Origin of the sequence: Solidesulfovibrio magneticus RS-1, from assembly GCF_000010665.1 — a bacterium.
Taxonomy (GTDB): domain Bacteria; phylum Desulfobacterota; class Desulfovibrionia; order Desulfovibrionales; family Desulfovibrionaceae; genus Solidesulfovibrio; species Solidesulfovibrio magneticus.
This window is the reverse complement of the sequence record NC_012796.1, coordinates 913,273-1,143,958: the sequence shown is the minus strand read 5'-3', so window position 1 is coordinate 1,143,958 and position 230,686 is coordinate 913,273. Positions and strand designations below refer to the sequence as shown.

Annotated in this window: 173 protein-coding genes, 1 tRNA gene and 2 pseudogenes (1 of these 176 cut by a window edge); 120 read left to right on the top strand and 56 right to left on the bottom strand. The window is 54.9% G+C overall.

The window, feature by feature from the left end; translation table 11 throughout:
- Positions 1-554 precede the first annotated feature (554 nt).
- Positions 555-851 (top strand): annotated as a pseudogene (locus DMR_RS25265) (flagellin); the annotation flags it as partial.
- A 32-nt stretch (positions 852-883) separates the two neighbouring features.
- On the opposite strand, the gene DMR_RS23090 reads toward DMR_RS25265, so the two are convergent.
- On the bottom strand, positions 884-1,114 hold the full coding sequence (locus tag DMR_RS23090; RefSeq protein WP_148208358.1) for a YcgL domain-containing protein: 231 nt from the start codon (positions 1,112-1,114) through the stop codon (positions 884-886).
- 367 nt (positions 1,115-1,481) lie between these two features.
- Between DMR_RS23090 and DMR_RS24275 the strand changes: the two genes are divergently transcribed.
- The 3 genes from DMR_RS24275 (at position 1,482) to DMR_RS04680 (ending at position 3,811) form a co-directional block, all read left to right on the top strand.
- On the top strand, positions 1,482-2,684 hold the full coding sequence (locus tag DMR_RS24275; protein ID WP_012750587.1) for a hypothetical protein: 1,203 nt from the start codon (positions 1,482-1,484) through the stop codon (positions 2,682-2,684).
- Between the two features lie 413 nt (positions 2,685-3,097).
- Positions 3,098-3,253 carry a hypothetical protein gene (locus tag DMR_RS24880; protein ID WP_012750585.1) on the top strand — a complete coding sequence of 52 codons (156 nt, stop codon included), beginning with the start codon at positions 3,098-3,100 and terminating at the stop codon, positions 3,251-3,253.
- A gap of 168 nt (positions 3,254-3,421) precedes the next feature.
- Positions 3,422-3,811 carry a DUF6573 family protein gene (locus DMR_RS04680; RefSeq protein WP_012750584.1) on the top strand — a complete coding sequence of 130 codons (390 nt, stop codon included), beginning with the start codon at positions 3,422-3,424 and terminating at the stop codon, positions 3,809-3,811.
- Positions 3,812-5,071: 1,260 nt separating this feature from the next.
- Here DMR_RS04680 and DMR_RS04675 read toward each other — a convergent pair.
- Positions 5,072-7,105, bottom strand: coding sequence for an AAA family ATPase (locus DMR_RS04675; protein WP_012750582.1), 2,034 nt, complete (start codon positions 7,103-7,105; stop codon positions 5,072-5,074).
- A 178-nt stretch (positions 7,106-7,283) separates the two neighbouring features.
- Between DMR_RS04675 and DMR_RS04670 the strand changes: the two genes are divergently transcribed.
- The 8 genes from DMR_RS04670 to DMR_RS04640 all read left to right on the top strand — a co-directional run bounded on the left by DMR_RS04670 (position 7,284) and on the right by DMR_RS04640 (position 16,821).
- Positions 7,284-8,234, top strand: a complete 951-nt coding sequence (locus tag DMR_RS04670; protein ID WP_012750581.1) for a hypothetical protein — start codon at positions 7,284-7,286, stop codon at positions 8,232-8,234.
- A 150-nt stretch (positions 8,235-8,384) separates the two neighbouring features.
- On the top strand, positions 8,385-9,488 hold the full coding sequence (locus DMR_RS04665) for a hypothetical protein (RefSeq protein WP_012750580.1): 1,104 nt from the start codon (positions 8,385-8,387) through the stop codon (positions 9,486-9,488).
- 58 nt (positions 9,489-9,546) lie between these two features.
- A complete protein-coding gene (locus DMR_RS04660) occupies positions 9,547-10,452 on the top strand; it encodes a hypothetical protein (protein WP_012750579.1) in 906 nt (301 codons plus the stop codon).
- Between the two features lie 5 nt (positions 10,453-10,457).
- Complete coding sequence (locus DMR_RS24270) at positions 10,458-10,769, top strand: hypothetical protein (protein WP_012750578.1); 312 nt, start codon at positions 10,458-10,460, stop codon at positions 10,767-10,769.
- Between the two features lie 1,501 nt (positions 10,770-12,270).
- Entirely contained in the window at positions 12,271-12,633 is a 363-nt protein-coding gene (locus DMR_RS04655; protein ID WP_043600084.1) for a hypothetical protein, read from the top strand.
- Positions 12,634-12,964: 331 nt separating this feature from the next.
- Positions 12,965-13,522, top strand: coding sequence for a tyrosine-type recombinase/integrase (locus DMR_RS04650; RefSeq protein ID WP_012750573.1), 558 nt, complete (start codon positions 12,965-12,967; stop codon positions 13,520-13,522).
- A gap of 130 nt (positions 13,523-13,652) precedes the next feature.
- A complete protein-coding gene (locus DMR_RS04645) occupies positions 13,653-14,777 on the top strand; it encodes a tyrosine-type recombinase/integrase (protein ID WP_012750572.1) in 1,125 nt (374 codons plus the stop codon).
- Positions 14,778-15,669: 892 nt separating this feature from the next.
- On the top strand, positions 15,670-16,821 hold the full coding sequence (locus DMR_RS04640) for a PAS domain-containing sensor histidine kinase (RefSeq protein ID WP_232502877.1): 1,152 nt from the start codon (positions 15,670-15,672) through the stop codon (positions 16,819-16,821).
- A gap of 137 nt (positions 16,822-16,958) precedes the next feature.
- On the opposite strand, the gene DMR_RS23075 is transcribed toward DMR_RS04640, so the two are convergent.
- Together DMR_RS23075 and DMR_RS23070 are read right to left on the bottom strand one after the other, a co-directional pair.
- Positions 16,959-17,348: a response regulator gene (locus tag DMR_RS23075; protein ID WP_012750569.1), complete on the bottom strand. Its 390-nt coding sequence runs from the start codon at positions 17,346-17,348 to the stop codon at positions 16,959-16,961.
- Positions 17,349-17,443: 95 nt separating this feature from the next.
- Positions 17,444-17,635, bottom strand: coding sequence for a hypothetical protein (locus DMR_RS23070; protein ID WP_012750568.1), 192 nt, complete (start codon positions 17,633-17,635; stop codon positions 17,444-17,446).
- Positions 17,636-18,072: 437 nt separating this feature from the next.
- On the opposite strand from DMR_RS23070, the gene DMR_RS23065 reads away from it, so the two are divergent.
- From DMR_RS23065 to DMR_RS23045, 7 genes are all read left to right on the top strand, one after another.
- Positions 18,073-20,337, top strand: coding sequence for an ATP-binding protein (locus tag DMR_RS23065; protein WP_012750566.1), 2,265 nt, complete (start codon positions 18,073-18,075; stop codon positions 20,335-20,337).
- A 1,211-nt stretch (positions 20,338-21,548) separates the two neighbouring features.
- Positions 21,549-24,017 carry a methyl-accepting chemotaxis protein gene (locus DMR_RS22750; RefSeq protein WP_012750565.1) on the top strand — a complete coding sequence of 823 codons (2,469 nt, stop codon included), beginning with the start codon at positions 21,549-21,551 and terminating at the stop codon, positions 24,015-24,017.
- Entirely contained in the window at positions 24,017-24,487 is a 471-nt protein-coding gene (locus DMR_RS04630) for a chemotaxis protein CheW (RefSeq protein ID WP_012750564.1), read from the top strand. Before DMR_RS22750 ends, DMR_RS04630 begins: the two co-directional genes overlap by 1 nt.
- Positions 24,488-25,299: 812 nt before the next feature.
- On the top strand, positions 25,300-25,809 hold the full coding sequence (locus DMR_RS23060) for a chemotaxis protein CheW (protein WP_012750562.1): 510 nt from the start codon (positions 25,300-25,302) through the stop codon (positions 25,807-25,809).
- Positions 25,810-25,876: 67 nt separating this feature from the next.
- Positions 25,877-27,886 (top strand): methyl-accepting chemotaxis protein, encoded by a 2,010-nt coding sequence (locus tag DMR_RS04625; RefSeq protein ID WP_012750561.1) that lies wholly within the window; start codon positions 25,877-25,879, stop codon positions 27,884-27,886.
- Between the two features lie 424 nt (positions 27,887-28,310).
- Entirely contained in the window at positions 28,311-29,261 is a 951-nt protein-coding gene (locus DMR_RS23050; RefSeq protein WP_012750559.1) for a chemotaxis protein, read from the top strand.
- 64 nt (positions 29,262-29,325) lie between these two features.
- Positions 29,326-31,617 (top strand): ATP-binding protein, encoded by a 2,292-nt coding sequence (locus DMR_RS23045; RefSeq protein WP_158304241.1) that lies wholly within the window; start codon positions 29,326-29,328, stop codon positions 31,615-31,617.
- 87 nt (positions 31,618-31,704) lie between these two features.
- Here DMR_RS23045 and DMR_RS04615 read toward each other — a convergent pair whose 3' ends face one another.
- Complete coding sequence (locus tag DMR_RS04615) at positions 31,705-32,025, bottom strand: hypothetical protein (protein WP_012750557.1); 321 nt, start codon at positions 32,023-32,025, stop codon at positions 31,705-31,707.
- Between the two features lie 685 nt (positions 32,026-32,710).
- Here DMR_RS04615 and DMR_RS23040 point away from each other — a divergent pair.
- Positions 32,711-32,938 (top strand): hypothetical protein, encoded by a 228-nt coding sequence (locus tag DMR_RS23040; protein ID WP_012750555.1) that lies wholly within the window; start codon positions 32,711-32,713, stop codon positions 32,936-32,938.
- Positions 32,925-33,320, top strand: coding sequence for a DUF6573 family protein (locus DMR_RS04610; protein ID WP_012750554.1), 396 nt, complete (start codon positions 32,925-32,927; stop codon positions 33,318-33,320). Before DMR_RS23040 ends, DMR_RS04610 begins: the two co-directional genes overlap by 14 nt.
- A gap of 574 nt (positions 33,321-33,894) precedes the next feature.
- On the opposite strand, the gene DMR_RS23035 is transcribed toward DMR_RS04610, so the two are convergent.
- Positions 33,895-35,709, bottom strand: a complete 1,815-nt coding sequence (locus DMR_RS23035; protein WP_012750552.1) for a sigma-54-dependent transcriptional regulator — start codon at positions 35,707-35,709, stop codon at positions 33,895-33,897.
- A 402-nt stretch (positions 35,710-36,111) separates the two neighbouring features.
- Between DMR_RS23035 and DMR_RS04605 the strand changes: the two genes are divergently transcribed.
- On the top strand, positions 36,112-37,212 hold the full coding sequence (locus tag DMR_RS04605; RefSeq protein WP_012750551.1) for a hypothetical protein: 1,101 nt from the start codon (positions 36,112-36,114) through the stop codon (positions 37,210-37,212).
- A 61-nt stretch (positions 37,213-37,273) separates the two neighbouring features.
- Positions 37,274-38,182 (top strand): hypothetical protein, encoded by a 909-nt coding sequence (locus DMR_RS04600; RefSeq protein ID WP_012750550.1) that lies wholly within the window; start codon positions 37,274-37,276, stop codon positions 38,180-38,182.
- A 1,266-nt stretch (positions 38,183-39,448) separates the two neighbouring features.
- Here DMR_RS04600 and DMR_RS23025 read toward each other — a convergent pair.
- Positions 39,449-41,491 (bottom strand): AAA family ATPase, encoded by a 2,043-nt coding sequence (locus DMR_RS23025; protein ID WP_012750547.1) that lies wholly within the window; start codon positions 41,489-41,491, stop codon positions 39,449-39,451.
- A gap of 1,295 nt (positions 41,492-42,786) precedes the next feature.
- Between DMR_RS23025 and DMR_RS04590 the strand changes: the two genes are divergently transcribed.
- The 7 genes from DMR_RS04590 (at position 42,787) to DMR_RS23005 (ending at position 50,418) form a co-directional block, all read left to right on the top strand.
- The gene (locus DMR_RS04590) at positions 42,787-43,167 is read left to right on the top strand and encodes a hypothetical protein (RefSeq protein ID WP_012750544.1); all 381 of its coding nucleotides are present in this window, start codon (positions 42,787-42,789) and stop codon (positions 43,165-43,167) included.
- A gap of 389 nt (positions 43,168-43,556) precedes the next feature.
- Positions 43,557-44,114, top strand: coding sequence for a tyrosine-type recombinase/integrase (locus DMR_RS04585; RefSeq protein ID WP_012750543.1), 558 nt, complete (start codon positions 43,557-43,559; stop codon positions 44,112-44,114).
- Positions 44,115-44,219: 105 nt separating this feature from the next.
- On the top strand, positions 44,220-45,368 hold the full coding sequence (locus DMR_RS04580; protein WP_012750542.1) for a tyrosine-type recombinase/integrase: 1,149 nt from the start codon (positions 44,220-44,222) through the stop codon (positions 45,366-45,368).
- Positions 45,369-45,446: 78 nt separating this feature from the next.
- Complete coding sequence (locus DMR_RS04575) at positions 45,447-45,920, top strand: hypothetical protein (RefSeq protein WP_012750541.1); 474 nt, start codon at positions 45,447-45,449, stop codon at positions 45,918-45,920.
- A 95-nt stretch (positions 45,921-46,015) separates the two neighbouring features.
- The gene (locus DMR_RS23015; RefSeq protein WP_012750540.1) at positions 46,016-46,291 is read left to right on the top strand and encodes a hypothetical protein; all 276 of its coding nucleotides are present in this window, start codon (positions 46,016-46,018) and stop codon (positions 46,289-46,291) included.
- A gap of 584 nt (positions 46,292-46,875) precedes the next feature.
- A complete protein-coding gene (locus DMR_RS23010; protein ID WP_012750538.1) occupies positions 46,876-48,033 on the top strand; it encodes a PAS domain-containing sensor histidine kinase in 1,158 nt (385 codons plus the stop codon).
- 531 nt (positions 48,034-48,564) lie between these two features.
- Positions 48,565-50,418 (top strand): diguanylate cyclase, encoded by a 1,854-nt coding sequence (locus DMR_RS23005; RefSeq protein ID WP_148208357.1) that lies wholly within the window; start codon positions 48,565-48,567, stop codon positions 50,416-50,418.
- A gap of 636 nt (positions 50,419-51,054) precedes the next feature.
- On the opposite strand, the gene DMR_RS22995 is transcribed toward DMR_RS23005, so the two are convergent.
- Together DMR_RS22995 and DMR_RS22990 are read right to left on the bottom strand one after the other, a co-directional pair.
- Positions 51,055-51,444, bottom strand: coding sequence for a response regulator (locus DMR_RS22995; protein ID WP_012750533.1), 390 nt, complete (start codon positions 51,442-51,444; stop codon positions 51,055-51,057).
- Between the two features lie 95 nt (positions 51,445-51,539).
- Positions 51,540-51,731, bottom strand: a complete 192-nt coding sequence (locus tag DMR_RS22990; RefSeq protein WP_012750532.1) for a hypothetical protein — start codon at positions 51,729-51,731, stop codon at positions 51,540-51,542.
- A 575-nt stretch (positions 51,732-52,306) separates the two neighbouring features.
- On the opposite strand from DMR_RS22990, the gene DMR_RS24265 reads away from it, so the two are divergent.
- Both DMR_RS24265 and DMR_RS22985 read left to right on the top strand, forming a co-directional pair.
- Positions 52,307-52,531 (top strand): hypothetical protein, encoded by a 225-nt coding sequence (locus DMR_RS24265; protein WP_148208356.1) that lies wholly within the window; start codon positions 52,307-52,309, stop codon positions 52,529-52,531.
- A gap of 169 nt (positions 52,532-52,700) precedes the next feature.
- Positions 52,701-55,169 carry a methyl-accepting chemotaxis protein gene (locus DMR_RS22985; protein WP_012750529.1) on the top strand — a complete coding sequence of 823 codons (2,469 nt, stop codon included), beginning with the start codon at positions 52,701-52,703 and terminating at the stop codon, positions 55,167-55,169.
- Positions 55,170-56,127: 958 nt separating this feature from the next.
- Here the strand turns inward: DMR_RS22985 and DMR_RS22975 are convergent.
- The 5 genes from DMR_RS22975 to DMR_RS22960 all read right to left on the bottom strand — a co-directional run bounded on the left by DMR_RS22975 (position 56,128) and on the right by DMR_RS22960 (position 65,807).
- Positions 56,128-57,885, bottom strand: a complete 1,758-nt coding sequence (locus DMR_RS22975) for a sensor histidine kinase (RefSeq protein ID WP_012750526.1) — start codon at positions 57,883-57,885, stop codon at positions 56,128-56,130.
- 696 nt (positions 57,886-58,581) lie between these two features.
- A complete protein-coding gene (locus tag DMR_RS22970) occupies positions 58,582-59,652 on the bottom strand; it encodes a GGDEF domain-containing protein (RefSeq protein WP_012750524.1) in 1,071 nt (356 codons plus the stop codon).
- Positions 59,653-60,210: 558 nt separating this feature from the next.
- Entirely contained in the window at positions 60,211-60,627 is a 417-nt protein-coding gene (locus tag DMR_RS04555; protein WP_012750521.1) for a response regulator, read from the bottom strand.
- Between the two features lie 976 nt (positions 60,628-61,603).
- On the bottom strand, positions 61,604-62,023 hold the full coding sequence (locus tag DMR_RS22965) for a response regulator (RefSeq protein ID WP_012750518.1): 420 nt from the start codon (positions 62,021-62,023) through the stop codon (positions 61,604-61,606).
- A gap of 37 nt (positions 62,024-62,060) precedes the next feature.
- Complete coding sequence (locus DMR_RS22960) at positions 62,061-65,807, bottom strand: response regulator (protein WP_012750517.1); 3,747 nt, start codon at positions 65,805-65,807, stop codon at positions 62,061-62,063.
- A 1,325-nt stretch (positions 65,808-67,132) separates the two neighbouring features.
- Here DMR_RS22960 and DMR_RS04545 point away from each other — a divergent pair.
- Complete coding sequence (locus DMR_RS04545) at positions 67,133-67,525, top strand: DUF6573 family protein (RefSeq protein ID WP_012750514.1); 393 nt, start codon at positions 67,133-67,135, stop codon at positions 67,523-67,525.
- A 577-nt stretch (positions 67,526-68,102) separates the two neighbouring features.
- Here DMR_RS04545 and DMR_RS22950 read toward each other — a convergent pair.
- Positions 68,103-69,917 (bottom strand): sigma-54-dependent transcriptional regulator, encoded by a 1,815-nt coding sequence (locus tag DMR_RS22950; RefSeq protein ID WP_012750512.1) that lies wholly within the window; start codon positions 69,915-69,917, stop codon positions 68,103-68,105.
- 403 nt (positions 69,918-70,320) lie between these two features.
- Between DMR_RS22950 and DMR_RS04540 the strand changes: the two genes are divergently transcribed.
- Together DMR_RS04540 and DMR_RS04535 are read left to right on the top strand one after the other, a co-directional pair.
- Complete coding sequence (locus DMR_RS04540; RefSeq protein ID WP_012750510.1) at positions 70,321-71,421, top strand: hypothetical protein; 1,101 nt, start codon at positions 70,321-70,323, stop codon at positions 71,419-71,421.
- A 61-nt stretch (positions 71,422-71,482) separates the two neighbouring features.
- The gene (locus DMR_RS04535) at positions 71,483-72,391 is read left to right on the top strand and encodes a hypothetical protein (protein ID WP_012750509.1); all 909 of its coding nucleotides are present in this window, start codon (positions 71,483-71,485) and stop codon (positions 72,389-72,391) included.
- 1,271 nt (positions 72,392-73,662) lie between these two features.
- Here the strand turns inward: DMR_RS04535 and DMR_RS22940 are convergent.
- A complete protein-coding gene (locus DMR_RS22940) occupies positions 73,663-75,660 on the bottom strand; it encodes an AAA family ATPase (RefSeq protein ID WP_012750507.1) in 1,998 nt (665 codons plus the stop codon).
- A 1,269-nt stretch (positions 75,661-76,929) separates the two neighbouring features.
- On the opposite strand from DMR_RS22940, the gene DMR_RS04530 reads away from it, so the two are divergent.
- The 8 genes from DMR_RS04530 (at position 76,930) to DMR_RS04505 (ending at position 87,236) form a co-directional block, all read left to right on the top strand.
- A complete protein-coding gene (locus DMR_RS04530) occupies positions 76,930-77,310 on the top strand; it encodes a hypothetical protein (protein ID WP_012750504.1) in 381 nt (126 codons plus the stop codon).
- Between the two features lie 370 nt (positions 77,311-77,680).
- Complete coding sequence (locus DMR_RS04525; protein ID WP_012750502.1) at positions 77,681-78,238, top strand: tyrosine-type recombinase/integrase; 558 nt, start codon at positions 77,681-77,683, stop codon at positions 78,236-78,238.
- Between the two features lie 104 nt (positions 78,239-78,342).
- Entirely contained in the window at positions 78,343-79,491 is a 1,149-nt protein-coding gene (locus DMR_RS04520; RefSeq protein ID WP_043600075.1) for a tyrosine-type recombinase/integrase, read from the top strand.
- Positions 79,492-79,569: 78 nt separating this feature from the next.
- Positions 79,570-80,037 (top strand): hypothetical protein, encoded by a 468-nt coding sequence (locus DMR_RS04515; RefSeq protein WP_012750500.1) that lies wholly within the window; start codon positions 79,570-79,572, stop codon positions 80,035-80,037.
- Between the two features lie 103 nt (positions 80,038-80,140).
- Positions 80,141-80,416 (top strand): hypothetical protein, encoded by a 276-nt coding sequence (locus tag DMR_RS22930; RefSeq protein WP_012750499.1) that lies wholly within the window; start codon positions 80,141-80,143, stop codon positions 80,414-80,416.
- Positions 80,417-80,855: 439 nt separating this feature from the next.
- Positions 80,856-82,745: a diguanylate cyclase gene (locus DMR_RS22925; RefSeq protein WP_012750498.1), complete on the top strand. Its 1,890-nt coding sequence runs from the start codon at positions 80,856-80,858 to the stop codon at positions 82,743-82,745.
- Positions 82,746-84,297: 1,552 nt separating this feature from the next.
- On the top strand, positions 84,298-86,766 hold the full coding sequence (locus tag DMR_RS22745) for a methyl-accepting chemotaxis protein (protein WP_012750494.1): 2,469 nt from the start codon (positions 84,298-84,300) through the stop codon (positions 86,764-86,766).
- Complete coding sequence (locus DMR_RS04505) at positions 86,766-87,236, top strand: chemotaxis protein CheW (protein WP_012750493.1); 471 nt, start codon at positions 86,766-86,768, stop codon at positions 87,234-87,236. Before DMR_RS22745 ends, DMR_RS04505 begins: the two co-directional genes overlap by 1 nt.
- 64 nt (positions 87,237-87,300) lie before the next feature.
- On the opposite strand, the pseudogene DMR_RS25255 reads toward DMR_RS04505, so the two are convergent.
- Positions 87,301-87,515, bottom strand: a pseudogene (locus tag DMR_RS25255) (ArsR family transcriptional regulator); the annotation flags it as partial.
- A 222-nt stretch (positions 87,516-87,737) separates the two neighbouring features.
- Between DMR_RS25255 and kdpF the strand changes: the two are divergent.
- From kdpF to tnpC (DMR_RS04455), 11 genes are all read left to right on the top strand, one after another.
- Complete coding sequence (gene kdpF / locus DMR_RS25735; RefSeq protein WP_070098047.1) at positions 87,738-87,821, top strand: K(+)-transporting ATPase subunit F; 84 nt, start codon at positions 87,738-87,740, stop codon at positions 87,819-87,821.
- Positions 87,818-89,566: a potassium-transporting ATPase subunit KdpA gene (kdpA, locus tag DMR_RS04500; protein ID WP_012750490.1), complete on the top strand. Its 1,749-nt coding sequence runs from the start codon at positions 87,818-87,820 to the stop codon at positions 89,564-89,566. Before kdpF ends, kdpA begins: the two co-directional genes overlap by 4 nt.
- 10 nt (positions 89,567-89,576) lie before the next feature.
- Entirely contained in the window at positions 89,577-91,646 is a 2,070-nt protein-coding gene (gene kdpB / locus DMR_RS04495; protein ID WP_012750489.1) for a potassium-transporting ATPase subunit KdpB, read from the top strand.
- An 11-nt stretch (positions 91,647-91,657) separates the two neighbouring features.
- Positions 91,658-92,245, top strand: coding sequence for a potassium-transporting ATPase subunit KdpC (kdpC, locus tag DMR_RS04490; protein ID WP_012750488.1), 588 nt, complete (start codon positions 91,658-91,660; stop codon positions 92,243-92,245).
- A 10-nt stretch (positions 92,246-92,255) separates the two neighbouring features.
- Positions 92,256-94,925, top strand: a complete 2,670-nt coding sequence (locus DMR_RS04485) for a sensor histidine kinase (RefSeq protein ID WP_012750487.1) — start codon at positions 92,256-92,258, stop codon at positions 94,923-94,925.
- A complete protein-coding gene (locus DMR_RS04480; RefSeq protein WP_012750486.1) occupies positions 94,912-95,607 on the top strand; it encodes a response regulator in 696 nt (231 codons plus the stop codon). The genes DMR_RS04485 and DMR_RS04480 overlap by 14 nt, the downstream gene beginning before the upstream one ends.
- 826 nt (positions 95,608-96,433) lie before the next feature.
- Positions 96,434-96,730 carry a glutaredoxin family protein gene (locus DMR_RS04475; protein WP_012750484.1) on the top strand — a complete coding sequence of 99 codons (297 nt, stop codon included), beginning with the start codon at positions 96,434-96,436 and terminating at the stop codon, positions 96,728-96,730.
- Between the two features lie 295 nt (positions 96,731-97,025).
- Entirely contained in the window at positions 97,026-103,103 is a 6,078-nt protein-coding gene (locus DMR_RS22275; protein WP_012750483.1) for a PAS domain S-box protein, read from the top strand.
- Between the two features lie 118 nt (positions 103,104-103,221).
- Positions 103,222-103,572 (top strand): IS66 family insertion sequence element accessory protein TnpA, encoded by a 351-nt coding sequence (tnpA, locus tag DMR_RS25730; protein ID WP_012750476.1) that lies wholly within the window; start codon positions 103,222-103,224, stop codon positions 103,570-103,572.
- Positions 103,569-103,922, top strand: coding sequence for an IS66 family insertion sequence element accessory protein TnpB (tnpB, locus tag DMR_RS04460; RefSeq protein ID WP_012750477.1), 354 nt, complete (start codon positions 103,569-103,571; stop codon positions 103,920-103,922). Before tnpA (DMR_RS25730) ends, tnpB (DMR_RS04460) begins: the two co-directional genes overlap by 4 nt.
- Positions 103,923-104,028: 106 nt before the next feature.
- A complete protein-coding gene (tnpC, locus tag DMR_RS04455; RefSeq protein WP_232502917.1) occupies positions 104,029-105,543 on the top strand; it encodes an IS66 family transposase in 1,515 nt (504 codons plus the stop codon).
- Between the two features lie 387 nt (positions 105,544-105,930).
- Here the strand turns inward: tnpC (DMR_RS04455) and DMR_RS04450 are convergent, their stop codons facing one another.
- Genes DMR_RS04450 through DMR_RS22910 form a run of 3 tightly spaced genes read right to left on the bottom strand, consistent with a single transcriptional unit; the run spans position 105,931 to position 108,236 of the window.
- Positions 105,931-106,479 carry a hypothetical protein gene (locus DMR_RS04450; RefSeq protein ID WP_012750482.1) on the bottom strand — a complete coding sequence of 183 codons (549 nt, stop codon included), beginning with the start codon at positions 106,477-106,479 and terminating at the stop codon, positions 105,931-105,933.
- A 24-nt stretch (positions 106,480-106,503) separates the two neighbouring features.
- Entirely contained in the window at positions 106,504-107,502 is a 999-nt protein-coding gene (locus DMR_RS04445) for a biopolymer transporter Tol (protein WP_232502875.1), read from the bottom strand.
- Entirely contained in the window at positions 107,436-108,236 is an 801-nt protein-coding gene (locus DMR_RS22910) for a PAN domain-containing protein (RefSeq protein ID WP_081429569.1), read from the bottom strand. The genes DMR_RS04445 and DMR_RS22910 overlap by 67 nt, the downstream gene beginning before the upstream one ends.
- Positions 108,237-108,693: 457 nt before the next feature.
- Between DMR_RS22910 and DMR_RS04440 the strand changes: the two genes are divergently transcribed.
- A complete protein-coding gene (locus DMR_RS04440; RefSeq protein ID WP_012750480.1) occupies positions 108,694-109,311 on the top strand; it encodes a hypothetical protein in 618 nt (205 codons plus the stop codon).
- Between the two features lie 79 nt (positions 109,312-109,390).
- Positions 109,391-110,356, top strand: a complete 966-nt coding sequence (locus DMR_RS04435; protein WP_232502874.1) for an SH3 domain-containing protein — start codon at positions 109,391-109,393, stop codon at positions 110,354-110,356.
- 565 nt (positions 110,357-110,921) lie between these two features.
- On the opposite strand, the gene tnpC (DMR_RS04430) is transcribed toward DMR_RS04435, so the two are convergent.
- The 3 genes from tnpC (DMR_RS04430) to tnpA (DMR_RS25725) form a co-directional block, all read right to left on the bottom strand.
- The gene (tnpC, locus tag DMR_RS04430) at positions 110,922-112,436 is read right to left on the bottom strand and encodes an IS66 family transposase (protein WP_232502917.1); all 1,515 of its coding nucleotides are present in this window, start codon (positions 112,434-112,436) and stop codon (positions 110,922-110,924) included.
- A 106-nt stretch (positions 112,437-112,542) separates the two neighbouring features.
- Positions 112,543-112,893: an IS66 family insertion sequence element accessory protein TnpB gene (tnpB, locus tag DMR_RS04425; protein ID WP_268741126.1), complete on the bottom strand. Its 351-nt coding sequence runs from the start codon at positions 112,891-112,893 to the stop codon at positions 112,543-112,545.
- Entirely contained in the window at positions 112,893-113,243 is a 351-nt protein-coding gene (gene tnpA / locus DMR_RS25725) for an IS66 family insertion sequence element accessory protein TnpA (RefSeq protein WP_012750476.1), read from the bottom strand. The genes tnpB (DMR_RS04425) and tnpA (DMR_RS25725) overlap by 1 nt, the downstream gene beginning before the upstream one ends.
- A 450-nt stretch (positions 113,244-113,693) precedes the next feature.
- On the opposite strand from tnpA (DMR_RS25725), the gene DMR_RS24250 reads away from it, so the two are divergent.
- The 10 genes from DMR_RS24250 to DMR_RS04375 all read left to right on the top strand — a co-directional run bounded on the left by DMR_RS24250 (position 113,694) and on the right by DMR_RS04375 (position 123,400).
- Positions 113,694-113,930 (top strand): hypothetical protein, encoded by a 237-nt coding sequence (locus DMR_RS24250; RefSeq protein WP_148208355.1) that lies wholly within the window; start codon positions 113,694-113,696, stop codon positions 113,928-113,930.
- Between the two features lie 165 nt (positions 113,931-114,095).
- Positions 114,096-114,755 (top strand): CBS domain-containing protein, encoded by a 660-nt coding sequence (locus tag DMR_RS04415; protein ID WP_012750475.1) that lies wholly within the window; start codon positions 114,096-114,098, stop codon positions 114,753-114,755.
- The gene (locus tag DMR_RS04410; protein ID WP_012750474.1) at positions 114,755-115,537 is read left to right on the top strand and encodes an ABC transporter ATP-binding protein; all 783 of its coding nucleotides are present in this window, start codon (positions 114,755-114,757) and stop codon (positions 115,535-115,537) included. The genes DMR_RS04415 and DMR_RS04410 overlap by 1 nt, the downstream gene beginning before the upstream one ends.
- A gap of 37 nt (positions 115,538-115,574) precedes the next feature.
- On the top strand, positions 115,575-117,476 hold the full coding sequence (locus tag DMR_RS04405) for an AMP-binding protein (protein WP_043600070.1): 1,902 nt from the start codon (positions 115,575-115,577) through the stop codon (positions 117,474-117,476).
- A 99-nt stretch (positions 117,477-117,575) separates the two neighbouring features.
- The gene (locus DMR_RS04400) at positions 117,576-118,463 is read left to right on the top strand and encodes a branched-chain amino acid ABC transporter permease (protein ID WP_012750472.1); all 888 of its coding nucleotides are present in this window, start codon (positions 117,576-117,578) and stop codon (positions 118,461-118,463) included.
- Positions 118,464-118,466: 3 nt separating this feature from the next.
- Complete coding sequence (locus DMR_RS04395) at positions 118,467-119,513, top strand: branched-chain amino acid ABC transporter permease (RefSeq protein WP_012750471.1); 1,047 nt, start codon at positions 118,467-118,469, stop codon at positions 119,511-119,513.
- A gap of 105 nt (positions 119,514-119,618) precedes the next feature.
- The gene (locus DMR_RS04390) at positions 119,619-120,788 is read left to right on the top strand and encodes an ABC transporter substrate-binding protein (RefSeq protein ID WP_012750470.1); all 1,170 of its coding nucleotides are present in this window, start codon (positions 119,619-119,621) and stop codon (positions 120,786-120,788) included.
- On the top strand, positions 120,773-121,591 hold the full coding sequence (locus DMR_RS04385; RefSeq protein ID WP_012750469.1) for an ABC transporter ATP-binding protein: 819 nt from the start codon (positions 120,773-120,775) through the stop codon (positions 121,589-121,591). The genes DMR_RS04390 and DMR_RS04385 overlap by 16 nt, the downstream gene beginning before the upstream one ends.
- A gap of 181 nt (positions 121,592-121,772) precedes the next feature.
- The gene (locus DMR_RS04380; RefSeq protein WP_012750468.1) at positions 121,773-123,041 is read left to right on the top strand and encodes a phenylacetate--CoA ligase family protein; all 1,269 of its coding nucleotides are present in this window, start codon (positions 121,773-121,775) and stop codon (positions 123,039-123,041) included.
- Between the two features lie 137 nt (positions 123,042-123,178).
- On the top strand, positions 123,179-123,400 hold the full coding sequence (locus tag DMR_RS04375; RefSeq protein WP_012750467.1) for an alkylphosphonate utilization protein: 222 nt from the start codon (positions 123,179-123,181) through the stop codon (positions 123,398-123,400).
- A gap of 553 nt (positions 123,401-123,953) precedes the next feature.
- On the opposite strand, the gene DMR_RS04370 is transcribed toward DMR_RS04375, so the two are convergent.
- Positions 123,954-124,577 carry a CoA transferase gene (locus DMR_RS04370; RefSeq protein WP_012750466.1) on the bottom strand — a complete coding sequence of 208 codons (624 nt, stop codon included), beginning with the start codon at positions 124,575-124,577 and terminating at the stop codon, positions 123,954-123,956.
- A 122-nt stretch (positions 124,578-124,699) separates the two neighbouring features.
- On the opposite strand from DMR_RS04370, the gene DMR_RS04365 reads away from it, so the two are divergent.
- From DMR_RS04365 to DMR_RS04335, 8 genes are all read left to right on the top strand, one after another.
- Positions 124,700-125,770, top strand: coding sequence for a GNAT family N-acetyltransferase (locus DMR_RS04365; protein WP_043600066.1), 1,071 nt, complete (start codon positions 124,700-124,702; stop codon positions 125,768-125,770).
- Positions 125,771-125,948: 178 nt separating this feature from the next.
- Complete coding sequence (locus DMR_RS04360; RefSeq protein WP_012750464.1) at positions 125,949-126,587, top strand: class I SAM-dependent methyltransferase; 639 nt, start codon at positions 125,949-125,951, stop codon at positions 126,585-126,587.
- Between the two features lie 120 nt (positions 126,588-126,707).
- Entirely contained in the window at positions 126,708-126,956 is a 249-nt protein-coding gene (locus DMR_RS25665) for a hypothetical protein (RefSeq protein ID WP_043600063.1), read from the top strand.
- Positions 126,957-127,401: 445 nt separating this feature from the next.
- Positions 127,402-127,857 carry a hypothetical protein gene (locus DMR_RS24240; protein ID WP_148208353.1) on the top strand — a complete coding sequence of 152 codons (456 nt, stop codon included), beginning with the start codon at positions 127,402-127,404 and terminating at the stop codon, positions 127,855-127,857.
- Positions 127,858-128,364: 507 nt separating this feature from the next.
- Positions 128,365-128,661, top strand: a complete 297-nt coding sequence (locus DMR_RS04350; RefSeq protein ID WP_012750463.1) for a glutaredoxin family protein — start codon at positions 128,365-128,367, stop codon at positions 128,659-128,661.
- Positions 128,662-129,096: 435 nt separating this feature from the next.
- Positions 129,097-132,027: a PAS domain S-box protein gene (locus DMR_RS22270; RefSeq protein WP_158304239.1), complete on the top strand. Its 2,931-nt coding sequence runs from the start codon at positions 129,097-129,099 to the stop codon at positions 132,025-132,027.
- Positions 132,024-132,404 (top strand): response regulator, encoded by a 381-nt coding sequence (locus DMR_RS04340; protein ID WP_012750461.1) that lies wholly within the window; start codon positions 132,024-132,026, stop codon positions 132,402-132,404. The genes DMR_RS22270 and DMR_RS04340 overlap by 4 nt, the downstream gene beginning before the upstream one ends.
- Complete coding sequence (locus DMR_RS04335; protein WP_232502873.1) at positions 132,379-133,551, top strand: HD domain-containing phosphohydrolase; 1,173 nt, start codon at positions 132,379-132,381, stop codon at positions 133,549-133,551. Before DMR_RS04340 ends, DMR_RS04335 begins: the two co-directional genes overlap by 26 nt.
- A 244-nt stretch (positions 133,552-133,795) precedes the next feature.
- On the opposite strand, the gene DMR_RS24235 is transcribed toward DMR_RS04335, so the two are convergent.
- Positions 133,796-134,899, bottom strand: coding sequence for a hypothetical protein (locus DMR_RS24235; RefSeq protein WP_012750459.1), 1,104 nt, complete (start codon positions 134,897-134,899; stop codon positions 133,796-133,798).
- Between the two features lie 611 nt (positions 134,900-135,510).
- Positions 135,511-135,900, bottom strand: a complete 390-nt coding sequence (locus tag DMR_RS04330; protein ID WP_012750457.1) for a hypothetical protein — start codon at positions 135,898-135,900, stop codon at positions 135,511-135,513.
- A 392-nt stretch (positions 135,901-136,292) separates the two neighbouring features.
- On the opposite strand from DMR_RS04330, the gene DMR_RS04325 reads away from it, so the two are divergent.
- The 9 genes from DMR_RS04325 (at position 136,293) to DMR_RS04285 (ending at position 147,065) form a co-directional block, all read left to right on the top strand.
- Entirely contained in the window at positions 136,293-136,670 is a 378-nt protein-coding gene (locus DMR_RS04325; RefSeq protein WP_012750456.1) for a DUF6573 family protein, read from the top strand.
- 234 nt (positions 136,671-136,904) lie between these two features.
- Entirely contained in the window at positions 136,905-138,674 is a 1,770-nt protein-coding gene (locus DMR_RS04320) for a hypothetical protein (protein ID WP_043600061.1), read from the top strand.
- A gap of 571 nt (positions 138,675-139,245) precedes the next feature.
- Positions 139,246-139,680 carry a hypothetical protein gene (locus DMR_RS04315; protein ID WP_012750454.1) on the top strand — a complete coding sequence of 145 codons (435 nt, stop codon included), beginning with the start codon at positions 139,246-139,248 and terminating at the stop codon, positions 139,678-139,680.
- Between the two features lie 757 nt (positions 139,681-140,437).
- Positions 140,438-142,075: a hypothetical protein gene (locus tag DMR_RS04310; protein WP_012750453.1), complete on the top strand. Its 1,638-nt coding sequence runs from the start codon at positions 140,438-140,440 to the stop codon at positions 142,073-142,075.
- 1,776 nt (positions 142,076-143,851) lie between these two features.
- Positions 143,852-144,229 carry a hypothetical protein gene (locus DMR_RS04305; RefSeq protein WP_012750449.1) on the top strand — a complete coding sequence of 126 codons (378 nt, stop codon included), beginning with the start codon at positions 143,852-143,854 and terminating at the stop codon, positions 144,227-144,229.
- Positions 144,230-144,503: 274 nt separating this feature from the next.
- Entirely contained in the window at positions 144,504-145,061 is a 558-nt protein-coding gene (locus DMR_RS04300; protein ID WP_012750448.1) for a tyrosine-type recombinase/integrase, read from the top strand.
- 243 nt (positions 145,062-145,304) lie between these two features.
- A complete protein-coding gene (locus DMR_RS04295) occupies positions 145,305-145,532 on the top strand; it encodes a helix-turn-helix transcriptional regulator (RefSeq protein WP_012750447.1) in 228 nt (75 codons plus the stop codon).
- Entirely contained in the window at positions 145,533-146,621 is a 1,089-nt protein-coding gene (locus DMR_RS04290; RefSeq protein ID WP_012750446.1) for a tyrosine-type recombinase/integrase, read from the top strand.
- A gap of 93 nt (positions 146,622-146,714) precedes the next feature.
- A complete protein-coding gene (locus tag DMR_RS04285; RefSeq protein ID WP_012750445.1) occupies positions 146,715-147,065 on the top strand; it encodes a hypothetical protein in 351 nt (116 codons plus the stop codon).
- A gap of 90 nt (positions 147,066-147,155) precedes the next feature.
- Here DMR_RS04285 and DMR_RS04280 read toward each other — a convergent pair whose 3' ends face one another.
- The gene (locus DMR_RS04280) at positions 147,156-147,617 is read right to left on the bottom strand and encodes an SRPBCC family protein (protein ID WP_012750444.1); all 462 of its coding nucleotides are present in this window, start codon (positions 147,615-147,617) and stop codon (positions 147,156-147,158) included.
- A gap of 213 nt (positions 147,618-147,830) precedes the next feature.
- Here DMR_RS04280 and DMR_RS22265 point away from each other — a divergent pair, with 213 nt between their 5' ends.
- Positions 147,831-151,628 carry a PAS domain S-box protein gene (locus tag DMR_RS22265; RefSeq protein WP_012750443.1) on the top strand — a complete coding sequence of 1,266 codons (3,798 nt, stop codon included), beginning with the start codon at positions 147,831-147,833 and terminating at the stop codon, positions 151,626-151,628.
- Positions 151,629-151,681: 53 nt separating this feature from the next.
- Positions 151,682-151,894, top strand: a complete 213-nt coding sequence (locus DMR_RS04270) for a hypothetical protein (RefSeq protein ID WP_043600060.1) — start codon at positions 151,682-151,684, stop codon at positions 151,892-151,894.
- Between the two features lie 34 nt (positions 151,895-151,928).
- Here the strand turns inward: DMR_RS04270 and DMR_RS04265 are convergent, their stop codons facing one another.
- Complete coding sequence (locus DMR_RS04265) at positions 151,929-152,768, bottom strand: CoA transferase (protein WP_012750442.1); 840 nt, start codon at positions 152,766-152,768, stop codon at positions 151,929-151,931.
- 122 nt (positions 152,769-152,890) lie between these two features.
- Here DMR_RS04265 and DMR_RS04260 point away from each other — a divergent pair, with 122 nt between their 5' ends.
- The gene (locus tag DMR_RS04260; RefSeq protein WP_043600058.1) at positions 152,891-153,961 is read left to right on the top strand and encodes a GNAT family N-acetyltransferase; all 1,071 of its coding nucleotides are present in this window, start codon (positions 152,891-152,893) and stop codon (positions 153,959-153,961) included.
- Positions 153,962-154,077: 116 nt separating this feature from the next.
- Here DMR_RS04260 and DMR_RS04255 read toward each other — a convergent pair whose 3' ends face one another.
- Together DMR_RS04255 and DMR_RS04250 are read right to left on the bottom strand one after the other, a co-directional pair.
- Positions 154,078-155,883, bottom strand: coding sequence for a methyl-accepting chemotaxis protein (locus tag DMR_RS04255; RefSeq protein ID WP_012750440.1), 1,806 nt, complete (start codon positions 155,881-155,883; stop codon positions 154,078-154,080).
- A 777-nt stretch (positions 155,884-156,660) separates the two neighbouring features.
- Positions 156,661-156,737, bottom strand: a tRNA-Pro gene (locus DMR_RS04250).
- Between the two features lie 141 nt (positions 156,738-156,878).
- On the opposite strand from DMR_RS04250, the gene DMR_RS04245 reads away from it, so the two are divergent.
- Positions 156,879-158,411, top strand: a complete 1,533-nt coding sequence (locus DMR_RS04245; RefSeq protein WP_012750439.1) for an SDR family oxidoreductase — start codon at positions 156,879-156,881, stop codon at positions 158,409-158,411.
- The gene (locus DMR_RS04240) at positions 158,408-158,893 is read left to right on the top strand and encodes a GNAT family N-acetyltransferase (RefSeq protein ID WP_012750438.1); all 486 of its coding nucleotides are present in this window, start codon (positions 158,408-158,410) and stop codon (positions 158,891-158,893) included. Before DMR_RS04245 ends, DMR_RS04240 begins: the two co-directional genes overlap by 4 nt.
- A gap of 95 nt (positions 158,894-158,988) precedes the next feature.
- Here DMR_RS04240 and DMR_RS04235 read toward each other — a convergent pair whose 3' ends face one another.
- Positions 158,989-160,083, bottom strand: coding sequence for a radical SAM protein (locus tag DMR_RS04235; protein ID WP_012750437.1), 1,095 nt, complete (start codon positions 160,081-160,083; stop codon positions 158,989-158,991).
- Positions 160,084-160,172: 89 nt separating this feature from the next.
- On the opposite strand from DMR_RS04235, the gene DMR_RS04230 reads away from it, so the two are divergent.
- The 7 genes from DMR_RS04230 to DMR_RS04200 all read left to right on the top strand — a co-directional run bounded on the left by DMR_RS04230 (position 160,173) and on the right by DMR_RS04200 (position 166,280).
- Positions 160,173-160,727 carry a hypothetical protein gene (locus DMR_RS04230; RefSeq protein WP_012750436.1) on the top strand — a complete coding sequence of 185 codons (555 nt, stop codon included), beginning with the start codon at positions 160,173-160,175 and terminating at the stop codon, positions 160,725-160,727.
- A gap of 133 nt (positions 160,728-160,860) precedes the next feature.
- Positions 160,861-161,061, top strand: a complete 201-nt coding sequence (locus tag DMR_RS04225) for a hypothetical protein (RefSeq protein ID WP_043601483.1) — start codon at positions 160,861-160,863, stop codon at positions 161,059-161,061.
- Between the two features lie 63 nt (positions 161,062-161,124).
- Entirely contained in the window at positions 161,125-161,979 is an 855-nt protein-coding gene (locus DMR_RS04220) for a prolipoprotein diacylglyceryl transferase (RefSeq protein ID WP_012750435.1), read from the top strand.
- A 61-nt stretch (positions 161,980-162,040) separates the two neighbouring features.
- The gene (locus DMR_RS04215; RefSeq protein ID WP_012750434.1) at positions 162,041-163,027 is read left to right on the top strand and encodes an ABC transporter substrate-binding protein; all 987 of its coding nucleotides are present in this window, start codon (positions 162,041-162,043) and stop codon (positions 163,025-163,027) included.
- Positions 163,011-164,960 (top strand): SpoIIE family protein phosphatase, encoded by a 1,950-nt coding sequence (locus tag DMR_RS04210; RefSeq protein ID WP_012750433.1) that lies wholly within the window; start codon positions 163,011-163,013, stop codon positions 164,958-164,960. The genes DMR_RS04215 and DMR_RS04210 overlap by 17 nt, the downstream gene beginning before the upstream one ends.
- 120 nt (positions 164,961-165,080) lie before the next feature.
- A complete protein-coding gene (locus tag DMR_RS04205) occupies positions 165,081-165,479 on the top strand; it encodes a MucR family transcriptional regulator (RefSeq protein ID WP_012750432.1) in 399 nt (132 codons plus the stop codon).
- Between the two features lie 135 nt (positions 165,480-165,614).
- On the top strand, positions 165,615-166,280 hold the full coding sequence (locus DMR_RS04200; protein ID WP_012750431.1) for a hypothetical protein: 666 nt from the start codon (positions 165,615-165,617) through the stop codon (positions 166,278-166,280).
- Positions 166,281-166,838: 558 nt separating this feature from the next.
- Here the strand turns inward: DMR_RS04200 and DMR_RS04195 are convergent.
- From DMR_RS04195 to DMR_RS04180, 4 genes are all read right to left on the bottom strand, one after another.
- Positions 166,839-167,849: an inorganic phosphate transporter gene (locus tag DMR_RS04195; RefSeq protein ID WP_012750430.1), complete on the bottom strand. Its 1,011-nt coding sequence runs from the start codon at positions 167,847-167,849 to the stop codon at positions 166,839-166,841.
- The gene (locus DMR_RS04190) at positions 167,842-168,477 is read right to left on the bottom strand and encodes a DUF47 domain-containing protein (RefSeq protein ID WP_012750429.1); all 636 of its coding nucleotides are present in this window, start codon (positions 168,475-168,477) and stop codon (positions 167,842-167,844) included. Before DMR_RS04190 ends, DMR_RS04195 begins: the two co-directional genes overlap by 8 nt.
- Before the next feature lie 71 nt (positions 168,478-168,548).
- Complete coding sequence (locus tag DMR_RS04185; protein WP_012750428.1) at positions 168,549-170,216, bottom strand: histidine kinase dimerization/phospho-acceptor domain-containing protein; 1,668 nt, start codon at positions 170,214-170,216, stop codon at positions 168,549-168,551.
- 241 nt (positions 170,217-170,457) lie between these two features.
- Positions 170,458-172,356 (bottom strand): esterase/lipase family protein, encoded by a 1,899-nt coding sequence (locus tag DMR_RS04180; RefSeq protein ID WP_052278946.1) that lies wholly within the window; start codon positions 172,354-172,356, stop codon positions 170,458-170,460.
- A 251-nt stretch (positions 172,357-172,607) separates the two neighbouring features.
- Between DMR_RS04180 and DMR_RS04175 the strand changes: the two genes are divergently transcribed.
- From DMR_RS04175 to DMR_RS04155, 5 genes are read left to right on the top strand one after another with little or no spacing between them, the layout of a single operon-like run.
- Positions 172,608-173,027, top strand: coding sequence for a hypothetical protein (locus tag DMR_RS04175; RefSeq protein ID WP_012750426.1), 420 nt, complete (start codon positions 172,608-172,610; stop codon positions 173,025-173,027).
- 57 nt (positions 173,028-173,084) lie between these two features.
- Positions 173,085-174,626: a methyl-accepting chemotaxis protein gene (locus DMR_RS04170; RefSeq protein ID WP_043600054.1), complete on the top strand. Its 1,542-nt coding sequence runs from the start codon at positions 173,085-173,087 to the stop codon at positions 174,624-174,626.
- 44 nt (positions 174,627-174,670) lie between these two features.
- Positions 174,671-174,865, top strand: a complete 195-nt coding sequence (locus DMR_RS04165; protein WP_012750424.1) for a hypothetical protein — start codon at positions 174,671-174,673, stop codon at positions 174,863-174,865.
- Positions 174,866-174,916: 51 nt separating this feature from the next.
- A complete protein-coding gene (locus tag DMR_RS04160) occupies positions 174,917-175,528 on the top strand; it encodes a hypothetical protein (protein WP_012750423.1) in 612 nt (203 codons plus the stop codon).
- Positions 175,529-175,571: 43 nt separating this feature from the next.
- The gene (locus DMR_RS04155; RefSeq protein ID WP_043600053.1) at positions 175,572-175,985 is read left to right on the top strand and encodes a bacteriohemerythrin; all 414 of its coding nucleotides are present in this window, start codon (positions 175,572-175,574) and stop codon (positions 175,983-175,985) included.
- 135 nt (positions 175,986-176,120) lie between these two features.
- Here DMR_RS04155 and DMR_RS04150 read toward each other — a convergent pair whose 3' ends face one another.
- From DMR_RS04150 to DMR_RS04130, 5 genes are all read right to left on the bottom strand, one after another.
- Positions 176,121-176,495: a hypothetical protein gene (locus tag DMR_RS04150; protein ID WP_012750421.1), complete on the bottom strand. Its 375-nt coding sequence runs from the start codon at positions 176,493-176,495 to the stop codon at positions 176,121-176,123.
- Positions 176,496-176,678: 183 nt separating this feature from the next.
- Positions 176,679-177,800: an alginate O-acetyltransferase AlgX-related protein gene (locus DMR_RS04145; RefSeq protein WP_012750420.1), complete on the bottom strand. Its 1,122-nt coding sequence runs from the start codon at positions 177,798-177,800 to the stop codon at positions 176,679-176,681.
- Positions 177,801-177,802: 2 nt separating this feature from the next.
- Positions 177,803-179,155: an MBOAT family O-acyltransferase gene (locus tag DMR_RS04140; protein ID WP_012750419.1), complete on the bottom strand. Its 1,353-nt coding sequence runs from the start codon at positions 179,153-179,155 to the stop codon at positions 177,803-177,805.
- Positions 179,156-179,347: 192 nt separating this feature from the next.
- Positions 179,348-180,481, bottom strand: coding sequence for a YibE/F family protein (locus DMR_RS04135; RefSeq protein ID WP_043600050.1), 1,134 nt, complete (start codon positions 180,479-180,481; stop codon positions 179,348-179,350).
- A gap of 329 nt (positions 180,482-180,810) precedes the next feature.
- Entirely contained in the window at positions 180,811-182,373 is a 1,563-nt protein-coding gene (locus tag DMR_RS04130; RefSeq protein WP_012750417.1) for an alkaline phosphatase, read from the bottom strand.
- Between the two features lie 176 nt (positions 182,374-182,549).
- On the opposite strand from DMR_RS04130, the gene DMR_RS25560 reads away from it, so the two are divergent.
- The 5 genes from DMR_RS25560 to rbr all read left to right on the top strand — a co-directional run bounded on the left by DMR_RS25560 (position 182,550) and on the right by rbr (position 188,983).
- Positions 182,550-185,603: a glycosyltransferase family 39 protein gene (locus tag DMR_RS25560; RefSeq protein WP_148208351.1), complete on the top strand. Its 3,054-nt coding sequence runs from the start codon at positions 182,550-182,552 to the stop codon at positions 185,601-185,603.
- Positions 185,604-185,671: 68 nt separating this feature from the next.
- On the top strand, positions 185,672-186,838 hold the full coding sequence (locus tag DMR_RS04120; protein WP_012750415.1) for a trans-sulfuration enzyme family protein: 1,167 nt from the start codon (positions 185,672-185,674) through the stop codon (positions 186,836-186,838).
- Between the two features lie 114 nt (positions 186,839-186,952).
- Positions 186,953-187,540, top strand: coding sequence for a peroxiredoxin family protein (locus DMR_RS04115; RefSeq protein ID WP_012750414.1), 588 nt, complete (start codon positions 186,953-186,955; stop codon positions 187,538-187,540).
- Between the two features lie 87 nt (positions 187,541-187,627).
- Entirely contained in the window at positions 187,628-188,233 is a 606-nt protein-coding gene (locus tag DMR_RS04110) for a redoxin domain-containing protein (RefSeq protein WP_012750413.1), read from the top strand.
- 174 nt (positions 188,234-188,407) lie between these two features.
- Positions 188,408-188,983, top strand: coding sequence for a rubrerythrin (gene rbr, locus DMR_RS04105; protein ID WP_012750412.1), 576 nt, complete (start codon positions 188,408-188,410; stop codon positions 188,981-188,983).
- A 468-nt stretch (positions 188,984-189,451) separates the two neighbouring features.
- On the opposite strand, the gene DMR_RS04100 is transcribed toward rbr, so the two are convergent.
- The 9 genes from DMR_RS04100 to DMR_RS04060 form a co-directional block, all read right to left on the bottom strand.
- Positions 189,452-190,597, bottom strand: coding sequence for a polysaccharide deacetylase family protein (locus DMR_RS04100; protein WP_012750411.1), 1,146 nt, complete (start codon positions 190,595-190,597; stop codon positions 189,452-189,454).
- 17 nt (positions 190,598-190,614) lie between these two features.
- Complete coding sequence (locus DMR_RS04095; RefSeq protein WP_012750410.1) at positions 190,615-191,703, bottom strand: glycosyhydrolase; 1,089 nt, start codon at positions 191,701-191,703, stop codon at positions 190,615-190,617.
- Entirely contained in the window at positions 191,703-196,562 is a 4,860-nt protein-coding gene (locus DMR_RS25555) for a tetratricopeptide repeat protein (RefSeq protein ID WP_012750409.1), read from the bottom strand. Before DMR_RS25555 ends, DMR_RS04095 begins: the two co-directional genes overlap by 1 nt.
- A gap of 4 nt (positions 196,563-196,566) precedes the next feature.
- Positions 196,567-198,546: a hypothetical protein gene (locus DMR_RS04085; RefSeq protein ID WP_012750408.1), complete on the bottom strand. Its 1,980-nt coding sequence runs from the start codon at positions 198,544-198,546 to the stop codon at positions 196,567-196,569.
- A 45-nt stretch (positions 198,547-198,591) separates the two neighbouring features.
- Positions 198,592-200,262, bottom strand: coding sequence for a glycosyltransferase (locus tag DMR_RS04080; RefSeq protein WP_043600048.1), 1,671 nt, complete (start codon positions 200,260-200,262; stop codon positions 198,592-198,594).
- 408 nt (positions 200,263-200,670) lie between these two features.
- Complete coding sequence (locus DMR_RS04075) at positions 200,671-202,836, bottom strand: hypothetical protein (RefSeq protein ID WP_232502872.1); 2,166 nt, start codon at positions 202,834-202,836, stop codon at positions 200,671-200,673.
- Positions 202,837-203,400: 564 nt separating this feature from the next.
- Positions 203,401-204,648: a uracil-xanthine permease family protein gene (locus tag DMR_RS04070; RefSeq protein WP_043600046.1), complete on the bottom strand. Its 1,248-nt coding sequence runs from the start codon at positions 204,646-204,648 to the stop codon at positions 203,401-203,403.
- A gap of 44 nt (positions 204,649-204,692) precedes the next feature.
- A complete protein-coding gene (upp, locus tag DMR_RS04065; protein ID WP_012750404.1) occupies positions 204,693-205,319 on the bottom strand; it encodes a uracil phosphoribosyltransferase in 627 nt (208 codons plus the stop codon).
- Positions 205,320-205,518: 199 nt separating this feature from the next.
- Positions 205,519-207,789 carry a methyl-accepting chemotaxis protein gene (locus DMR_RS04060; RefSeq protein ID WP_012750403.1) on the bottom strand — a complete coding sequence of 757 codons (2,271 nt, stop codon included), beginning with the start codon at positions 207,787-207,789 and terminating at the stop codon, positions 205,519-205,521.
- 341 nt (positions 207,790-208,130) lie between these two features.
- Between DMR_RS04060 and DMR_RS04055 the strand changes: the two genes are divergently transcribed.
- The 3 genes from DMR_RS04055 (at position 208,131) to DMR_RS04045 (ending at position 211,038) form a co-directional block, all read left to right on the top strand.
- On the top strand, positions 208,131-209,351 hold the full coding sequence (locus DMR_RS04055; RefSeq protein ID WP_012750402.1) for a binary toxin-like calcium binding domain-containing protein: 1,221 nt from the start codon (positions 208,131-208,133) through the stop codon (positions 209,349-209,351).
- 250 nt (positions 209,352-209,601) lie between these two features.
- Positions 209,602-210,393, top strand: a complete 792-nt coding sequence (locus tag DMR_RS04050; RefSeq protein ID WP_012750401.1) for a methyltransferase domain-containing protein — start codon at positions 209,602-209,604, stop codon at positions 210,391-210,393.
- Positions 210,394-210,807: 414 nt separating this feature from the next.
- Positions 210,808-211,038 carry a hypothetical protein gene (locus DMR_RS04045; protein ID WP_012750400.1) on the top strand — a complete coding sequence of 77 codons (231 nt, stop codon included), beginning with the start codon at positions 210,808-210,810 and terminating at the stop codon, positions 211,036-211,038.
- 181 nt (positions 211,039-211,219) lie between these two features.
- On the opposite strand, the gene DMR_RS04040 is transcribed toward DMR_RS04045, so the two are convergent.
- Complete coding sequence (locus DMR_RS04040; protein ID WP_012750399.1) at positions 211,220-212,509, bottom strand: Nramp family divalent metal transporter; 1,290 nt, start codon at positions 212,507-212,509, stop codon at positions 211,220-211,222.
- 99 nt (positions 212,510-212,608) lie between these two features.
- Here DMR_RS04040 and DMR_RS04035 point away from each other — a divergent pair, with 99 nt between their 5' ends.
- The 5 genes from DMR_RS04035 (at position 212,609) to DMR_RS04015 (ending at position 217,875) form a co-directional block, all read left to right on the top strand.
- Positions 212,609-213,079, top strand: coding sequence for a MarR family winged helix-turn-helix transcriptional regulator (locus DMR_RS04035; protein ID WP_012750398.1), 471 nt, complete (start codon positions 212,609-212,611; stop codon positions 213,077-213,079).
- Complete coding sequence (locus DMR_RS04030; RefSeq protein ID WP_012750397.1) at positions 213,076-214,290, top strand: HlyD family secretion protein; 1,215 nt, start codon at positions 213,076-213,078, stop codon at positions 214,288-214,290. The genes DMR_RS04035 and DMR_RS04030 overlap by 4 nt, the downstream gene beginning before the upstream one ends.
- A gap of 4 nt (positions 214,291-214,294) precedes the next feature.
- Positions 214,295-215,851, top strand: coding sequence for a DHA2 family efflux MFS transporter permease subunit (locus DMR_RS04025; protein ID WP_012750396.1), 1,557 nt, complete (start codon positions 214,295-214,297; stop codon positions 215,849-215,851).
- Between the two features lie 196 nt (positions 215,852-216,047).
- Positions 216,048-216,377: a hypothetical protein gene (locus DMR_RS04020; RefSeq protein WP_012750395.1), complete on the top strand. Its 330-nt coding sequence runs from the start codon at positions 216,048-216,050 to the stop codon at positions 216,375-216,377.
- A gap of 298 nt (positions 216,378-216,675) precedes the next feature.
- Entirely contained in the window at positions 216,676-217,875 is a 1,200-nt protein-coding gene (locus tag DMR_RS04015; protein WP_043600044.1) for an iron-containing alcohol dehydrogenase, read from the top strand.
- Positions 217,876-218,049: 174 nt separating this feature from the next.
- On the opposite strand, the gene DMR_RS04010 is transcribed toward DMR_RS04015, so the two are convergent.
- Complete coding sequence (locus DMR_RS04010) at positions 218,050-219,102, bottom strand: GGDEF domain-containing protein (RefSeq protein WP_043600043.1); 1,053 nt, start codon at positions 219,100-219,102, stop codon at positions 218,050-218,052.
- 161 nt (positions 219,103-219,263) lie between these two features.
- Here DMR_RS04010 and DMR_RS04005 point away from each other — a divergent pair, with 161 nt between their 5' ends.
- From DMR_RS04005 to DMR_RS03995, 3 genes are all read left to right on the top strand, one after another.
- The gene (locus DMR_RS04005; protein ID WP_012750392.1) at positions 219,264-219,605 is read left to right on the top strand and encodes an STAS domain-containing protein; all 342 of its coding nucleotides are present in this window, start codon (positions 219,264-219,266) and stop codon (positions 219,603-219,605) included.
- A 92-nt stretch (positions 219,606-219,697) separates the two neighbouring features.
- On the top strand, positions 219,698-220,363 hold the full coding sequence (locus tag DMR_RS04000; RefSeq protein WP_012750391.1) for a hypothetical protein: 666 nt from the start codon (positions 219,698-219,700) through the stop codon (positions 220,361-220,363).
- A gap of 31 nt (positions 220,364-220,394) precedes the next feature.
- On the top strand, positions 220,395-221,564 hold the full coding sequence (locus DMR_RS03995; protein WP_012750390.1) for a GNAT family N-acetyltransferase: 1,170 nt from the start codon (positions 220,395-220,397) through the stop codon (positions 221,562-221,564).
- A gap of 87 nt (positions 221,565-221,651) precedes the next feature.
- On the opposite strand, the gene DMR_RS03990 is transcribed toward DMR_RS03995, so the two are convergent.
- A complete protein-coding gene (locus tag DMR_RS03990; protein WP_006920574.1) occupies positions 221,652-222,158 on the bottom strand; it encodes a 4Fe-4S dicluster domain-containing protein in 507 nt (168 codons plus the stop codon).
- Positions 222,155-222,754 (bottom strand): 4Fe-4S binding protein, encoded by a 600-nt coding sequence (locus tag DMR_RS03985; protein WP_012750389.1) that lies wholly within the window; start codon positions 222,752-222,754, stop codon positions 222,155-222,157. The genes DMR_RS03990 and DMR_RS03985 overlap by 4 nt, the downstream gene beginning before the upstream one ends.
- A 262-nt stretch (positions 222,755-223,016) precedes the next feature.
- Here DMR_RS03985 and DMR_RS03980 point away from each other — a divergent pair, with 262 nt between their 5' ends.
- The 4 genes from DMR_RS03980 (at position 223,017) to DMR_RS03965 (ending at position 228,630) form a co-directional block, all read left to right on the top strand.
- Complete coding sequence (locus tag DMR_RS03980; protein ID WP_043600041.1) at positions 223,017-225,104, top strand: molybdopterin-containing oxidoreductase family protein; 2,088 nt, start codon at positions 223,017-223,019, stop codon at positions 225,102-225,104.
- Between the two features lie 293 nt (positions 225,105-225,397).
- A complete protein-coding gene (locus DMR_RS03975) occupies positions 225,398-225,862 on the top strand; it encodes a MarR family winged helix-turn-helix transcriptional regulator (protein ID WP_043600040.1) in 465 nt (154 codons plus the stop codon).
- A gap of 49 nt (positions 225,863-225,911) precedes the next feature.
- The gene (locus DMR_RS03970; protein WP_012750386.1) at positions 225,912-227,555 is read left to right on the top strand and encodes an FmdE family protein; all 1,644 of its coding nucleotides are present in this window, start codon (positions 225,912-225,914) and stop codon (positions 227,553-227,555) included.
- Between the two features lie 142 nt (positions 227,556-227,697).
- Positions 227,698-228,630: a lytic transglycosylase domain-containing protein gene (locus DMR_RS03965; RefSeq protein ID WP_198408672.1), complete on the top strand. Its 933-nt coding sequence runs from the start codon at positions 227,698-227,700 to the stop codon at positions 228,628-228,630.
- Here the strand turns inward: DMR_RS03965 and DMR_RS03960 are convergent.
- The 3 genes from DMR_RS03960 to DMR_RS03950 form a co-directional block, all read right to left on the bottom strand.
- Positions 228,572-229,036 carry a hypothetical protein gene (locus tag DMR_RS03960; RefSeq protein ID WP_012750384.1) on the bottom strand — a complete coding sequence of 155 codons (465 nt, stop codon included), beginning with the start codon at positions 229,034-229,036 and terminating at the stop codon, positions 228,572-228,574. The genes DMR_RS03965 and DMR_RS03960 overlap by 59 nt on opposite strands.
- Positions 229,037-229,308: 272 nt before the next feature.
- Complete coding sequence (locus tag DMR_RS03955) at positions 229,309-230,424, bottom strand: HlyD family secretion protein (RefSeq protein ID WP_012750383.1); 1,116 nt, start codon at positions 230,422-230,424, stop codon at positions 229,309-229,311.
- A gap of 2 nt (positions 230,425-230,426) precedes the next feature.
- On the bottom strand, positions 230,427-230,686 hold the final stretch of the coding sequence (locus tag DMR_RS03950; protein ID WP_012750382.1) for an ABC transporter ATP-binding protein. The gene runs 442 nt beyond the window's last position; only the last 260 of its 702 coding nucleotides appear in the window; its start codon lies off the right edge, out of view; the stop codon is at positions 230,427-230,429.

The following is a 230,686-nucleotide window of genomic DNA, read 5'->3' as shown; positions in this document are numbered from 1 at the left end:
ACGAAAGTGGCACATCGTGGAAGCCAATATCACAACAAGGATTTGGAAACGGAACAAGTGCTTTACAGTTCACAAACTTAGACGGAGAACTATACGGGGGCGCTTCTTCAAACGATGGTGCTGTTATTTATAAATACACTGAAGGAGGAAACTGGGAGCAGATTAATTCAAATGGGTTTGGAGACGGCGTAACTGGAGCCTCAAGAATAGTTAACTTTCAGAATGAATTATATGTTGGCACAGGCGGCCTGTCACCTGGAGACATCGGTGGGGTTTATAAATATACAGGGAACAAGCAGTGGGAAAAAATAAACGACAACGGCATCGGGAATACAAACAATAGGTCAATAACGTTATATTCTGCAGGAAAAAACTTATATGCCACGTCGTATAACCCAACCGACGGAGTTGAAGTTTTCAACTATTTAGAGGCCGAAGACAACAAACTGACCGTACAATTCGGGACACAGAATAGAAAAGATATCGATAGTTACGACATCCCTGCTACAAACTCAACAATCAACACTAATGGACTCAACATACAAGACTTGAACATTAGAACACAAAATGGAGCTCAATACTCATTAGAAAGAATAGACAACGCCATCGTCAAAAAAGACAAAATCAGAGCAAATCTTGGCGCAACCCAAAATCGCCTTGAAAACACGGTTTCAAATATCCAGATTCAGGCTGAAAATCTTCAAGCAGCTGAATCACAAATTTCTGACACCGATGTCGCTGAAGAAATGACCAATTTTGTCAAAGAACAAATACTTTCACAAGCTGCCGTTGCCATGCTCTCACAAGCTAATTCATTGCCCAAAATGGCGTTGCAGCTTATCGAGGGCTAATAAAATAATTTTTTGCATCAAAACAAAGACTTCTATTCAAGCTTAACTACACAATAGCCCTTGACAGCAACAAGGCTTTCAATTTCTTTATAACGAGAAACAATAATTTCTGTTTCTTTTTCTTTGGGAAATGAATCCCTCAAAAACTTGACTTTCCCCATTTCTTCTAAGATGCCTTCTGGAACACACGAAAAATCGTTTTTATTTCGTGTAAAAAGATACATCTTGAGATTTAGCTTGCTTTGATGAATTGCGAACGGCATGATCCCTCTATCTTCTGTAAACATCGATACAAGTTTAAATTCTCTTATTATCTCCGAACGACCCCGTCTTCTTACCCACAGACACTAATCATACAATATTTCAAACAGTTAGCCATCGACTCTTCGCCTTTTACCCCACTACGCCCCAGCCCCAGGCATTCCCTGACGGTCTCCCCGCAAACACGACCTGAACTATGGCAGGAGACTGCCATCTGACGCAGCCTTTTTCAAGCCCCTGTAAAGAAAAAACAATTTTATTGAAACCCAACAAGAAATGTGAAATAATTCTCTGGAAATACTTGGCCCAATCATAGCCAATGCCAAGGGACTACAATACCATATTTATTCAAGAAGAAGGTCATATTCCATGCCAGAAAAAACCTACACTATCACAACGAACTGGAAGAAACTTAAAAACTACAACAAAGATGGCGCAGACAGACTAATTACTCGGATTTCTAAATTTGACAAACAAATTTATTCAAAATTCCTCAACAAAGAGCACAGCGTTATATTCAAAGGCCCAGATCAGGAACAAGCATTAAAAATAAAAAAGTTACTAACAGACATTGGGATATATGCCGTTGTTGACGAGAAGTCTAACTCACCCCAAAAAACAGAGAAAGCCTCACCCTCCAAAGTTAAGGACAAAAGAAATCTCACCATCGGCATAGTCAAAAACAAAATAGTCCACTACACCAGGATGCTCTTAATATTTCCAGTACTATTAATATCAAAACTTACTAAAAAAGAAATTCCAACAAAAAATGCCTTTATAATATTAGCAATAACGGCCTTTTTGGGGACTTATAATTTCATATTCGACATATTAATGAGCCCATTTTACAATTTATCATATAGCTACTGCACGGAGTCATTTGTTTCTATTGAAACAATTTTTATTATCGCATCTATTGCTAAAAATATAACATCTATAAGTGTAGCATCATTGACAGGCATCAGCGATTTTATCAGCAGAATATCTGGATTTCTTGAGAACAGCTTAATAGCACTTACAGCTCAAACCGTTCTTTTAAAGATAGTCCAGCAGGGATTCCTTTTAAAATCAAGCCTCACCCTAGGATTTGGTCTCGGAACATTTGAAGCATCTAGAAAGTTTGGTGAAAAAATTGTATTGTTTTCGATTTTTATTTACATTGCTCTTCCATTTTTTGTTGCCACAGAAACATACATTTTCAACAAAGTTACTACACAACAAATTGAAAACATTAACGCAGAATATATCAAAAACGGCAAGGCGGTAGGTTTGTCAAAAAAAGCTATCGTAGGGGTCGCCAGTTATATATCTAGCAAAGTTGCTGAATTCACCTCAGGAAAACCTGACGAGCAAACAAATGAGAACGTGAAATCTTTAAAATCTTTCTTCATGACCATACTAAACAGCTTGATGTTTGTATTAGTGTCAACGATTGTTCTCAGCATTTCAGGCCCATATGTCATATACCAGCTATTTAAAATAATATTCACAACAGCGATAGACAGAAATGTCCACATCTCTCTATTCAGCGAAGATAGAGGTCATTATTCTATGCAAACTACAAAAAAATAAAACATCAAAAAAAATTTGATTAATAACATTTGCAAACCAAAATGGTTGCCAAACTTACATATAAAATCAAATTAACTCATAGCTGGCTATACATTATCTTGCTGAACAAATAGTCCCAGCACCCCTTGGGGGAATTTGGGGTTGGACTCCCTCCCCGGACACCTCCGGGATCGCGCCCAGGCCCCCTTCCTGGGGTTTTTCCCATGGCCTCCCCCCTTTGTCTCCCCAAGGGCCAGAAACCCAGGAAATCCCAGCTTCGGCCCAATGTCCGTTTCCAGTGGCCGCCGTCCTAACCACTCCACCGCCCCCGTGACCTGGCCCCCACACCGAGGATACTCTCAGCTTAAGCCCCTGTCCCATTGGACAGTGAGCTTCTCTTGTTGTTTCCGACTTTAACTTCGGAGGTAAATCAGATGGTTGAGAATCCTTTTGGTCCCGTCGACATTCCTGGCGCACCTGACCTTGGTCCTGATCCTGAACGCCAAGAGATGTACGATTCATTCGAGCGCATGTCTACTGCCGACCAAGAACAGTTCGTTCAGGAGATGAACGACGCATCAGACGAATAGACTTCATAACACTTCGCAGGGTGTTAGCAATAGCATCCTGCGAAGTATCTCCGTCTAAACATTCCTTCTTGAGCAATCACTTCATGCGGTGAATTTCACTTCGAAACATGCAAGAGTTTTCAGTTTAAACTCAATACTCGTCAACTACACAAGAACAGGAGTAAGAAAATGATTGTCGATGATGAATGGAATCTTGTGTACAGTTACACCAGGGCACAGGCCCTCGCTGACGGGGTGTTGGTCGATGTCACCGACGCCGCCAGGGCCGTCGGGTTTAAGGTCCATACCGCAGTCACTGCGACACTGTACCACGGGTACGTCGAACCACCAGAGGGAATCGCCGGGGAGGGACAATCCACAGCTGGCCGCCTCCACGATTTGCTTTTCCTGGTGCTCTGCTCTGCCAAAAAGAGCTCTCCTGGTGCGGATCGAGCGACAGTCCGGGTCGCATTCCTCATGAAACCAGGGCGGACGGTGACGGTGAATGTCATCGCGCATATCGGTCCCGGTGATCATGGTGAGCCAGTTTTGACTTTAATGCTCCCTGAGGACGATTAACGCCTAAACACCAAAAGCCTCTGTAAGTGTATAGCAGGGACTACCACTTTTAACCGTTTAAACATCTTGTTTTTTCTAGCATGATATTTTTTCACTAAGGATGGCAACAAATACGAAATCTCCCTATACACGATTAAAGTAACAAAAAACAGAAACCCCAAACAACACCCAAAAATCATTGATCGAATTTCCATAAACTTCTACCTGTAGTTTTAATAATTTTTTGTTCAAAATTAGGTAAATTTGAAACTTATTTTCCATATCTTAGCGACAGCACGCAGCAATTCTATACGAAATCCAGATGAAATAGCTGCGATGCATTTTGAATAAAAGTGGTAAATTCTCCAAAATATCAAGCCAAAAAAACCCAGCAAGTGGGAAATCAAAAAGTCTCAGGCCGCGATTCTGAGCACACCACCTAAAAAACACGGGGCAAAGTGGGAATCCAGAGATTCACTCTCCTGACGGACAAGAGAAAGTGAACAATGGCAGAATCCTGCCCTCCACCACCCATCATTTCTGATAAATTGATGAAAAAGACAACATTGCCTGCGAAGCAATCATTGATGTAAAAAAAGGAGACAAGACGACAAGTAATTCATAATCAATTTTGAATAATGAAAACTAAAGCTTAGTCCCAGCGAAAATGTCCAGATGACACCCAAACAATTCTCACTGACCGACAGAAGCCAAAAATGATCACCATTAAATTTAGAATTTTTAAAATTTATGATTTGAAAAGAGCAAAGACCATCTAGACGCAGATCAATTGACACAAAGGCTAGAAACTAAATATAATCTTACAATAACTTATTATATTTGAAAAATATACCAATTGACGGTGCATCAGAAGTGAACAGATTAAGCAACAGGACAGATTTTTTCACCTTTCAACAAACAACTGCCGTTCAAGAGCGTATTAGAATAATATGTCAATTAAATAATTTTATTTGATCTTTTTGGATACTTTTAACTCTCGACTGCTCCTGAAGATTTCCTTCGTCAGCAACATCTCGACATCACTTGTGATATGTTAGGGGGGGGTGGGAAACCACCCCCCTTTTATATATAGGCGATTTTGTCTTTGTTTTTCAAATAATTTCAACTAGTTACCACAGACAACCCTATTTTGTCTTTGACGTTAAAAATTTGCAATATATCATTGAAATTATTAAAAATTTTAAGACAAAATATTTTTTGTCGACAAATGTTTTGCTGTCTCCCACCCAATTTTGGCGATGGAAGTATTCTCAATGAACCTCAAAATGTGTAGGCCTTACTTCTGGAGCTAGGTACAGGGGTTTCCTTGATGGCTCCTTCTTTCACTGCTTTGTCAATGTAATTTGCAGCAGATCCATGCGCTATAGGTTTACCATGATTCATATTTGCAGAAACTGCCAATATTTCTTTTTTCAACTCTTCCTTAGAATTTGCTATCCCACCAAGGTTTTGAAGAGCAGTCACGACATACTGGACTTCATCTGCTACTTTTTTACTTCCTACTGCTCTAAATCGAAGGTTTACAAGTTCCAACGTCAACTTGTCTTGAATCGTAAAGTTTCGAGCCTTGTTGTGCTGGAGTGAATATTGCTTGTCTTTCTTCTGGAAGCTCAGTTCCCACGTATTTGGTGACCAGTCACCTATTGCACTGGCTCCGCGTCCACCTCCTGCACCGCTATCAGTGGAAAACTTTCCATGATGATGAATCAAAAGAGGCGTAACACCGATCTCTTCAGTAAGAAGCGACACTTTGTCTAGAAGCCTCCGCATCTGATCGTTTGAATTTTCATCTTCACTATGGAAGCTTATCAAGGGATCAATCACCAAAATATCTATCTTGTTGGAGTCAACAGAGTCTTTGATGGCATCCTGAAAATGATGGTCTTTTATGTCGCCACTTGTCCGAACATCATTGTTGACACCCAAGAAAAACATTCTGTTTTGAAGAAAAGCATCAGGAAATTGGTACGCGTTCCTAACAAAGTCAATCCTTTTCTTCATTCCAATCAAAGAGTTTTCTGACTGGACAAAGAGAACTCTATGCTCTCCTTGGTTCACTTTAAATACATTCAAGAATCCAGCAGGCGGGGGCAAGATAAGGTCCATTGCAATTTGCAAGGTGAGGATCGACTTGCCTGCACCACCGTGTCCGGTGATCAATAATGGCTCACCTTTTGGCCAAAAATTTTCAATAAGAAACTCGAAATTTACGTTGGATTTGACCACATCAAACGCATTGAAAGTCTTATACTGACGCTTTGGAGCCGAAGGTTTCGATGGAGGTTTAGAAGCACTAGACAATAGTGTTGGATCATAATTCGTTGCAATATGTTCTTTTGCCTTCGTTATTTCTCGATCAAACCATGCCGCATCATTCTCCCTGGACTTTTCCCCAATGGGATAGGTGGCATAGATATGCCTGATCGTGCCTTCGGGTAAACTTGAGCTCAGAAGTGTTACCAGCACCGCCATGGAGGCTTCCGAGCGCTGCCCTTTGGGAATCGGGGTGACGATCTGCATCTTGATGTTTTCGGGAACCTGGAGACCAGCGATAAAGTTGTCAAAAATGGGGGCCGTCGGTGTGGTCTGCGGGGTAGTTGTCGTCGGTACCGGCGCGGCCTGAGGAGTATTCGGCGTCATGAATTGGTCCTGGGTGTGATCGTGTGCGTCAGAAGTGGAAACAGGGGCCAGTGGCTTTATCGTCCTATACAGGGAATAGTTCCGAAGCCAGTCCGGTGCCGGAGCCAGGTTTTCTGGACTTTCAACGATGATGTAAGGTTTCCTTGTCTCGGGATGGAGCGATCCAGGACAAAGGACTTCGCCGCCGACGCCACGAATATCGAAGACGTCTTTGACGGACCTGTTTGGGTAGCGCTGACCATCATTCGGGTACTGGAAATAAAAGTGGTACCGTTCACCAATGCCGCCAGTCTTCACCGTCAACGTGGCGGGAAGCTCCTCTCCGACATTGGCCGCCAACCATTCCCGGAACTTCCCCATGTCATCGACATCGAGGACTAGAACACCGCTGGCGGGACCGCAGGCGACACCAGCACGCTCAGGAGAGAAATCGTCACGGCTAAACTGGCGCTTCTGTACGCACCACTTCGTCCAGTTGGCCTCAGTTGGACGCTTAAACTCACTGGAGGACTGCCCAGGAGCAGGGAACCCACCGACCAGGGGAATCAACGAGAAGGAGTCGGACAAAAACTCGAAGATTTTCAGCCGATCCTCGGAATCGAGCTGCTCCGCTGTCTGGATTAAACGGAAGATTTCATCTGGGCTATAGGGCATCAACGTACTCCCAAAAACCAACGTTCCCCCGAGGCAGTCTCAAAAAAATTGCCAACTGCGTACAGTGGTCATCCCGAAAATGCCTGTTCGTGTCTGGCAAATCAAGAAAAACCCTTAGCTTTCTGGAAGATCGTATCAGCGTATTGGCAACGCCAGTCCCTCTTGCTACGATCATCCCATGAAAACCAAACTGTCCAAGATAATTGTGGATGACATTGATCGCCTAAAACGCGTGGCTTTCTGGTATTGGGAGTACATGCGGAGAAATCCGCTATATCGTAGATACTGCGCCGTCATCGAACGCTACAACGACTATTTCAAATCGCTTGGTGTTTTTGACTACATGGAAAGCCGTGAATACCTTGAAGAGATGACGAGCCATGCTTCAGGGCACAACGACTATCATGACCTTGCGCATAGTCCATTTAGAATCAGACTAGATAATGAATTTGGAAAAGAAGCAGGGATGAAATATTTTAAATATGGTTTCCTGAGTTATGGTTACGAAAAAAACTTCGGAAGAATTTACAAGCACTATTCATCTGGACTTGATACCAATGAAGCTTTAGAAAAAATAATTTCCGGGGAGGATGTCAACTTTTCTGTCAAAGGCCATTCAGACATATCCGCCCTGGTCAAACTTAATGGAAGCTGGATGATCTCTATTGATGAAATGACCCCAAAAAACTACCTGTATAATTTGGAAAAGTCTAATAGCATCACCATCGACCCAAAAGCGATTCTTGGCAATCCAACAAAAGTAGGTCTGGAAGTCCACGCATTGAATATGATCAATAAAGCGGTTGAAAGCCTGTTCAGCAAACAGCATATTGACGAAGAAACGCTCCAATCTGTGTACAAGCTAAGCTTGTCGGGGAAACACATCAATAGTTCCGATACGATGCGACTCGCCATGCTCTGGCTCTGGGACAAGGCCCATGATCAGGACGGGGGGAAGTCCGCGTCCTTTGAAACCGTCTATCAGCTGCTGAAGGATAAAATAAATGCTTCCGGCATGTTGGATGGAGCATGGGAACAAATCTTCACCCGCCGAAAGCGAATCGCAGGGTACTATGAGGTGACGGATTTTTGCATCCAAAACCACACCATAACGCCCTTAAATAAATAGATTTTTAAACGTCTTCCTCCTTTTGCCAAATTCTTTTTCTAAAAGTTGGCGGGCTTGGCAACCCCGTTTTTTGAGAGAGCTCCTCTCGTTGGTCCCGGGGAAAGTAAGACACACTCCCCAAAACACTTGGACCGTGAAAAGGAGTTTCTCATGGCTACTTTCAAAAATTTTAATTTGGTCAATGATTCCGATTCAATGAACAGCGTCGGCGCTACCGGTGGCACTGGTGCCCCGGGCGGCATTCCCAGCACGGACCCTCTCTCGCCGCCTCTTCCCCCTGCAACGACTGCCGGTTACATCGGCGAGGACGACGATCCGATGCGCCATATGTTGATGCACTTCCAAGGTTCCACTGGGGCCATGGGCGGTACGCCTGCGCCGGATATCCAGATCAAGGACGGTAAGTCCATTACCCAGGAGAAGCTGGCTCGCGTTGTGGAGAACACGAATGCTCAGATTGCAAAGCTCAACAGGAAAGAAACCCTGCAGCAGTTGAGGTCGCAGCATCTGGCTGCTGACGGTGTTTTCAGTGCGGCGCGTGCGAAAATGATCAATATTGCTTACATGATCGGCTGCCTCCTCGATCACTACAAGAAGCTGGTGAAGGAGGATGGAGAAAACTGGGCGGAAGCCATTAGGCAAGATTTGCCCGATATGTCCCGGCGTACAATTGATAAGTACTTGAACATCGCCAACACGCCCGGCATCTTGAAGCATGCGTATCTCGGCATCGACGCGGCTGAACAGATCATCCAGATTATCTCTCCGATCAAGCATCTCCTCTCCAAGACAGACCCTATTGGCGAATTGTTCGAGCGCAATGGCGTAGCGCTCAACTACGACGAGATTGATAAGGGGACGCTGAAGGATGTGGTGAAGGGCGTCATCTGGCGGGAAAAGCTCTTGAAAAAGGATATCGAAGTCGACGTTCGCGTCACGACCGACTTCAGCAAGATCGCTGGTGCTGTGACTCCTGTCGATATCGCTGTCATGGTCGACCGTAAGGAGCATGGTGATTCGCCCGAAAACTACATGAAAGAGGTAATCGCCAACAACGGAGTTCGCTCTAGCGAGACTAGCGAGGAGCAATCTCCAAACAAGCCTATCAAGTACATCAACGCCGAAACGGTAAAGCTCAAGAGCTCCATTGACCGTCTGTTGGAAGGGAATTCTGATCTGAAGAAGCTCGACAAGACGCACCTGGAAGCCTTGCGCGCCGCCGTAGATATGTTGCTGGACCGTTTTTCTAAGTAAACATTCGCGACCAAGGGCACTCCTCATAACATGTGGGGAGTGCCCCAAGGAGATAATTATGCGTATTTATCAATCATCCATGACGATTCGACACCTGCGGGAATTTGCCAAGCGCCATCCCAACCTGATGCCGAATATCTTGTTGTCCTATGCCTTGCTGGCCAACGACCTGCCTCACTTTTTGCACAGGGATCGTTCCCTGTATCGGAGCATTATTCTGGATAGCGGTGTTTTCAGCTTGCAAAAGCCTGGAGCTAGGCAGACGCCCGAGGAGTTGTATCCGAAGTTTAAAACCTTTGCCCAGTACAACCCCGGGGCTTGGGATTTGATCTTCAACTTCGACCTGCATTTTGGCCTGGATTCCTACTACAAGAATCTGGAGTACCAGATCGACCTGGAACAGGCAGGTATCCCCGTTGTCCCCGTCATTCACAACATCTACAACGATGACGCCGACAAGATCATCGCTCGCGGGCTCCCGGTGCATAAAACGGTCGCTATCGGCCAGTGCGCAGGACGGACGACGCTCAAGAATGTGAAGCCCGTTGTCATGAAGCTCCACAATGCCGGAGCCAGGATTCATTTCTTCGGCAGCAGTGAGTACCGGCTCATGGCCAAGCTCCCGATCTGGTCCTGCGACTCCAGTTCCTGGGCCAAGTACCCGAGCCTTGGAGTTGTGCTTTACTGGAACCCTAAGCGGAGCGGTTTCGACAAGACTGACAAGATTTACTTTCCGAAGCATCAAGAAGGTACGCCGCCGAGGGGAACCATCTACTACCGTGACTACGACTACCTTCATGATTTCGAGGACTACCTGGAAGTGTACCATGGGATGATTATCACCGATCTCATGGGAGAGGAAGACGACTTGTTCCGTGGAGTTGTCAACATGCTCTATTACTACATGCTTGAAGAAATTATCACCCAGCAGCAGCGTGCGTTGGGGTTTGACTTGCCTGAATAGGCCTGATGGCAGGAAGCTGCCATTGGAGGGGTGGGCGTTTCGCGCGTCCACCCTTTTTTATTTGTTTAGGTCCTGTTCTCTATAACAAGCTGGATCGGTGGATTTCATCGAAAGTCGCTATGTTTTGGGGTGCGCGATGGCAGGAAGCTGCCATTTTGAAAATCGTGTTGTTTTTAAAATTCGAACCATTGGAGCATAACCAACGCTATCCATCGAAAATCAAATTATACTTTATAACTACTGAGTTTGCGGTAAACACCTTGGGGGATGCTTCTATTGCTTCCCCCTTTTCTTTTATCGGCCAGAATGATGCTTAAAAAAGCCCCTCCACCGGAGGGGCATACTTCATGGACCCCATGAAGGCGACAGATTGGTATTCATGACCACCGCTCCGTCATGACAAAATTATCAAAATGCAGTGCTGCACTCTATCCCATGTTATATCTGTAAAGTTTTGTTCTGACCTGCCGAACCAAACGAAAACATACTTGTTTAGCTAAAAGATCAAGAAAATATAGATCATACCAAGCAACAATGATCTTCGTTGCACTCCACTCCATCTCCAGATTAATCAGCAACGAATCGAGTGTTCGTCTAATGGAAAATAGCAAGAATTTTAGCTGTTGCTATCCTTATATCTTGATAGATATTAAAAATTATACACTTTGTATCTACAAGGTATGTATTGATTACAATCTTTCGATCAGAAAAATTAAATTTGGTCATGGGAGCCGTGAAGTATCGGCGTCCAGGAAGTCAGGTCTAAATGTCCTGGCTACCAAAAAGTCAAAAAACGAAGAGTCTCATGAAAAAGAAGATGATCACTTCCTTTTGAATCAAAATCCATGAGATGAACCAGTTGCTATTGAGCAATCAAGGCAAATGAGTGGTTGAGACGATTCAGTAGCCCGAAATCCTTAGGGATGAAGCAGTGGTGGCCAATGTGTAGGATGAGAACCATGGCCGTTCGAAATCTAATGAATAATTCATTTTAGCACATTGAGGCGATTATGCTCGGGATGTTGAAAAGACGGACACCGATTTGACCACGGGAAGCCCATAAGTACATAAAAGACAAGGAATCTTTGTACCAATGGGTGGCTGCGGTTCGTAAGGAACCATGAGATGATGCAGTAAAAAATTGAAAAATTCGTTCAGAAAGATAGTATAAAGTCAAGACATATCGTAAGATTCAACAAAAAGTGTAAAATTTTACAATTACCATATAAAAAAAACAATTTGCCTAGCGCTGCATCATCTCATCTAGCTGTATTCGGGAAAACCGAACGTACAGAAAGAACAAGAAGCTTGAATTAGCGATAATTCTTTCGATCTTGGGGCTGATTCTGGGTGTCAATGAGAAGTTGATGCCTGGGGTCGGCCGAAAATGCTAGCGAAGCTTGTCCTTTAACGAGGATAAGCTTCTTTTTGTTCAATTATCTTGGGATTGCGGAATATCGAACGGCGCGGTGTCGTTTGCTTGTTTACCTACCGTTGTCCTCCACTTTTCTGGACACCCTCAAAAAAGCCCCCCTCCAAATTGCCCCGTCCTGGGGTTTTCGGGGCTGCACCCATGTTCAGGTTCACGTCGACCCCAAAAACGCCAGGATTCGCGTCCTACGGCCAATCCACGTTTCCGACATGATCAAAACCAACATTTATGAATTAAAATACACGGTAAATCGCTTATTTGGTGTGTTTTATGAGAGCTTTTGAGTAAACAAGAAATTTTTCTGTTAATTTACTTTGTTTCCTTATTGTCGTTTCAAGAGCAACCGACAGATATTTACTTATACAAAACCAACAAGGAGATTTGTTATGTCGAAGAAGGAAGATCAACCTGCCAAGGGAATGAAGCTTGAGTCGAAATACAATCCAACGTTGCTTCGAGAGTGCATCAAGAACAATAACTCTGCCAGCGAAATCATGGAAAAGCTTGGGATTACCCACAAGCAAACGCTAAAGCAGTACGTCTTAAAGTTGATGAGCGATGATCGCCACTTTTACGAAGTCAAGGGGATGTACGTTAAAAGCTCTACCAGACCCAAGGTTAACAAGAACAACGAAATCAAACTCTATCTTAAAAACCTTGGACTCGAAGAACTTCAACTGGTTGAAGGTGACGAGTTCACGGTGATGGTGGAGAACGGTTCTATCGTTCTGACCAAGATCGAGCATTGACGCCTTGTTGGATAGTGCCATGCAAGCAATTGCGTGGCATTATTCTTTGTTTCATCTTTTGTGCGAATGTTGATGGCGACTTTCAGGAGTCAATCATTCAGCTCGGCCTTGACGCTCCTTAAGCAATTTTGAGCAAGAAAATACAGATATACTATCATAAGCCAATGTACGATTTGTCGTAGAAACGTACATTGGGGGCGAAGCCCAAGGAAAGTCTTTGGATTTCAAGAGGATCGCGCCAGCTAACCTGGCCCCTCCTGCCCTCCCCCTGTTTTGAATGTACGTCTACCCCTCATTAAAAACCAAAATCGAACTTTGGAGGAAGTTACCTATGAAAGTCGACCCCATCATCGATTTGAAGAATATTAAGAGCATCAAGAAGCTTTTAACCGACAACCACCGGGATCGACTCCTATTCATCATGGGAATCAATTCTGGACTTCGAGTGCAAGACATCCTTGCGTTGAAGATCGGAGATGTCAAAATCTGCAAGATTGGCGATAGAATCGCCGTCAAGGAGAAGAAGACAGGCAAGGACAACGTGTTCATTATGAATAAGGAAATCCTGACTGCTCTCCAAGAGCATTTGCGAACAATCGATCTGAAAGATGATCATTTCCTGTTTAAAAGCAGGAAAGGGAGGAACTACCCAATAACTACCTATGCCGTCACGCAGATGGTGCAACGATGGGCAGACGAGATTAACCTCGTCGGCAATTTCGGAGCCCATTCACTACGAAAGACTTGGTGCTACCACCAACGAAAAACTTTCGGTGTAAGCTGGGAAGTTTTGGCAAAACGTTTAAATCATAGCAGCCCTTCGATAACAAGAAGATATCTTGGGGTGCAAGAGGAGGAAGTCGAAGAGATATTGCTTAATACCATTTAGCTTTCTTCAAAAGGGGTGCTTTGCCCCTTTTGCTTCTATCGATTTCGTTTACAGCTTCCATGAGATGATCAACTTCGTTGTTTGTCATATCTAACCTTTTGCCTAACTTAATAACTTAAAGAGTCTTTGTATGGGAATTTATCAACGCGACGAGCGGTGGATGGTTTATTGGAATCATAACGGCAAGCGTCACGACAAGTCGTTCGGCAGGGGAGATCTCGCTCAAGCCAAAGCCCAGTACTTTGACCGGGCCGTCCAGGAGGCTCTGGCGAAAGGACTTCCCGTCCCTGATCCTCAGTCGGTGACCGCCGCTGTCCAGGTGGCGCAAACAGGGAGCACAACGGATACCCCAACGAGCCAGGTCTTGGGCCAGCAACCCTCTGGGATGCTCCTCTCTGACCTTGGGTCGAAGTATCTGGCGCATATGCAGGCATCAGGCCGGACGGAGAAGCACATTCGAAACATCGAGCACTTGGTTAACCACGTATTCATTCCGGTACTTGGCGACAAACCCGTGAACGACCTGACTTATCAGGACGACATGGTGCCATTCATCATTCACTTCCAGGGTGTCAGCAGCCGAACAGGCAAAGTCCGTTCCCAGTATACCGTAAATAAGTACTGTGATTACTTGAGTTTCATCTTCAACTTCGGAATCGACAATGGCTTCACCAGTGTCAATCCTCTGAAGATTTGGAAGAAACCCAAGGTCCAGCCCTGGGACATGAAGCTCACCCTGGACGACGCCAAGAAGATTATGGCGAATGCGGAACCTCATCTCAAGTGGGCGATGGAAGTCTGCTTCAACCTGGGCACCCGCCCCGGCGAGTCAGAACTTCTGTCACTTCGTTGGGAAGATGTGGATTTCAAAGCCGGCACCGTGCGTATCTATGCCAGCAAAACCAAGACGTACCGGACAGTTCCGATTAACCCGGAATTTCTGAAGCGTTTGGAGAAGGAGCAGGCAGAGTCCCAAACTGGCTATGTGATTGAGTACATGGGGCGAAAGCTGACGACGATTCGGAAAGCTTTCAAGAACGCATGCAAGCGAGCCGGGATCAATTACCCTACCCGGATGTACGATCTTCGGCACTTGTTTGCGACGACGTTACTCCGCAAAGGTGCGGACTTGGCGGCCGTTTCAAAGATGATGGGACATTCCACTGTAAAGATGACGGCGGACACCTATTATCACTACATGGAGGGCGAGAAAGAAAGAGCCGTTCGACTCTTGCCTGAGTTGTTGACAGCGTAATCGGGGCTAGGATACCTTGACAGAGGTATCCTAGCCTCAATTAACTCAAAAAAACTCTTTCAGAAGGAGGCGAGTAGAATTCTTACCTAACTCGCCTCCCTCTTTTCAGTTGTCAAAGATCGTTTCTATATGTCCATAAATTTCATTTTTTTGAATAGCTCGTCCTTAACAGTAACATTACTGTTTCCAGGACGAGAGTGCAACGACCTGCAAAGAGGATATCAAATCGGTTTCGGGAGTGAAAGGAGGAACTTGGGCCGGTCAAACTCAATGCAGGAGCCTGCAAAATTGAGAAATCACCGAAAAGTCTAGAAATTCGGCACTTGAAAAACACTGGCCACTATGGATCGGATCACCTGCAGAAACCAAAAACACTGAAAATCAAAGCAAAAACGTAGCAATATTATCTTTGAAAGTGAAATCTTGCTGGTGGATGGCAGACTCCTGCCATTTTCAGTAGGGTGAGGTGCTCAAATACGCGGCGAACCGCGTTTTTGGAACTAAGGGGAAGCATGTGTTGTCGAAAAACTGGGATTAGATACCCTTGTAAAGAAAGATTTATTTGAGAAAAATCTCGTGTAAGCCCCGGACATGCACGCCTCCAGAAGGTGGACTGCCCTGCTCCGGTGATTCCCCTTTTGTTAACGGCGTGGTATCTTGGGCCAGGATCAGTCCCGGGTTGTCCCAGCGCTGCTCAGCTGGACTTGGAACAGGTCAGAGATTACTCCATCGGTCGCGGCTTGGGAAGTTTACTTGGTGTTACCTTAAACTGAAAAACGAAATTCAATGCGTTTTTGATCAGCTAGCGAACTAGTTTTTTTACAAAAGCATGCAAAACACAGCATGTTGAGGTCTGTATTTTTTTGAACAAAATATCCCCAAGGATATGAACATGGAAAGCAACCCATTACACACCAAATGCGCCCCCCCAGAACGACTGAGCATCCATGAGGTCCAAGAAGAAAGAGAAAAGCTTTCTGGGCACATCTGCTCTAGCTACTTTGACTTCTTTCCTCTTCCTTTAATTGTTTTAAACAGTCACCGACAGATCGTTTTTAGCAACAAAGCTTTTTTAGACATCCTCGGCATCGCTGATCTAGGAAGTTTTCTAGGGCTGCGTCCCGGTGAAGCTATGGGGTGCACTTACGCACATATTGAAGAAGCAGGTTGTGGTACTTCTACATTTTGCAGAGAATGTGGCGCACTCAAAGCAGTCCTAGAAAGCATGATAAACAATTCAAAAACTCAACACGACTGCCAACTACTCATCAAACATGACGATGAAAGCTCGGCGAAAGACCTTCGGATATTTGTCTCACCATGGGACGTTGAAGATGGAAAATACTACGTTGTCACAATCGTAGACATAGAAGACGAAAAACGTAGAAAAATACTAGAACGAATCTTTTTTCACGACATTCTTAATGCTGCCGGAGGAGCAAAAGCCCTGCTCGACACTTTGTTTGACGAAGTTCCAGAAGAAAGCAAAGAGTTAATGAGCCTTGTCCAAGCGTCACTGTTTGGCCTAGTAGAAGAAATCAAAAAACAAAAACAACTACTTGCGCTTGAGAACAAAGAATATAAGCTTTCCATGCTCACTTTACAAGGCATCGAGCTAATCAACCTTGTAGCAAACGAGTACCGCACCCACCCCAAGGCTTATGGGAAGAAAATAGTTGTTTCCCCCAACAGCGTCAACGTCCAGGTCTTATCAGACTACACTTTACTCATGCGCGTTATCATAAACATGGTCATCAATGCATTAGAAGCTACGCCTGAAAATGGTAGTATCACAATAGGACTAGACGATAACGGTGATTTTGCAAAATTTTGGGTAGCTAGTAGAAAAGTCATACCCGACCATGTCAAAGTCCAGATTTTCAAAAGATCCTTTTCAACAAAAGGAGTAGACCGTGGACTTGGCACCTACTCCATAAAACTACTCACAGAAAACTATCTTGGTGGAAAAGTAGGCTTTACTTCAGAGGAACCTGACGGAACCGTGTTCTGGGTGAACATACCGAAATGCAACCAAGGTAAATAGTTCATTCCAATCGGCAACCCCAAAAACGAAAGGAATTTCGTTTTTGACTAACTGGAAAGGGGATAGTCCAAGAAACTCCTGAAAATGGAGAAAGGGATAATTCGGCTTATAGTGGCCCTCATTACCCGGCACTCCCCTTAGCGAATTACAATCATTTCATGCAAATTATTCAGAAGATCAATACGCCGAATAGGCTTAGCAAGAAACCTCGAACTAGACAGTTTACGTATTTTGTCTACATACTGACACCGATCATGTGCGGTCAAAAAGATCACAGGCGTTTCACCACTACCCCGTTGAGATTCAATAGCCCTCATTTTTTCAACAACTTCAAACCCATTCATTCCCGGCATTTCAACATCCATCAAGATACAATCGTAAAGATCAATCTCAAAAAACTTTAACGCGCCAATCCCATTTGAAGCGCAAGTAATAGAATAAAGATGATCTTCAAGATACAACTCAACGAGCAGGCGGTTCGATTCAGAATCATCAACGAGCAAAATCTTATGAAAACAATCTCCCATACCAAGGATCTCCAAGACCATTCTAACCTTTGTAATAATAAACAAAACCAGCCAAACTTGTAAAGCATGAAGCCAAAACCGACAGAAAGCTTGGACTATTCAATGAAAATATCCACAAAATCCAGCAAAACCAAAAAAGCAGCTGCATCGGACTGTGCATCTATCAATCTTGCATTGAGATCAAAAGCTAGCGAATAGTTTCCGCGATTTAATATTGCATCAAAAGTATCAGAGACTAGCTTTTCGTATGTTATGCCCACTTTGGCATACACCAATGGCTTTTCCATTGGACTTTCTTACCACAAAGATTCAATATGAGGCTACTATTTTCTGGAAAATGTGCAAGCAATTAGTGTGAGTTGGCAGGACTCTGCCATCCCGCACCATAGACAACGATAAAAAATGCAGGAACCTGCGCTTTGAACCGCCCTACCCGGTGGTTCACCATTTTTTAACGGCGTGGTAAGCTGTACCAGGATTCGGTCCCAGCGGCGTCGGTGCTGGTGTCCAAATGGGGCAGCTGGACCTGGACTGGGTCAGAGAGTATCCCATCGATCGCAGCTTGGGAAGTTTACTTGGTGTTGCAGTTGATTTTAAAGGAAAAAAACACAATATCCAAGCTTCATCGATAATCTTACGACAAGATATCGACTTAACTTTTAGCGAACCTACAAAAACCAATACATAGCTCACCACGCAACGAACAAATAAACAGAGACCTCCAATGCGAAAAATCAAAAATCGAGTAATCGTCTTAATGCTAGCATCTCTAGTCCCCATACTAGTTATTTTAACATTGTTGAATTATAAAGTAAGATCTCAAAACTATACCATTGCCGAAAAGAACATATCTCACGCTATACACGAAATAAAATTTTTTCAACTTAGTCTTACAACAAAAACCAGAGAAATATTATCACTACTTTCACAAGAAGACGAAGTACAACAAATTGACACCGCATCAATGTCCAAATTGTTTTCAAGCATCTTACTAAGCAATGGCGAAATTTATAGCAATCTGTTTTTTTGCGATTTAAATGGAAATGTCATTGCGTCTGGAAAGCAAATGCATGACGCAACAAATTCTAGTACCAGGAAATACTTTACAGATGCAATTAAAACAGGCAAATTTTCGACTGGTGAATATATAGTAGGCAGGATTACAAACAACCCAGTATTCCATTTTTCCTACCCTGTTAAAAACCATTCAAACAAAACTCTCGGAGTGCTCGTAATTTCCATAAATCTAAACAAACTAGACGCAATATTTTCGAAAACTTATCTACCAGAAGGTTCTTTCATAAGAATATTTGACCACAACGGCATAAGTTTACTCAGACTTCCGCCAGATCCGAAACATTATCAAACAGGCTCAAAGCTTCGAGAAGATTTTTGGAAAAAAATCTCAAGTTCAGATTCAGAAAACAGTTTCATTGACCTTGGATCAGATAACATTGAAAAATTCTACAGCTTCATAAACATAACAACAAATGAATCCAACACCCCATTCATGTACTTCCTGTTTGGCATACCGACTTCTTCAATTTATACAGAAGCTAATAAATATTTACATCTAAGCCTTGCCATTACCATCGCTGCGACATTACTAACTGTATTAATCTTCAGACACTACTCACAAAAGACGATAACAAGGCGCATTGAAATCCTACACGACTTAACACAAAACCCCGCGATCGCTAATATAAATTACACGGGAGACATATACCAAGATGAATTAACTCAGCTAATGCTTTCTTTCCACGATATGATCAAGAGGATATCTAAATCATCTTCACAGTTAATAAAAGCGAAAGAAGATGCAGAAGCAGCCAACCTAGCTAAATCTAGATTTCTCGCGACCATGAGCCATGAGATTAGAACTCCATTCAATGGAATAATGAGCATGCTTCAACTATGCGAAGGCACTAATCTCACAACTGAACAAAAATTATACACTTCCTTAGCTCTTGAATCTACGAGAAAATTGCTCGCCCTAGTAAATGAGATCTTAGACTTGGCAAGACTGGAACAAGGAAAAGAAATATCTTGTGTCACGGAATTTTCTCTAGCCTGTATGCTTGCCGACATGGAAATTCTCTTTAAATCTATTTTAAAAGATAAAAAAATAAAATATGAATCACATATCGTTAACGATCTACCTCTTTTGATTGGCGACGAACTAAAAGTACGTCAAATACTTTTTAATTTGATAGGAAACGCCTTAAAAGCGACATCTGATGGCTCTGTTGTGGTTTCAGCCTCACCAATTCAAATATGTCAAGAATTTAGAAAAATCACCATAATGTTCACCATAACTGACACTGGTCTTGGCATCCCACAAGAGCAAATCAAACGACTTTTTAAGCCGTTTACACAGATTAAAGGGACTTATACGCAAAGCAAATCTGGAACTGGACTCGGACTGTCCATTGTCACAAGACTTGTCAAAACAATGGAAGGAACATTATGTATTTCAAGCGAAGAAAACGCAGGAACAACCGTCGATCTAACGCTGCCATTTTATTACTCAGAGCAGCGCGACACTCTACTCCCTCAAAAAAACGAACTAATTGATCTACAAACTTTTAAACCGACAGACTCAATCAAAATACTTTTAGCAGAAGACGAAAGAGTTAATCAAATAGCACTGCAACATTTAGCAAAAAAAATTGGGTTATTCATAGATGTTGCAAACAATGGGATAGCTGCTCTAGAATTACTTTCACAGAATAACTACGACTTGGTTCTCATGGACATACAGATGCCTGAACTAGATGGCATACAAACTACTCAAAGAATCAGAGCAAGCAAAACTACTTATGCAAACATCCCTATCATCGCCTTAACAGCGTACGCCATGCCAGGAGACAAAGAAATGTTCATCGAATCGGGAATGAATGACTACTTATCAAAACCAATTGAGTTCAACAACCTCATACAAATACTTCAAAAATACGGGCGCTACCATGCCGAACCACAAAACGTTTAAAAAGTTATTACGATATTAATCGTAACGTTGTTTTTACTGACAGAAATCTGCGCATCAGCCTGTTAGTCCCCAGAAAAAAGCAGGAACCTGCGTATTTGAACGTAGCCGCATCAGTTCTGCTGCTTCGTCATTGAGTTGGACAGGTGCAGAGAGTATCCCATCGGCCTCTGCTTGGGAAGTTTACTTGGCGTTGCCGTTGATGTTCAAAAAGTTCATAAATTACTGCTGATTAAGCATCGGATTGTTGGCGCAAAATCACCGTGGGACTGATGTCCCAGAATTCCAGTTTACTGGACTTTTTGGAAATGATTGATTTGCCGGTTTTCAGCGCGGACAATGGAAGAACTCTGCGAATCATCCCGCTGAACTACCCCAAAAACGAAAGAAATTTCGTATTTGACCAACTGGATATGGGCTAGCCAAGGAGAAATGGGACGGATCAGGAGAATCGGCGGGATTTGAAACCGAGTTGGCAGCCGCGCCACAGTCCGACCACAGCTGCGCCAACGAGATCGAAAACAGACCTATAAAAAACAAAAAATCCCGTTGGCAACTCGCCAACGAGATCACTTTTTGAAAGGGGCTTCTTTAAAGATTTTAAGGGCTTAAGTCACGCTTGTGGTGTGTCAAGCAAGTGCTCTCCCCCTGAGCTACGCTCCTAGATTCAAATCAGGGAAGGGTTTATCTACTCAGAACTCTTCCCCAAGTCAACCCCGAATTTTCCGTTTCCCGGATTTTTTCGGGGACCAACCCGTTGGCGCTTGTTGGCACCGTGTTGGCGAGGTGGGTAAGTACGGTTTCTGGACGGGGAGGTCAAGGGGAAATTATCGTGGGGATGACGGAAAAACATACAGCCCGAAGAAATAAATAATTCTCAATTATTTCAATGTGTTACGTAAGAATGTCAGCATGCCACCCTCATGCAGGAAACTGCACTCGTGCCCCCCCCCCACCTCATTTCGGGAAAAGTTTAAATCAGACCAAACAAGATAATGAGCTTATCCAAACAGTTGGCGATAAAATTTTCCACCTGAGACTATGAGGATAGCCGTTACTTCTGGGAATTTAAACGCCACCTCACTTCCAGGCAAGTATTATATTTTTTCTGAAAGTCGTGACAATCCGATAGAACTGTATAATAGGATAGCCATGGAAGTTGACTCAACAAAGAACCTCATGAAATCCACCACTACTACGACAGGAGAGCAGATATGCGCTTCAGTGACTTGAAAATCAAAACGAAAATCATGACTGGGGCGCTAGCGCTTGTACTCATAACCGTCATATTCGGCGGCTTAGCCTATACATATATCGGCAAAGTATCCTCTGCCCTTATAGGTATAACCGACCGTGACGCTAAAGCGGTAGAATACGCTACCGGTGTCGAGCGCATGGCCCTCAATACTATCATGGAGGAAAAAAATTATCTTATCAGTCAATCGGATGAAGCACATCTACGGGCCGAACAAAACGTCAAAGAGCTTAATTCATTTCTCGACAAAGTGGATGAAATTGCACGTGCAAACAACATCGACACCCTCTTAGAAAAGTCCAAGATTGCTCGGTCTGAAACAGCAAAATACGCTGAAAAATATAGAGAAGGAGTAAAATCGATTAAAGAAAATCGTGATGCAGTAAAAGAAATGGTTCGCACCGGCAATATCGTCGGAGATGCAGCCGCTAAATTTTTGTCGATGCAGGTATCAGCTTATACCAAGGCTCAAAAAGATGGTGCAGATCCAGCTACTCTTGACAAATACGTACAGCGCTACATAATCACCACAAACATATACGAGCTTGCTCTCAAAATCATGCGCGCCGAAAAAGAGGAAGTGAACTATAAAGACAGAAAATCTTACGCATCGATGCAAAAGATGCTCCCGGAGTTAATGGAGCTCTACAACAAACTGGAAAAGATAACCACCGACCCCAGCGAGACACAACTCATCAAAGATGCCAGAACAGCTACGCTTATTTATGAAAAGGCAGCAGCTTCATGGATAAAAAACGACGACAACTTAAATTTGATTTTACAATCGATGTCAACTATGGGGTTGAATGTTATCAAACAGGCACAAGCAGCAGAAGAAGCCGGCTACAAAAAGCTTGAAGATGCGAAAAAAGCAGCTCAAGCTACAAGCGCGGAAGCTGACACAATAATCATTTCAACAATAGCGACCGCAATAGTTCTTGGGCTAGCTATCGCATTTTGGTTAGCGTCAATAATTAGCAGACCAATAATTAAGGGAGTCACGTTTGCCAAGGCTGTCGCAGAAGGTGATTTCAACCAAACTCTTGATATTAATCAAAAAGATGAAATCGGCGTTTTAGCTGATGCGCTGAGAACCATGGTCAAAGAGCTGAAAAATAAAATCGAGTACGCTGATGGCGTCATAAATGGCATAACCGTTCCGTGTGTGATTGGTGACTCATCTGGCAACATCCTACTCGCCAACCAACCTGTCATAGATTTCTTTGAAAAGGATGGCTCCCCAATAGATTTTGTCGGAACCAGCATGGGCTTCTTTGCCTACAATGACAAAAACAAAAAAACCATTACCCAACAAGCCCTAGAAGAAAAGCGCATTATCAAGATGGATCGCGTCGAAATGAAGACAACGACTGGCAAAGAAAAAATTGTCAACGTTGATGCTTCTCCTATTTACGACTACAACCATAATGTTGTAGCCGGGATAACATTATTTAACGACGTAACAGAAGTCGTACTTCAGCAGAAATTAGCAGAAAGAGCAAAAGCTGAAGGCATGCTTCAAGCAGCACAACAACTTGAAAGTGTTGTAGAAATCGTTACTTCCGCGTCTGAACAATTATCTGCTCAGATTGAACAATCAAGCAGAGGTTCAGAAGAACAAGCGCGCAGCATCTCAGAAACCGCGACAGCGATGGAAGAAATGAACGCAACAGTGCTTGAAGTAGCTAAGAACGCATCAAATGCGGCCTCAACCGCTGATCAGGCAAAAGCCAAAGCGGAAGAAGGAGCACGAGCGGTAAGTCAAGTAGTTAAGGGCATTGGGCAAGTCCAAAACCAATCCCAAGAAATGAAAATTGACATGGACAATCTGGGCAAGCAAGCTGAGGGAATCGGACAGATTCTTAATGTCATATCGGACATAGCTGACCAAACTAACCTTTTGGCTCTTAATGCAGCTATTGAAGCGGCCCGGGCTGGTGACGCCGGACGGGGATTCGCAGTTGTCGCTGACGAGGTCAGGAAACTGGCGGAAAAAACCATGACCGCAACCAAGGAAGTCGGGAGCGCAATCCGCGGCATCCAGGATGGCACTAAGAAGAACATTGAAAACGTGGAGCGCACCGGGAAAAACATCGAAGAGGTCACAAGTCTTGCGACAAACTCCGGTGACGCCTTACGACAAATTGTCACTTTGGCTGAAAAAACTACAGATCAAGTCCGTTCAATTGCTACAGCTTCTGAACAGCAATCGGCTACGAGCGAAGAAATCAATCGTAGCATTGAATCTGTGAATCGAATTTCATCCGAAACAGCTGATGGCATGAGACAATCTGCGCAGGCAGTAACCGAGTTAGCTGACCAAGCTCAAGTCCTTAAGCGACTCATTGACGAGATGAAATCTGACGGCGGATCATCATCCACCGCCCTCCCCTCTGGAAAAAAAATCCTTGCTCTCGGGAGAGGTTAATGAGCGAACCAATTATGACCAACCAGGAGAATGAACTTCTCCAGCTTGTGACCTTCGGCATTGGCGAAGAAGAGTTCGGGATTGACATCCTGAAAGTTCAAGAAATTATCCGTATCATGGACATTACTAAAGTTCCAAATGCTCCTCCTTACGTCGAAGGTGTTATCAACCTACGAGGGAAGGTGATACCTGTCATTGATCTCCGAGGTCGATTTGGTCTAGATTATCGTGTCCATGATAGCCAGACCCGTATCATAGTGGTAGATCTTCATGCTATGACAACTGGCTTCGTAGTTGATGAAGTGTCTGAAGTACTTCGCATTCAATCAAACACAGTTGAACCGCCACCACCAGTCGTTTCTGGAATCGAATCGGAGTACATCAAGGGTGTAGGGAAACTTGACAACCGCCTGCTGATCCTTCTCGATCTTGACAAGTTAGTTCCGCTTGAAGAGTTTACGCGCCATTAGCTCCCGATTTTAACGTCAATGAAGCCCACGCAATCCGACTAAAAAAGGAGAACGTGGGCTCTTGCTTTGCCTAAAACTTACCTATCCCATCTGAATACATGTGCAACAACTTTGAACGGAGTAAGTTCTGAGAAATAGGCATTTACTTGGGCTGACAAATCGCAGGATCCTGCCATTGGACACAAATAATTTTGTTCCAAAATGTCATCCAGCCAGCCATCTGCTGAAAATTAAAAGTTCCAGTAAACTGACCTTTTTAACTCACTGTATTTTAACAGCTTTAATCAAAGAAAACAGCTCAAGCCCTTTGGAAGCTTTTTGGGAATGGTTTTTTTCCGGACACCCCTCCCCCGCTCTTTGTCTATGGGCCCTTCCTAGGGTTTTTCCTATCGTCCCCCTGGTTGGGATACCGCCGGAACAAAATCCCAGGAAATCGCGTCCTACACCCAACGTCCGTTTTCCATTTGGCTCTGTCCAGTCCAAAAAAATATTCAATTTGACATAAGTCAAAAAAGACATGTCCTCAATGCAGGATGCTGCATTTTGCCGCAATTTTGAAAATTAGCACCTTGGGCTCGTATGCGCAACGCCTTTTACTAAAACATTTATCTAGAAAAAGTTTTGCAACAGGGGTAAAAAGGAGATAGACTTCAAACTCCTAACAGTGTGTACCAATGGAATACAAGAGCAAATATGCAATTGTCGCTAATCCGAACATATTTGTTCACTCACAGCAACAACGCCAGGCTACTTCATCAAAACAATAGCAAAAGCACTCACCTGGAGTTCGGAAAACTGATGGGGAGGCGTCGATGAAAGAACCAACAGATAGTTGCGATGATCAGTACTTAACTTTTACACTTGAAAAAGGGCTATACGCCCTAAGTATCAATCATGTAAGAGAAGTTCTTGAGTATGTGACCATTACTAGAATGCCGAGAACGCCGGACTATATCTGTGGCGTGATCAATTTAAGAGGTCACGCAGTCCCAGTAGTCGACCTCAAAGTAAAGTTCGGCCTTGGACAAACTGAAAAAACCATCAATACGTGCATCATAATTACCGAAGTAAATTTTGAAGGTGACCAAACTGTGTTTGGAATTCTTTCTGATTCTGTCCGAGAAGTCTACGAAATGGATGAAGGACAAATCGAACCCCCGCCCAACATGGGTACTGCCATTCGAAAAGATTTTATAATTGGGATGGGTCGATCAGATGATGTATTCATCATAATTTTAGACATCAATAAAGTTTTCAACTCACAAGAGTTAGCTAGCGTTCTTGATGCTATTGAGGACAAACAGGGAGCCATAGCTCTTTAATCTTTCTTTCCAAATGGGTTGTCGCAACTTCATTTTGAACTGACTCAATACTAATCAGGAGGATAAGATGCGAAATCTTAAACTTGGAATAAAGATAGGCATTGGTTTTGGCATTCTCATTTTAATCGCATGCGCCCTTGGCGGGATGGCCATATTTAACATGACCACAGTCGAGCACAATGCAAAAAAATTATCAGACGAGTATGTCCCCGAAGTAGCTATTGCGAACAATATAGAACGCTCTTCATTTTTGACGATGTATGCATGGCGAGGCTACAGTCTATCTGAAGAAATAGCATACCTCGACGAGGGGAAAAAAGAACTTTTTCAAGTTCAGAAATTCTTATCGGAAGCAAAAAACCACGCTGATAAATACCAAAACTTGGTAAAACTGAGAGAAAACGTGGCATTGGCTCAAAGCAAAGTTAATGAGTATTCGAAACTTGCCGATCAAACCGTTGCCCAAATTCTAGCTTTAGATAAAGATAGAAAAATTCTCGACACTTCTGCAACTGCTTATATTAAAAATGCTAACGAATTTTTGAAAAACCAAGAGGATGCACTAGCTAAAGACATTGCTAGTGGAGTTTCGCAAGATAAACTGAAAGAAAGGTCGAGCAAGATTTCGCTGATCAATGACGTAATTGACATTGGGAACGACACTCGAATTTCCGTTTGGAAAGCTCAAGCACTCAGAGAACCTAAAGTACTTGAGGCAGCAATGAGCAACTTTCCAAAAATTGAAGATTTTTTATCAAAAATCAAAACTATCACTTTTGTTGAAAACAACCTTAGACAATTAGCAGCTATCTCTGAATCTGCGCAAGCTTATAAATCTGCGATGACAGATCTCTTGGCCAACTGGAATGAATTGCAAAAAATCAACGTCAAGAGAACAGAAATTGGCCAAGCAGTTTTAAGCGCAGCCGCCCAGACCTCCCTTGCAGGTATGGATCAAACCAGTGAAATTTCGAAAGAAGCAGTTACCAGTCTTGGAACTGCCTCTACTACCATGGTTGTAGGACTTTCCATCGCCCTTCTCCTTGGAATTATCGTTTCAGTCGTTTTAACAAAAGCAATTACAGGGCCAGTTCAAAAAGGTGTTCAGTTTGCCGAAGCGATGTCGAACGGAGATTTCACCAAAACTCTTGAAATAGATCAAAAAGACGAAATCGGTATATTGGCAGCTTCACTGAACACTATGGTTGTAAAATTGCGTGAGGTTGTGGCTGAAATTCAATCTGCTTCAGAGAATGTTGCTTCTGGTTCAGAAGAATTATCTGCTTCAGCTCAAAGCATGTCTCAAGGTGCAACAGAACAAGCGGCCAGCGTTGAAGAGATTTCTTCATCCATGGAGCAAATGTCCTCAAACATAAAACAAAATGCTGAGAATGCCCAGCAAACCCAGTCTATTGCAGTCAAAGCCGCACAAGACGCTCAAGAAGGTGGAAAAGCTGTCATTTCAGCTGTGACCGCCATGAAAAATATCGCTGAAAAAATTTCGATCATTGAAGAAATTGCACGACAGACCAACCTGTTAGCACTAAACGCCGCTATCGAAGCGGCTAGAGCAGGTGAACACGGTAAAGGATTCGCAGTTGTCGCCGCAGAAGTCAGGAAACTGGCCGAGCGTAGTGGGAGTGCAGCATCCGAAATTTCTGACCTTTCGACCTCGAGTGTCCGAATTGCTGAGCAAGCTGGAGAAATGTTAACTAAGATGGTCCCAGACATCCAGAGGACAGCAGAACTTGTCCAGGAAATTGCTGCGTCGAGCATAGAGCAAAATTCCGGTGCAGACCAAATAAACAAAGCCATCACTCAACTTGATCAGGTTGTCCAACAGAACGCCTCCGCTTCCGAGGAAATGGCTTCGACGTCCGAAGAACTTTCAAGTCAAGCTGAACAACTGCAGAGCACCATTGAATTCTTCCAAGTTGGCACCACAGGCAACAGAAGGCGTTCAATACCCAAAGCTTTACCTACTGGTCGTCAACGGGTCGTTCACTCTACCAGAAAACAAACATCTACCGCAAAAATTGATCTGGATATGGAAGATTCCGACTTCGAAAAATTCTAACGAGTTACGCAAGGAGGTGGGGCCTCACTCCACCTCCTTGCAACGAGCACACAGATGAATCTTTGCCAAGCCATAGATACGAATAAACAACTTTCTGAAATTATTCAAATGGTTGGGAATAAACTTTTGGGAGACGTCAAAGACAGGACCCAGATAAACAAAAGTTTCTTGGCCATATACTTTATCAACTTAATCGTCCTTGAAGACAAAAGATTTCTTGAGGCATACAATACTATAGGCAAAGAAAACATACTAATCTCATTGTACCATTCAGAAATTTTGCTCGAAGAAATTGCGCAGAATTTTCTGGAAAATGATCTCTGTCAAATTGTACGTCTTCTTTCACACTTTTTAATAAACTTGGCAACTAATACACTGAACTCAAAGACAACACCTTCATAGTATACGCTAAAAGAGGAAACCCATGTCACAAGAAATTCTTCTCGAAACTGGAACTAACGAGTTCGAAATTTTAGAGTTTTTTATTACATCACAAACAACCGAGAACTCACCAAGTGGAATGAACTCGTTCGGAATCAATGTTGCCAAAGTAGTTGAAGTGATTGAAAATCCAGGGCTTGAAATAACTTACGACAATGTCAATCCTTGTTTCATGGGAGTCATCTCATTACGTGGGTCAATTTTGCCTATTCTAGATCTTTCAAAATGGCTTAAAATACCCCGAAAAAAGTCTAAAAATGAAATAATAATCGTCACGGAATTCAGCAAACAAACAGCCGGCTTCTTAGTTTCTGGAGTGGTTGAAATTCATCGACTTGACTGGACTCAAGTCGAATCTCCTGACAAACTTGTCTCATCTAGCAAAGAAAACTGCGTAGTTGGCATAGTCCAAATCGAAGACAAAATTATTCAATTACTTGATTTAGAATATATGATTTCTGACCTAACAGGAGTCCAGATAGAAGCGAAAAGTAACTCCTTTGTTTCTGACGATACATACCGAGCCTTAATAGCTGACGATTCGAAACTCATACGCGAAATGCTGAGGAATTCTTTGGAAGAAGCAAATTTCGAAGTACGTGAGTTTACCAATGGCTTAGACTGTTGGAATTATTTAAACCAGCAGATATCCGAAACTTCAGATAGCTTACAACCCACACCTGAACTTGCCGATATTATCATCACAGACATTGAAATGCCACAGATGGATGGCTTTACATTGACAAAGAAAATCAAACAGCATGACCGCTTAAAGAAACTGCCTGTACTGCTTTACTCATCAATCATCACTGAAGAACTATATCACAAAGGGTTATCTGTCGGCGCAGACGAACAAATGTCAAAACCCGATCTACACAAAATACCTCTAACAGCTCACTTACTTATAAAAAAATACGCAAACAAAATAATTTAGTATCGTTGAGTAGTCAGCAACGTTTATTTTGTATCACATTCTAATTTCTATGATTAGGTCCCTCATGACAAAACTATCTCAAGAGAAAAAACTATACGCTTCTTTTCTTGTTACTGCAACTGCTTGGCTAATGCTTATGTTTTGGTTGTACTCATCAGACAAAGCAAATGCCATTGACTCCATTCATTCCCAAGCGTTAGTCGAAGCAGAAATAGCTTACAATAAAGACATTACTTACAGAAGATGGGCAGCCCAAATGGGCGGCGTGTATGCAGAAATCTCACAAAATCTTCAGCCCAATCCTTATTTGGATGTTCCGGACAGAGACGTGACTACAAATTCTGGAAAAAAACTAACATTAATAAACCCTGCATTTATGACAAGAATGGTTCATGACGTCATGGACCTTGAGTTCGGTTTAAAAGGGCATATAACAAGCTTAACACCAATTCGACCTGAAAACTCGCCATCACCATGGGAAACTGAAGCATTAAAAAGATTTCGAGAAGGCGTCAAAGAATATTATGAATTCGCCCAAGAAGATGGCAAACCAATTTTGCGCTATATGCGCCCAATGACAACTGAAAAAGCATGTTTAAAATGCCATGCAAAACAAGGATATAAAGTCGGAGACATCCGCGGTGGAATTAGCGTCACAGTCCCCATGGACAAATACGACATATCCCTCGCCAAGCTTATTACATCAGCCTTCTATCAATACCTCACAATTGGTAGTCTAGGGTTTCTGTTTATAATTGCTACATTTTTCTTTTTATTTAGGAATGAAAAGATTAGGGACAAAACTAATAAAATCTTATTGAAGTCAGAAGCAACCAGCCGTGAAAATGAAGCAAGGTTTAGATCTCTTTACGAGAGTTCTCCTCTAGGGACGCTATTGCTCGACAAAAATGGAACGGCGACCGATTGCAATCTCGCGTTTTCAAAGATTTTTGACTCTCCTAGGGAAACTTATCGCGGCATCAATCTATACGAAGCAGTTAAAGACAAGTTGTTTTTAGATGCTGTGGAAGAATTGATAAATACAGGCGAAACACACGCTGAAGGTTCTTATGAATCTTTTTTTTCTCATAAAAACATTTTCATACGCGTTCACGGAGTTAAAGCTCACGACAACTTATTCATGGTAATCGTTGAAGACATAACTGCCGAAAAGATATCAGAGCTTGAACTTATTGCCGCAAAAGAACAAGCTCTCGCAGCTTCTAAATCAAAAAGTGAATTTTTAGCTAATATGAGTCACGAGATAAGAACTCCATTAAATGGGATCATGGGAATGCTCCAGTTGCTCGAATCCACAGACACTGACAGCGAACAAACCGAATATATCGACATCGCGTTAAATTCAGGAAGAAACTTAACTAGTTTAATTACTGATATTTTGGACTTGTCACGCATCGAACAAGGCTATGTAGCCTTAGAGAATCATGGGTTCAACCTCAATCACCTTGTTGAAGACGTTATCAATACTTTCATTACAGAACTAACTTCAAAAAATCTAGAAATCAAAACTTCTATCGACAAGTCAATTCCCGATTTGGTTTATGGCGACTCTGGCCGGCTAAGACAAATTATTTTCAATATATTTGGTAATTCGGTCAAATTCACATCTCGGGGCTGCATAAGTCTAACGATCACCTCGCTCATAAATAACAATATTATTAATATTTTCATTGAAATTTCAGACACTGGCATAGGAATACCAGAAGACAAGTTAGACGAAATTTTTGTCCCTTTCACACAGGTCGATGGATCTTTGACGCGTAAATACGGAGGAGTTGGACTAGGACTTTCAATTGTGAAAAAGCTACTCCTGATTATGGGGGGAAGCATCACTATCGACAATAATGATGATGGTGGCATTACAACTTGCATCGCAATTCCTTTTAAGACAACTGAACCTCCGATTTTAGAGGAAAAAGATTACACTTACAACATCAATCACGAAAATGTTTCAAATTTGAAAATACTTATTGCAGAGGATGACAAAGTCAACCAATTGGCCATATCTAGTTTTGTCAAAAGAATCGGCCACACTGCATTATGTGCGAATGACGGAATAGAAACGTTAAAGCTATTACAATCCGAAGAATTCGATTTAATCCTTATGGACATCCAGATGCCAAATTTAGATGGAGTAGAAACGACCATAGCGATAAGAAATTCCAACGAAAAATTTTCGAAAATACCTATTATAGCCTTAACCGCTCATGCTATGGCTGGAGACCGAGAAAAATTCTTGGCTCACGGCATGAATGGCTACTTATCAAAACCAATTATAATCGAAGACTTAAAGAACACCATCGACAAAATATTCAGTCACGACACAGGGGTTTAACCTTTACAAACCGTACAAGTAATCAAAGCCCACGCAATCCACCTAAACTGGAGAACGTGGGCTTTCAATCTTTTCTACCGAAACAAGCTACTTCTGCTCCAGCACAATCTTCCCTTCTTCCAAGCTTGAGACTTTAAATTCGTCACCCAGGGTGAAACCATAGTTTGACAGAAGAGTCGGGGACAGACGCAGTCCGTTTTTCGAGAACTTGGCATTTCCAGAAACCGCCCGAGTTTCCATACCTTCAATCTTATAAAACTTTTCATCCATCTGCATCAACTTCAGGAGATGGTTTTTCAAAGTCACCTTATCAATCCCGAAAGCGTCCATGATTTGCTGGGCGGTCTTCCCTTCGGTAATCATGGTGCGAAGTTTCATCGCGTCAAATTTTGATTCTTTTCCAGCCATGGGTAGTACTCCTTAAAAAGTGGTTAATTTGATTTCCAAAAAGTAGCTTAAAACGTTAAGATGTCAATACAGCCAGCGATTAACGGCAAAAGGCTGCTTCACTGGTAAATTGTCAAATTCTGGCCCGGTCAAAAACGACGGATATTTCGTATTTTAAAAAGCTTAGCTATTACGGGGCGTTAATACCACGGTTCAGCGTACCCAACGCTCCAGGACCAGGAACAGAACAGACTAGTTTTAGTGCCCTTGGTCGTTAGCAGGGTCGGAAAATGGCAGAATTATGCCATCGGAAACTATCGTTTTGGGTTCATAATGGCATTCAGCCCTAAATAGCCGAACTTTCGACCTATCTACTGAAAATCAAAAGTTCCAGTAAACTGGACTTTTCAAAAGTCGTCGGTGTCACAGATTTCTTCGTAGCAAATAGCTGAAGCCCCAACATTAGGGAAATCTGGGCTTGGCCTTTTCCCACGGACACCCCTCCCCAACCCTCTCTACGGGCCTTTCCTGGGGTTTTTCCAGTCATCCCCTTGGTTGGGCTTCCCCCGGGCCAAAAACCCAGGAAATCCCCGTATACACCCAATGTCCGATTTCCATAGGGCTCTGTCCAGCTAAACTTCCCAGACTCCCGTGACCGCCCCACTGGTCCAGGGTATCCTTCTGCTTAAAAAGCAAAGGAGGCCATATGGACCAAAAAGATCATGCTCTTCTTCAAACAAAGGACGAAATATTCAATGCGTTTCGTCCGATTGAACAGCTTTTCAAAATAATGGACACGAGTTCAGTCGAGATATACGGGCAACTAACGCGCTCATATGCCGATGTTGGAATTACACTGTGTCAAAACTTCCGTCAACATCTCGATGCTATTTTAACTGCCGAATCTGGAGGCAATCAAAATGACCACCGATAAAGCTTTTGGGAACCTCATCTTCAGCTACACCAGGGCACAGGCCATTGCTGACGGAGTTCTGATCGACATCACTGACGAGGCCAAAGCTCACGGGTTCAAAGTCCACACCGTCGTCACCGACAACCTTTATCACCGGTATGTCGAAGTTCCTGACGGATTGGACATGAGTTTCGGTCAGTCCATTGCTGGCCGGCTCCATGATCTGCTGACCCTAGCTATGTTCGCCGCCCGAGCCAGCAAAGGGACAGATCGGGTTTACTTCAAAGTGGATTTCCTGATGGAGCCAGGACGATCTGAAACCGTCCAAGTTATCGCCCATATTGGCCCCGGTGACGATGGTGCCATTCCAGTCCTGACGATCATGCTGCCCGAGGATGACTGAGCGAAGTTATTAAACTCACCATTTCGTCTTATCGAAGACACCACGCTGGGAAAGTTCTCGCTCTTTGTATTGGTCAAAACTGAAGAATCCAGGAACGGAGCGTTTCTTATGCTCTTTCTTCTTGCCAAGAGATAGCCCAAGCAAGACGATTATGCCCATGACTAGGGCTGATCTTATGATCCATTCCATGGTGTAGATTTACCAGAACGGGGCATTACCGGCTACGGGAAAAATATCTATTAAAAATCGGCAATTTATAGAACATTATTCGATTTAAACCGCACGAATTTCATACGATTTCTCGATGAAATAGCTGCGTGTCGTTTCGAACCAAAGTGGTGAAAGATCGATACGGAAGAGCTAGAAATTGCCAGCTGGTGGGAAACCAAAAAGTCTCAGCCCGCGTTATAGAGCACTGCATGGTCAAAACAGGGGAAAAAGTGGGAAATCGCTGAATCCAGCTTAAATGTGACCCTGGAAATTCACAGGATCCTACGAGTTGAAACAACAATCTTGGAATTTAGCAGTTAAGAAAAAGTGTTCTTTAGCTCTATATTTTTATCATTTCATCCCATTAGCCATCTTCCTTCATTTGATTTGGCAACAGTCCATACTTCCTTAGCTGATTGCGACATGTCGAGTTGTTAAGACCTGCATGCTTACAAACCTGAACAACTTTTGAGTATTTAGAACGTAAATATTTATAATAAGAAACCAACAATTCTTCCTCAGTAACTTTATATAAAATTGACTCACACTCATTTAAGCTTTGGGCCACAGAATTTATTTCTACCTCACCAGAACAAATGTCATTATTTATAAGCACAGATTTAACATACTCACCCCAGTCCACTTCAACGCGATACTCTTTATCAAAAACCAACTTTTTGCCAAAGGCGTATTCAAGCGACTCTGAAATCAAGCCTGCTTTTTCGAATGCTACCATTATAGAATTTCGAACTTTGCCGAAAGGACTTCGCCCAGCCAGATGAACATCAGCCTTATCAAAAACATTCGAAGAAGACATACTATTTTTTAAAAAAATATCACAGATACACAAAAAACATACGCCGATATTTTCAATTCTACTATCCCTAGAAACAAGATAAGTATTTTTTAAATCGCCTACACGCTGCGTACAATTCTCACGATCAATTTTTGTTTTCAAATAAAAGCTAGATTCGCTGTTCATGGTGTTTTGCATTTGCTGTATAGTAACCAACAAAGCACCAGTGCCGCGAGAACTTTCAGATGGTTTGCAAAAGTCTGCGAAAACCTTTTCGTCAGCCAGCGAGGGGAAAAAATCAAAGAAACTGTTTTGTTTTGTATAAAATATATCGCAACACTTTTCCTTTTTATTATTTCCACCCTCTGCACTTGTCGAATTGTCACAAATATAGTAATGCTGATCGCTTAATTGTACATAAAGTTTCTTAATCTCTTCAAACTCATCTGCGGAAGCAAAGGAGTACGGAATTTGCAACCCATAGCTTGACACTATTGAATTGAATGACTTGATATTGAAATTAGCAGCTAACAAGTCACTACAAAAGCGACTAAGATACATTTCAGCCAAAGAGGTTTGCCTTGTGTCCACGGGAAAGACCAAGGGCATAGATTTATTTTCAACATCAGTATCCGATGTGAGCTGTGATTCACGTATCAAATCTTCGGACATTATTATCGATACAACTCTTTCGAGCTCACGAATATTCCCGGGCCAATTATGTGCCAACAAACTCAAAGCGTGCTGAGGCGTCAATCTATTGAATATTTGTGGATACTTGAGGGCAATATAGTAGAGAACATCAAGCCTACGCTCATACAGTGCCGGAATAAACACCGGGAAAAATCTATACCAAAAGTCAGGTCTGAACTTATCTTGACTCTGGTTCGTAGTACCTATAATAAATACATTTGAACGTCGTATTTCGTTAGAGCCAACTCGCCTAAATTCGCCTTCTTCGATAAAAATAAGGATCTTTGCCTGTACAACTTCTGGAAGCTCGCCAATTTCATCTAGAACCAACAACCCACCATTTGCCTCTTCAACTATTCCTATCTTCTTCCCAGTTGCACTGGTAAAAGCACCTTTTTCATGTCCGAATATCTCTGAGTCGGCTAATTCTTTTGTAAATGAAGCACAATTTATTCTCAAGAAGGGTTTTGCTTGTTTTTGTAGCTGAGAAGAGGAACTTGAATCAGCACCTTCAAAAATCTGCCGAGCACAGTCGATAAAGAGTCCTTTACCAACACCAGAATCACCAATTATCATCAGTGGTTTATTGTGAATCGCTGACTTTCCAGACAAATATTCTTTCACCATTGATAAATAACGGAGAAAAACCTGAGTCATTCCGGGAAGAACTAACCACTCACGCTCAACCATAATTACTCCACATACCCAACTGGAGAAAAATCTTTTTTTAAGGCCGACAGACTAGGCCAGCATACCATAAATCCTTTCAGTTTGGCAAAAAAATTCTGCCTCAGGGATTCGATGCCGCCCACCCGCCGCGCCAAGAAGCCTCTCTCACCTACGAATTTAGCGTTTACTCGAGACCAATAAAACCGTCAAATACGACTGGCTTCCGTTTAATAAGACGGGAAAAGTCAACGCTTCGAAAACCAACAAAACAATATTTGTGTTATTTCATGCCGTTAGCTGACACCATCTTCTGGCACGCTCCTTGATACTATAAGAAGCAGAACGGCGCGGCGAACAACTTCACCGGGAAGTAGTTTCAAAGCGACACCATCTCCCTTAACTGGGAATATCAAGGAGTAAGACATGTCAGCTGATAATGATCAAAAATCAAAGTTGGCTGCCGGTGCAACCGGCGGGATCGGTAGCATCGGGAAAACGGGCGGCCCTGGCCTTCCTGGCCTTCCCATCACTACCACAGAAGACGCCACGATCAACCCCCCGCATCTAGACGAAAACGACGAAACAATGCGCCACTTGGTGATGCACTTCCAAGGGGCCACCGGGGCCATGGGTGGTAAGCCTGAACAGGATGTTCATATTGAAGCAGGAAAACCTATTCCAGTTGAGACGTTACAGCGGGTAACGAGCACCATGACTGGTCAAATAGAAAAACTCAACAAAGAGCAAACACTTCTGCAGTTGAAAGAACAGAACATGGCTGCGGAAGGTGTATTTGGCTCAGCTCGTGCTAAGATGGTAAACATCGGGTACGTTATTGGATGCCTTCTCGTACACCTCAAAAAACTTGTGATGGCCGAAGGAAACGAGAACTGGGGCGACTACATTTCTCGTGAATTTCCTGAAATGTCACGGCGCACGCGAGAGAAGTGCATGAATCTCGCAAACACCTCTGGCATTCTGAAGCATGCCGACATTGGTGTTGACGCTGCGGAACTGGTCATCCAGGCGATCAAACCGATCAAGCATATGTTGTCCAAGGAAGATCCCATCGGCGATCTGTTTGCGCGCAGTGGCATAACAATCAACTATGCACAGATCGAAAAGGGCCACTTGACGCCCATGATCAAGGGGGTCATCACGCGCCAAAAGCTCTTACAAAAAGATCTCGACGTTGATGTCCGCGTATCTACAGACTTTAATAAGGTTGCGGGCTCAGTAACTGCCGTTGATATCGCTGTCATGCTTGATCGTAAGGAACATGGCCTTTCTCCCCAGGGATATATGGAGGAGGTCATTGCCAACAACGGGACGCGTCCTAACGATGCCAGTGACACGAACTCCCCCCAAAAGCCTATCAAGTATATTAACGCAGAAACGGTGAAGCTGAAGAGCTTCATTGATCATCTGTTGGAAGATCAAGCTGACTTGAAAAAGCTTGACCTGACCCATCTGGAAGCCTTGAGCACCGCTGTTAATAACCTGATTGCACGTTGCACTGCCTAACTACCTTTAACAATGGGCATTCCTTCAATCAACATGGGGGAGTGCCCATTGGAGAAATATTATGCGCATTTACCAATCTTCCATGACGATTCGACATCTGCGGGAATTTGCCAAGCGCTATCCCAACCTGATGCCGAATATCTTGTTGTCTTATGCCTTGCTGGCCAATGATCTGCCTCACTTTATGGGCAAGAACCGCTCCTTATTTCAGAGCCTGATCCTGGATAGCGGTGTTTTCAGCTTGCAAAAGCCTGGAGCTAGGCAGACGCCCGAGGAGTTGTATCCGAAGTTTAAAACCTTTGCCCAGTACAACCCCGGGGCTTGGGATTTGATCTTCAACTTCGACCTGCATTTTGGCCTGGATTCCTACTACAAGAATTTGGAGTACCAGATTGACCTGGAACAAGCAGGTACCCCCGTTGTCCCCGTCATTCACAACATCTACAACGATGACGCCGACAAGATCATCGCTCGCGGGCTCCCGGTGCATAAAACGGTCGCTATCGGCCAGTGCGCAGGACGGACGACGCTCAAGAACGTGAAGCCCGTTGTCATGAAGCTGCACAATGCCGGAGCCAGGATTCATTTCTTCGGCAGCAGTGAATACCGGCTCATGGCCAAACTTCCCATCTGGTCTTGTGATTCGAGTTCTTGGGCGAAGTACCCGAGCATTGGGGTGCTGCTGTTTTGGAATCCAAAAAATGATATGCGTTTCGACAAAACGGACAAGATTCACTTCCCGAAGTATCAGGACGCCAAAACACCGACAGGATGCATCTACTACCGTGATTACGATTACCTCAAGGATTTCGAGGAATACCTTGGATCGAACCTGAACTTCACCTTGGCAGACATGATGGGTGAAGAAGCGGACTTGAACCGCGCAGTGGCGAACATGTTATATTACTGCCAGCTTGAGAAAAAGATCGAAGAGCAACAACGTTTGCTCGGATTTGTTCTGCCAGAGTGAGCGTAACGGCAGTATCCCTCCATCCCAGGAGGGTAAAAGGGTGGGCGTTTCTAACGTCCGCCCTTTTGTTATAATAACTAGGATATTCAGCAAGATATTGCAACTTTTGGTGCTAATCCAGCAAATCTGCCATTTTCATTGGTCTCGAATGGCAGGATTATGCCATTTGCGGTGTCCAAATTGACGCCCTAGACAATTTTCACATTTATTTTTAGTGATATCATATTGATACAACGTTTTTACCATCTCCTGCCAGTTTTGAAGAAGAGGTCAAAAAAGAGATCAGAGAGAACCGTCTTCAGGTTCGGCAGCCAGCAACAATTAGATCGAGAAAATGCCTCAGGATAACGGAGCGATTTAAGCAGGTAGTCACGGGTGTCCCTCTTTCTACCCCTTGGCATTGTCAGTAACGGCCAGGACCCTTGTATCTGCGTCCGTTTCAAAGCCAACCAGTGGCATTCCGTCAGCACCACCTGGATCAGTAGCTCCCATACTTGCGCTAGCCCAGGATCGCCCACGAGTCAGCGCCCATCCACTCGGCCACCCTGCGCCATCAGCTGAGGTTGAGAAAAAGAGATTAAAAAGAAGAAGCCGGGATACCCCTCATCCCTCGTATTTAAAATCAAAAACAGTGTGCAAATAATATCTATAACACTTCCATCAGCAGAAAAAGCTCAATGAAACACAGTCTTCAGCATCAGCAAATACATCGGTTACAGATTTTGTAACCAAGAAGGGATTCAAGCGGGTTGGAAGCCAACTAAAAATACTCATTTGCATGCTATATGGATTCGATATAGGATTAGCAAAGAGCTCTAGCTGAGCAAGTCGGTTCTTAATTAGAAGCAGTCAAAAGAAAAGCTTTAACAAAAACTCTTGCCAATTTCTTTGGACTTTGCAAATTCCTTGTCTTCGAAACAATTCTTTGAAAAACTTGAGAAAAGTAGCAATTTTTGTTTCATAAGTTGCTAAATGTCTCTTTTGTTCCTTTAGCTGGAAAAGCTTCTGCTTCTGCAACACTGCTAAACTATTGTGAGACAGGAGGGGGTGCGTAAGCAACCCCCCTCTAATATATATACCCTTTTTGACTTTGATTTCTAAAAGATTTTAACGGGTTACAGCAGACAAACGCATTTTGACTTTGACTGCCCCAAAACAGCTTTAACCCCACAAAATCTTTAGATTTTCAGCAGACAATTTTGATTTTGACGTCAATTGACTGCTTGCCTACCCCCAAGTTTTTGACTGGAAAATCAATCTACTTCGTCAAAATGTGTAGGTCTTAGAGCCTGATGGACCAGTAACTTCTTTGATGACACCTTCTTTAACGGCGCGTTTGATGTCATTTCCAGCAGTGCCTTCAGAAGGAATGTCATTTGGCTTCTTTTTCTTATATATTTCAATGACAGCATCCTTCAATTGCTTCTGGGTTGAAGCTGTGCCACCAAGAGTCTGCAACGCGTCGACAACGATTGCCATCTTCCCATCCATTCTCGCAGTTTTTCCAACAGCAGGAGATGACGCAATTGGATAAAACCTCAGATCCTTCATTTGCAACATCATCTTTGAGTTTGATTCGTAGCTCCTCGCCTTTTTTTGTGTAAAAAGATAATGTGCTACATGTTTAAGATTGCCGTCCTTATCTTTTCTTTCTTCAACAAATTCCAATTCCCAGGTATTCGCAGACCAATCACCGATGGCGCTAGCACCGCGACCACCACCAACTCCTTTTTCCGCACGAAACTTCCCATGGTGATGGATCATCAGAGGTGTAACCTTGAGTTTGTCACAAAATTCAAAAAAACTATCTAAGAAACGTCGCATCGCGTCGTTCGAATTCTCATCTTGATCATGAAAACTTATTAGCGGATCAAGAATCAAAATGTCAAAACCAGTTTCTCCATAAATTCGTTCAATTGGATACTTAAGCTTAGCATCGTTAATATCTCCAGAGGACCGAACGTCCCCTTTCTTTCCAAAGAAAAGGAGTTTATCCCTGACAATATCTGATGGGATGGAATGACTCTTAGCAATAATTTCCATTCGCCGTTTCAGTCCAACTAGTGAATTCTCCGACTGAACAAACAGCACCCTATGATCACTGGACATAACTTGAAATCTATCAAGAAACCCTTTCTGCGGGGGAAAGACAAGGTCCATGGCAATTTGCAAAGTCATCACTGACTTCCCCGACCCACCAGGACCAGTGATCAATAATGGCTCATTCTTTGGCCAAAAGTTATCAATGATAAATTCAAAATTTTGAGGAGAGCTCAAAACATCCAGGCCAGTCATGAAACCATATTCTGAATCAGAAGAAGAGCCATTCGCTCCAGATTGAAAACCAAGTTGCATATGAACCCCTATTGGATTCTGAGCTATAGTTTTCTTAGCTGCTTCAATTTCCCGTTCAAACCAGTCAGGTTTTTCCCTGGACTTTTCTCCGATAGGATAGCTTTGATAAATAAGACGGATAGTCTTTTCATCAACGTTGGTATTTAGCAACCCCAAAAGAACGGACCAGGATGGCTCCGACCTTTGTCCTTGAGGAAATCTTGTGAGGATTTTCTGTTTCGTATCATCTGATAGATTCAAATTAGACAAAAAAGTATCTACGGGAGCAATCTCTAAAATATGCTTTTTGCTTGTACTTTCGGGAGGATTTTGTTCGTAGTGATTTTTCTTGCCGCCATGGGACTTTTTACTCATTTCCAATAGCCACATCGGCGCTGGAGCTATCGAAACATTTTCAACGACAACATAAGGTTTTCGCGTCTCTGGATGCAAAGAACCCGGGCAAAGGACTTGTCCGCCAATACCTCGTATATCGAAGGTCCCTTTTACTGAACGGCAAAAGTACTGCTCATCTCCTAATGGATACTGGAAATATAAATGAAATCGTTCACCGTGACCGCCAGTTTTCACCTTCAATGTCACGGGCAGCGGTTCATCTGGATGATTCTCTTGTATCCATGCTTCAAATAGATGGTGATTATCGACATCCAGAACCAGGACACCGCTGGCTGGCCCACAGGCGATCCCGGCTCGGTCAGTGCTGAAATTCGCTTGGTCAAAGGGACGCTTCTCTCGGCACCACCGCTGCCACCCATTCTCAACCGGGCCCTTGTACTTCTTGGCTGCCTTCGTGAGACCATATGCTTTGATCTCGGCCGGGGTTGGAAATCCATCGCGTAGGGGTATAAGGGATAGCGTTTGGGCCAGAAATTCAAAAATCGTGAGCCGCCCACCAGCGTCAAGCTGATCGGCCCGCTGGATCAGTAGGTAAATCTCATCACAGGAGTAGTTCATAACGATTCCAGGGCATTTTTAGCACAGCGCTTGCCAGCCCTCAACTACTCTCAGGACGACTGTCATCACCAGGGACATCCTCTACCCTGTTCCAGCAAGTTGTATTGATTAAACTCCTAGAGATATTAATACCTGGCAAATAAGCTATAGAGACAAAACTTTGCAATTTACATAACGCTATGGGCGCTTTGTAGATTTTAAATCCTATCCTAGCACGTTTAGCTAGGAGCTAGTCATACTTGAATGACAGCAAGTCAAAAAAAATTAAATATTACTTGGATTAAACTAATTGATCGCTTCTCCTCGAATCAATTCACCAAGGATGACCAACCTGTTTAATGAAGTAATTCAGACAGGGGAGAGGTTGAGACGGAAGCTAGCCCGTATGCACAAAATGCAGAAGTCACGGTGGCCTATGTATCGAACGAAGTTCATGGCAAACTGAAGTTCGTTAGTCTTAAAAGATTATTTCGGAATCATGGTAAATCAAGTTAACCATGCTTTTGATACTTAGATGCGGTTAGACACGGGATGGATTCAAAAGGATTAAAATTGACCAAAGGAAGCCCTTCTGGGAAGATTCCATGGAGATGGAAGCTAATTCCCCCAAGGGCGACTGAAGTTTGTAAGAAACTATCGATTGGTATTCGATGCTGAAAATTTGAAATGTCTTTAACAAAAACAACAAAAACCATTGCTTTGGGTATTAACTCGAAGCCCCTGTTTCGTTGTAGCACAGGTTCGTCGAAAGCTACTTAAAAATATTAGACATTTACTAGACATCGAATACCAATTGACGTAGCTGTATGCGGGAAAACCGCTTGTACGGTTGCAACAGAGTGCTAGGACTGGTGACGGTTCCTTTCGACTCTTAGAGCCATGTGTCCATCTGAATAAATTCGGATGGATCGTGACTCTGTAAACTGCAAAGTAAGTTCTTTATAAAGGCTTTCATTCGTGAAGGCCTTTTTCTTTTTTCTAACAGAAAAATTTACGCATCTCCTGGACCACCCGGCGTCAATTCACATCGCTTGGGTAGAGAAAATTGCCCTGGCCCCGGGAACACCCCCCCGTAAAATCCCTTCTCCTGGGTTTTTCGGGCCTGTCCTATAGTTGATCTTGCCCAGACAGCAAAAACCCCAGGAACAGCCTCCTAGGGCCAAATTACGATTTTCACCTCAGAAACACGAAAAATCTGATGCATTTTGACCCAAGAAATGCGCATTTTACCGCGTTTTTCAGCAATTCATAGAGATATACCAAGGAAAGTAACATTTCTATGCAAAGGAGGCGTTATGGGAGCGAAGAATGGCACCACTACGGAAATCCAAGAAAAGGCGTCGAAGAAGAAAACCGAATCGAAGTACGATCCGAAGACTCTTCGCGTACTTATCAAAGAAGGTCTGGATGCTGCTACGATAATGGAGCGGATGCAGATAAAGCACCGCCAAACGCTTAAACAGTACATCTTGAAGCTCATCAGTACCGACAGGGTACTGTATGAGGTCAAGGGACTTTATCTCAAGGACTCGAAGAGACCGAAGGTAAACCAATTCGGTTTCCTGAAGGTCAATCTGAAAGCCCACGATCTCGGTGATCTTGAAGTCAACGAAGGCGACGAGTTCACAATCGAAGTCATCGATGGAAAGATCATCTTGACCAAGATTCTCCCATAACCTCCAACTGAAATGTCATGCAGATTCGTCTGTGTGGCATTTCTTATTTTTAACTTGGATAAGATTTTCATACTTCTTTTAGATTTCAGATACTTCGACTTTATCTTCCGAGTTACACCCAAAATTTGTCAGATCGTCAACGCACGATCCTTCGCTTTGAATTTGCGATTATTGCCACAAAACTACAGATATAAGTATTCAAAATTGAAACCTACTGCACATCGTCGAAGAACGGTTTTACCTATTAACGTACATTCGACCTAGAAAGTTGAAGATTCCAAAGAATCACAAGGCGTTAACGGCAAGCCCCAGGGCCAAGCCCTTGGACCAGCAGTTTTCAATATTCGTTTCTGGTCTTCCCAAAAGCAAAAACCAGATTGGAGGAATTTATGAAGGTCGAACCCATAACTAATGCGAAGGACATCAAGAGCATTAAGAAGCTCTTGGCAGATCAACCACGCAACAGATTACTCTTCATTCTCGGCATCAACACTGGTCTTCGAGTTCAAGATATATTGGGCTTGAAGGTTGGTGACATAAAACATGCTAAGATAGGCGACCGGGTAGTTTTGCGTGAAAAGAAGACGCAAAAAGAAAACGTTTTCATGGTCAACAAGGACATTAAGGATGCTCTTGACGACTACTTGAAGACAATTGATGCAAAGGATGACCATTTCCTGTTTAAGAGCCGGAAAGGGAGTAACTACGCAATTACGACATACGCTGTGACAATGTACGTGCAGCAATGGTGCGATGCAATCCACCTTCCTGGCAACTATGGGGCGCACACGTTAAGAAAAACTTGGTGCTATCACCAGCGGAAAACCTACGGCACTTCATGGGAGGTCATAGCAAAAAGACTAAACCACAGCAGCCCGAGTATCACAAGAAGATATATCGGAGTGAAGGAGGAAGAAGTTGAAGAAGTTTTGATGAAATCCATCTAAACTCTTACCAAGGGGAGTAAAATCCCCTTTATTTGTCGAGCGCCTTAATTCCCCCTCGGTCCATAATTTAAATTGTTACTTCAACCTAGAACAGAAGAGGTTTTTATGGGCGTCTATCAACGAGATAGCCGGTGGATGGTCTATTGGCATTCCAACGGCAAAAGACATGATAAATCTTTTGGTCGTGGTGAACTTGGTCAAGCAAAAGCTGAAAAGTTTGATCACGCTGTTCGTGACGCACTCGACCAGGGGTTACCGGTTCCTGATCCCGAAAAGGTGACGGCATCGGTCCTGGTACCAGTGCCGGCGGCCGTACAAGTGGAGAACCCAGCTACCGCTCCGATCCAGGACTTTAACCAGGTCACTGGTCGAGTTCCTGGCGGGATGGTCCTGTCTGAGCTTGGATCGAAGTATCTGGCCCATATGAAGGCATCAGGCCGGACAGAGAAGCACATCCGGAACATCGAGCACTTGGTCAACCACGTGTTCATCCCGGTACTCGGCGACAAGCCCGTGGATTCCCTGTCCTACCAAGAGAATATGATCCCGTTCATCCTGCACTTTCAAGGAGTCAGCAGCAGAACGGGAAAGGTCCGGTCCCAGTACACGGTGAATAAGTACTGTGATTACTTGAGTTTCATCTTCAACTTCGGGATAGACAACGGGTTTACCTCCGTTAATCCCTTGAAGATTTGGAAGAAACCCAAGGTCCAACCATGGGATATGAAGCTCACCCTGGACGATGCGAAGAAGATCATGGTCAACGCCGAGCCACATTTGAAGTGGGCGATGGAAGTTTGTTTCAACCTGGGTACTCGTCCTGGTGAATCAGAACTTCTTTCACTCAAGTGGGAAGACATTGACTTCAAGGCTAGCACTGTTCGTATTTATGCTAGTAAAACCAAGAGTTACCGGACAGTTCCGATCAACCCGGAGTTCCTGAAACGTTTGGAGAAGGAGCAGGCAGAGTCCCAGACCGGGTATGTAATCGAGTACATGGGCCGGAACCTGACCACGATTCGGAAAGCATTCAAAAACGCATGCAAACGGGCTGGTATCACCTACCAGACTCGTATGTACGATCTTCGGCACCTGTTTGCGACCACCTTACTTCGCAAAGGTGCTGACTTAGCTGCCGTTTCCAAGATGATGGGTCATTCAACAGTGAAGATGACGGCAGACACCTATTACCACTACATGGAAGGAGAAAAGGAAAGAGCAGTCAATCTATTACCAGCATTAGAAGTGGCATAGTCTAGGAAGACGAAGGGTCTTGTAAAAGATTCTCCGTCTTTCTATTATTTGAACAATACCTAACCAGACGGAGCATTTATGCCAACTATGAAATGTGTGTGGGACAATTCCCACAAGTACGAAGTTAGTGGAAATGAACAATACAAAACGCTTTGTAAAAGCTGCTACTACAACATCTACATGAAACATTATCAAAGCATCTATCCATTTTACGATTTCGTCAAAAACATTAAAGCCATTAGAATCCAACACCAGCTTAAAGAGATGATTGACGAAGGCTGTGATTTTAAAGCTGAATTTGATTTAATAACTAACAAAATAAAGAAAACCCACATGAAATGCCTCATGGACGGAAAAGAATATTATGTCAGCGAAAACGAAGAATTTAGATTTCTTTGCAAAGAATGCTTTAAGAAATACTACCTGCCGTTAAAACCATACTTTACTGTAAACGAAATAGAAACTATTCTCACTGGAATTAAAGAAGCCGGCAGCGACATTGATGCAGCCTTCGAAGAAGTACTCAAAAATGCCAAAGAAAACACAAAGTAAGTTTATAAATTGAATTCGATATAGAAAGACGAGGAATCTCTAGCACAGACTCCTCGTCTTTCATTTGTCAAAGAACAAATTGGAGAATAAACACTATGTCACGTAAATGTCTGTGGGATAAATCGCATCCCAGCTTTAAGAAGCATAAACACCCTTGTCGTTTCTTATGCGAACAATGCAACAAAGAGATTTACTCAAAATATCGTGGACTTTTCACCCCAACAGAATTCAAAGAAAACATCGACCTGATCAAAGAACAAAGAAAACGAACTTCTGAACGAGAATGGAACTTAGGGGAAGCATGGGTTGTCGAAAAACTGGGATTAGATACCCTTGTAAAGTTGGATTTGTTTGAAAACGGTCTTGTGTAACCGCTTTGTTTAATTTTTAGTCAGAAGGTGGACCGCCCTGCCCCGGTGGTTCACCTTTTTTTAGCGGCGTGGTATGCTGGGCCATGATCAGTCCCAGGTGGTCCCAGTGCCGCCCGTTGGGCCAGTTGTGGTGAGTGTATCCCATCAGCCGCAGCTTGGGAAGTTTACTTGGTGTTGCTGCTGGCGGAGAAAAAGTTCAAGAATTACTCAGGACAAGAGTCCAGTGAAGTTGCCATGAAACTCACCGTGAGACCGATGCCCCAGGATTCCAGTTTACTGGACTTTTGAAAATCCAGGAATTTGCCGTTTTCTCGGCGCTGAAAATCGCAGGATCCTGCGAGCGCAGACCTACCATGCGCCGCTAATCCCGGGAACAAGCTAAAAATACACCGTAAATGCAGAGTTTTACACAAAGAGAAGTGCAGAATGGCAAAGTTTTGCGATTAAACCCGATAGGCAGCCTTAAAAACAAAAGAAATTTCGTTTTTGACCACCGAACGGACTAGATTTAGGCCAAAGTGATGTAAGATACCGATAATACACGCACTACTTTTCTAATTTTCAACTAAATCAACCGGAAGGATATGAACTTGAGCAGCGATCAGTTACATACAAAATGCGCCCCACCTGAACGTTTAAGCATTACTGAAGTGCAGGAAGAGAGAAAACAGCTTTCTGGGCACATATGCTCTAGCTACTTTGACTTCTTTCCTCTTCCGCTGATTGTTTTAAACAGTCACCGGCAAATAGTTTTCAGCAATAAAGCTTTTTTAGACATCCTTGGCATCAACGACCTAGGCAATTTCCTTGGGCTTCGCCCCGGTGAAGCCATGGGTTGTAGCTACGCCCACGTGGAAGAAGCAGGATGTGGCACTTCTACATTTTGCCGTGAATGTGGTGCTCTCCGAGCAGTATTAGAAAGCATGATTAACAATTCTAAAGTTCAACACGACTGCCAACTTCTGGTAAGCTACAACAATGAAAGCTCGGCAAAAGACCTGAGAGTATTTGTTTCTCCTTGGGATGTTGAAAACGCAAAGTATTATGTTGTCTCAATCGTAGATATAGAAGACGAAAAACGTAGAAAAATACTGGAACGAATCTTTTTTCACGATATTCTTAATGCAGCCGGAGGAGCAAAAGCCCTACTTGACACCTTGTTCGACGAAGTTCCAGAAGAAAGCAAAGAGTTAATGAGCCTTGTCCAAGCGTCACTGTTTGGCCTTGTAGAAGAAATTAAGAAACAAAAACAACTACTGGCGCTTGAAAACAAAGAATACAGTCTCTCCATGATCACTTTACAAGGCATCGAGCTAATCAACCTTGTAGCAAACGAGTACCGCACACATCCTAAAGCATATGGGAAGAGAATAGTTGTTTCCCCCAACAGCGTCAACGTCCAGGTCTTATCAGACTACACTTTACTCATGCGCGTTATCATAAATATGGTCATCAATGCATTAGAAGCCACGTCTGAAAATGGTAGTATAACATTAGGACTAGACGATGACGGTGATTTTGCAAAATTTTGGGTAGCTAGTAGAAGAGTCATACCCGACCATGTCAAAGTCCAGATTTTCAAAAGATCCTTTTCAACAAAAGGACTAGACCGTGGACTTGGCACCTACTCCATAAAACTACTCACAGAGAATTATCTTAGTGGAAAAGTAGGCTTCACTTCAGAGGAACCTGACGGAACCGTGTTCTGGGTAAACATACCGAAATGCAACCAAGGTAAATAGTTCATTCCAATCAGCAACCCCAAAAACGAAAGGAATTTCGTTTTTGACCAACTGGAAATGGGATGTACCAGAAGAATCAGAAAAGATGTAAGCTCATGACTTGAAAGTTACCCGCTCTACCCAGATATTACATCTTTTTTAGTGAGTGGTATGCTGTGACAGGATTAGTCCTGGGCTGGTCCCAAAGTCGTTGCCGCCCAGTTGAGCCAGTAGCGCTGAGCATATCCAATAGGCCGCCGCTTGGGAAGTTTACTTGGTGTTATCGTTGCCGTTATCGGAGAGAAGTTTAAGAATTACAGCAGACAAACTGTCCCTGTGTGGTTGCCGCGAAAAAAACCTTGAGACCGATGCACCAGGATTCCAGTTTACTGAACTTTTGAAAATCCAGAAGTTAGCGATTTTTCGGGGTTGAAATTCGCAGAGTCCTGCGAGTCCTACCCGCTCCTGTTGTGGATGGACACGCCGAAGGACCTTAAAAAGTCTAAAGACTCAACACTTTAACAAAACACAATGGCGTCATGGCCTTTAATTATGGTCAAAAAAGTTCACTTTTTCATTTTAACGCTGCTAATTGCGACTACTTTTTCTGCAACCACGTTCAGAAAAATAGCACATGGAACTGAAAGACAGACTCTAAACCTGACACAAGAGGAGAAAAAATTTCTAATTGAGCATCCCAAGCTTTCGATGGGAGTAGGAATTGCTTTCCCTCCTTTTCAATTTGTCGAGAACAGCTACAGAGGCTTTGAATTCAAAGGAATAGCTGCTGACACAATACGCCTCTTAGAAAGACGACTTGGAGTTACTTTCGAACCAGTTTTCAACATTACATTTGACAGGGCTCTAGAACTAGGACGAGAGGGCAAGATTGATGTATTCCCTTGCATTTCCTGGACACCAGAGCGGGCAGATTTTTTATCATACACCAGTCCGTATCTGTCCTACCCTTTAGTCATAATTAGCCGGAGTGACGGTCCTTTTATAGGTTCTGTAAAAGATTTAAACGGCCTGAAAGTTGCCGAAGTAAAAACGCTATCAACATATAGCAAAGTAAAAAATGAGTTCCCAGAAGTAACCTTAGACTACCAATTCGAACAAGACACCGAGTCTATGCTAGAAGCCGTTTCTTTAGGAAAAGCCCAAGCTTGTATCGTTGATCTTGCAGTTGCATCATACTTAATAAACAAACGAGGGTTATCAAATCTTAAAGTAGCAGCGCCAACACCTTGGGGTGATAACAAATTAGCCATGGCAACTCCTAACAGTATGCCAATACTTAAAAGAATCCTCCAAAAAGGACTAGACTCAATTACACCAGAGGAAGAAAATTTAATAAGACAAAAATGGCTCCGACTCGAGTACTCCAGCCTTACAAATCCATATCACGTTCTACAATGGGCGCTGAAGCTAACAGGGCTTGCACTCTTGATCTTTGGCATCATTTTCTGGAAAAATAGAAATTTGAAACGTGAAGTAGAAGAAAAGGTAGCAGCTAGAGAACTTTTAAAACAGGCGAACAATTACAACAGAAGTCTTTTTGAAATCAACACAGACCCTATCATGGCAATTGACCGAGAAGGAGTCATAACAGACGCCAACAAATCCACAGAAACAATAACTGGACTAAGCCGCACGGAACTAATCGGGAGAAAATTTAGCTCGTTATTTACTGATGACCAAAAAGCTGACCAAGGGCTTCAGGACACTCTTTTATATTCTTCAATCAAAAATCACGAACTAGAGTTTACGAATATAAACGGGAAAAACACTCATGCTATTTTCAATTTTTCTGTTTTCAAGGACGAAACCGGAATCTCAACCGGTATATTTTCCGCAGCACGCGACATAACAGAAAGAAAGATAATGGAAGAAAGACTTAAAGAAATGGCAACCACCGACAGCTTGACTGGCCTAAACAATAGACAGCACTTCTTGGAACACAGTAGCATTCTTTTCGAAATGGCCAAACGACATAAAGCGAACTTGTCAATAGCATTATTCGACATAGATCACTTCAAACAAGTAAACGACACCTGGGGTCACGAAGCAGGCGATCTAGTTTTGCGAGAACTCAGCAAACTAGCTCTCAATTGTTTTCGTTCATCGGACATTATCGGGCGCATCGGTGGTGAAGAGTTTGCAGTGATTATGCCAGAAACAGACAAAGAGGAAGCGATACTCGCTTCTGAACGTTTTAGGAAACTGGTGGAATCGACAAAATTTGAGTATGAAAACGACCTCCTAAACATCACAGTTAGCATCGGTATTGCACAGTTCGATCCAAATACAAATACGACAATCAACGATTTAACAAAAATTTCAGACGACGCTCTCTACACAGCAAAAGCCAATGGCCGCAATATGGTGTTTTGCGCCAAAAACTAAATGAAGAACCTACAACACCTAAAAGTGCGATTATTCGGCAGAAAAAGGGAACAATGACTAAAGACCAGATCAAGAAAGATTGTTATAGTCCGCAGATTTGCAAGCGCTTCTGGATGACATTAAAGCAATACGAACAAAACGAGCCATGGAACATATTTGATACTTCACGCCATAGCCTAGAAGTTGTCATAGTTTTGAGCAGTGAAGAGTCGCTAAGAAATTTGAGAAGAACATATGACAGTCGTCTCCGTGACAAAAGTACCGTCGATGCCTAGGACAGATACGGCCTATGCCCGTGCTGACTTTGATCACCAAATTCTTGAAATATCTCTTGTGTCGCACTTGTACCCCATCGGCTACAGATTGGGAAACTTACTTGGTGTTTCCGTTAAAGGAGAACACCAAGGAATTTCAGCCGTAGAGGTGTTCTTGTAATCTTTTCACAAAAATCACTACAAGACTGACAATCCAGACTTCCAGTAAACTGGACTTTTTTAAATGGATGTTATGCCGTTCTTTCGGCGCTGGTAATGGCAGAATTCTGCCATCCCGCCCCCGGGACTACCTCAAAAACGAAGGAAACCGCGTTTTTGACCAAACTGAGTCGGGGCGAACTGTACTCCTCAGCACTTCCCATTAGTGATTTACAATCATTTCATGCACATTCTTTAACAGATCAATACGCCGAATAGGCTTAGTAAGCAATATCGAACTAGATACTTTACCTATTTTGTCTATGTACTGACACCGATCATGTGCTGTCAAAAAAATTACAGGCGTTTCACCAGCACCATTTTGAGACTCAATGGCCCTCATTTTTTCAACAACTTCAAAACCATTCATTCCAGGCATTTCGACATCCATCAAGATGCAATCGTAAAGATCACTTTCAAAACACTTTAACGCGCCATACCCGTTTGAAGTGCAAGCAACAGAATAAGGATGATCTTCGAGATACATTTCAACAAGAGCTCGGTTCGCCTCAGAATCATCAACAAGCAAAATCTTATAAAAACGATCTCCCATATTATGACACTCCAAGAATATTCCAACCATTGTAATAACAAACAAAACCAGCTAAAATTGCAAAGCATGAGCCCGAAACCGACAGAAGGATTGACCTATTCAATGAAAATATCTACAAAATCCAGCAAAACCGAAAGAGCTGCTGCACCGGACTGTGTATCTGTCAATCTTGCATTGAGATCAAAAGCTAGCGAATAGTTTCCGCGATTTAATATTGCATCGAAAGCATCAGAGACTAGCTTATCAAATGTTATGCCTACTTTGGCATACACCAATGGCTTTTCCATTGGACTTACTTACCACACAGTTTCAATGTGAGGCTACTATTTTCTGGAAAATGCGCAAGCAATTAGTGTGAGTGAGTTTGCAGGACTCTGCCATCCCGCATCATAGACGACGATAAAAAACGCAGGAACCTGCACTTTTTGACCAGCTGGATCAGGAGATGGACCTGGAGAATCGGCACGGATCAGGAGAAACAGGAAGGAAATGGAACCCGAGTTGGCTGGACCGCCACAGATCAGCCACAGATGCGCCAACGAGGTCGATAGTAGACCTAATAAAAACAAAAAATCCCGTTGGCGGCTCGCCAACGAGATCACTTTTTCACAGGGGCTTCTTTAAAGATTTTAGGGGGTTAAATCACGCTATTGGCGTGTCAAGCAAGTGCTCTCCCCCTGAGCTACGCTCCTAGATTCAAAATCAGGGAAGGGTTTATATACTCAGAACTCTTCCCCAAGTCAACCCCGAATTTTCCGTTTCCCAGATTTTTTCGGGGACCAACCCGTTGGCGCTTGTTGGCACCGTGTTGGCGAGGTGGGTAAATACGGTTTATGGACGGGGGGGTCAAGGGGAAATTATCGTGGGGATGACGGAAAAAAACAGCCCGGGGAAACAAATAAATAATTATCAATTATTTCAATATGTTACGCAAGAATATCAGCATGCCACCCTCATGCAGGAACCTGCACTCGTGAAAAAACCCCCAAACCGCCCACCTCATTTCGGGAAAAGTTTAAATCAGACCAAACAAGATAATGAGCTTATCCAAACAGTTGGCGATAAAATTTTCCACCTGAGACTATGAGGATAGCTGTTACTTCTGGGAATTTAAACGCCACCTCACTTCCAGGCAAGTATTATATTTTTTCTGAAAATCGTGACAATCCGATAGAACTGTATAATAGGATAGCCGTGGAAGTTGACTCAACAAAGCGCCACATGAAATCCACCACTACTACGACAGGAGAGCAGATATGCGCTTCAGTGACTTGAAAATCAAAACGAAAATCATGACTGGGGCGCTAGCGCTTGTACTCATAACCGTTATATTCGGCGGCTTAGCCTATACATATATCGGCAAAGTATCCTCTGCCCTTATAGGTATAACCGACCGTGACGCTAAAGCGGTAGAATACGCTACCGGTGTCGAGCGCATGGCCCTCAATACTATCATGGAGGAAAAAAATTATCTTATCAGTCAATCGGATGAAGCACATCTACGGGCCGAACAAAACGTCAAAGAGCTTAATTCATTTCTTGACAAAGTGGATGAAATTGCACGTGCAAACAACATCGACACCCTCTTAGAAAAGTCCAAGATTGCTCGGTCTGAAACAGCAAAATACGCTGAAAAATATAGAGAAGGAGTAAAATCGATTAAAGAAAATCGTGATGCAGTAAAAGAAATGGTTCGCACCGGCAATATCGTCGGAGATGCAGCCGCTAAATTTTTGTCGATGCAGGTATCAGCTTATACCAAAGCTCAAAAAGATGGTGCAGATCCAGCTACTCTTGACAAATACGTACAGCGCTACATAATCACCACAAACATATACGAGCTTGCTCTCAAAATCATGCGCGCCGAAAAAGAGGAAGTGAACTATAAAGACAGAAAATCTTACGCATCGATGCAAAAGATGCTCCCGGAGTTAATGGAGCTCTACAACAAACTGGAAAAGATCACCACCGACCCCAGCGAGACACAACTCATCAAAGATGCCAGAACAGCTACGCTGATTTATGAAAAGGCAGCAGCTTCATGGATAAAAAACGACGACAACTTAAATTTGATTTTACAATCGATGTCAACTATGGGGTTAAATGTTATCAAACAGGCACAAGCAGCAGAAGAAGCAGGCTACAAAAAGCTTGAAGATGCGAAAAAAGCAGCTCAAGCTACAAGCGCGGAAGCTGACACAATAATCATTTCAACAATAGCAACCGCAATAGTTCTTGGGCTGGCTATCGCATTTTGGTTAGCGTCAATAATTAGCAGGCCAATAATTAAGGGAGTCACGTTTGCCAAGGCTGTCGCAGAAGGTGATTTCAACCAAACTCTTGATATTAATCAAAAAGACGAAATCGGCGTTTTAGCTGATGCGCTGAGAACCATGGTCAAAGAGCTGAAAAATAAAATCGAGTACGCCGATGGCGTCATAAATGGCATAACCGTTCCGTGTGTGATTGGTGACTCATCTGGCAACATCCTACTCGCCAACCAACCTGTCATAGATTTCTTTGAAAAGAATGGCTCCCCAAAAGATTTTGTCGGAACCAGCATGGGCTTCTTTGTCTACAATGATAAAAACAAAAAAACCATTACCCAACAAGCCCTAGAAGAAAAGCGCATTATCAAGATGGATCGCGTCGAAATGAAGACAACGACTGGCAAAGAAAAAATTGTCAACGTTGATGCTTCTCCTATTTACGACTACAACCATAATGTTGTAGCCGGGATAACATTATTTAACGACGTAACAGAAGTCGTACTTCAGCAGAAATTAGCAGAAAGAGCAAAAGCTGAAGGCATGCTTCAAGCAGCTCAACAACTTGAAAGTGTTGTAGAGATCGTGACTTCCGCGTCTGAACAATTATCAGCACAGATTGAACAATCAAGCAGAGGATCAGAAGAACAAGCACGCAGTATTTCAGAAACCGCGACAGCGATGGAAGAAATGAACGCAACAGTGCTTGAAGTAGCTAAAAATGCATCGAACGCGGCTGGTACAGCTGATCAGGCAAAAAACAAAGCTGAAGAAGGTGCACGGGCGGTAAGTCAAGTTGTTAAGGGCATTGGTCAAGTCCAAAATCAATCCCAAGAAATGAAAATTGATATGGACAATTTGGGTAAGCAAGCCGAGGGAATCGGACAGATTCTTAATGTCATCTCTGACATTGCTGACCAGACCAACCTCTTGGCACTTAATGCAGCCATTGAAGCTGCCCGGGCCGGTGACGCCGGACGTGGATTCGCAGTTGTCGCTGATGAAGTCAGGAAACTGGCGGAAAAAACCATGACCGCAACCAAGGAAGTCGGGAACGCGATCCGGGGCATCCAGGACGGTACCAAGAAGAACATTGAAAACGTAGAGCGCACCGGGAAGAATATTGAAGAGGTCACAAACCTTGCGACAAACTCCGGAGATGCCTTACGACAAATTGTCACCTTGGCTGAAAAAACTACGGATCAGGTTAGGTCGATTGCCGCTGCATCTGAACAGCAATCTTCTACGAGCGAAGAAATTAATCGTAGCATTGAATCTGTAAATCGGGTTTCTTCGGAAACTGCCGATGCCATGAGACAATCTGCTCAAGCTGTGGGTGAATTGGCGAATCAGGCCCAGGTCCTTAAGCGTCTTATTGATGAAATGAAATCAGATGGTGGTTCTGGCACTAAAGAACTTCCTGAAGGAAAGAAGCCGCTGGCATTAGGAAGAGGGTAATTGGAAATAATCCTCAATTATGTCAAGCTACGGTCCAATCCGTTAGTGCACATCGTCAGCAGAAGCGTCTTCTAAGATTAACTGGGGTGAGTTCATATTTCCTGAAATATATTTGAGCTCACCCCACAACCAGCACAAAAAAATGCCATACAAAGACCTTAGATTTATATCAAACAGTATTCTCGGTGAAATATCTACAACAACCTATGACAAGAAAGTTTTACTTATTATGTACTATTCTGAATTATTAGCACTTACCTTCGTAGAAATTGATGAATTATTTAAAACTCACGGAAGAACAAAGTTGCACGAAATAATTTATCTAGATATAAAATTTGTCGAATATATTTACTCTCTTTTCTTGGGCTCAGGAATCGACACCATTATGAACCAGATTTTTGAAAGGCTTATAAAGATCGAAGAATTACTCCACCAAAGAGAAATGCTTAAATCTTGTGAAAGATCGGGACTCGCCCAATAGTTGATTTTCAATCCATTCAAAAACGAAGAAAACTTCGTATTTAGATAAATTGCATTATTTTAAACAGATAGACATGCCATACAGCCCTAATCAACCCTCCTGCACTGAAACGGAGCGTTTTACGGGACAATAGCACGGAACAGGACGGAAAAATGGCAGGATCCTGCCATTGGACACCATTTTTTTTGATCCAAGAAGCCATCCGGCCCGCCATCTCGGTTTGAAAATCAAAGGTTCCAGTAAACTGGACTTTTCAAAAGTCGGCAATGTCACAGTTTTCTTTGGAGCAAACAACTGAAGCCCTTCCCGTGGGATAACTTTGGACTTGGGTTTCCCTTGGGCACCCCTCCCCCACTCTCTACCGGCCCCGTTCCTGGGAGTTTTTCAATGGCCGGGGACGGTGGTTCCCGCTGGGCCAAAAGTCTCGTAATTCCCAGTATAACTCCCAACATCCTATTTCCATAGGGCTCTGTCCAGCTAACCTTCTGGAATATACTGGGGGAATGTGAATTTGAAAAAGCTGCCCTTACCTAACTCGGATTCTACCCAGATTTTCCCACCATAGTGGTCTACTACTTGCTTACAAATAGACAGACCCAGCCCAGTTCCTTTTGGCTTACTTTCATTATCATTATCTTGTTGAACTTGATGAAATCTATCAAATACTTTTTCTAAGTCTCCATCAGGGATTCCAACACCTGTATCTTTCACAGTCACCGTCAAAATATTGCTTAAGCTACTCTCATAACTTACCGAGACATATCCGTTACTCGTAAACTTTACAGCATTACTCAGGAGATTCATCATTACTTGCATCAAGCGATCTGGGTCTGCTTTAACCCACGGCGAAGAATTATCATTAGAATAAAGAACATCGACCCCGATTGGCAACTGCCCCTTGATCGTACTAACGGCCAACCACAATACGTCGTTTATCTGGAAAATTTGATCATCCCACTTCATCCTTCCAGACTCGATTTTTGCAGAATCAAGGACATCATTGATTAACCGTGTCAGCCGCTCTCCTTCGAACTCGACAATTTGAAGATTCTCCATGATTCTTTCTGTCTTTTTTTTAAGTTTTTCATTCTGATCAAGAAATGGCTTGAAGTTTTTCCAAAAATCCTTAGAAATAAGCTTTATAAAACCCATGATTGACGTCATTGGCGTTCGCAATTCATGCGAAACTGATTCTATAAATACTGACTTAATTTTGTCAACTTCCTGCAATCGCACATTTGCTTCACTCAATTCTTTCGCTGCATCGGATAGTTCAAATGTTTTCTTCCGCACTACAAAGTATGCTCTTACGATTAAAAAACCACAATATGCAGACGCTGTAAAGAGAAGCACTAGGGCCATAATCCAATGAGTTCTAAGCCCTTCAATATAATCCAAGGCTTCTCTTTCTGGCGTAACAACAGAGATAGACCAGAATGTCTGGTCTAACTTAACAGGCAGAAACACTGCATATTTTGTTAAATTTTTGAAATTTTCATCTTTATCCATACCAAAGTCATATGCAGCAGTCCCCTCTTCACCCTTTAACATTCTGGAAGCCATTGCCAAAATAGATGGGTACTCTTCGCCTGTATTCGAAATTTGTTCACCAACATGCCCTGGAAAAGGACAATACAATTCGACCCCTTCTTGCGAAAGCAACAAAGCATACCCTGATTTTCCAATCTTTATATCTGAAACAAAGTCTTTCGCGATACGATCAAATGGAAGCAACACTGCAACTGATCCTACGAATCGTTCAGCTTCAAAAACCGGCACATGAAGTGCTATTACGTCTAAACCTTGATTTGATTTGAAAACACTGCTAAGCACTGGCTCATGCGAAGATAAAATTTTTTGCACATGTTGTTGGCTAGAAATATCAGATCCAACTTGATCCTCATCTGGATAACTATAGATAATTTCACCACGTTCATCTACTCGACTTATCGCATGATATTCATTAGTATATTGCTGAAAAAAGTTCTTTAAAATCCTTTTCCCTTCTTCATTCATATCAATCACTTCTGGCATAGATCCCATTAATTGCAGTAAATCTTTCTTTGTTGCAAAGTAAGATTCTATCCCTTTAGCTGCAGATTTTGCGAGAATTCTTTGCTGCGTATTAAGATTTTCGACAGCCTGTGTTTTTATATCATTGTACGCAGAAAACAAAACAAAAAAGCTAGCAACAACTAGCAGGCTAGCGATTAGTCCATGGAGTACATAACGCATATCGCAACCTTATTAGTAAAACCCTTTTGTAATTTTAACGGCATAAATTCAGAGTTTAAATCGTTGCTCAGTGACTTTGGGACTTCAAAGGATTAATCTACGCCATCTAACTGAACTTATAAAGCTGTCTTTATCCTCTAGATTTCTTCAAATTTAATTCGCAGGAATTAATTTGGTTTTCAATTAGCTGTTTTTAATAAGGAAACCCAAGAACGGGCTCTACTTTCTCGTATCTGAGCAAATAACTATAATTACAATTTCGATTAAAGTGAAATTTACCCAAGTAAACCTTGGCACAACGGACTCAGTCGTGTAAAGAGAAAAGGCAATCCTAAGGAGGTCCCTTCGATGAAAGACTATTTCGACCCTCTGAGACATCTCCGAGAACAATGCAACTGCCAAGTTTACCTAGACAATTCCCAAAACATTTGTCTCCGATTTGGGCCGAGGTGTGGATTGGAAAGCATTATGTCTGCACAATCTATCGTCAAAAAATATGATACACAGCTACAACTGAGACTCAAAAATCAATGCATCATAAGCCATGCCAATTTTTCAAGCTCAAACCCATCGAAACACCATGCAGCCCACCTCGACAACAAGACAAGGAATAACTTTGCTGCTTAACAGATGATCTTCACAGGGCTACTGTCAACCCACACTTTTCCTTCGCAAACTGAACACGCAGCAACTACATTAAGAAATATTTTCAGCTGGTTCGAATTTAGCGACATCATTTTTCCCAGCCACCTTTACCTTATACATAGCTTTGTCCGCAGCATCAACTAAATCATCAGAAGTCATTCCCTGAATATATTCACCAACACCGATGGAGACCGTAAACTTAACGCTACTCCCCTGAACTTTCCCATCTTTTCTCGGATAAAAATCATAATTTTGCACAGCAATTCTAATTGCATCTGCATGAAGTAGAACTTCATCTGCTGAAGAATTACAAACGATTACAAGCTCATCTCCCCCGTAACGAGCCGCATACCATCCATACATTGAAGCATGACTATGAACTATCTTTGCCAAAGTCCTAAGGATATCGTCGCCGACCTGATGACCATATCCGTCATTAATTTCTTTAAAATCATCAATGTCCATCATCAATACAGATAGTTTACAGCCAGTTGACTGACAATTAGCAATTTCAGTGCGTAAATGATTTTCAAGGGCTCCTCGATTATGTAACGGCGCAAGTAACGAATCTACGTTAACCACCTGTTCTAAATTTTTAGCTTTATGCTCCCACTCTTCTGCTTCTCGCTGATACTCAGCCAGCATTTCTGTAACCATGACTTTCATTTTCTTCACAATCCACGCTGGGTCGTCATCTTTATTTAGAACTTCAAGCGACTCGTTACCATACCTAGCGACTAGATTACTCCGAAAAGACTCAGAAAAGAATAATTCTCGTAAAAAATCATCAATAGCACCAGTCATGGCACCTATAATTTTATTCTGGAGAAGAAATTGATTTTTTAAATCCTTCGACTTCTTGTTGTCCTCAAAGAAATGCTCCAGACGCTGGATTACTGCACCCAAATGTTCATCTGAGTCATCTTTCTTCTTTAATTCATAAAATACGTAGCTCTTCAAAAGAGTCTTCTGGGATTCCGTAAAACAAGAAAATTTTGTCAACAAATTTCTTACAATCAATACAATCGCTAACCACGCAGGATCATCTCCATATCCAATTTTATGGATTTCAGAACAGACATTCTGTATTTTACACTTATCACGAGGGCAAGATTCTGCCATCAGAACCATCCTTTACATTCTTATGACCAATCAAAAAACGAAAGAAATTTCGTATTTGAAAAAGAAGTAGCATTACGGCTTGTTAGCGTTACTATACTGCCCTACCAAATGCTCCAGGACCAGGGACAGGCCAGTTTCAGTGACGTTAGCACCATCACGGGACTTAAAAATCGCAGAGTCTTGCGAATCAGCATTGCCTTTTTCTGGTCCGAAGAAGCATCCACCGCCGTTGTCATTGATCCAGCTCCAACAGGCAAAATTTATACCCCTCCGCTACAAACCAAAAATTCCAGTAAACTGGACCTTTCAAAAGTCGTCGATGTCGCAGATTTCTTCGTAGCAAATAGCTGAAGCCCCAACATTAGGGAAATCTGGGCTTGGGCTTTTCCCACGGACACCCCTTCCCTGCTCTCTACCGGGCCTGTCCTGGGGTTTTTCTCGTGTCCGGGGCCTTGGGGTTCCCTCCTGGGCCAAAATCCTAGGAAATAGCGTCTTACACCCAATGTCCGATTTCCATAAGGCTCTGTCCAGTCCAATTCCCAACCCATCCCACATCTTCTACAACACAAGCTTAAACTTGTTAGTACTTCCTAGGTCGTTAACGACTTCCTCAATAACTTGCCTTGTAGCTGGCTTTGTCAAATAAAAAATAGCTCCACCGGAATGGTAAGCTTCGACCACACTCTTAGGGTCATCGAGAATCGTAAGCATCACAACGGCAGTCTCTTTTAGTTTGTCTATTTTGTTTTCTTTTTCTATTCTGCGAATACTTCTAAGCGCTTCCTGTCCATCCATTTCAGGCATTATAATATCCATGAAAATCAGATCATAGGGTCTTTTGTCATTCAACGACTGGACGAAGAACTCAACGGCTTCTAAGCCATTAGACGCAACATCTACGCAGCAATGGCTATTCAAAATACTTTTCATAATTATCTGGCTCGCGACTTCATCATCGACCACCAACACTCTCACTTGCGCCTCCTCCTGGGCCAAGAAATCAGTGTCCCCCAGTATCATTCTAATATCACATTTTCATAAAACATTGTCCAGACTCACTGGAGCAGGGTGAGCTAATAGCGAAAGGAAATGGAATTTGAAAAAAATTATCATTGCAAAGTATTAACATCGAAAACACTAAACTACTATGCTTCTGGACTAGGTGCAGGCCAATTTCAGTTACGATAGCCACCAATCCGGGCTGACAAATCGCAGGATCCTGCCATCGAACACGCGTGTTTTTGTTCTAAAATGTCATCCAGCCGGCCATCAGCTGAAAATCAAAAGTTCCAGTAAACTGGAACTTTTCAACTATCAGTAATGACATAGTTTTTCTCTCAGCGAACAGCCCAAGCCCCTCCCTGGGGAAATCTGAGGTTGGGCTTTTTCAATCGCCGGGGTCTTGTGGTTCCCCCAGGGTCAAAATATTAGAAAACATCAACCTACACTAAATGCTCTACACAAACACGTGCCACAAAGATATTCTTTTACATCGTTAACGCATCGACGATGAATCTATAATTCATTCTTCCCAGACTTCGCCTACATTGCAGAACTTGAAACAAGTCAGTTGGACTCAAAACTAGCCCCTCAAGAATAAAATATGCAAAGTTGGCATCATCTATAGAAATCTCTTCAGGCCCAGTGACTATGTCAGTACGACCATGCTTTATTAAACTTCTCAAAAGTGCAATATCATCTTCTGTCGCTAAAGCTTGAGATTGCATCCGTGCTCGCCCCCCCCCTTGGCCTGCCCACCCGGACACCCCTCTCCAACCCTCTCTACCAGGCCTGTCCTGGGATTTTTCCCGTGGCCGGGGCCTTGGGGTTCCCTCCTGGCCAAATCCCAGGAAATCGCGCCCTACACCCAACGTCCTTTTTCCATAGGGCTCTGTCCAGTCTTAAATGATCTACTTCTGTCAAAAGAGGAGGATGCACAGGAAGTGTCGTCCTAATGGGCGACAGATCGTATTGCATATTTAATAACTTTTTTCAAAAAAATATCAGCTGGTATTGGCTTTAAAACATAGTCAGAAGCCCCTGCACGGATAATGCTAACAATATGTTCCTTATCACCTTCACCACTAACTATAATTACAGGCAGATATTTAAGACTTTCATCAGCACGAATTTTTTCTAACAATTGATATCCATTCAACTTTGGCATATTCCAATCGGCTACAACTAGATCAATTGTAAGTTTCTTTAACAAACCAAAAGCCTCAGAACCGTTTTCTGCTTCAGAAAGGGTATTGAATCCAATCTTTTTTAACATGAATTTTATCATATTACGCATGGGAACGGCATCATCGACAATAAGCACGTGATATTCATTAAATATTTTTTTGTATTTTTCAAGATCTTTTTCCATAAAGAGCTCCGATCCTATTAATCCTGGTGAACAAAAATTATTCAGCCAAATAATTGTTTAACACACTTTTCAAAACAATAAACTTCTCCTCAAGGAAACCCATTTGCGATACAGCTGATGTTAAATCTTTTGCCCTCCCATACTCTTCTATGCGCTTAGCGATTTGACCAAAATCTTCACCTCCAACACTAGTTGCAGCACCATTGATTGTATGCGCATGACGCTCGACTAAAATATGATCACCTGATATCATCGCTTGTTTCAATGCTTCTATCCTTGTCGGAATATCATTAATGAAATCATTCAAAACCATTCGAACCAGATCTTTATCATTCATCAACCTCTCGACCATGCCATATTCGTCAAATATCTTTAACGATGAATCATCCTTATTAATTTTTCGATTTAATTTAGTTAGCGTGTCTTGATAAAGCTCTTGTTTTCGGGGATCTTTCGGGAGCCATTTTGCAATTTTATCAGCCAGCACTTGTGGAACGACTGGTTTTGAAACATAATCGACCATTCCTGCTGCAAAACATTTTTCGCGATCAGCTTCCAACACATTAGCAGTCATCGCTATAATTGGTATATTGCGGTTTATAACTTTTGAAGATCCATCCAGAATGCGTCTAGTTGCAGCAACTCCATCCAAAGTTGGCATGTGCATATCCATAAGAACCAGATCGTAGGCCTCGGATTCAAGGGCTACCACAGCTTCTAATCCGTTAGAAACAACATCAACGTTTAATCCAAATTTATTTAGTATACCTTTAGCTACTTGCTGGTTAGTAATATTATCTTCGGCAAGAAGAATTCGCCATTCAGAACTAAACTGGAAGGCATGCTCATTGTTTGAGCCGTGCAAATTCTCAGTCTGCCTATTTTGGCAGGAATTTACTTCAAAAAACCGGCCAAGCATACTACGCAAATCGCGATAATGGACAGGCTTCGAGAGACAATCAGCATTAGAAACGTCATGACAATATTGGCGACAGTTTCCGCCAAGAGATGTCATGAATATTATTTTAACACTATCGAATCGATGATCAGACCGGATTGTTTGTCCCAGCGCCACTCCATCCATACCTGGAAGATGAACATCAATTATGACTACCTTATAAAAATCTTCAACATTTATGACTTTATAAAGAGCTTGAAGTGCACTTGGACCATCCATAGCAATTTCTGTTTTCAGTCCCCACGAATTAAGCTGTGTGAATAAATTCTCACAACTTGTAACATTATCATCCACTACAAGGACACGCCCCTGAAAAAATGACGATAGACATACACTGCTTTCTTCTGTGATAGAGTCCCGCTTTTTTAAACATGCCGTGAACCAAAAACTAGCCCCCTCCCCGAGATTACTTTCAACTCCTATCGTACCTCCCATCATTTCAACTAATCGTTTAGAAATAGCCAATCCGAGACCTGTACCGCCAAACTTTCTCGTAGTTGAAGCATCAACTTGATTGAATTGTTCAAAAATAAGCACCTGTTTATCACTTTGGATTCCGATACCGGTGTCACTGACTGAAAATTTAAGGATACAGTCAGACTCTTTCTCATTTACGATAGACACACGGACCGATACTTGACCTTGGACAGTAAACTTTATAGCATTCCCAACCAAATTGCTTAGAATTTGACGCAATCGAGCCGGATCACCTTGCAACTGATACGGCACACTTGGATCTGTAGCGCAAAGCAATTCGAGCCCTTTCGAATGAGACCCAACAGCCATACTATCCATAACATCATCTAAAATTTGTACTAAATCAAAATCAACTATTTCGAGTTCAAGCTTACCCGCTTCGATTTTTGAAAAATCCAAAATATCATTTACTAACAAAAGAAGCAATTCACCACTTGAACGAATAGTCTCAGCAAATCGTTGCTGCTCATCGGTAAGCGAAGTATCCAGCAGCAACCCAGCCATTCCTATTACACCATTCATTGGCGTCCGGATTTCATGACTCATATTAGCTAAAAAATCACCCTTAGCTTTCGCAGCTTCATCAGCTCTTGCCAATGCAATATTAAGTTGTTTGTTAGTCAATTCCATTCTATTGGCATAATCCGCAAGACTGTCCACGCTTCGCCGTTGTTCTGTAATATCTTCTGCTGCAAAAACAATATACTCTACTGTCCCATTTTCTCGTTTTTTTGGTGACTTAGTAATTAAAAGAAGCCGTGCTTCACCCGATGCGTTGGGCACCCACTCTTCTGTAACAATAGTTTTTCCATTTCGAAAAACTTCTGAACTGCTTTGAATACAAACACTCACCACGTCGGGCGGATAGACTTCGGATAGTTTTTTAAAAGCCAGCTGGTCTTCCTGTATGCCAACAAATGAGGCGTGAGCTTTATTTACAACTCCATAAGAATATTCATCAGGCTGGTACCATACTTGGGTCGGAATAGTATCTAGCAAGATACGACGATCCTCAGCCTCCCTAGCCAGGGCCTGTTCCGATTCCTTACGATCCGTTATATCTTCAATTGTTGCAATAACTTCTGTTGGGTTCTTACCAGGATTTATTGGATTAAAAATTATGTGCAAAAAGCTAGTCTTAGCCCCAGTGATCGACGTGTAAACATCTTCAAATACCGACAAATCTCCAGCCAATGCATTTTTAACTTTCTCCTGCAAATTAATTCCACTCTGTTTCGCTTGATTAAAACCTATGATTTTATCTTTTGTGGAACCCATTTGCTCTACAAATTTATCGTTACAATTTATTATTGTCCCATCATCTTTAAGGTAAACAATACCGAGTGGAGAATTTTCAAACATTATTCTATGGCGACTATCACTTTCTCGCAATTCGTTAAGCATCCTTACCATTATTGCTGATAATGCAACAACCATAAGTGAAACAAAGCTAGCAAACCCAATATAACCATTACGCCTTAAATAAAAACCGGACAAAGCTTCATCTTCAGACACACTAACCAATACAGACAATGGGAACCCATCTACGTTTCGGAAGCTATAAAGCCGCGTTGATCCAACATCTTTATCCAGTAATTCATAATTGGCCTCGCTCCAAGATTCTTTTTGGAGCCAGTCTACCATTTCATCGTTAATTCTTTGACCTACAGTTGTTTCAACCATATCTTTTTGCGCTCGTACAACGCCATCATTACCAATTAAGGCAATACGGCCTGATCGACCGATGTTGATGTCCGCATAAAAAGATGAAAGATAAAAAGGATCAAGAGACACAACAACGACTCCAGCAAATGATTTATCACTTTTGCTGAGCCGAGTAGTCAATTGGATTGACCACTTTCCCGACGCCTTCCCAAGCACGGGTTTACTTACAAAAAGCTGTTCTTCTTTAACTCCCGAATGAACTTTAAAGTGCTCCCGATCCGTAAGATCTACACGCGCAAAACCAGGGATACTACTTGCAGAAAGTATCCCATTCTTATCTATGATTGACAACTGCTGAAATATACCCATAGCTTTTTTGTCAATACTAATCAAAGAATTCAGATCTAAACTATCATCATGCTCATATCGCGATTTTATAAATATTGCCAATAGACTAGCTTGCTCAAAAGTCCTAATTGCGTGTTCCTCAACAGCACGCGCGACGTTCCCTGTATCTCTAAAAGCAGACTCAATCTCCAAACGCTTCTCATCGATACATTTGTAACTTGTTGCTGCGACTAACAACAAAACAATTGCTCCAGCAAGACCATAGCAAATAGCAGACGCACGCTTTTGCACAAAACCGATGCCAAGTGAACTACCAAAATGCTTAAGTTTATACATACCATTGTCTACCGTAAGATTGAACGTTGCCAGAACAGTTTTAAAGCCACCCGAGTATCGAATTTGAAAAGTTAAATGCCAAAAGTCCGGTTATAATACAACCAGTTGGACTTAGCACTTATTCTCCTAGCAAAAAAAACTTTCTTTTGGGAAACTTTGGGGTTGGGCTTTCACTCGGAATCCCCACTAATTCGTGCCCGCGGGCCTGTTTCTGGGACTTTCACAGTCATCCCCGTTGGCTAATAACAGGGATTCCCAGTATCGAAAAAGAAAACGAAACAGTTGTTTCGGTACATATGCCAATCTAGATTTTGCGTAAATACAGATAAGAGTGCAACAAACCAAAGATAATCCGCACTTTGAAAAGCACCGTGCAAACACAGTCAGTGATGAACGGCAAAAGGTGCTTTACTGGTAAATTGTCAAATTTTGGTCCAGTCAAAAACGAAGGAAATTTCGTATTTAGAAAAACCACTTTATTACTAACTGTTAACGCTACGACGCCGCGCTTTTCCACTCTAGGACTAGCAGGCTGTTGAAAAAATCATTTTGATGCTAACTCGGCCCTGCAATTTCAACATCTTAGACGCCTAAAAATGACTGAAAATCGCGTTTTTCAACGGGCTGCTAGGGACCGGACAATTTCAGTCACGGTAGCGGGATTATGGTGCTAAAAATTCACAGGATCCTGCGATCCGACACCATCGTTTCTGGTCCTAAATGCCATCCCACCACCGTTAGCGCGTATCCAGTTCAGAAAAGCATAATTTTTACGATCAGCTGCAAATCTAAAGTTCCAGTAAACTGGACTTTTCAATTACCTATATTCTCGTAGCTTTTCTCTCCGCAAACAGCTGAAGCTCTTCCCTGGGGGAAATCTGGGGTTGGGTTTCTCCTCGGACAAACCTCCCCCGCTCTCTACCGGGCCATTCCTGGGCCTTTTTCCTAAAGCTCCCCCAATGGACTCCCCCTGGGCCAAAATCCCAGGAAATCGCGTCCTACACCCAACGTCCGATTTCCATAGGGCTTTGTCCAGCTTAAACTTCCCAGACTCCCGTGACCGCCCCACTGGTCCAGGCTATCCTTCTGCTTAAAAAGCAAAGGAGCCCATATGGGTCAGAAAGATCATGATCTTCTTCAAACAAAGGACGAAATATTCAATGCTTTTCGTCCAATTGAACAGCTTTTCAAAATAATGAATACAAGTTCAGTCGAGATATACAGGCAACTAACGCGCTCATACGCCGACGTTGGGATCACACTGTGTCAAAGTTTCCGTCAAAAGCTTGATACTATTTTAACTGCAAAATTTGGAGGCAATCAAAATGACCACCGACAACGCTTTTGGAAACCTCATCTACAGCTACACCAGGGCACAGGCCATCGCCGACGGCGTCCTCATCGACGTCACCGACACTGCCAAAACTCACGGGTTCAACGTCCACACCGTCGTCACTGATAATCTTTACCGCCAATACGTTGAAGTGCCGTCAGGACTTGATAGGAGCTATGGGCAATCCAGGGATGGCCGGCTCCATGATGTCCTGACCCTGGCTATGTTCGCTGCCCGCGCCAGCAAAGGGACAGATCGGGTGTATTTCAAAGTGGATTCCCTGATGGAGCCAGGACGAACTGAAACCGTCCAAGTTATCGCCCATATCGGCCCTGGTGACAATGCTGAGCCAGTCCTTACGATCATGCTGCCCGAGGACGACTGAGCGAAGTTATTAAACTCACCATTTCATCTTATCGAAAACGCCACGTTGGGAAAGTTCTCGCTCTTTGTATTGGTCAAAACTGAAGAATCCAGGAACGGAGCGTTTCTTATGCCCTTTCTTGTTGCCAAGAAACAGCCCGAGTATTGCGACGATTATACCCATGACCAGGGCTGATCTTATGATCCATTCCATGGTGTAGATTTACCAGAACGGGGCATTACCGGCTACGGGAAAAATATCTATTAAAAATCGGCAATTTATAGAACATTATTCGATTCGAACCGCACGAATTCCATACGATTTTCAGATGAAATAGCTGCGCGCCGTTTCAAACCAAAGTGGTGAAAGATCGATACGGAAGAGCTAGAAATTGCCAGCTGGTGGGAAACCAAAAAGTCTCAGCCCGCGTTATAGAGCACTGCATGGTCAAAACAGGGGAAAAAGTGGGAAATCGCTGAATCCAGCTTAAATGTGACCCTGGAAATTCACAGGATCCTGCGAGTTGAAATAACCATTTTGGAATTTAGCAGTTAAGAAAAAGTGTTCTTTAATTCTTGATATATCATCATCTCAACCATTAGTCATCTTCCTTCATTTGACTTGGCAGCAGCCCATATCCTCTAAGCCTATTGCGACATGTTGAGTTGTTAAGACCTGCATGCTTACAAACCTGAACAACTTTTGAGTACTTAGACCGTAGATACTTATAATAAGAAGCCAATAATTCTTCCTCGGTAACTTTATATAAAACTGATTCACACTCATTTAAACTTTGGGCCGAAGAATCGATTTCAACATCACCAGAATGCATGTCATTATTCATGAGCACAGATTTGACATAGTCACCCCAGTCTACTTCAACGCGATACTCTTTATCAAAAATCAACTTTTTGCCCAAGGCGTATTCAAGCGACTTAGAAATCAACCTTGCTTTTCCAAATCTTGTCATTATAGAATTTCGAACCTTGCCGAAAGGGCTTCCACTGGCCAGATGAACATCTGATTTATCAAAAACATTCAAAGAAGACATACTATTTTTTAAAAAAATATCACAGATACACAAAAAACATACGCCGATATTTTCAATTCTACCATCCCTAAAAACAAGATAAGTATTTTTTAAATCACCTACACGCTGCGTACAATCCTCACGATCAATTGTTGTTTTCGAATAAAAGTTAGATTCGCTGTTCATGGCGTTTTGCATTTGCTGTATAGTAACCAACAAAGCACCAGTGCCGCGAGAACTTTCAGATGGTTTGCAAAAGTCTGCGAAAACCTTTTCGTCAGCCAGCGAGGGGAAAAAATCAAAGAAACTGTTTTGTTTTGTATAAAATATATCGCAATACTTTTCCTTTTTATTATTTCCACCATCTGCACTTGTCGAATTGTCACAAAAATAGTAATGCTGATCGCTTAATTGTACATAAAGTTTCTTAATCTCTTCAAACTCATTTGCGGAAGCAAAGGAGTACGGGATTTGCAATCCATAGCTTGACACTATTGAATTGAATGACTTAATATTGAAATTAGCAGCCAACAAGTCACTACAAAAGCGACTAAGATACATTTCAGCCAAAGAGGTTTGCCTTGTGTCCACGGGAAAGACCAAGGGCATAGATTTATTTTCAACATCAGTATCCGATGTGAGCTGTGATTCACGCATCAAATCTTCGGACATTATTATCGATATAACTCTTTCGAGCTCACGAATATTCCCGGGCCAATTATGTGCCAACAAACTCAAAGCGTGCTGCGGCGTCAATCTATTGAATATTTGTGGATACTTGAGGGCAATATAGTAGAGAACATCAAGCCTACGCTCATACAGTGCCGGAACAAACACCGGGAAAAATCTATACCAAAAATCAGGCCTGAACTTACCTTGTTTCTGATTCGTAGTACCTATAATAAAGACGTCTGAACGTTGTATTTCGTTAGAGCCAACTCGCCTAAATTCTCCTTCTTCGATAAAAATAAGGATCTTTGCTTGTACAACTTCTGGAAGCTCGCCAATTTCATCTAAAACCAACAACCCACCATTGGCCTCTTCAACTATTCCTATCTTCTTCCCAGTTGCACTGGTAAAAGCACCTTTTTCATGTCCGAATATCTCTGAGTCGGCCAATTCTTTTGTAAATGAAGCACAATTTATTCTCAAGAATGGTTTTGATTGTTTTTTTAGCTGAGAAGAGGAACTTGAATCAGCACCTTCAAAAATCTGCCGAGCACAGTCGATAAATAGTCCTTTACCAACACCAGAATCACCAATTATCATCAATGGTTTATTGTGAATCGCTGATTTTCCAGACAAATATTCTTTCACCATCGATAAATAACGGAGAAAAACTTGAGTCATTCCGGGAAGAACTAACCACTCACGCCCAACCATAATTACTCCACATATCCAACTGGAGAAAAATCTTTTTTTAAGGCCGACAGACTAGGCCAGCATACCATAAATCCTTTCAGTTTGGCAAAAAAAATTCTGCCTCAGGGACTCGATGCCGCCCACCCGCCGCGCCAAGAAGCCTCTCTCACCTACGAATTTAGCGTTTACTCGAGACCAATAAAACCGTCAAATGCGACGGACTTCCGTTTAATAAGACGGGAAAATTCAACGATTCGAAAACCAACGAAACAATATTTGTGTTATTTCATGCTGTTAGCTGCCACCATCTTCTGGCACGCTCCTTGATACTATAAGAAGCAGAACGGCGCAGCGAACAACTTCACCGGGAAGTAGTTTCAAAGCGACACCATCTCCCTTAACTGGGAATATCAAGGAGTAAGACATGTCAGCTGATAATGATCAAAAATCAAAGTTGGCTGCCGGTGCAACCGGCGGGATCGGTAGCATCGGGAAAACGGGCGGCCCTGGCCTTCCTGGCCTTCCCATCACTACCACAGAAGACGCCACGATCACCCCCCCGCATCTAGACGAAAACGACGAAACAATGCGCCACTTGGTGATGCACTTCCAAGGGGCCACCGGGGCCATGGGTGGTAAGCCTGAACAGGATGTTCATATTGAAGCAGGAAAACCTATTCCAATTGCGACGTTACAGCGGGTAACGAGCACCATGACTGGTCAAATTGAAAAACTCAACAAAGAGCAAACACTTCTGCAGTTGAAAGAACAGAACATGGCTGCGGAAGGTGTATTTGGCTCAGCTCGTGCTAAGATGGTAAACATCGGGTACGTTATTGGATGCCTTCTCGTACACCTCAAAAAACTTGTGATGGCCGAAGGAAACGAGAACTGGGGCGACTACATTTCTCGTGAATTTCCTGAAATGTCACGGCGCACGCGAGAGAAGTGCATGAATCTTGCAAACACCTCTGGCATTCTGAAGCATGCCGACATTGGTGTTGACGCTGCGGAACTGGTCATCCAGGCGATCAAACCGATCAAGCATATGTTGTCCAAGGAAGATCCCATCGGCGATCTGTTTACGCGCAGTGGCATAACAATCAACTATGCACAGATCGAAAAGGGCCACTTGACGCCCATGATCAAGGGGGCCATCACGCGCCAAAAGCTCTTACAAAAAGATCTCGACGTTGATGTCCGCGTATCTACAGACTTTAATAAGGTTGCGGGCTCAGTAACTGCCGTTGATATCGCTGTCATGCTTGATCGTAAGGAACATGGCCTTTCTCCCCAGGGATATATGGAGGAGGTCATTGCCAACAACGGGACGCGTCCTAACGGTGCCAGTGACACGAATTCCCCCAAAAAGCCTATCAAGTATATCAACGCTGAAACGGTGAAGCTGAAGAGCTTCATTGAACATCTGTTGGAAGATAAGGCTGACTTGAAAAAGCTTGACCTGACCCATCTGGAAGCTTTGAGCACCGCTGTTAACAACCTGATTGCACGTTGCACTGCCTAACTACCTTCAACCATGGGCATTCCTTCATTAAACATGGGGGAGTGCCCATTGGAGAAATATTATGCGCATCTACCAATCTTCCATGACAATCCGGCATCTTCGTGAATTTGCTAAACGTCACCCCACCGCGAAACCAAACGTTTTATTGTCATATGCATTACTGGGGAATGACTTACCTCACTTTATCGGCAAGAACCGCTCCTTATTTCAGAGCCTTATCCTGGATAGTGGCGTCTTCAGCTTGCAAAAACCTGGAGCTCAGCAGACGCCAGAAGAACTGTACCCGAAGTTTAAAACATTTGCCCAGTACAACACCTCAGCATGGGATTTGATCTTCAACTTTGATCTGCACTTTGGTTTGGATTCCTACGACAAGAACTTGGAATTCCAAATAGATCTGGAGCAGGCAAGCATCCCTGTTGTTTCTGTCATCCACAACATTTACAACGACGATGTTGACAAGATCCTCAGTCGAGGTCTGCCGGAACATAAAACTGTCGCCATTGGTCAATGCGAAGGGCGCACGGTAATCAAGAACGTTGAACCCGTTATCAACAAGCTGCACCAAGCCGGGGCCAAGATTCATTTCTTCGGGAGCAGTGAATACCGGCTCATGGCCAAACTTCCCATCTGGTCTTGTGACTCGAGTTCTTGGTCAAAGTACCCGAGTATTGGGGTTCTGTTGTTTTGGAATCCAAAAAATGACATGCGTTTCGACAAGACGGATAAGATTCACTTCCCGAAGTATCAGGATGCCAAAACACCGACGGGATGCATCTACTACCGTGATTACGATTACCTCAAGGATTTCGAGGAATACCTTGGATCGAACCTGAACTTCACCTTGGCGGACATGATGGGTGAAGAAGCGGACTTGAACCGCGCAGTGGCGAACATGTTATATTACTGCCAGCTTGAGAAAAAGATCGAAGAGCAACAACGTTTGCTCGGATTTGTTCTGCCAGAGTGAGTGTAACGGCAGTATCCCTCCATCTAAGGAGGGTAAAAGGGTGGGCGTTTCTAACGTCCGCCCTTTTGTTATAATAGCTAGGAGATTCAGCGATATATGGCAAATTTTGGTGCTAATCCAGCAAATCTTCCATTTTCATTGGTCTCAAATGGCAGGATTATGCCATTTGCGGTGTCCAAATTGACGCCCTAGACAATTTTCACATTTATTTTTAGTGATATCATATTGATACAACGTTTTTACCATCTCCTGCCAGTTTTGAAGAAGAGGTCAAAAAAGAGATCAGAGAGAACCGTCTTCAGGTTCGGCAGCCAGCAACAATTAGATCGAGAAAATGCCTCAGGATAACGGAGCGATTTAAGCAGGTAGTCACGGGTGTCCCTCTTTCTACCCCTTGGCATTGTCAGTAACGGCCAGGACCTTTGTATCTACGTCCGTTTCAAAGCCAACCAGTGGCATTCCGTCAGCACCACCTGGATCAGTAGCTCCCATACTCGCTCTAGCCCAGGATCATCCACGAGACAACCCTCATCTTCCCCGGCCACCCTGCGCCATCACTTGGGATAGGGAAAAAGAGATTAAAAAGAAAAAGGCTTGGCTACCCCTCATCCCTCGTATTTAAAATGAAAAACAGTGTGCAAATAATATCTATAACACCGCCATTAGCAGAAAAAGCTCTGTCAAGCCAAGTCGCCAAACCCAGCAAATATATCGGTTACATATTTTGTAACCAAGAAGGAATTTAAGCGGCTTGGAAGCCAACTAAAAACACTCATTTGTATGCTATATGGATCCGATATAGGATTAGCAAAGAGCTCAAGCCGAGCAAGTCGGTTAAAAATTATAAGCAGTCAAAAGAACAGCTTCAAAAAAAACTTCTGACCCATTTCTTTGGACTTTGCTAATTCCTTGTTTTCGAAACAATTCTTTGAGAATTGGAGAAAATTAGCAAATCTTGTTTTAAAAGTAGCTAAAAGTTCCTTTTGTTCCTTTTGCGGGAAAAGCTTCTGCTTCTGCAACACTGCTAAACTATTGTGAGACAGGAGGGGGTGCGTAAGCAACCCCCCTCTAATATATATACCCTTTTTTTGCAGTTGAACCTGAAAGATTTTAACGGGTTACAGTTGCAAATCGCAAACTTGCAGTTGCAGCTGAAAAACAGCAGTAACAATCTAAAATCTTTCGATTTTTTGTTGCAAATCTGAATTCTGTCGAAAGTTGCAACCGTTGCAACCCAACAAAACTTGCAGGTGGTTTGTCATTATACTGGGTCAAATTTGATAGGATATTGACCCTTTCGAACCAGGGATGGTCTTAATAGCATTCTTGCCAACGGTATCTTGGATATACTTGACAGCAGTCACGGCACTGATGCTCTTGCCTGGATTATCTGTTAAGTAGACCTTGACTATTTCATTTTTTAAAATAGTTTGCGTCGAAGCAACACCGTTTAAGTTTTGCAAAGCTTTAATGACATAGTAAGAAGTATCTTTTTTTGAACCACTCTGCTGAACATTGCTAGAAAATCTTAAATTTCGCAACTCAAGTGCAAGATCATCGTTTAGCATGAAGTTTCTAGCTTTTTTATGAATGAATTTGAATTTCTTGTCTTTTTCCTTGTACTCCAACTCCCAGGTATTCGGAGACCAGTCACCGATAGCACTTGCACCGCGTCCGCCACCAACTCCTCTTTCTTGCTTAAATTTTCCATGATGATGTATGATTAACGGCGAGACCTTGAGACTTTCACAAAATTCTGAAAAATTGTCCAAGAGTCTACGCATTTCGTCATTCGAATTTTCATCCTTATTATGAAAGCTTATAAGTGGGTCAACAACCAGGATGTCAAATCCTACAGAATCATGCTGCTTCTTGATTACGTCTTGGAACTTTTGACTATCGAGGTCGCCAGTAGCACGAATATCATTCTTTCTACCAAGAAAAAATACACTTTGCTGAATAACGTGATCTGGGACAGCGTAAGCGCCGCGAATAAGTTCAAGCCTTCGCTTCATTCCAACTAAAGAATTTTCTGACTGGACAAAAAGAATACGATGCCTTCCATGAAGCACTTTGAATTTATCCAAGAATCCATTACCTGGAGGAAAAACCAAATCAATTGCTATTTGCAGGGTCAAGACTGACTTGCCAGCACCGCCATACCCTGTAATTAGCAGCGGCTCATCTTTTGGCCAAAAATTATCTATAAGAAACTCAAAGTTTGTTTGCGCCGTTAACACATCAAACGCATTGACAATACCATACTCAGAATCTGAAGAAGAAGCATTAGCCCCAGAAGAGAAACCAAGTTGCATATGAACCCCTATTGGATTCTGAGCTATAGTTTTCTTAGCTGCTTCAATTTCCCGTTCAAACCAATCAGGCCTTTCTCTAGCCTTTTCTCCGACAGGATAGCTTTGATAAATACGACGGATAGTCTTTTCATCAACGTTGGCATTTAGCAACCCCAAAAGAACGGACCAGGATGGTTCTGACCTTTGTCCTAGAGGAAATGTTGTGAGGATTTTTTGTTTCGTATCATCTGACAGATTAAAATTAGACAAAAAAGTATCTACAAGATCAATCTCCAGAATATGTTTTTTTCTTATACCTTCGGGAGGACTTTGTTCGTCGTGATCTTTCTTGCGGCCATAGGATTTTTTGCTCATCTCTAAAAGCCACAACGGGGCAGGCATAATGGGAGCTATTTCAACGAAGATATAGGGCTTTCGTGTTTCGGGATGCAACGAACCAGGACAAAGGATTTGGCCACCGATGCCACGTATTTCGAAGATTCCCTTCACCGAACGGCAAGAATATTGTTCATCCCCGGATGGATACTGGAAATAGTAATGAAATCTTTCACCGTGACCGCCAGTTTTCACCTTCAATGTCACGGGCAGCGGTTCATCTGGATGCTTCTCTTGTATCCATGCTTCAAATAGATGGTGATTATCGACATCGAGAACCAGGACACCGCTGGCTGGCCCACAGGCGATCCCGGCTCGGTCAGTGCTGAAATTCGCTTGGTCAAAGGGACGCTTCTCTCGGCACCACCGCTGCCACCCATTCTCAACCGGGCCCTTGTACTTCTTGGCTGCCTTCGTGAGACCATATGCTTTGATCTCGGCCGGGGTTGGAAATCCATCGCGCAGGGGTATAAGGGATAGCGTCTGGGCCAGAAATTCAAAAATCGTGAGCCGCCCACCAGCGTCAAGCTGATCGGCCCGTTGGATCAGTAGGTAAATCTCATCCCAGGAGTAGTTCATAACGATTCCAGGGCATTTTTAGCACAGCGATTGCCAGCCCTCAACTACTCTCAGGACGACTGTCATCACTAGGGACATCCTCTACCCAGTTCTAGCAAGTTGTATTGATTAAACTCCTAGAGATATTAATACCTGGCAAATAAGCTATAGAGACAAAACTTTGCAATTTATAAACGCCATGGGCGCTTTGTAGATTTTAAATCCTATCCTAGCACGTTTAGCTAGGAGCTAGTCATACTTGAATGACAGCAAGTCAAACAATAAACATTACTTGGATTAAACTAATTGATCGCTTCTCCTCGAATCAATTCACCAAGGATGACCAACCTGTTTTATGAAGTAATTCAGACAGGGGAGAGGTTGAGACGGAAGCTAGCCCGTATGCATAAAATGCAGAAGTCACGGTGGCCTATGTATCGAACGAGGTTCATGGCAAACTGAAGTTCGTTAGTCTGTATAGACTCTTTCGAAATCATGACAAATCAAGTCAACCATGATTTTGATACATAGATGCGGTTAGACACGGGATGGATTCAAAAGGATCAAAATTGACCAAAGGAAGCCCTTCTGGGAAGATTCCATGGAGATGGAAGCTAATTCCTCCAAGGGTGACTGAGGTTTGTAAGAAACTATCGATTGGTATTCGATGCTGAAAATTTGAAATGCCTTTAACAAAAACAACAAAAACCATTGCTTTGGGTATAAACTCGAAGCCGCTGTTCATTAGTAGTACAGCGTCATTAAAAGCTACTTAAAAATATTAGACACTTATGAGGCATCGAATACCAAACGACGTAGCTGTATGCGGGAAAACCGCTTGTACAGATACTTGGAGTGCTAGGACAAGAAATTGTTCCTTTCGACTCTAAAGGAGTGCTGCTTCTATCTGGTTCATCTAGATAGAAGTTTAGCTCCGTAAATTGCAAAGTAATTTGCATAGAAAGGTCTTCACTCGTTGGAGACCTTTTCTTTTTGAAACGGCGGCAGTTTTCCCCACTCCTTCATGGGTCCGGGACATCCTCGGCCCAGTACTGGGGACACCCCCCGTAAAATCCCGTCTCCTGGGCTTTCGGGGCTTGGCCTATGGCTTGGCATCCCCAGACAGCAAAAACCCCAGAAACAGCCCCCTAGGGCCAAATTACGATTTTCATCCCAGAAAGACGAGAAATCTGATGCATTTTGACCCAACAAATGCGCGTTTTACCGCGTTTTTCAGCAATTCATAGAGATATACCAAGTAAAGTAACATTTCTATGCAAAGGAGGCGTTATGGGAGCAAAGAATGGCACCACTACGGAAATCCAAGAAAAGGCGTCGAAGAAGAAGATCGAATCGAAGTACGATCCGAAGACTCTTCGCGTACTTATCAAAGAAGGTCTGGATGCTGCTACGATAATGGAGCGGATGCAGATAAGGCACCGCCAAACACTCAAGCAACATGTCGGAAAGCTGATCAGTACTGATCGCGTGCTCTATGAGGTCAAGGGGTTGTACCTGAAAGGCTCAAAGAGAGCGAAGGTGAATCAGCAAGGCATCTTGAAGATCAACCTGAAGGCCTATGATCTCGGTGATCTCGAAATCAATGAAGATGACGAGTTCGCTGTCGAGGCCAGTGACGGGAAGATCATCTTAACCAAGATTCTCCCATAACCCTCCAACCGAAATGTCATGCGGATACGTCTGCGTGGCATTTCTTCTTTTTAACGCAAATATAGCTATTGTGCTTCTTCAGCAGTGCAATGATTTCATCTGCAACGGAACGATCATCGGCAAGCTATCGTCAGCAACTGAGCCAATCATCCTTCGCATTGTATTTGCGATTTTAGCCACAAATTTACAGATATGAGTATTTAAAGGAAAGAACGGTTTTATCTAATATCGTAAATTGGGCCAAGCAAAAACAATAACTGCAAGGACTACAATCTGTTATCTGGCACTTTTCAAGGCCCAGTGTGAAGGGGGCAATTTTCAATGTTTCTTTCCAACCTCCCAAAATTGAAAAACCCAATTGGAGGATTTTATGAAAGTCGAGCCGATCTCGGATGTGAAGTACATCAAAAGCATTAAAAAGCTTTTGCATGATTCACCACGGAACAAACTCTTGTTCATTATGGGCGTTAACACTGGGCTCCGTGTACAGGATATCCTTGCACTCAAAATATCGGATGTAAAGCACGCCAATGTCGGCGACCGCATTGTCATCCGTGAAAAGAAGACGAGTAAAGAGAACGTCCTCATGATCAATAAAGAAATCAAGGAGGCTCTTGACGACTATTTGAGCACCATTGAGGCCAAGGAAGAACTGTTTCTGTTCAAGAGCCGCAAGGGCAAGAATTATCCTTTAACCACGTATGCAGTGACTATGTACGTGCAGCAATGGTGTGATGCAATAAACCTCCCAGGGAACTATGGAGCGCACACGCTGAGAAAAACCTGGTGCTATCACCAGAGGAAGACTCACGGCACTTCGTGGGAAGTCATTGCTAAAAGACTTAACCACAGCAGCCCAAGTATCACAAGAAGATACATCGGCGTTAAGGAGGAAGAAGTCGAAGAAGTTTTGATGAAATCTATCTAACTTTTAGCAAGGGGACTCACCTCCCCTTTATTTGCATATCTTTCCATCCTGCACTTATCTTAGGCATTCAATTCGAACATCAACCTGAAAAGAAGAGGTTTCTTATGGGCGTCTATACTCGTGATAGCCGATGGATGGTCTATTGGCATGTCAACGGCAAAAGACATGACAAATCGTTTGGACGTGGCGAACTTGCTCAAGCTAAAGCTGAAAAGTTTGATCACGCTGTTCGTGATGCACTCGACCAGGGGTTACCGGTTCCTGATCCCGAAACGGTGACTGCATCGGTCCAAGTTCCAGCACCGGCCACTGGGATAGCGGATAATCCCGCTACAGCGGCGTCTGGGCCAACCAACCAGGTCCACGGTCACGATCAGCCGGGGATGCTCCTGTCAGAGCTTGGATCGAAGTATCTGGCCCATATGAAGGCATCAGGCCGGACGGAGAAGCACATTCGGAACATCGAGCACTTGGTCCACCATGTGTTTATCCCAGTCCTCGGCGACAAACCCGTGGATTCTTTGACATATCAAGAAGATATGATTCCGTTCATCCTGCACTTTCAAGGAGTCAGCAGCAGAACGGGAAAGGTTCGGTCCCAGTACACGGTAAATAAATACTGTGATTACTTGAGTTTCATCTTCAACTTCGGGATAGACAACGGCTTTACCTCCGTTAATCCCCTGAAGAATTGGAAGAAACCCAAGGTCCAGCCCTGGGACATGAAACTCACCTTGGACGATGCGAAGAAGATCATGGTCAATGCCGAGCCTCATTTGAAGTGGGCGATGGAAGTTTGTTTCAACCTGGGTACTCGTCCTGGTGAATCTGAACTTCTTTCCCTCAAGTGGGAAGACATTGATTTCAAAGCCAGCACTGTTCGCATTTATGCGAGTAAAACCAAGACATACCGGACAGTTCCGATCAACCCTGAGTTCCTGAAACGTTTGGAGAAGGAGCAGGCAGAGTCCCAGACCGGATATGTCATCGAGTACATGGGCCGGAAGCTGACTACGATTCGGAAAGCATTCAAAAACGCATGCAAACGGGCTGGTATCACCTACCAGACTCGTATGTACGATCTTCGGCACCTGTTTGCGACCACCTTACTTCGCAAAGGTGCTGACTTAGCTGCCGTTTCCAAAATGATGGGTCATTCCACGGTGAAGATGACGGCAGACACCTATTACCACTACATGGAAGGAGAAAAGGAAAGAGCAGTCAACCTGTTACCTGCATTAGAAGTGGCATAGTCCAGAAAGACGGAGCGTCTTGAAGAAGATTCTCCGTCTTTCTATTTTTTCGAACGAACAAAAAACAAAAGGAAAGTTATGTCTATCAAGAAGTGCTTATGGGATCAATCCCACGAATTTGAAGACGAAGGCGATGCTTATCGTAAACTTTGTCCAACGTGCTACCACAATATTTTTATTGACATTTTTAAAAACATTACCAAATGGGATGATTTTATAGATAAAATTGAAGAAGCAAAATCAGCATTTAAATTCGTAAGTGCCTTAGACAAATTTTACAAAAACAATATCATGAAGCTCGCCTCGACAAAGAACGACGAAGAAGAAGCTGAAAGACATTGCTTGATATGCGACGGTAAATATAAAGTGACCCCAGCCGACCACTATCGTTATCTATGCGGAAGCTGTGCCCATAAATACTATTTCCCACTTAAGCTCTCTCGAAGTTCAAAAGAAATCAAAGACCTTATACTTGATCTTAAGAAAGTATTTAACACGACCGAACAACTCATGGAAAAATTGATTGAAATTGCAAAAGAAAGCTAAACCAAAAACAACATAAAACTAGCCCCTTATAGAAAGACGAGGAATCTCTAGCACAGACTCCTCGTCTTTCATTTGTCAAAGAACAAACTGGAGAATAAATACTATGTCACGTAAATGCCTATGGGACAAATCACATCCCAGCTTTAAGAAGCATAAACACCCTTGCCGTTTCTTATGTGAAAAACGCAACAAAGAGATTTACTCAAAATATCGTGGACTTTTCACTCCAACAGAATTCAAAGACAACATCGACTTAATCAAAGAACAAAGAAAACTAACTTCTGAACGAGAATGGAACTTAGGGGAAGCATGGGTTGTCGAAAAACTGGGATTAGATACCCTTGTAAAATTGGATTTGTTTGAAAACGGTCTTGTGTAACCGCTTTGTTTAATTTTTAGTCCAAAGGTGGACCGCCCTGCCCAAGTGGTTCACCTTTTTTTAACGGCGTGGTATGCTGGGCCATGATCAGTCCCAGGTGGTCCCAGTGCCGTCCGTTGGGTCAGTGTGGTGAGTGTATCCCATCGGCTACAGCTTGGGAAGTTTGCTTGGTGTTGCTGCTGGGGTAGAAAAAGTTCAAGAATTACTTTGGACAAGAGTCCAGTGCAGTTGCCATGAAACTCACCGTGAGGCCGATGCCCTAGAATTCTAGTTTACTGGACTTTTGAAAATCCAGGAATTTGCCGTTTTCTCGGCGCTGAAAATCGCAGGATCCTGCGAGTCCTACCCGCTCCTGTTGTGGATGGACACGCCGAAGGTCCTCAAAAAGTCTAAAGACTCAACACTTTAACAAAACACAATGGCGTCATAGCCTTTAATTATGTTCAAAAAAGTTCACTTTTTCACATTAACGCTGCTAATTGCGACTACTTTTTCTGCAACTACATTGAGAGAAATAGCACATGGAACTGAAATACAGACTCTAAAGCTGACACAAGAAGAAAAACAATTTCTAATTGAGCATCCCAAGCTTTCGATGGGAGTAGGAATTGCTTTCCCTCCTTTTCAATTTGTCGAGAACAGCTACAGAGGCTTTGAATTCAAAGGAATAGCTGCTGACACAATACGCCTCTTAGAAAAACGACTTGGAGTTACTTTCGAACCAGTTTTCAACATTACATTTGACAGGGCTCTAGAACTAGGACGAGAGGGCAAGATTGATGTATTCCCTTGCATTTCCTGGACACCAGAGCGGGCAGATTTTTTATCATACACCAGTCCGTATCTGTCCTACCCTTTAGTCATAATTAGCCGGAGCGACGGTCCTTTTATAGGTTCTGTAAAAGATTTAAACGGCCTGAAAGTTGCCGAAGTAAAAACGCTATCAACATATAGCAAAGTAAAAAATGAGTTCCCAGAAGTAACCTTAGACTACCAATTCGAACAAGACACCGAGTCTATGCTAGAAGCCGTTTCTTTAGGAAAAGCCCAAGCTTGTATCGTTGATCTTGCAGTTGCATCATACTTAATAAACAAACGAGGGTTATCAAATCTTAAAGTAGCAGCGCCAACACCTTGGGGTGATAACAAATTAGCCATGGCAACTCCTAACAGTATGCCAATACTTAAAAGAATCCTCCAAAAAGGACTAGACTCAATTACACCAGAGGAAGAGAATTTAATAAGACAAAAATGGCTCCGACTCGAGTACTCCAGCCTTACAAATCCATATCACGTTCTACAATGGGCGCTGAAGTTAACAGGGTTTGCACTCTTGATCTTTGGCATCATTTTCTGGAAAAATAGAAATTTGAAACGTGAAGTAGAAGAAAAGGTAGCAGCTAGAGAACTTTTAAAACAGGCGAACAATTACAACAGAAGTCTTTTTGAAATCAACACAGACCCTATCATGGCAATTGACCGAGAAGGAGTCATAACAGACGCCAACAAATCCACAGAAACAATAACTGGACTAAGCCGCACGGAACTAATCGGGAGAAAATTTAGCTCGTTATTTACTAATGACCAAAAAGCTGACCAAGGGCTTCAGGACACTCTTTTATATTCTTCAATCAAAAATCACGAACTAGAGTTTACGAATATAAACGGGAAAAACACTCATGCTATTTTTAATTTTTCTGTTTTCAAGGACGAAACCGGAATCTCAACCGGTATATTTGCCGCAGCACGCGACATAACAGAAAGAAAGATAATGGAAGAAAGACTTAAAGAAATGGCAACCACTGACAGTTTGACCGGATTAAACAATAGACAGCACTTCTTGGAACACAGTAGCATCCTTTTCGAAATGGCCAAACGACATAAAGCAAACTTGTCAATAGCGTTATTCGACATAGATCACTTCAAACAAGTAAATGACACCTGGGGCCACGAAGCAGGTGATCTAGTTTTGCGAGAACTCAGCAAACTAGCTCTCAATTGTTTTCGTTCATCGGACATTATCGGGCGCATCGGTGGTGAAGAATTTGCAGTGATTATGCCAGAAACAGACAAAGAGGAAGCGATACTCGCTTCTGAACGATTTAGAAAAATTGTAGAATCGACAAGGTTTGAGTACGAAAATGACCTTCTGAGCATCACAGTTAGCATTGGCATTGCACAGTTCAATCCAAATACAAACACGACAATCAACGATTTAACAAAAATTTCAGATGACGCACTTTACACAGCAAAGGCCAATGGCAGGAATATGGTGTTTTGTGCCAACGACCAAACGACTCCTCTGAAACCCCTAAAATCTAGCAATTAGTCGGCAGCCAAAGGAAAACATGAATAAAGACCAGATCAAGCAAGAATGCTATAGTCCGCAGATTTGCAAGCGCTTCTGGATGACATTGAAGCAATACGAACAAAACGAACCATGGAGCATATTTGACACTTCACGCCATAGCCTAGAACTTGTTATAGTCTTGAGCTGTGAAGAGTCGCTAAGAAATTTGAGAAGAACATATGACAGTCGTATTCGTGACAAAGGCACAGGCCTAGGATAGATACGGCCTATGTCAGCTGACTTTGCTTGCGCTCTCGTGCCGTACTGCAACAAACTCACGTATCTTGATGACAGCTGAAATAATGGTGACGTTATCTGAAACAGCTAGGCACAAGGCCCTGTCATTACACTAGATGTTTAGTTTTCTAAAACACCTCTTTTGGGATAGTTACGAATATACTGCCGTCTATTTTTTTGTATCACTGAGACATGGCGATCGGTTATCATCGTTATTTGGCATAAAATACTCTTCACCGTGGCCACATTGTGGACAGCCAGGGACGCGCCATTGCCCCTTATCACCATACGGTGATGGTCTAGTCGTGTAGATATTTCCGCAGTTGCTGCATTTTACGCCTATGGGCTTAATATCTATGCAATTTTTTGACATAATTTTTCCTTCAAAATTGCTTTATTTCAACTATATATTGCAAGCATTTCAACCTAAAAGCAATGTCAAAAACGAAAGAAATTTCGTATTTGACCAGCTGGATACGATATGGACCAAGAGAATCGGGACGGATCTGGAGAAAGCAGGAAGGAAGTGAAACCCGAGTTGGCTGACCCGCCACAGTCCGACCACAGATGCGCCAACCAGGTCGAAAACAGACCTATAAAAAACAAAAAATCCCGTTGGCAACTCGCCAACGAGATCACTTTTTGAAAGGGGTTTCTTTAAAGATTTTAGGAGGTTAAATCACGCTTTTGGCGTGTCAAGCAAGTGCTCTCCCCCTGAGCTACGCTCCTAGATTCAAAATCAGGGAAGGGTTTATTTACTCAGAACTCTTCCCCAAGTCAACCCGAAATTTCCGTTTCCCAGATTTTTTCGGGGACCAACCCGTTGGCGCTTGTTGGCACCGTGTTGGCGAGGTGGGTAAGTACGGTTTCTGGCCGGGGAGGTCAAGGGGAAATTATCGTGGGGATGGAGGAGAAACATACAGCCCGGGGAAACAAATAAATAATTCTCAATTACTTCAACATGTTACGTAAGAATATCAGCATGACACCCTCATGCAGGAACCTGCGCTCGTGAAAAAACCCCCAAACCGCCCACCTCATTTCGGGAAAAGTTTAAATCAGACCAAACAAGATAATGAGCTTATCCAAACAGTTGGCGATAAAATTTTCCATCTGAGACTATGGGGGTAGCCGTTACTTCTGTGAATTTAAACGCCACCTCACTTCCAGGCAAGTATTATATTTTTTCTGAAAATCGTGACAATCCGACAGAACCATATAATATGACAGTCATGGAAGTTGACTCAACAAAGCGCCGTATGAAATTCACCACTACTACAACAGGAGAGTTGATATGCGCTTCAGTGACTTGAAAATCAAAACGAAGATCATGACGGGGGCGTTAGCGCTTGTACTTATAACTGTTACGCTTGGCGGCCTAGCCTATATATATATCGGAAAAGTATCCTCTGCCCTTTTAGGAATAACCGACCGTGACGCCAAAGCGGTAGAATACGCTACTGGTGTCGAGCGCATGGCCCTCAATACTATCATGGAGGAAAAAAATTATCTTATCAGTCAATCGGATGAAGCACATCTACGGGCCGAACAAAACGTCAAAGAGCTTAATTCATTTCTTGACAAAGTTGATGAAATTGCGCGTTCAAACAACATCGACACTCTCTTAGAAAAGTCCAAGATTGCTCGATCTGAAACAGCAAAATATGCTGAAAAATATAGAGAAGGAGTAAAATCAATTAAAGAAAATCGTGATGCAGTAAAAGAAATGGTTCGCACCGGCAATATTGTCGGAGATGCAGCCGCTAAGTTTTTGTCGATGCAGGTATCAGCTTACACCAAGGCTCAAAAAGACGGTGCAGACCCAGCTACTCTCGACAAATACGTACAGCGTTACATAATTACTACAAATATATATGAGCTTGCTCTCAAAATCATGCGCGCCGAAAAAGAGGAAGTGAACTATAAAGACAGAAAAGCATACGCATCGATGCAAAAGATGCTCCCGGAGTTAATGGAGCTCTACAACAAACTGGAAAAGATAACCACCGACCCCAGCGAGACACAACTCATCAAAGATGCCAGAACAGCTACGCTGATTTATGAAAAAGCAGCAGCTTCATGGATCAAAAACGATGACGGCTTAAATTTCATCTTACAATCGATGTCAACTATGGGATTGAATGTTATAAAACAGGCACAAGCAGCAGAAGAGGCAGGCTACAAGAAACTTGAAGATGCAAAAAAAGCAGCTCAAGCTACAAGCTCGGAAGCTGACACGATAATCATGTCAACAATTGCAACCGCAATAGCTCTGGGACTAGCTATCGCATTTTTGCTAGCGTCCATAATTAGCAGACCAATAATCAAGGGCGTCACGTTTGCCAAGGCTGTCGCAGAAGGTGATTTCAACCAGACCCTTGACATTAACCAAAAAGACGAAATTGGTGTTTTAGCTGATGCGTTAAGAACCATGGTCAAAGAGCTTAAAAATAAAATCGAGTACGCCGATGGCGTCATAAATGGCATAACCGTTCCGTGTGTGATTGGCGACTCATCTGGCAACATCCTACTCGCCAACCAACCTGTCATAGATTTCTTTGAAAAGAATGGTTCCCCAAAAGATTTTGTCGGAACCAGCATGGGCTTCTTTGCCTACAATGACAAAAACAAAAAAACCATTACCCAACAAGCCCTAGAAGAAAAGCGCATTATCAAGATGGATCGCGTCGAAATGAAGACAACGACTGGCAAAGAAAAAATTGTCAACGTTGATGCTTCTCCTATTTACGACTACAACCATAATGTTGTAGCAGGGATAACATTATTTAACGACGTAACAGAAGTTGTACTTCAGCAGAAATTAGCAGAAAGAGCAAAAGCTGAAGGCATGCTTCAAGCCGCACAACAGCTTGAAAGTGTTGTAGAGATCGTGACTTCCGCGTCTGAACAATTATCTGCTCAGATTGAACAATCAAGCAGAGGTTCAGAAGAACAAGCGCGAAGCATCTCAGAAACCGCGACAGCGATGGAAGAAATGAACGCAACAGTACTTGAAGTAGCTAAAAATGCTTCGAACGCTGCTGGTACAGCTGATCAGGCAAAAACCAAAGCTGAAGAAGGAGCACGGGCGGTAAGTCAAGTTGTTAAGGGCATTGGTCAAGTCCAAAACCAATCCCAAGAAATGAAAATTGACATGGACAACCTGGGCAAGCAAGCCGAGGGAATCGGACAGATTCTTAATGTCATATCGGACATTGCTGACCAAACTAACCTTTTGGCTCTTAATGCAGCTATTGAAGCGGCCCGGGCTGGTGACGCCGGACGAGGATTCGCAGTTGTCGCTGACGAGGTCAGGAAACTGGCGGAGAAAACTATGACCGCGACTAAGGAAGTCGGGAGCGCAATCCGCGGCATCCAGGATGGCACTAAGAAGAACATTGAAAACGTGGAGCGCACCGGGAAAAACATCGAAGAGGTCACAAGTCTTGCGACAAACTCCGGTGACGCCTTACGACAAATTGTCACTTTGGCTGAAAAAACTACAGATCAAGTCCGTTCAATTGCTACAGCTTCTGAACAGCAATCGGCTACGAGCGAAGAAATCAATCGTAGCATTGAATCTGTGAATCGAATTTCATCCGAAACAGCTGATGGCATGAGACAATCTGCGCAGGCAGTAACCGAGTTAGCTGACCAAGCTCAAGTCCTTAAGCGACTCATTGACGAGATGAAATCTGACGGCGGATCATCATCCACCGCCCTCCCCTCTGGAAAAAAAATCCTTGCTCTCGGGAGAGGTTAATGAGCGAACCAATTATGACCAACCAGGAGAATGAACTTCTCCAGCTTGTGACCTTCGGCATTGGCGAAGAAGAGTTCGGAATTGACATCCTGAAAGTTCAAGAAATTATCCGTATTATGGACATTACTAAAGTTCCAAATGCTCCTCCTTACGTCGAAGGTGTTATTAACCTACGAGGAAAGGTGATCCCTGTCATTGACCTTCGAAGCCGATTTGGCCTTGATTATCATGTCCATGATAGCCAGACCCGTATCATAGTTGTAGATCTTCATGCCATGATAACTGGCTTCGTAGTTGATGAAGTGTCTGAAGTACTTCGCATTCAATCAAACACAGTCGAACCTCCACCACCAGTTGTTTCTGGAATCGAATCGGAGTACATCAAGGGTGTAGGAAAACTTGACAACCGACTACTTATCCTTCTCGATCTGGACAAACTTATCCCTATTGAAGAGTTAACTCGAACTTAACCCTCACAATATCTACACGAAGAAGCCCACGCGATCCACCAAAATGGAAAACGTGGGCTTTCACTTATTTTACCGAAACAAGCTGCTTCTTTTCAAGAACAATCTTCCCCTCTTCCAGACACGACACCTTGAACTCATCACCCTGGCTGAACCCGTAGTTGGTGAGCAGGGTTGGGGACAAACGGAGACCGGTAGTCCCAAACTTGACGTCCCAGAAACCGCCCGGGTCTCCATCCCTTCTATCTTATAAAACTTCTCGGCCATCTGCATCAGCTTCAGAGTGCCACGACTTCACAACCGTTCTTGATACGTAAATAAAAATTTACGCGACCTTCCAGTTGTTTTACGCCTCGTATACATGCCTGGGCCTATACCCTAGCCATCGATTGCCGCTTGAAGGAGGTTTTCGATGGACATCCTTTTCGTCGTGGGTACCCTGGTCTGCATTTTCGGGCTTCTGGCATTGATCGAATTACTGGACCACCTGGATAGGAGCTGAATATGGACGGTGCCGTCCTGATCGTCGCAATGGCGCTTTTCGTCTACCTGCTCGCCGCCCTGTGCAAACCGGAGTGGTTTGAATGAACCCAATCAACCTCGTGCAACTCTTGTTTTTCCTATCCGTTCTGCTTGTGTTGTCCTGGCCTCTGGGACTCTATGCCGCCCGCGTCTACCAGGGACAGCCCTGCGTCATGGACAAAATACTCGGACCTCTTGAACGCCTGCTCTACCGGATCAGCGGCGTCGACGCTTCCCGGGAAATGGACTGGAAAATCTATGCCCTGGTAATGCTCGGCCTCAACGCCTTCGGCATGGTCTTCGTCTACGTCCTGGAGCGGCTCCAAGGGGGGCTCCCGCTCAATCCTCTGCACCTTCCCGGTGTGGACCCGTTCGTGGCCGTCAACACGGCCGTAAGCTTCGCCACCAATACCAACTGGCAGGCCTACGCCGGCGAATCCACCATGAGCATCCTCACCCAGATGCTGGGGCTCGCTGTCCAGAACTTCCTCTCCGCCGCAACCGGCATGGCCGTGGCTGTGGCCCTCATCCGTGGCCTTGCCCGTCGGGAGACCACCCACCTGGGCAACTTCTGGCAGGACCTCACGCGATCCGTCCTGTACATCCTGCTGCCGCTCTCCTTCGTACTGGCTCTTCTCCTTGTCTGGCAGGGCGTGCCCCAGACGTTCACGGGACAGGTCGAAGCCGACTGGCTCGATCCCGCCCCCCATGTGGCCGAGTCCATTTCGCCCGACACGCCGTCAACCGACCAGCCCCCGGCCAAACAAACCATCGTCCTTGGCCCCGTGGCCTCGCAGGTGGCGATCAAGCAACTCGGCACCAACGGCGGCGGCTATTTCAACGTCAACTCTGCCCATCCCCTCGAAAACCCGACGCCCCTGACCAATCTCCTGGAGATGTTGGCCATCCTGCTCATCCCGGCGGCCCTGTGTCACACCTTTGGTGTCATGATTGGCGACAGGAGGCAGGGTTTGGCCATCCTGGCAGCCATGACCATCCTCTTCGCTGGGTTTGCCGCACTGACACTCGCCGCCGAATCGGTCCCCAATCCGACCCTGTCCGGCATCGGCGTACCGGCCGTTCCCAGCTTGGAAGGCAAGGAAGTCCGCTTCGGCACGGCCGGATCGGCCTTGTGGGCCGCAGCCACTACCGCCGCCTCTAATGGATCAGTAAATGCCATGCACGACAGTTTCTCGCCCCTTGGCGGCATGTGGCCCATGCTCCTCATGCAGCTTGGCGAGGTGGTGTACGGCGGCGTGGGGTCGGGGCTTTACGGCATGCTGGTCTTCGCCGTGGTCACGGTTTTCGTGGCCGGGCTCATGGTCGGACGCACACCGGAATACTGCGGCAAGAAAATCGAACCATTCGAAACGAAGATGGCCGCACTCGTCATCCTGATTCCGCCGTTTCTTTGCCTGGCGGGGACGGCGCTGGCCGCCGTGATCGGACCGGCCGACGCCGTGTCCAACCCGGGACCGCACGGCTTCTCCCAGATGCTCTACGCCTTTTCCTCCATGGGCAACAACAACGGCAGCGCCTTTGCCGGCCTAACCGCCACATCGCCCTTCTGGACCATTGCCGGAGCCGTGGCCATGTTCGTGTCCCGCTACTGGCTCATCGTCCCGGTCCTGGCCCTGGCGGGATCGCTTGCCGGGAAAAAGCGCCTGGCCCAAGGCCCCGGCACCCTGCCGACCCACGGGGGCATTTTCGTCGCCCTGCTCATCATCGTGGTTTTGGTGGTTGGGGCGCTGACCTTTGTACCCGCTCTGGCGCTGGGGCCGATTGCCGAACAACTTGCCCTATTCCAGTAGAGGTTTCGCCATGACCAAGCATACCAAACGTCCGCTTTTTGATCCCTCCATTGTTCGCCAAGCCGGCCTCGACTGTTTGCGCAAGCTCGCACCGGCCCGGCAGGCGCGCAATCCCGTCATGTTCACGGTCTACGTCGGCAGCATCCTGACCACGGTCCTGGCCGTCCAAGCGATACTTGGCCATGGCGAAGCCCCGGTCGGCTTCGTGGCCGCCGTCGCAGCCTGGCTGTGGGCGACCGTACTCTTCGCCAACTTCGCCGAGGCCATGGCCGAAGGCCGGGGAAAAGCCCAGGCCGCCGCCTTGCGGGGATTGCGCCGGGACGTGAGCGCCAAAAAGCTCGCATCCCCACGGCGCGACGCCGCTGTGGCCGAAGTCCCGGCCAGTTCTCTGCGCCGGGGTGACCTGTTCCTCGTCGAAGCCGGCGACACCATTGCTTCCGACGGCGAGATCGTGGAAGGTATCGCCTCGGTGGACGAGTCCGCCATCACGGGCGAGTCCGCCCCGGTCATCCGCGAGGCTGGCGGCGACCGCAGCGCCGTTACCGGCGGCACGCGCCTGCTTTCGGACTGGCTGGTGGTCAAGGTGGCGGCCGACGCCGGCGAGACCTTCCTCGACCGCATGATTTCCCTGGTCGAGGGCGCAAAACGCCGCAAGACGCCCAACGAGATCGCCCTCAATATCCTGCTTGCCTCCCTGACACTGATCTTCCTCATGGTCTGCGTGACGCTACGCCCCATGTCGGCCTATGCCGTGTCTGCCGCCGGCCAGGGGCAGGCCGTAACCATCACCGCCCTGGCCGCGCTGTTTGTCTGCCTGGCCCCCACCACCATCGGCGGGCTGCTCTCGGCCATCGGCATCGCCGGCATGGATCGGCTGATTCAGGCCGGGGTCATCGCCACCTCGGGCAGGGCCGTGGAGGCCGCCGGCGACGTGGACGTGCTGCTGCTTGACAAGACCGGCACCATTACCCTCGGCAACCGCCAGGCCACCGCGTTCCTGCCGGCCAAGGGGATAGACGAACGCCAGTTGGCGGAAGTGGCCCAACTAGCCTCCCTGGCCGACGAGACGCCCGAGGGTCGGTCCATCGTGGTCCTGGCCAAGGAGCGCTTCGACATTCGCGGCCATGACCTGGAAGCCCTGGGCGCGACCTTCGTGCCGTTTACAGCCCAAACGCGTCTGTCCGGCGTCGATCTGTCGGGCCGCAGCATCCGCAAGGGTGCGGCCGACGCGGTCAAGGCCCTGGCCGAAGCTGCAGGCAACCGGATACCCGAAGAGGTTGAGCGCACCATCCGCGAAGTGGCCAAATCCGGCGGTACGCCGCTGGTGGTGGCTGAAAATGGCAAGCCGCTTGGCGTCGTTTGGCTCAAAGACATCGTCAAGGGCGGCATCCGCGAACGCTTTGCCGAGCTTCGGGCCATGGGCATCAAGACCATCATGGTCACGGGCGACAATCCGCTGACGGCCGCCGCCATTGCCGCCGAGGCCGGGGTGGACGACTTCCTGGCCGAGGCCACGCCCGAGGCCAAGCTCGCCCGCATCCGCCAATACCAGGCCGAGGGCAAGATGGTGGCCATGACCGGCGACGGCACCAACGATGCCCCCGCCCTGGCCCAGGCCGACGTGGGCGTGGCCATGAATTCCGGCACCCAGGCCGCCAAGGAGGCCGGCAACATGGTGGACCTCGACTCCAACCCCACCAAGCTCCTGGAAGTCGTGGCCATCGGCAAGCAACTGCTTATGACGCGCGGCTCGCTGACCACCTTTTCCATCGCCAACGACATCGCCAAGTACTTCGCCATCATCCCGGCCGTGTTCATCGGCATCTACCCGCAGCTGGCCCTGCTCAACGTCATGGGGCTGGCCACGCCGAAATCCGCCGTGCTCGCGGCCGTGGTCTTCAACGCCCTGATCATCGTCTTCCTCATTCCCCTGGCGCTTCGGGGCGTCAAATACGTGCCGGTTCCGGCCGTGGTCGCCCTGCGACGAAACCTCCTCGTCTATGGCCTGGGCGGACTGATCGTGCCGTTTGTCGGCATCAAATGCATCGACATGCTGATCGCGGCCCTCGGTTGGGCCTAAAGGAGACGACTATGCTCGTCGAACTCGGAAAACAGCTGAAGCCATCCTGTCTGATGTTGCTGTGGCTGAGCGTCCTGACCGGCCTCGTCTACCCCTTGGCCGTTACCGCACTCGGCGCGGGAGTCTTTCCGAACAAGGCCATGGGATCCCTGATCGAACGGCAAGGGGGCATCGTGGGGTCTTCCCTGCTCGGCCAGCCTTTCACGTCCGACCGCTATTTCCACGGCCGCCCCTCGGCCACAGCGCCCTATCCCTACAATGCCGCCGCCTCGTCGGGCTCCAACCTCGCCCCTTCCAACCCCGATTTGCGCCAGGCGGTCCAGGAACGCGCGCAAGCGCTTAGCATGGACAATGCCGGCCCGTCCGTGCCCATGGACCTGGTCACGACCTCGGCCAGTGGGCTTGATCCCGACATCAGCCCGGAGGCCGCCTCTTACCAGGTTACCCGGGTGGCCAAGGCGAGAGGCCTGCCCGGGCAAACCGTCGCCGATCTGGTCGCCCGGCACACGGAGGGACGTCTCTGGGGGTTTTGGGGAGAACCGCGCGTCAACGTGCTGCGCCTCAATTTGGAGCTGGATGCCCTGACCAGCACGAAGTAAGGAAGGAAGCATGCACGACGAGGACAACCGCCCTGACCCGGATGCCTTGCTGGCCATGGTGCAGCGCGAGGAGGAGAACAAGCGGCGCGGCCAACTGCGTATCTTCCTCGGCATGGCCCCGGGGGTAGGCAAGACCTACGCCATGCTGGAAGCGGCGCGCCTCAAGATGACCGAAGGCGTCGAACCCCTGGTTGGCATCGTGGAGACCCACGGACGCCAGGACACCGAGGCCCTGCTCTACGGCATGTCCATCCTACCTCGCCAACGCATCGACTATCGGGGCCACGCCCTGGAGGAATTCGACCTCAACACGGCCCTGGCCAAGCGCCCGTCGCTTATCCTGGTGGACGAACTGGCCCATACCAACGCCCCGGGCTGCCGCCACCCGAAGCGATGGCAAGATGTCGAGGAGTTGCTCGAACATGGGCTCGACGTCTGGACGACCCTCAATGTGCAGCACCTGGAGAGCTTAAACGACATCGTGGCGCAAATTACCGGCGTGCGCGTGCGCGAAACCGTGCCCGACGCCGTTTTGGCCAAGGCCCAGTCCGTCATTCTCGTCGACCTGCCGCCCGAGGATCTGCGCCAACGCCTGACCGAAGGCAAGGTCTACCTGCCCAAGCAAGCCGAGTGGGCCGGGGAAAACTTTTTCCGGGTAGGCAACCTGAACGCCCTTCGCGAACTGGCCCTGCGCCAGACAGCCAACCGGGTAGGCACCGAAGTCCTCGTCTACCGCCGGGGACACGCCATCGAGACGACCTGGCCCACGGCCGAACGCATCCTGGTCTGCGTGGGGCCTTCCCCGTACTCGGCCACCCTGGTACGGACGGCCAAGCGTCTGGCCGACGGGCTCCACGCCGACTGGCACGCCCTGTTCATCCAGAAAAGTCCCGAAGGGACCTCGACCGACCAAGCCATGGCCAACTTGCGACTAGCCCAGGAACTCGGCGCGCAGACCCATGTTCTGACCGGGGCCGACGTAGCCAAACTCGTGGTCGGCTTTGCCCGGCAGCACAACGTGACCCGGATCGTCATTGGCAAGCCGCTGACCCGCAACCTCCTCGATGTCCTGCGCGGCAGCCCAGTCGATCAGCTGGTGCGGGAAAGCGGCGAAATCGACGTCCACGTCATCAAGGGACAGGACCCCCGACTCCCGGCCGCCAGACGTCCCCCCCCGGCCCTGGCCAAGGGCCGCTGGAAAGACCTGCCGGCAGCGCTTGGCATTGTGGCTGCCAGCACCGCAGCCTGCTTCGCCATGTACCCCTATTTCGAACTGGCCAACCTCATCATGGTCTATCTGGTCGGGGTCTTGGCCGCCTCGATCTGGCTGTCCCGGCGGGCCTCGGCGGCGGCCTCGGTACTGTCCGTGTTGGCCTTCGATTTCTGCTTCGTGCCGCCCCGGTTCAGTTTTTCGGTAACGGACGTGGCCTACCTGGTCACCTTCGCGGTCATGTTCCTGGTGGCCCTCGTGCTCAGCAGCATGGCCTCGCGCGTCAAGGCCCAAGCCGACAGCGCCGTGCAACTCGAACGGCAGGCGTCGGAGCTCAGCGACTTCTCCCGCAATCTGGCCACCACGCGCGGTGCCGCCAATCTCCTGCTCGTGGCCCATGAGCACATCACGCGTATTTTCGGTTGCACCACCTTCGCACTCCTGCCGAACACCGAGGGGAAACTCGAAGACGCCTTTGTCTCCGAGGCAAACGAGACCCTCACCGACAAGGACGTGGGCGTAGCCCAATGGGTCTTCGACAACGGCAAGCCGGCAGGCCTCACCACACAGACCCTGGCCGAATCCGACGCCCTGTATCTGCCCCTGCCCGGAACCGAGGCAATTCTCGGCGTCATGGGCCTTCGCCCCGACTCCCCGGATGCGGCCGACTCGTTGGAGCTTCCGGATCGTCGCAGGCTTCTGGAGGCGGTGGTGCATCAGACAGCCCTGGCCCTGGACGTAGACCGCCTGGAAGAGCGAGCCAAGAAGACCCTGGTCGAAGCGGAAAGGGAAAAATTGCGTGCCGCCCTCCTCTCCACCGTGACCCACGATTTCAAGACGCCCCTCTCCGCCATCGCCGGGTCAGCGGAGAGCCTGCTCGCCTTGGGCGAGGCCACCACGCCCGAGGTGCGCCGCTCCCTGGAGGAGAACATCGCCCAGGAAGCCTCACGCCTGGAACGATTGGTGGACAACTTGCTGCGCATCGCCGCCCTGGAATCCGGGTCCGTCGTGCCGGACATCAAGCTTATTCCCATCGAAGACGTGGTGGGCAGCGCCCTGGCCCGCCTCGACGCGACGCTGGCCGGCCATGCGGTGCACCTGGACATCCCCGACGACTTGCCTCCCATCCCCATGGACGAAGTGCTTATGGAGCAGGTGCTCATCAATCTGCTGGAAAACGCGGCCAAACACACCCCGCTAGGGACGGAAATCCTTGTTTCCGCCGCTATTCGCGGCCATAAGGCCGTAATCGAGGTTCGTGACGCCGGTCCGGGCCTGCCTCCGGGCGATCCGGAAAAACTTTTCGAACGGTTTCAGCGCGGCGACCGGTCCAGCACCTCCGGGTATGGACTAGGGTTGGCGATTTGCCGCGCCGTGGTCAAGGCGCACGGGGGCTCCATCACGGCCGACCGGAACAGGCCCGCCGGCGCCGCTTTCACCGTCATCCTTCCCTTGTATGCGAACGAATAAGAAAACCATCCTCATTGTTGACGACGAGCCGCCCATCCGCCGCTTTCTGACGCCGTTTCTGGAGGCCGAGGGCTACGCCGTCGTCGAGGCTGGCTTGGGCCGCGAGGCCCTTTCCCTGATCGCGTCCCATGAACCGGACGTCATCCTCCTCGACCTGGGGCTGCCCGACATGGATGGGGAGGAGCTGCTGCGCGCGCTGCCCATGTGGGTCCGGGCCAAGGTCATTGTCCTGTCCGTTCGAGCGCGGGAACGGGACAAAGTGACGGCCTTGGACCTTGGCGCGTCCGACTACCTCACCAAGCCCTTCAGCCTGGCGGAATTGGCCGCGCGTATCCGGGTTTGCCTTCGGCGCGGTGGCGGAGACGGAGAGTCGCCACCCACTCGCTACGTGTTCGGGGAGTTATGGATCGATATGGAGGCCCATACGGCGGGCCTTGCGGCACAAGATCTTCACCTGACCCCGACGGAGTTCAAGCTGCTGGCCTACTTGGCCCGTCATGCCGGCAAGGTGGTCACCCACGGCCAACTCCTCAAAGCGGTCTGGGGCAAACAAAGCCAGGGACAGGAGCATTACGTACGCATCCACATCCACAAGCTGCGGCAGAAAATCGAGCAGGATCCTGCCCGCCCGCGCTATCTCCGGACAGAAACCGGCATCGGCTATCGTTTTGCAGATGGATAGCCGCCGGAACTCGAATATCTGCTCCAGCTTTTTCGCGACGACCAGTTTGTGGACGGCAAGGCCGAGGATGAAGATTTTGCTGCACTGTAGAGGAATCCTGAATCAAAAGTGGGCACCTAGGGGAATAGCCACTTATTGCCTCTACGAAATAAGAAGTGAACAAGAAACTTGACTTTTCAATCCATCAACAAACTCAAATACGACAACAAAACACTGTTTCTAATCTTTTATTTACTAATATTTAACGCAAAGAAGATTGTCATTACTCAAGATCAATACTCTATCATACAGCAAAACTACTTGCGCATTCTCACTATACTTAACTATCTCACCGATAGAAACAAACGACATCTTTTTGCAGTTCAAATATACCCCACCAAAACTATCAACAGCTCGATGCTCGATATCCTTAAAAGAACTACATCTTGAACAACAACATGGAGACTTTGCAAGGTCAACAATCGCCAAATCAAATTAAATTCGAATAAGATTTTCCGGTTCCGGTATAGACAACCGCTCTAAAGCTATACCTTCCAGACTCAAGATTTACGGCAGGACTTTGTCGATCTTCCCCATAAACATTTTTTTGACATACTCTGCTTGGCGACTCAGAGGAACGGTTCTCCAGATGTTATCTAGATTGCAGCGTCGGCCTCGGGAAAAATGCCGCTGTGTTTGAGGTCAAAAAGCCCTCTCCCATCTCCTCGCCTTGGACAACATCAAGAAACCTATTACAGCCGATCTCCTTGACCACCAACACCTAGATGTGGATAATATAAACATATCGCCCACCCCATAGACACACTAAACACCGGAGACTGCATCCATGCCTGCCAAAGTAAAAATCTACACTCTGTCAACTTGCTCGCACTGCACACAAGCCAAAGAGTTTCTCGACGAACGCAATGTCCCTTATAGCCCCGTCAGCGTGGACTTCATGTCCGGCGACGAGCGAACCCAGGTTCTCGACACCCTCCGCAAGCTCAACCCGGCAATCACGTTCCCGACCATCGTCATAGGCGAAAAGGTTATCGTGGGATTCCGCCGCGAAGAAATTGAAGCGGCTCTCAAGGAAGCCGACATCGAGACGGAAGTCAAAGCTCCGACTTGGCAACGACCATAGAAATAAAACATTGCCGTAGCGCAACACTTAAGGCGAAAAGGTAAGACCCTCGCCGTTGATACAACGACTTGTTGCTTCATGACCTCGCAAGCTCCCCTTCCAGCCGTCGAGACCGTCCTCTACGTCTTCAACGCCACGTTCTTCATGCAAATAAACGCCATGGACCACAAAGATGTCGAGAACAATACGCTTCTTTAGCATGGACAATTCGAGATCGAAGGCCAGACACGTTCATTCTTAATGGCGCCTCGGGATAGACGAAACGCCTCCAGCGTTGTATGGTGTAGGCCCCGCTATGGCGGTAAAACCATTCAACTTGGAATATTTCGGGATATCCTCAATGGACGAAGGCTATAAAAATGAGTCTGTCCGTCCCTCCGAGCCGTCGGGACCTCCTGGAGAATCGTGCCATCCTCCCCTGCCGTTTCCGGTGGTGGCCATATGCGCTTCCGCCGGCGGCATACAGTCGCTGCACACGCTGCTCAACAGCATGCCCGCGCTTCCCCACGCCGCCCTGATCGTTCTCATGCACCTGGCCAGGGACAAGGCCAGCCATTTGTCTGAAGTGCTCAAGGATTTCACCATGCTTCCCGTTCGGGAGATACGACAGGCCATGCCGGTCGAGGCCGGAACGCTTTATGTCCTGCCGCCCGGCAAGGCCCTGACCATCGAGCATGGGGTGCTCATCCTGCAAGAACTCCATGACCGCAACATTTTCGACCGATTCCTGGGCAGCCTGGCCGCCGATCAAGGCTGCAACGCCATGGCCGTCATCCTCTCGGGCGCGGGTTCCGACGGCGCGCGGGGAGCCATGCAGGTCGCCAAGGCCGACGGCCTCGTCCTGGTGCAGGATCCGTCCACGGCCATGCACCCGGACATGCCGGAAAGCGCCATCGCCACGGGGATCGCCGACAAGGTGCTGACCCTGGAGGAGCTCGGAACAAGCCTCTCGCGGCTGCACGCCGACACCGACGCCAGCAAAGAGACCGGCGCCGACCGACTAAGCAAGGTGTTCGACCTGCTGTGCCAGGAAACCGGCCAGGACCTTTCCGGTTATCGCCCAAGCACCATCTCCCGGCGCATCCAGAAACTGCGATTGCTTGGCGGATACAACGACCTCAATGCCTATCTCGACGTTTTGGAGCGCAGCGCCGAGGAACGGCGCAAGCTCTTTGATTCCCTCTTCATCGGCGTGACCTCCTTCTTTCGCGACCCCGAGGCCTTTGACAGCCTTTGGGACAAGGTCTTCCCGGAAATTGTCGTTGGACGGGCCGAGGGCGAAGCCTTGCGGGTTTGGGTGGCGGGCTGCTCCACAGGGGAGGAAGCCTACTCCGTGGCCATGTTGCTGGACGAATTCCTGGAGGATCGCCGCCTCAATCTGAGCGTCAAAATTTTCGCCACGGACATCGACGCCAACGCCGTGGAAACCGCCCGCAAGGGCTGTTATCCGGAAAAGGCCCTGCAAGGGCTCTCCCCGACTCGCCTCGAACGCCACCTCATCAAGGGCGACGAGCACTGCGCAGTGCGGCCCTTGCTACGCGAGCGCATCGTCTTTGTTCGCCACAACCTCTTGCAAGACCCGCCGTTTGTCCGCATCGACCTGGCCGTTTGCCGCAACCTGCTGATCTATCTCACCCCGCCCCTCCAGGAGAAGGCCCTGGCCTTGCTCGCCGGTTGTCTCAATCCCGGGGGTTTTTTGTTCCTGGGTTCGGCCGAGACGCCCAAAGCCGAGTCCCTTGGCCTGGAGCCGGTGGATCGCAAATGGCGCATCTTCCGGTCCAAGCCGGATGCGGACGGGGCCGGCGTCCACCGGCTCGCCAGGTTGCAGAGCATACGCCTGACGATGCCCGCCAAGGCCCCGGGCCATGCCGCCGCCGGCAAACCGGCGGCTGAGGTGGTCGCCGATATTTTCAAGCGCCTCTACAGCCCGCCGGCCGTGCTGGTGAACCCGTCCTTCAAGGTTATGCACATCAACGGAGACGTGCGCCCCTTTCTGGCCCTCAACGCCGGCGAACCCAGCCTCCTTCTGCCCCAGTTGGCCCGTCAGGATCTCCGCCGCCACTTGCGCTCGGCCTTGCTGCAAGCCGCCGAAACGCTGACGCCTGCCGTGGTTTCGGAGCTTCGCCTGCCAGACGAGCCGGCCATGCTGCTCAACCTGCGCGTGGAACCCGTGCGCAACGCCGCGGGGCGGCTGGAATCCTTGCTGACGATCTTCGAAAGCAGCCCTCTGCCGGCCCAACAGGACGGCCGCCCGGGTCTGGCCTGCCTTGGCGAATCCGAACTGGTGCAGCGATACGAGGACGAATTGTTCCAGGCCCAGGAACTCGTGGGCACGGTGACGGAGGAATACGAGAGGCTCAATGAGGAACTTCGCGCCTCCAACGAAGAACTCACCAGCATGAACGAGGAGCTGCAATCGACCAACGAGGAGATGGACGCCTCCCGGGAGGAACTCCAATCCTTGAACGAAGAGCTTGCCGTCAAGGTGGAAGAACTCGCCCAGGCCCATGCCTTCGTGGAAAACCTCCTGCGCGGCGCCGCCCTGCCGATGATCTTTCTCGACAATCGCCTGCGTATCCTGCGCTTCACGCCCACAGCCACCCAGGTGTTCCATCTGGCCCAGGCCGACCAGGGGCGTCCCCTGGCCGAAGTCAAATCCCAGGTCCAGGACGAGACCGCCCTGGCCCAGGCCGAGAGCACCCTGACCACGGGCAAGGAAACCGAAGCCGAGGTCATGCACCGCGACGGCCGCATCTTCCTCAAACGCGTGTTTCCGTTCTTTGGTCCCCAGGGCGACACCGAAGGCGTGGTCATGACCTATACGGACATTACCAAGCTCAAGGACGCCGAGGAGGTGCTGCGCCGCAGCAACGAAACCCTGGAAGGGCAAGTCGCGGCCCGCACCCGGGAACTGGAGGTCGCCCGCCAGGAAGCGGAGCGGCGGGCCGTGGAACTGGAAGCCATCATGGACCAGGCCCCGGCCGCCGTCTGGATCACCAGGGACACCGAGGCCCGCACCATCATCGGCAACCAGGCCAGCTATCATGTGCTGCGCATGGCCCCGGGCAGCAACGTGAGCAAAACCCTTGAAGGCGTGCCCTACCGGGCCCTGCGCAACGGCTACGAGCTGCCGCTCCAAGAGCTGCCCATGCAGCGCGCCACCCGGGGCGAGCATGTCATCGGCCAGGAGGTCGACCTGGTTTTCGCTGACGGCCAATCCAGGACCATCTTCGGCAACGCCGCACCGCTGCGCAATTTCCTGGGCGAGATATACGGGGCGGTCGGCGTGTTCCTGGACATCACCCAGCTGAAGTCCGCCCAGGCCGAGGCCCTGCGCTGGCAACAGCTTTTCGAGCGCTCCGAATTCGGGTTGGTCATCGTCAGGGTCCGGGACAACACCTTTTTGGCCGTCAATCCCTCCTTCGCCCGGGAACGGGGCTACGAAGCCGAGGAACTCGTCGGCCAGCCGCTTTTTATGCTCTATCCCGAGGCAGCGCTCCCCGGCCTGCGGGAACATATCGCCCATGCCGACGCCACCGGGCACGAACTGTTCGAAGCCATGCATATGCGCAAGGACGGCTCCACGTTCCCGGTCCTGGTCGAGATCACCGTGCTTATGGATGACGAAGGGCGGCCGCAGACACGCCTTGCCTACTGCCTGGACATCACCCGGCGCAAGGTTGTCGAGCAACAACTGCATCGGGCCCTCGCCGCGGCCAAGGCCGGAACCTGGGAATGGAACCTGTCCACCAACGAGAACGTCTGGTCGCCGGAAACCTACCGGCTCTATGAACTGGACCCGGACAGGCACCCGGCTTCGTACGACTCCTGGCTCTTGTCCGTGCATCCCGACGACCGGGACCGGGCCGCCCACGACGTCGCGGAGATGGCCCGCCAGGAAGCCCCGCTGGCCGTGGAGTACCGGCTCAACACCCACGACGGCCGGGAGCGCTGGCTGTTGTCCCTTGGCGAACTGCAACGCGACATGCACGGCACGGGCACGGCATACCTGGGCCTTGTCCTGGACATCACGGAGCGTAAGCGCCTGGAGCGGGAGCTCCATGAAAACGAAGGACGCTACCGCTCGCTTTTCGAGTCCATGAACGAAGGGCTGTGCCTGCTGGAAATGGTCCGCGACCCGGACGGGCAACCCGTGGACTACCGCGTCCTCGACGTGAATCCGGCCTATGGGCGCATCCTTGGCGTCGCACCCGACCAGGCCGTCGGACGGCTTGTCCGGGAGATCTTTAATCTCAAGCAGGCTCCCAATCTGGACGTCTATGTCCCGCTTTTGGAAACGCGCCAACCGGCGACCTTCGAATCCATGCTCCCGGAACTGGGCAAGCACTTTCGCGTCTCGGCCTTTGCGCTGCAGGGTGAACGCTTCGTGGCGATGTTCCAGGATGTGACCGCGCTGTGGGAAGCGCGGCAGGCCGAGGAACGCAGCGCCTTGCGTTTCCGGGAACTGTTCGGTTTCTCTCCGCTCCCCATGGGTTACATGGACCAGCACGGGCGCATCCTCGACCTCAACAGGCGCTTCACGGAACTGTTCGGCTATACCCTCGAGGACATTCCCACCCTGGACGACTGGCGGGAGAAGGCCTACCCCGATCCGGCCTACCGTCGCGAGGTCATCGCCCAGTGGGACGCCGCCCTGGACAACCGCCGCGCCGACACCCGCGAAATCCCCAGCGCCGAGTACCGCGTCACCTGCAAGGACGGCCGGATCCGCGACGTGCTCATCACGGGCATGACCACCGAGCACGGCCTGCTGGCCTGTTTCGTGGACATCACCGAACGCAAACGTTTCGAAACGCACCTCGCCGAACGCGAGGAACAACTCCGGCTTTTCGTGGAACACGCGCCGGCGGCCATCGCCATGTTCGACCGCGACATGACCTACCTCGCCGTCAGCCGACGCTGGATCGACGACTACAAACTGGACGAGCGCGCTGTCCTCGGCCGGTCGCACTACGAGATTTTCCCAGAAATACCGCAGCGCTGGAAGCGGATTCACCAGCAGTGCCTGGCCGGAGCCATCGAGCGGGCCGACAGCGACCCCTTCGTGCGCCTGGACGGCAACACGCAGTTCGTCTCCTGGGAAATCCGTCCCTGGCTGACTCCTGAGGGAGCCATCGGCGGCATTGTCTGCTTCAGCGAGGACGTCACCCTGCGCAAACAGGCCGAAACGGCCATGCTGGAGGCCAAAAACGCCGCCGAAGCCGCCAACCGGGCCAAAAGCGAATTCCTGGCCAACATGAGCCACGAAATCCGGACCCCCCTCAACGGCCTCCTGGGCATGCTCCAGCTCCTGCACTCCACGACCCTCGACGCGGAGCAGGAAGAATACGCCCAGATGGCCATTCGCGCCGGAAACCGTCTGACCCGGCTTCTGTCCGACATTCTGGATCTTTCCCGCATCGAAGCGGGCCGTCTGCCCATCGTGGCCGCGCCGTTTCGGCTGGCAAACGTCGTTCAGGCCTTGCGGGAGACGTTTGCGCCATTTTGCAAGGAAAAGCGCCTGCAACTGGTCTTCGAAACCGAAGCGGCCTTGCCGGAATGGCTGGTCGGCGACGAGTTGCGCATCCGCCAGATCCTGTTCAATCTGGTCGGCAACGCCCTGAAGTTTTCAACGAACGGCGATGTGCTGGTGACCATGTCCAGACTCCCCGGCGTTGCGGCAAAGCACGCCCGCATCCTCTTTACCGTCGCCGATAACGGCATCGGCATTCCCGACGACAAGCTCGATTCGGTCTGCGAACCATTCATACAGGCCGAAGGCTCCTACACGCGCTCCCAGCAGGGAGCCGGCCTCGGCCTGACCATCACCAAACGCCTCGTCGACCTGATGCACGGCACCATGGCCCTGGAAAGCGAGGCCGGGGTCGGCACAACCGCCTACGTCACGCTGCCCGTGGGCCTGTTGTCGCAATCGGATCTCGCGGACTCCGGCGCTCAGGACGAGTCCGGAACGCCTGCCGTGCCGTGCCACGTGCTTTTGGTGGAAGACGACAGCATCAGCCAACGCAGCATCCAACGTCTTCTGGAGAAGGCCGGATACCACGTCACCGTTGCCGGCGACGGGAGCCAGGCGCTGGAGATCCTGCGCCGGGCAAAATTTGACTGCGTGCTCATGGACGTGCAGATGCCGGTGCTCGATGGCGTCACCGCCACAAAACGCATCCGCAGCGACGTCAGCGGCGCGGTGGATCGCACCATTCCCATCGTGGCGCTCACAGCCTTTGCCATGAGCGGCGATCAAGACATTTTTTTGAAGGCCGGCATGGACGGCTATCTCTCGAAACCCGTCAGCCTGGAAAAAATGAAACAAGCCATCGACCAAGCTCTTGCTGTACACGCCGACAAGCAATGAAGACCATGGCCCGTTCACTTTGCCATGGGTAGAAGCTTCTCCAAAAGTAACCGGTCAATCAACCCCTTCTTACGCCGCTTGAGTTTTCTGTCATGGTTTATCCCACAGGAGGGCGACCATGGCAGCGTCATCAGCAGAGCTCAGTTTCGAGAAGGCGGCGTACTGGTCTGAACATATTGAGGCTTGGCATCGTAGCGGCCTGAGCCAGGGGGCTTACTGCCGGCGGCAGGGTCTTTCCCAAAGTTCCATGGGCTATTGGCGGAAGCGTTTGGAGGCAGCGACTGGCAAGGAGGGCGCGTCCTGCGTCACCCTCGTTCCCGTGCCTCTGCCGGCGTCGGCCCAGGCGGACATGGCAACCGTGCCGGCACCGATCCTAGTGCACGTGGGCAACGCCTTTCGCATCGAGATCAGAGGCAACTTCGCCGCGCCGGTGCTGGAAAAGCTTGTCCGCACGCTGACACGGCTATGATGTCGCCGGTAAGCGGCGTCCGGGTTTATTTGGCTCTGGGAGCCACAGACATGCGCAAGTCCATCGACGGGCTGTCCATCCTGGTTTCACGGCAGCTGCAACTCGATCCGTTTGCCGGTCACCTTTTCGGCTTTTGCAACCGCAGCCGGACGATCATCAAGCTGCTCTACTGGGATCGCAACGGCTTTTGTCTGTGGCACAAGCGTCTGGAGCGGCATGTGTTTCGCTGGCCAACCCGCGAGGCGGAGGTGCTTGCCATTGACTCCCGGCAACTGGCCTGGCTGCTTGATGGTCTCGATCCCCTGGCCGTGACGGGACACTCCCGTCTGGAGTATTCGACGCTCTTTTAGACAGTATTGCCTTGATTAAATTGAATAATAATGAGAGATTGTTCGGGCCGTGGACATCAATTCCCTCCCTGACGACCCTGCCGCACTGAAAGCTCTCATTGTCAACATGGCTGCCAGTCAGGCTGACCAGCAAGAGCACATCGTCCAACTTGAGCAGCGCCTTCAGCTCCTGAACCTGATCATTTACGGCCCGAAGTCCGAGAAAAAGCCCCGTACCGGCCAGGAGCAGCAGCTCTCCCTGTTCGACGAGGCCGAGCAGACTGCGGAGGAGCACAAACCGCAGACCTTCGAGGAGGCCTGCGCCCCGGCGAGCACCCGCCGCAAACGCGGCCGTCGCCCCATCCCTGCGGATCTGCCCCGGGTGGAGATCATCCACGACCTGCCGGAATCGGAGAAGACCTGCCCCTGCGGCGCTGAGCTGGTCCGCATCGGTGAGGAAGTCAGCGAAAAGCTCGACATCGTGCCGGCCAAAATCCAGGTCATCCGCCACATCCGGCCAAAATACGCCTGCCGTACCTGCGAAGGTGTGGAGGACGATGGGCCGACGGTGAAAACCGCGCCCATGCCACCCCAAATCATCCCCCAGGGCATCGTGACTCAGGGCCTTTTGGCCCATGTCGCCGTGGCCAAGTATGCCGACGCGCTGCCCCTGTACCGCCAGGAGGATCAGTTCGCTCGCCTGGGGCTGGACATCTCCCGGGGAACCCTGGCTGGCTGGATGATCCGCGTAGCCAAGTCCTGCGATCCGCTCATCGACATGATCATCGCTGAAATTCGTTCCGGCCCCATCGTCAACATGGACGAAACCACGGTCCAGGTGCTTGCCGAACCAGGCCGGGCCAACACCACGAAATCATTTATGTGGGTCGCCCGGGGCGGAACACCGGGAAAACCGGTCGTCCTGTTTCGCTATCATCCGACCCGGGCCGGCAGCGTGGCTGCGGAAATTCTTGGCGATTTCAAAGGCTATCTGCAGACCGACGGCTACAGCGGCTATGAGGCCCTGGGCGAACGGGAAGGCCTGCGCCATCTCGGCTGTTTGGCCCATGTCCGGCGCAAGTTCGTCGAGGTCGAGAAGTCCGCTGGCAAGAAGGCCAAAGGCGGCACGGCCCATGCCGTCCTCGATCTGATCGGCAAACTCTACGGCGTGGAGCACCAAGCCGAAAGGCAACAGCTCAATCCGGAGCAGATCAAGGTCCTGCGAGCCGAAAAATCCAGGCCGATCCTGGACAAGCTTAAGGCGCTGCTCGATGCACGCGCCGCCACCACCCCGCCCAAGAGTCTGCTCGGCAAGGCCATTGGCTATGCTATCAAACAGTGGGAGCGGTTGGTCGTCTACCTGGAAGACGGCCGACTGCGTCCGGACAACAACCTGGCCGAAAACGCCATCCGCCCCTTTGCCGTGGGCCGCAAAAACTGGCTGTTCTCAGGCCATCCGCGCGGAGCCGACGCCTCGGCCACCATCTACTCCCTCATCGAAACGGCCAAGGCCAACGGGCTGGAGCCATACCGCTACCTGCGCCACCTCTTCGAGCACTTGCCGGCGGCAACCACTGACGCCCAACGCAAGGCCCTCCTGCCCCAGTACAGCGATCCTCAAAGCCTCATCATACCTGCCTGAGCTTATCCTGCTTCCTGCTCGCCCTAACAAGACGCGCCTTATTGAGCGCTTACGGAGAACTCAGCACGACCTTCGCGTCCAGGAACGCTGACGAATGGGAGCGGCTTGGCGAGGAGCTCGATATTCCCATCGCCAAGGTCAGTCTCGCAGAGGGGGCGTAAGGTATCGCCCGGAGACGTTGACGGCGTTGATCGTCTACTCAACCTTCCCGAAGATCGCATCAACCAACCTTTCGGCTTCGGCATTGCGGTGACAGTGGTCAATGACCACCTCAGGGTACCGAACTGGGCCTACCTTTGCTGCCGTGATGGCGTTTTCACAAGCGGCCGTGTCTGGGCGCTCCCTCGTTCGGTAATCCTGGCGACTTCGGCGCGCGGTCGAGGGGCCTTATTGGTAGCCGAAAGCTGGATCGATGCTGAATGAGGACGACAGATCTCTGATTACTGGATCAAGTAGAGCTTTGAAGGACGGTTCGTACACAAATTCGAAGGAAGCAAGGATGTCGTGAGCCAGTAGGGTTTTTCGGTAGAAGATGTCCTGACCTTCCAGGCCCGAAATGACGAAGAAATCCTTGCCCATGTGCTGGTACGTCACTCGGCGGCCGGGTTCATTGAGGGCCTGGGCGAAGGCTTGGGGAATGGTTTGTTCAAGGACGTCGTTGAAGCCAGCCCAGCACCGAAGCTCGGCTCGTCCACGCAGGGCGGTGAAGACTTGGCCGTCGCCCGCATCCGATTCTCCAAGCGGCTTGAGGATGAGTCTGGGCCAAGCCAGCACATAGCCGTATTTGTGATTCGTGTAACAGTCATATTCGGCTGTCCGCGAACACACCCTGTCAAGCTTCGCCTTGGTCGCCGCAGCGGGTTCCAGAGCCAGGGGCACTCCTGTTGTCGCCAAGACCAGCAGCAAGGCCATGGCAGCGGTTATGACGATACGCATGACCGGTTCTCCTCGCGGAAGGGCTTAAGGACCAGAGGCCGGCCTAGGATCTTCACCTGGCCCCATGTCCACGGGAGGCTGGCCAGGTCGAATCATCCAAATTCGAAATGGCCTAGCGGTACCCGCGTGCTTGTCGCTGTACCCGGTGAATACCAGAGCCTGGCCATCTGTTGTCCAGGCTGGGGCAAAGGCAGTTATGTTATGCGGGGTGAGTCGCGAGGCGCTTCTGGATTGAGGGTCGTAGAGAAATAGCGCGGAGCTCAAATCTGGAACTTTCTTGCGGAAAAGCGGGGAGCCTTCGACTGACATGGAAAAAGCCAGTGTCGTGGAGTTAGGTCTTGGGATGAAGCGGGCGGTGCTGGTGAAGGCCCCTGTATGCCCTTGATTGAAGTTCTTAAGTGGCGTTTGGTTGTTTTTCTGGCCGGTTAGGCTCATCGAGTAGAGAGATTCCAAGTCGTGGTAGAGAATGCGGCCATCGGCCAGCGAGAACACAGGCTCGAAGAAGTCGTCGCCGGCTAGACCGCCGGCCTGGGCCAGCTTTCGCGGTTTTTCGCCCGGGCGTACGGACCACAATTCAGACTGACCGGTTTCAGTTCGGCGAACGAAAATGACGTTCCCTCCGTCCGGGGAGAAACTCGGGGAATGCAGGTTCCCGCCGGGCTTGGCCAGTATGCTGGCGTTGCCGGAGGCGATATCGCACAACATCAGCCGCGCCTGGGCCGGGTCGTCGCCATGTTCTACCCAGGCAGCCTGGCGTGCTTCCGGCGAGAGGGTAGGTTGGCTTCCATGGCCAAGCATTATGGACTGGCCCCCGGTCTTGAACATCACCGCGTCGCCCAGGGTGTAGACCAGCGGGGGGATCGCAACTTCTGCCCGAAGCGGCGCGGTCGTCACGAAAACGAGCAAAAGACTGGTCAGCAAACAGCGTCGCGCCATAGGCTGCTCACTTGAAGCGGTTATTTGACCCCGGAAACGCAGCAGTCGTCCTGACGGGCCTTGGGCACGGCTTTTTTCATGCAGCATATGGAATTTCCATTGAAGGGCGCTTGTTGGACATGCCCGGGCTTGACCCAGGTAAAGGCCATGCATGCATCGGTGTCTTGGCACAGGCTTTGGCAGGCTGTGGCCGAGGGGGATGGGAAAACGCACTGCAGGTCCAGTCCTGGCCGGTCAATCCCCCGCTCAAGCCCCGTGGACGCGGAAGGAGTCGCCGAGGTACCGGATTTGCCGGCTGGGACTTGGCCCTGGGGTATGAACTCCGCTGTAAAAGCCGCTGCCGCCGCCCGGCGGCTGCAATCGGCAAGGCCACATTTTTTGGGCTCAATCAGGTGGAATTTTCTGGAAAAAGTTTGTGCAGGTATCTGGTATTCGACACGGGATTTATAGACCCGTATGGAACCATCGGGCTGTGGGTCACTCGAAAAGGCCGAACGGGGGCGGTCGTCAAACCACGATTCGGATTTGACGGCCTTCCAGCCGTCGTTGTCATACTGTAACAATTTGTCTCGAGAGCTGGAGTTGTCCCTGGCATAATAGGGGCTGATAGTGAGCGTGACGACGAGTGTGCCTGGCCCTGTAATGGTAAAAGGGTATGTTTCGCCACCCGCGTCAAATGAGGTGAGCCCAAGGGCCGTCCATTCCAGGCGACCGCTCGCAATGGTGCCGGCCTCGGCCGGTGCGCCAAGACACAAAAGAATGAAATATATCAAAAGGGTTGAGGTATGCCATACCATGTTTTTCAACGTATTGGTCGTCATGGCCGCATACCTCGGGTAGGTTGGATTAAGATCCCTTGCCGTTGTTGATTACAAGATCATGGTTTATCTGTCTACGGTGTATGGCCTCGTCCGGAGAACGTGTTTTGTTAAGTTGATCGCGCATGGTGAGGTGTTGTGCAACATGTCGATATGGTAGATGTTTCCTTCGTGAAGTACTTCGTAAAAATAGCTGAAGTGGCTTGTGGATGATGATTTGTTTGGTGTTTTCAACCAAAAGACAAGATTTGTTGCGATGAAAGTAATTTGTTTGGAATAATTCACAGGATAGAGGGCGTCTGTGCCGCAAGGCTAAGGAATGTCATGCCGGTCGTCGGAATGCCAACATTCATTACTCTGACGGTCATTGACGCCATCGGTCCAGTTTGCCACTCTTTTAAAAAGTGGTCATACGTATTTTTCGACCCAACACCATGATAACCATCCGGCCAGGGGTAGTATGAGCCGCATCGTCAAATCTGAAGTGATAACGCCGCTGTTGTCCTGGGACATCACCGTCCCTCTGCTTACCAACCGCTTCATGCTTTTCGATTTTGCTCGCTGGATGCTGTTGACGTATGGCGTCATGATGCTGGTGGCCTGTCTGATCGGCCTTTTCGCCCGGGACCTCGGGGTGTTGTGGGGCGTTTGTCAGCTCTTCGGACTTGTCTGCGCCGGTATTACCGTACTGTTTGTAGTGATTATGCTGATCGTTTTTCGCAACCGTATGGAATTGGCCTTTGTCATCGACAAGGACGGGGTCAATGCCCTGGTGGCCAGCCGCAGGGCTAAAGCGGGAAACCGTCTGGCCATGCTGCTGGGGCTCCTGGCGGGCAAGCCCGGGGTGGCGGGAGCGGGCCTTCTGGCGCGAGCCCAGGAAAACACTCGCCTGGAGTTCGCTGAATTGCGTCGCGTGCGTTTCTCGCCAGGACCTGCGGTCATCAGTCTACGTGATAAGTGGTTCCGGCATGTCCGGCTGTATTGTCGTCCTGACAACTACGCCGAAGTGGAGAAGTTGGTGGAGAGGGGGCTTGCCCTGGCCGCGTCCAAGGTACGGCCGGTGCGGGACCCCGGTTGAGCGGACTCGCGGCACGCCGGACAGGAGAACGTGCCGCCCGGTGCAACCACCCAAACAACGAGGAGGGGCTATGGGGCACATGGCGTATTTCGCGGCATCGGGCGCGGTGTTTCGCCGTTTGCTTCTGGCTGTGGGTTGTGTAGCAGCACTGTTGCCTATGACCATTGCCTGGGGCCAGCTCTTGCAGCCCGGGCAGGTGGCGGTAAGCGTGGATAATGGGAACAATCTGCGTGCGGCGGGTGGGCGTGACCATAAAACGGCCAGGATTCTCGGCACGCTTGACGCCGGAGAGTGGGTTCGCATTCTCGGCTTGGAAAATGCCTGGGCCGAGGTGGAGCGTTACGACGGCAAACGGGGGGTTGTGCATGTCAAATGCTTGGTCCCCGTGGAGCAATATATCGCCGCGCAGAACGATCCGGGAGAATTCCGTTGTGCCAGGGAGATGCCGCGTCGTTTTGAGGCTGACCTCGGACCTGACGCTGGGCAGGGGGTTATCGCTTTGGAGGATGTTCCCGACCTCTTTGGCGGTGGGGCAAGAATCCGGGTGCTGTCTGGATCGGGGGACACGTTGTGGCTGGGGCCTGTCGGCGACGTGTATGACGTGCGCGGGCCTGCGACCCCCCTGTTTTTTTATTGCCACCACAGCGGCGTGTCCTGGCCGGAACTCGTCGGCAACCTCGACGGCGGCGCGCAGGTGGAAATATTGGCGCCAATCGGCCAATCGGATGTTTCCGTCAGCGCATTTAACCGCATTCGCTGGAACGGGAAGGCTTTCGAGCCAGTCTTTGCGGGTCTGTCCCTTGTGGAATCGCCGAAAGGGTCCGGGAACTTTGTTTTTGAGCCGTACAAAGGGAATAGCCTCGGCGTTCGCTGGGTGATGTCATTTATCAAGTGGCGCGGTCAGGGGGTGGCTGAGGCAGATATCAACGAATATGGTGAGAAAACGGGCGGTACGGAATTGCTGGTTGGCAAGGCTGCCCTGCGCTTTACGTCCAAAGGCGCGCAGCTTGTGGATTGGATTGAACCCATGCGCGCCGCCCCATGACATGACCGTATCATCAGTCGTTAGGTCCGGGCCTTGTCCACTCGGAGGTGCAGCCGCAGTGCATGTACCGCTGGCCTCATCATCAAGTACCGGATCAAAGCGCTTGCCGGCTTTACGACACCCTTTACGACAATCATGTCGGGAAACGTCGTAAAATCGTCCGGATTTGTTGTGAAATTCAAAAATTTATTCAATGATTACAGAAGATAGTATTTTGATGGTTTCCAGGGGGTCAGGGGGCGAAGGTTCAAATCCTCTCATCCCGACCAGTTCTTTCAAGGGGTTACGGAGCCAATCCGTAGCCTCTTTTCTCGTTGGATAACCGGGTGGATAAGCTATCATCCTGGGATTGCAGGGTAATCCTCCCCTTTCTCAGCGGTCTGAAAAGCCGGGGTATGCAGCCGTTCGCAGTGTTTGCCAGGAGTTGGCCAATTTAATGAAAATATCATTAATTTGGCTGGTTACGGTCTTCCTTGCGATATATCTCGAGTATCGCCTCCTTTTGGAGAAGCGTAAGCGCTCAATAAGGCGCGTCTTGTTAGGGCGAGCAGGAAGCAGGATAAGCTCAGGCAGGTATGATGAGGCTTTGAGGATCGCTGTACTGGGGCAGGAGGGCCTTGCGTTGGGCGTCAGTGGTTGCCGCCGGCAAGTGCTCGAAGAGGTGGCGCAGGTAGCGGTATGGCTCCAGCCCGTTGGCCTTGGCCGTTTCGATGAGGGAGTAGATGGTGGCCGAGGCGTCGGCTCCGCGCGGATGGCCTGAGAACAGCCAGTTTTTGCGGCCCACGGCAAAGGGGCGGATGGCGTTTTCGGCCAGGTTGTTGTCCGGACGCAGTCGGCCGTCTTCCAGGTAGACGACCAACCGCTCCCACTGTTTGATAGCATAGCCAATGGCCTTGCCGAGCAGACTCTTGGGCGGGGTGGTGGCGGCGCGTGCATCGAGCAGCGCCTTAAGCTTGTCCAGGATCGGCCTGGATTTTTCGGCTCGCAGGACCTTGATCTGCTCCGGATTGAGCTGTTGCCTTTCGGCTTGGTGCTCCACGCCGTAGAGTTTGCCGATCAGATCGAGGACGGCATGGGCCGTGCCGCCTTTGGCCTTCTTGCCAGCGGACTTCTCGACCTCGACGAACTTGCGCCGGACATGGGCCAAACAGCCGAGATGGCGCAGGCCTTCCCGTTCGCCCAGGGCCTCATAGCCGCTGTAGCCGTCGGTCTGCAGATAGCCTTTGAAATCGCCAAGAATTTCCGCAGCCACGCTGCCGGCCCGGGTCGGATGATAGCGAAACAGGACGACCGGTTTTCCCGGTGTTCCGCCCCGGGCGACCCACATAAATGATTTCGTGGTGTTGGCCCGGCCTGGTTCGGCAAGCACCTGGACCGTGGTTTCGTCCATGTTGACGATGGGGCCGGAACGAATTTCAGCGATGATCATGTCGATGAGCGGATCGCAGGACTTGGCTACGCGGATCATCCAGCCAGCCAGGGTTCCCCGGGAGATGTCCAGCCCCAGGCGAGCGAACTGATCCTCCTGGCGGTACAGGGGCAGCGCGTCGGCATACTTGGCCACGGCGACATGGGCCAAAAGGCCCTGAGTCACGATGCCCTGGGGGATGATTTGGGGTGGCATGGGCGCGGTTTTCACCGTCGGCCCATCGTCCTCCACACCTTCGCAGGTACGGCAGGCGTATTTTGGCCGGATGTGGCGGATGACCTGGATTTTGGCCGGCACGATGTCGAGCTTTTCGCTGACTTCCTCACCGATGCGGACCAGCTCAGCGCCGCAGGGGCAGGTCTTCTCCGATTCCGGCAGGTCGTGGATGATCTCCACCCGGGGCAGATCCGCAGGGATGGGGCGACGGCCGCGTTTGCGGCGGGTGCTCGCCGGGGCGCAGGCCTCCTCGAAGGTCTGCGGTTTGTGCTCCTCCGCAGTCTGCTCGGCCTCGTCGAACAGGGAGAGCTGCTGCTCCTGGCCGGTACGGGGCTTTTTCTCGGACTTCGGGCCGTAAATGATCAGGTTCAGGAGCTGAAGGCGCTGCTCAAGTTGGACGATGTGCTCTTGCTGGTCAGCCTGACTGGCAGCCATGTTGACAATGAGAGCTTTCAGTGCGGCAGGGTCGTCAGGGAGGGAATTGATGTCCACGGCCCGAACAATCTCTCATTATTATTCAATTTAATCAAGGCAATACTGTCTAAAAGAGCGTCGAATACTCCAGACGGGAGTGTCCCGTCACGGCCAGGGGATCGAGACCATCAAGCAGCCAGGCCAGTTGCCGGGAGTCAATGGCAAGCACCTCCGCCTCGCGGGTTGGCCAGCGAAACACATGCCGCTCCAGACGCTTGTGCCACAGACAAAAGCCGTTGCGATCCCAGTAGAGCAGCTTGATGATCGTCCGGCTGCGGTTGCAAAAGCCGAAAAGGTGACCGGCAAACGGATCGAGTTGCAGCTGCCGTGAAACCAGGATGGACAGCCCGTCGATGGACTTGCGCATGTCTGTGGCTCCCAGAGCCAAATAAACCCGGACGCCGCTTACCGGCGACATCATAGCCGTGTCAGCGTGCGGACAAGCTTTTCCAGCACCGGCGCGGCGAAGTTGCCTCTGATCTCGATGCGAAAGGCGTTGCCCACGTGCACTAGGATCGGTGCCGGCACGGTTGCCATGTCCGCCTGGGCCGACGCCGGCAGAGGCACGGGAACGAGGGTGACGCAGGACGCGCCCTCCTTGCCAGTCGCTGCCTCCAAACGCTTCCGCCAATAGCCCATGGAACTTTGGGAAAGACCCTGCCGCCGGCAGTAAGCCCCCTGGCTCAGGCCGCTACGATGCCAAGCCTCAATATGTTCAGACCAGTACGCCGCCTTCTCGAAACTGAGCTCTGCTGATGACGCTGCCATGGTCGCCCTCCTGTGGGATAAACCATGACAGAAAACTCAAGCGGCGTAAGAAGGGGTTGATTGACCGGTTACAGTTCTCCGGCCGTACTCACCCCGCCGAGTTAGGCGAACAGCCGCTCACGGAAACATGCCTCCAGGGCAGCAACCGCGACGAAACCGTCCTTCGCCGGATAGATATTGCATTCCGGCGATCCGCCGCCGAACAGTCGCCAGGACGGGTAAGCCCGTACTTCAGGGGCGCAGTTGCCTCTAAGGCGGCGTCCGACAGCACCACCTTCGCCAGACCGCTTCGCTCAAACCGCTCACGAGCAAACAAAAGTCCAAGCGCGCTTGAAACCGCCCGCTCCGCGCCAGCCATGTCGGCCAGAAGTGTGCGAGGCAGATTCGGCAGTGGCGGCTCTATACGGCTTCCGATTTCGATGCGTCATACACATCCGACACGGAGGAGGCATGGTCGCGGCCGTGGGCAAGCTGATGCGCCATGCCAGCGTCAGGCTGCCCGCAGACCAATGCCGCACTGGCTGGCTTAACTTATTAGTAAAAATCAGAATATTGACAATGACTAGCGAGCAGAAAGCGGAATCAGGGACGCTTCGAAACCACAGCGCCATGACGAAAGCACAGCATGGGCACAAACTGCTACGCATGCCAACTGTTTCTAACACAACTACATTGTTTCAGCCTTGACCGAGACACACAAAGGAAATAACATGTTTTATTGTTCAATACGTTAACAATGAAATTTCTTTCGACGGTTCTCATCAGCACCATCAGCACAGGGCTCCTTTCCAAGCTTCCCTGCACAGCAGCGGAGGCGCGCACGCATCGCATCCTTCCATGGGAGGGCGAATTATGTACGTCGGTCTCAAGATGCTCAAGGACTTCAAAAAAGTCACGCCGCAAACGCCGGTTCTTGACGCGGACAAACTGCTTACAGGCAGCGATTTCTGGATGCTTCTTGTCGTTGACGACGACAGGAAGCTGCTCGGCTACGTGCGCAAGGAAGACATCGCCCTGGCCCTGCCCTCCATCATGACCACCCTGGAAAAGCACGAGGCGCTCTACCTCCTGTCCAAGCTCACCGTGCAAAAAATCATGCGCAAGGACATCATCGCCGTGCATCCGGAAATGGAGATCGAGCAGGCCGCCGAAATCATGCACCAAAAGAATCTGGCCGGACTGGCCGTGGTGGGCGACCAGCAAAAGCTCGTGGGCTACATCACCCGCTCGGTCATGCTTGACGTGCTGGTCGAGGAAATGGGGCTGAAGCAAGGCGGTTCGCGCATTGTCTTCGAGGTGGAAGACCGCACCGGCGTCCTTCATGAAGTCTCCGGCATCATCAACGATCTTGGCGTCAGCATCATCGCCACAGGCACCTTTTATCACAACGACCGGCGCATGGTGGTCATCCGGCTGGCTGTGGACGATCCGTATCTGGTGGCCGGGGCCATCGAACGCAAGGGGTACAAGCTCGTTTCCGCCGCCGACTTTGAAGAGGAGTGGACGAGCTGATGCCCTTTCTGGAAATCGACAACGTCACCCTGACCTTCCGGGGCATCGCGGCCCTGACCGGCGTCGGCTTCACCGTGGACAAAGGCGGCATCGTCTCGCTCATTGGCCCCAACGGCGCCGGCAAGACCAGCATGCTCAACTGCATAAGCGGCCGCTACACCCCGGACTCCGGGAGGATCAGCCTGGGCGGGCGCGATCTGCTGGCCGTGCCGGCCCACGCCCGCACCAGCCTTGGCCTGTCGCGCACCTTTCAAAATATCGCGCTGTTTAAGGGCCTTTCGGTGCTCGATAATCTCATGGTCGGCCGCCACGCCCGCATGGACTACGGCCTGCTGGCCTCCATCCTCTACTTCGGGCCGGCCCGCCGGGCCGAGGACGCCCACCGCCGCCGGGTGGAGGATGTCATCGATTTTCTGCGGCTTTCGCCCTACCGCCACCATCCAGCCGGCAAGCTGCCCTACGGCGTGCAAAAACGGGTGGAACTCGGCCGAGCCATGGCTGCCGAATCCGACCTCATTTTGCTGGATGAACCCATGGCCGGCATGAATCTTGAGGAAACCGAGGACATGGCCCGTTATATCCTCGATATCAATGAAGAATGGGGCATGACCGTGCTGCTCGTCGAGCACGACATGGGCGTGGTCATGGACATCTCCAGCAAGGTGGTGGTCCTGGATTTCGGTCGGGTGCTGGCCGAAGGCCCGCCCGAAGCGGTCATGGCCGATCCGGCCGTGGTAGCCGCCTACCTCGGCGGCGAAGACGCGGTTTTTCTGGGACGCTAGGCGTCCGGCAACCGATAACCGATACGCGGATGTGACAATGGGCGACGCCCCGAAACCCTACGACGACACCCTGCCCGGCCTGCTGCTGCGGCGCGCCCGCGCCCATGGCGCAAAGACCGCCCTGCGCGAAAAACAGTGGGGCGTGTGGCAGCGCTTTTCCTGGAGCGACTACCTCGCCGCCGCGGCCGAATTTGCAGGCGGCCTCAAAAAATACGGCCTGGGCCGGGGCGACATCATCATCCTTATCGGCGACAACCGGCCGGAATGGCTCTTTGCCGAGCTGGCCATCCAGGCCCTGGGCGGCATTGCCCTGGGCCTGTACCAGGACGCCCCGGCCGAGGAGATCGCCCACATCTTCCAACTGTCCGAAGCAAGGCTGGTCGTCGCCGAGGACCAGGAGCAGGTGGACAAGATCCTGGGCATCCGCCCCGAGCTGCCCCATCTGGCCCACATCGTCTATCACGATCCCAAGGGATTGGCCGGACTGGACGAACCCGGGCTGGTCAGCTTCGAGGCCGTGCGCGAACTCGGCCGCGACCAGGCCGGGCAGTTCGAGGCCTGGACCCGGGAACTGTCTCCGGACGATCCCTGCCTCATCGCCACCACCTCCGGCACCACCGGCCGGCCCAAGCTGGCCCTGCTCTCGCATAAAAACCTCCTGGCCATGGCCCACAACCTGGGGCTGGTGGACGCCAAGCGCGAGACTGACGAATTCATCTCCTTTTTGCCGCTGGCCTGGATGGGCGAACAGATGATGGCCGCCGCCTCGGCGCTCCTTTTCGGCTTCACGGTCAATTTCCCCGAAGACCCGGACACGGTGCAGGAAAACATCCGGGAGATCGGTCCCCACGTCATCTTCTCCCCCCCGCGCGTCTGGGAAAATCTGGCCGCCCGGGTGCGGGTCAAGATCATGGAGACTACGCCGCTCAAACGCTTTCTCTACGAAAAATTCCTGCCCATCGGCATCCGCTACGCCGATGCCCGCTTTGCCGGCCGCAAGCCGGGCCTGACCCTGCGTCTGGCCTATTTTCTCGCCTGGGCCTGCCTTTTCCGGGCGCTTAAAGACCGGCTCGGCTTTTCCAACGTCCGTTCGGCCAGCACCGGAGGCGCGGCCCTTGGTCCCGACGCTTTCCGCTTTTTCCACGCCATGGGCGTCAATCTCAAGCAGATATACGGCCAGACCGAAATCGCCGGCATCTCCTGCATCCACCGCGACGGGGCCGTGGATTTCACTTCGGTGGGCCAGCCCATCCCGGACACCGAGCTGACCATTGCCGCAGACGGCGAGATCCTGTCCAAAAGCCCGTCGGTCTTTCTTGGCTACTACAAAAACCCCGAAGCCACGGCCGAGACCCTGACCGACGACGGCCGCCTGCGCTCGGGCGACGCCGGCTATTTCGACGAGGCCGGCCGGCTGGTGGTCATCGACCGGGTCAAGGACGTCATGGCCCTGGAGGGTGGCTTCAAGTTCTCGCCGCAGTTCATGGAGAACAAGCTCAAGTTCTCGCCCTACGTCAAGGAAGCCGTGGTCCTGGGCCACGGCCGCGGCCATCTGGCCGCCATCGTCTGCATCGACGCCGAGATCGTCGGCCGCTGGGCCGAATCCCGGGGCCTGACCTACACCACGTATCAGGACCTGGCCGCCAAGGCCGAGGTCTACGCATTGGTACGCGACGAAATCGCCGGCCTAAACGCCGCCCTGGCCCCGGAAATGCGCGTGAAACGCTTTGCCCTGCTGTTCAAGGAACTCGACGCCGACGACGGCGAGCTGACCCGCACCCGCAAGGTGCGCCGGGCCGTGGTCGGGCAGCGTTACGCCGGCCTTATCGAGGCCCTCTACGCCGACGCCTGTACGCTTCATCTTCGGGCCGAGATCAAATACCAGGACGGCAGCGTCCGGGAGATGTGCGGCGAACTGCGCCTGGAAGACGTGGCCTAGCGCCGCGTCCCTTGAGTCATACGTTCGTCGAGTCAAGGGGACGCGGCACGAGACGGCCGCACCCGGCCGCGCGACGCGGCCGAAACATGAGGAAATGTCGTGGAATACTACCTGCAACTGCTCGTTTCGGGTCTGGTCATCGGCAGCATTTACAGTCTGGTGGCCCTGGGCTTCGTCATTATCTACAAGGCCACCAAGGTGGTCAATTTCGCCCAGGGCGAGCTGGTCATGGTCGGGGCCTACATCTGCTTTTCCCTGACCGTCCAGGCCAAGCTGCCCTTTTTGGCCGCCTTTTTCCTGACGCTCGCCTTCTCGTTTATTCTGGGCATCGCCATCGAACGCCTGATCCTGCGCCCCATGATCGGCGAACCCATAATAAGCGTCATCATGGTCACCATCGGCCTGTCCTCGGTGCTCAAATCCCTGGTCCAGCTTTTCTGGGGCACGCAAATCCAGGTGTTCCCGCCGGTGTTGCCCCAGGAGCCGGTGATGATCGCCGGGTTGCCCGTGGCCCCGGTCTATCTGGCCGCCTTTGCCCTCTCCATCATCCTGTTCCTCATCTTCTCGGCCTTTTTCAAATACTCGCGCCTGGGCATCGCCATGCGGGCCACGGCCTTTGACCAGCAGGCCGCCGCCAGCATGGGCATCGGCATCAAAAACATCTTCGCCCTGTCCTGGTGCATCGCCGCCATGGTCTCCTCCATCGGCGGCATCATCCTGGGCAACATCAACGGCATAAACGCCCAGCTCGGGCACCTGGGCCTCAAAGTCTTCCCGGCCGTGATCCTGGGGGGGCTGGACAGCCTGCTCGGCGCGGCCCTGGGCGGCCTGGTCATCGGGGTGCTGGAGAACGTCTGCGACGGCGCGGCCAAGGAATTCCTGGGCCTGGGGGGATTTAAGGACGTGGCCGCCTTCATCTTCCTGGTCCTTATCCTCATGATCAAACCCTACGGGCTCTTCGGCGCCCGGGAAATCGAGCGGGTGTAGCCCATGCACGGACAATGCGGCCTGTTTTTCCGAACCTATGCCGGCGAGGCCCAGCTCTTTCCCAGCCGGTTCCAGAAAATCGCCCTGGCCCTGTTCTTCGCGGCCCTGTGCCTGGCCCCCTGGGCCATGAACAAGTACCTCGTCTCCATCCTGTGCCTGATCAACATCTCGGTCATCGGCGCGGTGTCCCTCAATCTCCTCACCGGCTCCTGCGGCCAGATTTCCCTGGGCCACGGCGCGTTTTTCGGCGTCGGAGCCTATACCGCCGCCTATTTGGCCAACCTGGGCCTGCCCTTTGTGCTGGCCCTGCCCGGGGCCGGGCTGGTCACGGCCCTCACCGGCATGGTCTTCGGCCTGCCCTCCCTGCGCCTCAAGGGCATCTATCTGGCCATCGCCACCCTGGCCGCCCAGCTCATCCTCGAATACGTGTTCCTGCACTGGGACGCCGTCACCGGCGGCTCGGGCGGCATGGCCTTGGACGCGCCGTCCATCGCCGGCTTCGCTTTCGACACCGACCTCAAGATGTTCTATCTGACCCTGGGCGTGGCCGTGCTGTGCGTGCTGGCCGTTTCCAACGTCATGCGCACCCGCCTGGGCCGGGCTTTTGTCGCCATCCGCGACTACCACCTCTCGGCCGAGATCGTGGGCGTGGACCTTTTCGCCTACAAGCTGCGGGCCTTTGGCCTGAGTTCCTTCCTGGCCGGCGTCGGCGGGGCGCTGTGGGCCAGCTACACCATGTACATCACCCCGGAACAGTTCGGCATCGGGCTGTCGGTCAGCTATCTGGCCATGATCATCATCGGGGGCCTGGGCAGCGTCATCGGCGGCGTGTTCGGCGCGGTCTTCATCACCATCCTGCCGGAGTGCCTCAATTTCCTGGCCCAACACGCCGGCGCGGCCTTCACCGACCTAAGCGGCGCCCTGCTGGCCATGAAGGAAGGCGTCTTCGGGCTGGTGCTGGTGCTCTTCCTCATCTTCGAACCCGAAGGGCTGGCCAACCGTTGGCGGCTCGTCAAGGCCTATTGGAAGCTCTATCCCTTTGCCCATTGACGCAACAACGCCTTTCCTTACCCGGAGAAGGCGCACGGGCGCTGCGGATCGGACGATGTTCCGGCGGGCGAGTCCGGAACGCAACACGCAAACGTGGGGGTATGTATGAAACGCATGGCGCAACTGCTGGCCCTGGCCTGGACCCTGACCCTGGCCGGCCCGGCCCTGGCCCAGGAGACCGTCAACATCGGGCTTCTCTCCGATCTGTCCGGCCCGACCTCGGCCGTGGGCGTGCCCTACTCCGAGGGTGTGAAGGACGCGGCCAAGTATTTGAATGAAAACGGCGGCATCGCCGGCAAGCCCATCAACCTTATCGAGGTGGACTACGCCTACAACGCCCAGCAGGCCTTGGCCGCCTACAAGCGCTTCACCTCCCAGGACAAGATCGTGGCCCTGCAAGGCTGGGGCACCCAGGACACCGAAGCCCTGACCAAGTTCGTGGGCAAGGACCAGATCCCGACCCTGTCCGCCTCCTATTCCGCCCACCTCACCGACCCGGCCAAGGCCCCGTACAACTTCTTCGTGGCCGCCGACTACTCCACCCAGATTCGCGGGGCGCTCAAATATTTCAAGGCCAACTGGAAGGAGTCCCGCCCGCCCAAGGTGGCCTTCGTCTATCCCGACCACCCCTACGGGCTGGTTCCCATCCCGGCGGCCAAGGAATACGCCAAGGAACTGGGCTTTGAGATCGTCGGCGACGAAACCGTGGCCCTAAACGCCATGGACGCCATGGCCCAGATGCTGCGCCTGCAAAAGCTCGCCCCGGACTACGTCTGGATCGGCGGCACGACGCCGTCGGCCGCTGTCATCATGAAGGACGCCCAGAAGCTCGGCTTCAAGACCACCTTTTTCTGCAACATCTGGGGCGTGGACGAGAGCTTGTTCAAGCTCGCCGGCGACGCCGCCAACGGCGCGTATTCCCTCCAGACCGCCGTGGTCTACGGCCAGAAGGTGCCGGGCATGGCCGTCATCGAGAAAATGACCGGCGGCGCGCCCAAGATGACCCACTACATCCGGGGGTTCGCCTCCATGCTGGTCATGGCCGAGGGCCTCAAAAAGGCCGCCGCCAAGGGCCCGCTCACCGGACCGGCCATCAAGGATGCCCTGGAAACGCTGCGCGACTACGATCCCATGGGCCTGACCCCGCCCATCAGCTTCTTCCCCAACGACCACCGCCCCAACATGGCGGTCATCATCTATAAGGTCGAAGGCGGCAAGATGGTCGAAACGGCCACCGAAACCCTGGAGCGCAAGCCCGAATGGCTGGGAAAATAGACGCCGTGGACCTGCTCGCCGTGGAAAACCTCGAAGTCGTCTACAACGACGTGGCGCTGACCCTCAAAGGGCTGTCGCTGCGCGCCGGGCAGGGGGGCATCACCGCCCTGCTCGGCGCCAACGGCGCCGGCAAATCCACCACGTTAAAGGCCATCTCCGGACTCCTGGCCGGCGAGGACGGGGCCGTCACCGACGGCCGCATCGTTTTCGACGGCGCGCCCATTAACCACCTGCCCCCGGAGCGCATCGTGCGCCTGGGCGTGTTCCAGGTCATGGAAGGCCGGCGGGTGTTCGAGGACATGAGTGTGGAGGACAACCTGCGCTGCGGCGGCGTCACCCGCCCGGCCGGGGAGTTCAAGACCGGCGTGGAGCGCGTCTACGACTACTTCCCGCGCCTCAAGGAACGCCGCCAGCAACTGGCCGGCTACATGTCCGGCGGCGAACAACAGATGCTGGCCATCGGCCGGGCGCTCATCGCCAAACCCCGGCTGCTCCTCCTCGACGAACCGTCCCTGGGCCTGGCCCCGCTTTTGGTGGAAGAAATCTTCGACATCATCCGCCGCATCAACCGCGACGACGGCGTGACGATCCTGCTCGTGGAACAAAACGCCCGGGCGGCCCTGGGCATCGCCGACGTGGGATTCATCATGGAAAACGGCCGCATCGTCCTCGACGGGACCTCGGCAGAACTCCTCGGCAATCCCGACGTGCAGGAGTTCTACCTCGGCCTGTCCCACGGCGGCGAGAAACGCCGCTACCGCGACGTCAAACACTACCGCCGCCGCAAACGCTGGCTGGGGTGATCGGAGCGGGAGCGGGGAAGGGGGATGCCTCCGGCGGCCAGGAGAGGCGCTGCCTCTCCTGGACCTCTCCGCCGGGGGCCTGAGGCCCCCGGACCCCCGCAATGGGGAAAGGTGGCGGCGTTGTGGCAATGGGCGGACCATTGGTCGGGCGTGGACAGTCCGGCAAGAAAAGAGGCGTATCATGGAAGCAACAAAGCCCGATTCTGGCTTTTACAATCCGCTGGAAAACATGGACCGCGAGGCCGCGGCAGCCCGCAAGTTCGACCGGTTGCGCCGGCTGATCAGCCACGCCTACAAACGCAGCAGGGAATTTCAAACCCGCCTGGACGCCGCCGGCCTGACGCCCGAGGACATCGCCTCCTGGGACGACTTCGCCCGCATTCCGCCCCTTGGCAAAAAACAGTTGCTGGCTCTGCAGGACGGCGGGGCCGGACTGGCCCGGCTGCTCACTGGCGGCGTCGCCGGCCTGCGGCGCATCTACCAGTCGCCCGGGCCGCTCTACGACCCCGAAGGCCCTGGGCCGGACTACTGGGGCTGGGCCGAGGCCTTCCACGCCGCCGGATTCGCCAAGGGCGATCTGGTCCAGATGACCTTCAGCTACCATCTGACCCCGGCCGGCCTCATGCTGGAAGAGCCGCTGCTGGAACTGGGCTGCGCCGTCATCCCGGCCGGACCGGGCAACACCGACGTCCAGATCGACCTCATGACCCGGCTGCCCGTCACCGGCTTCGTCGGCATGACCAGCTACCTCGACGTCATCGCCGACAAGGCCCGGGAGCACGGCCTGGACCCCAAACGGGACTTCGGCCTGCGCGTCGCCTTCGTGGCCGCCGAACGGCTGCCCGAAAGCCTGCGCCACAAAGTCCAGGACGCCTTTGGCATGACCATCCGCCAGGGCTACGGCACGGCCGACGTAGGCTGCATCGCCTACGAGTGCGCCGCGCTCACCGGCATGCACGCCAGCTCCCGGGGCATCCTGGAAATATGCGAACCCGGCACCGGCCGCCCGCTGCCGCCGGGCGAGATGGGCGAGGTGGTCTTCACGCCCTTTGCCGACGCCTATCCGCTCATCCGGCTGGCCACGGGCGACCTCTCGAAGCTTGACGACACGCCCTGCCCCTGCGGCCGGACCTCGCCGCGGCTGGCCGGCATCCTCGGCCGGGTGGACGACACGGCCAAGGTCAAGGGGCAGTTCATCTATCCGGCCCAGGCCGCCGCGGTGGTCGCGGCTTTCCCGGCCATCGTCGACTGGCGGATCGTGGTGCGAAACCCGGACGGCAAGGACGTCATCGAAGTGCGCCTGTGCTGCGACGGCCCCCTGGACACGGCGGCCTTCGCGGCCTGCTTCCAGCAGCGGCTCAAGCTGCGGCCCCAGGTGATCGTGCTGCCGCCCGATGCGGCCGAAAGCCCCGGCGGCCCGAGACTCGTGGATGAACGACGTTTCGATTAGAGCCGGCTCTCCTTGTTAGGGAAACCGGATGCTGCGCCGTTTCCTCGGGCAAGATCAGTCTTCAGCGACGAAGAAATCCTCTCAAGCCGGCTCCAACGTCGGCACCCCCCTCAACTCGCAATCGGAGGCATCACCGCATGGACGACGTGATCGTAAAGGACAGCAACGGCACGGTGTTAAAGGACGGCGACAACGTCACGCTCACCAAGGACTTGAAGGTCAAGGGCTCTTCCGTGACACTGAAACGCGGGACGCTGATCAAGAACATCCGCCTCACCGATGACCCGGCGGAAATTGAGTGCAACGCCGACAAGGTCAAGGGATTGGTGCTCAAGACCTGCTTCCTGAAAAAAGCATGACTTCCGGCCGGGGCTCCCCGGCCGGTCATGGCCGCTTCGCGGACAGACAGCGGCAGAGGTGCGAAATCACGGCGCATTCGGCTTGTCTCCGGGGAATAGGTCATTCCCCAATCGCCTCCGTCGGGAAAGCCCCCAGGGGGAAAGAGGCTCCCGGATAACCTTGCTACACGAAAAGACTGTGGAGAGATGATCAACCTGAATCCGCAAACAACATTAATTCAACTTACTTTGAAGATTCAGCCAAACAAACACGAAATACTCTAAAATATTGACCAAAATAAGCAAAATAGGCGTTTACACCCGCGAGAGGCGCCACATGTGAAAGTTAGGTGCTCGGCGTCAATTCCTCTTGGGCACTGACCTTAACGATGGGAATATCAAGTTCTTCGCCGAGTCGTTCCCATTCGTCGGCGTTCCTGGACGCAAAGATCGCGCTAAGTCCCTCGGACGTTTTCACACCGTCGAAATAGGCGAACAGCCGCTCGCGGAAACGTGGCTCCAGGGCGGCAACAGCGACGAAGCCGTCCCTGGCCGGATAGATATTGTATTCCGGCTATCCGCCGCCGAACAGTCCGCCAGGACGGGTAAGCCCGTACCTCAAGGGCGCGGCCGCCTCCAAGGCGGCGTCCGACAGCACCACCTTCGCCATGCCGCTTCGCCCCAAACGCTCGCGCTCGAATAAAAGTCCAAGGGCGGTCGAAACCGCCCGCTGCGCGCCAGCCATGTCGGCCAGAAGCGTGCGGGGCAGGTTTGGCGGATACAAAAGCCCAAGGGCCGCCTGATAGGTGAGATCGTGACCGGCCACGTCGCCGCGAGGCTCGGGGTAACCAATGATGGCCACCTGGCAGAGGTTCGGGAACCTCGGGTGCAGCGTTTCCCAGTCGATATGCAGCCTGGCGAGCACCGATGGGCGGTTGGCGGTTATGAGCAGGTCGGCTCCGGCAAAAAGTTCGCCGCATCGCGCTTGCCCTTCCGGCGTTTTCATGTCCAGCCGGACAAGTTCCTGCCCTGCCGACATTTCCCGATACCATGCGGCGCTGTAGAGTTCCATGGGATCGCCGGCCGGCGGTTCGACCTTGATCACTTCTGCCCCCATGTGGGCGAGGCGATTGGCCGCCAGGGGGCCAGGGAGGTTGAGGGCAAGATTGACGACCCGAATGCCGCGCAAGATATCCATGGCTCACCGATCCTGCTCTTTTTAGCTGATCTAGTCGCTTTGACAGGATAAAGTCCAGAAGCTAAGTGCGGGCTGCAATCTGTCTTCCCTCAAAACCGCCTGGGAGAACCAAGGGAGAATCCATGGACCGCGACGCTTTGATAGTGGCGCACCGCCTGGGAGACAGCGAAGTCCCCCCGGATCAGGATTATGCCATCTGCCTGATTTCCCCCCAGGATGCGCTCGGTGTCGCCCGGCTGACCTACAGCGTCTATGGCGACCAACATCCCTTTGATTACGTTTACGATCCTTCCGAGATCGCCCAACGGTACGCCTCGGGAGCCCAGCACGCCGTGGTGGCCAAATCCCGTCAGGGCCACGTGCTCGGCATGATCGGCATCTACCGCTGCTCGCCCTGGCCGCGACTGTTTGAACTTGCCCAGCTCATGATTCTCAAAAACCAGCGCAGCAAGGGCATGGCCCGCGATCTCTGGCTGCAGGCCATGGAACGGCTGCCAGACATGGCTCAAGCCGGGGCGATTTTCGGCGAGGCCGTGTGCACCCACATCTTTTCGCAGCGCATGTGCGAGACCACCGGCATGATTCCCTGCGGCATCGCTATGGACGCCATTCCTGCTAAAGCCTACTCGGACGACTACCGGCACGGGGACCGGACGTCGCTCGTGTTGACCGTCAAGCCCATGCTCTTCACCCCGCAGACCGTCCACCTGCCCGCCGCCTACCGCGCGGCCTACGTCGACTTTTGCGCCAGGGCCGGCCTGAACAGACAGATCGAGGCCGGTTCCCAGGCGACCTTGCCCGAGTCTTCGCGGGTCGAGATCATCGTTTTCGAGAAAGCCGCCTGCATCAAGGTCTGGGTTCACGAGCCGGGTCGCGATTTGGAAAGGATCGTGTCCGACCTGGAACGCAAGGCCGGAGACGACGGCATCGTCCAGGTGATTTTCGATCTCGGTCGATTGGACGCGCCGGCGGGAATAGAGGCGATCAATTCGCGGGGCTATTATTTCGGCGGCTTCATGCCCTACTGGTTTGAGACGGACGCGCTCATGTTGCAGCGTCGCAGATCACCGTCGTCATTCCAGGATCTTCGGCTGTACGGGGACTCAGTCCAGGCCGTCGTCGCCCTGGCCGAACGCGATCAACGCCGCGTCACGATGAGCCAGGCGGGCTGGGGCGAGGCTTCAAAGGGATAGTTTGTTTTCCGGAATGGCCGGCAATTCTCGGTGAGATGAGCGAGCACTTGGGGCACCCCCGGGATTGACGCCGCCGCGTCAGGTTACATAAACAGGGACAGGCCTTGGTCGACCAGGGGCAATACGAACCCGGTGCCGCTTTGCTGCCACAGCCCTGCTGCAATGGGAGTTTTTTCTGATGAGTTTGGACAAAATTTTACGTTCCATGCAGGTGGCCGCAGATTACTGGCTCGTGTCGGATACGTTTGCCGCTGTTGAAGGATTTCTGGACCCCATTGAGGGCTACGCGCTGCTGTTGCTGGCTGAACACGGCCCAGGGCAGGGAAGCATTGTGGAGATTGGCAGTTTCGCCGGCAGGTCAACGTCGTATCTCGCCTGCGGCTCCAAGCGCGCCCGACGGGAAAAAGTGGTGGCTGTTGATCATTTTGAAGGATCACCGGAGCACCGGCGCGACGGTGCCTTCGAGACCTCCCTCTTGCCTAAGGGCGGCAGTCTCTACGAAACATTTCGCGAAAACCTGCGCAAGGCAGGGCTTGACGATTGGGTTCACATCATGCGGGCGGGCTCGCGGGAAGCAGTCAAAGGCTGGAATCGCCCGATTCGATTACTTTTCATCGACGGCGACCACTCCTTCGAAGCTTCGCAACATGACTATGAAGCCTGGTCACCCTGGCTTGCGCAGGATGGACTGGCCGCCTTTCACGACATCGGAATATTTCCCGGAGTGACGAAGTATTACGAGGAACTTCTGGGTCGGGGGGAGGTCGTGGAAGTGCTGTCGACCGGAACCCTGCGGGTGGCGACCAAAGCCGCTTAGCCCTGCGAGTCCCCCGCAGCTACCGTAGAGCCTCCGCCGTATTTACCTTGATGCTCGCACAGTCGCGAGGGTGAGGGGCCTTCGAAGCAGGCCACATTGCTCCAGTAACCGAGCCGGGCTATGGCGGCGATGGCGGTCACCAAGCTTGCAGTGAGTCCAGACAGCGAACCCAGCACAGACGGCGGCCAGGGTCGAGATGACGCCGCCGAAGAGCCTGACACGGCCTTCCTTGATCTCGGCTACGCGAATACCGGGCGTGATTTGAAAAGGCAGGTCATTCGCGATGAGGTCGGCGAGCACCTTGAAGTCCACGTTACACTCGGAATCGCGAACGCACTGAATTTCCACGAGCCTTCTCCGCCCCCCTGACTTTTGGGAATCGGGTCGCCCCTTCCTTACCTTCGACTGTGCATATGACGTTTAGTATGGCTCTCATCGTAAACCGACTGTATTCACTAAAAAATCTTTACTTTTTGCTAGCTCACGCCATTTCACATTATACAAGTCATTCCGATATCTGACAAAACATCAAAATGTACTAAAAATCAATTGGCAATCGTTGCCATGATACAGTAAACGTGATCTTGGTGCTGCGATACATCGTACGTCCCGCCGGCTGCAACCCATTTGCTCCGCTAGACGCCGAGAGCTGGCTCAAGGTCAGAACAGATCATGCGGATGGCACTGGCGAGGGGGGCGAGCTTTCCGATGCGACCTGCGCAGGCAAGTGGTCTGTCCAAGGCACTGCATAGAAACTACGGCCTCAAACGAAGCTCGTCACATCTCATAAAACAATAGACAGAGGAGGCAACTTATGAAAGTCACAGCAAAATCAGCAGCCCTTACCTTTATGCTTATGCTTGCTTCAACAGCTGCACTTGCGATTTCTTCCAAGACTCCGCCTCAAGCTCTGAGTAACTGGGAAAGGCGCGACGGAGGCAGTGTTGTGGAAAGGATGAGCTTGTACAGGACAGACGACAGAGTCAATGTTGAGCTGTCAGTTCCCGGTCAAGATGTCTACTCGTCAGGAAGTGGTGTTATTTCTGGAAATACATTTATTGGGAGTCTCACATCCGTAAAGACAAAAGTTGCTCGTAAACTGCGTCTTGTTTTTAGCGGAAGCGATAAGAACGGAACCGTCGAATATATAACATCAGACATGGACGGAAGCAAGGAATGGCGAGGCAACTTCGTCAGAGCGTGGCACTCGGGCCTACCCAGCGATTGGGAAACTCTCCCCCCGGAGGCGCGTAAACGGTTCAACAAATAATAGGGTCATGTGGCATCGCGCGGAGGCGACCCCCTGACATTCGGACATTGGGTCGCCCCGGAAAACCATTCCCCTGGGATCCCAGGCCAATAGGTTATCCACCCGGTTATCCAACGAGAAAAGGGGCTACGGATTGGCTCCGTAACCCCTTGAAATCTCTGGTCGGGATGAGAGGATTTGAACCTCCGACCCCCTGAACCCCATGGGCCGGGCACCTGATCCTAACCTTGAAATCATTAGATATTTTCTTAAAATGATAACATTTTTCAGACATACTCTGCTTGGCGACGAAGGCAAACGGTTCTCCAGATGTTATCCAGATTGCAGCGTCGGCCCCGAGGAAAATATCCCCCTGTTCTAGGTCAAAAAGCCCTCTCCTCTCTCCTCGCCTTGGATAACATCCAAAAACCTATTACAGCCGACCTCCTTGACCAACAGTCCCCCAAAGGGGATAAGTCAAGTACCTCTCTCGCCGCTCATACTTACAAACCAAGGGGGACTTCATCCATGTCTGCCAAAGTAAAAATTTACACCCTCTCAACTTGCTCACACTGCACCCAAGCCAAAGACTTTCTCGACGAACGCAAGGTCGCTTATGACCCTGTCAGCGTAGACTTCATGTCAGGCGACGAACGAACCCAGGTTCTCGATACCCTCCGCAAACTCAACCCGGCAATCACGTTCCCGACCATCGTCATCGGCGAAAAGGTTATCGTTGGGTTTCGCCGCGAAGAAATTGAAGCTGCCCTCAAGGAAGCCAACCTTGGAACTGAAGTCCAAACGCCAACTTGGCAACAGCCTTGAAAAAGACCGCGCAAGCTCAACTACAACGGACAACAGCCGAAAGTATCATCATTGTTTTTTTGCGGAGTAACAGTCCAAATCCGTTTTAACGGAAGCTCGGACTTCAAATCTTCATCGAGCTTATCGTACGTCTAGAATAACTGTTCAAGCAATTCCTTCTGCGACCAAACCCTTACTTGGAAGAAACTTGCCGCCTGTTCTCGCCTCGAAGCAGCCGGAGCACGGCCTGAGTCTTGTGAAGTGCCCAGAATCGCTTGAGTGCTTCTCCCTCTCTCAGCATACGGCACATCCCGAGCGGCAGAGTCATACTGCCAATTTGGTGTCCCAGAAAACCCTAGGCCAATCCACTAGTGAAAATTGACAGACTGCGCCGTCTGTGCGATATTATAAAAAAATAGTGTATCTTAGATGATGCAATCCAGACCGGGAGGGGCGATGCCGGCTCGGAATCACGGACGTGCCTGGTGCTTGGGGGTGCGGTGTCTGGCCTGGGGGCTGGCCGTGCTGCTCGGCTTGGCCGCAGTTGCCCATGCGGCGGATATCATGTCTCCCGAGGAGCGAGCCGCCCTAGCCGAGCTCAAGCAGATCCGCCTCGTCTACGACTGGAAATACCCGCCGTTTGAGTTCCTGGGCGAGGACGGCCGGTTCTCGGGGCTAGCCGCCGATTTCATCAAGGAGATCGAGAACAGCTTGGGCGTCGGCATCCGGGCCGAAGCCGAGCGAGATTGGCCGGCGTTGCTGGAAAGCCTCAAGGAGCGTCGGGCCGACATGGCCCCGGCCATGGCTTACACCGCCGAGCGCGCTCAGTATCTGCTGTTTACCGACCCCTACGTGCATCTGCCCACTGTGGTGTTCACCCAGAAGCACTTTAAGCACATTGACGGACTGGCCGATCTGCGCGGCCTGCGCGTGGGTGTGGTCAACGGCTATGTCTCCCACGCCTTTCTCAAGAGCAATTATCCGGACACGTTTACCATTGTGCCGGTGAACAACATCCAGGAAGGCCTGCGCCAGACCGCATTCGGCGATCTCGACGCTTTTGTGGAGAACGTGGGCGTGGCCTCGTATTACATTGAGCAGGAAGGCCTGCGCAATCTGCGGGTGGCCGCCACCACTGAGCACGAGACGGCCTTGTCCATGGCCGTGCGCAGCGACCGACCGTTACTGTTCTCCGCCATCCAGAAGGCCCTGGCCAACATTCCCCAGGAGCGTCGACGCGCCTTGCTGGACAAATGGGTCCATCCCCAGGAGCGCCAGATACGCACCCTGACCTGGCTGTTATACGCCGCCATCGGGCTGCTCTCGGTCACTGTGGCGTTGCTTGGCGTCCTGCTTTACCGCTCCCTGGCCTTGCGGCGGGCCTACCAAAACAAGGCCCAGGAACTGGCGGCCGAACTGGAACGCAGCCTGACGTTCCAGCAGGCTCTGCGGGCCAGCGAGGAAAAATACCGGGCCATCTTCGATCATGCCCCCATCGGAATCTTCCGCTGCACCTATGGCGACGGCCTGCAGGAGGTCAACGCCGCCCTCGCCCGCATGCACGGCTTCTCCAGCCCCGAGGCCATGCTCGGCGGCCTCGAACATCTGCCGCTTTACAGCTATCTGCGTCCCCAAGGATCACGGGATATCCGCAGCGCTCTGGCCGTCTCGCCCCAGGGTCTGCGCTTGGAAGCACTCCTGGGACGTAGGGACGGGCAAGCGTTTCCGGCCATCATCAACGCTTCCCTCCAGTACGACGCCGCAGGCGAACCGGCCAGCATTAACGGCCTTGTCGAGGACGTGGCCGAGCGACGGCAGGCCGAAGAGGCTCTGCGCGAAAGCGAAGCCCGGTACCGTTCCGTCATTGAGAACATCCAGGACATGTACTACCGCACCGACCGCGAAGGCCGGCTGGTAATGCTCAGCCCCTCCACGCCGCGCCAGCTCGGCTACGACTCGGTCGATGAGCTGCTTGGCCGGCCGGCCGCAGATTTCTGGATGGAACCTGACAAACGCCACGCCCTTTTGGAGCGCATCGCGGTCGAGGGCCGGGTCCTGGACTACGAAGTCACTCTTAAGGACAAAAGCGGAGGGGCGGTGCTGGTTTCAACCACCAGCGCTTATTACCGCGACGGAGAGGGGCGGGTGCTTGGCGTGGAGGGCATTTTCCGGGACATCACTGGGCGCAAGCAGCTGGAGATGCAATTGGCCGACCAACTGGCCTTCCAACAGGCGCTCCTGGACACTATCCCCTACGCGGTCTTTTACAAGGGCACGGACTGCCGATTCTTGGGCTTTAACAAGGCCTATGAGGACTGGTTCGGGGTGCGCCGTCAGGATCTCGTTGGCAAGACGGTGCTGGATCTGGACTATCTGCCTGCCGAGGACCGGGCCGCCTATCAGGCCGAGGATGAGGCCGTTATTGCCGGGGCCGAGCCGGTGCACAAGGAAATGTCCATCCCCCTGGCCGACGGCGCGGTGCACCAGACCCTGTATTCGGTCACCGGATTTCGCCTGTCCGGCGGCGCTTCAGGCGGGCTGATCGGCGTCATCGTGGACATCACCGAGCACAAAAAGATGCAGGAGCTGATGATCCAAACCGAGAAGATGATGAGCGTGGGCGGGCTGGCCGCAGGTATGGCCCACGAACTCAACAACCCCCTAGGCATCATTTTGCAGTCGGTGCAGAATATGGAGCGCCGGTTATCGCCTGCCCTGCCGGGCAATCTGGAAGTGGCCCGGCGGCTCGGCTTGGAAATGGATTCCATTGCCGCCTACATGCGCGCCCGCAACATCGACGAATACCTACGCGGTATCCAGGAGGCCGGCGACCGGGCCGCTCGGATCATCCGCACCATGCTCGATTTCAGCCGAAGCAGCCAGTCCCTGCGCGCCTCATGCAACGTAAACGCCCTCCTCGATATGGCCGTAGATCTGGCCGCCAATGATTATGATCTCAAAAAACGCTATGACTTCAAAGGCATCCGCATCGAACGCGATTACGATCCGACCCTGCCGCCGGTGGAGTGCATGGAGACGGAGATCGTCCAGGTGCTGCTCAATATCATCAAGAACGCGGCTCAGGCCATGGCGGACCGGGGCCAGCGGCCCGACCCGCCCACCCTGCGTCTGATCACCCGCCAGGACCCCGACGCCGCCCGCATCGAGATACGGGACAATGGACCGGGCATGGACGAGGCCACCCGCCGACGCGTGTTCGAACCGTTTTTTACCACCAAGCCCCAGGGCGAAGGGACAGGCCTTGGCCTGTCTGTGGGTTTTTTCATCATCGCCCAGAAGCACAAGGGAAGAATCTCCGTGGCGTCGCGTCTCGGTCAGGGAACCGCGTTTGCCGTCGAGATTCCCCTGGGAGATGCCCAAACATGACTTCTGAACGCATCCGCGTGCTGATTATCGACGACGAGGCCCTGTTGGGCTTGGCCGCCCAGGATTACCTGGAAGACGAAGGGCGCTTCGAGGCGTTCGTGGCGGAGGATGCCGAGTCCGGCCTGGACCTTCTGCGGCGTCAGGCCATTGACGTATGTCTGGTGGACCTGCGTTTGCCGGGTTCAAGCGGCATTGAGTTTATGCTCCAGGCTCAGGACCTGTACCCGGCCCTGCGCTTTCTCGTCCATACCGGCTCCCCCGAGGAGCAGTTCCCCAAGGCGATCATGCAGGACATCCCCGGCTTCCGGGGCGTGCTCTACAAGCCCGTGGCCGACATGGAGGTGATCGTCCGTGCCCTTGACAATGCCCTTCGCTAAGGCCCTGGGCCTGCCTCCCGGGCAGGCGGTGCGGGTGCTGGTCATTGACGACGAAGTCATGTTGCGCCGCACCCTGGCCGATTATCTGGAAGACATGAACTGCCTGACCGCCTTGGCCGCCAACGGGGTCGAGGGTTTGGAGGTCCTGGAGCACTTCGCCCCGGACGTGGTCCTGGTGGACCTCAACATGCCGGTCATGGACGGCTACGCCTTTATCGAGCGGGTCCGAGTCCGCGACCCGGAACTGCCCCTGATCGTGGTCTCCGGCGTCGGAGCCGTGGACAAGGCCATGGAGGCCATCCGTCTGGGGGCCTGGGACTACATCACCAAACCGGTGTCGCGCTTTGCCGTGGTGGAGCACGCCCTGTCCCGGGTCCTAGAGCGCGCACGGCTCCTGCGGGAAAACCGCAACTACCAGCACAACCTGGAAGCCCTGGTGGACGCGCGCACAGCCGAACTGCGCGACACGCGCCGCCAGATTCTCTACAGCCTGGGCAAGGCGGCGGAATACCGTGACAATGAGACCGGCCACCACGTCATCCGGGTGGGCGAGATGTGCGCCGCCCTTGGCCGTTGCCTGGGCTTGGAGCCGGCCCGGGTGGAGATGCTGCGTGAGGCCGCCCCCCTGCACGACATAGGCAAGATCGGCGTGCCCGACCACATCCTGCTCAAGCCCGGTCCGCTCACCCCGGAGGAATGGGTCGTTATGCAGCGCCACTGCGAATACGGCTGCATGATCCTCAGCCAGCCCCTGGCCGAGGGCCAGCCCGAGGCCATGGTCTGCACCACCGCAGAGCCCATGGCCGCCCTCGGCGCGAAACAGCAACTCATGCCCCTGGCCCAGACCATCGCCCTATCCCACCACGAACGCTGGGACGGGACCGGCTATCCCAAGGGGCTGCCCGGGGAGTCCATTGCTCTGGAAGCCCGCATCGTCTCGGTGGTGGACGTCTACGACGCCGTTGGCAACCATCGCCCCTATAAGGCCGCCTTTCCCGAGGATGCCTGCCAACGCATCATACGCCAGGGCGCAGGCACGGCGTTTGATCCGGCCGTGGTGGAGGCCTTTTTCGCCGAACTCAAGACCATCCTGTACTACAAGGACCGCTGGCGTGATGCACTCGCCCACGGGGCAGCGAATTTCTGAATTCAGGCAACTTTTGACGAGCCAAGCTTTCGTTCCCCTGGGTTTCTCGCCTGGAGGCTTGGGCGGCTGTTCGCTATGCGTGGCCACCACCCGCTTCAGGGACGGCACTGGACGGCTCGGGCGACTGACGGGAAGGCACGTACGCCCAGGGCATCGCAAAGAGTCGCTTCGCTTTTTGGCCGGCATAACCTCAAAATAGTATTCGATTATATCCGGAACGTGACACCAGACATAATCGCAAACGCTAGGAGCATTGGGCTCTAATTTGAATTGTTAGATATTCATTTGAAAAAATATGACTCAACAGCTTCTGGCGATACACAGAAACACCCATTTTCTCTTGCATATCGTTTAAACATTCACGCTCAACTACACATTCTTTATCGTCAAACGCCCTACCGCAGCCATAGTCTTCATAAACAGACAAGTCATAAATGAATCCATTCCTCAGAAGTTCACTTTCAAACTTATCCGGGAACTTTTTTATTGCCAGCATTGCATCACCATAAAGTTCATACACACCACAAACCAAATTAATAAAATCGCCTATAGGAAAATTAACGACCGGCCTGCATTCTATATTAAAAAATCCACGATCAAAACCCATCTCGATTGAAGAAAAACTTTTTTCCAGGACAAATATATTGTTAAATTCTGACGAGCCGTTCAAAGACGACCGACCATAACCCTGACATCCAAAAATTTGCCCGACAACACGCATGTCTTTGACGAAAGACTTATGAAAGTACGACCAACATTGATACATATTTGAAACATGATCATGAAACACGTCAAAAGAAAAATTTTTCCCCCAAACCTGTTCGTCGGTATCCAGCAAAGAACCGTTACTGCAATACTCTTTAACTATATATTCTACAACACCCAAAGCATGTGCTTCATGGCCTTCAGGGAATTGGCTCAAGATAAGCTTCGGCCATTTAACAATAAAATCAACTGTATATTTTGAAGATCTAACAACATTCAGGCCTTCCGCGTCAGCTCCAACTTTCCACGGCATGCTTTCTTCAATCGATTTCTGCCTTTCATTCAACGAGTTCAAGGCTTTCTGCATTTTGTTTCTAAACGACAAAAACATATAGAACAGGCTAAACACCAAAATAGCAGACCAAACGCTAAAAAATTTTCCAAAAATATTTGACGCATCTCCACCAGCAATAACATCTTTTAAAGCTATAAGGAGAAAGAAAACAAAAAAATAGAGTAAATTTGACTCAAATTTTTCAAGGTCTAATTTTTCAAGAACATATCCAGCAACAACAAGCGAAACAATAACAGCAAAGACGAACGGAACAACATTTAAACCAATCCAAATAGCAATTTCTAGCATAACATTCTCCACCTGATGCTTCTCGAAAGTTCGCACAGACTGCTTAAGAAACACGATTCAATCAACATATACAGCCACTCCAAACATTAAAAAACCACTTATTTCGATATTTAGTTGATACAATTATACAGCATTCTCCACCAAGAACTTCGCCTTTACATATCCACGTTCTATAACATCTGCCGACTTAGCGAGATAAAAAACCTCTCAAAATGAAAACATCCTCGACTTCCCGACGACCTTTGTCGAGAAACAAGCAATCAGGAAGCCCCAATAGGCCGAAACAGTATTAACTATCCAATTTTCTCGATATTTCGCAAGGAAAACCGTAACCATCCAAATTGATGCCCTTTTCATCAACCAGGGCAACTCCTGACGAACACTGCTAGCCGACGCCCTCCGACCCTGCCCCGCCCCAAGCCCCTGCCCCGGACAGCCCCCAGGTTCGCGCCCTCCTCCCCTCCCTGGGCTGTTCCCAAAGCCCCCGGGGCAAATCCCTACCCATTCACCAAAAACAAAGGGCGACCCCGCCCCGGCCCAATGCCAGTATTTCGACGGGGTCACCCCAATATGGAAACTATACCCAAAACCCAAACCACGACCAATGGGTGCTACGTGCGCTTAAACGAGGCCTCCTCCAAATCCAACTCAACTTTTTGAACATCAACAACCTTGGAAAGCTCACCCAGAAACTGTGGCTTCAAGTGTACTTCGTTCCACCTACCCCTACCAGTTGCTCTCCAAAAGCATTTGAACTTTATAGATTTCGAAAAAGTTGAAATATCGACAGGAATCTTCTGAAATTTGGAGGAGACAAAGAGAACTTCACCGTTACAACGCGAAGACGTTTCAAACAAGACAAAGTAGTCATTTCCCTTCAACTTTTTCTCAACAAAGAATCTAGGACTATAGTTTCGAAACATTTTTCTTCCAGATACCTCCATGTACTCCTGAAGCATGGAAATTACGCGCAGCTTCAACACTTCAACAAGACTATTCATTAAACTTTCCTATACAAACGGGTGAAATAAGAAAATTTTCAAACAGAATGCTACGCTGCGTTGCGATAAGCGTCAATGGCCTTCTATAAAATCGCCATATTTTCTTGTCTTGCTTGAAAATACCTATCAAAAACGGATTCACCACCCTACCACTACACACCCTACTGGCCCTGCCCCCAGCCCCCATTCCGGGCATTGCCAGGGTTCGCGACCTCCTCCCCGCCCTGGGCCGTTCCCAAGGGACCAGGACCCAATCCCCACCCACTCCCCAAAATCGCAGGGCGACCCCGCCCTGGCCCAATGCCCGTTTTCCGCCGCCGCCCCGTGACCGGGGCCAGAACCAAGGCTACCCTCCAAAAGATTCAACCCTGACCTACAAAGGAGCACCCAAGATGGACGACTGGCCGATCATTTTCAGCTACACCCGCGCCGAGGCCATCGCCGACGGCGTCCTGATCGACATCACCGCCCAAGCCGCCGAGGCGGGTTTCAAGGTGCACACGGTGGTCACCGACCATCTATATAATAGGTACGTGGTGCCGCCGGCTGGACTGGAAGGCGAAGGGCAGTCTGTTGAGGGCAGGCTTCACGATCTCCTCTTCCGGACCCTGCTCGCAGCGAAGGCTATCAGGGACAGCGACCGCGCCGAATTCGACGTCCTTTTCCTCATGGCACCGGGGCGGTGGGACACGGTCCACGTGGTGGCGGTCATCGGTCCTGGCGACCAAGGGGAGCCGGTCTTGACGATCATGCTGCCCGAGGACGATTAACCCCAGCCCAGGCCTTGTCTCACTCGATGACACATTTTTTCCCTGGCGGCCCATTTGGACCCAGACCCTCTTGACATGCGCGCGGGGTTCCGGGCAGAAGGTTTATTCTTCTCCTCCCGCAATCAACCCGTTCTTTGATAATCGAGTGGACGTGTTTCCGGCTGTGCCGGATGCGCCGCATCTCCAGGTGCGGCGGCGTGTATCGTATGGCAGAAATCGGCTATGGAGAAAAACATGGCGATTTCTCTTGATGAGTTCAAACGGAAGAAAGCTGCCCAAGCAGCCGGCAACGAATCGACCAGAAAACAGTTCGCACCGGTTGTCCAGAAACAGAAATCAGTCGGGCCGTGCAAGAAGTGCGGCGCTACACCCCAGCAGGTCACCCCTCAAGGCAACGCCCAGGTTTCCAACTTCGACGACGCGGACGACTCCCCCGAAAACCCTTTTGACACCATCCTTCATGATCTTGACCTTTTTACCGACCCGAACGGCATCGGGTACGCGACAGTAAATTTTGAAAATATTTATCGCACTTACAAGATTGGCGAATTGGGCCTGAAGAAAATGATCAAGGGCTCCTATTTTGACATTACTAGCCGCCTTCCTAAGGAACGCGAGCTGAAGACATTCTGTGACATGATCGAGTTTTTAAGCGAACGGCGAGGCATCACCAAAGAAGTCCATGTCCGCTTCGCCCATGTCGATGACGAGATTTATATCGACCTCGGCGACAAGTCCGGCCAGGCCGTGCACATCACCTCGGCGGGCTGGCAGGTAGTCACAAACCCGCCTGTGAAGTTCATTCGGTACGGCCACATGCAGCCGCTGCCGGTCCCGCTTCATGGTGGCGACTACCGCAAGCTCCTCAAGTCCTTGAACCTGAAGACCAAGGACGACGAACTGCTCGTTTTGACGTGGCCCTTGGTGGCCGCCATCTCGAGCATTGCTCGTGCCCCCCTGATCCTCCACGGCGCGCCCGGAGCTTGCAAATCCGGGTCGATCTCCGCCTTGCGAGGACTGCTTGATCCGTCGACCTCCATGCATACCTACGTCCAGAAAAACGTGGGCGACGCGGCGCTGTATATCGAGCAAAACGCCATCCCAGCCTTTGACAACCTGACGTCCATCACCAAGGACGTCGAGAATGTCATGTGCTTGGCGGCTACGGGCGGGGCCATCGCCAAGCGGCGTCTGTACACGGACGCCGACATGGTCATCTACCAGCTCAAGCGGGCCATGCTCATCACAGCCCTGGAAATCCCGACGAGCGCTTCAGACCTCCTGGACCGGGCTATCGTGGTCGCCCTTGACCGCGTGACACCAGGCCAGCGCCGGCTTGAGCGGGACGTCAAGCGGGAATACGCGCAAGACCTGCCCGACATCCTGGGCGGCATGTGCGACCTCCTCTCCAAGATGCTCGGCCTGTACGGCAAGGTCACCCCCCCGTCCGAACTGCCCCGGATGGCCGACTATGCCACATGGGCATGCGTTGCCGCGCTGGCCCTCGACTATAGCCAGGCCGACTTCATCAAGGCCCACAAGCGCGCTGCGCTGCGTGCCCAGCAGAATGCCCTTGAGGACGGCGACTTCGCCACCTTGCTGGTCGATTACCTGGAAAGCACCGAGTTGCCCGAGGTGGAGGGCTATGTCTCGGACGTTTTGGATGACCTCAAGAAGCATGCTTCCGGATGCGGGATCGGCCAGGGAGTCTTACCCCAAGCGCCCAACGCCTTCTCGCGACGTCTGAAAGAGATCACCAAGTACTTGGAGCTTGCGGGCTGGCAGTGCGAGTTCTCGCCCTTGGCCAAGGTCGGACGTGTGTTGACGTTTACCCGGCTCAGCTCTGCGGAACCGGACGTAGACTTTACCCCGGCCCTTGACCCCATGCTGGCGGACTTCCCTCTGACGCTTGACCAGGACGAGTGGAGCCAGCCCTTCGGGGCTGACGTGTGTGACTGCGCCGGCGCAGCCGACAATAGCGCGCTCTTTCTGACGCAACCCTAACTGCCCCTTTCTGCCCACATACACGCCCCCGCACCTGGAGATGCGCCCGCACTGGGCGTCCGCCCTCTCGCCCTTCGCCGGCTGACCCACGCCATCGTTGAGGTAGGTGGAGATCGGCTTCCATCACCTCCACCAGGTAACCGCCTATTTTTGCGGTACTTCACCGATTAGGAGGAGATGGAGGAGATATTTTCTGCAAAACCTCTTCGCACGCTGAAACCCAAGGTCGAGCCGAGGGCAGGACATCGCCGGCGCAGCAAACGGTTCTGAAACCATCTCCACTATCTCCACACCTCCACCGGATGGCCGACTCCGCCCAAATCGGGGTAAATCAAAAAGCTTGCTAATCAACAAGAAATCGACGATAAAAAAAGATTTTGAAACAATATTCTTGACGGGACCTTTCGACCTGAGTATCAAGAACCCGTCGTCCCCATGCAACTCTGAAACCCAACCCACCCCAAACCCATGGGCCAACATTAAACGCACGGCTACGAACGAACGGGTCTACATTAGGCCCAGACACCCGATCGCTCTCGCCGACCAAATCTCCCAGCAAAGGATCAAGCCCATGAAGACCGACCAGAACCTCACCCCGGCCAAGACCAAGAGCACCACCGAAACAGCGTCGAAGCTTCGCAAACTGACCGACGAGCAGATCGCCGAAGAGGCCAGCCTGATGGCCAACGCCGCCCAGTCGGGATCGTTCCCGAACAAGAAGATCTCCTTGACGGCCTGGGGCAACCAGCGGAACCTCTCCCAGTATATGGTCATGACCGTTTTCATCGCCTCCTCGTTGCAGAAACAGGACTACGAACTGGTCAACGACGCCGACAACGACACAGACGACAAGCGGCCTTACATCAACCCGCGCGGCACCATCCTCAGCAACTACTGGATCAAGAAGTTCAACGAGTCCGTTCCGGCTGACCAGCGCCTTACTCTCGGACAGCGTCTCGACACGACCATCAAGGACGGCAGTTTCGTCTTGACCCCGGCTATCTAGCCAACTCCACCGCGCCGCCGAGTCCCAGGGAGCCGAAAGGGTCCCTGGGATTTTTTTTACCCACCGAACAACAACTTTCGGCTTCCGGTACTTTCATCATCACGCACAAATTCTAGACGAAATCACGATGCAATTAATGCGCGACCATTCCTAAAAACAGATCGCCAGATTATGCGTCGCCCAAAAAATCCCCGGAGGAGTCCACTGCTCCACCGGGGAAATGATCAATATTACGTTGCCTACTCTACAGGAGTCAGGACTATTCTTGTGCCTTCAAGAGATGGCCGAAACTTCTGGCCAACCTCGAACTTCTGCCCTCCAGCAAGCTCTTGTTGCATGAGTCAAAGGAAAGAAGGAAAAGAGATTAACCCGCGCCGCCCACCTAGCTCAAGATTCTTCCGTATTTTGTCCTCGCCCCCCTCTCACACCAGCCGCCCAGCGGCCCAGCCGTCACGCGCCGCTCCGCCACAACCCCATAATTAAAAAACAGAAATGAAAAATATGATACAAAAATCAAATTACACCCCTTTACAGCACTGCAAAATGGCTTACACTCTCAAACGAAACCATCAATAGCCACTGCAAAGGAGAAAACAAATGCCAAAGTAGAACACTAAAAGAAGCACCTCTAAAACTATCGAACTACCACGCACATAAAAACCACTTGACAAAAAAATACTTCCACAAGCATACCCAACAAAAAAACAAAACACGCGAGGTACATTTGCACTCAAGCTAAACCAAATAAAGGAAAATCATGGCCACAAAAATTACTTCAAAGCAGACTTCAGCACAAATGCTTGTCTCGATCATCCATACCGTAAGTATGTTCAAATCAAAAACGGGAATTATCTTTGCCTTGCCCAGCGGAAAACCAGCCATTTACCCTGTAGAAGTCGAATCACAAGAATTTACAACCTGGGTCAATAACACATACTTCAAGAAGTACCACAAGTTCCCTCCCGGATATGAACTTGCCCCAGCAATTAAATACGTCGTATCGGAGACGCCTTTGGCACAAGGCACCAATGAAGTCCATCTCCGTTTCGGACACAATAAGGGGACAGTCTACATCGACTTAGCAAACGATAACAACGAAGTCGTTGCGATTTCGGATACGGGCTGGAACATCACTGCTAGCGCACCTATTTACTTCAAAAAAGTCTCAACACAACTCGCTATCCCGACACCTGAAAAATATGGCGACTATTTGAAGCTGGGAGAGTTCATCAACATCGACGACGACAGCAAGATGGTCCTTCTGAGCACTCTGTGTTCATTGGCCCACGGAAACTACGTTAGACCATTACTTGGTTTAATCGGACCAGAAGGCAGTGGAAAAACTTCTGCAGCAAGATTCATTAGAACTATGCTTGATCCAAATGGTCCACAGGAAACCAGCGTACATACTACTCGAGACCTGATGTTGACTCTTAACAACAATGCCATTCCAATCTTAGACAATATTACGAAGTTCACACAAGCAGAAACAGACTCCCTTTGCAAGGCAACCACAGGAACTGGATCACAAGAAAGAAAATATTACACCAACCACGATCTCTTGTCTTTATACTTCCAGCGTACGACGATCTATACCGCCTTGAAATCTCCCACTCAAGCGCCAGACTTCTTGGGTAGAACTCTGGAGTTCGATTTCAATCGTATACCTCACAGCCAGATGAAGTCCGACTCGGACTTACCCGCCGAGTTCGATAAGCAGCTCCCCAACATTTTAGGCGGGTTCTACACTACAATATCTGAAGCAATGAAGCTCTTGCCAACAATAAACCTTCCGAAACATGCTCGATGGTGCGACGCGTTTAAGTTAAGCGCCGCAGCAGCAGAAGTTCTTGGATACGGAGCAAATCGCTACGCAGAAACATGTCTCGCCATGATCAACGCCAGAAAACAGAAAATCAGCAAGATTGCCAAGAACAACGATTCCGTAGACATGATCAAATCTGTTTTACGCGAGAACAACAAGTTTACCGGGACAACTTCGGAACTTTGGCAAAAGTTGACATCGTTGACAAACTCTTACTTGGACACTCCAAAATGGCTTCAGTCTTCTGTAACCTTAGGAAAACACCTTGGCACCATTATAGCCGATCTTGAAGATGCTGGCATCAGCTTCACGAAAAAGCCTGCAAATAAAGGGACCATCGTAGCACTTAAACTTATACAAGCGTCTCCAGTAGAAGTTTCAGACGATCTTCCGGAGATTGACTACGACAATTTGTTCGGAGAGTCTGATCCAGCGAACACAACCATCGACTTGAAGTCTGAAACAACAATGGACGACGACGATCAGGATGAGTTCCATGGACTTGGCATCAACACTTCAGAATCAGAGGAAGTAGTCCCCTATCAAGGAGGTTACCAAAGCGTTTTTTAGACTAATGGTTCTCACTTCAGACTTTTCAGAAAGGATAGATGATTGCTATCAGTGCACGTGAAGCATCTTCTTAAATTATCCTCACCTGAAAACAACTAGTCTACTCATTTAAGTCCGGGGCAAGGGGTGGCAGCAACACCCTTTGCCCCATTTGTTTGAAGTACAATCACCAGTAAAGTTGTTTCAATAGGAATACTTCCCTTCATCATGAAGTAAAATAGCTAGAACTTGTATATTTTAAAAGCAGAAAAGGGTTTACGGGGTGGAAGGTGGAGGGTGGAAGGTGTAAAAGTACAGTTTTAATATTGTATTATGTAACACAATAATATATTTATATATTTTAAAATTATAAATTATATTAAATAGTTATAAAAATTATAACCTATTGAAATAATATAATAATAATTTACATTATAAAAATTTTTATTCTACACCTTCCACCTTGCACCTTGCACCCGCGTTCCCTTTACGACTTCCATTTTTTACCAAAACTTGTCTATGGCAATGAGTTAATTTCAATCTACAATCTTTAAATACGCTCCGCTTGCAAATACCAAGCAGCTTCCAGACATCTTTTCGATTGTCCAAATACAAGTTACTACTTTTACAACCGAAAATTTACAACATAGCTTTCCAATTTACTCAAACGAATATTATTTGCTCGATTTTAATAGAGAAATTACCAATATATATTTTTGAACTTCAAAACTTGATATCAAGCAAAATAATTATAACCATATTTTTCAGGATTAAAGACATACATTGGTTCAAGATAACAATTTTCAGACATTGCAGACACAATTGTCATGGGAGCCTTGCTAGGTCTTCGTTCTAGCGTTCAATTCGAACCATATATACTATATGAGGTCAAAAAATAAATTGTCTCGGGATTTACTTCAAACATCGTTCTCATCGAATGCTTTTGGACTCGAGATTATCTAGCTGACATATCGCAAGATAGCCAGTGGAGGAGATGAGGCCTTAAACCAGCCGGTAATGCTTACTTCAGTATGAAACCAAGGTGGCGCATATGGCGAACGAGATTCATGGCAAATCGAAGTTCTATTTACAACCACCATATGTATGCGATTAGGTGTCGGATGGTTTTGTTCTAGATTTGACTAAACCAAGGGAAGTCCATTTGCAATCGTTCAACCGTAAGGTTAGTGAGAAAACCGAAGTTGCCAATGGATGGCTGCGCATCTGTAAGGGATGCAGAGAGATGTTGATCCATAAACTTACTGAAAATTTTGTCTTGATGAAAATGCTTGAATTCATTCCAACGAACAATTTGCGCGAAAATTACAACAACTTCTTGTCAAGCTATGACTATACTTCAGAAATATACCTTTATTAAATCAACATCTCTCGGAAAGCCTGATGCGGGAAAACCGCCCGTCAGGAATTCATGGACGCTTAGAACGGCGACGTTCTTCTCGATCCAAGAAGAACACTTTGACCAGTGAGCATTAATTGCTTGCTGGTGGAAGTGTTCTATCTGCAATAGCTACCACGAAGGCCTAGGAACTCTAGGCCTTCTTTTTTACGCCATAATTTTGAATACCATGGCCAATCCAATGGTATAAAAAAGATACCGTTTTAAAATCCCATTCCCTGCGTCTTTTTCAGATTCCCACAGTCAGCTCCCACTCCACGGCGAAAACCCCGGGAATCGCCGTATAGGGCCAACGCCAGTTTTTACCCGGCGAAAAGTCGATTTCCGCTCATATTTTCGATTCCAATAGAGAAATATACCAATAAACAAAGGAGATTTCCATGTCAAAGAAAGCTGGTCAGGCAACAAACGACGGAGAAGGACCTTCTGAAAAGAAGAAGGTCGAACCCAAATACAATCCTTCCATTCTGCGCGAATGCATCCAAAACAACATGGATGCTATCAGCATCATGGAAAAGCTTGGCATCACCCATCGACAAACTTTGAAGCACTGCGTGCTGAAGTTGATGAGTGACGACAAGACCTACTATGAGGTCAAAGGATTGTATCTCAAGAACTCAAGTCGCCCCCGGGTGAACAAAAAGATGGAGCTGAAAATCCATCTGAAGAATCTTGATCTTCGAGAACTCGCCGTGGCTGAAGGAGACGAGTTTACTGTCATGGTCGAAAATGAAATGATCATATTGACCAAAGTTTGACTACTACAATCTCCATCGATGAAAGCCACACCTCCGGGTGTGGCTTTTTATTTATGCGAACATCCTTTCTCTCAAACTTCGCTATATTATAGAGAAATTATCCATATAGCCAATGTACGTTTCTACATAAAAACGTACTTTCCTCGGCAAAAACCTGATTCGGCGTTAAAATTTAACCCGTTACAGGCTGCCTGGTGGTCCTAGTCCTGGGAGCTGGCTTTTTAGAAGTCCGACTTCACCCACCTAAACTGCAATAATTGCATTGGAGTAAAAGATGAAGGTCGAACCCATTACTGAACCTAAGTCCATTAAGAGCATCAAGAAAATCCTTTCTGACAACCATCGAGACAAATTGCTGTTCATCATGGGCATCAACACGGGACTTCGTGTGCAGGACTTGCTTGCGCTTAAAAAGCAGGACGTCAAAGACGTCCAAGTTGGGGAGCGAGTAATATTACGTGAAAAGAAGACCGGCAAGGAAAACGTTTTCATCATGAACAAGGAGATTAAGACTGCCCTTGACGAGCATCTAACAACAGCAAAGCTAGAAGACAACCACTACTTATTCAAAAGTAGAAAAGGTTCGAACTATCCGCTTTCGACATATGCTGTCACCAAGTACGTCAAAGCATGGGCTGAAGCTGTAAATCTTAAAGGGAACTACGGTGCCCATACCTTGCGCAAAACCTGGTGCTACCACCAGCGCAAGACCTTCGGTGTCTCCTGGGAAGTTTTGGCGAAGCGGCTGAACCATTCCAGCCCGTCGATTACGCGCCGATACCTCGGTATCCAGGAAGAGGAGGTGGAGGAGATTTTGCTCAACACGATCTGACGGCGGCCATAGTCGATCCGGTGGCGACGGCTACCCAGAAAATTTCAACATGAAAAAAAATTCATAATCCCGCCCCGCGCGGGAGCCTCTCATTTTGGACTCATTTACCTGGGGAAAGGAATCTCATCACCCTGGGGAGGGCAATATTGAGTGTATTATCCTAAATTTCAAGGAGAAATTTGCAAAATGCCCTAGACGCGCCTATATAACTGCCAGAAACCGCCCACGAGGAGAGCCCCGGCCATGAGCGAGAGCATCGGTCCGTTTTTCAACTGCAAGGAGGCCGCTGAGTTTTGCGGCTACTCGCACTCCTATTTCGAGAAGATGGTCAACCGCTTCAAGATCAAGCGGTACGGACCCAGCAAGAACCGATTCGCCCGCGCCGACCTCGAAGCGTTCATGGCCAGTCCAGAACTCTACGTTACTGGGGCCGCGCAGAAAACACGCCGCCCCATCACCCTGGAGGTATAAATGTCCGTCCACAAACGCGCCAACAACGACACCTACTACGTGTCCTACCGCGACGCCGGCGGCCGACAGCGCACCAAGACCTTCGGCAAGGGCCGTGAAGGCAAGCGTGATGCCCAGAAATTCGACGAGGAGATCAAAGCTCGCAAACTCGTCGAGGCCCCCTTGCCCATCTTCGCCCCCGGCGAAAAGGTCTACATCGACCAGCTGACGCAGCTCTACATCAACGCCAAGAAGGCTGAAGGGAAGTCGCTGCGGTGGATCAAGGAGCTGGCCGTTCTGGTGAAGACCCACTTCATCCCGGCGTTCGCCCAGCGGCCCGTTGATGAAATCCGCTTCGAGGAAATCGTCGAGATCATCGGCAAGGTCTACGCCGACCGCAGCCAGACGACCCGGTCGCGCTACCTGTCCTATCTGAAGATGGTCTTCCAGTACGGCGTCGACTACGAGCTGACCACCAAAAACCCGCTGAAACGGTGGAAGAAGCCGAAGGAACGGCCCCGGGACACCAAGCTCACCTACACGGACCTCATGAAGATCAAGGAATTGGCCCGGCCCCATCTGGCCTGGGCCATCGAGGTCGCCTGGAATCTTGGTGTGCGCACCGGCGAGTCTGAATTGCTGGCCCTGACCTGGAACGACATCGACTGGGACGACAGCAGCATCAAGGTCTACGCCACCAAGACGAAGACCACCCGCGTCATCCCCATCGCGCCGGAATTTCTGGATCGACTCCAGCTTATGCGGGAGAAGGCCCAGACCGGCTACATCATCGAGTACCAGGGGAAGCCGCTGCGAAAGTTTCGCCGGTCCCTGAAGACGGCGGCGGAAAAAGCCGGCCTGACCTACCCCGTGGTCATGTACGACATCCGGCACCTGTTCGCCACGACACTCCTTCGCGAAGGCGGCGACGTCGCGGCCGTGAGCAAGCTCATGGGCCACGCCAGCGTCAAAATGACCGTCGACCAGTACTACCACCTGCTCGGCGGCGAAAAACGGCGGACCATCGCCAAGCTGCCAAGCCTGAGCAAGCCCGAGGATGTTCCTTCTCTCGAAGTCGCGCCATGTGAACTTGGAGTAGCACCGATTTAACCCGAACCAAGCATTAGGGAGGATCAGAACATGCAAAGTCCCAGGACCGTGGCAACTTCCCAACTCAACCTTTAACGCTTCGGAGAACGAACGATGAATACTATCTGGGTTTTTTCGCACATCGACGGCGGCGGCACCAAGCACTACCGGCAGTTCGAGAGCCCGGCTGGCCCGTACTATGTCACTGCACGGCAGGCTGGCGGCACCAAGGCCGTTGGCGGCAAGTGCACGATTACCGGCAAGCTCTTTCGCGCCCAAGAGCATGACGACCTCACTGTCTCCCACGTCCTCGTCCGGGTAATCGAGGGCATCGACTTCGAGGGGCTCCGTGAAAAGACGGTCGCCAAGTTCATCACCGCGCTGACGAAGTACGCTGGCACCGAGAAGACCATGACCTTCGCCTCAAAGACCGCCTTCGAGCGGTTCATCAGGGACCATGCCTAAGTCACCGAATGAGAAGTACTTTGACGCACTGAGAGTGTATTAGACATGGGGAGGGTCGCAAGGCCCTCCTTTTTTTGGTCTGCGAGCTACCTACCCGAAAAGTTCGACAAGCTTCCGCCGCCGGAACGCGAATATCTGCTCCAACCTTTTCGCGACGACGAGTTTGTGGACGGCAAGGCCGAGAACACCGTAGGGCATGGCGTAGTGGACGATATCGGTCATCTCGACGCCCTCGCCCACGTCACGAAAATGATGCTGGTGGTGCCAGAACCGGTACGGGCCGAAACGCTGCTCGTCCACGAAGTAGTTGGGCGCGGCGACATGCGTGATCTCCGTCACCCAGGCCATGGGCCAGCCGGCAAGCGCCTTGATCCGATACTCGATGATGAGGCCGGGGTACATGCACGGCGGCACTTCCGAGCGGATGTCGAAGCAGAGCCAGTCCGGGGTGATCGCGCCCAGGTTTCGCGGGTCGCAGAAAAAGGTCCACGCCTCAACGAGAGGTATCGGCAGCACCTGGACTTGTTTGATCTGGAAGATTCGAGGTGTCATCAGTTAGCCTTTTTTGTTCACATCGTTTCTTTTGACAAACAAATACCCATACAGGCTTTTTGCATTACGCCTGGAATCCCCACAAATAGAGCCGCCTACTCTCGGAACTTGTGAAAAACACTTGCCCAGAACACTCACTCCGGAGTATTTTAAGAAGAATTTCAACCCGTCTCTATCACAAAACCTGGCCCCACAGATACTTGGGAGTAGCTTTTGGAATCCAAACTATTGACAGGTCTTGCGCACAACATTTCACTGCTTTTAGCGGTGGCCCTGCTCTTCGACGTCACAGCGACTCGCTGGAAAATTGGAGAAGCAAAGCCACGCCAAGGACTTGTGGGTCTCCTGCTCGGAGCAGTCGGCCTCGTGGTCATGTCTACACCCTGGACATTGATGCCAGGGGTGGTTTTTGACACCCGTTCAGTGCTCCTCGGCATTTCGGGGCTTTTCTTTGGTTTGATCCCCACGACCATCGCAGTGGGAATCACCGCAGCCTACCGCCTTCACCAAGGAGGTCCCGGAGCTTGGACCGGCGTCTATGTGATCCTGGCATCTGGAGCGATTGGCATTCTGTGGAGATATTTCCGACGCAGCGGCCTTGCACGCCTTTCTTTTGGGGAACTCCTGCTCTTCGGCCTGGCTATCCACCTGGCGATGCTAGGGTTGATGCTGACCCTCCCGTCGGACATCGCTTGGAATGTCTTGTCGAAGATTACCCTGCCAGTGTTGCTGATCTACCCTTTGGGCACGGCCCTTGTGGGCAAGCTCATGTCGATCCGGGCCAGCCGAGAAGAGGAAAAGATCAAAACCCTTGAAAGCGAGGAAAAATATCGCGCTCTGTACGCCTCAGTCATGGACCCAATCCTTGTCGCCGAGACGGATACAGGCATCATCGTCGAGTGCAACCCCGCAGCCGAAGAGCTATTTCATCGGTCGCGCAAGGAACTGCTGGGGATGCATCAAAGCGACCTTCATCCGGCCGGGGAAGTCGTTCCTCACACAAAGACGCCGCAATTCTGTCGACAAGTAGCATCCCCTGACCAAGTCCAGGAAGTCCGCTTCAGCCGGTCTGACGGCGATATCCGAACAGCCTTGGTTCGTGCCAGCGTTTTTCATCTACAGGGGCGGGCGCTCATCTTAGGTGTCTTTCACGACATCACTGAACGCAAGGCATTTGAAGAGGCATTGATCAAATCCGAGCAAAAATGGCGTCATGTCCTGCTCAATACCCCACAAATAGGTATCTCTCTTGACGTCAAGGCCAAGGTCCTTTTTGCCAACCAGTATTTTCTTGACCTGACGGGATGGCACGAAGACGAGATCTTGGGGCAAGATTGGTTTGATCTTTTCATCCCGACCGAAGTTCGCGAGCAAGTCCGAAGTGTCTTTGATGCCGTCATGTCGCAGCAGCACATTCATGGTTTCTCTACGTATGAAAACGAAATCATGACGCGCGCTGGAGAAAAGCGCGTCGTTTCTTGGGCAAACGCCCTAACCTTGGACCATAAGGGCTACGTGATAGACGTCACCTGCCTTGGCGTGGACGTAACTGAGCGCCGGCGAGCTGAGCAAGCTCTTCGCGACAGCGAAGAGCGCTACAGACGCCTCGTCGAGACCGCAAACGAAGGCATTTGGTCAATTAATGCCGAGCATGTGATTACACTCGTTAACCACGCCATGGCCGAAATGCTCGGATATGAGGTCAAAGAAATCATAGGACACAAGGTAGAAGATTTCATTTTTCCAGAAGAGTTTGACCAGCATACTGAAAAGATGCAAGCCCGGCATGCCGGAGCAAGCGACATATATGAACGAAGATTGATACGTAAGGATGGATCCATCCTCTGGACCATCGTTTCTGCCAAGGCACTTACAGACGACGACGGGAACTTCACTGGTGCCTTCGCCATGTTCACAGACATTACCGAGCGAAAACACATGGAGGAGAAGCTTCGCGCCAACGAGTCACGTTTAATCAGCTTGGTCGAGGTTCTGCAGCATCCATTCACTGAACCTCAAGAGTTCCTCGACTTCGCTCTTCATGAAGCCATCCGCCTCACAGAAAGCAAACTCGGTTATATCTACCTCTACGACGAGAAAACTGAGCGCCTCACCCTGAATTCTTGGTCCAGGGACGTCATGCATGAGTGCACAATCGTAAAACCCCATACTCACTACGACTTAAAAGGCACTGGGGTGTGGGGTGAAGCCGTGCGCCAACGATCACCTATAGTTATCAACGATTTTCAAGCATACCATCCATTGAAAAAAGGCTACCCTGATGGCCACGCGAAGTTATATTCCTACATGACTATTCCCGTTTTCAGGGAAGGAAAAATCGTTTCTGTCGTGGGAGTCGCCAATAAAGAAGGTGAATACACGGACACCGACGTTTATCAACTCAGCCTGCTCATGGATGCTGTATGGAAGGTGCTTGATCGCGAAGAAGCCGAATCAGCCCTTCACGAGAGGGAAGCACAGTTGGCTTCGCTGAGTGACAATCTTCCCCAAGGCATGGTCTATCAGCTAGACAGTGGATCAGACGGCACCATACGCCACTTTACATATCTGAGCGCGGGGGTAATGAAACTCCACGGAGTCTCCCCGGAGCAGGTTTTGGCTGACGCAAATATTCTTTACAATCAAATTATTGAGGAAGACAGGGCGGTTCTAGCTGAACGCGAAAACCAAGCTATACAAAGCAAGTCGACGTTTAGCGCTGAAGTTCGCATGAAAATGCCATCGGGCGAAATTCGCTGGCATCTTCTAACCTCAGCGCCGCGACGTACGCTGAACGCTCATACCATTTGGGATGGCGTCGAAATCGATATCGATGACCTCATGAAATCCAAGGAAGCTGCAGAGAACGCCAATCGCGCCAAGTCCGAATTCCTGGCGAACATGAGCCATGAAATCAGAACACCGCTCAACGGCGTCTTGGGCATGCTTCAGCTTCTCGAGACAGCCCCTCTCGGCGCAGAGGAAAAAGAGTATGTCGACGAGGCAATTACAGCCTCAAAACGATTGACAAATCTTCTTTCGGACATCCTTGATCTCTCACGAATTGAGGCAGGAAAACTCAACATCAGAATTGACGAGTTCTCTTTAGCGGACATGTTCGATTCCGTTGACGGACTGCTCGCAGCTACGGCTCGAAAGAAAGATTTGGAACTGCGCTTCTTCCTTGATGAACAATTGCCTTCATTTGTTCTCGGGGACGAGGTTCGGCTCAGACAGATACTCTTTAACCTTGTCGGAAACGCGATAAAATTTTCTGACCAAGGAACTATTTCCGTCCAGGCTTACCTGCTGCCGTTTGCAAAAATTGCACAAGAACGAATCTTGTTCATGGTTAGCGACGAAGGCATTGGAATCAGCGACGAACTTCTTGGGCTGATTTTCGAGCCTTTCTCACAGGGTGAGGGAAATTACACTCGCCGTTTTCAAGGAGCAGGACTTGGACTTTCCATTGTCAAACGACTTGTCGGTCTATTAGAAGGTGAAATTGCGATCGAAAGCGCTCCAGGGCTGGGAACGACCGTTTACCTGTCATTGCCTTTTGGGTCTTCAAAAAAGGCAACCGGAGCCATTTCTCTCCCAAACATACCTTTGTCTTCGCATCCTTCCCCTGCCCAATACAAAGTTTTGCTTGTAGAGGACGAAGACATCAACGTTGTCACTGTCAAAGCATTATTGAAAAAACATGGCTACGCCGTCATTGTCGCCACGGATGGACAACAGGCCATAGAAGTTCTTTCAGGAAAGGAAATAGACCTTGTTTTGATGGACATCAGGATGCCCATCATGGATGGCGTGCAGGCCACCTTGGCAATTCGGTCAGGAAAAGCAGGGCAAGACAAAAAGGATGTTCCCATCATTGCCATGACGGCCTATGCTATGACTGGAGACCGTGAGAAGTTTCTTGCGGCGGGAATGAATGACTACATTGCCAAACCTGTGGACATACAAGACTTAAAAGAAGTCATCAAACGAGTTCTTGGCCCCAGATGATCGAAGACCACCGGAAACTTGAAGAGAACAATCTCTAATGCTATACTATCACCATGTTGAAGTTGCTCAAGCAGGAAAAACCCTGGGCCATCCTCAAGGTTTCCCGCCGTCAGTACGAGACGAAGAGACCTTGGGTTACGGCGAACTTACCCCGTAAGAAATTTGAAGAATTACTCGCCATGCTGCCGGAAGGATTCATTGACCACTGTCACCGCGATGCCGAAGCTGAAAGGTTGGTCGAAGCGATCTTTGGAAAGGTTGAGTAGGCGATCAACGCCGCCAACGCCTACGGGCGGCAACTTACGTCCCCTCTGCAGCAAGGACCTTGACGATCGGAATGTCGACTTCTTCTCCGAGTCGTTCCCATTCGTCAGCGTTCCTGGACGCGAAGATCGTGCTGAGTTCCCCGGCCGTACTCACCCCGCCGAGATAGGCGAACAGCCGCTCGCGAAAACGTGGCTCAAGGGCAGCAACAGCGACGAAGCCGTCCTTCGCCGGATAGATGTTGTATTCCGGCGATCCGCCGCCGAACAGTCCGCCAGGACGGGTAAGCCCGTACCTCAAGGGGGCGGCCGCCTCTAAGGCGGCGTCCGACAGCACCACTTTCGCAAAGCAGCTTCGCCCAAAACGCTCGCGCGCGAACAACAGCCCAAGCGCAGTCGAAACAGCCCGCTCCGCGCCAGCCATGTCGGCCAGCAGCGTGCGGGGCAGATTCGGCGGATACAAAAGCCCCAGGGCAGCCTGATAGGTAAGATCGTGACCGGCCACGTCGCCGCGAGGCTCCGGGTAACCAAAGATGGCCACCTGACAGAGTTTCGGGAACCTGGGATGCAGTGTTTCCCAGTCGACATGAAGTTTGGTGAGCACCGATGGGCGGTTGGAAGTTATGAGCAGGTCGGCTCCGGCGAGCAGTTCGCCGCATCGCGCTTGCCCTTCCGGCGTTTTCATGTCCAGCCGGACAAGTTCCTGCCCTGCCGCCATTTCCCGGTACCATGCGGTGCTGTAGAGTTCCATGGGATCGCCGGCTGGCGGTTCGACTTTGATCACTTCTGCCCCCATGTGGGCGAGGCGATTCGCCGCCAGGGGTCCAGGGAGGTTTAGGGCAAGATTGACGACCCGTATGCCGCGCAAGATATCCATAGATCACCGAGCCTGCTCTGTTTAGCTGATCTAGTCGCTTTGACAGGATAAAGTACAGAAGCTAAGTACGGGCTGCAATCTGTCTTCCCTCAACATTGTCAGGGAGGACCAAGGGAGAATCCATGGACCGCGACGCCTTGATCGTGGCGCACCGCCTGGGAGACTGCGAGGTCCCCCCGGACGAGGATTATGCCATCTCCCTGATTTCGCCACAGGATGCGCTCGGTGTCGCCCGACTGACCTACAGCGTCTATGGCGACCAGCATCCCTTTGATTACGTTTACGATCCTTCCGAGATCGCCCAACGGTACGCCTCGGGAACCCAGCACGCCGTGGTGGCCAAATCCCGTCAGGGCCACGTGCTCGGCATGATCGGCATCTACCGATGCTCGCCCTGGCCGCGTCTGTTTGAACTTGCCCAGCTCATGATCCTCAAGAACCAGCGCAGCAAGGGCATGGCCCGCGATCTCTGGCTGCAGGCCATGGAACGGCTGCCAGACATGGCCCAGGCCGGGGCGATTTTCGGCGAGGCCGTGTGCACCCACACCTTTTCCCAGCGCATGTGCGAGACCACCGGCATGATTCCCTGCGGCATCGCCATGGACGCCATTTTGGCCAAAGCCTATTCGGACGACTACCGGCACGGGGACCGGACGTCCCTCGTGTTGACCGTCAAGCCCATGCTCTTCACCCCCCAGACCGTCCACCTGCCAGCCGCCTACCGCGCGGCCTACGTCGACTTTTGCGCCAGGGCCGGCCTGGACAGACAGATCGAGGCCAGTTCCCAGGCGACCTTGCCCGAATCGTCGCGGGTGGAGATCATCGATTTCGAGAAAGCCGCCTGCATCAAGGTCTGGGTTCACGAGCCGGGTCGCGATCTGGAAAGGATCGTGTCCGACCTGGAACGCAAGGCCGGAGACGACGGCATCGTCCAGGCGGTTTTCGATCTGGGGCGGCCGGATGCTCCAGCGGGAATAGCGGCGCTCAATTCGCGGGGCTATTATTTCGGCGGCTTCATGCCCTACTGGTTTGAGACGGACGCGGTCATGTTGCAACGTCGCAGGTCACCGTCGTCATTCCAGGATCTTCGGCTGTACGGGGACTCCGTCCAGGCCGTCGTCGCCCTGGCCGAACGCGATCAACGTCGCGTCACGATGCGCCAGGCGGGCTGGGGCGAGGCTTCAAAGGGATAGCTTGTTTTCCGAAACGGCAAACGCCAGAGTACTCTTGATGAGGTCGGGTGGACTCGTCAAAAAGACGGTCGCCAAGTTCATCACCGCGTTGACGAAGTACGCCGGCACCGAGAAGACTAGTTTTTGGCCTGCCTCGCTTTGTGTCCTAAATGTCGACTTTGGGTACCACCCCCCTCCGTTTGAAGTTCCTCAATCAATTGCTTTAAAGCATGAGCCTGACGGGCGAGTTCATCTACCGCCTTGACTGATTCGTGCATCATGGCAGCCGACTCAGAAATGGTGTTATCGACCTCAGAAATGTTTCTGTTAATTTCCTCACTAGTTGCTGACTGCTCTTCCGAGGCAGTTGCAATAGATCTAATTTGATCAGCTGATGCTTCGATAAAGGTCACAATTGATTTCAGCACCTCACCAGAATTGGCTGCAAGAGCGGTAGTTTCCTGGATAATTTTCGTAGAGTTCTCGACATTTTGTGAATTTATCCGGGCTCCCTCTTGAATCCCCTGAATAGCTGAACCTACTTCTTTGGTGGCGGTCATTGTCTTTTCTGCAAGTTTTCTCACCTCATCGGCAACGACAGCAAATCCTCTTCCGGCGTCGCCAGCGCGGGCTGCTTCAATTGCAGCATTCAGGGCCAGGAGATTGGTTTGATCTGCAATATCATTTATCACATTCATTACCTTTCCAATATCATCAGCCTTCTTGGCAAGATCATTCATATGCATTTTTAGTTCTGACGACTGAGTCTCCACAATATCAATATGTCTTATAACATCGACTACAGTTTTTTCTCCTTCCAAGGCTTTATTTTTGGCATTTTCACTCGTCAATGTAGCTTGGCTGGCATTTTTTGCAACTTCAATAATGGTAGAGTTCATCTCTTCCATGGCAGTTGCAGCTTCAGTGACACGCCTAGCTTGAGAATCTGAGTTTTTACTAAGTTCAATGGACTGAGCATTCAGCTGATCAGACGCTGATGTAATAGATTCAACCACTGCTTCTAGTTTATTTGCAGCATCCAACATTCCTTCCCGTTTTGCCCTATCAGCTTGACGGCGCGCTTCTTCTGCTTCTTTGGTGGCAACTTGAGCCTTCTTCGTCTCTTCCTCTGCGAGGATAGTCTTACTTTCAGCTTCAGAAATTTTGGCCTTAAGATTATCAACCATTTTCCTGAGACTTACTGCGAGAACTCCTACTTCATCTTTCTGTTCAATATTTAGATGTTCGCTCAGGTTACCAGCTGCGATGCTTACAGCAAAAGACACACTATTTTTGAGGGGGCGCGTTATTGATAGAGCGGTTGCTATTCCGCCAGCAACAGCGATCAATACGGCAACCACAATAACTACTAGAGAATTTCTTTTAGACGATTCATTTGCTTGTTCAATTGCTTTGCCTTCACTAATGACGCTAGAGTCAACAACTTCTCTAATTTCTTTTAATATTGCCTGAACCCTCCCAAGACTAGCAACACTTTCATTATAGAACACATTTACAAGCTTATCTTGTTCTCCAGCCTTCCGAAATTCTTGAATTTTAACGGCAGAAGCATGAAGTTGCTTGTGTGGCTCCTCAATATCTTTTAGCAGCGAAGTAGATTTCGGGAAAATTGCCTCAGTGTCACTTCTTTCCTTGCCGTAATACCACTTACCAAATGCACACTTTGTTGGGTCAGCCTGTATCCTAAGTTCAGTCTCATTGCTATTTATCAAAAAAGTGCTTAGCGATTGCACCCATTTCAGGTGATCGATTTCTCTTTCCAGAAGAAGTTGCTCAAGATGATTATCATCCGACAATCTGCCAAACCCGGCGATCATTTTGCCTTGACTTATCAGTGATATAGCACTCGGAACGACCATTGTAAGGAGCACTATTCCAATGGAAAAAAGAATTTTTGTAGTAATGCTCGCGTTTTTCCACATTTAGCAGTCTCCTCAAGCGCTTGTCGTGATATTATTCAACTACACGAAGGCATTGGCTTCATCGACCGATATCTGCCTGGACTAACCGAGGGGACAGCTGCACTCACGCGTCCAAGCAACTAACCGGCCACCTCGAAGAAGACGTTTAGGGCCAATTGAAGTGCCGACACCTAGCAATGCAAATACGGTGAAGGACTGATCCAGTCAATTGAGCTTTGGTTACTATTTGAGGAAAGGACCAAAACCAAAGGCGCAGGCACCTGCGCAGGCGGTTTAGGTCAAGCATGTCCACGAAAACTAAATGACCTCGGGAAAGAAGGAGAGGCTGGGCCAGATGATTCGAGAAGAGCAAAACAATCTAAACTAAATACAAAACATTATTTCATTATCTTATTCCTGCCATGCTGAAATACAAACTAATTCACAAATCCAAGACCGAGCAAACGTAGATAGAAAGGATTTTTGGACATAAATATACTCTTTACATCCCAAAAATTTATGCGCTTTGACCCTGAGCATGAAGTGAGCTCCCGACGACAATCCCGAAGACACACAGCGAGCCACCTTCGAACTCAGATCAGAGGATAGAGCGCAAGACAACACCCACCCAAACGCAGCACTCTGATTTCCCGGAGGAATTTTCCCGACCCCCTGACATTCGGACATTGGGTCGCCCCGGATAACCGTTCCCCTGCAATCCCAGGCCAATAGGTTATCCACCCGGTTATCCAACGAGAAAAGGGGCTACGGATTGGCTCCGTAACCCCTTGAAATCTCTGGTCGGGATGAGAGGATTTGAACCTCCGACCCCCTGAACCCCATTCAGGTGCGCTCCCAGACTGCGCTACATCCCGACGCGAGGAGCGGAAACTAGAACCCATTTCGCGTTTTGTCAACGCTAAAATTTCCGGCCCGCGAAAATTCCTTTTCCGGCCACGCGTTGCCTCGCCCTGCCAGCCCTGCTACCATGCCCCAAATCAGACCCAGGACCGACCATGAACGACCAGCCCATCCTCGTCACCGGAGCCACCGGCTATGTCGGCGGACGCCTCGTGCCGGCCCTGCTCGCCGCCGGACATCGCGTGCGCGCCGTGGCCCGCTCCCTGGACAAGCTCGCCTGCCGTCCCTTCGCCGGCCACCCAAACCTCGAACTCGCCCAGGCCGACATCCGCGACGCCACGGCCATGCGCCGCGCCGTCGACGGCTGCCGCGCCGCCTACTACCTCGTCCACTCCATGCACTCGGCCAAGGGCGACTTCGCCGCCGCCGACCGGGAAGCGGCCAGCACCATGGCCGCCGTGGCCCACGACGCCGGCCTTTCCCGCATTATCTACCTCGGGGGCCTGGGCAGCGAGGACGATACGCTGAGCCACCACCTGCAGTCCCGGCACGAAACGGCCCGCGTCCTGGCTTCCGGCCCCGTGCCCGTCACCCACCTGCGCGCGGCCATGATCCTCGGGTCCGGCAGCGCCTCGTTTGAGATCATGCGCTATCTCGTGGACCGGCTCCCTTTCATGATCACCCCGCGCTGGGTGCGAAACCGCTGCCAGCCCATCGCCATCTCCGACGTCCTGGGCTATCTCGTGGGCTGTCTGGCCGAGCCGCGCACCGCCGGGCTGACCCTGGACATCGGCGGCCCGGACGTCCTGTCCTACGGCGACATCTTCGCCATCTACGCCGAGGAGGCCGGGCTGCCCAAGCGGCTCATCGTGCCCGTGCCACTGCTCACCCCGCGCCTTTCCACCTACTGGCTCCAGCTTGTGACCCCGCTGCCCCGCTCGCTCATCGTGCCCCTGGTCGAGGGGTTGCGCAACGAGGTCGTCTGCCATGACCAGCGCATTCTCGAGCTTGTGCCGCGTCAATGCCTGACCATCCGCCAAGCCGTGCGCCTGGCCCTGGACAAGATCCGCCAGAACGCCGTGGAAACGACGTGCGCCGACGCCGGCGACGCCGCGCCGCCGGAATGGACGGCCTGCGGCGACGCGCCCTATGCCGGCGGCACGATCTACGAATGCGGCTACAGGGCGACCCTGGGCGCGGACGCGGACCGGGTCTGGAAGGCCGTGGCCGGCATCGGCGGCGACACCGGCTGGTACTGGGGCAACGCCTTGTGGCGGCTGCGGGGTTTTCTCGACCAGTTGGCCGGCGGCGTGGGACTGCGGCGCGTGACCATCCGCCGGGAGACGCTGGCCGTGGGCGATCCCCTGGATTTCTGGCGCGTGGTGGCCCTGGAGCCCGGCCGGCGGCTGGTGCTTTTGGCCGAAATGCGCACCCCGGGCGAGGCGCTGCTTGAACTGCGTCTGGCCCCGGCCGGCCCGGGGGCCACGGAGCTGATCGTCCACTCCAAGTTCCTGCCCCGGGGACTGGCCGGGTTGGCTTATTGGTACGCCCTGCTCATCCCCCACAACCTCGTTTTCGCCGGACTGCTGCGCGGCATGGCCCAGGCCATGGGCGCGCCCACCCTGTCCGGCCCGATTCGCTTCACCCCGACCAGGCCAGCGGCCTGTTCCCTGCCGCGCGCCCGGTGAGCGTCCCGCCGGTCCTGACCATCCGGCCGGCTGCGACGGCCGACGCCACGGCCCTGTCCCGGGTCTTCGTGACCGCCATCGAGACCAAGGCCCGGGAAGGCTACGGCCCGCGCGAACGCGCCGCCTGGGCCGCCCGGGGCACGCCCGAGCGCTTCGCCGCCATGCTGGACGACAGCCGCAACACCATCCTTGCTGCCTGGCAAGGCGGCCGCCTGTGCGGTCTGGCCGGGCTCACCGGCTTCGAGGTCAGCCTGCTCTACGCCGCCCCGGACGCCCCGGCCGGAACCGGCGGGGCGCTTCTGGCCGCCGTTGAGGCCCTGGCTCGGGAACGGGGACTGGCCGGCCTGGAGTTGTGCGCCTCGCGCAACGCCCTGTCGTTTTACCTGCGCCACGGCTACGCCATCATCACGCCGGCCAAGCGGGAGCTGACGCCGCAGGTTTCCCTGCCCGTGTGCCTCATGGCCAAGTCCCTGGCCCCGTAGCCGAACCGTACCCACACACGCCCTTCCCGCCAATATGAAACGGGCCGTTCTCCTGCCCGGAGAACGGCCCGTCTGACGAATCGATGTTCCTGCGTTTAGCGGGACACGGGCCGGAAATCCGGGGTGCGCTCCACCGCAACCATACCGGCGGCCTCGATGGCCTGGCGCAGCTCGGTGAGCGTCAGGCCCTTGGGGCTGTCGGCCCCGGCGGCATGGCCGATGCGCTCCTCGATGATGGTGCCGTCGAAGTCGTCGGCCCCGGCCCACAGGGCCATCTGAGCCGCCTTGATGCCAAGCATGGCCCAGTAGGCCTTGAGATGCGGAATGTTGTCGAGGAAAAGCCGCGCCAGGGCCATGACCCGCAGCACGGTGAGGCCGTCGGGGCCAGAAGCCTTCAGGGCGTTGTTGGCCGGCTGGTAGGCCAGGGGGATGAAACAGGTGAAGCCGCCGGTGAGGTCTTGCAGATCGCGCAGGGCCGACAGGTGGGCCACCCGGTCGGACCAGCTCTCAATGTGACCAAAGAGCATGGTGGCGTTGGTGGGCAAGCCCTGGCCATGGGCCGTGGCGTGGATCTGCAGCCAGCGTTCGCCGGAAATCTTTTCCGGGCACAGCTTCTCGCGAAGGGCCGGAGAGAACACTTCTGCCCCGCCGCCGGGCAGCATCATGAGGCCAGCCTCTTTCAGCGCCGCCAGGATCTCGAACTCGGCCACGCCGCGCGTGTCGGCCAGATGAGCCACTTCCACGGCGGTGAAGGCCTTGATGCCGGCCTGGGGGCACTGGCGGGACACGGCCCGCAGCATGTCCAGGTAATACTCCAGCGGCAGCTCGGGATTGAGCCCGCCGACGATGTGGATCTCGCGGATGGGCAGGTGGCTCTTGGCGGCCAGATCGGCCACGATATCGTCCACGGACAGGGTGCGTCCGCCGGGCGCGCCGTGCTTTTTGTAAAACGCGCAGAAACGGCAGGCGTTGACGCACACGTTGGTGAAGTTCACGTGGACGTTGTGGACGTAGTAGGCGTTTCGGCCGTGTTTTTGCAGACGCGCTTCCATGGCGGCCGCGCACAGATCGTGCAACGGCGCGGACAGCGCCAGGATGAGCGCCTCGTCGGGGCTTAAGCGCTCGCCGGAGCGGGCCTTGTCCAGGATGGCGGCGCAGGCGTCGCCGGGGAGGGGTGTCATTGCATTCATGGCTGCGGCACGGTAGAATGTTGTTGGGGCGAGATGCCCTCTACCCCTTTTCCGCGACGTCCGCCAGGGCGGCGCGGGCGTGGAGACCGATGATGCCGTCATATTTTTTCCGTCTGGCCTTGTGCTGCCTGCTCGGGGCGGCCGTCTTTGCCGCGCCGGCCGGCCGGGCCGACGCCGAGGAGAGCACCCAGGCCCTGACCCGCTTTTTCCAGGGCAAGTCCCGGGACCTGCCGGCCGCGCCCATCGATTTCCAGGTCATGGCCGGCTACGCCGTGCTGCGCACCGGAAACCCCGACAGCGCCGGCCGCTACGCCATGACGGCCTTTAACGTGGTGAAAGTCGCCCCGGACATCTACCGCCTGGACATGAGCCTGGAAAAACCCCTGGCCCGAAACGTCCCCACCTACGAGCCGGCCTACTATTTCACCGAAAACCGCACCTACTATTTCTGGTACCAAAACGGCGACGAGATCCTCTTTAAAATCGGCAACAAGCGCGTGCCGGTCAAGCTGGGCCGCAAGGACCTCACCCGGGTGGACATCCACCCGCCCGACGCCTACACCGTCATCCGGGAAACCATGCTCCAAAACATCTCCTTTGACGACGGCACGGCCACCATCCACCTCCAGCTCAAATTCAAATAACGCGGCAAGGCTGCGGCGAACGCACCGTTTTCACTCCGAGCCACCAGGAGCCGGGGCCAAAGGCTACCCCGGCATTGCGCCCGGCCGCGCCGTGGCGTACAAGGGGCGTCGCATTTTTAGCGGAGGTATGTTCATGAAGCGCGTTCTCATTGCCGCCACGGTCGCGTGTTCCCTGCTGGCCGGAGCGCTTTTCGCCTTTGCCCGGACTGCCCCGGGCGAATCCTACGCCGCCTACGCCGACGCCGTGTCCGGGGCGAGCTGCTGCGAGATGGCCTCGTGCGGCTGCCTGGGCCTGAAATGCTCGTGCTTCGAGTGCGGCGGCAGCGGCAAATAGCCGGTCCGCCCGCGCCTACGGCCATGTCTCTCCTCCTGTACGTGTAAGGGGCCAATCAGCGCCATGGGCGGATTTATTGCCTTTCTTCTGTCCCGGGCAACGGACGTCAGCGCGTTTGCCATCCTCGAAGCCGGCTATCTGTTCCTGTCCCTGGCCGGGCTGGCCCTGGTCGCGGCCTTTGCCCGCCGCGATCTGGCCGGCAACCCGGACCGTGGTCGCTACCAGCTCGTTTTTCTGGCTTCCCTGCCCATAGGCCTGGCCGGAGCGCGGCTGCTCCCCATCATCCAGGACGCCCTGGCCGCCGGCCGCCTGACCTATGGGCTACTCGCCGCCGGGGGTCTGGTCTTTTACACCGGCGCCCTGGCCGGGCTTTGCGCCATGTACGCCGGCTGCCGGATCATGCGCCTTTCCCCCTGGCCGCTTTTAGACGCCGTGTGCCTCTACCTCCCCCTGGGCCACGCCTTTGGCCGGCTGGGCTGCTTTTTTGGCGGCTGCTGCTTCGGCGCGCCCACGGATTCCGTTTGCGGCGTGCGTTTCCCGGCCGGTTCCCCGGCCTTTTTGCAGCACAAAAGCCAGGGGCTTCTGCCGGACGGGGCCGTGGCTTCGCTACCGGTCCATCCCTCGCAACTCTATGAAACTGCCGGCAATCTCGTGCTGTTCGCCCTGCTGCTTCTGCTCTCCAAACGCCGGCCGCAGCTTCCGGGCCGGCTGACGGCTTTTTACCTCGCCGGTTACGCGGCACTGCGCTTCACTCTGGAATTTTGGCGCGGCGACGCCATACGCGGCGTGTACTTCGGCCTTTCCGCCTCGCAGTACATTGCCCTGACCACGTTGGCTGCCGTGCTCGCGGTCGCCTTTGGCGGCGGCAAACGGTCCGTCGCCCCTGTTTCGAAATCCAATTTTCCCCACGCGCGGTAATCTTCCCCTTCAGCGAGCCGGCCTCTAGGCAAATTACGGCAAAAGGATTACAGCCAGGGCCATGCGAAAAGGAGACTGGCGGAGACTCGTCGCCGTCGCGCTGCTGTCCTGGTGCGTCATGACGGCCGCGACCGGGCGTTGCCTGGCCGGGGAAGCGCTTAAAAAAGCGTCACTCATTCCCCAATGGGAGCCCCAGGCCCAGTTCGCCGGCTTTTACGTGGCCCTGGCCAAGGGCTTCTACGCCGCCGAAGGCGTGGACATGACTATCCTGCGCGGCGGCCCAGGGCAGCCGCCCTCCCGGCTGCTGGCCGAGGGCAAGGCCCAGTTCGGCACGTTTTTCCTGGCCACCGCCCTGCTCAAACGGGCCGAAGGCCTGCCCCTGGTCAACCTGGCCCAGTTCGTGCCCCACTCCACCCAGCTTTTAATCGCCAAAAAAGCCGACGGCATCGAAAAGCCGGCCGATCTGGCCGGGGGCAAGGTCAGCCTGTGGGGTCCCGAATTCCAGCTCTCCACCAGGACCTTTTTCCAACGCTACGGCCTGACCGTGGAACCCGTGCCCCAGGGGTTCACCGTGGACCTGTTCCTGCGCGGCGGCGTGGCCGCCTGCTCGGCCATGCGCTACAACGAATACCATGCCATCATAAACGCCGGCCTTGATCCCGAGGAGCTGACGGTTTTCGACCTCGGCGCCCACGGCCTGGACCTGCCCGAGGACGGTCTCTATACCCTGGCCTCGGTGCTGGCCGCCGATCCCGACCTGTGCCGGGGCGTGGCCCGGGCCTCGGTACGGGGCTGGGAATACGCGTTTGCCCATCCCGAAGAGGCCCTGGACGTGGTCATGAGCCATGTCTCGGCCGCCCATCTGCCCACCAACCGGATGCACCAGAAATGGATGCTCGAAAGCCTGCGCCAGGCCATGACCGGCCCGGGAGACCCCCTGGGAACCCTGACCCGACTGCGCTACCAGGCCGCCGCCAAGGCCCTGGGCGCGGCCGGACTTGCCGCCAACGCCCCCTCCTACGAGGAATTCCATGTCCCCCTCCCTTGACGTGCGCCCGACACGGGGACTGGCCTTCAAACTGGCCGTGTGCATCCTCACCAGCGCCACGCTCATCTTCACGGTGGCCTTTGCCTACTACTACCGCTCCTCCAAGGACATGCTGCTGGCATCCGTGCGCGACAACGCCCAAAACCTGCTGCGCCGGGCCGTCAGCCGTCTGGAAGCCCCACTCTCCGCCATCGAACGCGTGCCCCAGTTCATGGCCCTCAAACTCGGCCAGGAGCTGCCCGCCCCGGCCGACCTCGACCGCGATCTGACCGACTTTCTGACCGCCAATCCCGATGTCTTCGGCGCGGCCGCCGCCTTCGAGCCCCTCGTCTTCCACGGCCTGCCCCGCTACAGCCCGTATTTTTGCCGCAAGAATGGCGAAATCGCCCAGGTCGGACTGGGCTACGAGGAATACTACGAACTGCAGAACTGGTATCTCGTGCCCAAGGTGCTGCAAAAGCCGGTCTGGAGCGAACCCTACTTCGACGAATCCGGCGGCGACATCGTCATGACCACCTACAGCGTGCCCGTCATGGGGCAAACGCCGGCCGGCCCTGCCTTCCTCGGCGTGGTCACGGCCGACGTGGCCCTGGACTGGCTGCGCGCGCAGGTCGGCCGGATCTCGCTGTACAACTCGGGCTACGCGTTCCTGTTAAGCCGCAGCGGCGTGCTGCTCTCCCATCCCGACAACCGGCTGGTCATGCGCGAGAGCATCTTCAGCCGGGCCGAACAGTTCGCCAGCCCCGAACTGCGGACCCTGGGCCGGCGCATGATCGCCGGCGAGGAAGGCTTCGCCCGCCTGCCCGACTTCATCCTGGGCAAGCCGGCCTGGGTGGCCTTTGCCCCCATGCGCCTGACCGGCTGGTCCATGGGCGTCATCGTGCCCGAGGACGAGCTCTTCGCGCCGCTGCGAAAGCTCGGCCGCGAGGTGGCCATCCTCGGCGGAGCCGGCTTCACGGCGCTGCTCCTCGTCATCGCCGCCATCGCCGCCCACATCACGCGCCCCCTGTCACGCCTGGCCGCCACCGCCGCCGAGATCGCCCACGGCAACCTCGACGCCCCGGTGCCCCTGGGCGCAGGCCACGACGAAGTCGGGGCGCTGTCGCGATCCTTCGAACAGATGCGCCTGGCCCTTCGCGACTACATCGCCGATCTGACCGCCACCACCAAGGCCAAGGAACGCCTGGAATCCGAACTGAAAATCGCCCGCAACATCCAGATGAGCTTTTTGCCCAAGCGGTTCCCGCCCTTCCCGGAAATCACCAGCTTCGCCCTCCACGCCGACCTGCTCCCGGCCCGGGAAGTGGGCGGCGACCTCTACGACTTCTTCCTGCTCGGCCCCGGCCGGCTGCTGTTCCTGGTCGGCGACGTGTCCGGCAAGGGCGTGCCGGCGGCGCTTTTCATGGCCGTCACCAAGACGCTGATCAAAGGCAACGCCGAGCAGGAATCCGATCCGGCCGAAATCCTGGCCAAGGTCAACCGCGAACTGTGCGTGGACAACGAATCCATGCTGTTCGTCACCATGTTTTTGGCCATCCTCGACTGCGACACCGGCGAGATGACCTTCTCCAACGCCGGCCACAACCCGCCGGCCCGCATCGCTCCGGACGGAACCGTCTCCTGGCTGGCCCTGCCGCGCGGCCTGTTCCTCGGCGTCATGGAAGACGCCGTCTACCGCACCGCCACAGTGACCCTGACGCCGGGCGAAAAGATCGTGGCCTTCACCGACGGCGTCACCGAAGCCCAGAACCCGGCCCAGGAACTCTTCGGCACGGACCGGTTGCTGACCGTGTTGTCCAAAGCCGCCTCCATGCCGCCCGAGGTCCTGGACGCCGCCGTCATGCAAGCCGCCACGGAATACGCCGAAGATGCCGAGCAGGCCGACGACATCACCGTCCTCACGCTCCTGTATCGCGGCTCCGATCCGACCTGAACAGCCGCCACGAAGTCACTTTGTTCTTAATATAACAAGGCGAAATGGCGTAGTGCAATTTTGTTGCAATTCTCTTCCGTTCATTTTAAGGAGACCCAAAGTCATCAGCAGGAGATGCAAATGGAAGAATACTTGAAAGCCGCCTTGGAAATCGTCAAGGCCCAGGCGTCGGTCAGGACCATGACCGACGACGAGATCACCTCAATGCTGCGTAATGTGGCGGCGGGCATCCAGGCCGCGGCGGAAGCGGAGGCCGCCCCGACCGATGCCCCCACCCCGGCCATGGACCCGTCCAAGGCCGTCAAGGAAAGCAGCGTGGTCTGCCTGGAGTGCGGCAAGTCCTTCAAGGTCCTCACCAAGAAGCACTTGGCGGCGCACAACCTGACCCCGGAGGAATACCGGGCCAAGTACGGCTACAAGAAGGGAGCCCCCCTGGCGGCCAAGTCCCTGCAACGGGAACGCCGCAAGAAGATGAAGGACATGCGCTTGTGGGAGAGACGGCGCAAGGTCGCTCAGTAGCCAAACCAACAAAGCATCCCTCGCGGCCCGGCTCCGGCCGGGCCGCCCCAACGCGGGCACGCCCTCCGGCGCGGACGATCCGGCCGCCCGCCGCCGCAAGCCCCCTCCCCGACCGGACCCGCGAGGTTCCCCCCAGTGCCCTGCCTCGAAGACGCCATCGCCGCCGTGCGCGGCTCCCTCGCCTGGGCCGTCGAGGAAATGCCCTCCGACGCTGACGTCGCCGAAGGCTGGTCCAACCCCGACACCCGCACCCACGTGTTCGTCACCCCGCGCCAGCCGGCCAAACGCTTCGAGGTGCTGGCCGACCTGGTCCGCGCCAGCCTGTGCGAACACATGCCGCGCCTTTTTTCCGCCACCAAGGTCTGGGGCGTGTCGCTGCACGGCCACGCCGTGGCCCGCAAACACCTGCTGCGCGCCGCTCGCGACTGGTTCGTGGACGCCGCCCTGCGCGCCCGCTGTCCCGAAGATTTCGACGCCGCCCTCAGCCTGGCCCTGGCCCAGGCCGGACCGCGCCTCAATACCCCCCGCCCCTTCACCCTCGACCGCTACAACCTCTCCCAGGACGAACGCCAACGCCTGGCCGACGCCCACACCCTGGCCGCCGCCCGCCACTTCCTGCGCATCGACCCCACCGCCACCCCCGACCCCACCACCGCCGCCCTGGCCGAAGCCTACGCCGCCGCAGACCCCGCCCAGCCGACCATGCCCGCCTTCCTCGCCGTGGCCAACGGCCTGTGCGCCGCGCTGGGCCGCCGGCCCTTCACCCCGGAGCCGCGCAAGGGATACTGGATGGTAAGTTAGCGTAAGATATTAAGAATGCCTCCGGCGGCCAAAGGGGGTGACCCCCTTTGGAAACCCCGAATGGGAACGGCAAGGGAAGCAGCCGTTTTGGTGGACGCAGGCGCTGGAAGGCGCTTTGAGCGCTTGCGCGCTTGGCGGCTGCGCCGCGTGGATCGTTGGCATTTCGAGGACTTCGATGCGCCCGGCTATCGCCGGGTGCTCGAAGCCCTCGAAATGCCAACGATCCGGTTCGCCAGGGGTTGCCCGGCACGGGACAGGTGGGGATTTCCCGGGAGAGGACTGTGCGTTCTGTCGAGCGCAAGAACATGCGAAAAGCGTGGATTTTGGCGCGAGGCTTTGATCGCGCCAAAATCCACGCTTTTCGCTGGCGAGTTGGGGGCTTGAATTTCGGCGTTCCCCCCGGCCGGAAGCCGGCCGGGGGGAACGCCGAAATTCAAGCCCCCGCCTTCTCTCGGGCCGCCGCCCGCCGACGATCCCCCGCCCGTCCGTCCCCAGGTCGGGGGTCCGGGGGGCTGAGCCCCCCGGCCGCCGGAGGCATCCTCCCCGTATCGTCCAAATCTATGCGGCCAATCCGACCATCTCAAGCGCCCAGTAGCACAGCGCGGCCACGATGGCCGAGGCCGGGATGGTGAGCACCCAGGCGACGACCAGCCGGCCGGCCACGCCCCAGCGCACGGCGGACAGGCGTTTGGAGGCGCCGACGCCGATGACGGTGGTGGAGATGATGTGGGTGGTGGAGATGGGCGCGCCCAGGGCCGAAGCGCCGCTGATCACGGCGGCGGCGGCGGTTTCGGCGGCGAAACCGTGGATGGGTTCGAGCTTGAAGATCTTGTGTCCCATGGTCTTGACGATCTTCCAGCCGCCCGAGGCCGTGCCGATGCCCATGGCCAGGGCGCAGGAGAGCTTGACCCAGAAGGGCACGGTCATTTCCGGGATCTGGTGGAAGCTGAACAGGGCCAGGGTGATGATGCCCATGGTTTTCTGGGCGTCGTTTAGGCCATGGCTGGTGGCCATGAAGGCCGAGGACAGGATTTGCAGTTTTTTAAACAGGAAGTTGACCCGTCCCGGCGAGGCCCGCACCACCATCCAGGACAGCAGCACCATGAGCAGGTAGCCCGAGACGAAGCCGGCCACGGGGGAGAGAAAAAGCGGAATGAGGACCTTGCTGCAAATGGAGTCGTAGCTCGGGGCCGACCAGCCGCCGAAGGCGATGCCCGAGCCGATGAGGCCACCGATGAGCGCGTGTGACGACGACGAGGGCAGGCCCAGGTACCAGGTGAGGAGGTTCCAGAAGATGGCCCCCAGAAGCGCGGCCAGCACCAGGCATTGGCTGCCGGTGACAAGCTCGGGCCGGATGATGCCGCTGCCGATGGTGTGGGCGACCGAGGTGCCCAGAAACGCGCCGAAGAGGTTGAGCGCCCCGGCCATGAGCACGGCGGTCATGGGCGAGAGCACCTTGGTGGAGACGATGGTGGCGATGGCGTTGGCGCTGTCGTGGGCGCCGTTGGTGAAGTCGAAGATAAGCGCGATGACCACCACGGCCACGAGGAGAATGGGCAGATCAGGCATTTTTGAGCACCACGCCTTCCAGGACGTCCGAGAGGGATTCGGCGCGGTCCACGGCCGCCTCGATGCGGTCGAAGATGTGCTTCCATTTGACGATGTCGAGGATGGCGGCATAGTCCGCGGTCTCGTCGCCGCCGTCGTAGAGTTCGCCGATGCCGACCATGAGCAGGGTCTCGCATTCGTGCTTGAGGTTCTCGATCTTGTGGAAGCTTTCCTCGGAGCGTTTGTTTTCGCTCATCTTGGTCAGGACATGTCCGAGTTCTTCGATCATGGCCCGCAGATTGTTGACGATGCGCCGGGCCGGGTAGCGGATGCGGTCGAAACCGAAGAGTCCGATGCGCGAGGCGATGGCCTTGATGAGGTTGAGGATGTCTTCCTGGGTGAGGTTGATCTCGTGGATGTCCTCTCGGTCGATGGGCGTGATGAAGGTCATCGACAGTTCCTTGGCGATGCGCCGGCTGATGGCGTTGCCTTCGGACTCGATGATGTTGATGCGTTTGCAGCGTTCCTCGACGTCGGTGAAGTCGGTGAAAAGTTCGTCGAGAATGACGGCGGCCTTGATCAGCTTGCGGTGCTGTTCCTTGAAGAGGTCGTAGAATTTGACCGACCTGGGGAAGAGGCTAAAACCCATGCGCGTCTCCGCGGGTTGATGATTGGGCCTTGGCGGGCGTTTGCCGGCCAAGGTTATTTGGTGTGTCGGGTTCAGGCGGCGGGCAGCCGCACCACCCGGGTTGCTCCGTCGAAAAAGACTTCGCCGCCGGCCGAGGCCAGATCGGCCACGGGCAGGGCCACGTCCAGCCGGGCCGGCCCTTCGAAGCGCACGGCATAGGTTCCGCGCTCCTCGCGCAGCAGCCGCACGGCCGTGGAGGCGGCGTCCGGGGTCTGGACCAGGATGGCCGAAAAGGCCTGGACCAGGGTTTCATGGGGCACGGCCACGCCGACCGGCCCGTCCGGGGCCTCGACCAGGCGGGCGGTGACGCCCTTGGCTCCAAGGATGGGCGACACGGCGGCCAGGGCCTGCTTGAGGGCGGCCAGCAGATCGGTGGCCGGAGCCTTGGCCTTGGCGGCGGCGAAACGGTCCCGGGCGGCGGTGAGTAGTTCGTCGATGACCCCCTTCATGGCCGTGGCGGCGCGCTCGACCACGGTCAGGGCCGCGTCGGCCCCGTTGGTGTCCGGGGGGGAGGCGGCCAGCATTCCCCGGGCGGTTTCGGCGTAGCCGAGGACCTTGGTCAGGGGGGTGCGCAGGTTGTGGGAGGCGTCGATGACGAAGTCGCGGAAAATGCGTTCCATGGCGGCGGCTTCGGTGACGTCGTGGAAGGTGAGGATGCGCCCCAGTTCCGGGGTGGCCGGCACGGCCTCGACCACGTCCACCACGCGCCCGCTGGACAGTTCAAAGCGGCCAACGGCCCGCACGCTGCCCGGGGCCGCGCCGGCTTCGCCAAGGGCGCGCTGCACGCAAAGGGGCGCGCCGGCCTCCAGGGGGATGCGGCCGGTGGGATCGTCGAACTTGGGGAACATGGCGCGAAACGCCTGGTTGGCGGCAGTGATGCGCCCGGCCGAATCAAGGATGGCCAGGCCTTCGGCCATGCCGTCGAAGATGGCGTCCTGGCGGGCGCGCCGGGCCTCGATCTCGCCCACATGGGACCCGATGCGGCCGGCCAGGGCGTTTATCGCCTCGGCCAGGGGGGTGAAATCGGCGGCCGGCACGAGGTGGATGCGCCGGTCGAAGTGGCCGTGGCCGATGTCCCGGGCCACGGCGGCCATCTCGCCCACGGTGCGCGACAGACGGCGGGCCAGGATGGCCGAGGCCGCCCCGCCGGCCACGAAGACCAGGGCCAGGACGGCGAGCAGGGTTTCCCGGAAGCGCCCGATCTCGGCCCGCAGGGACGACACGGGCAGGGCCAGGCGCACGATGCCGGCCGGCAGCCCGGCTTCGGCCGGGATGGCCTGGGCCACGTAGAGCATGTCCCGGCCCAGGGTGCGGCTTAAGCGCAGATCCTGACCGAAGCCGCCTTCCAGAGCTTTTTTGATCTCGGGCCGGTCGGCGTGGTTTTCCATCTCGCCGACGCCGGCCGCGCCCACGTCGGAATCGGCCAGCACCCGGCCGGCGGCGATGTAGGTCAAGCGAAAGCCCAGATGCGGCCCCAGGCTATCGACGTAGGCGGCCAGATCGGCGTTGCCGCCGAAGGTGGGATGGGAGCGCAGGAGATATTGGGCCAGATCCAGGGAACGGCGAGCGCGTTCCTCGGCCTCGGCCAGGGCGGCCCGCTCGGCCCGGCCGGCGGCGAAGAGGAAAACGCCGCTAAGAACCAGGAGAAAAAATCCCCAGGTCCACAGCAGGTGGCTGAGCGTAATGGAGCGCCGCGACATTTCCCCTCCCGACATGGCAGAAGCGTGACGAATCCGAGGCGGTTTCGTGACGGGCAAGGTATAGGCGGCAAGCCGGTCGGGGGCAAGGCCCTAGCCGTGTGACAATCTCGTGACAACCAACAAAACCGGAGCGCGGCCGTCGGAAACGCGCTTGCCCTCGCCCCCGCCAAGCCCCCCCTTTTCCCATCTGGGGGGTCTGGGGGCCTCAGGCCCCCAGCCGCCGGAGGCACTCCCCCTCTTCCTACTGCGCCGCCGGCGCTGGAGCATCCTTCAAGTGCTCCAGCAGAATACGCCGCACTTCGCGGATGGCCAGGGGGTGGTCCTGGGCGCTGTGGCCGGAGTGGACGATCTTTTCCGACTGCGCGCCGTCGAGATGGGAGCTCCAGTAGGGCACCACGCCGTCGGAGCCGCCGGCGACATCGGACTTTTTCTCGTTGCCGATGATGGAATGGTAGGGCGTGGCCAAGGGCTTTTCGACCAGGATCTTGAGCGCTTGGTTGTTGGGCGAGAGGCTGTCGACGCCGGTCGGCATCTTGTCGACGGCGGCCTGGGCGCCGCCCGGCGTCTTGCCGGCGTGGGCCAAGGCGGCGGTGACCGCGCCAAAAGGCTTGAGCACCGTCAGCGGCAGGGTAATGAGCGTGCGGCCGATCTTGCCGATGATGCCGAGCGCCATTTCCGAGCCGCGATGGGGCGTGGCGATGAAGACCACCCGCGTGATGTAGGGCCGGCGGGAGAAAAAGAAGGTGCGGCGCAGGGCGTCGCGCACGTCGGGCGACACGGCAAGGGTGTCCAGGGGCGCTTTGGAAAAGGCGTTCCAGAGATCGTCGCCGCTGTCTTCCACCAGGGTTTGGGTCAGCAGGCCGCCCATGCTGTGACCCACCACCACCATGTCGTTGAAGGCGGGATTTGTGCCGTCGGGATCGAAGACGCGGCGGGCCTCGTCCAGGGAGGCGCGCAGGGAGCCGGCCGAAAAGAGCATGGGATTGCCGGTGGGGTAGCGGAAAAACCAGAACTGGTAGCGGGAACGCAGTTCGGGATCGCCCATGAGGCCGTTGAACATGGGGGCCCAGGTGGAGGGCGAGGAAAGCAGCCCATGGACGAAGACCACGGGAATCTTTCCCGGGTCATAGGGCTGGAGCATGTAGAGGCGGGTGAGATTCTCCCAGGCGGCCGGATTCATCATGCCTTCGAGACCGCTTGGTTCGGGAGTGTTTTGCATCATGAAGGCCAGGGGCGTGGTCAGGTCACTCTCCAGGGGGATGCGCCGGCCGGCCACGTCCAGGGCGTCGGTCTTCATGGGGTCGTGGATCTCGAAATCGGCCTCGTAGATCCGGTTGCGCGGCTTGGCCGCGTCGGCGACCGGGGCGAAGCGCAAAAAGACGGTGGCGGCGTAGGTCTGACGCACGGGCGGGGTGAACCGCTCGGCCGGGGCGAGCTTGTCGCCCTCGGGGGGACGGCGCACCACGGCCACGGGCACGCCAAGGCCCAGGCGCACCTGCTGGGGCGTAAGCCCCCGCACGTCGAATTCGTAGGCCAGATGGTAGCTTTCCACCTCTTCGGGACTAAACGTCAGCTCCGAGCGTCGCTCGGCCAGGCGCACCCGGCCCATGAGCCAGGGAAGTTCCTTGCCCTTGGCGTAGCGCAGGTTGGTTGCCCGGGCATGGAGCAGCACGTTGGCCAGGGAGCGGTTGTAGAACTCCATGGCTTGCCTGGAATAGGGATGGTAGACGTCAAGCACAGGCCGGTACGTGTCGTCGAAGAGATAGGCATAGGCGTAGACGGCGCTGGAGAGATAGAACATGGCCGCTTTGGCCGGATCGCCTTTGCTTTTGACGGCCTCGCGGTAGCAGAGTTCGGCCAGGGCGAAAAGCGCCTCCCGGTCCTTCTCGTCCCGGGCTTCGGCGTCCAGGGCGGCCAGCATGGTTTCGGGATCGGCGGCCAGGGACGCTTCCAGGTCGCGCTGGCGCACGAACCGCAGGGTGCGCTCGGAAGGCCGGTCGGAATTGAGCGCCGTGCGGTCAAGCTTGGCGGCCCGGTCGTCCAGGGATGAGGGGCGTACGCCGATGCGGGCGCAGCCGCCCAGGCAGGCGAGGCACATCAGGGACATCAACAGGACGACAAGCGGCAGGCGTCTGGGCATGGGCGACCTCGCGGCGACGGTTGGCGGCGAGGCCGAGGCCCGCGCCGTGTGAGAAGCGCCGTCTTTTACGACAGCCGGCACGGACGGTAAAGCCTCAATCGCCTCTGTCACGACGCGTACGTTTCATGCCAGCCCCCCCGCCGCCAGGGCAGCCCCCTGACGCGCCGCTTGCAGCGCCTCCCGTTGTTGCCATGGCTTCCTAAAAAGTCTATTAAAAGGCAGACTGTTTTCCTTCAACCAGGAGCCGCCCCATGAACCGCTTGAGCTTGTGCATCTTGACGGTACTGGCCGCCCTCAGTCTTTCCGCCTGCAACGGCCTTGTCGCCGTCAGCAAAACAGACATCTCCGGGAAGCCGTCTGTTTATGCCACGGTCAACAAGGAGCCTGACCCCAAACTCATGGGGTGTTATTTGCGCAGCCGACCCGGCGAATTCAACCGCCCCAACAAGTATGAATACTGCCTGGTCAAGGACGCCGGCGGCTACGGCGTCTATTACTACATGTTGGACGGCAAATCTTTGCGATCATTCAAGGACTGGACGCCGGCCGCCATCAACGGCAACTGTATGACCGTCGAGTACGACGGCTCGACCTACTGCGTCCAGGACGGCGACGTCTGGCAGACCACGGCCGGCAGCAGCGACCGCCACCGCATGTTGCCCATGAACTGACGCGTTCCCAGGTTTCGACAACACCTGAGCACGTTAAGAGCACTTCAAGGAATGCGTATGTCCGGACAATTGCTTGGCTGGCTTGGCGCGACGGCGGCATCCCTGGCCGCCGCCGCATTGTTGGGTTGGTTCGTGGACGCCTCCGGGGCCGTGGCCGGCCTGATGGGCGGCCTTTTGCCGACGGCCACGGCCGCCGCCGCCGTTTGGGTCCTTGGGGGCGCGCGCCAGCGCCAGGACAAGGCCATGGCCGAAGCCCTGGCCGCCCTGGCCGCCGACCGCGCGCCAGACGCCGGGGAGCTGCCCCCCGAGCTGGCCGAAGCCCTGGCCGGGCTGGCCGAGTCCATGCGCACCACCCGGGGGTTTCTGTCGGGCATCACCAAGGGGCTGCCCATCCCCTACCTGCTGGTCGACCCCAAGGAGCGCACGCTGTTCACCAACCAAGCCACCCTGAACATGCTGGAGATCGACGGGCCGCCCGAGCGCCAGCTCGGCCGCACCCTGGCCGAAGTGTTTTATAATGATCCCGGACGCCCCACAGCCGTGGGCAAAGCCATGAACCAGGGACAGGTTTTCAGTAACCTGGAAGTCACCATCACCGGCCACAAAGGCGGCCGGCGCGACGTGCTGGCCAACGTCTTCGCCCTGCGCGACACGGCCGGCGCGGTCATCGGCGGGCTTTGCCTCTATCTCGACATGACCGAGCTCAAGGCCAAGGAAGCGGCCATCTGCCAGCAAAACGACCAGACCGCCGAACTGGCCCGCCGAGCCGGCGGCCTGGCTTCCGACCTGGCCGATGCGGCCCGGGTACTGGCCGAACAGGTGTCCCAGGCCAGCCGGGCCGCTGACGACCAGAAGACCCGCATGGGTCAGGTGGCCGCCTCGGTGACGAGCCTTGGCCACGGCGCGCGCGACATCGCCGGCACCGCCGGCGAGGCCGGGGATGTGGCCCAAAAAACCCGCGACCAGGCCGCCGGCGCGGCCGACACCATGGCCAGGGTGCTGGCCGGCATGAACGAACTGTCCGGCAAGGCCGTCGCCCTGGGCAACCACATGGACACGCTCTCGGCTCAGGCCACGGAAGTGGGCGGCATCCTTGGCGTCATCTCCGACATCGCCGACCAGACCAACCTGCTGGCGCTTAATGCCGCCATTGAGGCGGCCCGGGCCGGGGAATCGGGCCGAGGCTTCGCTGTTGTTGCCGATGAAGTCCGAAAACTGGCCGAAAAGACCATGGCCGCCACCCGCGAGGTGGACCGCAACGTCACGGCCATCCGCCAAAGCGCCGAGACCAACCGCCAGGCCACCGGCGAGGCCGTGGCCCTGGTCGGACAAACCGCCGGCATCGCCGGCGAGGCCGGCTCCGCCCTGGACGCCATCCTGTCCCTGGCCGACGCGACCTCACGCCACGTCCGAGCCATCGCCGACACCGCCGCCGGCCAGACCAACGCCGGGGAGGCCGCGGCCAGGGCCGGCGAAGACATCGCCCAGGCCGTTTCCGACACCTCCCAGGCCATGGCCGAATCCGCCCTGGCCGTGGAAGAACTGTCCCGGGTGGCCGATGATCTCAACGCGCTTTTCGTGGGTGCGACCAGGCGCTGACGCTCCCGGATGACAGTCGCCGCCTTTGCGGCTATATCCACCCCATGTGGCAAAGCTTTGTAATCGTGGCCGTGGCCTTCGTCGCTGTCAGCGTCGGGCTGTGGCTCGTCATCCGCAAGACCGTCAGCCGTCGGCACGACGTCATCGCGCCGGGAAAATTCGATTTCGACGCCTTCAAATCCCGCGAAATCACCCGGCGCGGCGTCCATGACAGCACCCGCCTGGGCAAAAAGCGTTAACCCCGCCGGCAAGGCCCGCTCACATGCCCGCCCCATTTCCAAGGAGTCGCCATGCCCCGTATCCGTGCCCTGTTCCTGGCCGTCCTGACTCTGGCCGTGCTGGCCGCCGGCAGTGCCCGGGCCGAAACCCCGACCAGCCTGGCCGGCATCGCCCTGGGCGAACCGGCGACCAAGGCCAAGGCCCGGGTGGACGTCCGCAAGCCCCGCGACGTGTCGGAAGCGCCGTGGGTCAAACGGTTGCCGGTGTCTGGCGACAAGTTTTTCGACGGCGGTTACGTGTTGGTCGGAACCTGCGCCGCGCCGGGAGCCGTGGTGCGGATCAAGATGCGCTACCGCAACGGCGACATGGACTTTTTCCGCAAGTTAAGCGGCGAGATGCTCACGCTCTACGGCGACCCCACCCAGTACAAGGGCGATCTGGAAGGCCGGGTCATGGGCAACAAGTGGTCCTTTTCCGACTCCCGCTTGCGCCCGGTGAGCCTGATTTTGCAACATGCCGAAGGCGAGGATCCGGAGCTGGGGCCGGGCAGCACGGTCAAGCTCACCAACTGGGGCCTGCTCGAAGCCGAGCGGGCCTGTTGGCAGCAGCGCCACGGTTCGGCCAAGGGCGCCGCGGAAAAAGCCGGCAAGGCCGGGCCTGACCACGGGTATTTGCCGCGCTGAGGCGGGTTCGCCCTTCCTTATGAAAGGTTCTCAGGAAGTCTTTATGGAACAGATTGCATTTGTTGATTCGTTGCGCACCGGATTTGCGCTTATCGATGAACAGCACGCCCTATTTCTCTCCATGCTGACGGACTTGGCCGCCCAAATCGAGGCCGGGCATCACCGTCAAGGCGTCCTGGACGCCTTCCAAGGCATGCGGCTTTACGCGGACGGGCATTTCTCGGACGAGGAAGCGTTGATGGACGCCCGTGGCTACCCGCAACTGCCGGCCCACCGGGTGCAGCATGACGCCTTTCGGGGCATGGTGGCGGAACTCGAAAACCGCCTGGGAGAAGGCGTCGGCCTTGTCTCCCTGGAGACCCTGGAATACCTGGGCAGTTGGTTCATCCGGCACATCCGCGACGAGGACATGCGATTCGCCACTTTTGTCCGGGAAAACGACGCCGCCTCGTCCTGACGGCAATACGTTTCTCCCGCCAAGGTCCGGCGACTCTGGCTGCCCACCCGACGTCGCCCTCCAAAAAAAAAACGACAAAAGCCTGGCAATCCAAATGGTTGCCAGGCTTTTATCACACCGCTATACGGCCGGTGGTTAGCTGAAGAAGTTGAAGGTGGTGCCGCCGGAACCGAACAGCGAGGAAAAGTCCAGGGTGCCGCCCGTGCCGAAGCTGCCCCCGAACAGGCTGGAGGTGCCCCCAAGGCTCGAAAAGTCGAGAGTAAACCCTCCCCCGGAGGTCCCAAACAACGAGCCGCCCGTCCCAAACAGCGAGCCGCCCGTCCCAAACAGCGAGCCGAAGTCCAGGCCGGTTCCGGTAGTGCCGAAGGTCAGGCCGCCGCCCAAGCCGCCGAACAAGCCGGTGCCGGTGTCGGTGGAACCAAACAGACTGACGCCCCCCGTGGTTCCGCCGAGGTTGGAAAAAAGCGAACTGAAGTCAAACAGTCCGCCACTACCGGATAATGTCGCCATATGTGGCCTCCCAAGTCGTGATTCTGGGCTTGGTAAAAAAAACCGGCCTTGCTGATTCCTGCGACACCTGACCTGTCGCTAATTTTCGACAGAATTAGTCTATTAATCGCAAACGCCAAAGCTGTCAACAATCCCCGACCAGCAAAATCAAAAAACGCACGACCGCTATCATTTACAAATCAACTAGTTAGACCTATCAACTAACAGCGCAAAGACATACCGTTCGACCACTTCCAGCACCACCACGTCCGGCCGCTCCTTCTCGATGACGAAAGGAACCAGGGCATGGGTCCACAAGAACACCGACCGGGAAAAGCGCTCGGCCGCGTGGGTTTGCATGGCCCGGGCGAAGGAATCATGGAAAAAGACCGCCCGGGGCCAATCCTTGCGGTCCGTTTCATAGGCGGCCCGCTCCCGCTCGGGATGATCGGCCGGATCGGGATAATCGCCCGGGGCGGCCGCCCGGGCCAGGGCTGCGCCCCGAGGTCTGGCCGACACGTCGGGTTCGCGCCGGAGGTCGGGCAGAAGCAACATCTCGGACAGATCGCCGCCGGGACGATCCGTCACCGCCAGTTCGTAGCCGGCAGGGTCCAGAGGCTCAAGAGCTGGAAAACGCCCAGACAGAGCGGCCACCAAGGCTGATGCGCCAAGCAGCCCGCCGTAACCGTTCCAGTGGGTGTCGGTCTTCATGTAGGTCCGACCGGCCGTCTTGCCGGCGATCACCGCCTGGCGCAGATCCAGGACGTCCAGGCCGGCGGCGCGCAGCCGGGGGATGATCTGGGACAGGCGGGAGTCGGGCCGCAGCGGATGCAGACCCGGCGGCAGATGCTCGGGATAGACGCGCTCCTTGTTGGGCGCGAACATGATGAGATAGGCGATGCCCCTTGCGGCCAGCCAGTCGCGGCGCCCCACCTGGACGCGCACCATCTCCTGCATGTCGCGCTCGGACAGGGGCACGACGTTGAGATAGTCGTCCAGGGCGTGTTCCAGATTGTAATAGAGCCAATCGTCCCGACCGACGATGACCCCAGGCACCGGGGATTCGCCGAAAAGGGCCAGGCGCAGGCGGTTGTTGGCCCGGATGAGGTGGTCGCGAAAGGGCGCGGCGTCGCGGACGTGGGCGGCCAGGGCCGGACCGTAGCGCCCGGGCGCGTCGAGGGCCTCGGCCAGGGGCGGAACCGGGGCCACGGGGCGGTTTTCCACGGCCAGCCGGCCGCCGGAGACGCCCATAAGCGGCAGACCGTAGGGCGCGGCCAGAAAAACGACGACGGCCAGGATTTGCAGGATGTTCGCCAGACGGACCATGGCTAGAACCTCGCGTAGATAAAGGGCGAATAGCCGCCGGCGGCCACGGCCATGGCCGAGGCTCCAAGCAGCACGGCCAGGGCGGCCAGACGGCCCCAGGCAGCCACAATCGCCTCGAACGAACCGAAACGGCGGCACACGGCCTGCCACACCCCGCCAAGAGGCATGGCAAAGACCACCGCCGCAGCCAACGCGGCCAGACGCTGGCGGGTGACCACGGCCAGCCAGGCGTAATCGAACCCTTCGGCCGTAAACGAGAAAAGCGCCTTGTAATAGGCCGCCGACACGGCGAAGTCCGAGGCCCGAAACAGCACCCAGCCAAGCATCACGGCGGCAAGCAGATAGCCGTGGCGCACGACGGCCGGGGCGCGGTCCAAGGCCCGGCCCAGACGGGTGCGCTCCAGGGACAAAAACACCCCGTGCCACAGGCCCCAGACCAGAAAATTGAGCGTGGCCCCGTGCCAGACGCCGCACAGGGCAAAGACGACCAGCAAATTGCACTGCACCCGCCAGGGCGCGACGCGGCCGCCGCCCAGGGGGATGTAGAGGTAGTCGCGAAACCAGGTGGACAGGGAAATATGCCAGCGCCGCCAGAATTCGCGCACGCTGCGGGCGATGTAGGGATGGTCGAAGTTCTCGGGCAGCCGCGTCCCGAACAGGCGGCCGATGCCCACGGCCATGTCGGTGTAGCCGGAAAAATCGTAGTAGATCTGCGCCGTGTAGCAGACCAGCCCCAGCCAGGCCGTGGCCATGTCCAGGCCGGCCGACCGGCTGAAGGCGTCGTCGGCGATGGGGGCCAAGGCTCCGGCGATGAGGGTTTTCTTGGCCAGGCCCACGGCCAGCCTCCAGCCGCCTTCCCGAAAGTCGTCAAGCGTCGGGCGCGGCACGGCCAGTTCCGGCAAAAGCGGCCCGAACCGGGCGATGGGGCCGGCGGTGATCTTGGGAAAAAAGGCCATGGCCGTGGCGAAACGCAGACCGCTTGTCTCGGCGGCGAGCTGGCCGCGCCCCACGTCGATCAGATAGGCAATGGCCGAGAAGGTGAAGAACGACACGCCAAGGGGCGCGGCGTCCGTGACGTATTTATAGACGGCGAGCAGGGCCACGTTGGCGGCCACGCCCAGGGCGACAAAGCGCTGCCGGGCCGGACCTTTCGCCCCGTCGATCAGGCGGCCGAGCAGGTAGTTGCCCAGGATGGCCCCGGCCAGGACCGGCAGGCCGGCGGCATCGGCCAGAAAGAAATATACGGCGCTTGCCGCCAGCAGCACCCCGCAGCGCAGGCCCACGGGCGAGACATAAAACAGCGCCAGGACCGCCGGCAAAAAGCCGTACAGAAAAAGCGGCGAATCCGGTATCATACCCCCTCCTTGCCGTAAGGCATGGCAGGGGGTTTACCCGCCGGCCGTCAAAAAGCAAGTCGCCGCCAACGGGGCGGGCCTGGATCGCAGCCGAAAATTGCCGCCAAACCTGTCCGCCCAGGGAGCTGGGACGCCAACCGCCCCCTCCCCCGTTCTCGCCGACGCGACTCTCCCAAACAGAGCCTCAAGGCCTCAGCCCTTGCCGCCCTCGGCCAAAAGCAGCGCGCCGGCCGCGGCGGTCAGGGGCGCGGCCGTGACCAGTCCGAAACTGCCCACCAGGGTATTGGCGATCTCCGCCGCCACATGAGGCATGGTGGCCACGTTAATAAGCGGCACGCCCTGGGCCATGACCACCATGAGCAGCGCCAGGCTGCCGCCGCAGTAGGCCAGAAGCAGGGTGGTGGCCATGGTGCCGACCACCACCCGGCCGACCCGAAGACCGGACAGACAAAGGCCCATGCGCCCGATTTCCGGGTGGTGGGCGGCCACCTCGGACTGGCTGGCGGCCACGTCCATGGCCACGTCCATGATGGCCCCGCTGGCCCCCAGGCAAATGGTGGCCAGGAACATGCGGCCGAGATCCAGATGGGCGTAGCCGGTATAGAGGAGCATTTCGGCAAAGGGCTTGACCGAGCCGGGCAGGGCAAAGCCCGGGGCCGTGGCCAGGGACAGCAGGCAGGTGACGCCCACCCCCCCAAGCGAGCCGAGGTAGGCGGCCAGGGAACGGCGGTTCACGCCGCCGACCAGAAACACGATGGCCGCCATGAGCGTGGCGATGACGCCAAGGACGCACAACATGGGATCGACCCCGGCCAGGGTGGCCGGCACCAGCACCTTCCACAGGAGCAAGGCCGTGAACACAAACGAGACCACGGCCTTGACCCCGACCAGGCCGGCGTAGGCGATAAGGGCCAGGGCGAAAATCCCCAGCAGCAAGCCCTGGAGCGAGAGCCGCCAATGGTCCTGGGCCACGGCCGAGACAATGGCGTCGCCGCGCAGGGACAGGACCAGCAGGGCCGAGTCGCCCGGGGCGAACAGCTTGTCCATTTCGAGCTTGCCGACGAGGATGTTGTCGGCGACCACCGGCCGGCCGGCAAAGGGGCCGGAGACCGGAACCGCCGTCACCCGCTGCTCGCCCTCGCGCACGAGGCCATATTGGCGCACATGGGCGTTGTCCACGGCCGTGACCGTGGCCTTGACCTGGAGCGCGTCGGCGGGCAGGCGCTCCTCGAAGCCGGTGGGCCAATGCCACAGGCCGACGCACAAGGCCGCCACCACGGCCAGCAGAATCCAATCCTTACGCGATCCCAATGCCATCCTCGCCATGTCGGTCCTTTTGCCGGGCGGCCTTGTCGCCGACCGGACCTTGTGTAGTCTCCTGCGCCGTAAGCGGGCTTCAGCCGTCGGCCTCCGGCCATGACGGCGTCCCACTTTTGGCGAAACCGCGGTTCCCAGGACTTGGAACCATAAGTCCGGGGCCGCGTCCCGGAACATGGTTCCAGGTCGCGGCCCCGGCCGGTCGCCGGCGGAGACGCCTCCGCCCGGCAGTGTTCATGTGGTTGACCTTCGCAGCCTGCCGTCCGCCCTCCCCCTTTTCACCTTTCGGGGGGTCTGGGGGCCTCAGGCCCCCAGCCGCCGGAGGCATCTTACCCTCTTTAATTACTGGCGATCTGCTTGTCGCCAAGAGCGCCCATGAGCTTTTTGGCCAGATCGGTGTTGTCGTAGTAGCCGGCGAAGGCTTCCGCGCCCGGTCCCACGGCCGAGGTGACCACGGGCACGCCGGTGTGGGAGTAGCTGGTCCAGCCGATGCCGGCTTTCTGGCCGAGGATGTGGGTGAGCGCCACGGCCAGGGGCTCGTAGCCGCCGTAGGCCCGGTAGTCCATTTCGTCGCCGGACTTCTGGGATTCGCCCTGCATGGAGCGGGCGAAGGCGTCCTTGACCGCCGCGACTTCGAAGTCACGCAGGTACAGGCCGTAGGGGTTGGCCGGGGAGGTCACGTTCTCGTCGGGCTTGGGAGCGCTCTTCATGGCTTCGAGGTCGGCCTCGGCGGGGACGATGAGGCCGAAGTTCGCCTTGATCATAGGCACGACGTCCTCGAACTTGGCCGAAGCGGCGTCGTGGGTCTTTTTGTAGTCCTTCAGGGCGGCGGTGAAGCCCTCGAAGGAAGCCTTCTGGTTCTTGAGATAGTCGTAGTAGTTGCCGTAGCGGGTGCCGGAAAAGCCCAGGGTCATGCCGCCGCACTCGTGGTCGCCGGTGACGACGATGAGCGTGTCCTTGGGGTGCTTTTCGGCGAATTTGACGGCTTCGGCCACGGCGGCGTCAAAGGCCAGGGTGTCTTCGATGGAGGCGGCGGCGTCGTTGGCGTGGCAGGCCCAGTCGATCTTGCCGCCTTCGACCATGAAGAAAAAACCCTTGGGGTTGTCCAGCAGTTCGATACCCTTGGCGGTGTAGTCGGCCAGGGTCAGGCCTTTCTTGTCGCCGTCCAGGGCGTAGGGCAGGGCCTTGTCGGCGTCGAGTTCGGGATTGAGCGCCACGAGTTTGGTTCCGGGCTTGGCGGCCTTGATCGCCTCGGCCGTATCGGCCACGACGTAGCCGGCGGCTTTGAGGGCATCCAGGGCGTTTTGCTTTTCACCTTCGATCTTGGACTTCTTGCCGGCCGGGTCCTTGAAGCCGCCGCCGCCGAAGTAGTCAAAGCCGCTTTTGGCGGCGTCCAGGGCGATCTCATAGTAATTGTTGCGGCTGGGCTGATGAGCGTAGAAGCAGGCCGGGGTGGCGTGGTCCAGGGACACGCTGGAGACGATGCCGACCTTGTAGCCCTTGTCCCGGGCTTTTTCGGCCATGGTGGGCACGGGCTTTTTCGCCCCGTCCACGCCGATGGCCCCGTTGTAGCTTTTCACGCCCGAGGCCAGGGCGGTGCCGGCCGCGCCGGAGTCGGTGATGATGGAATTGAGCGAATAGGTGGTGGTCATGCCCTGGACCGGCATCTTGTTCATGACGAGCTTGACGATGCCGGGTTCGGGTTTGCCGTCCTTGGCGGCCAGGAAGTATTCGGCGGCGCTGCGCTGGGCCATGGCCAGACCGTCGCCGATAAAGAAAAAGACGTACTTGGGCGCGGCGGCATGGGCGCTTGTGGCGGCCAGCATGAGGATGGCCAGGACGATCCAGGCCAGGCGGTTGATATGGGCCGCGCAAAAAGGCGGCAGGACGTGTCGGCGCATGGTTGTTTCCTCCGTTTCGGGTATCGCGAAACGGATAGGCCGGCCGTGTGACGAACCCGTGGCGTGCTTGTGGCGTTTGCGGCCGCAAAACGGCCGCTGCCCTTGCTCCCCGGTTGCGTGGGCGCTACAAGCGTGTCGCGACGCCGCCGGATGGAGCGCACCAAGGAAACGCCGACATGCCAAAACACCTGCCCGCCTTCCTGCTGGCCTTGGGGCTTTTCGCCCTGGCCTTGTGCGCCCGGCTGCCCCACCTTGACCGCGAGTCGCTGTGGGAAGACGACTGGCTGGCGCTCGACCGCGCCTCCATGGCTCCGGCCGAAATGGCCCGCATCCAGCAATGGCTCGGGCCCTCGCGCACCACCTACGACTTCCACCCGCCCCTGTATTACGCCCTGGAACACACCATCCTGGGCTTCGACCGCAGCGTCTACGCGGTCAAATTCTCGGGCGTCTTGGCCGGGGCGCTGACCGTCGTCGTGCTGTTTTTCCTGGGCCGGGCGCTTTTCTCCACGGCCGCCGGCCTGGGCTGCGGGGTGCTAGCCGCCGGCTGCCTCTACCATGTGGCCGCCTCCCGTTCGATCAAGGTCTATGTCCTGCTGCTCCTGGTCTTTTCGGCCAGCCAGCTGGCCTTGTGGCAGGCACTCAAACGCGGCCGGGGGCGCGATTGGCTGCTCTACGCGCTTTTGGGCGCGGCCCTGCTCTATACCGCTTACGTCGGCGCGCCGGCCCTGGCCGCCCAGGCCGCTTTTGCCGCCGCCTTTCTCCTGGTCCACCGCCGCGACATACCGGGCCGCCCCGACGCCGCGCCCACCGACCGCCGCCGCGTGGCCTGGGCGGCTTGCGGCTTTGCCCTGGCCGGCCTGGCCTATCTGCCCTGGCTTCCGGGACTCTTTTTCATCCAGGAGACCTTCCACAACCCGGCCGTGCGCGCCCTGGCCCGGTTCGACTGGCCGCTTTTTGCCGGCGTGCTGGCCGATTTCGGACGTTACGCCCATCCCGCCCCCGGGCCGTGGCCGTATATCCTCCCTATCGCGGCCGGGCTTGGACTGCTTGCGGCCTTACGGCGTCGCCAATGGCTCCAAGCGCTGCTCGTCATCCTGCCGAGCCTGGCTTCGGTGGCCGCCGTCATCACGGCCAAGTCCGAGATGAACGAAATCCTTTCCACCCGCCATTTCGTGCTGCTGTTGCCGGCGCTGCTGCTTTTGGCCGGCAACGGCGCGGCTGCGCTGGGGGCGCTCCTGCCCGGCCCGGGCTGGGGAAAAACCGCCCTGGCCGGCCTTTTGGCCGCCGCCCTGGCCCTGCCCCAGTACGGCGACCTGCCACGCCTGTGGTCCCACACCATCAGCTACGACAAGGAACTGGCCGCCTTTCTGGCCACGGCCCGGGGGCCGGCCGAGGCCGTCGAATATTTTGGCTACAAAGCGCCCATCAAGCGTTTCGGCCTGGGCTGGTATCTGAACGGCCGCGTTACCCCCCTGGCCGAAACGGCCGGCGCGCCCGAAGCCGGCTATCTGCGGGTCCTGGCCGTGCAAAACAGCATCGGCGCGCCCATGGTCGAGCTGCCCGGGGCCGCGCCGGTGGCCGATTTCGCCATCTCCATCTTCCGCACCCGGGCGCAACGCCTTGGGATCGTGCGCCGCGCCCCCATGGCGCTTATCCCGGACGCGTCGGGCCGCTTCACCTACGCCGACACCTTTGACGACCTGCGCGTCTACGCCGACACGGCAAGCCTCACCAACCTCGCCCCGGACCCGGAACGCTCGCTGTTGGCCCCCATCGGCATCCGGCCCGGAATCTTGCGCTACGATTTCCTGGTCCCCGACGGCGTGACCCTGGACGCCGCCGCGCTCTCCGCCGGCCTGCGCCTGTACAAACGCCACGCCGGCCACCAAGCACCCTGCTTCGTGGACATCGAGGTCAGTCGCGACGGCGGCCCCTTTGCAACGCTCACCCGCCTCACCGACGCTGACTTCGCCGGCCTCGCCGCCGGCCCCTGCCCGAGCTTGCTGGAAATCCCCATCTACAACACCTGCCGCAAGCTTGGCCGGGACATCGACCTGACCGGCCGGCTTGCCGGCAGCCGCCGCTTCTCCCTGCGCCTGACCCTCTCCCCGGGCCTGGAGGAAGGTTACCTCCACCTCGACGACGTGGCGCTTGCCGCCAGGCTGTCCGGCACGGCCCCCCCCCTGGCCGGCCCCCGGGCCATCCTGGAACAGCTGGCCGGGGGCGGCGCCCTGGGCCGGGGCGACCCGGCCATCCCGCGTCTGGCCCCGGGCGGCCCCTTTGCCCTGGCCGCCACGCCCGACGCCGCCGACCTGCCCGGCGTTACCGGCGGCCAGCAAGCCCTGGCCGCCTACAAGGCCGCGCACCCGGGCGAACAGCCCGTGGCCGTGCTGGCCGACGCTTCGGGCGCGCCGGCCGTGGAGCTTTTCGATCCCGATCTGGCCGGCCCGCGCCTGTGCCTGTCCGCCCAGGAACCGGCCATGGAAACCACGGGCACGGGCGGCCAGGCACAGGCCCTGACCGTGACAGGCAGCCTGGACGCGCCGTCATTTACCTTGTCCGGCCAGGCCGTGGACATTCCGGTGGCCGCGCCGGCCGGCACGACCCTGGCCGTCAACGCCGGGGGCCAGGGCCGGCTGTGGTGGCGGCCGGATTTTTCCAAGGCCCGCTTCGCCGCCATGGTCCCGGCTGCGGCCCAAAACGTGCGCCCCGTGCCCGACGCCGACAACGACGGCGGCCTGTCCTGCCGGGACGCCTCCCCCTGCCGGGCCGATTTTCCCTTCCTCTCCGGCTTTCCCATGCGGCGCGCCACGGTTACGGTCTATCCCCGGGTCGCCAACGATCCAGAGGGTAAAAACGCCGCCCATGTACTCGTCTCCACCGATGGCGGCGTGAGCTTCCGGCCGGTCCTGTCCCTGGTCAGCGACCGCTTGGGCGGCTGGACGCCACTGTTTAAACCCTACCGCCTGGAGCTGCCCCTGGAAAAAATCTCGGGGATGCTCACCATCCGGCTGGAGATGACCGGCGATGGAGCGCAGTTCTGGTCCCACGCCCGGCCCATCGATGCCATGGCCCTGACCCTGGCCCTGGACACGCGCGCCCTGTCCGCCTTTGACCTGCCCACCGGCCCGGCCGTCATGCGCCTGACCCATCCCGGGGCCAACGCCGTCTGCTACGCCGCCGACACCACGCCCATCCCCTTCCCGCCGGAGCTGGAGCGCCAGTGATGGCCTTGGCAACCACCCCTGTCCGGGCTACGGTTATCCGGTAGGCACGACGCCAAGGAGGAACGACCATGGACTTGTCGCAGATGGGGGAAAACACCCGCAGCGTGCGGGCCGGCGAACGTCTTGACCGCCGGGTGGGCGGCGTCACCACGCCCATCCATACCGCCGCTGCCTACATGGCCGCCGACGACGTGGAAGGGGCCTACCGTTACCCGCGCTACTTGAACATTCCCACCCAGGCCGCCCCGGCCGAGAAGCTGGCCGCCCTGGAAGGGGCCGAGACCGCCATCGCCCTGGCCTCGGGCATGGCCGCCATCTCCTCAAGCCTTTTAGCCGTGCTCCAAACCGGCGACCATGTGGTGCTCCAGGCCGACCTCTACGGCGGCACCCACCGGTTTCTCATGGCCGAGCTGACCCGTCTGGGCATCGGCTTCACCATGGTCCCCCAGGCCGATGCCGGCCGGCTGGAAGCCGCCGTCACCGAGCGCACCCGGGCCGTTTTCGTGGAAACGCCCAGCAACCCGCTGCTGCGCGTCATTGATCTCGAAGGCGTGGCCGCCATGGCCAGGAAGCGGGGGCTTGTTTCCATGGTGGACAACACCTTTGCCTCGCCCATCAACCAAAAACCCCTCGCCCTGGGCTTCGATCTGTCCATCCACAGCGGCACCAAATACCTAAACGGCCACAGCGATCTCAACTGCGGCCTGGTGGCCGGCCCCAAGGCGCTTGTTGACGCCGTCAAGGAGCGGGCCATCAACTTCGGCCAGACGCTTAACACCTACGACTGCTACCTGCTGGAGCGCGGCATGAAGACGCTGTCCCTGCGTATGGCCCGGCACAACGACAACGCCCAGGCCGTGGCCGAGTGGCTGGCCGCCCGCAAAGGGATCTCGGCGGTCCACTATCCGGGCCTGCCCACCCACCCCGGCCATGAACTGGCCAAGCGCCAAATGCTCGGCTTTGGCGGCATGATGTCCTTTGCCCTGGACTGCTCGCCCGAGGCCGCCCGGACCTTCATGGACGCCCTGACACTTGTCCTGGAAGCCGTGAGCCTGGGCGGCATCGAATCCCTGGCCTGCTTCCCGGCCGTGACTTCCCACGCCAAGATGCCGCGCGAGGATCGCCTGGCCATCGGCGTCGGCGACACCCTGGTGCGCCTGTCCGTGGGCTGCGAGGACGCCGCCGACATCATCGCCGACCTCGCCCAGGCCATGGACGCCGCCGGCGTCGCTTGATTCCCCCGTTGCCCCGCGCCGCGAAATGCTTATACAAGCACAAGGCGGCGCGGGGCCGCCCTTCCCGTCACCCAGGCCGTTGTCCCAGGCCGCCAAACGCCCTTCGGAGGCCGCATGAAAGCCTTTACCCTCGGCATCCTCGCCGCCCTCATCCTGTTGGCCGCACCCGGTAGCCACGCCCTGGCCGCCGAAGCCTCCGAGGCCCCGGGGGCCAAGCCCCTGGCCGTGGGGACCGCCTTCCCCGACGTGCCGCTCATTGGCCCCGTCAGCCCGGAACTGGCCGACAGCCTCGGCATTCCCCAAAATGGCCCCACGCCCATGGCCAAGGTCAAGGCCGAAGTGCTCATCGTCGAAATTTTCAGCATGTACTGCCCGTTTTGCCAACGTGACGCGCCCACCGTCAACGAACTGGCCGCGCTCATCGACAAGCGCGGCCTGGCTGATCGCGTCAAGATCATCGGCATCGGCGCCGGCAACTCCGACACCGAGGTGGACATCTTCCGCAAGAAGTTCAAAGTCCCGTTCGCCCTTTTTTCCGACGCCACCTTCGCCGTCCACAGCGCCGTGGGCCAGGTCGGCACACCCTACTACTACGTGCTTAAAAAGACGCCCCAGGGCTTCACCATCGTCGCCGCCCACCTCGGCCTCATCCATTCCCCGGCCGATTTCCTGGCCGACGTCGTCGCCAAGGCCGGCCTCTAGCGCGTTACTCGCCCGATTGTCTGGTTGCCTTGCTCCCTTGCCGCTCTGCAATGGCCTTGCAAAAAAACACGCCCTCAAGGAACCGCCATGCGCCGCATTGCTCCGCTCCTGACCCTGGCCGCGTTGTTGTGGATAGCGCCCGCCCTGGCCGCCGCCCCGATCCCGGGCGGCCTGGCCGGCAACATCTATCCCGTGCCCACGCTGCCGCCCACCGACAGCCAACTCGCCGTGGCCGTGGGCAGCCCCATGCCCGACTTCGACCTGCCGACCGTGGCCGGACCGCGCGTCAAGCTCTCGGACTACATCGGCAAGAAAAATCTCGTCATCTCCTTCGTGCCCGCCGCCTGGACTCCGGTCTGCTCCGGCCAATGGCCCGGCTACAACATCGCCCGGGACATCTTCGAGGACAACGACGCCGCCCTTATCGGCATCACCGTGGACAATATCCCCACCCTCTACGCCTGGACCCGGCAAATGGGCGACCTGTGGTTCCCCGTGGCCTCGGACTTCTGGCCCCACGGCGGCCTGGCCCAAAAGCTCGGCATCCTGCGTAGCGACGGCGTCTCCGAACGAGCGCTGTTTTTGGTGGACAAAAAAGGCGTGATCCGCTTCATTGATGTGCATGACATCAACGCCAGGCCGGACCTCGGCCCGCTGCTCGAAGCCATGGCCAAGGTGCACGCCGAAAAATAACGGCCGCGCCATACCATAGCCCGACACATGGCCGCGTCGTTGCGCCGCTTGCCGACTGCCAAGCTCCTTGCTGCTTGCATCCGGCGACGCAACTCTAGACCGGCGTTGACCAACATGCCGACCGTCCCCGCGTGAGGGGAACCCGCACCATCGCATAACAGGAATGGAGGACGTATGAAATCGCTCAAAGGCTCAAAGACCGAAAAGAACATCCTCATCGCCTTCTCCGGCGAATCCCAGGCCAGAAACCGCTACACCTACTTCGCCTCGGTGGCCAAAAAAGAAGGCTACGAGCAGATTTCCGCCATCTTCACCGAAACCGCCGACCAGGAAAAAGAACACGCCAAACGCCTGTTCAAATACCTCGAAGGCGGCGAAGTGGAAATCACCGCCGCCTTCCCGGCCGGCGTCATCGCCAGCACCATGGACAACCTCCTCGAAGCCGCCGGCGGCGAATCCTACGAGGAAAACGACATGTATCCTTCCTTTGCCGCCATCGCCGACGAGGAAGGCTACCCCGAAGTGGCCGACACCTTCCGCCACATCGCCAAGGCCGAAGGCTTCCACAAACGCCGCTACGCCGCCCTGGCCGACAACATCAAAAACGGCAAGGTCTTCAAACGCGACGGCAAAATCCTCTGGCGCTGCCGCAATTGCGGCTACCCCATGGAAAGCGACCACGCCCCGGACAAATGCCCGGCCTGCGAACACCCCAAGGCCTATTTCGAGATCGCGCCTGAAAATTGGTAGTAGTATTTGAAGATGCCTCCGGCGGCCGGGGGGCTCAGCCCCCCGGACCCCCGACATGGGGGGTGGACGGTCGGGCGGAGGATCGTCGGCGGGCGGCGGCCCGAGAGAAGACGGGGGCTTGCAATGGGCGGTTGCGCCCGGGCGGAAGCCGCCCAGACGCAACCGCCCATTTCAAGCCCCCAACTCGCCAGCGAAGCGGACGGATTTGCGCGATCAAAGCCTCGCGCAAATCCGTCCGCTTCGCATTTTTGTGCGCTCGTTAAGCGCCCCCACCTGTCCCGTGCCGGGTAGCCCTTGGCGCGCCAGCGCTCAAAGCGCTTCAGGCACCTCCGCCCGCCGCTGCGCCCCCTTCCCTTACCATCCCCATCCGGGGTTTCCAAAGGGGGTCACCCCCTTTGGCCGCCGGAGGCACTCTTCCCTCTTCCCTCTTCCCTCTTCCCGACTCTTTTTCCTACTCTCCCCTGCTCCCTACTTGGCCTGGGGCAGGTAGTACTTCCCGTCGCGCAGCACGGCTATTTTGCGAACGAAATCGCCCAATTCCCCGAGGGTGACGTAGGCGATTTCCTTGTCTGCGGCGAGCAGCGGCAGCAGGGCTTTCCATTGTTCGTTGGTGAACTCGTCGGGGCCGTGGGAGTAGAGGCACAGGACGCCGCCGACTTCTTTGATTTTTTTGAGGAAGCTGGCGACCTTGGCGGCAAACTGGGGCGAGGCGGGGTCGGCGCCGAAGGCGTCGCGGGGTTTGACGGCGTAGATGCGGTAGAGGTCGTAGCCGCCGGGCGCGCCAAGGGCGGCGTTGCCGGCGGTGCCGACGCGGCCGCAGGTCAGTCCCAGTTCGCTGGTGACCTGGCGCGAGGCGGCATCGGAGACGAGGAACGGGAAGACCATGGATTTGACGGTGTAGCCGGGCATTGCGGCGCTGATGTCTTCGTCGGCTCCCTGGATTTCGTAGCGGGCGTGGGCGGGGATATCGACGAACAGCGGCGCGAAAGCGTTTTTGAAAAAGATGTCGGTCTTGTCGCGCTCAGCCAGGAACCGGGACTGGATGTTGGCGTAGTACGGGTCGCCGAGTTCGGCCGCGACGCCGCGCACGTTGTTTAAGGCATCGGTGAGCTGGCGCAGGGTCGGATAGCGACCGTTTTCGGCGAGATCCAGTTCGGCCAGGGGCTTGGGGTTGTCATCGACGATGATGCGCAGGATTTTGGCCTGGCTGTCCACGGCGGCGTAGGCCGATTTGGCCTGGGGACTGAAGAAGCGAAGTTTGATGACGCCGGAGGGGGCCACGGGCACGTGATCGCGGGTGTGGTTGGCGATCTCGTGTCCCTTGGCCACGCGCGCGGCCATGGCGGCGTAGTCGGCGGGCGTGGCCTTGGCGGTATTAAGCGCCAGGGTGGTCTTCATGCCAAAGGCGTCGGCGTCGTCGGCGAGTTGCCCCCAGAGGTCGAGGTTGGGCAAGTCGTCGATGATGAGATTGACGTAGGCGCGGGGGCCTTTGCCGGGCAGCGGGACCCCCCGGGTGGCGTCGGACAGGCCTTGAGCCGGAGCGGCGTCGGCCAAGGCGAGAAGGAGCAAGCAGGCGAGAACGCCGCCGAGAAAATGGTGGCCGATGCGGAACACGGAGGAACCTCCGAAGGTCAGTGTTTGAGGGTGGCGAGCCAGGTAAAAAGCGCCGGGGAGTTGCCGCCCAGCCGCCAGACGGCCAGACGGGAGAAGCCGGCGTTTTGGGCGGCCTGCCAGAGGGTGGCGAAGGTCGCGGCGTCGGCGTGCCAGACTTCGTGTTCCTTACCGGCCGGGTCGCGGTAGCGGGTGACGAGGTAGCCGTCGGGATCGGAGCGGGTCGGAGCGGCCCCCTTCTGGGCGATGAGGGCGGCGGCTTCGGACTCGGTGAACTGTTTGGCGGCCTTGGCCTCGGTCCAGTCGAAGCCGCCGGTGGCCAGGGCCAGGGCCGTGGCGTCGAGCAGCCCAATGGCCCGGAGCGACCTGGCCTGTTCGGCCAGGAAGGCGGGGGTGGCCTTGGGGCCGGGGCCGGAATGGGAACCGAAGAGGTTGTAGCCCATGAGCACGTAGGCCGGGCCGGCCGGCAGGGGCGCGGCCAGGAAACGGCGCTGGGGCTGGAGCACCACCGAAACGGCCAGTCCCTTGGCCGTGGCGGCCGGGTACAGCTCGCTGATGAAGGCGCAGAAGTCCGGCCAATCGGATGCGGCCACGTTTTCGTAGTCGATCTCGATGCCGGCAAAGCGGGAGCGTCCGGCCAGGTCCAGGAGATCGGCGATATGGGTAGTCCGGGCGGCCGGGGAGCCGACGAGGCGGCGCACCAATTCCGGGTCCTTGAGCTTGTTGCCCTTGCCGGTGGGGGTGGCGATGTCGTTGACCACGGTGAGGAAGGCCGGGGTCGGGCCGAAGACCCGGGCCACGTCGGAGCCGATGGCGGCGGCCCAGGCCGGGGCCAGGGCGGGTTTGCCGGCCTCGTCGAAGTAGGCGGCAAAGACGCGCACGGTGTCGAAGAGTCCAGGGTGGGCCCGCCATTCGGCCAGTCCCCGGGCCAGATCCCAGTCGGCGATCCAGCAGGACAGGCGGTCATTGACGAGGGACGCAGCGGTCTGCGCGGCGGGCCGGGACTGGGCCGAGGCCGGGCCGGCCGGGCGCACGCAGGCGAGCAAAAAAGCGGCCGCGAAAAGGGCCAGCGCCAGGGAAAACCCCTGGCGCATGGCCCGTTTGATCATCAGAAGGTGTAGCTTATTCCTGCCCATGCTTCGCTGAGGTTATAGTCCGGCGTGCTGAAGTAGGAGTACTTCAGCGACAGCTTTAACCTGTCGCGCATGGTGATGTCCATGCCGGCGTTGGCACGCCAGACTTCGCGCCAGCTGTTGTTGCGGTCGCTGGAGACGCCGTAGCCCACACTGCCGTTCACGTTGAACCATTTGCTGGGCGCGTAGCCGAACGAGCCGTAGGCCAGATGGGTGGCCAGATCCTGGGGCGCCCAGTACTGGATGGGGTTGCGGTCGCTGTTGGCGAACTGGAAGGCGTAGCCCAGGGAGAACAGCGGGTACTCGATGAGGCGGCGCAGCAGCCGGCCGTCGATGGAACCGGTGTTGTTGCCGTCAGTACGCGAGATGCCGTGGGCGTTTATAAAGAGATCCCAGAAGTCGAGGATGCGGGTATGGGTGAAGAGGCTTAAGCGGTTGGCCATGATCTGGTCGGTGATGGCTTCCACGGTGTCGATGCGCTCGTGGGCCGCCTGGATCTCCCAGGTGCCGTCGATCTTGGCCCCCTTGGGCGCGATGGGGCCGTGGACGGTGGCCTGGCCGTTGACCCAGCCGCTGGGGCCGCCGTCGGTGGTGGTCAGCTGGCCTTGGAGTTCGAGCCAGTATTCGGGGTGGAAGAACCAGCGGCCGCCCACGGTGACGTCCTGGCCGCCCAGGGACTGGGTGTAACGCGAGTTGGCGATGTCGTAGAGGTCCTCGGCCGACACCTCGCCGTTTTCAAAGGCGTTGGCGTAGGCCTTGAGGATGTAGCCCCGGCGCTGGTAGCTCACGATGGACCACTCCACCAGGCCGACCTTGGCGAAGACCATGAGGTCGTCGCGGACGTGGTAGTTGCCGCCAAGGCCGGTCCACCAGTAGCGACGGTTGTCGCTGTCCCACCAGGTGGTGGCCATGGCTTCGGCCTTGGGCCGCACCCGCAGTTCGGCCCGGAAGAGCTGCTCGGCGGCGCGCAGGCTGTCCGGGGCCAGGGCCATGGCCTGCTGGGCCAAGTGCAGGGCAGTGGGGTCGTCGTAGGCGTAGTAGGCGTTGACCGCCCGGTTGAAGGTCACTTCCGAGGGATTAAGCCCCAGGGAGGCGGCTTCCTCGAAGTAGTTCTCGGCCTGTCCGGTCTGTTCCTGCCAGGAATAGACCTTGGCCAGCTCCAGGGAAACCTGGCGCATGGGGTCGGCCTCGCGCAGCCAGGTTTGCAGTGCGGCGGCGTCCATGGCCGGGGAGACGGCCTTGGAGCCGATCTGGCGCGGGTTGGCCACCGGCGTCCAGAAGCCTTCGGGGCCGAGTTCAAAGGCCATGGGGAAGGTTTCGGCCACCACGGCCTGATAGGCCTCGGACTGGCCGGTGAGCAGTTCCTCGGGAGCGGCCCCGCCGGGGTAGAAGAAGACGGGCCGGGTCTGTCCGAGAATCTCGCCCTTGGGGTCCAGGGCGGCCAGCCGGGCCTTGAGGCGCGCGCCAGCATCGCCGGCCTCGCCGGCTTCGGCTCCGGCGGCGTACCACAGGCTCATCTTGCCGCCGCCCGGGGCGGGCACACTTGGCGGATTGTGGTCGGTAAGCGCCAGGGACCAGCGGCCGGTCTGGCGCAGGCGGGCTACTTGCGCGGCGTCTGGCAGATACGGTGTGCCCGGGGTCAGGGACTCGCCGCCCACCACCAGCACGGCCTTGCCGCCCACGGCAGCCAGTTCACGGTCGATTTTGTCCAGCACGGCGGCGTCGGTGCGGTCCACGATGAGCACCACGGTCGGCGGCGTGTTGCCGGTTTTTTCCTTGCGCGCCTCGTCGCCCACGGGGCGGGCGGCCAGTTCCTCGACGCCAAGGAACCTGCCGCCGACGCCGGCCACGGCCCGGATGTGGTCGATCATCTGGGACAGGCGCACCTTGCCCGGCGCTTCGGCGTCGCGCACGTCGGCGTAATAGAGGCACAGCACGCCGCTGCCGGGGCCGAACTCGTGGAGCTTTTCGAGCATCGGATAGGCTGGCCGAAAGGCATGGTCGCCGGCGGCGGCGATGGCGAACTTAAGCTGGGCCGAGGCGTCGTCCGGGGCGGCCTCGCGCAGGGCCTTGGCCACCTTGTAGGCTTTGTCGGCCTTGCCCGAGAGCTGGTAGACGCTGAGCAGTCCCCGCAGCGACGAGAGCTGATGGGGGTTTTTCGCCAGGATGGCCTGGAAATGTTCCTCGGCCTCGGGGAACTTTTCCTGATCCAGAAGCACCCGGCCAAGCATGTTTTGCATGGTCAGGGAGTCGGGGTCGAGTTCCAGGACGCGGCGCACGTAGCCTTCGCAGGCCGGCAGATTCTTGGCAAACTCGGCGGCTTCGGCGGCCAGGCGCAGCAGCTCCCGGTCCTTGGGCGACCGGGCCAGCCCGACTTCGGCCAGGCGAATGGCTTCGCGGTAGTCGCCCTGGGCCGAGGAGGCTTCGCATAAAAGCGCCCCCAGGGTCGGATCGGCCGAGGCGGCGTAGGCGTTGCCAAGGGCGGCGCCGGTCTGGGCGTAGCGGCTCTGACGATTAAGCGCCCGGCCAAGCCCGCCGAGGTAGTCGAGGGAATTGGGATTTTGGGTCAGGAGCTTGCGGTAGAGGGCCTCGGCTCCGGCCGGATCGCCGAGTTCCAGGCGTACCACGGCGGCGGTGCCGAAAACAGCCCGGTCGCCCTTGGCCACTTGGGCGTCGTACCAGGCAGCGTACTGCCGGGCTTCGGTGAAACGGTTTTCGCCGGCAAGCAGGCTAATGACCCGAAGCCGCATGGCGTCGTCGGCCGGGGCCAGGGCCAGGCAGCGCTGGAAGTGGGTCAGCGCCTGGACCTTGTCGCCGTCGAGATAGGCGAATTCGCCCAGAGCGTAGTCGCGATCAAAGGGCGACGCCCCCGCCAGGGCCTGGGACAAAAGCGCCTGGGCCTCGGCGGTCTGGCCCTGGCGTTTCTTGACCAGGGCGAGGTAAAGCCTGGCCGGATTGAGGGACGGATCGGCCCCCAGGGCGGCGGTGAGCATGGTCGAGGCCTCGGCCAGACGTCCGGCCCGCCACAGGGCCTTGCCGGCTTCGGCCTGGACGGCGGCCAGGGACTTGGGCGCAACCCCGGCGGCCCAGGCTGGCGGCGTCAGGAAGAAAAAGCCGTCGAGGATTTGCTGTTCGGCCAGGGTGCGACTGATGCGCAGATACAGTTCACGGGCCAGCGCCGGGGTGAGCGCGCCCTTGACCGGCTGGCCGTCGGCGTTGAAGCCGGCCACGGCGGCTTGACCCAGCCCGGAGGCGGACAGCCCGGCCAGGGCGCGCAACTTGTCCAGGGCCATGGGGATCTGGCCGTTTTGCAGGCCGGCCATGGCGGTCAGCAGATCGGCGTAGGGACCGGCCGGAAGGCCCGGGGCCAGCTTGGCCACCAAATCCCAGCGGTTCTGGGCGGCCAGGCTCCAGGCCAGCCCGAGCTGGCTCACTTCCGGGGCCTGGGATTTGAGCATGGCCATGGCCTCGCCCACCCTGCCCTGCTCGATCAAAAGCGGCACGACCCGGGCCACCAGGGGATCGTTGCCCCCCAGGCCGTCGGCCAGGGCTTCCTTCCAAAAGGCTAGGGCGGCGTCGTAACGGTGAGCGGCCCACATGCGCCAGCCCACGTCGCGCATGATTTCAGGTTTGATGTCCATGCCCTCGACCAGGGCGCGCAGGTCGGCGACGATCTTGGCCGAGTCGCCGGACTGGCCGAGCTTGGTCACCATGAGGTTGGCCAGTTCGATGAACTGGTCGCGGAAGGGGCGGCGGTTCTTGATCCGGGCCAGGTTCTCGGCGGCTTCGCCGTAGCGGCCGCCGTTTAAGGCGATAAGGGCCTTGCCGAAATTGAGGCCGTCCTGATCCGGGGCGTCGGCCAGGGAGGCGGCGAATTTCTCGGCCGCCTCGGCCTGGCCCGAAGCGGTCAGGGCCAGGAGGTACTGGCCTTGGAGCACGGCGCTGTTCGGGTCGAACTGCAGGCTTTTTTCCAGGAAATCGGCGGCGCGCTTGTAGTCCTTGGCGGCCAGGCGGGCGTCGGCGATCCAGGCGGCCCAGCGGCCGACTTCGGGGGCGTTGCGCCAGTCCTTTTCCCACAGGTCGGCGGCGGCGGACTGATGGCCCTGATTATAGAGCACCCAGCCCAGTTCGCCGGCCACGGCCACCTTGTCATAGCCGTTGGCCCCAGCCTGCTCCAGGAGCTTTTGGGCCACGGCCAGCTTTTTCTCGGCCAGCATGTCCTTGCCGGCATAAAACTGCAGCGCTCCGAGCACGGCCTTGGCCGGCCCCTGGGCTTCGGCCCCGGCCAGTTCGGCCATGGCGGCCGGGTCGCCCGAGGCGTAACCGGCGGCCAGCCGGGACATGGCCTGGCCCTGGGGCGAGGCCGGGGTCCAGGCGGCCAGGAAGCGCCGCAGGTCAGCCTTGGCCCCGGGCCGGGTCAGCAGGTCGGACACCAACGCTCCGGCCGTGCCGTCGCTTAAGCCGGCGGCGTAACGGGCCAGGGCCGGGTCCTTGCCGCCGGCCTTCTCGTCCAGGCGCAGGAGCGCCGACAGGGCCAGGACATTGGTTTCGATGTTATCCGGCTCGACCTTGAGGGCCACGGCCAGGGTCTGCATGGCCCCGGCATAGTCCTTGGCTTTGATTTGCAGGGAAGCTTTCTGGTTCCACAGGGGCGGATAGGCCGGGTCCTGGGATAGGGCTTGGTTGACCATATCCATGGCCTGGTCGAGCTGCCCCCGGGCTGCCGCCTGCTGGGATTGACGCAGCAGCGTCACCACCGAAGCGTCGGCGGCCAGGGCCGTGGCCGGCGCGGCCAGGGTCAACGCCAGGGTGAGAACAATACCTTTCAGTGCCATGGCGCTACCTCTTCACTTCGTAGGAGACGGTTGCGGAACCGGCCTGGGAGGCGGCCCGGTAGAGCATGCGGGAGCGGTCGAACCGGTTTTCCAAAACCGTGGTCGCCGCGTCGTCGGCCGGTGGCGGCATGTCGAAGAGCAGCCAGTCCGGAGCCAGGCCCAGGTCCGCTTCCACAAGCCTTGGCACGGCTCCGGCTTCCACCCGCAGGGCCACGGCGTAGCCCTTGGCCTTGAGCTTGGCCGCAGCCTGGATCAGCCGGCCGAGATCCTCGGGCTTGCCAAGGGTCAGCACGAAGCCGCGCAGGAGCCGGGAGAAGACCAGACCGGCCGGAGCGTCGGCCACCCGGGCCAGAGCTTCCTCCACCACGGCCGGGTCCTGGCCGGACAGGTCGAGATGGACCTCCACGCCGCCGGCCGCGGCGGTGATGAGCGCGGCGGCGTCGCGCAGGGGATCGGCCTCCAGGCTGTCCGTGGGCAGCACCACGGCGGTAAGCGTGCGGGCGTCGCCCAGGGGCACATCGGCGATGTTTTGGGCGCTTATCCAACGCGGCGGAAAGGTGGCCAGGCGCATTTCGGAGAAGCCGGCGGCCTGGGGAGCGGCGTCGCTCTCGTCGCTGGCGCCCAGGGCCAGGCTGCCCCGGCGGGTCTCGGCGGTGAGCGGGATGGGATAGTTGGCCACGGCCTTGCCGTCCACGGAAAGCAGCAGCCGGTTGCCCTTGACGCAGGCGTCCAGGGCAACCGATCCGGCGTGGTCCAGGGGCAGGACGTACTGGAAGATGGTATTAAGCGTCGGGCCGGTCTTTTCCTGGACCGTCACCCGCTGGGCCGTGACCCGGATGCGCAGGAAGGACTCGAAGTCGCGGTAGCGGAGGTAGACCAGGGCCGCGCCGTCGCCCTCGGGGGGCATGGCCTTGAGCTGCACGGTGAAGTTCTCGAAACCCTCGGTGCCGCGCAGGCGGGCGAAACCGTCCTTGCCGGCGGGCGGGGTCAGGGCCAGGGTGTCGCCCAGGGCGGTCAGCTCGCCCAGGGTCGTTTGCCACAGGCCCTGGCGTACGGTCTGGGTGAAGTCCATGTAGCGCGAGCGGGGCTGGCGGGATTCGATTTCCAGCAGCAGCCGTTCGGCGCTCCAGTCCGGAGCGACCTGCATCCGGGTCAGCCGCCGGGGATCGACGTCGCGGCTGTTGTAGGTCTCGCCGATGCGGGTAAAGGCCAGGGGGAAGTTGGCGGCCAGGGCCTCGGCGTTAGGCCGGGCAAGGGCTTCGGGGAGGCTCACGCCCAGGGTGTTGGCCGGCATGAAGACGTAGCCCTGGGGCGTGACCTTGCCGAGAGTCTCGATGGAGCTCCGGGCCAGGGTGAAATCCTCGGCCACCCGGACGCCAAAGGCTTCCAAGCTCTCCTCGGGCCGGCCAGGGGCGGCGGCCAGACGTTCGGTCAGGTAGTAGGCGTAGCCGCCCGAGGGGGTCTGGTTGATGAGTTCGGAATGGAAACCCATGGCCCCGACGTCCCAGAAGGGATTGTCGGCGATCTTGCGCAGCTCGTTTTGGCGCACGAAAAACCGGTTCCAGCCGGTCAGATGGTCGCCATAGAGGTAGAGCGCAGCGTTAAACCCGACACCGGTCAGCACCGGCTGGCTGAACAGCACGCTGTCCTTGCGGCCGCCTTCGAACATCAGATAGAGGGCCTTTTCCGGAAGCGGCTTGTTTTTGGTATAAAAATCAACAAGATCATCTGTTGTGACGGTTTCATAGCCAGCCTTGGCCAAGGCGGCGAGCTGTTCGCGCAACCGCTCCTTGGTGACCAGGGAATGGACGCGTTCGTCGATGGTGATGCCGCCGTAGCTTAAGGCCACGAAACCATCGCGCTGGGTCCAGGCAGCCCGGTCATGGACCGGCGGCGTTTCACGCCGAAATGCCGTCTGGTAGATGAAATAGCCAAATACGATCAGGATGGCGTATTGTAAGAGGTAGCGAAAGCATTTTCTCATGGCGTACGTCCCGTGTCTGAAGGATTGTTGCCTTTACCGGGGCGGCTAGCCCATGGCCATGGACTTGTCGTACTTGGACGCCCGTGTGCCCCACTCCGACTTCCAAAAGGTGAGCAAGGCCCAGACGATCTGCCACAGGAGTACGAAGAGGTAGAAAAAGCAGAAGGGCACGCCGTAAAGCCACAGATTGGACCGCTTAAGCAGCAGATAGGACGTGCACATCAGCACACTCATAAGGAGCACGCCGGCCAAATACATGGTGGGCCAGATGCCGTAGGCGGCGGGCATGAAGACAAAGGCCCGCAGCACCACCACCGGGGCCATGACCGGCAAAATAAGGCCCAGGTAGAAGGAGATGGCCATGAAGGGTTCCTTGAGCCACATGAACTTGCAGGCCCGCAGACTCTCGCGCAGCCAGGAGCGTTTCCAGCGCATCTGTTGGGTAAAGAACTTGCCGTAGGTGGAGGGCACGATGGTGTTGCACACGGCGGTGTGCTGGTACACGGCGTAGTGGCTGCCCAGGATGAAGTTGGTCAGACTGCGGTCATCGCCGAAGGTGGCCGGCCGCCCCAGGAACGTCTGGCTCTCCCAGGCGTCAAGGTAGCGCATGAGCACGGTCCGGCGGTAACAGGCCAGGGGGCCGGACAGGCAGGTGACCACGTCGAAGATGCTCTCGGCCGCCTTGAAGATGCGAAAGCCGATGAAATAGCGAACGGCCTGCATTCGCGTCAAAACGTTGGTCCACTTGTTTTCGACCTCACAGCGCCCGGCCGCGCCGCCGATGTGGGGGTCGTGAAAGGGCTGGACCACGTGGAGCACGGCATCGGGCTGCAGGAAGCTGTCGGAATCGACGAAGAGCACGAGCTCCCCTTTGGCCATGCGGGCTCCGGCGGCCAGGGCATGGCGCTTGCCCCGGTTTTCCGGGAAGGCATGGACAATGAGCCGGTCCCCGGCCTCGTCGTAAATCTTGTCGCGCACGGCCCGGGCCACGGCCACGGAGTTGTCGGAACTGCCGTCATCGACCACGATGACTTCGAGCAGTTCCTCGGGATAGAGTTGGTTGAGACAGCCGTGGATGGTCTTTTCGATCCACTCTTCCTCGTTGAAGCAGGGAATGACGATGGTGACGCTGGGCTGGTAGCCGGGCGTGATCTTGTAGGGCCGGTAGAGGGCGGCGAAGAAAAAGCGCGACAGCAGATAGAACACGGCGCACAGGCCGTAGAGAAAAACCGGCACGTCGAACCAGAAGTAGAAAATGCTCTCCTTTTTGATGAACCACACCCCGATCAGGGCCAGCAGGATGCCCAGGAGGGACGCTGTCTCGAAATACCGCCAGCGTTTACGGCGAAGATACTGCGACAGCGGGTTGGCGAACTCGAAACCGACATGCCCCGAGGCCGAATCCACCCGCACCACCCGGGCCGGCAGCTTGACAAAGGATTCAAAACCTTCGGGCATGGTGCCGGCGCTCAAAAAAAATCGCAGCACCGCATTGTCGCCGACCCGCAGCGGCTTGTCCGGCACAAGCAGCATGCCGCCCTCGGAGATGTCCACAGTTCGTCCGGAAGTATAGCGGTACTTGCCGTCGGCGCTGTAGACGTCGGTCTGCCCTTGGGAGAAATAGCGCGGCCCGGAAAGACGCCGCGTGTGCTGCTTTGAGGGTATGTCCGGAAGAAAACGGCGATCAGGTTTTTGTCTGGGAAATACTTCCGTCATGGATGCGCCCTCCAAAGCTGCACGGTGTCGAAGCATCGGATCCGGTCAAACCGCTCTCGGGCTACAATCACCGGAGCGGCGTTTCACTTTGTTACAATCTGCGACGTGCCGTAGCGTCCAACCTGGCGCCGGCCAGGACCGGTTTCGCTCGGCCTGCCTTACGGCCTGAACACAACACACTTGAAATATTTACTTCTCAACAACCCCGCCGGCCCCTAGCCGGCCAGTTCCACTTCACGGCCAGGGCCAAACGCCTTACGCAGCGAATAATTGCAAATCTGAAGCCACAGAAAATCGGACAGCCGCCGCCTCCATCGTTCATGGAACACGGCAGGTCGTTACAATACAAACGGCATTGCCGCAGCATGTCGCTGCGGCTGCAATAAGGGAGGAAAGAAGCCGGGAGGGTTACTGTAACAACAGCAGAAGAAGCGGAGCCGGGGTTAATGCACCAGAAGCGGTCCCGCTTTGGTAGAGGCCGACCGAGGGGGTTGTTCCGGCCGGCACGCTCTGGCCGCCGAAATCCGTCCTGGTCGTGGCGTAGGCGGTGCCGGCTGCCAAAAGCGTCGAACCGGCAAGGGGACGGTAATTGGCGATGTCGGGCCAGACCGTGCGCGTGTAGACGAGGTTCGCGACGGATTGGGCGTTGGCCGCCAGATAGGCCTGGATGTCGGCCAGGGTGGCCACGGTGATGTCCTGGTCAGCGGCAATCAGCGCCAGCAGCGCCGACCATTCGGACAGGGAGTATTCATTGGCCCCGTGGCTGAAAAGCGAGATCGCCGCGCCGTTGAACTTGGCCCATTCCAAAAAGGCCGACACCCGGCGGGCCAAGGTCGTGGCGTCGAGGTTGCGGCCAAAGACGTTGCCGGGCTGCACGGCCCAGATGTTGAGCGCGTCGTAACCGCCCGGCGTGGTCCCGGTATAGAAGCCGCCCATGGCGCTGGAACCTTCATAGCCGCTGCGGGCGGCACTGTAACCGGCCCCGGCCACGGCGGCCCGCACCGTGGCGTCCTCGCCGAGGAAGGGATAGACGAAGCTCGTGCAAACATAGGAGCCGCCGCCGGCGGCGGCGGAGAGATTGGCCTCGATGGTCGCCTTGGGCGCGGTGATTTCATCGGCGAAAAACTGGGCGTCGTCGCGCAGCAGGTTCGCGGTGACATTTTGAATGGATACGCCGGCCACCTGAGCCAGATCCCGGGCCAGCACCGGGGCGCTGGTGTAGGTGGTGCCGGCGATGGTGATCAGCTCGCAGTTGAAACCGGACTTGGCGTTGATCGCGGTGCAGACCTCGCCGATGGTGTCGGTTGCGGCAGCGCTCAGGTTCAGGCTGAAGTTGGCCACAGGATCGCCGACGGCGGAAACCGCCAGCGAGGTGGCCGGCGTCCCCGTGCCGCCGCCGTCGATGGTGACGGCGGCGCTCGTGCCCGAACCCGAATAGGTGAGCTGCATCAGCTTGTTTTCGGGCAAATAGACATGCCGGGCGCTGTGGGCGGCCACCTCGTGGCCGGCGTTGACCAGGGGCTGCAGCGTGGACCAGTCGCCGGAGGTCGCGTCGGCGGCGTCCACGGCCGAGGTCATTTTCATGCCGTAGCTGCTGTTGGCCAGGGCGGCCACCTGGGCGAAAAACCCGACGTTGGCGGCGTCGTCGATGCCGAGATTGAGCAGCGCCGGCCGGCGGCCGTGGGTGAGCTTGGGCGAGCCGGGAGTCAAGGGGGAAACTTCGGTGACGGCGCCGATGTACTTGACGCCGGTCATATCCACCGGGGCCTTGTCCTGGATGAGGCAGTTGGTCAGGGTCACCGGGGCGACCGCGCTTTGATTTTCGATCACCGCATTGGCGGCAAAGCCGTTGCCCAGGGCCAGACAGTTGGTCAGATGGACGCCGTTCGGCACGGTGGCGACATAGTCGCTGGACGAGTTGAGGTACAGCATGTCGCCCCAAAAACCGGCCAGGAGGCAGTTGTTGAAATCGATCCGCGAGGCGGTCACGACGTTGATGTAGCCGTATTCCATGTCGCCAAGCAGGCAGTAGTCGAAGACAATGGGCGCGCCGGTTCCGGCGTTGAGCTGGATTACGGCCGAGTAGACCCGGTCGCCCCGGCGGGCTTCCTGAATGGTGGTGCGCGAAAAAGTCGCGCCGCCCGTGCCGACGTTAAGCAGCTTCTGGCCCGGGCCGATGACGCACTGCTCGAAAGTGGGTGCGCCACCGGTGATGGTCACCACGTACTTGTCGGCGGCGTTTTGGGAACCGTCAAAGGTCATGCGCCGCCAGACCGTCTGGTGGGCCGAGGTCAGCACGCTCGATCCGGCCGAACCGAGCACCCGCACCGTCCCGTTTTTGCCTTCTGTCTCGCTGCCGACCACGGTGACGCCCGCGCTGACCGTGGTCAGGGATTCGGCGTAGGTCCCGCCGGCCACCTCCACGGTGTCGCCCGAATCGGCGGCATTGAGGCCGGCCTCGATGGTTTTAAAAGCAGTGGCCCAGGATGCGCCGTTGCCGCTGGAAGCGACGGCCGCGTCCACGTACCACGTCGCGGCGCTGGCGGCGGCGGCCAGGGACAGAGCCGCGACCAAGACGAGCCCGAGGGCCAGGATACCACGTCCAACATGACGAAGCCGGCAAGAAGCGTGAGTCCTGTTTTCCATTTTTCCCTTATAGGGAATTCTCCTCCACAAGCAATGGTGCTGCGGGGTGTTCCTCGAAAAAGCGAAACCGGCCCTTGGGCCGGTTTCGCAAGCAGCCTGCCGGACCAACGCACGGCCCGACGTTTCACTTTCTTATTTCGTTAATCGGCAATCCGGGGTTTGAGCACGGCGTCGGCCAGGCGCGACAGCACGAAACAGCAGGCAACCACCAGGGAAACCAAGACAAGCTTTTCGACAAACATGGGTATACCCTCCGATTGTCGAATCAAGCAGCAACCTCCGTGCCACTTTACGCCATTAACAAACGCGCCCCGGATACTTCAGGGGCGCGTTTTTGGTCGCATTGCCCGGGCCGCAAGCGGCCCGGGGCGGGGATGTGGAGGCCTCCCCTGCCCTGCACGCCGGGATAGCCGGCGACGGCACGGCAAAGCCATGCATGCGGCCGCCGAGCTGATTGACGAAGCCGCCTCGCCGGCACGGCGACGCCCCGGCTCAGGCGTCCTTGGCCGTTCGCGGCAACACGGCGTTTAAAACCACGCCGACCACGCCGGCCAGGCCGATGCCTTCCAGATGGATGCCGCCAAAGGAAAAGGCCATCTTGCCCATGCCCAGGACGATGACCAGGGCCACGATGGCCATGTTGCGCGGCTCCATGAGATCGGCCCCCTCGCGCACCAGGGAGTTGAGCCCGACCACCATGATGGCCCCGAACAGCAGCAACATGATGCCGCCCATGACCGGGGTGGGGATGGTCTGGAGCAGCGCCCCGAGCTTGCCGATAAAGGCCAGGCAGACGGCGGTGACGGCGGCCCAGGTCATGAGCGCCGGGTTATAAATTTTGATCAACGACACCGCGCCCGTGACTTCGGCGTAGGTGGTGAGCGGCGGTCCGCCCAGGCAGCCGGCCAGGAAGGTGGCCACGCCGTCGCCCATGAGCGACCGGTGGACGCCGGGGTTTTCCAGATAGTTGCGGCCCGTCACCTGGCCGATGGCGATGACGCCGCCAAAATGCTCGATGATGGGGGCGATGGCCACGGGCACGATGACCAGGATGGCGTCGATATTGAATTCCGGCCCGACAAAGGACGGCATGGCGAACCAGGGCGCGGCGGCCACGGGGGCGAAATCGACCAGGCCCAAAAACAGGCTGGCCACATAGCCCGCGCCGATGCCGCACAGGATGGGCACGAGCTTGAGCAGTCCCCGGCCCCGGATGGCCACCAGCACGGTGACGGCCAGGGAGAAAAACGACACGCCCATGGCCGTGGCCTGGGGATAGAGCACGGCCGCGCCGTCGCCGGTCTTGCCCATGGCCATGAACACCCCGACCGGAGCCAGGATCAGGCCGATGACCATGATGACCGGGCCGGTGACGATGGTGGGCAGAAGCTTCATGAGAATGCCCACACCGCGCCATTTGATGAGCGCCGCCGCCCCGGCGTAGGCTAGTCCCACGCAGGCCAGGGCCCCGAGGGTGGCCGGCACGCCGTAGGTTTTGACGCAAAACATGATGGGCGCGATGAAGGCGAACGAGGAACCGAGAAAAATCGGAATGCGGAACTTGGTCAGCACCTGATAAATGAGCGTGCCCACGCCGGCGCAAAAAAGGGCCACGTTGGGATTAAGGCCTGTTAAAAGCGGCACCAGCACCAGCGCCCCGAAGGCCACGAAAAGCATTTGCGCGCCCACGGGAAAATCCCGCAGCCGCAGTTGGTAGTCCTTGCCCGTGTCCAAAGCCATGTCTCCCTCCTTGCGCCGCGCCCGGAAACGCCCGGGCGCGCCCCCTATTTGGTGCCGAAAATCTTGTCTCCCGCGTCGCCCAGCCCCGGCAGGATGTAGCCGTTTTCATTGAGCCGCTCGTCAATGGCGGCGGTGTAGACCTCGACGTCGGGATGCTCTTTCTCCAGCCGGGCCAGCCCCTCGGGGGCGCAGACCAAAAACAAGCCCATGATGCGGCGGCAGCCGGCTTCCTTGAGCAGGTTGATGGTGGCCACAAGCGTGCCGCCGGTGGCCAGCATGGGGTCGAGGATCATGGCGTGGCGCTTGTGGATTTTTTTGGCCAGCTTAACGTAGTAGCGCACCGGTTCGAGGGTTTCCTCGTTGCGGTACATGCCGACCACGCTGACCTTGACGCCGGGGATCATGTCCACGACGCCGTCCATCATGCCAAGGCCGGCCCGCAGGATGGGCACCACGGTGATTTTCTTGCCCACGAGCTGGTCCACTTCCACCGGGCCGGCCCAGCCGTGGATCGTCTTTTTTTCGGTGGGCAGGGACTTGGTGGCTTCGTAGGTGAGCAGCCGGCCGATTTCGTTGGCCAGTTCGCGGAAATTTTTCGTGCTGATGTTGTTTTCGCGCAACAAGCCGAGCTTGTGGCGCACCAGCGGATGGTCGACGACGGTGACGGGCATGGACGCGCTCCTGGGTTATGGGTGGGACAGGGGCCGGATCAGCGTTATCGCTTCCCGGGCCTAGCATGAAACGGCCTTCCCAGGCCATGGGCAAGACGCGCCCGGCGGAGTTGTGCCGGCTTGGCCGGGTCCGGTCAAGAAAAATGGGAGGCGACCCCAAGGCCGCCTCCCATACTGTCTTCATTCGGGAGGTGACGCGCTAGCCGGCCTTGAGGGAATCCACCAGCCGGGTGAGGCTTTCGGCCTGCTCGGCCAGTTCTTCCACCGAACCGGCGGCCCGGGCCATGGACTGGGCCGTGTCGTCGGAAATACGGTTGATGTCCTCAACCGCCCGGTTGATCTGTTCGCTGGCCGCGGACTGTTCTTCCGAGGCCGTGGCGATGGAGCGCACCTGATCGGCGGAGCGCTCCACGATGGAGACGATCTCGCCCAGCACCTGCCCGGAGCGGCCGGCCAGGTCGGTGGCCTGGTCCACGGCCCGGGCCGCGCCTTCCACGCCCTCGATGCTGGCCCGGGCCCCGGCCTGGATGGCCCGCACGGCCGTGCCGACCTCGCTGGTGGCGGTCATGGTCTTTTCGGCGAGCTTTCGCACCTCGTCGGCAACGACCGCGAAGCCCCGGCCGGCCTCGCCGGCCCGGGCCGCCTCGATGGCGGCGTTAAGGGCCAGCAGGTTGGTCTGGTCGGCGATGTCGGAGATGACGCCGATGATGTTGCCGATGCCCTCGGCCTGGCGGCCGAGCTCGTCCATATGGCCGCGCAGCGCGGCGGCCCGCTCCTGGACGCCACCGATGGCGGACACCACCTGGCGCACCACGTCGGCCCCGACCTGGGCCTTGTCCCGGGCCGTGCCCGCGCCCAGAGCGGCTTCGGAGGCGTTTCTGGCCACCTCAAGCACGGTGGCGTTCATTTCTTCCATGGCCGTGGCCGTTTCTCCGGCGTGCTGGCGCTGGATGTCGGCCCCTTGCTTGGACTGGTCGATCTGGGAGGCCAAGTCCGAGGAGGCGGCGGCCACGGCCCGGGCCACGTCCTCAATGCGGGCGGCGGCGTCGAGGGATCCCCGGCGCTGGGCGGCGGCGGCCTCGGCCCGGGCCTGTTCAGCCTCGGCCACGGCGGCCCGGGCGCGATCGGCTTCGGCAGCGGCCTCGCGGCTCTTGTCCTCGGCCTGGGCGATCATCTTTTTGAGGTTGTCCACCATGCGGGTGAGCGCCCCGGCCAGCACGCCGATTTCGTCGGCCTGCTTGACGGCCAGACTCTGGGAGAAGTCGCCCTGGGCCACCTTCTCGGCAAAGCCGGCGGCCAGGCGAAGCGGCCGCACCATGCCGGCGGCGAAAAGCCACATGACGCCAAGGGCCAGGATGGTGACGCCAAGCCCCACTCCGACCTGCCACAGGGCCGCTTGCCTGCCCTGGGCGGCCATGTCGGCGTCCAGGGCGTGGCGCTCGGCCAAAACGATGTCGGGATGCACCCGGATGAGCACGGCCCAGGGGCGGTCGGTGCGGCCCAGGTTGATGGTGGCCAAGGCTCGATAGTTGCCGGTGACGTCGCTGACGTCAGTGATGCTCTGGCCGGCCTTGACCGCCTTGGCCAGTTCCTCCCAGTCCTTGGAGATGGAGGACAGGGGCTGGCCCACGGCCTCGGGCTTTTCGCTGCTGGCCACGACCAGGCCGTCATGGCTCACGATGGCCACGTCGCCCTTGCCGCCGTAGAGATGCGTGTCGACCTTCTTGGCCAGCTCCTGGAGGAAATCCAGGCGCAGGTCGGTGCCGGCCACGCCCAGGAACTTGCCGTCCTTTTTGACGGGCACGGACAAGGTGGTCAGCCACTCCTGCTTGCCCTGGACGATGTAGGGGAAGGGATCGAGCACGCTTTCCTTGCCCGACTCGCGGGGCCAGAGGTACCAGCCGCCCTTGCGCACGCCGTTGGGGTGGCGGTCCTGGCTTTCGAACTCGACCAGGGGCTGGCGGGCGATCTTGCCGGCCTTGTCGCGGTTCCAGTAGGGCACGAACCGGCCGGTCTCGTCGTGGTCGTCCTTAGCCGCGCCGGCGTATTCGCCGTCGCGCCCGTCCAGGGCCCCCGGTTCCCAGGCGGAATACGTGCCCAGGTACTGAGGGTTGTTTTTCAGCACTTCGTTGAGAATCGTGTCGAGGGTGTCGCGCACGGTGTTCTTGATGCCTTCGCGGGAAGCCGTGGCCGCGGATTTCTCCCGCAACACCTCGAAGACCTTGCCCATGGTCCGGGCGGCCACGAGGTTGTCCTCCAGGGCGCTCTGGATGACGGCGGCCTGGCTGGCGGCCAGGCTGGCCAGGTTGCGCTTGGCCTCCTCTTCCAAGAGCTTGCCCACCCGCTGCGACACCAGGGCTTGGTTTTTACCGGCCGAATACAGGCTATAGCCGACCAGGGCGGCCGACGTCACGAGCAGACAGACGCCGGCAAGAAGCACGATCTTGGTTTGAATGGATTTGAGCTGCATGGGCTCCTCCTGCGGCGTCAGATGAAAACTACTATCATAAATATCGAAACCACTGCCGAAATGAAGATTACAAATGTATCATTCAATCATCGTTTCTGTCGTCGCCTGATGATTACCAAAGCGACAACAGGGCATTTTACGAGATACCATTCATGATTAGCTAGCGCAATACGGGAAAACCCAAACTTCACGATTTCGCTGGCCGTCTCCCCGTTGCCGTCGTCCAGCCATGGTCCGTCCCGACGCCGGCCGAGGCAGGCTTGAAGCAATGATCGGTTCATGGTACTGTTTTCTTTAGAACACCATTGCAGACAACACTCCCCCACCAGCCTGGAGGCCTCGTGCCCGTATCGCTCCGGCCCCATCTGCTCCTCCTGATCCTGGCCTGGCTGAGCCTGATGTCCGTGAACACGGTCCTCGCGGCCGAACTGGACCTGCCCCTGCTCGTCCCCTCCATCGCCACGCCCCCTGGCCGCGACAGCGACGGCGACGGCCTGCCGGACGTCTGGGAGCGAAACGGCTACACGGTGGACGGCGTCTTCGTGGACCTGCCCGGGATGGGGGCCGATCCCAGACACAAGGATCTGTTTGTCTGGATGGACTACATGGTGCGGCCGGACGCCACGAACTTGGCCCCGTCCCAGGCGGTCATCGACAACATCAAGGCGGTCTTCGCCAACGCGCCGGTGGCGAACCCTGACGGGACCACCGGCATCAGCATCCATCCCCTGCTCAAGTTCCAGGTTCCCTTCGCCGAAACCCTGGGTTCGGCTGACGACGAAAACAAGGTCTGGATCGATTTCGACGCCGTAAAAGCCCTGCATTTCCCGGCTGCCTACGCCAAATCCTTCCGGTACATGATCTGGGCCAATTCCTATGACGAGAGCTCGTCAAGCGGTCTGGCTCGAGGCATTCCGGCCACGGATTTCCTGGTGACCCTGGGCCTGTGGGAACCCGCCGGCGGCACGGACTGGGCAAGGCTCGGCACGTTTGTCCACGAGCTCGGCCATTGCCTGGGCCTGACCCACGGCGGCTCGGACCACGACAACTACAAGCCCAACTATTTAAGCGTCATGAACTATTTCTTCCAGATCACGGGCCTGTACAAGAACGGCGTCTGGGGCGACACATCGCAAAACCCCTTGCTTTTCGACTACCAACGCCTCGACACGCCCCCCCTTGACGAGAACAACCTCAACGAGCTGGCCGGGCTGGGCTCCGGCGTGACCGGCTACGGGACCAAATATTACGGCCCGGGTTCACCCGGCGAGTATGCCGTCGCCGACGCCAGCGGCTCCATCGACTGGAACAGGGACAGCGTGTACGAAACCGACGTCGCGGCCGACATCAACGGCGACGGCGTGCGCAACCAGCTGATCGCTCAGAACAACTGGCCGCATATCGATTACAACGCCGGCGGCCTTCTCGGCCCGGCCAGCACGCCCGCCGCCCGGGCCCAGGCCGACGCCGCGCCAAGACCCGACGCCCTGCGCCACGAACTGGATTTTGCCACCAGCCGCAAAATCGCCAATACGCGCGGCGCGGACACACCGGCCAACTGACGCCTTCGCCCCCGGCCCGACCGTCAAGGGCGGGCCGGGGGCGAAGGTAGGTACAACGGTCGCCCGCGCCCCGTGTCGCAGCCCTGGGGGATACGACAGTCATTATTCAGAAAAAGCATTGCCTTCGTCCTTTGACTGCGAAACGCCATGGGCGCTTTTCGTGGACGCGACACGAGACGAACGGCCATAACTTTTACGCCGCTCCCTGCTAGGAAGCCCTGGCCCGACTTCACCCGACAAACGAGAGGCCATGGACTCCTGGTTTTCCAGCCACTACGTGCAGGCCGCCCGCATCGCCTGCGGCCAACTGGCCCAACACATGCCCCTGGCCGGGACGAGAATCCTCGACTTCGGCTGCGGAGACGGCATCACCGCCGCCGGCGCGGCGGCCCTGGGCGTGGGGTTCGTGGTCGGCGTGGACGTCCATCCGTCCTTTGCCCACCTGCCCGAGCGTCTGGCCGCTAATACCGGCAGCCCCACGCCGCCCCCGAACCTGGCTTTTGTCCAGTCGGGACCGGACTGCCGCCTGCCCTTTGCCCCGGGTTCCTTCGACGCCGCCTACAGCTGGTCGGTCTTCGAGCACCTGCCGGACATCCCGGCCGCCCTGGAGGCCCTGCGCCTGGCCCTGCGTCCGGGCGGACATTGCCTCATCCAGATCGACCCGCTCTACTACTCGCCCTTCGGCTCCCATCTGCGGCGGCTCGTGGACATCCCCTGGGGCCATCTGCTCATGAGCACCGCCGCCTTCGTCGCTCTGGCCGAGGCCGCCGACGACCACGACGCCAACGCCGAAAAAGATGACCTGCTCTACGCCCAAAACGATTTTGCGGCCTATAAGCGCTACTTGGTGGAACAGTTCCTGGACCTTAATCGGCTCACCGTGCGCCAGCTCCTACACCATATAGAAGGCTCGGGGCTTACCCCGGTGCGCCTGAAAACCATGCCCGTCTCCCCGGAGCATATCCCGCCGCCGCAACTGTTGTGCGTCCATGCCCGGGACGATCTGCTGACCAGTACCGTCTATCTGGTCCTTCGCCGCTAGCGCCAAAGCCCTGTTGATACGTGGCTTCGGGACCAGGCTAGCCTCGCCGGCCAACGCGACGTCCCACCCTGCAAGGGTTCAAGACGCGGCGTCTCGGTCGACGGCTCTCGAAGCACGCCGACCTGTTTTCCGGCTCTGCGGCAGGGCGCCGGCCGCATTGCAATTTGGTCATGATCTTCCGTCAGACAACGGCCGTAACGCCCCCGGAAGCACGGGGCAGGGCTTAAAAACTCCGGCGATCCGTCGGCCCGTCACGCGCGCCGTGCGCGCCTGCAACGGCCCGGGCTGTTGCGCCGGCCCGGGCGTTGCGCCGGCGCGATGCAACCGACGCGCATTTTATGCCGCGCCATCTCTTGCGCTCCCCCGCACACCGTTATATTCCACGTGAAAATGTTCCGTTCGAGGAGGGATCCCATGAAAAAGTTCATCGTTTTCGCCGCTGCCCTGTCGCTCGCCCTGTCCGCCGCCCCGGCCTTCGCCAAGGGCAAGGCCAAAGCCGCCCCCAAAAAGACCTGGGAGTGCAAGGTCGGCGACAAGACCGTCATGACCGCCAGCGTCAATGAGTGCATGAAGATGGGCGGCATGGTCGCCAACTACCCCGGCCCGGACAAGGCTGCCGCCCCCAAGGCCAAAAAAGGCAAATAGTAGTTCGCGTTCTGTGAGGGGAGAACGCCGCCGCCCGGACTCCGGGAGGCGGCGTTTTTTTATGGACGGGCCTGGCACGTGTCGCGTGCGGGAAGTGCCGCGACACGCTCCGGCGCGAGGACGGACGGCAATCGGTATTGTTGCGCAGCCAAAAACATGCCTGTTTTTGGCTGCGCGCCGACTAGGAAAAAAACGTCTCGACCAGAAGCATGAGGTTGAGTCCGATAACCACCAGGGCCGTGACCGCCAGGAGCACGGTGGTGGAAGGCCGGTTGGCGTAGTGTCCCATGACCGTGCGGCGCGAGGTGAGGCTTATTTGCAGGATGATCGTCACCGGCAACTGCATGGACAGGGCGATCTGGGACCAGATGAGGCCCTTTAAGGGGTCGCCGACCAGCAGGATGGCCGCCGCGCCGCCAATAAGCGTCACGGCCACGCCCACGCGCGAATGGCTGTCGCGGATGTCGTAGGGTTCGCCGAAGATGCCGGCGAAGATGCTGCCCCCGGCCATGCCGGCCGTGACGCTGGAGGCCAGCCCGGCCAAAAGCAGGCTGACGGCGAACACCACCCCGGCCGCCGGCCCCAAAAGGGGTGTTAAAAGCGACTGGGCCTGCTCCAGCTCGGTCACTTCCAGCCCCCGGCCGAAAAAGGCGGCCGCGGCCAGCAGGATCATGGCGCTGTTGATGCAAAAGCCCACGCCCATGGAAAACAGCGTGTCCAGATACTCGTACTTGAGCTGGCGCTCGATCATCTCCGGCTCGTCAAGGTTCCACTGCCGGCTTTGGATCACTTCCGAGTGCAAAAAGAGGTTATGCGGCATGACCACCGCGCCAAGCACACTCATGACCACGGGCAGCGCCCCATCGGGCAGGCTGGGGCGCACCCAGCCCAGGGCCGCCGCGCCCCAGTCGATGTGGACCAGGGACAATTCGAAAAGAAAAGCCAGGCCGATAAGCGACACGCCGCCGATGATGAGCCGCTCAATACGCCGGTAGGATTTGCCGAAAAGCATCCACAAGGCCACGACCAGCGCGGCCAGGGTCCCCAGCCACAGCGGCAGGCCAAAGAGCATACGCAGCGCGATGGCCGCGCCCAAAAGCTCGGCCAGGGCCGTGGAGATCGAAGCCAGTACGGCCGTGCTCAGGGCCGTGGCCGCCACTCCCCTGGGCAAATGGCGCATGGCCGCCTCGGACAGGCACAGGCCCGTGGCGATGCCCAGATGGGCGGCGTTGTGCTGCAAGACGATAAGCATGATGGTGGACAGCGTCACCATCCACAGCAGACTGTAGCCGTAGTCGGCCCCGGCGGCCACGTTGGAAGCCCAGTTGCCCGGGTCGATAAATCCCACGGTCACAAGCAGCCCCGGGCCGATGTATTTAAATATTTCCAGGGCGGCCAACCGGGGCCGGCCATGGTCCCGAAACCGCGCCATATCCCACACGGCCGTGGCCAGCCGGCGAAACGCCTCCATCAGCACACCCCCTGACAGACACGGCGTCTCTTGACGCCAATGGTTGTCATCGATATTTTCCCGCCGGCAACTGTTGCTGCCGCCACAGAGAGAAACGCCATGGACCTTGCCTCCCGCTATGACATCGACAATGCCGTTGGTTATGCCGTAGGCCATGCCGCCGCCCGGATCAAGATCGCACTGCGCCGAGCCTTTCTGGCCGCCGGACACGACGTGACCCCGGACCAATGGGTGGTGCTCTACCGGCTGCTGGAAAATGAAGGGCTCACCCAGGTGGCACTGGGCGAACGCACCGTCAAGGACAAGACCACGGTCACCCGCATCCTGGACCGGCTGGAAGCCAGGGAGCTGCTCACGCGGCGACGCGCCCCGGACGACCGGCGCTCCCAGCGCCTCTACCTCACCGAGGCCGGCCGGACCCTGGCCCTGGCGCTTGTGCCCATCGTCCAGGCCTTTGCCGACGCCGCCTATGCCGATCTCACCGGGAACGACAAGGCCGTGCTGCGCGATCTGCTGACCCGCATCGAAGCCCGCCTCGACTGCCTGCCCGAAACCAAGGACGCCCCATGAAACTTTCCTTCCGTGCCAAGCACAAGCCCGAAGGCCAGCCGGCCGACCGCAAAAAACGCGTCCTGGTCCTGGCCGTGGCCGCCGTGGCCCTGCTGTCGCTGGGCTATTATCTCTACGCCCGGGGCAAGGTGTCCACCGACGACGCCTTCGTGGACGGCCGCATCCATCCCATCACGCCGCGGGTGGCCGGCTATGTTGATGAAGCGCCGGTGGAGGACAACCAGCTCGTGGCCGCCGGCGACGTGCTGGCCGTGCTGGACCCCACGGACTACGAAGTGGCCCTGGCCCAGGCCCGGGCCGATCTGGCCGCCGCCGAAAGCCAGCTGGCCGCCCAGGAACTGGGCGTGCCGCTGCAGCGCTCCCAGACCTCGTCCAAGGTCACCGGCGCCCGGGCCCAGCTCGAAAGCGAACAGCGCAGCCTGGACCAGGCCGTCAAGGAACGCGACGCCGCCGTGCAGGAGGCCGCCCAGATCGAGGCCCAGCTCGACCAGGACAAGCTCGACCACGCCCGCATCAGCCAGCTGCGCACCAAGGACGCCGTGTCCCAGTCCGATCTCGACAGCATCGAAAACAAGCGCCGGGCCCATGAGGCCCAGTTGCGGGCCGCCAAGGCCAAGGCCGACGGAGCCGGACGCCGCCTGGAGTCCATCGAGGCCGTCATCAAGCGGCTGCGCTCGGAAATCGAGCTGGCCCAGACCGGCGAGGAACAGGCCGTCATCCAGACCCGCGAGGCCGCGGCCCAGCGGGCCAAGGTGGAGCTGGCCCGCCAGAAGGTCAAACAGGCCGAGCTCAACTTGTCCTACACCCGCATCACCGCCCCGGTGGCCGGGCATGTGACCAAAAAGCAGATCGAATCCGGCCGGCTGGTGGCCGCCGGGCAGGCGCTTATGACCGTGGTGCCGCTGGATTCCAAGGAGCTGTGGGTCACGGCCAATTTCAAGGAAACCCAGCTGCGGGACGTGCGCCCGGGCCAGAGCGTGGACATCGAGGTGGACACCTTCCCGGGCCATGCCATCACCGGCACGGTGGAGTCCATCCAGGCCGGCACCGGCTCGGTGTTCTCGCTTTTCCCCTCGGAAAACGCCTCGGGCAACTACGTGAAAATCGTTCAGCGCATCCCGGTCAAGATCGTCTTTGACAAAAGCGCAGCCGACAAGCTGCCGCAACTGCGCCTGGGCATGAGCGTGGTGCCCGTGATCCACACCAACTAAGCCCATGGCCGAGCAAGCCCCCAACAAATGGCTCATCACCCTGGCGGTGATGGTGCCGACGCTCATCGAGATCCTCGACACCTCCATCGCCAACGTGGCCCTGGGCCACATCCAGGGCAGCCTGTCGGCCGGCCAGGACGAGGTGACCTGGGTGCTCACCTCGTATCTCGTCTCCAACGCCATCGTCATCCCCATCAGCGGCTTTCTCTCCAAGCTCCTGGGGCGGCGCAACTATCTGCTGTGGTCGGTCACCGTCTTCACCATCGCCTCCATGTGCTGCGGCCTGGCCACCAACCTCGGGATGCTGGTTTTTTTCCGCATCATCCAAGGCATCGGCGGCGGCGGACTCCAGCCCATGTCCCAGGCCATCCTGCTTGAAGCCTATCCGCCCAAGGAACGCGGCCTGGCCATGGCCATCTTCGCCATGGGCGCGGTGCTGGGCCCCATCCTCGGGCCGCTTCTGGGTGGCTACATCACGGACAATTATTCCTGGCGCTGGATTTTCAACATCAACGTGCCCGTCGGCATCCTGGCCATGGCGCTTATCTGGTTTTACATCAAGGACCCGGATTATCTGGAGCGCCGCAAGGCCGGCGACGCCGTGGACTATCTGGGGCTGGCCCTTTTGAGCCTCGGGCTTGGCTGCCTGCAGATCGTCCTGGACAAGGGCCAGCAGGACGACTGGTTTAGCGCCGACTACATCCTCACGCTGTCGGTCATCGCCGGGGTGTGTCTGTCGGCCTTTCTTATCTGGGAGCTGCGCTGCAAGCATCCCGTGGTCGATCTCAAAGTCTTTGCCGACCGCACCTTTGCCATGGGCAACATCGTCATGTTCTTTGGGTTTTTCGCCTTTTTCGGCTCCATCGTGCTGTTGCCCCTCTATCTGCAAAACCTCATGAGCTACACGGCCTTTCTTTCAGGCGTGGTCCTTGGCCCGGGCGGGCTCATCATGCTGGCCATCCTGCCCATTGTCGGCAAGGCCACCACCAAGGTCGACGCCCGGATTCTGTTGTGCATCGGCCTTTGCATCAGCGCCTATTCGCTTTTTCGCATGGCCGGTTTTTCGCTGGACATCGACATCGGCACGGCCATTGCCGCCCGCAACGTCCAGGCCATTGGCATCGCCTTTTTCTTCGTGCCCCTGTCCTACCTCACCATGGCCTTTATTCCGCGCGAAGGCATGAACAACGCCTCGGCCGTGTTCAATCTGCTGCGAAACCTCGGCGGCTCCTTCGGCGTAGCCTTCGTCACCACGCTTTTGGCCCGGCGTGCTCAGTTCCACCAGGCCCGGCTCATCGAAAACCTCACGCCCTACGATCTTTCCTACCAGTCGGCCAAGGAACGCCTGACCGCCTACCTCGCGCCCAAGGTCCTGGGACTGTACGACGCCTCGCAAACCGCCTCTGGCGCGCTCTACAAGCTGCTGCTCAAACAGGCCAACGCCATGGCCTTTTGCGACGTGTTCCATGCCCAAGGCCAGCTTTTCCTCGGCTTGGCCGTGCTCATGTGGATCATGAAAAAACCGCCCATGGGCTCGAAAATGCCCGAAGGCATGCACTGATCCGCCGACATTTCGGCACTCCGCCGGCCCGCCCCCAGCCCTTTGCCGTCCGGTATTTCCCAGTCCGCGCCAACCCCTTGGTTGGCGCGGACTTTTTTCACGGCGCGCTTCTGGCACGCTCCTCGCTTCCGGTGTATGGCAAAAGGAGCGCATCCCGCGCCCCAAACGTCGTGCCCAAACCCAAGGAGCCGCCTCCATGATGCTCGCCCAAAACGCCGTCCGCGCCGCCGTCGCCGCCGTCTGCCTGGGCCTTGTCCTTTGCGCCGCCGAGGCCCAGGCCTTCAAGCGCAAATCCACGGTCACCGGCCCCGGCGACCGCACCGTCACCAACGAAGCCACCACCACCCGCACCCCCGGCGGCTACACCCGAAGCGCCACCACCACCGGCCCGGCCAACCAGTCCGTCAACCGCACCTCCCAAGGCCAATGGGACCCGGCCACCAAGACCTGGAATAACTCCACGACCTACACCGGCCCCCAGGGCAACAGCGCCGACGTCAACCGCTCCACCACCATTTCCAAGTAAATAGGCCGTTCTCGGACCCGGCCCAAGCGACCGGGTTCGAGAACGAGTCATTAATTCCCAGCCTCGCGACCGGCTGTTTCTTTTCTACCCATCGCCTCAAACCGCCGCCCCGCGCCACCAAATCCCGCTTTTCCCGGGCCGTTTCCCGGGAAGCGGGGTGATTTGACCGCGCAAAACAGCCATCGATTTTCCGATATAGCCCGAAAGGCCAGCCATTCCCAGGCTGGCACGGGAATTGATGTCCTGCCCCCGGACCCGTCCGTCCGACAATCTCCCAACCGCATTCCGGAGGACTGGCATGGGCAACTGGCATTGCAAGATCGACCTCAACCACGTTTTCACCCTGCAGCCCACGAGGCCCAACACCGTTTTCGGCATCGGCGCGTTGTCCCGCATCGACGGCGTTTTGGCCGATCTGGCCAGGGGCGGCCAGAGCGCGGTCCTGGTCGTCACCGACGCCGTGGCCGCCAAGGCCAGCGGGGCGTGGGAGGCCGTGCGCCCGGCCCTGGACGCCCAGGTCGCCTGGACGCTTTTTAACGGCGTGCGCCCCAATCCTACCCTGGCCAACGGCGACGCCGCCGCCGCGGCAGGGCGCGAGGCCAAGGCCCAGGCCGTCCTGGCCATCGGCGGCGGCAGCGTCATCGACGCCGCCAAGATCGCCGCCGCCCTGCTGGCCCATCCCGGCAAGAAGGCGTCCGATTTCTTTTCCGGCAAAGCCGCCGTCAGCAGTTCCCTGCCCCTGGTCGTGGTCAACACCACCCACGGCTCGGGTTCGGAATGCACGGCCACGGCCACGGCCCAGACCGACGGCGAAAACAAGCACGCCATCCGCTCGCCGCATCTCTACCCGACCCAGGCCATCGACGATCCGATCCTGACCGTCTCCCTGCCGCCACGCCATACCGTGGCCACCGCCCTGGACGCCCTGTGCCATGCCCTGGAGGCGGCCACGGCCACCACGGCCTCGCCCTACTCCATCAGCCTGGCCAAGGACGCCGTGCGCATCATCGCCTCGTTTCTGCCCACGGCCATCCGCCAGCCCGGGAACCTCAACGCCCGCTACTGGCTCACCTACGCCTCGGCCATCGCCGGCATCGCCGTCGACTGCGGCAGCCTGCACCTCGTCCACGCCCTGGAAAACGCCATGAGCGCCATCAATCCCGACGTGGCCCACGGCGAGGGGCTGGGCATCCTGCTGCCGGCCGTCATGCGTGAAATCTACCCGGCCACCCCGGAGATCCTGGCCGCCCTGCTCCACCCCCTCGCCCCGGACCTGACGGGCAATCCCGGCGAGACCGACGTCGCCGTGGCGAGGCTGCGCCAGTGGCTGGACAGCCTGGGGCAGCCGGCCACCATGACCGCCTATTTCACCGGCGCCGACGTGCCGGCCCTGACCCGTCTGGCCGTCAAGTCGCCCCCGGCCAAGGCGCTTTTGCAATACGCGCCCATCCGCGTGGACAGCGCCATCGTGGAGCGCATCTTCCAGCACGCGCTCTAACGCGAAACGGGCGGATTGGGGCGCGAGCCAAAGCTCGCGCCCCAATCCGCCCGTTTCGCTGGCATGTTTGCCGCCTGACGACGTTTCACCGCCCGCCCGACCGCCCCATATCAGGGGTCCGGGGGGCTGAGTCCCCCGGCCGCCGGAGGCATCTTCCTCTTATCTATCCAGCACTCACCCCTTCACATACCCCCGCACCTGATTTCGCCCAGAGGCTTTGGCCAGATAGAGGGCCTTGTCGGCGGCGTCGACCAGGTGGGCCACGTCGCGGGCGGCGGCCGGGCAGTCTGTGAGGAGTTCGGCCACGCCGATGCTGACGTTGATTTTGATGCCGGCGGCCAGGATCTGGCCGTCGGGGTCGCGGATGACGAAGTTGTAGCGTTCGATTTTGCGGCGGATGATGTCGGCCAGTTCCTCGGCTTCGTTTTTGGCGACGTCCAGGAGGGTGACGGCGAATTCCTCGCCGCCGTAGCGGGCGGGAAAGATCTCGCGGTCTTCGAGCTGCTTCATTTCGTCGGCAAAGCCCTTGAGGATGGAGCCGACCACGACCAGGGCCTGGTCGCCGATGCGGTGGCCGTGTTCGTCGTTGAAGCGTTTGAAGTGGTCGATGTCGAGCATGAAAAGCGACAGCTGGCGTTGGCCCTGGTCGGCCACGGCGATGTTGCGGCCGATGTGTTCGTCAAAGGCGCGCCGGTTGGGGATGGCCGTCAGCGCGTCGGTAAGGGTGAGCGCCACCATCTTTTCGGCGTCTTCCTCGATCATGGCCACCATTTCCTGAAATCCCCGGCGAATGGCCCCAAGGGTCTGCTCCACGTCGCCGCCGGACTGCACGGCCGAGACGGTGACGTTTTCGAGCTTCTGGACGCCGCCCTTATGGCGAAACAGGGTGTCCTGGAATTCCTGCACCAGGGCGGCGGTTTCGGCCAGGGTGCGGGTGAGCGCCCGGTTCCAGGGCGCGGCCAGGATGCGTTCGTTGGCCTTGACGACTTCGTGGAACTTGGCGTCGGAAAAGTCGCGGGTACGCAGGATCTCCATGACAAGAGCCTGGAATTGTTCCTTCTGCTCGTTGTCGAGAAAATCGTAGTTCTTGATGCTGCGCATGTAGAGGATCAGCCCACGCCATTTGGAATCGCGGGGAACGCCCACCCGGTCGAGCATGTTGCAGACGGGTTCGAAGCAGGAGGCGGGCATGGCGGCCGGCTTGCCGTGGTTGTTGTCCTTGCTCATGACGGGGGCGCACCTCTGGTTGCGGACGGGTAATCGTCCCACAGCAATACATCCATTTCGCGACAACCGGAAGAGGGAACAGCCCCTTGGGCCGGCTTGCCCGGCCCGGGGCGGCGTGGTAGGGAAATACCCGTAGCCTTCCTGGCTTCTCGGAGGATTCGATGGACTTGCACGTCACCGCCCATGGCCGGGTGACCCTGGTTTCCGGCCTGCCCAAAATGTTTGATTACACCGTGTGCCCGGAGTTTCAGCGCCAGTTGGCCGCCCATCTCGAAGCGTCGCCGACGGTTCTGGCCTTTGACCTGACAGGCGTGGAATTCGTGGATTCCAGCGCCATCGGCAGCCTCATCACGGTGCGAAACCGCCTCATGGCCTCGGGAGGCTCGGTGGCCCTGTGCTCCATCGCCGAGGGCGTGGCCAAGGTGCTGCGCATCGCCGACCTGGGCAAGGTGTTTTCGCTCTATCCCGACCCCGCCGCCGCCCTGGCCGCCAGCCAGGCCTAGCCGCCTTCGGCCTAGCCCATGTCGCCCTGCCGCGTTTTCGGCGCGACCATAAGCAGGCCGCGACCCGCGGCGACACCGGCGGTCTTCCCCCCATGCTGATCCGTTACGTCCCCGGCGCCATCGGCTTCGAGGCCGGCCTTCGCCGGGCGGCCCGGGCGGCGCTTTATCTGCCCACAGCCTGCCGCATGGCGGCGGACCCGTGCTATCCCTGGATCAACGCCGGGGCGGTGCGTTTTTTGTCGCGCACCCTCAACCGGCGCATGACGGGCTTTGAGTGGGGCGGCGGGCGCAGCACGGCCTTTCTGGCCAGTCGCGTGCTCCATCTGGTGTCCGTGGAGCACAGCCCCAAGTGGCGGCGGCGCACCCTGGCCCTTCTGGCCCGCCACTGCCTGGCCAACGTGGACTGCCACTTCCTGCCGCCGGGCGACGCCCCCGGCCGGCCCGAGGCCCGGCCGGAAACGTGGCGGCGCATGGGCCACGTCCACCGCAAGCCCGAGTACGCCGCCTACAGCGACGCCATTTTGGCGTATCCCGAGGAAAGCTTCGATTTCGTGGCCATCGACGGCCGGGCCAGGGTGGAATGCGCCTTCAATGCCGCCTCGCGCCTGCGGCCCGGCGGCTTTCTGCTGCTGGACAACAGCGAATGGGAAAAATACGCCCCCATCTTCGCCGCGTTTTCGGACTGGGGAAGATGCGACTTCGAGAACGGCGTGTGGCGCACGAGCCTTTTGTTCAAGCCAGACGCCCCCAGCGGGTGACACGACGCCCGGCAAGGCCTATATTGCCCCCATGACTGTACCAAGCGATCAAGTGACCGTGCGTTTCGCCCGGTCCATGGCCGAGATCGACGGCCCGTCCTGGAACGCCCTGGCCGCCTCCCTGGACACGCCCTTTTTCGAATACCAGTGGCTGTCGCTGCTGGAGGATTCCGGCAGCGCCGCGCCGGCCAAAGGCTGGTATCCCAACCATTTGCTGGCCACTGTCGGGGGAAAGCTCGTCGGCGCGCTGCCCATGTACCTCAAGTGGCATTCCGACGGGGAATTCGTCTTTGACCAGCTGTGGGCCGAGGCGGCGGTACGCCTGGGGCTGCCCTATTACCCGCGCCTGGTCGGGGCCACGCCGTTCACCCCGGCAACGGGCCTGCGTTTTCTCACCGATCCCGAGGCCAACCAGACCCGGTTGTCGCGCCGGCTGTTTTCCGCCATCGAGCAGTTCTGCCAAAGCAATGGCGTCCAGGGGTCGGCGCTTTTATTTGCCGAACCGGAGTTCGCCGCCGCCGCCGAGGACTACGGCTTCACGGCCTGGCGGCACCAGGGCTATCTCTGGCGCAACCGGGGATTTTCGGATTTCGAGGATTTCCTGGCCACCCTCAACGCCAACCGCCGCAAGGCCGTGCGCCGCGAACGCAAGGCCCTGGAGGAATCCGGCGTCACGGTGGAGATCGTCTCGGGCAGCGCCATCCCGGACAATTTCTTCCCGCTCATGCAACAGCTTTACGAGCGCACCAACGCCAAGTTCGGCCCCTGGGGCTGCCGGTATCTCACCGAGGAATTTTTCGAGGGCATGGCCGGCGCGTTCCGCCATCGCCTGGCCTTTGCCGCCGCCTACCGCACCCGGCGACGCGACCCCATCGCGCTGGCCATGCTGGCCGAGAAGGACGACATCCTGTTTGGCCGCTACTGGGGGGCCTTCGAGGAGGTGCCGTTTCTGCATTTCGAGCTGTGCTACTACGCGCCCATCGCCTACGCCATCGCCAAGGGCATCAAGCGCTACGACCCGGGCATGGGCGGCGCGCACAAGGCCCGGCGGGGCTTCGTTTCGGTGTCGAGCTACAGCGCCCACCGCTTTTTCGACCCGCGCATGGACATGATCTTTCGCACCCACATTGATCGGGTGAACCAGTTGGAGAAGAACTACATCGACGAGTTGAACGAGCTGTTGCCGGTGCGGCGGGGGTAGGCCCCCGCCGCCCGCTCACCAAAAGAAACCGGCCCGCAGGGGAATCCCCCGCAGGCCGGCCCGAAAGTCAGTCGTCCGACGTTGGCGCTACATCTGCCTTAACAAAAGCCGCTTGCCGTAGACGTCGCGTTCATCCTGGTTTTTTTTTCCCGGCCGCACGAAGCGCAGGGCATGGGCGGTGCAGCCCGTGACGCACGACGGATCGAGTCCGGCGTCCACGCGCTCGCGGCAGTAGTCGCACTTGACCACCTTGCCCGTGACCTCGTTCCACTGCGGAATCTTCCAGGGACAGGCCTGGATGCAGGCCTTGCAGCCCACGCACAGCTCTTCCTTCACGTACACGATGCCGTCTTCCTCGCGCCGAAACATCGCTCCGGTGGGGCAGGCCGGCACGCACCACGGCCGCTCGCAGTGGAAACACGACATGTAGAGATTGAGCAGGCGCGGCTTGCCCTTGACCATGTCCGGGCCGACCGTCACGAGCTTGCCCGGCTTGGCCGAGGGCGGCACGGCGTTTTTCACCTGGCAGTGCACTTCGCAGGCATGGCAGCTGATGCAGCGCTTCTTGTCCATCTGGATCATGTACTTGCTCACGGGTGTTCCTCCATCGGGATCGCGTCGGCCGGCCGGGCGGCCTCGGGGGCGGGGGCCGGAGCCTCGGCCGCCTGCCGGGCCAGCCGGGCCATGAGGTCGAGGCGGAAATCCGCCCGGGACCTGCCGACGTAATAGACATGCTGGGAAAAGCGCAGCGAATCCACCGGACAGGCTCGCACGCACTGGCCGCACAGGCTGCACAGGGAATAGTCGTAAATAAACACGCCCGGGACCTTGCAGCCCTTTTGCGGGGCCGGGGCCATGGCCGTGCCCACCGGGATCAGTTCGCCGGCCAGTTCCAGGGCCTCGGCATCGCCGCCGCCGCTCCCCGCGCCCACGGGACAGCCCACGGACAGGCACTGGGACGGACAAGCCCGGGTGCAGGCGCCGCAGGCGATGCAGCGCGGCATGGCCGGATTGTCCTCCCGCCCCACAAGCTCGATATGCCCCCGATAGGTGTCGAGGTTGGTCACTTCCTGCTTGGGATAGATGACCGTGACGGCCGGCTTGGCAAAGGCCCGGCCCGTGATGCCAAGGCCGACGAACAGGCTTTTGAGCCCCGTCGCCGCTTCGCGCACGAGATCGGTTAAAGACACGCCAGACCTCCCTGGGCGCGCAACCGGCAACGCCCGATCCGGAATTTCCCCCAGGATAAACGGGTTTTTGCCGCCCTTGTCAACGGATGGGGCACAAGTTCCCGTCTTCACAATCATCTAGTTTGCCAAGCGTGATTGTCTTAAATCCACGTTCCTCATTTCACAACACTTTTCCCTTGCACCCAATCACGATTTCCTGCTAGTGCGTGAGAGGCTCGAAACTCTCCGGCACACGCAACGCCGCCACAATATGGAGCAAACAATGAACAGGAAAAACGTCTACAGCGTCTGCGGCATGTGCAGCGTGCGCTGCCCCATGATGGCCACGGTGGAAGGCAACAAGGTGGTATATCTGCAGGGCAACCCCCACGCCGCCGGCATCAAGGGCGCGCTGTGCGCCCGGGGCGCGGCCGGCGGAGCGCTGGTCGCCGACGACGAACGTCCCCAGTTCCCCATGATCCGGGCCGGGGCGCGCGGCGAGGGCAAATGGCGCAAGGTGTCCTGGGACGAAGCCCTGGCCTACGTTTCCGGCGAGCTGTCCCGCATCCGTGAAGCCCACGGCGCGCGCTCCATCCTGCTCTCCGACCGGGGCGGCCCGTTTCGCGACATGCACCGCGCCTTTTTAAAAGCCCTGGGCAGCCCCAACTACTGCAACCACGATTCGGCCTGCGCCCGAAACGTCCAGCACGCCGCCCTGTCGCTGTTCGGCTTCGGCCGCAAGGACGTGTTCTACGATTATAAGAACGCCAAGCATGTCGTGCTCCAGACACGCAATATTTTCGAGGCGATAAACGTCAAGGAAGTCAACGACCTCCTGGACGCCAAGGACGCCGGCTGCAAGATCACCTGCATCGACGTGCGCACCACCGTCACCGCCGCCAAGGCCGACACCTTCCTCATGGTGCGTCCGGGCACGGACTATGCCTTAAACCTCGGCGTCATCCACGAGCTTATTACCCGCGACCTCTACGACAAGGATTTCGCCGCCGCCTGGATACAGGATCTCGACGCCCTGCGCGCTTTCATCGCACCTTACGACGCCGATTTCGCCGCCGCCGCCACCGGCGTGCCGGCCAAGCGCATCCGCGACCTTGCCGACCAGCTGGCCGCCGCCGCCCCGGCCGTCATCTGGCATCCCGGCTGGATGACCGCCCGCTACGGCGACTCCTTCCAGGTCTGCCGCACCGCCTACATCATAAACGCCCTGCTGGGGTCCATCGGGGCCAAGGGCGGCCTGCCCCAGGTCAACAAGCCCGGCCATGTGGGCAAAAAGGGCCTCAAGCAGCTGGTCGATCTTTTCCCCAAGCCCGAAGCCAAGCGCGTGGACGGCGTAGGGTGGATGGAAGGCCGCGGCCACTTCGAAGCCGGCCCGGGCCTGGTCAACCTAGCCTTCGAGGCCATCGTCAGCGGCGAGCCCTATCCCATCAAGGCCTACATCGCCCATCGCCACGATCCGCTCATGTCCTTCCCGGACACGGCCGACGTCAAAAAGAAGTGGGACAACCTGGAGCTGTTGGTGGCCGTCACCTACTCCTGGTCGGACACGGCCTGGTTCGCCGACGTGATCCTGCCCATGTCGCCGGCCCTGGAGCGCGAATCCATGATCGCCTCCAAATCCGGCGGCGCGCCGCAGTTTTTCGTGCGCAAGCGCGCGCTTACCCCCCGCTTCGACACCCGGGCCGACTGGGAGATCTACCGCGATCTGGCCCGGCATATGGGCATCAAGGAACTGGATTTCGCCTCCATCGAGGACATCTGGAACTTCCAGTTGCAGGACACCGGCGTCACCGTGGCCGATTTCGAGGCCACAGGCATGATCAAGCTCGGCGGGCCGCTTTTGCGCCCGGTGGACGACAAAACCTTCAAGACGCCCTCGGGCAAGATCGAGATCGTCTCGGCCAAGCTCGAAGCCGACGGCGTCGCCTCCCTGCCCCCCTACGTGGCCCCGGCCTCGCCGCCTCCCGGCCGCTACCGGGTGAGCTTCGGCCGGGTCGGCCTGCACACCCAGGGACACACCGTCAACAATCCGCTGTTGTTCGCCCAGATGCCGGAAAACGAGCTGTGGATAAATAGCGCCGAGGCGGCCAAGCTCGGCGTCGACGACGGGGCGCTGGTTACCGTGCGAAACGGCTCCCACGCCGGCCAGATCCGGGCCAAGGTCACCGAGGGCATCCACCCCGAGACCGTGTTCATGGTCCACGGCTTTGGCCATACCCTGCCCGTGGAAAGCCGGGCCCGGGGCATGGGCGTGGCCGACAACGAGCTCATGCCCCAGGGCATCAACAACTGGGACAAGGGCGGCGGCGGCGTGTGCATGCAGGAGCATTTCGTGACGGTGGAGCCGGCCTAGGGCGTTTCCCCGGACAAGATGTTTGTTGTGGAGTGGACGATTCATGTTTCGCGTGTCCCCCAGAAGCGCCCAGGCCCTTTTCGAGGACGCGGCACGAGGAGTTCCCATGGCCGGGGCGGCGTACTGCGCCGCCCCGGCCATGATTGAAGCCCGTCGTGGACAGCAACGCCGAGGATTTCTTCGCGAAGCCTGTATCGACTCCGGAATCAGGCCGATTCTCTCGCTGCAACTGTCACGAATGTCCAAAACGCCGTTGACCCGTTGGGATGCGACATGGTAGCTTGGAAGAATATATGGAAGGATCGCTGCTTTCACCCGAGGACGTTCGTCCGTTTCCCCTGCGGGATTCGCTGGGATTTCTGTTGGTGCGCACGGCGCTCAAGCTTCGGCTGCTCGGCAACGTGCTGCTCCAGGAAGCCGGCGAAGACATCACCGTGGACCAATGGGGCATTTTAAATCTCCTGTGGGAAGCCGACGGCCAGACCCCGGTGGAACTGGCCCGGCGCGCCGACAAGGACAAGCCCAACGTCACCCGGCTGCTCAAGATCCTCGAAGACAAACAACTCGTGGTCCGCAAGCCCGACGCCAAGGACCGCCGCAGTCACCGCATCCACCTGACCGAAGCCGGAGCCGCCCTCAAGGACAAGCTCCTCGACGTCGGCGTCACCTGCCTGGAGCGCGCCTGCCTGGGGCTTTCCAGCCAGGAAGTGGCCACGCTCAAATCCCTGCTCAATCGCGTTTACGCCAACGTGTCTTAACTTCTGCCGCGTTCCGTCTATTCGCGGGCGCGTCCTTGCGAGTCGCTGCATGTCAAATTTGACAGAACTGCAGGCGCACGACAGCGCCATCGGCCCTCACACCTTCGAAGAGTTCCTCAAGGTCGCCGCCGCCTTCCACGGCAACCCTGCCCCCGGACTCATCATCGGCGGCTACATGGTCGATGCCGCCCGGGCCATGCTGCCCGAGGGAACGCTTTTCGACGCCGTGGTGGAAACCAAGAAGTGCCTTCCCGACGCCGTGCAGATCCTCACCCCGCCAAGCTACGGCAACGGCTGGATGCGGGTGATTAACCTCGGCCGCTACGCGCTCTCGCTTTACGACAAGTTCACCGGCCAGGGCTACCGGGCCTGGCTTGATCCCAAGCATCTGGAGAACTGGCCGGAAATCCACGCCTGGTTCCTCAAGCTCAAGCCGAAAAAAGAGCAGAACCGCGAACGCCTTTTCGCCGAGATCAAGGCCGCCGCCCGCCATATCTGCCTGCTGGCCCCGGTGGTCATGAAGCCGTCGTTCATGATCAAGCCCAACATGGGGGCCATCGGCGTGTGCCCGGCCTGCGGCGAGGGCTATCCCAAGGCCGATGGGGCCATCTGCCGGGGCTGCGCCGGCGAGGCCCCCTACCTCGTGCCCTCCGACGCGCCGAACCTGCGGGCCGTGCCCGTGGATGAGGCGGCTGGCCGGCGGGTGCTCCACGATATGACCCGCATCGTGCCCGGGGAGTCCAAGGGCGTGGAATTCGCCGCCGGGGCCGACATCCATGCCGGCGACGTCTGCCGCCTCCAGACCATGGGCAAAAACCAAGTCTACGTCGAAGACCATTCCGAGCCGCTGGGTGATTTCGTCCACGAAAACCAGGCCGCCGAAGCCTTTGCCCAGGCCATGGCCGGGGTGGGTCTGACCACCTCCGGGCCGCCCCGCGAGGGCAAGGTGGAGCTCATTGCCCTGGAAAAGGGCCTGCTCGCCATCGCCAAGGAGCGGCTCACGGCGTTTAACATGATCGAAGGCGTCATGTGCGCCTCGCGCCAGTCCCATCTGGTGGTCGAAGCCGGCAAGGCCGTGGCCGGTTGCCGGGCCATCCCGCTCTATCTGCCGCGCCGCATCTTCGACGTGGCCATGCGCGTGCTGGCCGACGGCCCGCTGTTCAACATTTTGCCCATCCGCCAGACCAGGGCCGGCGTGCTGGTCACGGGCACGGAAATCGCCTCGGGCATCATCGAGGACAAGTTCGAGCCGGTGGTGCGCTCCAAGGTCGAGGCCCTGGGCGGCGCGGTCATCGCCGTGCGCAAGGCCCCGGACGACCGGGTCGCCGTGGCGCAGGCCGCCCGGGAACTGCTGGCCGAGGGTTGCGACCTCATCGTCACCACGGCCGGCCTGTCCGTCGATCCCGACGACGTCACCCGCCTGGGCCTGGACGACGCCGGCCTGACCGACGCCGTCCACGGCATGCCGGTCTTGCCCGGAGCCATGGCCCTTGTGGGGCATCTCGGCGCGGCCGACGTCATCGGCGTGCCGGCCTGCGCGCTGTTTCACCGCACCACCAGCTTCGACCTGCTCCTGCCCCGGGTGTTGGCCGGCCAGACCCTCACCCGCCGCGACCTGGCCGAACTGGCCGAAGGTTCCATGTGCCTGAATTGCCGGGCCTGCACCTACCCCAAGTGTCCCTTCGGCAAGTAACCACCCTTTAATAATAAGCTTGTATTGTTAAAGATCGACGAATTGCCGCAAGGGTTGCCGCCGGCTGCGGCGGCAACCCTTGCCCCTTGACCGGCCGGGTTCGCCGTCCTATGGGAGGATGGCGAACCCGCCGGAGCATCCCATGCGACACGTCCTGGCCCTGCTGCTCGGGGCCTTTCTCCTCCTGACGGTCCCGTCCGTCGCCCGCGCCTTTGCCCTCTACGGGTATGAGGACGACTACGGGCTTATTCACCTGAGCGAAGAACCCCGCGACGCCAACTACGTCCTCATCTACGAAGGCCCCAGCGACCCCAAGCTCGGTTTCGCGGCCATCAAAAAACGCATCCACGACCAGGGCGCGGTGTCCAAGGACCGCAAGGACGGCTGGATTCTCGAAGCCACCCGGGCCTATCGCCGCCTGGGCCTGGCCCCGCTTGGGCCGTCGGGCTATCCGGCGGTCATCGAATCCGGGCCGCTCATCGATCTCGTGCGGGACAAAAGCCGGGCCAGCGGCCTGGACCCGGAACTGCTCTACGCCGTCATCGAACAGGAATCGCGGTTTACCGCCTGCGCCGTGTCGCCCAAGGGCGCGGCCGGACTCATGCAGCTCATGCCCGACACCCAAAGCCACTTCGGCGTGGCCGACCCCTTCAATCCCGAACGCAACGTCACCGCCGGCGCAACCTTCCTGCGCCAGCTCATCGGCCGCTTCGGCGACCTGCGACTGGCCCTGGCCGCCTACAACGCCGGCCCCGAAACCGTGGCCCGCTGCGGCGGCGTCCCCAACATCCCGGAAACCATGACCTACGTCGACCGCATCATGAACCGCTACGCCATGCTGCGCGAAAGCCACCCGGGGCTTACGAAAAAGGGAGCGGTCGGGGGAGGCGAGAAGAAGACCAAAAGAATGCCTCCGGCGGCCGGGGGCCTGAGGCCCCCGGACCCCCCAGCTGAAGAAAAGGGGGTGGAGGCCAGGGACGGCGATTGCCGGCGAGGCGGGAAGGGTGGCAACGCCCTCAGGCGGCGGGTCGGGCCGACGACCGGCGCAGGCGGCGATGAAACCAGACGCCCATAACGACGCCTAGGACGACGTAGAGCGGAAAGACCAGAAACCCGAAGGCGTTGCCTTCCATGTCGATGGCCACGATCCCTAAAGAGATCGGCACGACGGCCAGACACGGTTTGTGGGCCGTCAGCCACATATCCAGCGTTCCGGCCTCGGCAGCGCCCGCCTTACCCCGCCAGCGACGCCAGCCCCGCCACAGGAAATACCGCCCGGCGCAGATTGCCGCCGCCAGGGCAGCGAAAATCAGCGGATTCACGGAAAAGACGTTGGTGGATTTCTCCACCGCGCCGTAGGGCACGGCCAGGGTCAGCAGATAGGCCAGCAAGAAGGCCGGCGGATAGCCCACGGCCGCAGCCAGAGCGTAAAGCGCCCGGACCGGGCCGGACAGCGGCGGGGAGGAAACAACGTCGGCCATGGACCCTCCGGCGGCGGGAAATCTCCCGGCCTATGGCCCACGCTGCCCGGCCGGCTGCCTCACGTCAAGGGGGTGTGCGGCGCGCCGCCTCCTGGCCAATGCTGCTGCGCAACTGGCGCTCTGACCGCCAGCCACCGCTCAAACCGTCGGGCGAGTCGGCCAAACCCCTTTACCCCTTCTTTCAGGTGGGGGGTCTGGGGGCCTCAGGCCCCCAGCGGAGAGGTCCAGGAGAGGCAGCGCCTCTCCTGGCCGCCGGAGGCCCCCCCCTCCCCCTACGGCGTGTAGGCCGGCAGGCTGGCTTCGCCGTCCGGGGCGGTGATGATGAACACGTCCATGCGCAGCCCCACCGGCAGCTCGGCCGGCGGCGTCACATCGATGAGGGTTTCGAGGATGCGGGTGTCGTTTTTCTCGGCCGGCTCGTCGGTGCGGATGTTTTTCTTGCCCAGGATGCCGGCCACCCGGATGACCACGCCGGAAAAGCGCTTGTCGCCGTAGGCCTCGGCCATGAGCATGGCCTTTTGCCCCGGGGCGATGCGGGCGATGTCGCGTTCGTCCACGTCGGCCCGCACCCGCAGCCGGCTGACGTCGCCCACGGTGACCACCGGCGTGTCAAAGGACACCGACACCATCTCGCCGGCCCGGCGGTGCTTGCGCAGCACCACGCCGTCGATGGGCGAGCGGATGACGGTCTTGGCGGCCAGGGCCTGGGCTTCGGCCAGGCGCGAGCGGGCCTCGGCCGCCTCGGCCATGGCCTTTTTCACGTCCTCTTCGCGGGATGGGTCGTCCACCAGGTGAAACCGCTGGCGGGCGGCGTCCAGGCGCTGGCCGGCCACCTTGAATTCCCGTTCAGCCCGGTCGGCTTCCTCCTGGGACAGCACTTCCTTGCTCAACAGCCGGCGACGGCGCTCATTTTCGAGCTTGGCCTGTTCGGACACGGCCCGGGCCTCTTCCACGGCCGCCCGGGCCTCCTTGCGTTCCATATCCCGGGAGCCGGCCAGCACCTTGGCCAGGGCGGCTTCCCGGGCGGCCAGCACCTGCTCGGCGACGTCGATGCGGGCGGCGTATTCGTCGGCGGCGAGCTTGGCCAGGATCTGCCCCTGGCGCACCCGGTCGCCCTCTTCGGCCGAAACCTCGGCCAGCTTGCCGGCGATGTCGAAGCCCAGGCGCATTTCCTCGGACACCGGTTCCACCTTGCCCGGCGCGGCCACCCAGGCCGGACCGGCCGGGGCCGGCCTGGGCGCGGCCGTCTCCGCGGCGGGGGGCTGTTTGGCCGACGCGGCCGCCTGCACTCCGGGCGCGTTTCGGAGACGGGTGTTGGAGCGCAGCCACAGCGCGCCGCCGAGGATCATGACGGCGGCCACGGCCAGGATGATGGCGCGTTGCAGCATGGTTACGAGACCTCCTGTCCCTGGCCGACGATGCGACCGTCCTCGATGCGGATCACCCGGTCGGCGAAAGCGGCGATGCGGGGATCGTGGGTGACGATGACCACCGAGCGGCCGTGGGTGACGGCCAGCTCCCGAAGGATGGCGATGACGGCCTTGCCGGTCTCGGAATCCAGGGCGGCGGTGGGCTCGTCGGCAAGCAGGATATCGGGTTCGGCCACCAGCGCCCGGGCAATGGCCACGCGCTGCTTCTGGCCGCCGCTCA

Bases quoted from the DNA above. Each gene is read 5' to 3' on its own strand.
- DMR_RS04165 (WP_012750424.1), top strand. From the start codon at position 174,671: ATGTGGCAAAGCTTTGTAATCGTGGCCGTGGCCTTCGTCGCTGTCAGC.
- DMR_RS04020 (WP_012750395.1), top strand. From the start codon at position 216,048: ATGATGCTCGCCCAAAACGCCGTCCGCGCCGCCGTCGCCGCCGTCTGC.
- DMR_RS04005 (WP_012750392.1), top strand. From the start codon at position 219,264: ATGGACTTGCACGTCACCGCCCATGGCCGGGTGACCCTGGTTTCCGGC.
- DMR_RS23060 (WP_012750562.1), top strand. From the start codon at position 25,300: ATGAAAGAACCAACAGATAGTTGCGATGATCAGTACTTAACTTTTACA.
- DMR_RS04260 (WP_043600058.1), top strand. From the start codon at position 152,891: ATGGACCGCGACGCCTTGATCGTGGCGCACCGCCTGGGAGACTGCGAG.
- DMR_RS22970 (WP_012750524.1), bottom strand. From the start codon at position 59,652: ATGGCAGAATCTTGCCCTCGTGATAAGTGTAAAATACAGAATGTCTGT.
- DMR_RS04175 (WP_012750426.1), top strand. From the start codon at position 172,608: ATGAACCGCTTGAGCTTGTGCATCTTGACGGTACTGGCCGCCCTCAGT.
- DMR_RS04525 (WP_012750502.1), top strand. From the start codon at position 77,681: ATGAAAGTCGAGCCGATCTCGGATGTGAAGTACATCAAAAGCATTAAA.
- DMR_RS04405 (WP_043600070.1), top strand. From the start codon at position 115,575: ATGGGCGACGCCCCGAAACCCTACGACGACACCCTGCCCGGCCTGCTG.
- DMR_RS04170 (WP_043600054.1), top strand. From the start codon at position 173,085: ATGTCCGGACAATTGCTTGGCTGGCTTGGCGCGACGGCGGCATCCCTG.
- DMR_RS04235 (WP_012750437.1), bottom strand. From the start codon at position 160,083: ATGAATGCAATGACACCCCTCCCCGGCGACGCCTGCGCCGCCATCCTG.
- DMR_RS25555 (WP_012750409.1), bottom strand. From the start codon at position 196,562: ATGGCACTGAAAGGTATTGTTCTCACCCTGGCGTTGACCCTGGCCGCG.
- DMR_RS04440 (WP_012750480.1), top strand. From the start codon at position 108,694: ATGAGCCGCATCGTCAAATCTGAAGTGATAACGCCGCTGTTGTCCTGG.
- DMR_RS22950 (WP_012750512.1), bottom strand. From the start codon at position 69,917: ATGGTTGGGCGTGAGTGGTTAGTTCTTCCCGGAATGACTCAAGTTTTT.
- DMR_RS04220 (WP_012750435.1), top strand. From the start codon at position 161,125: ATGGGCGGATTTATTGCCTTTCTTCTGTCCCGGGCAACGGACGTCAGC.
- DMR_RS04380 (WP_012750468.1), top strand. From the start codon at position 121,773: ATGGAAGCAACAAAGCCCGATTCTGGCTTTTACAATCCGCTGGAAAAC.
- DMR_RS04385 (WP_012750469.1), top strand. From the start codon at position 120,773: ATGGCTGGGAAAATAGACGCCGTGGACCTGCTCGCCGTGGAAAACCTC.
- DMR_RS25665 (WP_043600063.1), top strand. From the start codon at position 126,708: ATGGCGGCGATGGCGGTCACCAAGCTTGCAGTGAGTCCAGACAGCGAA.
- DMR_RS22940 (WP_012750507.1), bottom strand. From the start codon at position 75,660: ATGAACTACTCCTGGGATGAGATTTACCTACTGATCCAACGGGCCGAT.
- DMR_RS04375 (WP_012750467.1), top strand. From the start codon at position 123,179: ATGGACGACGTGATCGTAAAGGACAGCAACGGCACGGTGTTAAAGGAC.
- DMR_RS04180 (WP_052278946.1), bottom strand. From the start codon at position 172,356: ATGCCCAGACGCCTGCCGCTTGTCGTCCTGTTGATGTCCCTGATGTGC.
- DMR_RS23045 (WP_158304241.1), top strand. From the start codon at position 29,326: ATGACAAAACTATCTCAAGAGAAAAAACTATACGCTTCTTTTCTTGTT.
- DMR_RS04310 (WP_012750453.1), top strand. From the start codon at position 140,438: ATGGCCACAAAAATTACTTCAAAGCAGACTTCAGCACAAATGCTTGTC.
- DMR_RS04660 (WP_012750579.1), top strand. From the start codon at position 9,547: ATGCGTATTTATCAATCATCCATGACGATTCGACACCTGCGGGAATTT.
- DMR_RS23010 (WP_012750538.1), top strand. From the start codon at position 46,876: ATGAACTTGAGCAGCGATCAGTTACATACAAAATGCGCCCCACCTGAA.
- DMR_RS04130 (WP_012750417.1), bottom strand. From the start codon at position 182,373: ATGCGCCGACACGTCCTGCCGCCTTTTTGCGCGGCCCATATCAACCGC.
- DMR_RS22930 (WP_012750499.1), top strand. From the start codon at position 80,141: ATGTCACGTAAATGCCTATGGGACAAATCACATCCCAGCTTTAAGAAG.
- DMR_RS23025 (WP_012750547.1), bottom strand. From the start codon at position 41,491: ATGAACTACTCCTGTGATGAGATTTACCTACTGATCCAGCGGGCCGAT.
- DMR_RS04290 (WP_012750446.1), top strand. From the start codon at position 145,533: ATGTCCGTCCACAAACGCGCCAACAACGACACCTACTACGTGTCCTAC.
- DMR_RS04365 (WP_043600066.1), top strand. From the start codon at position 124,700: ATGGACCGCGACGCTTTGATAGTGGCGCACCGCCTGGGAGACAGCGAA.
- DMR_RS22965 (WP_012750518.1), bottom strand. From the start codon at position 62,023: ATGGAAAAAGATCTTGAAAAATACAAAAAAATATTTAATGAATATCAC.
- DMR_RS04210 (WP_012750433.1), top strand. From the start codon at position 163,011: ATGTCCCCCTCCCTTGACGTGCGCCCGACACGGGGACTGGCCTTCAAA.
- kdpA (WP_012750490.1), top strand. From the start codon at position 87,818: ATGAACCCAATCAACCTCGTGCAACTCTTGTTTTTCCTATCCGTTCTG.
- DMR_RS22985 (WP_012750529.1), top strand. From the start codon at position 52,701: ATGCGCTTCAGTGACTTGAAAATCAAAACGAAAATCATGACTGGGGCG.
- DMR_RS04680 (WP_012750584.1), top strand. From the start codon at position 3,422: ATGATTGTCGATGATGAATGGAATCTTGTGTACAGTTACACCAGGGCA.
- DMR_RS04070 (WP_043600046.1), bottom strand. From the start codon at position 204,648: ATGGCTTTGGACACGGGCAAGGACTACCAACTGCGGCTGCGGGATTTT.
- DMR_RS04230 (WP_012750436.1), top strand. From the start codon at position 160,173: ATGATGCCGTCATATTTTTTCCGTCTGGCCTTGTGCTGCCTGCTCGGG.
- tnpA (WP_012750476.1), top strand. From the start codon at position 103,222: ATGGCAGCGTCATCAGCAGAGCTCAGTTTCGAGAAGGCGGCGTACTGG.
- DMR_RS04215 (WP_012750434.1), top strand. From the start codon at position 162,041: ATGCGAAAAGGAGACTGGCGGAGACTCGTCGCCGTCGCGCTGCTGTCC.
- tnpB (WP_268741126.1), bottom strand. From the start codon at position 112,893: ATGTCGCCGGTAAGCGGCGTCCGGGTTTATTTGGCTCTGGGAGCCACA.
- DMR_RS04655 (WP_043600084.1), top strand. From the start codon at position 12,271: ATGTCGAAGAAGGAAGATCAACCTGCCAAGGGAATGAAGCTTGAGTCG.
- DMR_RS23050 (WP_012750559.1), top strand. From the start codon at position 28,311: ATGTCACAAGAAATTCTTCTCGAAACTGGAACTAACGAGTTCGAAATT.
- DMR_RS03970 (WP_012750386.1), top strand. From the start codon at position 225,912: ATGTCAAATTTGACAGAACTGCAGGCGCACGACAGCGCCATCGGCCCT.
- DMR_RS04530 (WP_012750504.1), top strand. From the start codon at position 76,930: ATGGGAGCAAAGAATGGCACCACTACGGAAATCCAAGAAAAGGCGTCG.
- DMR_RS03965 (WP_198408672.1), top strand. From the start codon at position 227,698: ATGCGACACGTCCTGGCCCTGCTGCTCGGGGCCTTTCTCCTCCTGACG.
- DMR_RS04610 (WP_012750554.1), top strand. From the start codon at position 32,925: ATGACCACCGATAAAGCTTTTGGGAACCTCATCTTCAGCTACACCAGG.
- DMR_RS04665 (WP_012750580.1), top strand. From the start codon at position 8,385: ATGGCTACTTTCAAAAATTTTAATTTGGTCAATGATTCCGATTCAATG.
- DMR_RS23070 (WP_012750568.1), bottom strand. From the start codon at position 17,635: ATGGAAAAGCCATTGGTGTATGCCAAAGTGGGCATAACATACGAAAAG.
- DMR_RS24240 (WP_148208353.1), top strand. From the start codon at position 127,402: ATGAAAGTCACAGCAAAATCAGCAGCCCTTACCTTTATGCTTATGCTT.
- DMR_RS22995 (WP_012750533.1), bottom strand. From the start codon at position 51,444: ATGGGAGATCGTTTTTATAAGATTTTGCTTGTTGATGATTCTGAGGCG.
- DMR_RS04330 (WP_012750457.1), bottom strand. From the start codon at position 135,900: ATGAATAGTCTTGTTGAAGTGTTGAAGCTGCGCGTAATTTCCATGCTT.
- DMR_RS04615 (WP_012750557.1), bottom strand. From the start codon at position 32,025: ATGGCTGGAAAAGAATCAAAATTTGACGCGATGAAACTTCGCACCATG.
- DMR_RS04085 (WP_012750408.1), bottom strand. From the start codon at position 198,546: ATGAGAAAATGCTTTCGCTACCTCTTACAATACGCCATCCTGATCGTA.
- tnpC (WP_232502917.1), bottom strand. From the start codon at position 112,436: ATGGCTGCCAGTCAGGCTGACCAGCAAGAGCACATCGTCCAACTTGAG.
- DMR_RS04030 (WP_012750397.1), top strand. From the start codon at position 213,076: ATGAAACTTTCCTTCCGTGCCAAGCACAAGCCCGAAGGCCAGCCGGCC.
- DMR_RS04270 (WP_043600060.1), top strand. From the start codon at position 151,682: ATGTTGAAGTTGCTCAAGCAGGAAAAACCCTGGGCCATCCTCAAGGTT.
- DMR_RS22960 (WP_012750517.1), bottom strand. From the start codon at position 65,807: ATGTATAAACTTAAGCATTTTGGTAGTTCACTTGGCATCGGTTTTGTG.
- tnpA (WP_012750476.1), bottom strand. From the start codon at position 113,243: ATGGCAGCGTCATCAGCAGAGCTCAGTTTCGAGAAGGCGGCGTACTGG.
- DMR_RS04025 (WP_012750396.1), top strand. From the start codon at position 214,295: ATGGCCGAGCAAGCCCCCAACAAATGGCTCATCACCCTGGCGGTGATG.
- DMR_RS24270 (WP_012750578.1), top strand. From the start codon at position 10,458: ATGGCAGGAAGCTGCCATTGGAGGGGTGGGCGTTTCGCGCGTCCACCC.
- DMR_RS04045 (WP_012750400.1), top strand. From the start codon at position 210,808: ATGAAAAAGTTCATCGTTTTCGCCGCTGCCCTGTCGCTCGCCCTGTCC.
- DMR_RS04000 (WP_012750391.1), top strand. From the start codon at position 219,698: ATGCTGATCCGTTACGTCCCCGGCGCCATCGGCTTCGAGGCCGGCCTT.
- DMR_RS04315 (WP_012750454.1), top strand. From the start codon at position 139,246: ATGAAGACCGACCAGAACCTCACCCCGGCCAAGACCAAGAGCACCACC.
- DMR_RS04480 (WP_012750486.1), top strand. From the start codon at position 94,912: ATGCGAACGAATAAGAAAACCATCCTCATTGTTGACGACGAGCCGCCC.
- DMR_RS04120 (WP_012750415.1), top strand. From the start codon at position 185,672: ATGGACTTGTCGCAGATGGGGGAAAACACCCGCAGCGTGCGGGCCGGC.
- DMR_RS04360 (WP_012750464.1), top strand. From the start codon at position 125,949: ATGAGTTTGGACAAAATTTTACGTTCCATGCAGGTGGCCGCAGATTAC.
- DMR_RS22925 (WP_012750498.1), top strand. From the start codon at position 80,856: ATGTTCAAAAAAGTTCACTTTTTCACATTAACGCTGCTAATTGCGACT.
- DMR_RS04540 (WP_012750510.1), top strand. From the start codon at position 70,321: ATGTCAGCTGATAATGATCAAAAATCAAAGTTGGCTGCCGGTGCAACC.
- DMR_RS04110 (WP_012750413.1), top strand. From the start codon at position 187,628: ATGCGCCGCATTGCTCCGCTCCTGACCCTGGCCGCGTTGTTGTGGATA.
- DMR_RS04225 (WP_043601483.1), top strand. From the start codon at position 160,861: ATGAAGCGCGTTCTCATTGCCGCCACGGTCGCGTGTTCCCTGCTGGCC.
- DMR_RS04590 (WP_012750544.1), top strand. From the start codon at position 42,787: ATGGGAGCGAAGAATGGCACCACTACGGAAATCCAAGAAAAGGCGTCG.
- DMR_RS04600 (WP_012750550.1), top strand. From the start codon at position 37,274: ATGCGCATTTACCAATCTTCCATGACGATTCGACATCTGCGGGAATTT.
- DMR_RS04350 (WP_012750463.1), top strand. From the start codon at position 128,365: ATGTCTGCCAAAGTAAAAATTTACACCCTCTCAACTTGCTCACACTGC.
- DMR_RS04485 (WP_012750487.1), top strand. From the start codon at position 92,256: ATGCACGACGAGGACAACCGCCCTGACCCGGATGCCTTGCTGGCCATG.
- DMR_RS04155 (WP_043600053.1), top strand. From the start codon at position 175,572: ATGGAACAGATTGCATTTGTTGATTCGTTGCGCACCGGATTTGCGCTT.
- DMR_RS04580 (WP_012750542.1), top strand. From the start codon at position 44,220: ATGGGCGTCTATCAACGAGATAGCCGGTGGATGGTCTATTGGCATTCC.
- rbr (WP_012750412.1), top strand. From the start codon at position 188,408: ATGAAATCGCTCAAAGGCTCAAAGACCGAAAAGAACATCCTCATCGCC.
- DMR_RS22750 (WP_012750565.1), top strand. From the start codon at position 21,549: ATGCGCTTCAGTGACTTGAAAATCAAAACGAAAATCATGACTGGGGCG.
- DMR_RS22270 (WP_158304239.1), top strand. From the start codon at position 129,097: ATGCCGGCTCGGAATCACGGACGTGCCTGGTGCTTGGGGGTGCGGTGT.
- kdpF (WP_070098047.1), top strand. From the start codon at position 87,738: ATGGACGGTGCCGTCCTGATCGTCGCAATGGCGCTTTTCGTCTACCTG.
- DMR_RS04285 (WP_012750445.1), top strand. From the start codon at position 146,715: ATGAATACTATCTGGGTTTTTTCGCACATCGACGGCGGCGGCACCAAG.
- DMR_RS04450 (WP_012750482.1), bottom strand. From the start codon at position 106,479: ATGCGTATCGTCATAACCGCTGCCATGGCCTTGCTGCTGGTCTTGGCG.
- DMR_RS22990 (WP_012750532.1), bottom strand. From the start codon at position 51,731: ATGGAAAAGCCATTGGTGTATGCCAAAGTAGGCATAACATTTGATAAG.
- DMR_RS04320 (WP_043600061.1), top strand. From the start codon at position 136,905: ATGGCGATTTCTCTTGATGAGTTCAAACGGAAGAAAGCTGCCCAAGCA.
- DMR_RS23065 (WP_012750566.1), top strand. From the start codon at position 18,073: ATGCGAAAAATCAAAAATCGAGTAATCGTCTTAATGCTAGCATCTCTA.
- kdpC (WP_012750488.1), top strand. From the start codon at position 91,658: ATGCTCGTCGAACTCGGAAAACAGCTGAAGCCATCCTGTCTGATGTTG.
- DMR_RS04650 (WP_012750573.1), top strand. From the start codon at position 12,965: ATGAAAGTCGACCCCATCATCGATTTGAAGAATATTAAGAGCATCAAG.
- DMR_RS04185 (WP_012750428.1), bottom strand. From the start codon at position 170,216: ATGTCGCGGCGCTCCATTACGCTCAGCCACCTGCTGTGGACCTGGGGA.
- DMR_RS04435 (WP_232502874.1), top strand. From the start codon at position 109,391: ATGGCGTATTTCGCGGCATCGGGCGCGGTGTTTCGCCGTTTGCTTCTG.
- DMR_RS24880 (WP_012750585.1), top strand. From the start codon at position 3,098: ATGGTTGAGAATCCTTTTGGTCCCGTCGACATTCCTGGCGCACCTGAC.
- DMR_RS22745 (WP_012750494.1), top strand. From the start codon at position 84,298: ATGCGCTTCAGTGACTTGAAAATCAAAACGAAGATCATGACGGGGGCG.
- DMR_RS04295 (WP_012750447.1), top strand. From the start codon at position 145,305: ATGAGCGAGAGCATCGGTCCGTTTTTCAACTGCAAGGAGGCCGCTGAG.
- DMR_RS04135 (WP_043600050.1), bottom strand. From the start codon at position 180,481: ATGGCGAGGATGGCATTGGGATCGCGTAAGGATTGGATTCTGCTGGCC.
- DMR_RS04410 (WP_012750474.1), top strand. From the start codon at position 114,755: ATGCCCTTTCTGGAAATCGACAACGTCACCCTGACCTTCCGGGGCATC.
- DMR_RS25560 (WP_148208351.1), top strand. From the start codon at position 182,550: ATGCCAAAACACCTGCCCGCCTTCCTGCTGGCCTTGGGGCTTTTCGCC.
- DMR_RS04265 (WP_012750442.1), bottom strand. From the start codon at position 152,768: ATGGATATCTTGCGCGGCATACGGGTCGTCAATCTTGCCCTAAACCTC.
- DMR_RS04140 (WP_012750419.1), bottom strand. From the start codon at position 179,155: ATGATACCGGATTCGCCGCTTTTTCTGTACGGCTTTTTGCCGGCGGTC.
- DMR_RS04050 (WP_012750401.1), top strand. From the start codon at position 209,602: ATGGACTCCTGGTTTTCCAGCCACTACGTGCAGGCCGCCCGCATCGCC.
- DMR_RS24275 (WP_012750587.1), top strand. From the start codon at position 1,482: ATGCCAGAAAAAACCTACACTATCACAACGAACTGGAAGAAACTTAAA.
- DMR_RS04625 (WP_012750561.1), top strand. From the start codon at position 25,877: ATGCGAAATCTTAAACTTGGAATAAAGATAGGCATTGGTTTTGGCATT.
- DMR_RS04535 (WP_012750509.1), top strand. From the start codon at position 71,483: ATGCGCATCTACCAATCTTCCATGACAATCCGGCATCTTCGTGAATTT.
- DMR_RS04015 (WP_043600044.1), top strand. From the start codon at position 216,676: ATGGGCAACTGGCATTGCAAGATCGACCTCAACCACGTTTTCACCCTG.
- DMR_RS04115 (WP_012750414.1), top strand. From the start codon at position 186,953: ATGAAAGCCTTTACCCTCGGCATCCTCGCCGCCCTCATCCTGTTGGCC.
- DMR_RS03955 (WP_012750383.1), bottom strand. From the start codon at position 230,424: ATGCTGCAACGCGCCATCATCCTGGCCGTGGCCGCCGTCATGATCCTC.
- upp (WP_012750404.1), bottom strand. From the start codon at position 205,319: ATGCCCGTCACCGTCGTCGACCATCCGCTGGTGCGCCACAAGCTCGGC.
- DMR_RS03995 (WP_012750390.1), top strand. From the start codon at position 220,395: ATGACTGTACCAAGCGATCAAGTGACCGTGCGTTTCGCCCGGTCCATG.
- DMR_RS04145 (WP_012750420.1), bottom strand. From the start codon at position 177,800: ATGGTCCGTCTGGCGAACATCCTGCAAATCCTGGCCGTCGTCGTTTTT.
- DMR_RS04575 (WP_012750541.1), top strand. From the start codon at position 45,447: ATGCCAACTATGAAATGTGTGTGGGACAATTCCCACAAGTACGAAGTT.
- kdpB (WP_012750489.1), top strand. From the start codon at position 89,577: ATGACCAAGCATACCAAACGTCCGCTTTTTGATCCCTCCATTGTTCGC.
- DMR_RS04340 (WP_012750461.1), top strand. From the start codon at position 132,024: ATGACTTCTGAACGCATCCGCGTGCTGATTATCGACGACGAGGCCCTG.
- DMR_RS04605 (WP_012750551.1), top strand. From the start codon at position 36,112: ATGTCAGCTGATAATGATCAAAAATCAAAGTTGGCTGCCGGTGCAACC.
- DMR_RS04080 (WP_043600048.1), bottom strand. From the start codon at position 200,262: ATGACGGAAGTATTTCCCAGACAAAAACCTGATCGCCGTTTTCTTCCG.
- DMR_RS04095 (WP_012750410.1), bottom strand. From the start codon at position 191,703: ATGATCAAACGGGCCATGCGCCAGGGGTTTTCCCTGGCGCTGGCCCTT.
- DMR_RS23035 (WP_012750552.1), bottom strand. From the start codon at position 35,709: ATGGTTGAGCGTGAGTGGTTAGTTCTTCCCGGAATGACTCAGGTTTTT.
- DMR_RS04670 (WP_012750581.1), top strand. From the start codon at position 7,284: ATGAAAACCAAACTGTCCAAGATAATTGTGGATGACATTGATCGCCTA.
- DMR_RS23075 (WP_012750569.1), bottom strand. From the start codon at position 17,348: ATGGGAGATTGTTTTCATAAGATTTTGCTCGTTGATGATTCTGAATCG.
- DMR_RS04545 (WP_012750514.1), top strand. From the start codon at position 67,133: ATGACCACCGACAACGCTTTTGGAAACCTCATCTACAGCTACACCAGG.
- DMR_RS04645 (WP_012750572.1), top strand. From the start codon at position 13,653: ATGGGAATTTATCAACGCGACGAGCGGTGGATGGTTTATTGGAATCAT.
- DMR_RS04300 (WP_012750448.1), top strand. From the start codon at position 144,504: ATGAAGGTCGAACCCATTACTGAACCTAAGTCCATTAAGAGCATCAAG.
- DMR_RS04630 (WP_012750564.1), top strand. From the start codon at position 24,017: ATGAGCGAACCAATTATGACCAACCAGGAGAATGAACTTCTCCAGCTT.
- DMR_RS04505 (WP_012750493.1), top strand. From the start codon at position 86,766: ATGAGCGAACCAATTATGACCAACCAGGAGAATGAACTTCTCCAGCTT.
- tnpC (WP_232502917.1), top strand. From the start codon at position 104,029: ATGGCTGCCAGTCAGGCTGACCAGCAAGAGCACATCGTCCAACTTGAG.
- DMR_RS04390 (WP_012750470.1), top strand. From the start codon at position 119,619: ATGAAACGCATGGCGCAACTGCTGGCCCTGGCCTGGACCCTGACCCTG.
- DMR_RS04305 (WP_012750449.1), top strand. From the start codon at position 143,852: ATGTCAAAGAAAGCTGGTCAGGCAACAAACGACGGAGAAGGACCTTCT.
- DMR_RS03975 (WP_043600040.1), top strand. From the start codon at position 225,398: ATGGAAGGATCGCTGCTTTCACCCGAGGACGTTCGTCCGTTTCCCCTG.
- DMR_RS04370 (WP_012750466.1), bottom strand. From the start codon at position 124,577: ATGGATATCTTGCGCGGCATTCGGGTCGTCAATCTTGCCCTCAACCTC.
- DMR_RS04415 (WP_012750475.1), top strand. From the start codon at position 114,096: ATGTACGTCGGTCTCAAGATGCTCAAGGACTTCAAAAAAGTCACGCCG.
- DMR_RS04255 (WP_012750440.1), bottom strand. From the start codon at position 155,883: ATGTGGAAAAACGCGAGCATTACTACAAAAATTCTTTTTTCCATTGGA.
- DMR_RS04195 (WP_012750430.1), bottom strand. From the start codon at position 167,849: ATGCCTGATCTGCCCATTCTCCTCGTGGCCGTGGTGGTCATCGCGCTT.
- DMR_RS03980 (WP_043600041.1), top strand. From the start codon at position 223,017: ATGAACAGGAAAAACGTCTACAGCGTCTGCGGCATGTGCAGCGTGCGC.
- DMR_RS23090 (WP_148208358.1), bottom strand. From the start codon at position 1,114: ATGCCGTTCGCAATTCATCAAAGCAAGCTAAATCTCAAGATGTATCTT.
- DMR_RS04325 (WP_012750456.1), top strand. From the start codon at position 136,293: ATGGACGACTGGCCGATCATTTTCAGCTACACCCGCGCCGAGGCCATC.
- DMR_RS22910 (WP_081429569.1), bottom strand. From the start codon at position 108,236: ATGACGACCAATACGTTGAAAAACATGGTATGGCATACCTCAACCCTT.
- DMR_RS04515 (WP_012750500.1), top strand. From the start codon at position 79,570: ATGTCTATCAAGAAGTGCTTATGGGATCAATCCCACGAATTTGAAGAC.
- DMR_RS04280 (WP_012750444.1), bottom strand. From the start codon at position 147,617: ATGACACCTCGAATCTTCCAGATCAAACAAGTCCAGGTGCTGCCGATA.
- DMR_RS04445 (WP_232502875.1), bottom strand. From the start codon at position 107,502: ATGCTGCATGAAAAAAGCCGTGCCCAAGGCCCGTCAGGACGACTGCTG.
- DMR_RS04395 (WP_012750471.1), top strand. From the start codon at position 118,467: ATGCACGGACAATGCGGCCTGTTTTTCCGAACCTATGCCGGCGAGGCC.
- tnpB (WP_012750477.1), top strand. From the start codon at position 103,569: ATGATGTCGCCGGTAAGCGGCGTCCGGGTTTATTTGGCTCTGGGAGCC.
- DMR_RS04040 (WP_012750399.1), bottom strand. From the start codon at position 212,509: ATGGAGGCGTTTCGCCGGCTGGCCACGGCCGTGTGGGATATGGCGCGG.
- DMR_RS04475 (WP_012750484.1), top strand. From the start codon at position 96,434: ATGCCTGCCAAAGTAAAAATCTACACTCTGTCAACTTGCTCGCACTGC.
- DMR_RS24235 (WP_012750459.1), bottom strand. From the start codon at position 134,899: ATGCTAGAAATTGCTATTTGGATTGGTTTAAATGTTGTTCCGTTCGTC.
- DMR_RS23040 (WP_012750555.1), top strand. From the start codon at position 32,711: ATGGACCAAAAAGATCATGCTCTTCTTCAAACAAAGGACGAAATATTC.
- DMR_RS04520 (WP_043600075.1), top strand. From the start codon at position 78,343: ATGGGCGTCTATACTCGTGATAGCCGATGGATGGTCTATTGGCATGTC.
- DMR_RS04190 (WP_012750429.1), bottom strand. From the start codon at position 168,477: ATGGGTTTTAGCCTCTTCCCCAGGTCGGTCAAATTCTACGACCTCTTC.
- DMR_RS22275 (WP_012750483.1), top strand. From the start codon at position 97,026: ATGGCGGTAAAACCATTCAACTTGGAATATTTCGGGATATCCTCAATG.
- DMR_RS04675 (WP_012750582.1), bottom strand. From the start codon at position 7,105: ATGCCCTATAGCCCAGATGAAATCTTCCGTTTAATCCAGACAGCGGAG.
- DMR_RS04060 (WP_012750403.1), bottom strand. From the start codon at position 207,789: ATGCAGCTCAAATCCATTCAAACCAAGATCGTGCTTCTTGCCGGCGTC.
- DMR_RS23015 (WP_012750540.1), top strand. From the start codon at position 46,016: ATGTCACGTAAATGTCTGTGGGATAAATCGCATCCCAGCTTTAAGAAG.
- DMR_RS22975 (WP_012750526.1), bottom strand. From the start codon at position 57,885: ATGCGTTATGTACTCCATGGACTAATCGCTAGCCTGCTAGTTGTTGCT.
- DMR_RS04035 (WP_012750398.1), top strand. From the start codon at position 212,609: ATGGACCTTGCCTCCCGCTATGACATCGACAATGCCGTTGGTTATGCC.
- DMR_RS04205 (WP_012750432.1), top strand. From the start codon at position 165,081: ATGGAAGAATACTTGAAAGCCGCCTTGGAAATCGTCAAGGCCCAGGCG.
- DMR_RS03960 (WP_012750384.1), bottom strand. From the start codon at position 229,036: ATGGCCGACGTTGTTTCCTCCCCGCCGCTGTCCGGCCCGGTCCGGGCG.
- DMR_RS04640 (WP_232502877.1), top strand. From the start codon at position 15,670: ATGGAAAGCAACCCATTACACACCAAATGCGCCCCCCCAGAACGACTG.
- DMR_RS04585 (WP_012750543.1), top strand. From the start codon at position 43,557: ATGAAGGTCGAACCCATAACTAATGCGAAGGACATCAAGAGCATTAAG.
- DMR_RS04160 (WP_012750423.1), top strand. From the start codon at position 174,917: ATGCCCCGTATCCGTGCCCTGTTCCTGGCCGTCCTGACTCTGGCCGTG.
- DMR_RS04150 (WP_012750421.1), bottom strand. From the start codon at position 176,495: ATGGCGACATTATCCGGTAGTGGCGGACTGTTTGACTTCAGTTCGCTT.
- DMR_RS23005 (WP_148208357.1), top strand. From the start codon at position 48,565: ATGGTCAAAAAAGTTCACTTTTTCATTTTAACGCTGCTAATTGCGACT.
- DMR_RS24250 (WP_148208355.1), top strand. From the start codon at position 113,694: ATGGTCGCGGCCGTGGGCAAGCTGATGCGCCATGCCAGCGTCAGGCTG.
- DMR_RS04010 (WP_043600043.1), bottom strand. From the start codon at position 219,102: ATGAGCAAGGACAACAACCACGGCAAGCCGGCCGCCATGCCCGCCTCC.
- DMR_RS04245 (WP_012750439.1), top strand. From the start codon at position 156,879: ATGAACGACCAGCCCATCCTCGTCACCGGAGCCACCGGCTATGTCGGC.